The organism is Streptomyces sp. NBC_00483, assembly GCF_036013745.1.
Taxonomy (GTDB): Bacteria; Actinomycetota; Actinomycetes; order Streptomycetales; family Streptomycetaceae; genus Streptomyces.
Genome location: NZ_CP107880.1, coordinates 9,407,264 through 9,635,479 on the forward strand (window position 1 = coordinate 9,407,264; position 228,216 = coordinate 9,635,479).

General features: G+C 71.1%; 200 protein-coding genes and 4 pseudogenes (1 of these 204 running past the window's edge). 123 read left to right on the forward strand and 81 right to left on the reverse strand.

Annotated features, from left to right (window positions below):
• The 5 genes from OHA73_RS42055 to OHA73_RS42075 form a co-directional block, all read left to right on the forward strand.
• A protein-coding gene (locus OHA73_RS42055) for an extracellular solute-binding protein (protein ID WP_327657961.1) crosses the window boundary here: on the forward strand, nt 1–1,409 show its 3' portion. It extends 277 nt beyond the left edge of the window; 1,409 of the gene's 1,686 nt are visible here — the last part of the coding sequence; the start codon falls outside the window, past its left edge; it ends in the stop codon at nt 1,407–1,409.
• Nucleotides 1,406–2,833, forward strand: a complete 1,428-nt coding sequence (locus OHA73_RS42060; RefSeq protein ID WP_327657962.1) for a M1 family metallopeptidase — start codon at nt 1,406–1,408, stop codon at nt 2,831–2,833. The genes OHA73_RS42055 and OHA73_RS42060 overlap by 4 nt, the downstream gene beginning before the upstream one ends.
• 126 nt (nt 2,834–2,959) lie before the next feature.
• Nucleotides 2,960–5,176 carry a galactose-binding domain-containing protein gene (locus OHA73_RS42065; protein ID WP_327657963.1) on the forward strand — a complete coding sequence of 739 codons (2,217 nt, stop codon included), beginning with the start codon at nt 2,960–2,962 and terminating at the stop codon, nt 5,174–5,176.
• Between the two features lie 84 nt (nt 5,177–5,260).
• Nucleotides 5,261–5,686 carry a MazG nucleotide pyrophosphohydrolase domain-containing protein gene (locus tag OHA73_RS42070; RefSeq protein WP_443063182.1) on the forward strand — a complete coding sequence of 142 codons (426 nt, stop codon included), beginning with the start codon at nt 5,261–5,263 and terminating at the stop codon, nt 5,684–5,686.
• Between the two features lie 50 nt (nt 5,687–5,736).
• Nucleotides 5,737–5,961: a hypothetical protein gene (locus tag OHA73_RS42075; RefSeq protein WP_327657964.1), complete on the forward strand. Its 225-nt coding sequence runs from the start codon at nt 5,737–5,739 to the stop codon at nt 5,959–5,961.
• A 3-nt stretch (nt 5,962–5,964) separates the two neighbouring features.
• Here the strand turns inward: OHA73_RS42075 and thpR are convergent, their stop codons facing one another.
• From thpR to OHA73_RS42090, 3 genes are all read right to left on the reverse strand, one after another.
• Nucleotides 5,965–6,612: an RNA 2',3'-cyclic phosphodiesterase gene (thpR, locus tag OHA73_RS42080; RefSeq protein WP_327657965.1), complete on the reverse strand. Its 648-nt coding sequence runs from the start codon at nt 6,610–6,612 to the stop codon at nt 5,965–5,967.
• A gap of 12 nt (nt 6,613–6,624) precedes the next feature.
• Complete coding sequence (rph, locus tag OHA73_RS42085) at nt 6,625–9,285, reverse strand: rifamycin-inactivating phosphotransferase (protein ID WP_327657966.1); 2,661 nt, start codon at nt 9,283–9,285, stop codon at nt 6,625–6,627.
• 95 nt (nt 9,286–9,380) lie between these two features.
• A complete protein-coding gene (locus OHA73_RS42090; RefSeq protein WP_327657967.1) occupies nt 9,381–10,274 on the reverse strand; it encodes a LysR family transcriptional regulator in 894 nt (297 codons plus the stop codon).
• A 110-nt stretch (nt 10,275–10,384) separates the two neighbouring features.
• On the opposite strand from OHA73_RS42090, the gene OHA73_RS42095 reads away from it, so the two are divergent.
• Both OHA73_RS42095 and OHA73_RS42100 read left to right on the forward strand, forming a co-directional pair.
• Nucleotides 10,385–11,143 carry a sulfite exporter TauE/SafE family protein gene (locus OHA73_RS42095; protein ID WP_443063183.1) on the forward strand — a complete coding sequence of 253 codons (759 nt, stop codon included), beginning with the start codon at nt 10,385–10,387 and terminating at the stop codon, nt 11,141–11,143.
• Nucleotides 11,144–11,236: 93 nt separating this feature from the next.
• Entirely contained in the window at nt 11,237–12,133 is an 897-nt protein-coding gene (locus OHA73_RS42100; protein WP_327657969.1) for an MBL fold metallo-hydrolase, read from the forward strand.
• Nucleotides 12,134–12,175: 42 nt separating this feature from the next.
• On the opposite strand, the gene OHA73_RS42105 is transcribed toward OHA73_RS42100, so the two are convergent.
• Nucleotides 12,176–12,622, reverse strand: a complete 447-nt coding sequence (locus OHA73_RS42105; RefSeq protein WP_327657970.1) for a DUF1772 domain-containing protein — start codon at nt 12,620–12,622, stop codon at nt 12,176–12,178.
• Between the two features lie 93 nt (nt 12,623–12,715).
• Between OHA73_RS42105 and OHA73_RS42110 the strand changes: the two genes are divergently transcribed.
• Complete coding sequence (locus OHA73_RS42110) at nt 12,716–13,294, forward strand: TetR/AcrR family transcriptional regulator (RefSeq protein ID WP_327657971.1); 579 nt, start codon at nt 12,716–12,718, stop codon at nt 13,292–13,294.
• 332 nt (nt 13,295–13,626) lie between these two features.
• On the opposite strand, the gene OHA73_RS42115 is transcribed toward OHA73_RS42110, so the two are convergent.
• A complete protein-coding gene (locus OHA73_RS42115) occupies nt 13,627–14,436 on the reverse strand; it encodes a class I SAM-dependent methyltransferase (RefSeq protein WP_327657972.1) in 810 nt (269 codons plus the stop codon).
• A gap of 12 nt (nt 14,437–14,448) precedes the next feature.
• Nucleotides 14,449–14,892 (reverse strand): hypothetical protein, encoded by a 444-nt coding sequence (locus OHA73_RS42120; RefSeq protein ID WP_327657973.1) that lies wholly within the window; start codon nt 14,890–14,892, stop codon nt 14,449–14,451.
• A 308-nt stretch (nt 14,893–15,200) separates the two neighbouring features.
• On the opposite strand from OHA73_RS42120, the gene gdhA reads away from it, so the two are divergent.
• The 4 genes from gdhA (at nt 15,201) to OHA73_RS42140 (ending at nt 21,001) form a co-directional block, all read left to right on the forward strand.
• On the forward strand, nt 15,201–16,556 hold the full coding sequence (gene gdhA, locus OHA73_RS42125; protein WP_266724340.1) for an NADP-specific glutamate dehydrogenase: 1,356 nt from the start codon (nt 15,201–15,203) through the stop codon (nt 16,554–16,556).
• A 157-nt stretch (nt 16,557–16,713) separates the two neighbouring features.
• Nucleotides 16,714–17,154 carry a spore germination protein GerW family protein gene (locus tag OHA73_RS42130; RefSeq protein WP_327657974.1) on the forward strand — a complete coding sequence of 147 codons (441 nt, stop codon included), beginning with the start codon at nt 16,714–16,716 and terminating at the stop codon, nt 17,152–17,154.
• 1 nt (nt 17,155) lies between these two features.
• Complete coding sequence (locus tag OHA73_RS42135) at nt 17,156–18,499, forward strand: cytochrome P450 (RefSeq protein WP_327657975.1); 1,344 nt, start codon at nt 17,156–17,158, stop codon at nt 18,497–18,499.
• Nucleotides 18,500–18,631: 132 nt separating this feature from the next.
• Nucleotides 18,632–21,001 carry a PP2C family protein-serine/threonine phosphatase gene (locus OHA73_RS42140; protein ID WP_327657976.1) on the forward strand — a complete coding sequence of 790 codons (2,370 nt, stop codon included), beginning with the start codon at nt 18,632–18,634 and terminating at the stop codon, nt 20,999–21,001.
• A 24-nt stretch (nt 21,002–21,025) separates the two neighbouring features.
• Here the strand turns inward: OHA73_RS42140 and OHA73_RS42145 are convergent, their stop codons facing one another.
• Entirely contained in the window at nt 21,026–22,927 is a 1,902-nt protein-coding gene (locus OHA73_RS42145) for an ATP-binding protein (protein ID WP_327657977.1), read from the reverse strand.
• A gap of 272 nt (nt 22,928–23,199) precedes the next feature.
• The gene (locus tag OHA73_RS42150) at nt 23,200–23,433 is read right to left on the reverse strand and encodes a hypothetical protein (protein ID WP_327657978.1); all 234 of its coding nucleotides are present in this window, start codon (nt 23,431–23,433) and stop codon (nt 23,200–23,202) included.
• Between the two features lie 299 nt (nt 23,434–23,732).
• On the opposite strand from OHA73_RS42150, the gene OHA73_RS42155 reads away from it, so the two are divergent.
• The 8 genes from OHA73_RS42155 (at nt 23,733) to OHA73_RS42190 (ending at nt 34,483) form a co-directional block, all read left to right on the forward strand.
• Complete coding sequence (locus tag OHA73_RS42155) at nt 23,733–24,836, forward strand: LacI family DNA-binding transcriptional regulator (protein ID WP_327657979.1); 1,104 nt, start codon at nt 23,733–23,735, stop codon at nt 24,834–24,836.
• Between the two features lie 115 nt (nt 24,837–24,951).
• On the forward strand, nt 24,952–26,640 hold the full coding sequence (locus OHA73_RS42160; protein ID WP_327657980.1) for an ABC transporter substrate-binding protein: 1,689 nt from the start codon (nt 24,952–24,954) through the stop codon (nt 26,638–26,640).
• A gap of 5 nt (nt 26,641–26,645) precedes the next feature.
• Nucleotides 26,646–27,719, forward strand: a complete 1,074-nt coding sequence (locus tag OHA73_RS42165; RefSeq protein WP_327657981.1) for an ABC transporter permease — start codon at nt 26,646–26,648, stop codon at nt 27,717–27,719.
• Nucleotides 27,716–28,687 carry an ABC transporter permease gene (locus OHA73_RS42170; protein WP_266724354.1) on the forward strand — a complete coding sequence of 324 codons (972 nt, stop codon included), beginning with the start codon at nt 27,716–27,718 and terminating at the stop codon, nt 28,685–28,687. Before OHA73_RS42165 ends, OHA73_RS42170 begins: the two co-directional genes overlap by 4 nt.
• Nucleotides 28,684–29,721: an ABC transporter ATP-binding protein gene (locus tag OHA73_RS42175; RefSeq protein WP_266724356.1), complete on the forward strand. Its 1,038-nt coding sequence runs from the start codon at nt 28,684–28,686 to the stop codon at nt 29,719–29,721. The genes OHA73_RS42170 and OHA73_RS42175 overlap by 4 nt, the downstream gene beginning before the upstream one ends.
• Complete coding sequence (locus tag OHA73_RS42180; RefSeq protein WP_443063184.1) at nt 29,708–30,733, forward strand: ABC transporter ATP-binding protein; 1,026 nt, start codon at nt 29,708–29,710, stop codon at nt 30,731–30,733. Before OHA73_RS42175 ends, OHA73_RS42180 begins: the two co-directional genes overlap by 14 nt.
• Nucleotides 30,734–30,770: 37 nt before the next feature.
• A complete protein-coding gene (locus OHA73_RS42185; RefSeq protein ID WP_327657982.1) occupies nt 30,771–32,054 on the forward strand; it encodes an alpha-L-fucosidase in 1,284 nt (427 codons plus the stop codon).
• A 14-nt stretch (nt 32,055–32,068) separates the two neighbouring features.
• The gene (locus tag OHA73_RS42190) at nt 32,069–34,483 is read left to right on the forward strand and encodes a glycoside hydrolase family 2 protein (RefSeq protein WP_327657983.1); all 2,415 of its coding nucleotides are present in this window, start codon (nt 32,069–32,071) and stop codon (nt 34,481–34,483) included.
• 56 nt (nt 34,484–34,539) lie between these two features.
• Here OHA73_RS42190 and OHA73_RS42195 read toward each other — a convergent pair whose 3' ends face one another.
• The 9 genes from OHA73_RS42195 to OHA73_RS42235 all read right to left on the reverse strand — a co-directional run bounded on the left by OHA73_RS42195 (nt 34,540) and on the right by OHA73_RS42235 (nt 47,250).
• Entirely contained in the window at nt 34,540–35,583 is a 1,044-nt protein-coding gene (locus OHA73_RS42195; RefSeq protein WP_327657984.1) for a 3-oxoacyl-ACP synthase III family protein, read from the reverse strand.
• The gene (locus OHA73_RS42200) at nt 35,580–37,448 is read right to left on the reverse strand and encodes a ThiF family adenylyltransferase (RefSeq protein WP_266724361.1); all 1,869 of its coding nucleotides are present in this window, start codon (nt 37,446–37,448) and stop codon (nt 35,580–35,582) included. The genes OHA73_RS42195 and OHA73_RS42200 overlap by 4 nt, the downstream gene beginning before the upstream one ends.
• Nucleotides 37,449–37,817: 369 nt before the next feature.
• Entirely contained in the window at nt 37,818–40,427 is a 2,610-nt protein-coding gene (locus OHA73_RS42205) for a flavin-containing monooxygenase (protein WP_327657985.1), read from the reverse strand.
• An 84-nt stretch (nt 40,428–40,511) separates the two neighbouring features.
• A complete protein-coding gene (locus OHA73_RS42210) occupies nt 40,512–41,648 on the reverse strand; it encodes a helix-turn-helix domain-containing protein (protein WP_327657986.1) in 1,137 nt (378 codons plus the stop codon).
• Nucleotides 41,649–41,656: 8 nt separating this feature from the next.
• Nucleotides 41,657–42,478 carry a carbohydrate ABC transporter permease gene (locus OHA73_RS42215; RefSeq protein WP_267073535.1) on the reverse strand — a complete coding sequence of 274 codons (822 nt, stop codon included), beginning with the start codon at nt 42,476–42,478 and terminating at the stop codon, nt 41,657–41,659.
• Complete coding sequence (locus OHA73_RS42220; RefSeq protein WP_267073534.1) at nt 42,475–43,374, reverse strand: carbohydrate ABC transporter permease; 900 nt, start codon at nt 43,372–43,374, stop codon at nt 42,475–42,477. Before OHA73_RS42220 ends, OHA73_RS42215 begins: the two co-directional genes overlap by 4 nt.
• On the reverse strand, nt 43,371–44,783 hold the full coding sequence (locus OHA73_RS42225) for an extracellular solute-binding protein (RefSeq protein WP_267073533.1): 1,413 nt from the start codon (nt 44,781–44,783) through the stop codon (nt 43,371–43,373). The genes OHA73_RS42220 and OHA73_RS42225 overlap by 4 nt, the downstream gene beginning before the upstream one ends.
• A gap of 19 nt (nt 44,784–44,802) precedes the next feature.
• Nucleotides 44,803–45,903, reverse strand: coding sequence for a carbohydrate kinase family protein (locus tag OHA73_RS42230; RefSeq protein WP_267073532.1), 1,101 nt, complete (start codon nt 45,901–45,903; stop codon nt 44,803–44,805).
• A gap of 228 nt (nt 45,904–46,131) precedes the next feature.
• Entirely contained in the window at nt 46,132–47,250 is a 1,119-nt protein-coding gene (locus OHA73_RS42235) for an NADH:flavin oxidoreductase (protein WP_327657987.1), read from the reverse strand.
• A gap of 249 nt (nt 47,251–47,499) precedes the next feature.
• Between OHA73_RS42235 and OHA73_RS42240 the strand changes: the two genes are divergently transcribed.
• Nucleotides 47,500–48,684 (forward strand): 4-hydroxybenzoate 3-monooxygenase, encoded by a 1,185-nt coding sequence (locus OHA73_RS42240; protein ID WP_327657988.1) that lies wholly within the window; start codon nt 47,500–47,502, stop codon nt 48,682–48,684.
• Between the two features lie 88 nt (nt 48,685–48,772).
• Here the strand turns inward: OHA73_RS42240 and OHA73_RS42245 are convergent, their stop codons facing one another.
• From OHA73_RS42245 to OHA73_RS42260, 4 genes are all read right to left on the reverse strand, one after another.
• Nucleotides 48,773–49,963, reverse strand: coding sequence for an NAD(P)/FAD-dependent oxidoreductase (locus OHA73_RS42245; protein WP_327657989.1), 1,191 nt, complete (start codon nt 49,961–49,963; stop codon nt 48,773–48,775).
• Nucleotides 49,960–51,420 carry a sodium:solute symporter family protein gene (locus OHA73_RS42250; protein WP_327657990.1) on the reverse strand — a complete coding sequence of 487 codons (1,461 nt, stop codon included), beginning with the start codon at nt 51,418–51,420 and terminating at the stop codon, nt 49,960–49,962. Before OHA73_RS42250 ends, OHA73_RS42245 begins: the two co-directional genes overlap by 4 nt.
• A gap of 82 nt (nt 51,421–51,502) precedes the next feature.
• On the reverse strand, nt 51,503–52,645 hold the full coding sequence (gene solA / locus OHA73_RS42255; RefSeq protein ID WP_266724380.1) for an N-methyl-L-tryptophan oxidase: 1,143 nt from the start codon (nt 52,643–52,645) through the stop codon (nt 51,503–51,505).
• Nucleotides 52,646–52,676: 31 nt separating this feature from the next.
• A complete protein-coding gene (locus OHA73_RS42260; protein WP_267073526.1) occupies nt 52,677–53,429 on the reverse strand; it encodes a GntR family transcriptional regulator in 753 nt (250 codons plus the stop codon).
• 150 nt (nt 53,430–53,579) lie between these two features.
• Between OHA73_RS42260 and OHA73_RS42265 the strand changes: the two genes are divergently transcribed.
• The 3 genes from OHA73_RS42265 to OHA73_RS42275 are packed head-to-tail and all read left to right on the forward strand — an operon-like array spanning nt 53,580 to nt 56,510.
• On the forward strand, nt 53,580–54,146 hold the full coding sequence (locus OHA73_RS42265) for a YciI family protein (RefSeq protein ID WP_327657991.1): 567 nt from the start codon (nt 53,580–53,582) through the stop codon (nt 54,144–54,146).
• A 50-nt stretch (nt 54,147–54,196) separates the two neighbouring features.
• Nucleotides 54,197–55,669, forward strand: coding sequence for an arylsulfatase (locus tag OHA73_RS42270; RefSeq protein WP_327657992.1), 1,473 nt, complete (start codon nt 54,197–54,199; stop codon nt 55,667–55,669).
• A gap of 58 nt (nt 55,670–55,727) precedes the next feature.
• Complete coding sequence (locus OHA73_RS42275; protein WP_327657993.1) at nt 55,728–56,510, forward strand: GNAT family N-acetyltransferase; 783 nt, start codon at nt 55,728–55,730, stop codon at nt 56,508–56,510.
• Between the two features lie 87 nt (nt 56,511–56,597).
• Here OHA73_RS42275 and OHA73_RS42280 read toward each other — a convergent pair whose 3' ends face one another.
• Nucleotides 56,598–57,386 (reverse strand): AraC family transcriptional regulator, encoded by a 789-nt coding sequence (locus OHA73_RS42280; protein ID WP_327657994.1) that lies wholly within the window; start codon nt 57,384–57,386, stop codon nt 56,598–56,600.
• Nucleotides 57,387–57,456: 70 nt separating this feature from the next.
• Here OHA73_RS42280 and OHA73_RS42285 point away from each other — a divergent pair, with 70 nt between their 5' ends.
• Nucleotides 57,457–58,275: a phytanoyl-CoA dioxygenase family protein gene (locus OHA73_RS42285; RefSeq protein ID WP_327657995.1), complete on the forward strand. Its 819-nt coding sequence runs from the start codon at nt 57,457–57,459 to the stop codon at nt 58,273–58,275.
• The gene (locus OHA73_RS42290) at nt 58,272–58,541 is read left to right on the forward strand and encodes a hypothetical protein (protein ID WP_266724393.1); all 270 of its coding nucleotides are present in this window, start codon (nt 58,272–58,274) and stop codon (nt 58,539–58,541) included. Before OHA73_RS42285 ends, OHA73_RS42290 begins: the two co-directional genes overlap by 4 nt.
• Before the next feature lie 6 nt (nt 58,542–58,547).
• Here the strand turns inward: OHA73_RS42290 and OHA73_RS42295 are convergent, their stop codons facing one another.
• Nucleotides 58,548–58,793: a twin-arginine translocase TatA/TatE family subunit gene (locus OHA73_RS42295; RefSeq protein ID WP_266724395.1), complete on the reverse strand. Its 246-nt coding sequence runs from the start codon at nt 58,791–58,793 to the stop codon at nt 58,548–58,550.
• Between the two features lie 2 nt (nt 58,794–58,795).
• Nucleotides 58,796–59,779: a sporulation protein gene (locus OHA73_RS42300; protein WP_327657996.1), complete on the reverse strand. Its 984-nt coding sequence runs from the start codon at nt 59,777–59,779 to the stop codon at nt 58,796–58,798.
• A 161-nt stretch (nt 59,780–59,940) separates the two neighbouring features.
• Between OHA73_RS42300 and OHA73_RS42305 the strand changes: the two genes are divergently transcribed.
• Entirely contained in the window at nt 59,941–60,396 is a 456-nt protein-coding gene (locus OHA73_RS42305; RefSeq protein WP_327657997.1) for a tellurite resistance TerB family protein, read from the forward strand.
• A gap of 24 nt (nt 60,397–60,420) precedes the next feature.
• On the opposite strand, the gene OHA73_RS42310 is transcribed toward OHA73_RS42305, so the two are convergent.
• Nucleotides 60,421–61,350 carry a M56 family metallopeptidase gene (locus OHA73_RS42310; protein WP_327657998.1) on the reverse strand — a complete coding sequence of 310 codons (930 nt, stop codon included), beginning with the start codon at nt 61,348–61,350 and terminating at the stop codon, nt 60,421–60,423.
• A gap of 3 nt (nt 61,351–61,353) precedes the next feature.
• The gene (locus tag OHA73_RS42315; RefSeq protein WP_266724401.1) at nt 61,354–61,788 is read right to left on the reverse strand and encodes a BlaI/MecI/CopY family transcriptional regulator; all 435 of its coding nucleotides are present in this window, start codon (nt 61,786–61,788) and stop codon (nt 61,354–61,356) included.
• Nucleotides 61,789–62,066: 278 nt separating this feature from the next.
• On the opposite strand from OHA73_RS42315, the gene OHA73_RS42320 reads away from it, so the two are divergent.
• The 5 genes from OHA73_RS42320 (at nt 62,067) to OHA73_RS42340 (ending at nt 66,686) form a co-directional block, all read left to right on the forward strand.
• On the forward strand, nt 62,067–63,416 hold the full coding sequence (locus OHA73_RS42320; RefSeq protein WP_327658631.1) for a hemolysin family protein: 1,350 nt from the start codon (nt 62,067–62,069) through the stop codon (nt 63,414–63,416).
• Nucleotides 63,413–64,435 (forward strand): hemolysin family protein, encoded by a 1,023-nt coding sequence (locus tag OHA73_RS42325; RefSeq protein WP_327657999.1) that lies wholly within the window; start codon nt 63,413–63,415, stop codon nt 64,433–64,435. The genes OHA73_RS42320 and OHA73_RS42325 overlap by 4 nt, the downstream gene beginning before the upstream one ends.
• Before the next feature lie 112 nt (nt 64,436–64,547).
• Nucleotides 64,548–64,811: a GlsB/YeaQ/YmgE family stress response membrane protein gene (locus tag OHA73_RS42330; protein ID WP_266724405.1), complete on the forward strand. Its 264-nt coding sequence runs from the start codon at nt 64,548–64,550 to the stop codon at nt 64,809–64,811.
• A gap of 142 nt (nt 64,812–64,953) precedes the next feature.
• Complete coding sequence (locus OHA73_RS42335; RefSeq protein WP_327658000.1) at nt 64,954–65,763, forward strand: SAM-dependent methyltransferase; 810 nt, start codon at nt 64,954–64,956, stop codon at nt 65,761–65,763.
• A 95-nt stretch (nt 65,764–65,858) separates the two neighbouring features.
• Nucleotides 65,859–66,686, forward strand: a complete 828-nt coding sequence (locus OHA73_RS42340) for a PaaX family transcriptional regulator (protein ID WP_327658001.1) — start codon at nt 65,859–65,861, stop codon at nt 66,684–66,686.
• Here OHA73_RS42340 and OHA73_RS42345 read toward each other — a convergent pair.
• From OHA73_RS42345 to boxC, 4 genes are read right to left on the reverse strand one after another with little or no spacing between them, the layout of a single operon-like run.
• Entirely contained in the window at nt 66,670–67,527 is an 858-nt protein-coding gene (locus tag OHA73_RS42345) for an amidohydrolase family protein (RefSeq protein WP_266724410.1), read from the reverse strand. The two genes, OHA73_RS42340 and OHA73_RS42345, sit on opposite strands and share 17 nt — an antisense overlap.
• Nucleotides 67,527–69,101: a benzoate-CoA ligase family protein gene (locus OHA73_RS42350; protein ID WP_327658002.1), complete on the reverse strand. Its 1,575-nt coding sequence runs from the start codon at nt 69,099–69,101 to the stop codon at nt 67,527–67,529. The genes OHA73_RS42345 and OHA73_RS42350 overlap by 1 nt, the downstream gene beginning before the upstream one ends.
• 33 nt (nt 69,102–69,134) lie before the next feature.
• The gene (gene boxB / locus OHA73_RS42355; protein WP_327658003.1) at nt 69,135–70,553 is read right to left on the reverse strand and encodes a benzoyl-CoA 2,3-epoxidase subunit BoxB; all 1,419 of its coding nucleotides are present in this window, start codon (nt 70,551–70,553) and stop codon (nt 69,135–69,137) included.
• 2 nt (nt 70,554–70,555) lie between these two features.
• A complete protein-coding gene (boxC, locus tag OHA73_RS42360; protein WP_327658004.1) occupies nt 70,556–72,217 on the reverse strand; it encodes a 2,3-epoxybenzoyl-CoA dihydrolase in 1,662 nt (553 codons plus the stop codon).
• 143 nt (nt 72,218–72,360) lie between these two features.
• On the opposite strand from boxC, the gene OHA73_RS42365 reads away from it, so the two are divergent.
• Entirely contained in the window at nt 72,361–73,734 is a 1,374-nt protein-coding gene (locus tag OHA73_RS42365) for an NAD-dependent succinate-semialdehyde dehydrogenase (RefSeq protein ID WP_327658005.1), read from the forward strand.
• 53 nt (nt 73,735–73,787) lie between these two features.
• On the opposite strand, the gene OHA73_RS42370 is transcribed toward OHA73_RS42365, so the two are convergent.
• The 3 genes from OHA73_RS42370 to OHA73_RS42380 form a co-directional block, all read right to left on the reverse strand.
• Nucleotides 73,788–74,171: a VOC family protein gene (locus OHA73_RS42370; RefSeq protein WP_266724416.1), complete on the reverse strand. Its 384-nt coding sequence runs from the start codon at nt 74,169–74,171 to the stop codon at nt 73,788–73,790.
• 64 nt (nt 74,172–74,235) lie between these two features.
• Nucleotides 74,236–74,364 carry a hypothetical protein gene (locus tag OHA73_RS42375; protein WP_266724418.1) on the reverse strand — a complete coding sequence of 43 codons (129 nt, stop codon included), beginning with the start codon at nt 74,362–74,364 and terminating at the stop codon, nt 74,236–74,238.
• Between the two features lie 103 nt (nt 74,365–74,467).
• Complete coding sequence (locus OHA73_RS42380; RefSeq protein WP_266724420.1) at nt 74,468–75,439, reverse strand: lysylphosphatidylglycerol synthase transmembrane domain-containing protein; 972 nt, start codon at nt 75,437–75,439, stop codon at nt 74,468–74,470.
• A gap of 212 nt (nt 75,440–75,651) precedes the next feature.
• Between OHA73_RS42380 and crcB (OHA73_RS42385) the strand changes: the two genes are divergently transcribed.
• Nucleotides 75,652–76,116 carry a fluoride efflux transporter CrcB gene (gene crcB, locus OHA73_RS42385; protein ID WP_266724422.1) on the forward strand — a complete coding sequence of 155 codons (465 nt, stop codon included), beginning with the start codon at nt 75,652–75,654 and terminating at the stop codon, nt 76,114–76,116.
• A gap of 28 nt (nt 76,117–76,144) precedes the next feature.
• Nucleotides 76,145–76,519 carry a fluoride efflux transporter CrcB gene (gene crcB, locus OHA73_RS42390; RefSeq protein ID WP_266724423.1) on the forward strand — a complete coding sequence of 125 codons (375 nt, stop codon included), beginning with the start codon at nt 76,145–76,147 and terminating at the stop codon, nt 76,517–76,519.
• A gap of 23 nt (nt 76,520–76,542) precedes the next feature.
• Here the strand turns inward: crcB (OHA73_RS42390) and OHA73_RS42395 are convergent, their stop codons facing one another.
• Complete coding sequence (locus OHA73_RS42395; protein WP_266724424.1) at nt 76,543–76,728, reverse strand: DUF5999 family protein; 186 nt, start codon at nt 76,726–76,728, stop codon at nt 76,543–76,545.
• 214 nt (nt 76,729–76,942) lie between these two features.
• Here OHA73_RS42395 and OHA73_RS42400 point away from each other — a divergent pair.
• Nucleotides 76,943–77,115, forward strand: a pseudogene (locus OHA73_RS42400) (potassium-transporting ATPase subunit C); the annotation flags it as partial.
• 21 nt (nt 77,116–77,136) lie between these two features.
• On the opposite strand, the gene OHA73_RS42405 reads toward OHA73_RS42400, so the two are convergent.
• Nucleotides 77,137–78,579: an SLC13 family permease gene (locus OHA73_RS42405; RefSeq protein WP_327658006.1), complete on the reverse strand. Its 1,443-nt coding sequence runs from the start codon at nt 78,577–78,579 to the stop codon at nt 77,137–77,139.
• 125 nt (nt 78,580–78,704) lie between these two features.
• Entirely contained in the window at nt 78,705–79,445 is a 741-nt protein-coding gene (locus OHA73_RS42410) for an IclR family transcriptional regulator (protein WP_327658007.1), read from the reverse strand.
• 175 nt (nt 79,446–79,620) lie between these two features.
• Here OHA73_RS42410 and OHA73_RS42415 point away from each other — a divergent pair, with 175 nt between their 5' ends.
• From OHA73_RS42415 to OHA73_RS42425, 3 genes are read left to right on the forward strand one after another with little or no spacing between them, the layout of a single operon-like run.
• Nucleotides 79,621–80,787, forward strand: coding sequence for a pyridoxal-phosphate-dependent aminotransferase family protein (locus OHA73_RS42415; RefSeq protein WP_327658008.1), 1,167 nt, complete (start codon nt 79,621–79,623; stop codon nt 80,785–80,787).
• A complete protein-coding gene (locus OHA73_RS42420) occupies nt 80,784–83,687 on the forward strand; it encodes an FAD-binding and (Fe-S)-binding domain-containing protein (RefSeq protein WP_327658009.1) in 2,904 nt (967 codons plus the stop codon). The genes OHA73_RS42415 and OHA73_RS42420 overlap by 4 nt, the downstream gene beginning before the upstream one ends.
• Entirely contained in the window at nt 83,684–85,654 is a 1,971-nt protein-coding gene (locus tag OHA73_RS42425) for an enoyl-CoA hydratase (protein ID WP_327658010.1), read from the forward strand. The genes OHA73_RS42420 and OHA73_RS42425 overlap by 4 nt, the downstream gene beginning before the upstream one ends.
• An 85-nt stretch (nt 85,655–85,739) precedes the next feature.
• On the opposite strand, the gene OHA73_RS42430 is transcribed toward OHA73_RS42425, so the two are convergent.
• A complete protein-coding gene (locus tag OHA73_RS42430; protein WP_327658011.1) occupies nt 85,740–86,306 on the reverse strand; it encodes a universal stress protein in 567 nt (188 codons plus the stop codon).
• A gap of 286 nt (nt 86,307–86,592) precedes the next feature.
• Between OHA73_RS42430 and OHA73_RS42435 the strand changes: the two genes are divergently transcribed.
• The 3 genes from OHA73_RS42435 to OHA73_RS42445 all read left to right on the forward strand — a co-directional run bounded on the left by OHA73_RS42435 (nt 86,593) and on the right by OHA73_RS42445 (nt 88,948).
• The gene (locus OHA73_RS42435; protein WP_267073504.1) at nt 86,593–86,985 is read left to right on the forward strand and encodes an SAV_915 family protein; all 393 of its coding nucleotides are present in this window, start codon (nt 86,593–86,595) and stop codon (nt 86,983–86,985) included.
• 17 nt (nt 86,986–87,002) lie between these two features.
• Complete coding sequence (gene lysA, locus OHA73_RS42440) at nt 87,003–88,340, forward strand: diaminopimelate decarboxylase (RefSeq protein ID WP_327658012.1); 1,338 nt, start codon at nt 87,003–87,005, stop codon at nt 88,338–88,340.
• Nucleotides 88,341–88,522: 182 nt separating this feature from the next.
• Nucleotides 88,523–88,948 (forward strand): nitroreductase/quinone reductase family protein, encoded by a 426-nt coding sequence (locus tag OHA73_RS42445; RefSeq protein ID WP_327658013.1) that lies wholly within the window; start codon nt 88,523–88,525, stop codon nt 88,946–88,948.
• Between the two features lie 33 nt (nt 88,949–88,981).
• On the opposite strand, the gene OHA73_RS42450 is transcribed toward OHA73_RS42445, so the two are convergent.
• Nucleotides 88,982–89,530 (reverse strand): sugar O-acetyltransferase, encoded by a 549-nt coding sequence (locus OHA73_RS42450; protein WP_266724439.1) that lies wholly within the window; start codon nt 89,528–89,530, stop codon nt 88,982–88,984.
• A 197-nt stretch (nt 89,531–89,727) separates the two neighbouring features.
• Between OHA73_RS42450 and OHA73_RS42455 the strand changes: the two genes are divergently transcribed.
• Nucleotides 89,728–91,644 (forward strand): alkyl/aryl-sulfatase, encoded by a 1,917-nt coding sequence (locus tag OHA73_RS42455; protein WP_327658014.1) that lies wholly within the window; start codon nt 89,728–89,730, stop codon nt 91,642–91,644.
• Between the two features lie 50 nt (nt 91,645–91,694).
• Nucleotides 91,695–92,588: an NAD(P)H-binding protein gene (locus OHA73_RS42460; protein WP_327658632.1), complete on the forward strand. Its 894-nt coding sequence runs from the start codon at nt 91,695–91,697 to the stop codon at nt 92,586–92,588.
• On the opposite strand, the gene OHA73_RS42465 is transcribed toward OHA73_RS42460, so the two are convergent.
• From OHA73_RS42465 to OHA73_RS42475, 3 genes are read right to left on the reverse strand one after another with little or no spacing between them, the layout of a single operon-like run.
• Complete coding sequence (locus OHA73_RS42465) at nt 92,567–93,574, reverse strand: 1-aminocyclopropane-1-carboxylate deaminase (RefSeq protein ID WP_327658015.1); 1,008 nt, start codon at nt 93,572–93,574, stop codon at nt 92,567–92,569. The genes OHA73_RS42460 and OHA73_RS42465 overlap by 22 nt on opposite strands.
• Nucleotides 93,575–93,611: 37 nt before the next feature.
• On the reverse strand, nt 93,612–94,901 hold the full coding sequence (locus OHA73_RS42470) for an MFS transporter (RefSeq protein WP_327658016.1): 1,290 nt from the start codon (nt 94,899–94,901) through the stop codon (nt 93,612–93,614).
• Nucleotides 94,898–96,322 (reverse strand): M20 family metallopeptidase, encoded by a 1,425-nt coding sequence (locus OHA73_RS42475; RefSeq protein WP_327658017.1) that lies wholly within the window; start codon nt 96,320–96,322, stop codon nt 94,898–94,900. The genes OHA73_RS42470 and OHA73_RS42475 overlap by 4 nt, the downstream gene beginning before the upstream one ends.
• 162 nt (nt 96,323–96,484) lie before the next feature.
• Here OHA73_RS42475 and OHA73_RS42480 point away from each other — a divergent pair, with 162 nt between their 5' ends.
• The gene (locus OHA73_RS42480) at nt 96,485–97,384 is read left to right on the forward strand and encodes a LysR family transcriptional regulator (RefSeq protein WP_327658018.1); all 900 of its coding nucleotides are present in this window, start codon (nt 96,485–96,487) and stop codon (nt 97,382–97,384) included.
• A gap of 40 nt (nt 97,385–97,424) precedes the next feature.
• Entirely contained in the window at nt 97,425–97,970 is a 546-nt protein-coding gene (locus OHA73_RS42485) for an SET domain-containing protein (protein WP_327658019.1), read from the forward strand.
• Nucleotides 97,971–98,099: 129 nt separating this feature from the next.
• On the opposite strand, the gene OHA73_RS42490 is transcribed toward OHA73_RS42485, so the two are convergent.
• Both OHA73_RS42490 and OHA73_RS42495 read right to left on the reverse strand, forming a co-directional pair.
• Nucleotides 98,100–100,460: an MFS transporter gene (locus tag OHA73_RS42490; RefSeq protein ID WP_327658020.1), complete on the reverse strand. Its 2,361-nt coding sequence runs from the start codon at nt 100,458–100,460 to the stop codon at nt 98,100–98,102.
• Between the two features lie 55 nt (nt 100,461–100,515).
• A complete protein-coding gene (locus tag OHA73_RS42495) occupies nt 100,516–101,115 on the reverse strand; it encodes a TetR/AcrR family transcriptional regulator (RefSeq protein ID WP_266724452.1) in 600 nt (199 codons plus the stop codon).
• 310 nt (nt 101,116–101,425) lie between these two features.
• Between OHA73_RS42495 and kdgD the strand changes: the two genes are divergently transcribed.
• From kdgD to OHA73_RS42510, 3 genes are all read left to right on the forward strand, one after another.
• Nucleotides 101,426–102,358 (forward strand): 5-dehydro-4-deoxyglucarate dehydratase, encoded by a 933-nt coding sequence (gene kdgD / locus OHA73_RS42500; protein ID WP_327658021.1) that lies wholly within the window; start codon nt 101,426–101,428, stop codon nt 102,356–102,358.
• Between the two features lie 90 nt (nt 102,359–102,448).
• Nucleotides 102,449–103,798 carry a glucarate dehydratase gene (gudD, locus tag OHA73_RS42505; protein ID WP_327658022.1) on the forward strand — a complete coding sequence of 450 codons (1,350 nt, stop codon included), beginning with the start codon at nt 102,449–102,451 and terminating at the stop codon, nt 103,796–103,798.
• A 119-nt stretch (nt 103,799–103,917) separates the two neighbouring features.
• Nucleotides 103,918–105,240 carry a gluconate:H+ symporter gene (locus OHA73_RS42510; RefSeq protein WP_266724456.1) on the forward strand — a complete coding sequence of 441 codons (1,323 nt, stop codon included), beginning with the start codon at nt 103,918–103,920 and terminating at the stop codon, nt 105,238–105,240.
• Nucleotides 105,241–105,290: 50 nt separating this feature from the next.
• On the opposite strand, the gene OHA73_RS42515 is transcribed toward OHA73_RS42510, so the two are convergent.
• Entirely contained in the window at nt 105,291–106,181 is an 891-nt protein-coding gene (locus tag OHA73_RS42515) for a LysR family transcriptional regulator (RefSeq protein WP_266724457.1), read from the reverse strand.
• 155 nt (nt 106,182–106,336) lie between these two features.
• Between OHA73_RS42515 and OHA73_RS42520 the strand changes: the two genes are divergently transcribed.
• The 5 genes from OHA73_RS42520 to OHA73_RS42540 all read left to right on the forward strand — a co-directional run bounded on the left by OHA73_RS42520 (nt 106,337) and on the right by OHA73_RS42540 (nt 113,228).
• Nucleotides 106,337–107,425: a zinc-binding alcohol dehydrogenase family protein gene (locus tag OHA73_RS42520; protein WP_327658023.1), complete on the forward strand. Its 1,089-nt coding sequence runs from the start codon at nt 106,337–106,339 to the stop codon at nt 107,423–107,425.
• A 146-nt stretch (nt 107,426–107,571) separates the two neighbouring features.
• Entirely contained in the window at nt 107,572–108,945 is a 1,374-nt protein-coding gene (locus OHA73_RS42525) for a sodium/glutamate symporter (RefSeq protein WP_327658024.1), read from the forward strand.
• Nucleotides 108,946–109,093: 148 nt separating this feature from the next.
• Nucleotides 109,094–110,539, forward strand: coding sequence for an Nramp family divalent metal transporter (locus OHA73_RS42530; RefSeq protein ID WP_327658025.1), 1,446 nt, complete (start codon nt 109,094–109,096; stop codon nt 110,537–110,539).
• Between the two features lie 31 nt (nt 110,540–110,570).
• Entirely contained in the window at nt 110,571–112,304 is a 1,734-nt protein-coding gene (locus tag OHA73_RS42535) for an IlvD/Edd family dehydratase (protein WP_327658026.1), read from the forward strand.
• A 24-nt stretch (nt 112,305–112,328) separates the two neighbouring features.
• Nucleotides 112,329–113,228, forward strand: a complete 900-nt coding sequence (locus tag OHA73_RS42540) for an LLM class F420-dependent oxidoreductase (RefSeq protein ID WP_327658027.1) — start codon at nt 112,329–112,331, stop codon at nt 113,226–113,228.
• On the opposite strand, the gene OHA73_RS42545 is transcribed toward OHA73_RS42540, so the two are convergent.
• Nucleotides 113,225–114,094 carry a LysR substrate-binding domain-containing protein gene (locus tag OHA73_RS42545; RefSeq protein WP_327658028.1) on the reverse strand — a complete coding sequence of 290 codons (870 nt, stop codon included), beginning with the start codon at nt 114,092–114,094 and terminating at the stop codon, nt 113,225–113,227. The two genes, OHA73_RS42540 and OHA73_RS42545, sit on opposite strands and share 4 nt — an antisense overlap.
• Nucleotides 114,095–114,186: 92 nt before the next feature.
• Here OHA73_RS42545 and OHA73_RS42550 point away from each other — a divergent pair, with 92 nt between their 5' ends.
• The 4 genes from OHA73_RS42550 to OHA73_RS42565 all read left to right on the forward strand — a co-directional run bounded on the left by OHA73_RS42550 (nt 114,187) and on the right by OHA73_RS42565 (nt 117,672).
• Entirely contained in the window at nt 114,187–114,549 is a 363-nt protein-coding gene (locus OHA73_RS42550) for a DoxX family protein (RefSeq protein WP_327658633.1), read from the forward strand.
• Between the two features lie 78 nt (nt 114,550–114,627).
• Nucleotides 114,628–115,239, forward strand: coding sequence for an acyl-CoA-like ligand-binding transcription factor (locus OHA73_RS42555; protein ID WP_327658029.1), 612 nt, complete (start codon nt 114,628–114,630; stop codon nt 115,237–115,239).
• Nucleotides 115,240–115,317: 78 nt separating this feature from the next.
• A protein-coding gene (locus OHA73_RS42560) for an IS5 family transposase (RefSeq protein WP_443063185.1) occupies nt 115,318–116,135 on the forward strand; the annotation gives its coding sequence in 2 pieces (ribosomal slippage) (nt 115,318–115,666 and nt 115,666–116,135; 819 coding nt in all).
• A 64-nt stretch (nt 116,136–116,199) separates the two neighbouring features.
• A complete protein-coding gene (locus OHA73_RS42565) occupies nt 116,200–117,672 on the forward strand; it encodes an FAD-dependent monooxygenase (protein WP_327658030.1) in 1,473 nt (490 codons plus the stop codon).
• Nucleotides 117,673–117,692: 20 nt separating this feature from the next.
• Here the strand turns inward: OHA73_RS42565 and OHA73_RS42570 are convergent, their stop codons facing one another.
• Genes OHA73_RS42570 through OHA73_RS42580 form a run of 3 tightly spaced genes read right to left on the reverse strand, consistent with a single transcriptional unit; the run spans nt 117,693 to nt 120,302 of the window.
• On the reverse strand, nt 117,693–118,283 hold the full coding sequence (locus tag OHA73_RS42570) for a GrpB family protein (RefSeq protein WP_327658031.1): 591 nt from the start codon (nt 118,281–118,283) through the stop codon (nt 117,693–117,695).
• A 1-nt stretch (nt 118,284) separates the two neighbouring features.
• Nucleotides 118,285–119,229 carry a fumarylacetoacetate hydrolase family protein gene (locus OHA73_RS42575; protein WP_327658032.1) on the reverse strand — a complete coding sequence of 315 codons (945 nt, stop codon included), beginning with the start codon at nt 119,227–119,229 and terminating at the stop codon, nt 118,285–118,287.
• Nucleotides 119,230–119,282: 53 nt separating this feature from the next.
• Nucleotides 119,283–120,302, reverse strand: coding sequence for a LacI family DNA-binding transcriptional regulator (locus tag OHA73_RS42580; protein ID WP_327658033.1), 1,020 nt, complete (start codon nt 120,300–120,302; stop codon nt 119,283–119,285).
• A 273-nt stretch (nt 120,303–120,575) separates the two neighbouring features.
• Here OHA73_RS42580 and OHA73_RS42585 point away from each other — a divergent pair, with 273 nt between their 5' ends.
• From OHA73_RS42585 to OHA73_RS42605, 5 genes are all read left to right on the forward strand, one after another.
• Nucleotides 120,576–121,679, forward strand: a complete 1,104-nt coding sequence (locus OHA73_RS42585) for a glycoside hydrolase family 172 protein (RefSeq protein WP_327658034.1) — start codon at nt 120,576–120,578, stop codon at nt 121,677–121,679.
• 84 nt (nt 121,680–121,763) lie between these two features.
• Nucleotides 121,764–123,122: an ABC transporter substrate-binding protein gene (locus tag OHA73_RS42590; protein ID WP_327658035.1), complete on the forward strand. Its 1,359-nt coding sequence runs from the start codon at nt 121,764–121,766 to the stop codon at nt 123,120–123,122.
• Nucleotides 123,119–124,078: a carbohydrate ABC transporter permease gene (locus tag OHA73_RS42595; RefSeq protein WP_266724477.1), complete on the forward strand. Its 960-nt coding sequence runs from the start codon at nt 123,119–123,121 to the stop codon at nt 124,076–124,078. The genes OHA73_RS42590 and OHA73_RS42595 overlap by 4 nt, the downstream gene beginning before the upstream one ends.
• Entirely contained in the window at nt 124,068–124,916 is an 849-nt protein-coding gene (locus OHA73_RS42600; RefSeq protein ID WP_266724479.1) for a carbohydrate ABC transporter permease, read from the forward strand. Before OHA73_RS42595 ends, OHA73_RS42600 begins: the two co-directional genes overlap by 11 nt.
• Before the next feature lie 28 nt (nt 124,917–124,944).
• Complete coding sequence (locus tag OHA73_RS42605; RefSeq protein ID WP_327658036.1) at nt 124,945–126,444, forward strand: FGGY-family carbohydrate kinase; 1,500 nt, start codon at nt 124,945–124,947, stop codon at nt 126,442–126,444.
• Nucleotides 126,445–126,486: 42 nt separating this feature from the next.
• On the opposite strand, the gene OHA73_RS42610 is transcribed toward OHA73_RS42605, so the two are convergent.
• Nucleotides 126,487–128,244: a glycosyltransferase gene (locus OHA73_RS42610; protein ID WP_327658037.1), complete on the reverse strand. Its 1,758-nt coding sequence runs from the start codon at nt 128,242–128,244 to the stop codon at nt 126,487–126,489.
• Nucleotides 128,245–128,406: 162 nt separating this feature from the next.
• Nucleotides 128,407–129,870 (reverse strand): APC family permease, encoded by a 1,464-nt coding sequence (locus tag OHA73_RS42615; protein ID WP_327658038.1) that lies wholly within the window; start codon nt 129,868–129,870, stop codon nt 128,407–128,409.
• 164 nt (nt 129,871–130,034) lie between these two features.
• Between OHA73_RS42615 and dapE the strand changes: the two genes are divergently transcribed.
• Nucleotides 130,035–131,174 (forward strand): succinyl-diaminopimelate desuccinylase, encoded by a 1,140-nt coding sequence (gene dapE, locus OHA73_RS42620; protein ID WP_327658039.1) that lies wholly within the window; start codon nt 130,035–130,037, stop codon nt 131,172–131,174.
• On the opposite strand, the gene OHA73_RS42625 is transcribed toward dapE, so the two are convergent.
• Nucleotides 131,163–132,740: a PucR family transcriptional regulator gene (locus tag OHA73_RS42625; protein WP_327658040.1), complete on the reverse strand. Its 1,578-nt coding sequence runs from the start codon at nt 132,738–132,740 to the stop codon at nt 131,163–131,165. The two genes, dapE and OHA73_RS42625, sit on opposite strands and share 12 nt — an antisense overlap.
• A 118-nt stretch (nt 132,741–132,858) precedes the next feature.
• On the opposite strand from OHA73_RS42625, the gene OHA73_RS42630 reads away from it, so the two are divergent.
• From OHA73_RS42630 to OHA73_RS42645, 4 genes are all read left to right on the forward strand, one after another.
• Nucleotides 132,859–133,650, forward strand: a complete 792-nt coding sequence (locus OHA73_RS42630; protein WP_327658041.1) for a chorismate synthase — start codon at nt 132,859–132,861, stop codon at nt 133,648–133,650.
• On the forward strand, nt 133,647–134,753 hold the full coding sequence (gene menC, locus OHA73_RS42635) for an o-succinylbenzoate synthase (RefSeq protein ID WP_327658042.1): 1,107 nt from the start codon (nt 133,647–133,649) through the stop codon (nt 134,751–134,753). The genes OHA73_RS42630 and menC overlap by 4 nt, the downstream gene beginning before the upstream one ends.
• A gap of 127 nt (nt 134,754–134,880) precedes the next feature.
• Nucleotides 134,881–135,528, forward strand: a complete 648-nt coding sequence (locus OHA73_RS42640; RefSeq protein ID WP_327658043.1) for a class I SAM-dependent DNA methyltransferase — start codon at nt 134,881–134,883, stop codon at nt 135,526–135,528.
• 188 nt (nt 135,529–135,716) lie between these two features.
• Nucleotides 135,717–136,844, forward strand: coding sequence for an FAD-dependent oxidoreductase (locus OHA73_RS42645; protein ID WP_327658044.1), 1,128 nt, complete (start codon nt 135,717–135,719; stop codon nt 136,842–136,844).
• Nucleotides 136,845–136,917: 73 nt separating this feature from the next.
• Here OHA73_RS42645 and OHA73_RS42650 read toward each other — a convergent pair whose 3' ends face one another.
• The 3 genes from OHA73_RS42650 to OHA73_RS42660 form a co-directional block, all read right to left on the reverse strand.
• Nucleotides 136,918–138,786, reverse strand: a complete 1,869-nt coding sequence (locus tag OHA73_RS42650; protein WP_443063186.1) for a phospholipase C — start codon at nt 138,784–138,786, stop codon at nt 136,918–136,920.
• A 158-nt stretch (nt 138,787–138,944) separates the two neighbouring features.
• A complete protein-coding gene (gene efeB, locus OHA73_RS42655) occupies nt 138,945–140,168 on the reverse strand; it encodes an iron uptake transporter deferrochelatase/peroxidase subunit (RefSeq protein ID WP_327658045.1) in 1,224 nt (407 codons plus the stop codon).
• Nucleotides 140,165–141,370, reverse strand: a complete 1,206-nt coding sequence (locus tag OHA73_RS42660; protein ID WP_327658046.1) for an EfeM/EfeO family lipoprotein — start codon at nt 141,368–141,370, stop codon at nt 140,165–140,167. Before OHA73_RS42660 ends, efeB begins: the two co-directional genes overlap by 4 nt.
• Before the next feature lie 226 nt (nt 141,371–141,596).
• On the opposite strand from OHA73_RS42660, the gene OHA73_RS42665 reads away from it, so the two are divergent.
• The gene (locus OHA73_RS42665; protein WP_327658047.1) at nt 141,597–142,769 is read left to right on the forward strand and encodes a TetR/AcrR family transcriptional regulator; all 1,173 of its coding nucleotides are present in this window, start codon (nt 141,597–141,599) and stop codon (nt 142,767–142,769) included.
• A 35-nt stretch (nt 142,770–142,804) separates the two neighbouring features.
• Here OHA73_RS42665 and OHA73_RS42670 read toward each other — a convergent pair whose 3' ends face one another.
• Complete coding sequence (locus tag OHA73_RS42670; RefSeq protein WP_327658048.1) at nt 142,805–144,013, reverse strand: oxygenase MpaB family protein; 1,209 nt, start codon at nt 144,011–144,013, stop codon at nt 142,805–142,807.
• A gap of 221 nt (nt 144,014–144,234) precedes the next feature.
• Between OHA73_RS42670 and OHA73_RS42675 the strand changes: the two genes are divergently transcribed.
• Genes OHA73_RS42675 through OHA73_RS42685 form a run of 3 tightly spaced genes read left to right on the forward strand, consistent with a single transcriptional unit; the run spans nt 144,235 to nt 147,397 of the window.
• Nucleotides 144,235–145,827 carry a succinic semialdehyde dehydrogenase gene (locus OHA73_RS42675; RefSeq protein ID WP_327658049.1) on the forward strand — a complete coding sequence of 531 codons (1,593 nt, stop codon included), beginning with the start codon at nt 144,235–144,237 and terminating at the stop codon, nt 145,825–145,827.
• Nucleotides 145,824–146,348, forward strand: a complete 525-nt coding sequence (locus OHA73_RS42680) for a DUF4334 domain-containing protein (protein ID WP_327658050.1) — start codon at nt 145,824–145,826, stop codon at nt 146,346–146,348. Before OHA73_RS42675 ends, OHA73_RS42680 begins: the two co-directional genes overlap by 4 nt.
• Nucleotides 146,345–147,397: an NAD(P)-dependent alcohol dehydrogenase gene (locus tag OHA73_RS42685; protein WP_327658051.1), complete on the forward strand. Its 1,053-nt coding sequence runs from the start codon at nt 146,345–146,347 to the stop codon at nt 147,395–147,397. Before OHA73_RS42680 ends, OHA73_RS42685 begins: the two co-directional genes overlap by 4 nt.
• 87 nt (nt 147,398–147,484) lie before the next feature.
• On the opposite strand, the gene OHA73_RS42690 is transcribed toward OHA73_RS42685, so the two are convergent.
• Complete coding sequence (locus OHA73_RS42690; RefSeq protein WP_327658052.1) at nt 147,485–148,591, reverse strand: Lrp/AsnC family transcriptional regulator; 1,107 nt, start codon at nt 148,589–148,591, stop codon at nt 147,485–147,487.
• A 160-nt stretch (nt 148,592–148,751) separates the two neighbouring features.
• On the opposite strand from OHA73_RS42690, the gene OHA73_RS42695 reads away from it, so the two are divergent.
• Both OHA73_RS42695 and OHA73_RS42700 read left to right on the forward strand, forming a co-directional pair.
• A complete protein-coding gene (locus OHA73_RS42695) occupies nt 148,752–150,026 on the forward strand; it encodes an MFS transporter (protein WP_327658053.1) in 1,275 nt (424 codons plus the stop codon).
• A gap of 38 nt (nt 150,027–150,064) precedes the next feature.
• Nucleotides 150,065–151,384 carry an amidohydrolase gene (locus OHA73_RS42700; RefSeq protein WP_327658054.1) on the forward strand — a complete coding sequence of 440 codons (1,320 nt, stop codon included), beginning with the start codon at nt 150,065–150,067 and terminating at the stop codon, nt 151,382–151,384.
• A 40-nt stretch (nt 151,385–151,424) separates the two neighbouring features.
• Here OHA73_RS42700 and OHA73_RS42705 read toward each other — a convergent pair whose 3' ends face one another.
• Complete coding sequence (locus tag OHA73_RS42705; protein WP_327658055.1) at nt 151,425–152,306, reverse strand: SDR family oxidoreductase; 882 nt, start codon at nt 152,304–152,306, stop codon at nt 151,425–151,427.
• Between the two features lie 126 nt (nt 152,307–152,432).
• On the opposite strand from OHA73_RS42705, the gene OHA73_RS42710 reads away from it, so the two are divergent.
• Complete coding sequence (locus tag OHA73_RS42710; protein WP_267073473.1) at nt 152,433–153,014, forward strand: TetR/AcrR family transcriptional regulator; 582 nt, start codon at nt 152,433–152,435, stop codon at nt 153,012–153,014.
• Nucleotides 153,015–153,048: 34 nt separating this feature from the next.
• Here OHA73_RS42710 and OHA73_RS42715 read toward each other — a convergent pair whose 3' ends face one another.
• Nucleotides 153,049–154,959: a CocE/NonD family hydrolase gene (locus OHA73_RS42715; protein WP_327658056.1), complete on the reverse strand. Its 1,911-nt coding sequence runs from the start codon at nt 154,957–154,959 to the stop codon at nt 153,049–153,051.
• A 193-nt stretch (nt 154,960–155,152) separates the two neighbouring features.
• Here OHA73_RS42715 and OHA73_RS42720 point away from each other — a divergent pair, with 193 nt between their 5' ends.
• Both OHA73_RS42720 and OHA73_RS42725 read left to right on the forward strand, forming a co-directional pair.
• Complete coding sequence (locus OHA73_RS42720) at nt 155,153–156,721, forward strand: AbgT family transporter (RefSeq protein WP_327658057.1); 1,569 nt, start codon at nt 155,153–155,155, stop codon at nt 156,719–156,721.
• A gap of 28 nt (nt 156,722–156,749) precedes the next feature.
• Nucleotides 156,750–157,850: an ArsR/SmtB family transcription factor gene (locus tag OHA73_RS42725; protein ID WP_327658058.1), complete on the forward strand. Its 1,101-nt coding sequence runs from the start codon at nt 156,750–156,752 to the stop codon at nt 157,848–157,850.
• A gap of 25 nt (nt 157,851–157,875) precedes the next feature.
• Here OHA73_RS42725 and OHA73_RS42730 read toward each other — a convergent pair whose 3' ends face one another.
• The 3 genes and pseudogenes from OHA73_RS42730 to OHA73_RS42740 all read right to left on the reverse strand — a co-directional run bounded on the left by OHA73_RS42730 (nt 157,876) and on the right by OHA73_RS42740 (nt 159,878).
• The gene (locus tag OHA73_RS42730) at nt 157,876–158,943 is read right to left on the reverse strand and encodes a tartrate dehydrogenase (RefSeq protein WP_327658059.1); all 1,068 of its coding nucleotides are present in this window, start codon (nt 158,941–158,943) and stop codon (nt 157,876–157,878) included.
• Between the two features lie 70 nt (nt 158,944–159,013).
• Nucleotides 159,014–159,331, reverse strand: a pseudogene (locus OHA73_RS42735) (LysR substrate-binding domain-containing protein); the annotation flags it as partial.
• 10 nt (nt 159,332–159,341) lie between these two features.
• Entirely contained in the window at nt 159,342–159,878 is a 537-nt protein-coding gene (locus OHA73_RS42740) for a helix-turn-helix domain-containing protein (RefSeq protein WP_327658060.1), read from the reverse strand.
• Nucleotides 159,879–160,065: 187 nt separating this feature from the next.
• Here OHA73_RS42740 and OHA73_RS42745 point away from each other — a divergent pair, with 187 nt between their 5' ends.
• The 4 genes from OHA73_RS42745 to OHA73_RS42760 are packed head-to-tail and all read left to right on the forward strand — an operon-like array spanning nt 160,066 to nt 163,212.
• Complete coding sequence (locus tag OHA73_RS42745) at nt 160,066–160,347, forward strand: DUF3311 domain-containing protein (RefSeq protein WP_327658061.1); 282 nt, start codon at nt 160,066–160,068, stop codon at nt 160,345–160,347.
• On the forward strand, nt 160,344–161,870 hold the full coding sequence (locus OHA73_RS42750; RefSeq protein WP_327658062.1) for a sodium:solute symporter family protein: 1,527 nt from the start codon (nt 160,344–160,346) through the stop codon (nt 161,868–161,870). The genes OHA73_RS42745 and OHA73_RS42750 overlap by 4 nt, the downstream gene beginning before the upstream one ends.
• Nucleotides 161,867–162,202: a TIGR04076 family protein gene (locus OHA73_RS42755; protein WP_266724529.1), complete on the forward strand. Its 336-nt coding sequence runs from the start codon at nt 161,867–161,869 to the stop codon at nt 162,200–162,202. Before OHA73_RS42750 ends, OHA73_RS42755 begins: the two co-directional genes overlap by 4 nt.
• Complete coding sequence (locus OHA73_RS42760) at nt 162,199–163,212, forward strand: LLM class flavin-dependent oxidoreductase (protein ID WP_327658063.1); 1,014 nt, start codon at nt 162,199–162,201, stop codon at nt 163,210–163,212. The genes OHA73_RS42755 and OHA73_RS42760 overlap by 4 nt, the downstream gene beginning before the upstream one ends.
• A 57-nt stretch (nt 163,213–163,269) precedes the next feature.
• On the opposite strand, the gene OHA73_RS42765 is transcribed toward OHA73_RS42760, so the two are convergent.
• Nucleotides 163,270–166,446 carry an alpha-N-acetylglucosaminidase TIM-barrel domain-containing protein gene (locus OHA73_RS42765; RefSeq protein WP_327658064.1) on the reverse strand — a complete coding sequence of 1,059 codons (3,177 nt, stop codon included), beginning with the start codon at nt 166,444–166,446 and terminating at the stop codon, nt 163,270–163,272.
• On the reverse strand, nt 166,443–168,239 hold the full coding sequence (locus OHA73_RS42770; RefSeq protein WP_327658065.1) for a DUF4091 domain-containing protein: 1,797 nt from the start codon (nt 168,237–168,239) through the stop codon (nt 166,443–166,445). Before OHA73_RS42770 ends, OHA73_RS42765 begins: the two co-directional genes overlap by 4 nt.
• 223 nt (nt 168,240–168,462) lie before the next feature.
• Between OHA73_RS42770 and OHA73_RS42775 the strand changes: the two genes are divergently transcribed.
• Together OHA73_RS42775 and OHA73_RS42780 are read left to right on the forward strand one after the other, a co-directional pair.
• Nucleotides 168,463–169,113, forward strand: a complete 651-nt coding sequence (locus OHA73_RS42775; RefSeq protein WP_267073751.1) for a hypothetical protein — start codon at nt 168,463–168,465, stop codon at nt 169,111–169,113.
• Nucleotides 169,114–169,237: 124 nt separating this feature from the next.
• Nucleotides 169,238–170,068, forward strand: a complete 831-nt coding sequence (locus OHA73_RS42780; RefSeq protein WP_327658066.1) for an aldo/keto reductase — start codon at nt 169,238–169,240, stop codon at nt 170,066–170,068.
• A 25-nt stretch (nt 170,069–170,093) separates the two neighbouring features.
• On the opposite strand, the gene OHA73_RS42785 is transcribed toward OHA73_RS42780, so the two are convergent.
• Complete coding sequence (locus OHA73_RS42785; RefSeq protein ID WP_266724537.1) at nt 170,094–170,702, reverse strand: histidine phosphatase family protein; 609 nt, start codon at nt 170,700–170,702, stop codon at nt 170,094–170,096.
• A 114-nt stretch (nt 170,703–170,816) separates the two neighbouring features.
• Entirely contained in the window at nt 170,817–171,512 is a 696-nt protein-coding gene (locus tag OHA73_RS42790) for a type 1 glutamine amidotransferase domain-containing protein (protein WP_327658067.1), read from the reverse strand.
• Between the two features lie 123 nt (nt 171,513–171,635).
• Here OHA73_RS42790 and OHA73_RS42795 point away from each other — a divergent pair, with 123 nt between their 5' ends.
• The gene (locus OHA73_RS42795) at nt 171,636–172,382 is read left to right on the forward strand and encodes an IclR family transcriptional regulator (RefSeq protein WP_327658068.1); all 747 of its coding nucleotides are present in this window, start codon (nt 171,636–171,638) and stop codon (nt 172,380–172,382) included.
• 15 nt (nt 172,383–172,397) lie between these two features.
• Here OHA73_RS42795 and OHA73_RS42800 read toward each other — a convergent pair whose 3' ends face one another.
• Nucleotides 172,398–173,366: a zinc-binding dehydrogenase gene (locus OHA73_RS42800; protein WP_327658069.1), complete on the reverse strand. Its 969-nt coding sequence runs from the start codon at nt 173,364–173,366 to the stop codon at nt 172,398–172,400.
• A 78-nt stretch (nt 173,367–173,444) separates the two neighbouring features.
• Here OHA73_RS42800 and OHA73_RS42805 point away from each other — a divergent pair, with 78 nt between their 5' ends.
• A complete protein-coding gene (locus OHA73_RS42805; RefSeq protein WP_266724543.1) occupies nt 173,445–174,074 on the forward strand; it encodes a TetR/AcrR family transcriptional regulator in 630 nt (209 codons plus the stop codon).
• Between the two features lie 39 nt (nt 174,075–174,113).
• Here OHA73_RS42805 and OHA73_RS42810 read toward each other — a convergent pair whose 3' ends face one another.
• Nucleotides 174,114–175,568: a serine hydrolase domain-containing protein gene (locus OHA73_RS42810; protein WP_327658070.1), complete on the reverse strand. Its 1,455-nt coding sequence runs from the start codon at nt 175,566–175,568 to the stop codon at nt 174,114–174,116.
• 134 nt (nt 175,569–175,702) lie between these two features.
• On the opposite strand from OHA73_RS42810, the gene OHA73_RS42815 reads away from it, so the two are divergent.
• Nucleotides 175,703–176,428, forward strand: a complete 726-nt coding sequence (locus OHA73_RS42815) for a TetR/AcrR family transcriptional regulator (RefSeq protein ID WP_327658071.1) — start codon at nt 175,703–175,705, stop codon at nt 176,426–176,428.
• 240 nt (nt 176,429–176,668) lie between these two features.
• Nucleotides 176,669–177,679, forward strand: a complete 1,011-nt coding sequence (locus OHA73_RS42820) for an FkbM family methyltransferase (protein WP_327658072.1) — start codon at nt 176,669–176,671, stop codon at nt 177,677–177,679.
• A gap of 87 nt (nt 177,680–177,766) precedes the next feature.
• Here OHA73_RS42820 and OHA73_RS42825 read toward each other — a convergent pair whose 3' ends face one another.
• A complete protein-coding gene (locus tag OHA73_RS42825) occupies nt 177,767–178,132 on the reverse strand; it encodes a YybH family protein (RefSeq protein WP_266724551.1) in 366 nt (121 codons plus the stop codon).
• 120 nt (nt 178,133–178,252) lie between these two features.
• Here OHA73_RS42825 and OHA73_RS42830 point away from each other — a divergent pair, with 120 nt between their 5' ends.
• Entirely contained in the window at nt 178,253–179,134 is an 882-nt protein-coding gene (locus tag OHA73_RS42830) for a LysR family transcriptional regulator (RefSeq protein ID WP_327658073.1), read from the forward strand.
• Nucleotides 179,135–179,147: 13 nt separating this feature from the next.
• Here the strand turns inward: OHA73_RS42830 and OHA73_RS42835 are convergent, their stop codons facing one another.
• Nucleotides 179,148–180,854 (reverse strand): amidohydrolase, encoded by a 1,707-nt coding sequence (locus tag OHA73_RS42835; protein ID WP_327658074.1) that lies wholly within the window; start codon nt 180,852–180,854, stop codon nt 179,148–179,150.
• Between the two features lie 187 nt (nt 180,855–181,041).
• Here OHA73_RS42835 and OHA73_RS42840 point away from each other — a divergent pair, with 187 nt between their 5' ends.
• A complete protein-coding gene (locus tag OHA73_RS42840; protein WP_327658075.1) occupies nt 181,042–181,479 on the forward strand; it encodes a YdeI/OmpD-associated family protein in 438 nt (145 codons plus the stop codon).
• A 17-nt stretch (nt 181,480–181,496) separates the two neighbouring features.
• Here OHA73_RS42840 and OHA73_RS42845 read toward each other — a convergent pair whose 3' ends face one another.
• A complete protein-coding gene (locus tag OHA73_RS42845; RefSeq protein WP_327658076.1) occupies nt 181,497–182,516 on the reverse strand; it encodes an Lrp/AsnC family transcriptional regulator in 1,020 nt (339 codons plus the stop codon).
• 137 nt (nt 182,517–182,653) lie between these two features.
• Between OHA73_RS42845 and OHA73_RS42850 the strand changes: the two genes are divergently transcribed.
• The 12 genes and pseudogenes from OHA73_RS42850 to OHA73_RS42905 all read left to right on the forward strand — a co-directional run bounded on the left by OHA73_RS42850 (nt 182,654) and on the right by OHA73_RS42905 (nt 194,810).
• Nucleotides 182,654–184,051 carry an MFS transporter gene (locus OHA73_RS42850; protein ID WP_327658077.1) on the forward strand — a complete coding sequence of 466 codons (1,398 nt, stop codon included), beginning with the start codon at nt 182,654–182,656 and terminating at the stop codon, nt 184,049–184,051.
• Complete coding sequence (locus tag OHA73_RS42855) at nt 184,048–185,259, forward strand: amidohydrolase (RefSeq protein WP_327658078.1); 1,212 nt, start codon at nt 184,048–184,050, stop codon at nt 185,257–185,259. Before OHA73_RS42850 ends, OHA73_RS42855 begins: the two co-directional genes overlap by 4 nt.
• 425 nt (nt 185,260–185,684) lie before the next feature.
• The gene (locus tag OHA73_RS42860) at nt 185,685–186,821 is read left to right on the forward strand and encodes an LLM class flavin-dependent oxidoreductase (protein ID WP_267073451.1); all 1,137 of its coding nucleotides are present in this window, start codon (nt 185,685–185,687) and stop codon (nt 186,819–186,821) included.
• 56 nt (nt 186,822–186,877) lie between these two features.
• Nucleotides 186,878–187,210 (forward strand): annotated as a pseudogene (locus OHA73_RS42865) (GNAT family N-acetyltransferase); the annotation flags it as partial.
• A gap of 84 nt (nt 187,211–187,294) precedes the next feature.
• Nucleotides 187,295–188,209: an amino acid ABC transporter permease gene (locus tag OHA73_RS42870; RefSeq protein WP_443063244.1), complete on the forward strand. Its 915-nt coding sequence runs from the start codon at nt 187,295–187,297 to the stop codon at nt 188,207–188,209.
• A complete protein-coding gene (locus OHA73_RS42875) occupies nt 188,206–188,970 on the forward strand; it encodes an amino acid ABC transporter ATP-binding protein (RefSeq protein ID WP_323179746.1) in 765 nt (254 codons plus the stop codon). The genes OHA73_RS42870 and OHA73_RS42875 overlap by 4 nt, the downstream gene beginning before the upstream one ends.
• Before the next feature lie 80 nt (nt 188,971–189,050).
• On the forward strand, nt 189,051–190,043 hold the full coding sequence (locus tag OHA73_RS42880; protein ID WP_327658079.1) for an ABC transporter substrate-binding protein: 993 nt from the start codon (nt 189,051–189,053) through the stop codon (nt 190,041–190,043).
• Nucleotides 190,044–190,108: 65 nt separating this feature from the next.
• Complete coding sequence (locus tag OHA73_RS42885) at nt 190,109–191,311, forward strand: LLM class flavin-dependent oxidoreductase (RefSeq protein ID WP_327658080.1); 1,203 nt, start codon at nt 190,109–190,111, stop codon at nt 191,309–191,311.
• Nucleotides 191,312–191,327: 16 nt separating this feature from the next.
• Nucleotides 191,328–192,710, forward strand: a complete 1,383-nt coding sequence (locus OHA73_RS42890; protein ID WP_327658081.1) for an NtaA/DmoA family FMN-dependent monooxygenase — start codon at nt 191,328–191,330, stop codon at nt 192,708–192,710.
• The gene (locus tag OHA73_RS42895) at nt 192,703–193,830 is read left to right on the forward strand and encodes an MsnO8 family LLM class oxidoreductase (RefSeq protein ID WP_327658082.1); all 1,128 of its coding nucleotides are present in this window, start codon (nt 192,703–192,705) and stop codon (nt 193,828–193,830) included. The genes OHA73_RS42890 and OHA73_RS42895 overlap by 8 nt, the downstream gene beginning before the upstream one ends.
• A gap of 60 nt (nt 193,831–193,890) precedes the next feature.
• Nucleotides 193,891–194,046 carry a hypothetical protein gene (locus tag OHA73_RS42900; RefSeq protein ID WP_327658083.1) on the forward strand — a complete coding sequence of 52 codons (156 nt, stop codon included), beginning with the start codon at nt 193,891–193,893 and terminating at the stop codon, nt 194,044–194,046.
• Nucleotides 194,047–194,099: 53 nt separating this feature from the next.
• Nucleotides 194,100–194,810: a glutathione S-transferase C-terminal domain-containing protein gene (locus tag OHA73_RS42905; protein ID WP_327658084.1), complete on the forward strand. Its 711-nt coding sequence runs from the start codon at nt 194,100–194,102 to the stop codon at nt 194,808–194,810.
• Here OHA73_RS42905 and mltG read toward each other — a convergent pair.
• A complete protein-coding gene (gene mltG, locus OHA73_RS42910; RefSeq protein ID WP_327658085.1) occupies nt 194,789–195,622 on the reverse strand; it encodes an endolytic transglycosylase MltG in 834 nt (277 codons plus the stop codon). The genes OHA73_RS42905 and mltG overlap by 22 nt on opposite strands.
• A 92-nt stretch (nt 195,623–195,714) precedes the next feature.
• Nucleotides 195,715–196,899 (reverse strand): PucR family transcriptional regulator, encoded by a 1,185-nt coding sequence (locus tag OHA73_RS42915; RefSeq protein ID WP_267073443.1) that lies wholly within the window; start codon nt 196,897–196,899, stop codon nt 195,715–195,717.
• Nucleotides 196,900–197,023: 124 nt separating this feature from the next.
• On the opposite strand from OHA73_RS42915, the gene ureA reads away from it, so the two are divergent.
• Genes ureA through OHA73_RS42940 form a run of 5 tightly spaced genes read left to right on the forward strand, consistent with a single transcriptional unit; the run spans nt 197,024 to nt 204,058 of the window.
• Nucleotides 197,024–197,623, forward strand: a complete 600-nt coding sequence (gene ureA / locus OHA73_RS42920) for an urease subunit gamma (RefSeq protein WP_327658086.1) — start codon at nt 197,024–197,026, stop codon at nt 197,621–197,623.
• Nucleotides 197,620–199,305, forward strand: a complete 1,686-nt coding sequence (locus OHA73_RS42925; RefSeq protein WP_266724574.1) for an urease subunit alpha — start codon at nt 197,620–197,622, stop codon at nt 199,303–199,305. The genes ureA and OHA73_RS42925 overlap by 4 nt, the downstream gene beginning before the upstream one ends.
• A 21-nt stretch (nt 199,306–199,326) precedes the next feature.
• Nucleotides 199,327–201,045, forward strand: a complete 1,719-nt coding sequence (locus OHA73_RS42930; RefSeq protein ID WP_327658087.1) for an amidohydrolase — start codon at nt 199,327–199,329, stop codon at nt 201,043–201,045.
• Nucleotides 201,042–202,376 (forward strand): MFS transporter, encoded by a 1,335-nt coding sequence (locus OHA73_RS42935; RefSeq protein WP_327658088.1) that lies wholly within the window; start codon nt 201,042–201,044, stop codon nt 202,374–202,376. Before OHA73_RS42930 ends, OHA73_RS42935 begins: the two co-directional genes overlap by 4 nt.
• Nucleotides 202,373–204,058, forward strand: coding sequence for a thiamine pyrophosphate-binding protein (locus OHA73_RS42940; RefSeq protein ID WP_327658089.1), 1,686 nt, complete (start codon nt 202,373–202,375; stop codon nt 204,056–204,058). The genes OHA73_RS42935 and OHA73_RS42940 overlap by 4 nt, the downstream gene beginning before the upstream one ends.
• Before the next feature lie 3 nt (nt 204,059–204,061).
• On the opposite strand, the gene OHA73_RS42945 is transcribed toward OHA73_RS42940, so the two are convergent.
• Entirely contained in the window at nt 204,062–204,466 is a 405-nt protein-coding gene (locus OHA73_RS42945; protein WP_266724582.1) for a GNAT family N-acetyltransferase, read from the reverse strand.
• A gap of 144 nt (nt 204,467–204,610) precedes the next feature.
• Between OHA73_RS42945 and OHA73_RS42950 the strand changes: the two genes are divergently transcribed.
• The 4 genes and pseudogenes from OHA73_RS42950 (at nt 204,611) to OHA73_RS42965 (ending at nt 209,869) form a co-directional block, all read left to right on the forward strand.
• Nucleotides 204,611–205,201 (forward strand): TetR/AcrR family transcriptional regulator, encoded by a 591-nt coding sequence (locus OHA73_RS42950; RefSeq protein WP_266724584.1) that lies wholly within the window; start codon nt 204,611–204,613, stop codon nt 205,199–205,201.
• A gap of 111 nt (nt 205,202–205,312) precedes the next feature.
• Nucleotides 205,313–207,517, forward strand: a pseudogene (locus OHA73_RS42955) (MMPL family transporter); the annotation flags it as partial.
• Between the two features lie 75 nt (nt 207,518–207,592).
• Complete coding sequence (locus OHA73_RS42960) at nt 207,593–208,459, forward strand: MSCRAMM family protein (protein ID WP_327658635.1); 867 nt, start codon at nt 207,593–207,595, stop codon at nt 208,457–208,459.
• Nucleotides 208,460–208,639: 180 nt separating this feature from the next.
• Nucleotides 208,640–209,869, forward strand: coding sequence for an MFS transporter (locus OHA73_RS42965; protein ID WP_327658090.1), 1,230 nt, complete (start codon nt 208,640–208,642; stop codon nt 209,867–209,869).
• 40 nt (nt 209,870–209,909) lie between these two features.
• Here OHA73_RS42965 and OHA73_RS42970 read toward each other — a convergent pair whose 3' ends face one another.
• Nucleotides 209,910–210,839, reverse strand: a complete 930-nt coding sequence (locus OHA73_RS42970) for an aldo/keto reductase (RefSeq protein WP_327658091.1) — start codon at nt 210,837–210,839, stop codon at nt 209,910–209,912.
• Nucleotides 210,840–210,896: 57 nt separating this feature from the next.
• The gene (locus OHA73_RS42975; RefSeq protein ID WP_327658092.1) at nt 210,897–211,409 is read right to left on the reverse strand and encodes a cupin domain-containing protein; all 513 of its coding nucleotides are present in this window, start codon (nt 211,407–211,409) and stop codon (nt 210,897–210,899) included.
• Nucleotides 211,410–211,547: 138 nt separating this feature from the next.
• Here OHA73_RS42975 and OHA73_RS42980 point away from each other — a divergent pair, with 138 nt between their 5' ends.
• From OHA73_RS42980 to ssuE, 10 genes are all read left to right on the forward strand, one after another.
• A complete protein-coding gene (locus OHA73_RS42980) occupies nt 211,548–212,006 on the forward strand; it encodes an RrF2 family transcriptional regulator (RefSeq protein WP_327658093.1) in 459 nt (152 codons plus the stop codon).
• Entirely contained in the window at nt 212,003–212,938 is a 936-nt protein-coding gene (locus OHA73_RS42985; RefSeq protein ID WP_327658094.1) for a DsbA family oxidoreductase, read from the forward strand. The genes OHA73_RS42980 and OHA73_RS42985 overlap by 4 nt, the downstream gene beginning before the upstream one ends.
• A 444-nt stretch (nt 212,939–213,382) precedes the next feature.
• Nucleotides 213,383–214,909: an ABC transporter substrate-binding protein gene (locus tag OHA73_RS42990; protein ID WP_327658095.1), complete on the forward strand. Its 1,527-nt coding sequence runs from the start codon at nt 213,383–213,385 to the stop codon at nt 214,907–214,909.
• A 26-nt stretch (nt 214,910–214,935) separates the two neighbouring features.
• A complete protein-coding gene (locus tag OHA73_RS42995) occupies nt 214,936–215,946 on the forward strand; it encodes an ABC transporter permease (RefSeq protein WP_327658096.1) in 1,011 nt (336 codons plus the stop codon).
• Nucleotides 215,947–215,952: 6 nt separating this feature from the next.
• A complete protein-coding gene (locus OHA73_RS43000; RefSeq protein WP_327658097.1) occupies nt 215,953–216,834 on the forward strand; it encodes an ABC transporter permease in 882 nt (293 codons plus the stop codon).
• On the forward strand, nt 216,831–217,721 hold the full coding sequence (locus OHA73_RS43005; protein ID WP_327658098.1) for an ABC transporter ATP-binding protein: 891 nt from the start codon (nt 216,831–216,833) through the stop codon (nt 217,719–217,721). The genes OHA73_RS43000 and OHA73_RS43005 overlap by 4 nt, the downstream gene beginning before the upstream one ends.
• Nucleotides 217,718–218,590 (forward strand): ABC transporter ATP-binding protein, encoded by an 873-nt coding sequence (locus tag OHA73_RS43010; RefSeq protein WP_327658099.1) that lies wholly within the window; start codon nt 217,718–217,720, stop codon nt 218,588–218,590. Before OHA73_RS43005 ends, OHA73_RS43010 begins: the two co-directional genes overlap by 4 nt.
• Before the next feature lie 36 nt (nt 218,591–218,626).
• Nucleotides 218,627–219,976, forward strand: a complete 1,350-nt coding sequence (locus OHA73_RS43015) for an LLM class flavin-dependent oxidoreductase (protein WP_327658100.1) — start codon at nt 218,627–218,629, stop codon at nt 219,974–219,976.
• Nucleotides 219,973–220,749 carry an alpha/beta hydrolase gene (locus OHA73_RS43020; RefSeq protein WP_327658101.1) on the forward strand — a complete coding sequence of 259 codons (777 nt, stop codon included), beginning with the start codon at nt 219,973–219,975 and terminating at the stop codon, nt 220,747–220,749. The genes OHA73_RS43015 and OHA73_RS43020 overlap by 4 nt, the downstream gene beginning before the upstream one ends.
• 69 nt (nt 220,750–220,818) lie before the next feature.
• A complete protein-coding gene (ssuE, locus tag OHA73_RS43025; protein WP_266724607.1) occupies nt 220,819–221,376 on the forward strand; it encodes an NADPH-dependent FMN reductase in 558 nt (185 codons plus the stop codon).
• Nucleotides 221,377–221,379: 3 nt separating this feature from the next.
• On the opposite strand, the gene OHA73_RS43030 is transcribed toward ssuE, so the two are convergent.
• The gene (locus tag OHA73_RS43030; protein WP_327658102.1) at nt 221,380–221,772 is read right to left on the reverse strand and encodes a MerR family transcriptional regulator; all 393 of its coding nucleotides are present in this window, start codon (nt 221,770–221,772) and stop codon (nt 221,380–221,382) included.
• Nucleotides 221,773–221,922: 150 nt separating this feature from the next.
• Between OHA73_RS43030 and OHA73_RS43035 the strand changes: the two genes are divergently transcribed.
• The 3 genes from OHA73_RS43035 (at nt 221,923) to OHA73_RS43045 (ending at nt 224,406) form a co-directional block, all read left to right on the forward strand.
• Nucleotides 221,923–222,801 (forward strand): NADP-dependent oxidoreductase, encoded by an 879-nt coding sequence (locus OHA73_RS43035; protein ID WP_327658103.1) that lies wholly within the window; start codon nt 221,923–221,925, stop codon nt 222,799–222,801.
• 90 nt (nt 222,802–222,891) lie between these two features.
• Nucleotides 222,892–223,458 carry a DinB family protein gene (locus OHA73_RS43040; protein WP_327658104.1) on the forward strand — a complete coding sequence of 189 codons (567 nt, stop codon included), beginning with the start codon at nt 222,892–222,894 and terminating at the stop codon, nt 223,456–223,458.
• A 132-nt stretch (nt 223,459–223,590) separates the two neighbouring features.
• Complete coding sequence (locus OHA73_RS43045) at nt 223,591–224,406, forward strand: SAM-dependent methyltransferase (protein WP_327658105.1); 816 nt, start codon at nt 223,591–223,593, stop codon at nt 224,404–224,406.
• 51 nt (nt 224,407–224,457) lie between these two features.
• Here OHA73_RS43045 and OHA73_RS43050 read toward each other — a convergent pair whose 3' ends face one another.
• The 5 genes from OHA73_RS43050 to OHA73_RS43070 form a co-directional block, all read right to left on the reverse strand.
• Nucleotides 224,458–225,288: a class I SAM-dependent methyltransferase gene (locus tag OHA73_RS43050; protein WP_327658106.1), complete on the reverse strand. Its 831-nt coding sequence runs from the start codon at nt 225,286–225,288 to the stop codon at nt 224,458–224,460.
• A gap of 135 nt (nt 225,289–225,423) precedes the next feature.
• On the reverse strand, nt 225,424–226,278 hold the full coding sequence (locus OHA73_RS43055) for an ABC transporter permease (RefSeq protein WP_327658107.1): 855 nt from the start codon (nt 226,276–226,278) through the stop codon (nt 225,424–225,426).
• Entirely contained in the window at nt 226,275–227,195 is a 921-nt protein-coding gene (locus OHA73_RS43060; protein ID WP_327658108.1) for an ABC transporter ATP-binding protein, read from the reverse strand. The genes OHA73_RS43055 and OHA73_RS43060 overlap by 4 nt, the downstream gene beginning before the upstream one ends.
• Nucleotides 227,192–227,521 (reverse strand): transcriptional regulator, encoded by a 330-nt coding sequence (locus OHA73_RS43065; RefSeq protein ID WP_266724620.1) that lies wholly within the window; start codon nt 227,519–227,521, stop codon nt 227,192–227,194. The genes OHA73_RS43060 and OHA73_RS43065 overlap by 4 nt, the downstream gene beginning before the upstream one ends.
• Nucleotides 227,518–228,033, reverse strand: a complete 516-nt coding sequence (locus OHA73_RS43070; protein ID WP_266724622.1) for a hypothetical protein — start codon at nt 228,031–228,033, stop codon at nt 227,518–227,520. The genes OHA73_RS43065 and OHA73_RS43070 overlap by 4 nt, the downstream gene beginning before the upstream one ends.
• Nucleotides 228,034–228,216: the final 183 nt, after the last annotated feature.

The following is a 228,216-nucleotide window of genomic DNA, read 5'->3' on the forward strand; positions in this document are numbered from 1 at the left end:
CCAAGAAGATCACCGCGGTGACCGAGACCTTCGCCCCGCTGCCCCCGGAGCGCGGCAAGAACGTCGCCTGGCGGGAGATAGAGAAGCTGCTGGGCACCAAGGTCGACTTCACGGCGGTGCCGGCCGACGACTACCCGGCGAAGTTCTCCACGATGGTCGCCGGTGACCAGCTGCCCGACATCTTCATGTACCCGGAGACCGGCGGCGTCGACAACAAGGCGGCCTTCCTCGCCTCCACGTGCGCGGACCTCACCCCGCACCTCGCCGGAGGCAAGGTCAAGAAGTACCCCAACCTGGCGGCGATCCCCGAGTACGCCTGGAAGGAGGCCATCTTCGGCGGGAAGCTCTACGGCATCCCGATCGCCAGGTCCGGCAGCGGCGGCGCCGGCTTCTACCGCGCGGACCTGTTCAAGCAGGCGGGCGTGGACAGCCTCGACGAGATCGACAGCCTGGAGCGGCTCGTCGAGCTGGCCAAGGAGCTGACCGACACCAAGAAGAAGCAGTACTTCTTCGCGGGCAGTGGCACGAACCTGCTCGCCATGTCGGCCGGCGCCCAGTACTTCTGGACGCACGACACCAAGTCCGGCAAGTGGACGTACCAGTTGGAGGACGAGGCCTACCGGCACGCCGTCGAGACGGCCGCCAAGCTGTACAAGGCGGGCTGCTTCTACCCCGGCACCGTACAGATGTCGGGCGCCCAGAAGGCGCAGTACACCGACCTGTTCAAGAACGGCAAGGCCGCGTACGTGTACGACGGCATGCCCTCCTACCTCACCACCGGCACCGGGTACGTCGACGCGATGAGTGCCATCGACAAGTCCTTCGACGTCCGCCCGATGGTGCCGGTCGGCAAGGACGCGGTCGCCTGGAGCGACAACCCCTCCCTGGAGAACTGCCACATCACCAAGGCGAGCCGGGGCCGGGTCGAGGAGATCCTGCGGCTCGCCGACTTCGCCGCCGCGCCCTTCGGCTCGCTCGAGTACACCCTCATGAACTACGGCGTCGAGGGCACCGACTACAAGCGCGACAAGCACGGCACGCCCGTCCTCACCAAGCAGGGCACGCAGGACGTGACCGTGCCCTGGACCAAGCTGGCCTCGGCCGCTCCCGCCTTCTTCAGCGCCACACACCCCGAGGCGGCCCGCTACGCCCACGAGGCGTACACGAAGCTCATTCCGATGCTCGCCGAGGACCCCACGCGGGGCTACACCTCTCCCACCTGGGACTCCAAGGGGCTCGGCAGCCTGTACACGATCCACCTCGACGGCGTGAAGGACCTCGTCACCGGGCGCAAGCCGCTCTCGTCGTACGACGCCCTGGTCAAGAAGTGGCGCAACGCGGGCGGCGACAAGTGCCGCGCCGAGTTCAAGCAGGCCGCCGAGCAGGGCGGGAAGAAGGGGGCCAAGTGAGCACCAGCAGACGCACGTTCCTCACCGCCGCGACCGGAGCGGCGGTCGCCGTCCCCCTGTTCGGCGCCCCGGCGTACGCCGCGGGCTTCGACCCCCGACCCGGCTCCGACGGCGTCGGCGACCCGCTGTTCCCGACCCTCGGCAACGGCGGCTACCAGGTCGACCACTACGACCTCACCTTCGACTTCACCCCGGGCACCTACGACTTCACGGCCTCGGTGACCCTGCGCGCCCGAGCCACGCACGACCTGTCGGCCTTCAACCTCGACACGGACGGACACACCATCGACTCCGTCACGGTCGAAGGACGGCAGGCACGCACCGCCCTCACCCTCGGCCAGTCCGGCCAGGAGCTGACCGTCACCCCGGCCGCACCGATCCACAAGGGCGCCCCGTTCACGACCACCGTCCGCTACCACGGCAACGGCAAGGCGCCACGGGCCGGGCTCACCGGATGGCGCTTCGGGACGGACGGCGGATTCGCCTCGGCCGTGCAGTCCTCGCGCGCGGACACGTTCCTGCCGTGCAACGACACCCCGTCCGACAAGGCCACCTGGGCCTTCCACATCACCGCGCCCAAGGGCTACATCGCGGCGGCCAACGGCGAGTTGACCGGCAAGGACCACCGCGGCGACGGCTCCACCGTGTGGCACTTCGCGCTGCGCGAGCGGATGCCCACGGAGCTGCTCGGTATCGCCGTGGTCAAGGGCACGTACCTGTATGGCAGTTCGCACACCGGGCTGCGTCTGCGGCACATCGTCCCGCAGGGCCGCGAGGACTTCTACGCGCCGATCGTCTCCCGCACGCCGGACCATCTCGCGTGGCTGGAGGCGAAGTTCGGCCCGTACCCGTTCTCCGTCTACGGCGTCCACATCTACGACGGGTACACCGACGCCCTCGAGAACACGACGCTCACCCTGATGGGCACCAACTGGTTCAAGGACGACGCGGCCGGCCACCCCACGTACGAGAACACCATGGTCCACGAGCTGACCCACCAGTGGTTCGGCGACAGTGTCACCCCGCACGACTGGCAGCAGGCCTGGCTCAACGAGGGGCCCGCGGTGTACTACGCGGCCCTGTACAGCGAGGAGCGGGGGTGGTCGCGGATGGTCGACAAGATGCAGGCCACGTACGAGAAGCTGGACGCGATACGTGTGACGGACGGGCCGCCCGGGCTGCCCAAGGCGCTCGGCGGCACGAATATCTACGACGGCGGCGCGCTCGTGCTGTACGCGCTGCGACTCCGTGTGGGGCAGGGGAAGTTCGACCGGGTGATGGGGTTGTGGCCGCGGCGCTTCCGGGACCGGACCGTCACCAGCGAGGACTTCATCCGGCACGCGGTGGATGTGACGGGGGAGCGGGGCATTGATCCGTTCCTGCGGGAGTGGTTGTTCGGGGCGAAGAATCCGCCGATGGCCTGATTTTAAGCCCCTCCGGCGATTGAGGAGCGGGGTCCGGGGCGAAGCCCCGGGGCGTCGGAGCGCAATTGCCAGAGGGATCACGAGGGGCCCACTACTCACTTCACCTGAACGAGAGGAAGGCACCGCATGAGATCGGCCATCCGCGCCACCATGATGGCGTTACTGTCCGCCGCGGCGATGGGGCTCACGCTCTTGCCGGCACCCCGCGCGACCGCAGCCGACACGGCGGTCCTGTACGCCGCGCCCCACGGCTCTGGTACGGCCTGCACCATCACCCGCCCCTGCTCGCTCGACGGTGCCCGTGACGCCGCGCGGGCCCTCGCCGGACGAAGTGTCCGTGTCGAACTGGCCGGTGGCACCTACGCGTTGAGCCACCCGCTCGAACTCGGCGCCAAGGACTCCGGTGTCACCTGGGCCGCCGCGCCCGGTGCCCGGCCCGTGCTCTCCGGAGGGCGCGCGATCACCGACTGGTCCGCCAATGCCGACGGCACTTGGACGGCGCCGGTGCCGGAAGGTGTCATGCCGCGACAGCTCTTCGTCGACGGCGTACGGGCCGTCCGCGCGCGCGGCGACTCCTGCGCCGCCTCCGTGTGCGACGCCACCAAGACGGGCATGACCGGCGCCTCACGCACCGGCATCGACCGGTGGGAGCGGCCCACCGACGCCGAGGCCGTCATCCGGGTGCGCTGGCGCAACTACCACTGCCGGATCGCCTCGGTCAGCGGCGACCTCATGACGTTCGCCCAGCCCTGCTGGACCAACTCCTCCTCCGGCACCGACCGCACCGGACCTGCCTGGGACACCACCACCGTCGACTCCAGCCGCTACGCGAAGGTGTCCTACTTCGAGAACGCCCGCGAACTCCTCGACAAGCCGGGCGAGTTCGCGTGGGATTCCGCTGCGCGGACCGTCACGTACCTGCCCCGCGAGGGCGAGAATCCGCGCCGATTCCAGGCGATCACCCCCGCCACGGAAGGGCTCGTGAACGTCGACGGCGCCCACGACGTCCGCCTCACCGGCATCGGCTTCGCGTACGCCGCCTACCGGCAGCCCGACACCGACGAGGGCTACGCGGGCACCCAGGCCGGACTGACACTCACCGGAGCCACCGGTCCCGTCGACCACGCCGGCCGTCACTACACCAAGCCCGCGGCCGCGCTCACCGTCCGAGGCGGCCGTGACGTGGTCGTCGACGACGCCGACTTCACCCGGCTCGGCGGCGCCGGAGTCGTCTTCGAGCAGGGCACCCAGGACTCCACCCTCACCCGCTCCCGCTTCACCGACCTGTCCTCCGGCGCCGCCTACATCGGCAACACGGAGCCCCGGCCGACCGCCGAACTCACCGGCGCCCGCAACTCGGTGTCGTACAACACCGTCCGTCGCACCGGCGTCGAGTACACGGACGCCGTCGGCATCTGGGCGGGCTACGAGGCGGGCACCGTCATCGACCACAACACCCTCGACGACCTGCCCTACTCCGGCATCTCCGTCGGCTGGGGCTGGAACCAGCCCGAGGTCCAGAAGTCCGTCCTGCGCGACAACCGCATCACGAACAACCGGATCACCAACGCCATGCGCGTCTCCTACGACCAGCACGACGGTGGCGCCATCTACACGCAGGGCGCCCAGCCCGGGACCGTGATCTCCGGGAACTACCTCAACCGGAGCGCGTACGGGAACACCGAGCGCGACGGCAACGGCATCTACCTCGACGAACAGTCCAGCCACATCACCGTCACCCGCAACGTCCTGACCCGGCTCGGCTACAAGTGGGTCTCCAACTGGGCGGACTACGGCATCGACAACCACGCCACCGGCAACTGGACCGACACCGACGCCCCCGCCCTCGGAGGCACCGGTTCGACCCTGACCGCCAACCACACCAAGCTCGACCGACTGCCCGCCGAGGCGCTGAAGGTGGCCGGGTCGGCCGGCGCGGACCCCCACGGCCGTGTCGAACAGCTCCGCCGCGACCTGGCCCGCACCGGCACCGCCACGCAGTCCTCCACGGACGGCACCGCCACCGCGGCGCGCGCGACCGACGGCGACACCTCCACCGACACCCGTACACAGTCAGAGCCGGGCGCCTGGTGGCAGGTCGACCTCGGCGCCGTCCGGCACATCGGCCAGGTAGAGGTCTGGAACGACGCGTCGACGACAACGGCCGACTTCGACGTACAGCTCGCGAGCTCGGCCGACTTCTCCGACGCGACGACCGCACACATCACGGGCAAGGCCCTGCGCCCCACACTCATCGACACCGACGAGGAGGCACGCTACGTCCGTATCAAGCTGAAGGGCGCCGGCAGGGTGGGTCTCAGTCACGTGTTGGTGCATCCCTGACGGGGACGCGAACGCGTACGCGGGTGGGCGGCCACGGGCCATGCCCCGCTCACCCGCGGACCCGGAAGCGCTTAGGGTCGACGTATGGATCACGAACCCATGCGCAGTGTCGCCGAGTTCCGCGAGACGTTCGACGGTTCGGCCGCGGCCGAGCGTCCTGAACTGGCGGAACACCGGCGGACGTTGCTCACCGAAGAGGCCCGCGAAGCCGCCGAGGCCCTGACCGACCTCGCGAGCGCCCTGCGGGCCGGCGACGATCCGGGCACCGCGTACAGGGCGTTGGCCAAGGAGCTGGCCGATGTCCTCTACGTCACATACGGCGCCGCCGACGCGCTGGGGATCGACCTGCCCGCGGTCTTCGCCGAGGTCCACCGGTCCAACATGAGCAAGCTCGACGCGGACGGCCGGGTCCTGCGCCGGGACGACGGCAAGGTGCTCAAGGGACCCGGGTACCGGCCCCCGGTCCTCGACCACGTCGTCGCATGGCCGCCGGCCAGATCCTCGGTATGACCGAACAACCCCCGCCCAGCCACTGAACTTCCGCCTCATAGACTGGCCCGGTGACGGACAACACCTGCACCCACTGCGGCACCGGCGGCCTGGAAGACGGATTCATCGAGGACGCCGGGGAGCACTCGCGTGGCTACGCGCGCTGGATCGAAGGCGCGCTGGAGAAGGGCCTCTTCGGCGGCGCCAAGCGGCTCGGCCGGCCCCGCCGACGGATCGAGGCGCTGCGCTGCCCTAAGTGCGGGCACCTCGAACTGTTCGCCATCGACAAGGCGTAGTCCTCAGATCCCGGCGGGCTCCCCGGCACCGCCGCCGAGCTCCCACGACGCGATGTCCTGATAGCGCCTCGGCGCAGGGGCGTTCCCGGGGGTGCTGCCGACCAGGTGGAGGCGGAAGGGGCGCCAGCGGCGGCCGATGAAGGTGTCGAGAGCCTCGGCAGCCTCCGGGACGGACGTGGTGTCGTGGCGGCGGGCGCGCGCCAGCGTCAGGTGGGGGCGCAGTGGACGCTCCGGGAAGTCGACCCCGCAGGCCCTGACCTGTTTCCGGACCGCTTCGGACAGCAGATGCAGACAGTCCAGGTCACCCTCCAGGCCGCTCCACAGGACGCGCGCGTCGAAGTGGCCACCGCCCCGCAGCGCCAGCTCGGGGGAGGGGTGGCCGGCTGCGAGGCCGGCAAGCGGCTGCCGGAGCTGCTGAACGGTTGTCAGGGACTGCTCGCCGAGGAACGCCAGTGTGATGTGCCAGTCCTCGATGCGGTTCTGCCGCAGGCGGGGGTGCGTGGCGTAGACCGGGCGCAGAGCGAGCGCCAGTTCGTCCTTCGCGTCGTCGGGCGGGGCGAGGGCGATGAACGCGCGCAGGGTCGCGGCGGGCTCGGGCGTTTCGGTCACGTGTGCCTTCGTGTCGGTCTCGGTCGATGGTCTGCAGGGCATGATCGCTCCCGGTCACTCCAGGATCTCGACGTACCCGTCCGCCCCGTGCACACGGATCCGCTGGCCGTCCCGGATCAGCCGGGTGGCACTGTCCACGCCGACGACCGCCGGCAGGCCGTACTCCCTCGCGATCACCGCGCCGTGCGTCATCAGCCCGCCCACCTCCGTGACAAGCCCCGCGACGGCGACGAACAGCGGCGACCAACTCGGATCCGTGTACGCCGTGACCAGGATGTCGCCCGCCTCGAGATCGGCCTCCGCCATGTCGAGGACGACGCGCGCCCGCCCCTCCACCGTCCCGGCGGACACCGGCAGACCGATCAGCGCGCCGTCCGGCACGTCCTCGCGCCGGTACGTTCCGCGGACGGCCTCGCCGTCCGAGGTGAGCACGCGCGGCGGGGTGAGCGACTGGTACGTACGGAAGTCGTCCCTGCGCTCCTGGATGAGCCGGCCGTCCGCCCGGTTCGTGCGCACGACGTCATGGAGTTCCTGGAACGTCAGGTAGTAGATGTCTTCGGTGTCATCGAGCACACCGGCCCGCACCAGGCGCCCCGCCTCCTCCAACAGCGCCCGCTTGTAGACGAAGTAGCGGCGGATGATGCCGTACTTGGGGTACTCGCGGTATCCGATGAAGGTGCGGACGCGCTCGATCATCCGCCGGGTCTCGTCGGCCTTTGCGTCCCCGTCCGTGTCCCCATCCCCATGCCTGTCTTCGTCCGCAGGCAGGGCGCGCAGGCGTGCCAGCACGTCCGCTTCCTTCTGGCGTGCCTTCTCAAGCCCCTCCTCGAACCGCCGCGCCGCGGCGCCCGGTTCGAAGTTCCGTACGTTGTCGAGGATCACCGGCACGAGTGTGGTGGGGCGTTCGCGCCAGCGCGGCCGCGTGATGTCGATCTCGCCGACGCAGCGCATCCCGTACCGGTCCAGGTAGGCCTCGATGGCGGCGCGCGCCTCGGGTCCGCCGGTGCGCTTCGTCAGCTCGTCGAGGAAGGTGTCGTCCGCGAGCTGCCCCGTGTCCTGGAGGAAGGCCAGCACCTCCGGTAGCGGGCGGATCACATCCGCGACGTCGAGCAGGGCGAGGCCCATCTCCGACGTGATGTTGCCGGGGGCGGACAGCGTGAGCGTGTCAGCGGCGTTCTTCTCGCCGAGCCACTCGTACAGCTTGTCGTTGAGCCACCACGTGGCCTCCATGCCCGCCATGATCGCCTGCATGCTCAGTCGGTCGCCGAGGGCCCGCTTGTGCTCCTCGAAGGCGTCGAGCAGAAAGTCGAAGAGGGCAGGACCGGTCTTCGTCCGGATGTCGCGCTCCAGGGCGGCGATGGACTCCCGGCTGCGCTCGATCAGTCCGGTGACGATGGCCGGGTCGGTCTCGATGGGGGCGGGCGGGCCGCCGCCGGCCGGTGGCGTGGCGGGGGCCGGGTCGGGGAGTGTCGGGACGAAGTCGCCGCGGTCGAGGACGGTTTCGAGGGCGTCCCTGATCAGCGGGTCGCCTCGGCCCACGATGTCGAGGAGGCCCGCGCGGCTCGTGGGCGCGGCCAGGCGCCGGGTGGCGTCGACGAACAGCCGCCCGCCGGCCTCGTGCATCGGCGCCATCGCCGTGTGCTGCCACACGGAGATGCCCAGCGGCCTCATCGCGTCGGTCATCATCTGCTGATGGCCGACGGAGAGGTAGACGTGATTGTCCTGGTCATCGCGCTCGGGGACCGGGAACAGCGTCGTGATCGGCCGACTCTGCACGATCTGGAACTCGGCGTCGGTGCCGGGATCGGTGTCGACCAGGCACCATTCGATGTCCTGCGGCCGGCCGAAGTGTGCCTCGATACGGCGCCCGAGCCCGACGAGTCGTACGACCTGCGCATCGGTCAGCGCCGGCTGCTCCTGCCGCCGCGCGTCGACCGTCACTTCCTCCGTGCCACCGCCCGGGACCGCGTACACGGCACGCTGCTTGGCGGCGATGGTCCGCTCGACGACCTCGCCGTTCCGCACCCGGAAGACATCCGGGTTCACCAGGCCGGAGACCAGGGCCTCGCCGAGGCCGAAGCCGGCGTCCACGGTGGCCACCTTGCGGTTGCCCGTGACCGGGTCCGCCGTGAACAGGACGCCGGACGATTCCGGGCGGGCCATCCGCTGCACGACCACGGCCATGTCGACCGTGCGGTGGTCGATGCCGGCCCGCTGACGGTAGGTCACGGCCCGCTCGGAGAACAGCGAGGCCCAGCACCGGCCGATGTGCTCCAGGATCGCCCCCGACCCGACGATATTCAGGTACGTGTCCTGCTGGCCTGCGAAGGAGGCCGTCGGCAGGTCCTCGGCCGTCGCGCTGGAGCGGACGGCGCAGGCGGCACCTTCACCCAGGTCCGCGAGCGCGTGGCCGATCCCGGCCGCGAGGTCCTCCGGAACACCGAGCCCCTCGACGATCCGGCGGAGCTCCGCGCTGAGCGTACGGATCGCCTCCCGGTCGTCCGGATCCGTGCGCGACAGCTGCTCCAGCCGCTCGTCGATTGTCGGCGCGTCCGCCATCACCCGCCGGAACGCACGAGTCGTCACGCAGAAACCGGCCGGAACCCGGACACCCTCGATCCGCGCAAGCCCGCCCAGGTGTGCGCCCTTGCCGCCGACGAGCGCGATGTCCGTCTCGTCGACCTCCTGAAGCCCCACCACATACTGCTCGCTCACTGCGCTGCCTCCCGGGCGGCCATGCCTGATAGTTGATGGCTCACTACGAATCTATGAATCTACGGATCTGCGGATTGCCGATGGCCGACTACGGATTATGACTCCAACGCCGCTCGCCGCAGATGCTCGGCCAGCGCCTCCGCCGCCGGAGACGCGGCGCCGTCCTGCGCACCCCAGGCCAGCAGATGACGCCGATGTGCCCACGAGTCCTGCAACTCGCATACGTCGAGGGGGTGTCGTGGGTCGATCGCGCGCCGCGGCACGACGGCGAGCCCGGCGCCCGCGGCGGCCAGGGAGACGAGGACGCTCAGGTCGGCGACGGTGGTGCGGTGGCGCACCACCGGGGCGTTCGGCCCGAGCCGCTTCTCGATCCAGCGGCGCAGCGAGGAGCCGGCGTCGAGGCCGACGAGCGGGTGCTCGGCGACCTCGCTGTACGTCAGTGAGGTCCGCCCGCCGAGGACCCCTCCCGCCTGGCCGATCACGACGAGGGAGTCGTCGCCCAGGGGTTCCATGCGCAGTCCGCTGTCACCGGCCTCGTCGTCGATGACGACCCCCAGGTCCGCGTCGCCGTCGGCGAGCCGTCGTATGGTCCGTGGTGTGCGGCTCTCGGACACGGTGACGTCGGTGTCCGGATGGGCGCGCAGGAACGGGACCAGGGCGGCCGGTACGAGCCGGTGCATCGCGGATCCGCCGCCCAGCAGGGTGAGTTGGGCGTTCGGGGACCGGGTGTAGCTCGCGACGGCGCTGTCGAGGCGCGCGGTCCTGTCGAGTACGTCGCGTGCGTGGCGGGACAGCGTCGCTCCCGCGGGCGTGGGCCGTACGCCCCGGCGGCCGCGGATCAACAGCGCCACCCCGGCGTGGTGTTCCAGCGAGCGCACCCGGGCGCTGGCCGAGGGCAGGCTCAGGTGCATGCGCCGGGCGCCCGCCGTGATCGAGCCCTCCGTGACGATGTGGAGGAAGAGCCGCAGGTCGTCCAGGTCGTAGCGCACCGGCCCAGGGTAGGGCACCGCGCAAGGAACAGCCTTAGGGACAGCCTTAGGCAGGGAACGTCGATTCCGCATTGTGGCGCCGATCGTCGGCGGGTGATGCTCTGCGGGTGATGGAGCCTTTTCTTGTCCTGTTGGCCGGCGTCGCCGCCGGAGCCCTGAACGCCGTCGGCGGCGGCGGAACCTTTGTGGCGCTGCCCGCACTCGTCGCGGTCGGACTGCCACCGGTGGTCGCGAACGCGGTGTCGCGCGTCGCGCTTGTGCCCGGCGCGGTCACCAGCGCGTGGGTCTACCGGCGCGAACTCGCCCCCGTAGGGCCCACGTCCACCAAGGCGCTGACGGCGACCAGCGTGGCGGGCGGCGCCGTCGGCGCGGGTCTCCTGCTGGTGCTTCCGGCTGCCTCCTTCGAGGCCGCGGTGCCGTGGCTGCTCGCGTTCGCGACGCTGGTCCTGGCCTTCGGACGGCACCTTTCGAGTGCGTTGACCCGTGTGCTGGGGCGCCCGGTCGGCATGAGCGGGCGCGCCGCGCTGATCGGACAGTTCTTCCTCGGTGTGTACGGCGGTTACTTCGGCGGAGCCGTAGGCATCCTGATGCTGGCGCTGTGGGGCATCGGCTTCGGTCTCGACGCCGCGGCCGGCAACCCGATGCGGGTGACCCAGCTCGCGGCCATGTACCTCAGCGCGACCGTGCTCTTCCTGCTGGCCTCGGGCGCGCTGTCCGCTCCGCTGCTCCTCACGGCCATGCTGGTCGGCGCGGTGGCGGGCGGTTTCGCAGGGGCCCACCTGGCGCGCCGCCTCTCTGCCCGGCTGCTGCGGGGCGTCCTGTTGGCGACGGCCGTGACCACGACCGTGCTGTATTTCCTGCGTGGCTGACCACATTTCTTGCGGGGTCGACCAAGCGGGCAGGGGAGCAGCGGGGAGGTGCCTTATGGCGGTCCCGTCCGCGGTTCGATAGAAACGGTAACCATGGAACCCCGCCCCACCGGATACATCCCCGAGGCGTACGGCGCGGTCACCGTGCTCGTCGGTGCCCGCAACGGCGCCTATCCGGGCGCCAATTCACTGCTCGTACGCGGTACGAGCGCCTCGCTGGTCGTCGATCCTTCGCTGTCGCTCGTCGATGACGCGCCGCCCGCGGACCTGGTCCTCGTGAGCCACGCCCATGAGGACCACATCGCCGGCCTCGGAAGCTACGAGGTGCCGGTGCACGTGCACCGCGGCGACCTCGACGCGCTGCGCTCGCGTGCGGCCCTCGTCTCCGCGCTCGGACTGCCCCCGGACACGGTCGACGCCGTCGACGCGGCGATGCGGGACGAGTTCCACGTGGAGGGCTGCCCGGATGCGCAGGCGTTCAAGGACGGCACCGTGTTCGACCTGGGAGGGCGGACGGTGACCGTCGTCCACCTGCCCGGGCACACCGCGGGCCACAGCGGATTCCTGGTCGAACCGGACGGCTTCCTGTTCGTCGCGGACATCGACCTCACCTCTTTCGGTCCGTACTACGGCGACGTGGGCAGCAGCCTCGTCGACTTCGAGGCGTCGATGCGGCGGTGTGCGGAGATCGACGCCCGCTGGTACGGCACCGCCCACCAGAAGGGTGTGGTCGAGGGAGCGGCCGAGTTCCGCCGCCGGCTCGACGCCTACGCCGGCGTGGTGGAGAAGCGGGACGCCGAACTTCTTGCCTTCCTGAGCGAACCGCACACACCGGACGAGATCGCCGACCACCGGCTGGTGTACCGGCCGCATGTCGAAGGGGCGCACATCCGGCCCGTGGAACTGCGCACGGCGCGGCGGCACTTGGACCATCTGATGGGGCAGGGGCGGGTCGAAGAAGTGGAGGCCGGGCGCTTCCGCGCCGCGTAGGGACACGGTACGGAGGGGAATTCCCGGCCGGCGCCCACGAACTCAGACCAGCGCCGTGACCAGCACGGCGAACGCGGCGACGATGACGGCGACGCGGACGTAGTGGTAGCGGTCCCAGCGGCTCATCTGCTGCTTCCAGTCCGCGGGCCGGTTCTCGGCGGTCCACGTCTTGCCCTGGTTGTTGATCGGGACGAGCAGCAGGAGCGACATGACGATGCTGACGACGAGCAGTGCGCCGGCTGTGATGAGCAGGCCCGTGCCACCGTCGCCCCACGCGGCGACGGCCCAGATCGCGATGAGGACGAGCGATCCGAAGTACCAGAACGGCATCAGGGCGCCGAGCATCCGGCCCCCGTGCGAGCGGGCCTGCTGGTTGGCGTCGTCGGGGAGGCCGCTGAAGATCGGATTCATGACGAAGGCGACGGAGAACTCCACCCCCACCATCACGCCGAGAACCACGGTGGTGAAGACCTCAAGTGCGTCGAGCATGGTGACCCCTCCTGAGCTATCTAGCGGCGCTAGATGATGGGGCAACGCTAGCCCTACTGCCGCTCGATTGTCTAGCGATGCTAGGATCTGCTCATGTCGGTACAGGAACGCAAGGAGCGCGAACGCGCGAGCCGCGAGCGCCTCATCGTGGCGACGGCCCGCGAACTCGCCGAGCAGCAGGGCTGGGACGCGGTCACGACCCGCAAGTTGGCCGAGCGCATCGAGTACAGCCAGCCCGTCCTCTACAGCCACTTCCGGGGCAAGCGCGAGATCATCGGCGCCGTGGCCCTCGACGGTGCCGGCGAGCTGGCCACGGCGCTGCGCGCCGCGACCGCCGCGGTGGAGGGGTCGCGTGCCCGGGTCACCGCCCTCGCCCGCGCCTATCTCGACTTCGCCGAGAAGAACCCCGCGGTCTACGACGCCGTGTTCCGGCTCGACGGGGGCCTGGCGTTCGCGCGCGAGGACACCCCGGAACCGCTGAAGGAGGGCTTCGCCGCGCTGATGGAGACGCTCGGTGAGGTCGCGGGGGACGGGGTCCACCCGGGGCTTTTCACCGAGGTGTTCTGGGCCTCCCTGCACGGCCTCGCGACCCTGTCGAGGGCGGGCCGGCTGCCGCCGGAGTACGTCGAGCAGCGGCTGGAGCTGCTGGTGGATCGGCTGCCCGTGGTGTGAGGCACCCGGGCAGCGGATTCACTTGAGGACGGCCTCACTTGAGGAGTGCAGGACGACGCGGCCGGTCGGCCGGTCCACCCTGACAGCTTGCCGAACAACGTGCCCACGGTGTGAAGGCGGCCGGGGAGTCCGGTGCAGTTCGTCAACCCGGTGCCGAGCGGCGGAACATGGCGGATCGTGGCTCGTTACGTCCATTGAGACCGGCTGCGGTACCTGTCGCCTGATGAGCGTACGGGGGAGTGCACACCCCGCGGCCGGCCTCTTCCCCTCCGGTCGGCCCCGCTTCCTCGAACCAGCGGGGCCGGCCGCTCCCTTCGCGCCCGCGTGCGACGTCAGGCCCGACCGTGTGCCAGCAACGCCGTGTGCGGCAGGTGCAGTACGCCGCCCGGTCCGGCGAACTCGGCGGCCAGCGTCTCGAATCGGCCCCTGATCTCGGCGACGACCGCCGGGCTCTGGCTCGTCACCACCTGGCCGATGGTGGCCACCCCGGCGGCCGGTCCGCTCCACCACTCCTCGACCGTGGTGCGGTGGTCCCAGTCCAAGGTGTCGCACACGACATCCGCCAGGCCCGCCTCGCCCAGCAGCGCGGCGAAGCCCTGCCGGGTACGGGCGAAGTCGTCGTCGGGGGCGAGGGCCGGCAGGTGATCCGGACGGGTGGCGCCCGCCGCCCGGACGGCGCGGCCCAGCAGGGACTGGCCGGCGGCCGCGGGGACCGGCCAGATGGTGACGGCCATCCGGCCGCCGGGACGTGTCACCCTTCGGAGCTCTGCCAGGGCCGCGCGCGGCCGGCCCACGTGGTTGAGGACGAAGTTGCCGACCACGGAGTCGAATGCGGCGTCGGCGAAGGGGAGTTGGGGCAGGGCGGCGAGGCGTACGTCCGCTGCCGGTGCCGCCGCCGCGGCGCGGGCGACCATGCCCGGTTCGGCGTCCACCGCCGATACCTTCGCGCCACGCTCACAGGCGCGTACGGCGGCGGTACCAGGGCCCGTTCCGGCATCCAGGACCCGCATGCCGTCCTCGACTCCCGCGGCGTCGAGGAGTTCGGGAACGGGATGTGCGCAGAGCTTCGCGAAGCTCGCCGCGTAGGCGTCGGCGCGCCCCGCCCAGGTCTGTCGCTCGGATGTGTCGAACGGTGTGTGCACGACGCGTTCCCTTCAGCGGGTCAACGGATCGTCGCCCAGCGTGGTCCGCGGGGTTGGAGCCGGGGTGATCGTGCGGTACGCGGCGCGGGCGTGGGTCACGCGGGCCCACAGGGTGCCGACGAGGGTGGCGGTCAGGAGGCAGGTCAGCCAGAGCGTGTCGCGGTGGCCGATCCAGTTGAGGGTGCCCGCGGGCGGTATCGCGAAGCCGTTGAGGAACAGCCAGCACAGCACGGCGGTGCCGGGCGCCGCGGTGAATCTGGCGCAGAAGCCGAGGCCCGCGGCGAGCAGGGCGAGCGCGGTGAGCGCGAGCCACGGGCGGCCCGGTCCGAGGAACGTGTTGATGAGCGCCACGAGCAGCAGAGCGGTGCCGCCGGTCACCGCCCACACCAGCGGCGTGGCGACGGGCCGGGGGACGGGACGCGGTCCGGTGCTCTGGATGGACACCCACTTGATCACGCGCACGCTTCCTTCCGGCCGGGTTCGGACGCCAGGGTTCGTATTCTCTCCCACCGCTCCGCGCGGCCGGAAGTCCCGTCCCGGATGATCGGAATGGTGCGTTCCGTGCTATTTATGCAGGTCGGTTGTGCGTATGTGTCGGCCCTTGCCGTCCGGAATTCGGATGGCCACTGGTCAAGGGGTTTACATGCGCGTAACACTTACCCTGTCCCACGCACGGCAATGGCGCCGAGCGCTCATCGAACGACCGGACCCGAGCGAGCCGCACCCGCAGGGAGATGGCGACTGCCGAGCCCGAAAGGCTTTCAGTGACGACGCGATCCAACACGCAGGACATCCTCGGCAACCTCCTTGCCGAGATCGAAAAGCGAAACCCCGCGCAGCCCGAGTTCCACCAGGCCGTGCACGAGGTCCTCGAGACTCTCGCGCCGGTGCTCCAGGCCCGCCCCGAGTACGCCGAGGCCGCCATTGTGGAGCGGCTGTGCGAGCCCGAGCGGCAGGTCATGTTCCGGGTGCCGTGGCAGGACGACCGCGGCCGGGTCCACGTCAACCGCGGGTTCCGCGTCGAGTTCAACAGTGCGCTCGGCCCGTACAAGGGCGGCCTGCGCTTCCACTCGTCGGTCAACCTCGGTGTCATCAAGTTCCTGGGCTTCGAGCAGATCTTCAAGAACGCGCTGACCGGACTCGGGATCGGCGGCGGCAAGGGCGGCAGCGACTTCGACCCGCACGGGCGCAGCGACGCCGAAGTCATGCGGTTCTGCCAGTCGTTCATGACGGAGCTGTACCGCCACATCGGCGAGCACACCGACGTTCCGGCCGGTGACATCGGCGTGGGCGGCCGCGAGATCGGCTACCTCTTCGGCCAGTACCGGCGCATCACCAACCGCTGGGAGTCGGTCCTCACCGGCAAGGGGCAGGGCTGGGGCGGCTCCCTGATCCGCCCGGAGGCGACCGGCTACGGCAACGTCCTGTTCGCCGAGGCGATGCTGCGCGAGCGCGGCGAGGACTTCGAAGGGCAGACGGTCGTCGTGTCGGGCTCCGGCAACGTCGCCATCTACACCATCGACAAGCTGCACGCCCTCGGTGCGAACCCGGTCACCTGCTCGGACTCCTCCGGGTACGTCGTGGACGAGAAGGGCATCGACCTCGAACTGCTCAAGCAGATCAAGGAGGTTGAGCGCGGCCGTGTCGACGCGTACGCCGAACGCCGCGGCTCCTCCGCCCGGTTCGTGCCCGGCGGACGCGTCTGGGACGTCGCCGGTGACGTGGCGCTGCCGTCGGCCACGCAGAACGAGCTGGACGAGAACGACGCCGCGGCCCTCATCCGCAACGGCGTCAAGGCGGTGTCCGAGGGCGCGAACATGCCGACGACGCCCGAGGCCGTGCACCTGCTCCAGAAGGCGGGCGTCGCCTTCGGCCCCGGCAAGGCGGCCAACGCGGGCGGCGTCGCCGTCAGCGCGCTGGAGATGGCGCAGAACCACGCCCGTACGTCGTGGTCCGCGCAGCGGGTCGAGGACGAGCTGGCGCACATCATGAAGGACATCCACGCCACCTGCCACGAGACCGCCGAGCGCTACGGCGCCCCCGGCGACTACGTGACGGGCGCGAACATCGCGGGCTTCGAACGGGTCGCCGACGCGATGCTGGCGCAGGGCGTCATCTGACCCCGAGCGGCAGTGAGTTGTAGAGGGTGGGGCGGCGCGCGCCGCCCCACCTTCCTTTCCTGCATGGCCAGTTGGTCCGGCACGGCGGTGGCGGACCGGATGCCTCCGGCCTAGCGTGAAGTGCTCCGCCCCGGAACACACGCCAGGGAGGCACCGCATGACCAGTCAGGACCGACAGACCGTGGCCGGCTCGTCGGCCGAGCTCGGCGCCGCCCACGCATCCGCCGCGCTGCTGGAACGGCTGGCCGACAAGCTCGGCGGCCGGGCCTCCGTCGCCGCCGTCTTCGGCGAGCCGGTCTTCCGGGAGGGCATCACCGTCGTCCCGGTCGCCCAGGTCGGCTTCGGTTTCGGTGGCGGCGCCGGGCGTGAGAAGGCGGGGGACAAGGACGGGGAAGGCGGGGGAGGCGGAGGCGGTGCAGGAGCCAAGCCGCTCGGCTTCATCGAGATCAAGGACGGGACCGCCACTTACAAGCCGATCCGTGACCCGTGGGTGGACGTGGCCCTGCCGCTCGCCACGCTGCTGGTCGGCGTCGTCGGGACCAGGGTGCTGCGCGCGGTGGCGAAGTCCCGGTCGGCTCGGCGCGACAAGGCGGAGTGACGTGACGGTCGAAGGGGTCGAGGCGCGGGCCATTCCGGCTCAGAGGCGTGATGATCGCGGTCTGCCCTGGGTCGGGCAGCTCTTCGCGTACTCCAAGGATCCGGTCGCGTTCTACCGGCGGGGCTGGGAGCGGTACGGGCCGGTCGCCCCGTTCCACGTGTTGGGCAAGAACTCGGCGATGCTGCTCGGTCCCGACGCCTGCGGCGAGGCGCTGCTGAACAAGGACAAGGCGTTCGCCAACGAGCCGGCGTGGGCGCAGCTCGTCGGGCCCTTCTTCCATCGCGGGCTGATGCTCATCGACTTCGACGAGCACAAGGCGCACCGCCGGATCATGCAACAGGCCTTCACCCGCGAGCGGTTGGCGGCGTACACCCGGCGCCTCCACCCCGCGATCGAGCACGGCATGGCGGGCTGGGAGGAGAACGCGGAGTTCCCCTCGTACTGGAAGCTGAAGCAGCTCACGCTCGACATCGCGGCCGACCTCTTCATGGGTGGCGCGAAGGACACGGGCCAGGCCGAGATGGACCGGGTCAACAAGGCATTCATCGCCTGCGTCCAGGCCGCCGCGGGCGTCGTACGCGCCGATGTGCCGTTCACCCGGTGGGGCAAGGCGTACCGCGGACGCAAGGTGCTCGAGGGGTTCCTGCGCCACTACCTCCCGGCGAAGCGCGCCGAGCAGACCGACGACATCTTCTCGGTCCTCTGCCATATCGAGACGGAGGACGGCGAGCGGTTCACCGACGACGACGTCGTCAACCACATGATCTTCCTGATGATGGCGGCGCACGACACCTCGACCGTCACCACCTCCACGATCCTGCAACACCTCGGCCAGCACCCCGACTGGCAGGAACGCTGCCGCGCGGAGGCGCTCGCGCTGGGCCCCGCGCCGTCGATGGCCGAGCTCGAGGGCATGGAGTCGATGGACCTGGTGATGCGAGAGGCGCTGCGACTGCGGGCGCCGGTCCCGACGCTGGTGCGGTACGCGGTCAAGGACACGACGATCCAGGGCGTGCGCATCCCCGCCGGCACGGACGTCCTCGTGGGCGTCCAGTTCAGCCACCTCATGGACGAGTACTGGACGAACCCCACGGCCTTCGACCCGGACCGATTCGGCCCCGACCGCCGGGAGGACCGCTCGCACCGGTACGCCTGGGAGCCCTTCGGCGGCGGCGTGCACAAGTGCATCGGCCTGTACTTCGCCGGCCTGGAGATCAAGGCGATCATGCACCGCATACTGCGCGCCCACCGCTGGACGGTCGACCCCGCCTACGAGCCGCCGATGGACTACCACTCCCTGCCGTTCCCCAAGGACGGCCTGCCGATCGCATTGACCGGACGCTGACCCGTCCGGTTACCTCCCTGTTGTCTGTAAAGTTCCTTTAGGGACTTTCGGTCCTTACAAAGGTCATATGTGATCCCCGACGATTGTCCCTGAAGGACCACGCGGAAGGGGGAAACCCAGGGAGGTCAGTACATGGTCGGCACCGGTGCGCCCGGCGGCGGCGCGAGAGCGGCTGCCAGGTATGCGGCGGACGGCACACGGAGCCCGACACGCGTGGTCGGGCTCCTGCTCGCCGCAGTGGCGGCCCTGTACGTGGTGGCGCCCGCGGTGCACTCGGCCGCCGTCCCCCTGGTCCACGCCGAGCTCGGCCTCGGCACGGGCCACGAGGTCGTCGCCCGCGTCGTGGGCTCGTCCCTGGCACTGCTCACCCTGGTCGTCGCGGGACGGGCCGGTGACCTGCGGGGCCGACGCTCCGTAATGATCCTGGCCCTGGCGGGGCTCGCCGCCGGCTGCGCGCTCCTCGCCGTCGCGTTCGACGGCTGGTCGTACGTGTTCGGGCGGATCGTCGTCGCCGTGGCTCTGGCCGCGGTCTTCGTCAGCTGCCTCGCCTTTCTGCCGACCGTGTTCCTGCCCGGCCGGATGCGCAAGGTGATGGGCGGCTGGCTGGCCGCGATGTCCGTGGGCTTCGTGCTCGCCGTGAACCTGGCGCCGCGGGCGGCGTCCACCACCGGGTGGCGCGTCGCCATGGCCGCGATGACCGTCGCGGCCGTCGCGGCGCTCTTACTGGTGCACCGCTACGTACCCGAATCCTCCGCGGCGACCCGGCATCCGATGCCGGACCGGCCGCGTGCCGCCTGCCTGATCGCCTTCGGCGTCCTCGCCCCCGCGGCGCTGCAGCTCGCCCCCGTGTGGGGGTGGGCGGACCCGCGCGTGGGCCTGCTGCTGCTCGCCGCCACGGTCGCCCTCGTCCTCGCGCGGCTGCGCTGCCCCGGCCTGTCGGTGGCGTCCCGCGGGCGCCCGGCGCTGATGCCGGGAGCGCTGCGGGCGGGCGCGCTGATCGCGGGCCTCGCGCTCGGCTTCACCCAGGTCGTGCTCGCCATGGCCCTCCCGTCGCTCGCGGCCGAGAGGGGTGGCGGTCCGGGGTCCGCGGCGTTCGTCATCTCGGGCTTCGGCGTCGGCGGCGCGGCGAGCTGTCTGCTGGTGCGGCGCCGCGCGATCGAGCCGGTGACGGGGTCCTCGCTCGGTCTGCCGCTCGCCGCGCTCGGCCTGGTCCTGCTGCACGCCGGACTGAACGTGCACGCCTACCCGGTGGCGGGCGACTTCGCCGTCGTGGCGCTGATCGGATTCGGCGTCATGCTGGCGGCCGCACCGCAGATGGCGCGCTACCTCGCCGCCCTTCCCCGTACCTACCTCGGCACCAGCGCGGCCCTGCTGCCCGGCGCCATCCTCCTGGGCACGGCCGCCGCGCAGTCCCTGCCCTACACGTCCGCCATCGACAGCGCCCCGCTGCCCTCCGAGGCGCGCCAGCTGCTGCGCGTCGGCACGATCGTGCTCGCCGTGGCCGCGCTGCTGCTCGGCCGTGTCGCGGTCTCCGTGGCGGTGGCCTGCGCCGCGGGACTGCAGTATCTGCTGACGCGTACGGGCATCGGCGACGCCGGCACCCTGATCGTCGCGCTCGCCTTCGGGGCCGCCGCCGGCGCCGTCGTCTGGTCACGGCGGGAGCAGCGCGACCGGCTGACCCGGATGAGCCAGACCGCGAGCACCCTGCAGCACGCCGTGCTGCACCCCATACCCGAGGACCTGGGCCGGCTGCACCTGGCGAGCCTGTACCGGCCCGCCACCGCGGACACCGGCATAGGCGGCGACTTCATCGAGGCCCTGCACACCCCGTTCGGCACCCGCATCCTCATCGGCGACGTACGCGGCAAGGGGCTGCAGGCGGTGCAGACCGTCACCGACCTGCTGGGCTGTTTCCGCAGCCAGGCGTTCGAGACGGAGGAGCTCGGGGAGCTCGCCGCGCGCCTCGACCGGCAGGTGCTGCGCGCCGCCGCCACGCGCGGGGACGAGGAGCTGTTCGCGACGGCACTGCTGCTGGAGCACGACGGCCCGGGGCAGGACGCCTGCGACCTGCACGTCGTCAACTGCGGCCACCTCACCCCGCTGGAGGTCACGCCCGCAGGCGTCACGGAGTTCGACGTCCCGACCCTGCTGCCCCTGGGCTTCGGCACACTCGGCTCCGGCGCCCCGCTCACCCCGCACACGGTGCGCCTGGGCGCCGGCGCGACGCTCGTGGCCCACACCGACGGTCTGAGCGAGGCCCGGAACCCGACCGGCGAGTTCTACCCCCTCACCGAGGGCCTGACCCGGGCGCCGTACGGCACCCCCGAGCACCTCGTCTGCCACCTCGACGCCGGCGTCCGCGACTGGACCCACCACCTGGCCGACGACATCGCGATCATCGCGCTGCGCCCGGCGGAGACGTCCCTTGCCACAGCGGAACTGGGCGCCCCACGGAACGGGGAGACGCGGGACCCCGCAGGGCGGTTCAACGGGACGGTGTGACCCCCTGGTCCGCAGCGTGCCAGGTCACCCGGACAACCCCGGAATGATCGGCTCCGGGGTGGCCTGCCCGGTGCGCAGGACCGTGAGGAGGGAGCGCAGCGCGGCGTGGGCCTGCGGTGCGCAGGTGGCGGAGTCGGCGTCGGACACCGCGCGGTGGGCGCGCGTCCAGGCTCTGGCGGCGCGGCCGTTGTGATGGTCGACGAGGGCCAGGGCGTAGCGGGCGCGCATGCTGGACCACACGTCGTCGCGCAGCCCGGGCTGGGCGAGGGCGGCGAGGGCCGCGCGGTGGGCGGCGCGCGGCTCGGTGTCGCGCCGGGCGAAGGCGAGGGCCGCGAGGTAGACGGCGCGGCCCGGCCCGCCGGTGGAGTGGTCGGGGGTGAGGACGCAGGCCTGCTCGAAGAGGTCCCCGGCCTGGAGGGGGTCGCCGAGGGTGAGGGCGATGAGGCCGTGGACATGGGCGATGCGGGCGAGCAGGGTGTCGTCGCCGTCGAGGACGGCACCGGGCCAGATCCGGTCGAGCAGGGTGAGGGCGGTGTCCGGGTCGGTGCGCGCGGCGAGCCATGCGGCGAGCCAGGCCGCGGGGGCCGCCGAGGGGTGGTCGTCGGGGCAGCGTGCCAGGAGCTGGAGGAGATAGCGCAGCCCGGCCGCGGCGTGGCCCGTGACCCACCAGAACCACAGGCGGGTCGCTGCCTCCAGGGCGGCGACGGTGACCTCGGGCCGGGGGTCGGTGAGCGCGTACCGCAGGATGGCGTTGAGGTTGTGCTGCTCGTCGGCCACCAGGCGTAGGGCCTGTGTCTGATGACCGTGCTCCCACAGGTGTTCCGCGAGGTGGACGACCCGTCGGCAGTGCCCGGCCCGGCGTTCGACGGCGATGTCCAGCTCGCCGGCCTCGGTGAGCCGGCGCTCGCCGAACTCCCTTACGGCCGGGGGCATGCGATAGCGCGGCTCGCCGGGGCCGTGCGGGTCGTTCTCGTGCTGGAGCAGGCCGAGCGAGGCCAACTGGGTCAGCAGGCCCGGCACTTGGTGCGGGGCGATCTCGCCACCGGTGCACAGCAGAACAGCCGCCGCCTCGCCGAACGACCCGGCCAGAATGCTGGCCCGGCTCCACACCATCCGCATCCAGGGGGAGCACAGCGTGTGCACGGCCCCGACGGCCTCCTCGACGGAACGGTGCCGCCGCAGCCGCGGCCGGGGGCTGTGCAGCCAGGACTGCCCGTGCTCCACGAGCTCGGCCAGGTCGTGCAGGGAGTACGACCTCAGCTGGGCGGCGGCGAGTTCGATCGCCAGGGGCAGTCCGTCGAGGGTGTGGCAGACGGCCTCGACGCGTTCGAGGGTGGCCGGGTCGCGGTGCCGCAGCGCGCCACCGGCCGTGGCCAGGAACAGGCGCGCGGCGGGCGAGGGGGAGCCGTCGTCCTCGGGCTCGGTGGGGAGCGGGCCGAGCCGGAGCACCGCTTCGTCGCCGAGCCCGAGGGGGCGGCGGGCGGTGATCAGGACCTGGAGTGTCGGGTGGCGGAGCAGCTGCCGCTGGACCACGCCGACACACTCGTCATGGACCGGGTCGATGTCGTCCAGGAACAGCAGGACCCGGGGGCCCGCCCGCCGTCCTGCGGGCGGGCCGTCCGGCGAGAGCGGGGTGCTGAGCAGCGCCTGCCGCACGGCGTTGCGGAAGTCCCCCGGCCGGCCGGACGCCTCCGGCCAGGACACCCGCACGACCTGCCGCCGGGACGGCCGGGACCGCTGAGCGGCGACGTCGCTCAGCAGGCTCTTGCCGACCCCGACGGGGCCGGTGACGGTGACGAGCCGGTGGCCCGCCAACAGGCTCCGTAGTTGGGTCAGTTCCGCCTCTCGCCCGATGAGGGAGTCGTCGGCCCTGCTGTCCGCGACGAGCCTGAGAAGCGTGCCGACCTCGCCGTCTTGCTTGCGCACCTTGTGTCCTTTGCGGCTTCGATGAATGGAACGAAGGGTGGTGAGCGAAGATCAGCAGAATCGTTACTGTCGCGACTCCCAGCAGCTTCAACGCCGGTGGCGCGCCCCGGTAGTGCGCGTGGGCGCAGGCGTACCCGCAGGGCAGACAATTCGGATGCACCGGCTGACGGAATCCATGAAAAACACCCACCTGAGGCACATTTCACGCGCTTCTGCGCACAGGAACTCCACATAGAGACGCCCGGTCAGGACGTCCACCCCGCCGTGACGGGTCAGGGCTCCCGGCCGTTGAACACGTCATTGCGCAGCAGCTGTTCGGCGCACCAGCGGAAGTGGCCGTCGTCGTCGCCCATGTCGAACAGGTCGTAGGTGGTCAGGGCGTACGCCGCCTGGTAGGCGCTCAAGGTGGCGGGCGCGTAGCCGAGTTCGTCGGCGAACAGCCGGGTGAGTTCCTCGGTGTGGGCCGCCGCGTGCGGGCCGCACGGGGCGACCGGGGGCGTCCACATGGATGTTGGGCGGTGTCGAGCAGGTGTTGGCGGAGGGCGGACGCGTGTCTTTGGGTGTCTCGCCCGGCCATTCCGCCGTATTCACCGCTCATCCATGTCAAATCACTCTTCATGGCGGCTTGTTGCGTCGATCAGCACAGCAAATACAGGGCTCATAGCGGCAATTGGTGCACGACCTGTTGCCCCCGGGGCTTCAGCGCTTTAGCGTTCTCGCACTCAACCGCTTGAGTTCAGGGCAGTTGGGTTTCGGGCCGTCCCGTTCGGGGGCGGCTTGCCGGTAGGCGTGGCAGGAGAATTCCATGCGCCGTACTCCCTCCAGACGCTCGACCCTGAAAGACATCGCCGAAGAGGCGCGCGTGTCCGAGTCCGCCGTGTCCCTGGCGCTCAACGGGCGGCCCGGTGTCTCGTCGGCCACCCGTCGGCGGGTGCGCGAGGTCGCGGACCGGCTCGGGTGGCAACCGAGCGCGGCTGCACGGGCGTTGACCGGTGACAGCACCGCCACGGTGGGCCTCGTCCTGGCCCGCCCCGCGCATGCCCTGGGTGCGGAGTTCTTCTTCCTGCAGCTGGTGTCCGGGATCCAGGAGGCGCTCGCCGTGCGGAGTATCGGGCTGCTCTTCCTCGTGGTCCCCGATCTGGACGCCGAGTGTGCCGCCTACCGCCGCTGGTGGGCCGAGCGCCGCGTCGACGGTGTGCTCGTCGTCGACCCGAGGGACGGCGACCCGCGCCCGGCGCTGCTCGACGAGCTCGGCCTGCCCGCCGTCTTCGTCGGCCCCGTACCGCGGAGCGAGGACGGCTCGGGGCACCCGGGCATCTCCAGCGTGTGGGCCTCGGACACCCTGGCGATGGCCGGCATCGTCCAGCACCTGCACGGCCTCGGGCACCGCCGCATCGTGCACATCGCGGGGCTGCCCCATCTCGCCCACACCCAGCGGCGGATCCGCTCCCTGCGGGACGAGGCGGAGCGGCTCGGGCTCGACCCCGCCGACGTACGCAGCATCCCCACCGACTACTCCCGGCAGCAGGGCGTCGAGGCCACCCGCCAGGTGCTCGACACACCTGCGCCGCGGCGGCCCACGGCGATCGTCTACGACACCGATGTGATGGCCGTCGCCGGGCTCGGCGTCGCCGCCTCGCTCGGCATCGAGGTGCCGGGCGCGCTGACGCTCGTCGCCTGGGACGAGTCCGTGCTCACGGGCTCCACCCACCCGCCGCTGACCGCCCTGGTGCGTGACACCCCGGCCTTCGGGCGGCACGCAGCCGAGGAGCTGCTCGCGCTGATCGACGGCGGGCCCGCGCGCACCGTCGAGGACGAGACCCCGCGCCTCGTCCCGCGTGGCAGCAGCGGCCCGGCCCCCGCGGACCGCGGCCGCGCCCCCACCGGACGTGCCCCCACCCCCGGCTGATCCACGTACTCGACGACCCACAGCCGCGCTCTGACAACGATGTCCAACGTGTGCCGCTCCACCCCACCCCCCGCGCGATGTCCCCCGTCCCCGACACCCCTCCGGAGAGCCTCCGATGAACCCGAAGCTCCGCGTGACCCCGAAGTCCCGACCCACCTCCGCGCGTACCGGCGTCCGTGTCGCCGCCGTCGGCGCCGCGGTGCTCTCGCTCGCCCTGGCCGGCTGTTCGGCCGCGCCGACCCCGGCGGGCGGCTCCGCCGGTGGCGGCGCGCTCACCACGAACCTCGGCTTCGCGGGCACCACCATCAACCGCAACTTCAACCCGTTCGCACTCAAGCCCACGCAGGGCACGTTCGGGTTCCAGTACGAGGCGCTCTTCGACTTCAACATCCTTGAGGGCGGCAAGTTCACGCCCTGGCTGGCTAAGAAGTACGAGTGGGCCGACGGCGGCAAGAAGATCACCATCCACCTCGACGAGCGGGCCAACTGGAGCGACGGCTCCAAGCTCACCGCCGACGACGTGGTGTTCACCCTGAACTACGTGAAGAAGAACAAGCTGCCCCCGACCTGGGCCTTCGACTTCTCCAAGGCCTCCGCGCCGGACGACCACACCGTAGAGATCACCTTCGACAAGCCCGCCTACTCCAAGATCGACAGCATCGGCGGGACCACCCCGGTGCCCGAGAAGATCTGGAAGAAGAAGGACGGCGCGAAGGACACCAACCCGAACCCGGTCGGCTCGGGCCCGTACAAGCTCAAGCAGTACACACCGCAGCAGCTCACCTTCGAGGCCCGCGACAACTACTGGAAGCAGAAGAACGTCCCGGTCAAGACCGTGAAGGCGCCCATCGTCACCCAGGCGTCCGAGGTGCCCAAGCTGCTCAGCGGGGAGCTCGACTGGAGCGGCGCCGTCGTGCCCGACGTCAAGAAGCAGTACATCGACAAGGACCCGAAGAACCACCACGCCTGGTATCCCACCTACGGCGGCCAGTTCCTGTTCTTCAACCACACCAAGAAGCCGTTCGACGACGTCCACGTCCGCAAGGCACTCTCGCTGGCCGTCGACCGCAGCCAGCTCCTGAACGTGACCAACCCGGGGATGTTCAACACCCTCAATCTCACGGGTCTCGACTCGAAGACCCAGGGCAAGTGGATCGCCGACGAGTACAAGGATGCCGAGCAGCCCAAGGCCGAACTCACCAAGGCGCTCGCCGAGTTCAAGAAGGCCGGCTACACGAAGAAGAACGGCAAGCTGGTCGACGGCGGCGGCAAGCAGCTCAGCTTCTCCATCATGGAGGTGCAGGAGTGGGGCGACGCCGTGCAGTTCGACAAGGTCGTCGCCTCGCAGCTGCAGAAGGCGGGCGTCGACGTCGAGGTGAAGCCGATCGCGGCCGCGCAGATCGACGCCAAGCGCAAGTCCGGTGACTTCGACGTCACGATCGGCGGCGGGATCTACTACTCCACGCCGTACAACTTCTTCAAGGACATGCTCTACAGCGAGAACGCCGGCATCTGGACCAACTACGGCCACTACAAGAGCAAGAAGGCCGACGCGCTGCTCAAGGACATGGCGAGCGCCAACGACGACGCGACCATCAAGAAGTACTCGGCCGAGTTCGAGAAGATCATGGTCGACGACGTGCCCGCCGCGCCGCTGATCACGATCGGTGTCTCCTCCGAGTACAACAGCAAGAACTGGACCGGCTGGCCGAGCGCGAAGAAGCCCTACGCCCAGCCCGCCCCCTGGGGCGGTGGCGTCGACGCCATGAGCATCCTGCTCAACCTGCGCCCGGCGAAGGGCTGATGGACATGGCCACCGCACCCGTCCTCACCCCCGCCGCCGCAGAGGCCCCGCCACCCGCCCGGCGCACGGCGGCCGGTCGGCTCGGCGCCGCCCGCTACTTCCTGCGGCGCCTCGGCTTCTACCTCGGCGCCGCCGCCGTCGCCGTCACCCTCAACTTCCTCATCCCGCGCCTGATGCCGGGCGACCCCGCCTCCGCGCTCATCTCCCAGATGCAGCAGAAGCAGAACCTGTCCGCCGAGCAAGTGACCAGCATCTACCGGCTGTTCGGCGCGCCCGGCGCCCCGCTGTGGGACCAGTACGTCACGTACCTCGGCCAGATCGCCCACTTCGACTTCGGCGCGTCCGTCGCCTACTACCCGACGCCCGTGTGGGAAGTGATCCGCTCCGGGCTCCCCTGGACGATCGGACTCGTCGGCCTGACCGCCGTGCTCGCGTTCGTCATCGGCACCTCGATGGGCGTTCTCGCGGGCTCCCGCGTCGGATCGCGCTTCGACTCCTTCATCACGCCCGCCTCGATGTTCCTCGGCGCGCTGCCCTTCTTCTGGGTCGCGCTGCTGCTGGTCATGGCGTTCGGCGTGCAGCTCAACTGGCTGCCGATCAGCGGCGCGTACGACGGTGACATGGCGGTCGCCTTCAACGGCCCGTTCCTGGCGAGCGTCGTGACACACGGCATCCTGCCCGCCATCACGATGGTCGTCGCCTCGTTCGGCGGCTGGCTCGTCGGCATGCGCAACATGATGGTGACCACCGTCTCCGAGGACTACGTGCTCCTGGCCCGCGCCAAGGGCCTGTCCAAGGCCCGCGTGATGTTCCAGTACGCCGCCCGCAACGCGGTCCTTCCCAGCGTCGCCGGCTTCGCCCTCACCATTGGCTCCGCCGTCAGCGGCCAGATCCTCGTCGAGATCGTCTTCTCGTACCCCGGCGTCGGCTATCTGCTCTACCAGGCCGTTTCCAGCGTCGACTACCCGCTGATGCAGGCCCTGTTCCTGATCGTCTCGCTCACCGTGCTCGCCGCGAACTTCATCGCGGACTCCGTGTACGGACTGATCGACCCGCGCGCGAGGGAGACCCGCTCATGACGAAGTCGGTACGCGCCCGGCGGCGGCTGCCGAAGCTGCCCGGGAACATCAAGGTCCGCGTCGGGATCGCGATCATCGTGTGTTTCGCCCTGCTCGCGGTGCTCGGCCCGTTCGTCGTCGAGAACCTGATGGGGCTCTCACCCACCGACGTCGACACCAGCGGCTCCATGCAGCCGCCCTCCGGGGCCCACCTGCTGGGCACCACGGCCAACGGCGAGGACGTCTTCGCGCAGCTCGTCGTCGGCAGCCGTGTCTCGCTGCTCGTCGGGCTCGTCGCGGGCGTCGTCACCACGGTGCTCTCGGTCCTGGTCGGGGTCGCGGGCGGCTACCTCGGCGGGCGGGCGGACTCGTTCCTGACCGTCGCCACCAACATCTTCCTCGTCATCCCCGGCATGCCGCTCCTGATCATCGTGGCGAGCTATGTGCAGGGGCGCGGCGGCTGGCTCACCGTGGCCCTCGTCATCGGCCTCACCGCGTGGCCGTGGGCCGCCCGGCAGAAGCGGGCGCAGACACTGTCGCTGAGGCACCGGGACTTCGTGGCCGCCGCCGAGATGACCGGCGAGAGCCGCTGGGGTGTCATCACCCGCGAACTCATCCCGTCCCTCGCGCCGCTGATCTCCGTGAGCTTCCTCGGCGCCGTCGTCGGCTCGATGTTCGCGGACGCGGGCCTCTCCTTCATGGGCCTCGGCAACATCAACATCACCAGCTGGGGCTCGATGCTGTACTGGGCGCAGAACGGCTCCGCGCTCACCCGCGGCGCCTGGTGGTGGTTCGTCCCGCCGGGCGCGTGCATCGCCCTCGTCGGCGTCGCCGCGGGGCTCGTCAACTTCGGCATCGACGAGGTGTCCAACCCCCGTCTGCGCAAGCCCTCCAAGCAGGTACGGATGCGGGCCCGCGCCGCCCGCCTCGGCGCGGCGGACACCGCCGTGCCCGCCCAGGCCACGCCCGTGAAGGAGGCCACCTCATGAGCCCGACCCCCGGCGCTCCGCTGCTGACCGTCCGCGATCTGCACGTCGACTACTTCGACCAGGACAACCCCGTGCACGCCGTCCGCGGCGTCGACCTCACGCTGCGCCGCGGCGAGACCCTCGGCATCGTCGGCGAGAGCGGTTGCGGAAAGTCCACGCTGGTCACCGCCATGACCCGCCTGGAGCGGCCGCCGGCCGTGACCACCGCGGGCTCGGTGATCCTGCACGGCCACGACGGCGCCGACAACACCGACATCCTGCGCCTGACCGAGCGTCAACTGGCCGCGCTGCGCTGGGAGAAGATCGCGATCGTCTTCCAGAGCGCGATGAACGCCCTCAACCCGGTCCTCCGGCTCGGCACCCAGTTCGCCGACGTCCTCCGCAAGCACCGCGGCCTGTCGAAGAAGGAGGCCTGGGAGCGGGCGGGGGAGCTGCTCGGCATGGTCGGCATCCCCGCGGACCGGCTGCGGAGCTACGCGCACGAGCTGTCCGGCGGCATGCGCCAGCGCGCCACGATCGCCCTCGCGCTCGCCTGCGAACCGGACCTTGTCGTCATGGACGAGCCGACGACGGCCGTCGACGTCGTCATGCAGCGCCAAATCCTGCGCCAAGTTGCACGTCTGAAGCGCGAGTTGGGCTTCTCGGTCGTCTTCATCACCCACGACCTGTCGCTGCTCATCGAGATCGCCGACCGGATCGCCGTGATGTACGCGGGCAAGATCGTGGAGACGGGGCCACCGCGCCGCCTCTACGAGGACCCGCAGCACCCGTACACCACCGCACTGCGCGGCGCCTTCCCTCCGCTGCACGGCGAACGACGCGAGATCACCGGCATCCCCGGCTCGCCGCCCGGACTGCGCACCCCGCCGCCGGGGTGCTCCTTCCACCCGCGCTGCGCGCACCGGATGGACGCCTGCGACCGCGAGGAGCCGGTCCTGCTGCAACTCGGTGACGCCGGCGATGTCGCCTGCCACCTCCACCGGCACCCCGCCACGACGACCCCGGAAGCCGAGGACCGCCATGCCCGCACCTGAAGTCACCCTCCCGGTACCGGTGTTGGAGGCCCGCGAGGTCGTCAAGCGCTTCCCGATGCACGGACCGGGCGGCCACGGCAAGGAGGTCAAGGCCGTCGAGCCGACCTCGCTCGCCCTGCATAAGGGCCGCATCACCGCGCTCGTCGGCGAGTCCGGCAGCGGAAAGTCGACGCTCGCCCGGATGCTCGCGCTCGCCTACCCGCCCACCGAGGGCGAGATCCGGCTCGACGGCGACGTCGTCAAGAAGGCCCGGACGGCGAAGGCGAAGCGCGCGTACTACCGCCAGGTCCAGATGATCTTCCAGGACCCGTTCTCCTCGCTCAGCCCGGTCCACAAGATCCGCTACATCCTCAGCCGCCCCCTCAAACTGCACGGCCTCGCGTCGGGCGCCGAGGACACGGAGCGCCAGATCCTCCAGCTCCTCGAACGCGTCAACCTCACACCGGCCGACCAGTTCATCGACAAGTTCCCCTACGAGCTCTCCGGCGGCCAGCGCCAGCGCATCGCCATCGCCCGCGCGCTCGCCGCCCGCCCCAAGGTGCTCCTCGGCGACGAACCGATCTCCATGCTGGACGTCTCCATCCGCCTGGACATCCTCAACCTGCTCGGAAAACTCCGCGACGACGAGGGCCTGGCGATCCTCTACATCACCCACGACATCGCCAGCGCCCGCTACTTCGCCGACGAGATCAAGGTCCTGTACGCGGGTCAGCTCGTGGAGTCCGGACCCGGCGACGAGATCGTGGCCAACCCTCAACACCCCTACACCAGGCTTCTGTTGGACTCGGCCCCCGACCCCGACCGTGGCGGCTTCCTCGACGAACCGGACGTCGCCGACGACGAAGAGACCCTCGGTGAACCCCCGAGCCTCGTCGACCCGCCCTCCGGCTGCCGCTTCCGCACCCGCTGTCCCCTCGCGAAGCCGGTCTGCGCCACGGCCTTCCCGGCCAGGACCCAGGTCGACGAGAGCCACTGGGTGCACTGCTGGGCGCAGGACGAGCAGTACGCCTGAGCCCGCGACGCCCCGTACCATCCCGAAAGGACCCGCGTTGCAATCCGACGCCCCCATCGGGGCGATCGCTCCGATCGCCCCGACACCGCACCAACTCGCCTGGCAGCGCAGCAACACCGGCGCCTTCTTCCACTTCGGCATCAACACCTTCCACGGCCAGGAATGGAGCGACGGCGCCCTCCCGGCGTCGTCCTTCGACCCCACCGACCTCGACACCGAGCAGTGGGTCGAGACCGCCCGCGCCGCCGGGGCCCGCTACGCGATCATCACCGCGAAACACCACGACGGCTTCTGCCTGTGGCCCACGAAAACCACCGACTACTCCGTCGCCTCGTCGCCGTGGAAGGACGGGAAGGGCGATGTCGTCGGCGAACTGGCGGCGGCCTGCCGGGCGGCCGGGATCGGCTTCGGGGTGTACCTCTCCCCGTGGGACCGTCACGCGCCCGAGTACGCCGACCCGGCCGCGTACACCGAGCTCTACACCGAGCAGATCCGCGAACTGTGCACCTGGTACGGGCCGTTGATGGAGCTGTGGTTCGACGGCGCGGGCTCGGACGGCTACGAGTACGACTGGACCGCCATCATGGCCGTCGCCCGCAAGCACCAGCCGGACGCCATGGTGTTCAACATGGGTGACCCGACGATCCGCTGGGTCGGCAACGAGGACGGGCTCGCGGCCGACCCCGTCGAGTACGTCGTCGACCACACGCAGATGAGCAACTACACGGTCGTCACCGCCGAGTTCGCCGAGGCGCTCTACCTGCCGCCGGAGTGCGACGTGTCGATCCGGCGCGGCTGGTTCTGGCACCCGGACGACGAGCCCAAGTCCCTGGAGCACCTGCTCGCCATCCACTACCGCTCCGTGGGCCTCGGCGCGAACCTCCTGCTCAACCTGCCGCCCGACACACGCGGCCGGATTCCGGACGCCGATGCCGCGCGAGTGGCGGAGTTCGGCGCCGAGGTCACACGCCGCTTCGGGGCACCGGCCGCCACTGCCGAGCTGGCCCACGGGGACACCTGGACGGCTTCCTTCGGGGGCCCGGTCACCTTCGACCACATCCGGCTGCGCGAGGACCTCACCGAAGGGCAGCGCGTCGTACGCCATGTGGTGCGGGCCGGCGACCGCGTCCTCGCCGAGGGACTCACTGTGGGCGCAGGACGCATCCACCTCACCGAGCCGGTGACGGCCGCCGAGCTGACCGTCGAAGTCGTGGGCGACGGCGCGGTGTTGGAGTCCGTAGAGGTCTTCGAGACGGGAGTGCGGGAGCTGCCGCAGGTTCCCGAGGGATACCGGGCGCCGACGGATCGGCCGGACGAATGAGAGGGCAAGGGAACGTGGAACTGACGGGTGAGGGCTGGAAGCTGCGCGGCACCGGTGAAATCGGTGACATCGAGGTGCCGGCGGTCGTGCCGGGATGCGCACACACCGACCTGATGCGGGCCGGGGTCATCCCGGACCCGTTCCTCGGCACGAACGAGGCGGAGGCGCAGTGGGTCGGGCTCACGGACTGGGAGTACAGCAGAGCCTTCGACTTGTCTGCCCAGCCCGATGGCTCACGCGTGCACCTCGTCCTCGACGGGCTCCAGACGGTCGCGACGGTCCTCGTCAACGGCACCGAGGTCGGCAACACCCGCAACATGCACCGCCGTTACCGCTTCGACGTGACCGACGCCGTACGGCCCGGGACGAACGAGCTGGCCGTCCCCTTCGCCTCCTCCGCGCAGGCGATGCTGGACGCGGCCGGCGACGACCCGCTGCCGTACGACTGGACGTACCCCTACAACGAACTGCGCACGATGGCCTGCGAGGGCGGCTGGGACTGGGGCCCGACGCTCGTCACGGCGGGGATCTGGCGGGACGTACGCCTTGAGGTGTGGGACACGGCCCGCGCGGACGTCGATGTCACCACGACCCTGGACGAGGACCTGTGGCGCGGAACGCTCGTCGTGGGCCTCGACGTGGAGGGCGGCCCGTGCGAGGCCGAGGTGGTCGTCGCGGGACACGCGGAGCGCTTCCCGATCTCCTCAACGGGGCGCCAAAAGCTGTCTGTTGACGTCCCGAGCCCCGACGTCTGGTGGCCGCGCGGTTACGGCGCACCCACGCAGCACGACGCGACCGTACGACTGCTGGACGCGACCGGCAGGACCCTCCAGGAGACCCACCACCGCGTCGGCTTCCGGCACATCGCCATCGACACGACGCCCGACGAGCACGGCCGCGCGTTCACCCTGCGGGTCAACGGCCGCCCGGTGTTCTGCAAGGGCGCCAACTGGATCCCCGACGACCTCTTCGTCTCACGGATGACGCCCGCCCGGTACGAGGAACGTATCGACCAGGCGTGCGCGGCGAACATGAACACCCTGCGCGTCTGGGGCGGTGGCATCTACGAGGACGAGGCCTTCTACGCGGCGTGCGACGAGCGCGGCGTCCTGGTCTGGCAGGACTTCATGTTCGCGTGCGCCGCTTACCCCGAGGAGGAGCCGCTGCGGTCGGAGGTCGCGGCCGAGGCGGACGACGTCGTCCGACGCCTCGCGGCGCACCCGAGCGTCGTCGTCTGGAACGGCGCCAACGAGAACCTGCTCGGCCACGAGGACTGGGGCTGGCGCGCGCAGATCCGGGACCGCACCTGGGGCGAGGGCTACTACCGCGAGCTGCTCCCGGCCGCCGTCGAGGCCCACGCGCCCGGCGCCGTGTACGTCGTGAACAGCCCCGTGGCGAGCGAGCCCGGCGTCCACCCGCAGGTGCCCGGCGACGGCCCGACCCACCTCTGGGACACCTGGAACCTCCTCGACTACGCCCACTACCGGGACCAGATCCCGCGCTTCGCAGCCGAGTTCGGCTGGCAGGCCCCGGCGACCCGGGCCACGCTGACCGAGGCGCTCGGGGCGCTGCCCGACCGGCCCGACGACCCGGCCCTCCTGGCACACCAGAAGCAACCCGGCGGCGAGCGCAACCTCGTGGACCGCCTGAAGGGCCGCTTCCCCGCCCCGGACCGCATCGCGGCGGACACCGACCGCTGGCACCTGGCCACCAGCCTCAACCAGGCCCACGCCCTGCGCACCGCCGTCGAACACCACCGCTCGTGGTGGCCGCGCACGGCCGGCTCCCTGATCTGGCAGCTCAACGACGTCTGGCCCGCCCTGTCCTGGTCCCTGATCGACCACGGCGGCCGCCCCAAACCCGCCTGGTACGCGGTGCGCGGCGCCTTCGCGGACCGCCTCGTGACGCTCCAGCCGCGGGAGGCGGGCCTCAGCGCCGTCCTCGTCAACGACACGGACGAGCCGTGGACGGGTGAGCTGGCACTCCGCCGCGTCCACGTCACGGACGGCGAAGTGGCCCGCACGGAAGGGGAGTTCATCGTTCCCGCGCGCACGGTCCTCGCCCTCCCCGTGGGCCCGCGGATCACCCAGGCGGGCCGGCGCCGCGAGGAACTGGTGGTCGCGGAGACCGAGGGAGCCGACCGCGCCGTCCACGCCTTCGTACGCGACGACGGCGTCCGCTGGCCCGCCCCCGACGTCAAGTACTCCGTTGAGCGGAAGCAGGACCACGCGCTCGTCCACCTCACGGCGGGAGTCGCACTCGGTGACGTGATCGTCGAGGCGCCCGGCATGCGCGCGGACACGGCGCTCCTGACGCTGCTGCCGGGGGAGAGCGGGACGGTCGTGCTGCGGCCGGAGCGGGAGGGTGCCCGGCTACCCGGGGAGGACGCGGTTTCCCTGCATACGCGGAACGGCTTCTTCCACGACTGACGGTTCCGTACGGCGCGCTTCCCGGCACCGAGGTGACGGGAAGCGCGCCGTGCCGGTCAGGCCTGGCGCAGGCAGAGCGCTCCCCACTGGAATCCGGCGCCGATCGCCGACATCACGAAGGTGTCCCCGGGCTTGAGGCGCCCCGCGGAGACCGTGTGGTGCAGGGCCGTGAACATGCCGGCGGCACCGGTGTTCCCGAGCCGGTCCAGGGTGATCGGGGCCTTGGACGGATCGATGCCGAGGGCGGTCGTCGCCTCGCGCAGGATGTTCAGGTTGGCCTGGTGGAGGAAGAAGTGGTCGACGGAGCCCACGGTCAGGCCGGCGCGGCGGACCGAGGCCTCGATGCACTCCGGGATTCGAGTGGTGGCCGTCTCCCACACCGCGCGGCCGTCCATCTCGACGTAGTGGGCGCCCTCGGCGACGGTGGCAGGGGAGGTGGGCATGCGGGAGCCGCCGGCCCGGACCTGGACGTCGTAGGTGAGCTGAGAGCCCAGGTCGTAGGAGAGAAGCCCGGCGCCCGGGGTGTCGGTCCGGGTGAGGACTGCGGCCGCGGCCGCGTCCCCGAAGAAGACGCCGGCGGTGCGGTCCTGGGGATGGGTGATCCGGGAGGCGCAGTCGGCGGCGACGAGCAGCACCGTACGGATGGAACGGTTCTGTAGCAGGTGCGCCGCGGTGAGCAGGGCCTGTACGCCGGACGCGCAGGCGGCCTGGGAGAAGTCCAGCGGAAGCGCGCGGTGTGCGCCGAGTGCGTCCTTGACGATCAGCGCGGTGGACGGGAACGGCATGTCGCCGGTGTAGCTGGCGACGATCACGACGTCGATGGCGGACGCTTCGACGCCTGCCGCGGACAGCGCGGGGCGGGCGGCCGCGAGCGCCATGTCGGAGGTGGCCAACTCGGGTGCGAGACGCCGCCGTTCACGGATGCCGGTGCGGGTCGTGATCCATTCGTCGGAGGTGTCCAGGACCTCGGCCAGCATGGCGTTGGTGATCACCGTCGGGGGGAGGTGCAGGCCGGTCCCGGCCACGGAGAACGGGACGGGCAGGCCGTCCCCGGTCTGATGGCACAGCTGCGGTTGTTCCACGTGGGCGAGGGTGGTCATCGGACGGTGCTCCGATCCGGAGCGAGCAGGGCGTCGAAGTCGGTGTAGTAGCGGCCGGAGGCGAGCGGCCGGCCGAGGAGGACACGCCGGGCGGCGTCGGCGGTGAGTGCTCCGCCGAGCGCGACCCCGCTGGCCAGCTGGGGCCAGGAGCTGTACGCGGTGCCGATCAGCGGGATGGCCGCGGCGAGGTCGGGGCTGATCCGGTCGGCGTCGACCATCGCGAGGATGAGGTCGACGGTCTCCTCGAAGGAGAGCTCTCCGGCCACGTCGGCCGCGCACGTGGCGCCCAACCGGCCGTGCAGCAGCGGCCGTTCGGGCTCGAGGTCGAAGCGCTCGACGTCGAGCAGACCGCGGTCGTTGGCGTCCATCAGGACGGGGACGCCGAGCGCCCGCGCCCGCTCGCGCGCGGCGAGTTTCACGTACGGGGCGTCGCACTCCTCCACCAACAGGTCGATGCCGCCGTCCGCGGTGAAGAACTCCTCCATCACCTCCTCGGTGAGTCCGCCCGGGAAGATCTCGATGTCGAGATAGGGATCGATCTCGTACATCTGACGGGCCGCGAGCACACACTTGTTGACGCCGACATCGTGCGCGGCGGCCCGCAGCCGGTTGAGGTTGGACAGGCTGAGGGTGTCGAAGTCGGCGAGGCGGTACGCGCCGCCGATGCCCTCCATGGCCAGCGTCAGCGCGCTCGCCGAGCCGACCGAGAGGCCGATGACGCCGATCCGGCGGTCGAGGAGGCGCCGCTGCTCGGGCCGGTCGATCTTGCCCCGGTTGCGGTCGGTGCGCACCATGCGGAACTCGGGCGCGGGCAGCACGTGCACCAGGCGTCCGGACCACGGATGGAAGAACCAGCTCCCGTACTCCCAGGGCTCGGCGCCGTCCAGCTGCCGCTCGCGGGCGGCGGCCAGTTCGGCCGGGTCGTCGTAACGGGGCCCGGGCTCACGGCTGCGCACCAGCTCGGCGATCTGCTGCTCGATGGTGTCGTGCACCTCGCGGACCCGGCCGGAGGCGAGCAGGGCACGCAACTCCCCGGGCTCGTCGACGGGTTCGGGCCTCCAGGATCGGCGGTCGGGGGCGTGTTCCGTGCGGGCCGAGGCGAGGGCGGCCGCCAGGGTCGCGGGCGCCTCCTCGCGCATCGCTGGCAGGTCCAGACGTACCGTTTCGGCGTCCACGACCAGCTGCGGGAAGAGATCGGTGTACTCGGCGACCAGGTCTGAGTAGTCACCGGCCGCATCCCCGATCCGGCACATGAGCAGCACCACGTCCTCGGTGTAGTGCTCGACGTACCGCCGCGTTCCGGCCACCGGACGGAAACCGAACCGGGCGTGGAAGGCGTCCTGCCCGTCCTTCGTCCCGGACGTGCCCACCATCGCCTTCGCGCCCAGGTGCCGCGCGGCGGCCAGCGCGAGCGCGTTGAGCTGGACGCCCAGGCCCAGCTTGCGGGCGTGGTGCTCGACGACGAGCCGGCTGTGCTCGTACGTCTCGCCCGTGCCGAGACCGCTGTCCAGGAGCAGCCGCGCGTACGCCTCCGCGCCCAGGTACTCGCGGGACTGGAAACGCTCCCCGGTGTCGGGCGTGGACAGCCGGACGTACCCGAGCGGCGGGCCCTCGGCGGTGCGCCGCCCGACGAAGTGCCAGGCACCGAAGTCCAGGTGCTGGTCGTCCACATGGTCGCCCGAGGTGGTGCGGAAGTCCGGACGGCGGCCGTTGTCGTACAGGATCCGGGCGCGCAGTTCGCGCACCCGGTCCACGAGTGCGGTGCCGGTGGGGCGGCGGGCGCCGTCGGCGGGCACCCGGAAGGCGGTGAGGTGCCAGGGGCGGGAGGGCGCGGCGGAGCGACGGCCGAGAAGGTCGGCGTTCATCGGTGAGGGGTCCTCCGAGAGGAGCAAATGTGACGGTGTGTGCATGCAGTGAGCGGACAGTGAACGTTCGCTATTGCGTGATCGTCGCAGAGGCCGTTGCGTGAAGGGTGTCCTGCGTGTGGAGGCCACCTTGTTGGGTGTGGCTGTTCGCGATGAAGGCGCAGGTCAGCGGCGGGAGTGGAGGGGGTGGCCCGGTTCGGGTCCGAGGAAGACACCTTGCCGGAAGAGGTAGTTGACGGTGGCCGCGGTTGACGTGGTTCGGCCGATCGAGTAGCCGCCCCGACGCGGTGGTCTGCCTCGGGGGAGCACACACCAGTGGGGCACCCGGCGAACTCCGCCGACTGCCCCACTGGTGTGTCACCGGCACCCTCACCCGTTCACATGCCGCCCGAGCGCCCCGATGAAGTCACGGAAGTACGCCTGGGTCACGCGGGCGTCCGGCACCATGTCGTACGCGTGGAACGCCCCCGGATACACGTGCAGTTCGGTCGGTACCCCGGCGCGGATCAGGCGCGTGGCGTACGTGACGTCCTCCTCCAGGAAGAGGTCGAGCGCGCCGACGCTGAGGTAGGTGGGTGGCAGGCCCGCGACCGACTCGACGCGGGCCGCGGCGGCGTAGGGGGAGACGTCGCTCCCGCCGGGCTCATGGCCGAGGAGGGACGTCCAGCCGAAGCGGTTGTCGGCCGGGGTCCAGATGAACTCGCCCGCGTGCGGGTGGGCGTCGACCGTGCTGGAGGTGCGGTCGTCGAGCATCGGATAGATGAGGAGCTGGAACGAGACGGGTATCTCGCCCCGGTCGCGGGCCAGGAGCGTGAGGGCCGCGGCGAGCCCGCCACCGGCGCTCGCGCCCCCGATCACGATGCGTTCGCGGTCGACGCCGAGTTCGGCGGCCTGGTCGTGCACCCAGCGCAGGGCGGCGTAGCAGTCGTGCACCTGCCCGGGCGCCCGGGTCTCGGGGGCGAGCCGGTAGTCGACCGAGACGATCTGGACGCCGGTCTCGGTGGCGATCCGTCGGCACAGGAGCTCGTCGGCGTCGGCGGCGCCGAGTACGTAGCCGCCGCCGTGGATCCATACGAGGGCGGAAGTGGTGGACGTGGTGCGGGACTTGGGCTCGTAGTGGAGGACGCGGACCTCGGGGTCGTCGTCCTCAAAGCCTGGTACCCGCCGCTCGGTCGTGGTGATGTCCGGGAAGAGCGCCTGCGGGTCGGGGGCGTCCGGCGCTCGGGGGACCTCGCGGACCAACGGCAGCACCTCCGGGCTCAGTTGCAGCGGCGGGAAGACGTCCAGGATCGGCGCGATCTCGGGGTCGACCAGGTGGCGGGTCCCGGCCGCCGGACGGGGGCGTGCGGTGCGGGTGAGGGCGAAGCCGCGATAGCCGTCCTCGGCGACCTCGTCGCAGATGTCCCGGTAGGGGCCGACCCCGCCGACGTACGGCATGAAGATGCGGGGCTTTCCGGGGACGTTGGCGCCCATGTACCAGGACGCGGCCCGCGGGTAGAGGGTCGCCTGCGCCGCCTCGTTGACGTGGTCGACCCACTTGTCCTGGGCGTCGCGATCGGCCTCGATCCGGACGACGCCGGTGCGGCGCGCGTGGTCGATCGCGTCGGTGATCCAGTCCACGTGCTGCTCGATGGAGACGATCATGTTACTGAGGACCGATGGGCTCCCCGGCGCGGTGATCATGAACAAGTTGGGGAAACCGGCCGACGCGACCCCGAGGTACGTGCGTGGCCCGGCGGCCCACTCCTCGCGCAACGGGACACCGTCGAGGCCGCGGATGTCGAGCGCGTCGAGCGGCCCGGTCATGGCGTCGTACCCGGTGGCGAAGACGATGGCGTCCACGGTGTGATCGACGCCGCCGACCCGGAGGCCGTGGGGTGTGATGCGCTCGATCGCCTTGTCACCCAGGCCGACCAGGGTCACGTTGTCGCGGTTGTACGTCGCGAAGTAGCCGGTGTCGACGCAGATGCGCTTGGTGCCGATGGGGTGGTTCGTCGGGCAGAGGAGTTCGGCGACGGCCGGGTCGTCGACGATGGCGCGGATGCGGTCGCGTACGTAGTCGGCCGAGACTTGGTTGGCCGACTCGTCGATCGAGGTGTCCTCGAAGGCACCCATGAAGGTCGTGCCGCCATGGGCCCAGCGCTGGTCGAGTTCGGCGGTGCGGCGGGCCTCGTCGAGGTCGAGCGCGTTGCCCAGCGGTGGCGGCACGACGACTCCGGAGGCCGAGGCGCGGGCCTCGGCGCGCAGCTCGCGGTAGCCGGCCTTCACGCGACGCTGCTCGTCGGGCTCGAGCGGCCTGTTGTTCGCTGGTACGGAGAAGTTCGGGGTGCGCTGGAAGACGGTGACGTGCGCGGCCTGCTCGGCGATCACCGGGATGGCCTGGATGCCGGAGGATCCCGTGCCGATGACGGCGACGTGCCGCCCGCTGAAGTCGACGCCCTCGTGCGGCCAGCGGCCGGTGTGGAACGTGGGCCCGGTGAAGGAGTCGAGGCCCGCGAAGTCCGGGACGCGGGAGGCGGACAGACAGCCGACGGCCGTGACGAGGTACGAGGCGCTCGCCCGGCGCCCGTCCTCCAGCGTCACGGTCCAGGTATCGGCCCCCGCGTCGTAATCGGCGCCCCGCACCGAGGTGTTGAACTCGATGTCCCCGCGCAGATCGAAGCGGTCGGCGACGTGGTCGGCGTAGCGGAGGATCTCGGGCTGGGACGGGTAGCGCTCGGTCCACTCCCACTCCTGCTGCAATTCCTCGGAGAAGGAGTACGAGTAGTACATCGACTCGACGTCGCACCGGGCGCCCGGATACCGGTTCCAGTACCAGGTGCCGCCCACGCCGCCACCGCGCTCAAAGACCCGCACCCGCAGGCCGAGATCGTCGCGGAGCCGGTGCAGGAGATACATGCCGGCGAAACCGGCTCCGATGACGATGGCGTCGTACTGAGTGGTCCGAGGGGTCCGATCGGTGTTCGGCGTCTGCTGCATGGGCGTCACCACTCCCTCCCCGGCGACATGGCCGGGCTCGGTTGGGTCGATCACCAGCAGGATCGGCAGAACGTGTGACGCACGTCATTGGGCAGGTGGCTCGGTTGACGAGCCATCTGCCCCGCCCGCCGTGGGATCCGCCCGATACAGATCACCGGACTCCTGCAGCCGCCGCAGCACCAGGGCGAGGAAGAGCCGGGTGCGCCCGTACGGTTCGGTGAAGCTGAAGCCGAGGTAGCGCTGGGCGCGTTCGACCCGGTACGCCACCGAGTTGTGGTGCCGGTGCAGCAGGCGGGCGGCCTTGCGGACGGAGTCGGTGGCGGCGACCGCTTCGAGGCACACCAGCATGTCGTCCCCGTGGTCGTCGACCAGCCGGCCGAGCTGCCGCACATCGGGCACGGGGGCGATCTGCTCGGCGCTCAACGTCTCGGCGAGCAGCGCGTACCCGCCGAGCCGTGCCGCGTCGACGAGCGTGGCCTCCTCGACGCCGTACGGCCCACGCGCCCGCGTGCTGGGCCGGGCGAACCGCAGCGCGGTCCGGGCCAGTTGCCACGCCTGTGGCGCGTCCGCGGCGGGACAGGGCCCGGCGAACGCCGCGCGGGCCCCGACCGGCACACCGGGAACATCGCCGGGATCGAGCTCCTTCGCGACGACCAACTGCACGGCGCCGACGGGGGCGTGGAGCACGACGGGCGTAAGCCCCCGCAGCCCGTCGACGAACGCCCCGGCCACGCCGGGCGGCCCCGCCAGCGCGAACACCGTCACGACCGACGCCTCGCCGAACCCGAGCCGCAGCCACGTCCGGGCCCGCTCCGACGCGTCGACGCCACCATCGACAACGGACCGCAGTGCGACGCCGTCCGCGACCGGACGAGCCGCCGGAACCCGCCCCAGCAGAGCAACCTTCGCCCCGATCCCGAGCCGCCGCAGCAGCAGCGTGGTCTCGGCTTCGGTCAGGGGGAGGCCGGCGGTGTCGATCCAGATCTGTCCGGTGCCGGGCAGCTCGCGCGTCACCAACCGACCGGGAACGGCCTGCTCCGGATCGCCGGCCGGACGACCGTCGGGAACCGCCGTCCGGACCTCGCCCTGCACGGTACGGATCCCGACGGCGCGCCCGAGGGCGTCGGCGGTGCGCTCCAGAAGAACGCCCAGGTCCGCGTCGGACTCGGCCAGCTCGTCGACGAGCCGCAGGACCGCTTCGAGGTCGAGCGGGTGTGACACGGCGCCCCCTACTCCTTCACCGCCCCACTCAACATCCCCTCGATGAACTTCCGCTGCAACGCCACATACACGACCACCACCGGCAACGCGATCAGCGCGGACGCCGCCGCCAGCAGCGTCGTGTCCGCGCTCTGTTGGCCTTGGAAGAAGGCGAGGCCCAGGGGGACCGTGCGGAGGGACTCGTCGCTGATCATGACCAGGGCCATCAGGAACTCGTTCCACGTCCACATGAACGTGATCACGATGAGCGTGGTGATGGCCGGGCGGCCCATCGGGACGAGGATGCGCCAGAGCGTGGTCCAGGTGTTCGCGCCGTCGACGCGCGCCGCCTCGATCACCGAGCGCGTGCTGTTCATGAAGTACGTGCGCATCCAGAACACACCGAAGGCCAGGGACTGCGCGGTCTGCGGGAGGATCAGCGCCCAGTAGGTGTCCGTGAGGTGGAAGTAGCGGAGGTCGAAGTAGAGCGGGACGACCAGCGCCTCCTGAGGGAGCGTGAGGCCCAGGACGAACAGGTAGAAGAGCAGCGTCGAGCCGCGGAAGCGCATCGTGCCGAAGGCGTACGCGGCCAGGATGGACAACACCGTCGAGGCCGTCACCACGACCAGCGTCACCAGGACCGAGTTCCCGAGGTACGTGCCGAAGTGGCCGCGCTGCCAAGCCTGTTGGAAGTTGGACCAGTGGAGGGTGTCCGGGAGGGCGAAGCCGCCGCCCACCGAGTTCGGGGAGGAGAAGGCGGTGGAGAGGATGCCGATCACCGGGGTCAGTGCCAGGACCGCGAAGAGCGCCAGGATCGCGTACGTGGCCGTGCGTTCGATGCGCGAGGTCATGCGCGGCGCCCTTCGACGAGACGGGAGACCGTGACGGTCAGGGCGAAGATGAGGACGGTGAGTGCCACGCCGATGGCGGCCGCCGAGCCGACCTCGTTCAGTTCGAAGGCGCGGTGGTAGACCTCGTAGGCCGGAACGGAGGTGGCATTGCCGGGGCCGCCGCCCGTGGTGATGTAGATCAGGTCGAAGTTCCGCAGGCCCGCGATGATCGTGAGGGTCAGGGCGACGGAGATCTCGCCCCGTAGTCCGGGCAGTGTCACCGCGAAGAACTCCCGTACCGCGCCCGCTCCGTCGAGTCGCGCCGCCTCGTACAGCTCGCGCGGGATGCGTTGCGCTCCGGCGAGGAAGAGGACCATGCACAGGCCGGTCATGACCCACGTACCGACGACGCCCACGGCGGGCAGTGCCCATGTGTCGTCGCCCAGCCACGGGCGGGCCAGGCCGTCGAGTCCGACGGCCCGCAGGGCGTCGTTGAGCAGGCCGTCGGGCGCCAGGATCGAGCGCCAGGCCACACCGACGACGACCATGGCCAGGACCTGCGGCAGGAACAGCACCGTACGGAAGAAGGTCAGGCCGCGGACCCGGATGCGGGACATCGTCGCCGCGAGCAGCAGGCCGATGACCACCGGCAGTGCCGCGTAGAAGACCAGCAGGATGAGTGCGTGGCCGAAGGGGGCGCGAAGCGTCGGGTCCGTGAAGAGTGCCGTGTAGTTGTCCAGGCCTGCGGACGTGGCCCGGGTCAGGCCGTCCCAGTGGAGGAAGGAGAGACCCACCGCCTGGCCGAAGGGGTAGAGGAGGAACAGGCCGTAGACGGCCAGTGCGGGCAGGACGTAGAGGTAGCCGATGGAGCGGGGTTCGCCGGGGGCCCGGCTCGTGGATGTGGGTTTGCCTTTCACGAGTCCGACGCTCCCGAACTGGCCTTGCCCTGTTGCTTCTTGATGAACGGGGCGTAGTCGGACTGGAGTTTGCGGGCGAAGTTCCGCGGCGAGGCCTTGCCCGCGATGAGGTCCTGAAGGGCCGCCGAGCTCGTGTCGTAGAACGTGGGCGTCGCGTAGTCCAGGTACGGGACCAGACCGTCCGCCGACGTCAACTGACGCCAAGCGTCGACCATTTGGCCGTCGGGGGACTTCGGGTCGAGGGCGTCCGCCGCCTTCCCGGGGACCGCAGGCAGCACGCCGTTCCGCGTCATCACGTCCGCCGCGTGCTCGCTGGTGATGAAGTCCAGGTACGCGGCCGCGACCTCGGGGTGTGCGGAGCGCGAGGTGACCGACCATGCCAGGCCCTGACCGCCGGTGGTGGCGGGCTTGCCGCCCTCGGTGGCGGGTGGTGGGGGCATGATGCCGAGGTCGTCGCCGAGTCGCTTCTTCAGGTCGGCCAGCATCCACGTACCGGTGATCGTGTACGCGCCCTGCCCGGCCATGAACTTCTTGTTGGCGTCGTCGTAGCCGAGCCCGTTGGCGTCCTTGGGGAGGTAGCCGCGGTCCAGCCAGTCGGTCAGCGTGGTGGCCGCCTTCGTCGTACGGGACGTGACGAAGCCGTCGCCGCGGCCGAGGACGGTGTCGCGGGCCTGCGCGGCGCCCTGCTGGTCCTGGAGCATGCCGAAGGTGTGGATCGCGGGCCACTTGTCGAGGTTGCCGAACTGGATCGGGAGCTCGTCCGCCTTCTTCAGCTCCGCGAGGCTGTCCGTGAACTCGGCCCAGGTGCGCGGGGGTTGGACGCCCGCCTGCTTCAGGACCTTCTTGTTGTAGTAGAGGCCCACGAACTCGCCGGTCTGGGAGATCCCGTACAGGCGTCCTGTGCCGAAGCGGCGGGACGCGCCCGGCTCCGCCACGGAGACCCGGTTGAGGTTGAGGAGCGTCGCCGGGTAGCGGGTGTTCCACTCGTAGATGCCCGCGTAGTTGTCGAGCGGTGTGAGCAGGCCCGCCTCGACGAACGCCACCATGTCCGGGTAGCCCTGGTTGGCCTGGACGACATCGGGCGGATTGTTGCCGGAAAGGGCCAGTTTGAGCGTCGTCTTGAGGTCGTCGAAGCTCCGCGAGACCCGCTTGATCGTGACGTTCGGGTACGTGTGCTGGAACTCCTTGTTGAGCTGCTCGATCTCGGCGTTGGTGCCGCCGCGGACCTCCTGGTCCCACACGTGCAGCGTCACGTTCCCGGCCTTTTTGGGGTCGGGTATGCCGTTGCCGCCGCCCGGTGCGGTGTCACCGGTCACGGCGCCCGAACCGTCGGTGCCCGGTGTGCAGCTCGCGGCGCCGACGGCGAGGGCGGCCGCGAGCACCGACCGCCGCGTGAATCTTGAGCTCATGGTGGTGTCTCCGTGTCTCCTACGCGGCCCGGAAGCCGAGGGTCGGTGTGGCTCGGCGGCGGGCCACCTCGTGCATCCGGGCGGGCACGACATCGGCCAGGAAGCCGTAGCGCCGCACGAGCTCCGTGGTGGCGGCGTCACCCGCCTTGGTGGCCCGCTCTGCCAACTCGCCCCACCAGGCAGCCACTTCGACCCAGCCCGGCGCGGACAGTGAACCACCGAAGTGCTGGACGGACAGGGCGGCCGTGAGGTTGGCGAAGGCGAGGCGGTCCGCGAGCGGCCACCCCGCGAGGGTGCCGGTCACGAACCCGGCCATGAACACGTCGCCGGCGCCTGTCGGGTCGAGCGCCTCCACGCTCAGGCCCGGGACGTCGGCGTGCTCCCCGGTGAGCGAGTCGACGGCGACGGCGCCCTCGGGTCCCTTGGTGACAACGGCGATAGGAACGAGGTCGGCCAGCTTGGCCACCGCATCCTGCGGAGTGTCGGTGCGCGTGTAGTGCAGCGCCTCGGTGGCGTTGGGCAGGAAGGCATGGGCGTACCGGAGGCCGGTCAGCGTCGCGGTGTCCCAGCGGCCCGACTCGTCCCAGCCGACATCGGCGAAGATCCGGGCGCCCTGGTCGTGCGCCTGCCGCAGCCAGGCGTCCTCGCGGTCGGGTTCGAGCGAGGCCACGCCGGCGCGGGCGCGCGGCACGGTGTGCTCCAGCGGGGGCGCCGGGTGCTCGTGCGTCACCATGGTGCGCTCGCCGTCGTACGCCATGGAGACCGTCAGCGGCGAGTGCCAGCCGGGGAGCCGCTGCGAGTGGGTGAGGTCGACGCGCTCGACGTCGGCCAGCGACTCCCAGCAGTAGTCGCCGTACAGATCGGTGCCGAACGTGGCCGCCAGCGTGGTGCGCAGGCCCAGGCGGGCGAGCGCGGTGGCCATGTTCGCGATGCCGCCGGGGCTGGAGCCCATGCCGCGGGCCCAGTTCTCGGTGCCGATCTTCGGGGCGCCGGCGAGCCCGGTGAACACCAGGTCCATGAAGACGGTTCCCGTGAGGAACACGTCGTGTTCGGGATCGCCGGTGGCACGCACCCCCGCCAGCGGATCGATGCAGTCGCACACCGCCCTGCTTGGACTCACCGTCGTACCCTCCCTGTTCGCGAACGTCGGCCGATGCGGCGCAACGATGATCGATACCATGCACTTCCGGCCAGGCAGTTGCAAGAAGTTGCTCACCTTTGCGCGGGCGCCGGCTCTGTGCATGACGCTGTGCGTGTCTCTGTGCACGACGCTGTGCATGACGAAGGGGCGTCCGCCCTCCGGCCGTGTGGCGGGAGGGCGGACGCCCCTTCGTCGGGTTTCGGTCTACTAGCTCAGCGTCTTCAGCGCCGCCGCGTCGTACGCCTTCAGCTCGTCGAAGCGTCCGGCGAGGACCTTCGCCGCCCAGTCCGGGTCCTGGAGCAGGGCGCGGCCGACCGCGACCATGTCGAACTCGTCGCGCTCCAGGCTGTCGAGAAGGTCGTCGATGCCCTTGACGGGGGAGCCCTCGCCCGCGAAGCCGCGGATGAAGTCGCCGTCGAGACCGACGGAGCCGACGGTGATGGTCGGCTTCCCGGTGAGCTTCTTGGTCCAGCCCGCGAGGTTCAGGTCCGAGCCGTCGAACTCCGGACGCCAGTAACGGCGGGTGGAGGCGTGGAAGACATCGACACCGGCCGCCGCGAGCGGGGCGAGAATCGCCTCGAGCTCCTCCGGGGTCTCGGCGAGCCGCGCGTCGTACGCCTCCTGCTTCCACTGCGAGTAGCGGAAGATGATCGGGAACTCGGCGGAGACGCGCTCGCGGATCGCGGCCACGACCTCGGCCGCGAACTTCGTACGGGCCACGGCGTCACCGCCATAGGCGTCGCCACGACGGTTGGTGCCCGCCCACAGGAACTGGTCCAGCAGATAGCCGTGCGCGCCGTGCACCTCGACACCGTCGAGACCGATCCGCTCCGCGTCCGCGGCGGCCTGCGCGAAGGCACCGATGACGTCGTCCAGGTCGGCCTGCGTCATCTCCTTGCCCTCGCCCTCGGTACCGTCGACACGGATGCCGGAGGGGCCGACGGGCGGAGCCTCGGCGAAGGGCGGCTGGCCCGCCTTGCGCACCATGCCGATGTGCCACAGCTGCGGAACGATCGTGCCGCCCGCCGCGTGCACGTCCTCGGCGACCTTCGCCCACCCGGCCAGCTGCTCCTCACCGTGGAACCGCGGCACCCGGTCGCTGTCGCCGGCCGAGTCGTGGCCCACGTAGGTGCCCTCGGTGATGATCAGGCCGACGCCCGCGGCGGCCCGCCGCGCGTAGTACGAGCGCACATCCTCACCGGGAACGCCGTCCGGCGAGAACATGCGGGTCATCGGCGCCATCGCGATGCGGTTCGGCACGGTCAGGCCGTTCAGCGCGACGGGACGGGAGAGTATCTCGGCGGCGCGGGACGTGGGGTCGGCCACGGGGGCTCCTCAGAAGTACGGGCATACGGGATATCGGAACCGGTCGGCTGTGCGGCGCTGCACAAACGGCGATCTTCGGTGGCAACCGCTGCACCTCCCGCGCGCATTCCGCGAGCGGGCCGCACTGAGGTGTGATCCCGGCCACGGACGGCGGGGCGACCTGCCGCTCAGCCGTGTTGATCACTCCCGTACCGTGCTGCGACGGGGCCGGCCTCCCCCCTCCCGGTCTCGCAGAAGGAGTGAGAGCTGGTGCGTACTCTCGACACGAGTGTGGTGGTTGTCGGAGCCGGTCCTGCCGGGCTGACGCTCGGTGTGTTGTTGCGGCGGCGTGGGGTCGACTGTGTGGTGGTCGACAAGTTCACGCGGGAGCAGTTGCTGGCGCGTTCGCGGGCCGGGTTCCTGGAACGGCGGACCGTGCAACTGCTCGACCGGCACGGTCTGTCCGACCGGCTGCGCGCGGAGGGCCTCGCGCACACGCGCTGCGAGATACACGCCGAGGGCGAGCGGGTCACCGTGGACTACGAGGCGTGGTGCGGCGACGCGCCCAGCTATGTGTACCCCCAACAGGACGTCGTGGCCGACCTGTTGGACGCGTATGTCGGTGAGGGCGGCACCCTGCTGCTCGGCAGCCCGGTCACCGATGTCGTGGTGAGCGAGGCGCCGCGGGTCGTGTGCGGCGACGGCACCGTGATCCACGCGGACCTCGTCGCCGGCGCCGACGGGTGGCACGGGCCGACCCGCGCGGCACTGCCGGACCCGGCCTTCACCCGGTACGACGTCGCGCACGACGCCCGACTCCTGGGCGCGCTCGTCGAGGCACCGCCGTCCGCCGGGCACACCGTGTACGCGCAGCACCCCGACGGCTTCGCGGGACACATGCTGCGCTCCCGCGACGTCACACGCATGTACCTCCAGATACCCGCCGGAGACACCATCGAGCAGTGGCCGGACGAACGGATCTGGAAGGAGCTGCACACGCGGCTCGACCTGCCGGACTGGACGCTCAACGAGGGCCCCGTCCTGGACCGTGCCATCGTCGACATGCACACCAAGGTCGTGGAACCCATGCACCACGGGCGCGTCGTGCTGCTCGGCGACGCCGCGCACATCGTGCCGCCCTCCGGGGGCAAGGGCATGAACCTCGCGGTGGCCGACGCCGCCGATCTCGCGGCGTCCCTTCCGAGTCATTTCGAGGGTGAGGAGCCCCTGGAGGCGGTGCTGGCCGCGTACTCCCGGCGGCGCCTGGCCGACGTGTGGCAGGTGCAGGAGTTCAGCCACACCATGCTGGAACTCCTGCACGCCGACGAGCCCGGCACCCCGGGCGCCGCCTACCGCGAACGGCTGCGGCGCGCCCGGTGGCAGCGGCTGCGCGACGACCCCGCGTACGTACGGTCCTTCGCGGAGCAGTACATGGGGCCTTCGCTCACGGAATAGCCCGGGTCACTGTCGGCCCGCGACACGTGGACGCTGAGTAGCTCGGGTCACTTTCGGCCCGCGACACGCGGACGCCGAGTAGCTCGGGTCACTGCTGTCCCGTGAAGCGCGGACGCTCCAGCTCTCCGAAGGAGTCCGGCGCCGCGCCCGTGAGGCGGTCCGGGGCGAAGTCGGCGAGGAGCGGGTCCCGTTCGCCGGTCAGCAGCTCGTGCGCCGCGAGGCGTCCGAGCAGCGGCCCCAGCGTGATCCCGCTGTGCGTAGCCAGCGCGTAGACCCTGCCGTCCGGGCGCAGCCTGCCCGCCACCGTGAGGCCGTCCGCGGGGAGGGCGCGTTGGCCGACGCGGAACGATTCGAGGCGCGCGCCGCGCGTTCCGTGCAGCAAGTCCGCCAGCCGGTCCAGGAGTTGGGTGGCGTGCGGGCCGTCCACCGGCGGCGGCGCGGCCGGGTCGGCGTCCTTGTCCAGGTCGAGGCCCTGGACGACGAGCCGGCCGCCCCCGTCCGGGCGGACGTTGAGGCGCGGCGTGGTGAGTACCGCGTCGAGACGTGCCGCCGTCGGGGAGGTGTAGCCGAGGAGGCCGACCGTGGCGGAGCCGGGCTCGGTCGTGTCGGCCATGGGCAGCGACACCCCGGTCAGCGCCGCCGTCCGCTCGCTCCACCGCCCCGTCGCGCTGACTGCGAAGTCGAAGGCCTCGCTGGTGCCGTCGGCCAGTTCGATCCGCACGTCAGAGGCGCGTTCGTCGATGCCTGTCACGTCGGCCGGGCAGCGCAGCTCGGCGCCGTGGTCGCGGGCCTCGCCCCACAGGCGGGCGACGAGCGGGTGCGGCAGCACGTAGCCCTCCTCGGGGAAGTACGCGATGCGCCGCACCTCTTCGGGGATGCGCAGGTCCGGCACGAGTTCGCGGGCCCGGTCGGGCTTCAGCCACCGCCAGGGATAGTTCCGGCCCTCCAGGAGTTCGAGAGCGTCCGCGAGGCGCCCGTCGCCCACGTCGTCGGCCGCCCACTCCAGGTTCCCGGCCGGGAAGAACCAGTCCGGCGCAGGGCCGCCCGCCTCCCGCAGCGCATGGTGCTCGTCGACACCTGCCACGTTCAGTTCGTGGTACGAAATCGGGTTCTTGGCATGGGAGTTGATCCAGGCGAACGTGGTGCCGGTCGTGCCGGCGGCGAATCCGGTGCGCTCGAAGACGGTGACCGCGGCGCCCCGCAGGGCGAGGGCGCGGGCGGTCGCGGTGCCGAGGACTCCGCCGCCGATCACGGCGATGCGGGGGGTGGGGGCGGTCATACGGAGGTGCTTCCTTCCGGTGCGGGGACGGGGGAGGACTGGGCGGGCACGGGGGCCGACGGGCGGCCCGAGGTGAGGGCGCAGCCGAGCAGGACGACGGTGGAGGCGGCGATGCCGTACACCGCGTACGGCACGACGGTGTCGGCGATCTGGGCCGCGCCGCAGCCCACGAGGCCCGCGATCATCGCGGCGAGGGCGGCGGCAGGTGTCAGCCGGAACCGGCGGCGCAGCGCGTAGCCGAGGAAGAGCGGCGCGGCGAGCGCGGCGGCCGAGTACGCGTAGGTGGCGACCAGCCAAGTGAGCGCGGTCGGGAAGGAGATGGCGAGCACGGCGGCGATCGCGGTGACCACGACCGTACAGAGCCGGGAGAGTGTCACCATGCGGCGGTCGGTGCGCCGCCCGCCCACCACGCTGCTGTACAGGTCGCGTACCAGGCTGGTGACGACCGATTGCAAGGCGCTGCCGGACGTCGAGACGATGGTGGCCACGAGAAACGCGCCGTAGGTGACGAGGAGGAGCGGCGGCAGCTGCGTGATCAGCCAGCCGGCCGCCTCCTCCGGATTGCTCAGGCCGGGGTGCTGGGCGCGGACGGAGAGGCCGATGGCCGCCGCGTAGACACCACCGACGAGGATGGTGAGCCCGCTGAGGATGATGCCGCGGCGGGCGTCGGAGACGTTCTTGGTGGCGAAGATGCGCTGGTAGTAGAGCTGGTTGGTGAGGGTGCCGGGCAGGATCGCGGCCACCCACAGCCACACCTGGTCGCCTCCGGCGGCGAACAGGCCCGACGGCTGCCACAGCCGCTCGGGCACATGTGTCGTGATGCCGCTCCAGCCGCCCGCGAGATGCACGGCGTAGGCGGCGACCACGAGCGACATCACGATCTTGAAGATACCGAAGACGAAGTCCGTCCAGGCCACCGATGTCAGCCCACCGGGCAGCACGAACAGCAGCGAACCGGCGGCGATGACGGCGATCAGCAGGCTCGGCGAGAGCCCGGTCAACTGCCCGAACAGCTGGGAGAACGCGACGAATTGGGTGGCCAGCCAGCCGAACGGGACGACCAGGGCGCACACCCCGGTGAGCGCGACGACGACCCGGCTGCGCCCGAACAGCCGGGTGACGACGTCGGGGACGGTGCCGAAACCCTGGTCGCGCAGCCAGCGCGCGGTCAGGGCGAGACCGAAGAAGCCCAGCACGACGCAGAGTTCGTACGCGAAGACCGACCAGCCCGAGGCGTACGCGATGCCGACGTGGGCGATCAGTACGCCACCGCCCGCCGCGGTCGCGAACTGGGTGATGACGACGACGATGAGGGGCAGCGACTCGGGCGCGGAGAGCCAGTCGGCGGAGTTCTTCGCGCGGCGGCCGAAGTACACCGAGAGCAGTACCCCGGCGGCGATGATGACCAGGCCGGCGACGACGATCGCGGCTATTTGAGCGGTGGAGTGGTGCGGCAAGGGGTCACGCTCCTCGGGAGGGCAGGGGGAAGCCAGGAGGGTGTGCGGTGCCGTGCGGGTGCGAGTGGGGGAGTGGTGGGTGTCAGCCCGTGAAGCGCGCCGGGTCGAGGAACGAGATGTCGTACGGCGACTTCCCGTCGGTGACCAGGGAAGCGGCGATCTCCCCGAAGACCGGCGCGAGTTTGAAGCCGTGCCCGGAGAACCCGGCGAGGAGCGTGGCGTCGCGGGCGCCGGGCAGCGGGCCGACCAGCGCGTGGTCGTCGGCGCTGAACGCCTCGGCGTACACACCGATCCGTACGGGATGCGGGACGAGGCCGGGCAGCAGCCGGGCCACGGCGGCGGACGCGGCCTGCGCGAACTCGGCGTCCGCGCTGCGGGGCAGGTCCTCGGGGGCGCCTGTGTCGTGCCAGGGCAGGTGGTGCGGCACGATCTTGACGGCGGTTCCGTCGAGCACGGGGAAGCAGGAGAAGCCCGCCTCGTGGTGGCGCCGGATGGCGATCGGCAGCCGGTCGGGCCGGTGTGCCGCGACGTCCTTGGCGGCGAACCACGCGGCGGTGATGCGCCGCCCCTGCAACGGAAGCCCCGCGAGCCGCGCGAACGAGCCGGACCAGGGGCCGGGGCTCAGCACCACGTGATCGACGTCGTACGTGCCCTGCTGGGTGCGGATGTGCCAACCGCCGCCGGGGCGTTCGTCGAGCCCGTCCACCCGGTGGTACGGCAGCAGTTGGGCGCCCAGCTCCTGCGCGCGGGTGAGCGCGGACTGCACGGCGGGCTCGGGGCGCAGCACCCCGGCGCCCGGGTCGAGGACGGCGATCTCGTCGTCGTCGAGCCGGTGCTGCGGGAAACGCCGCGCGGCCTCCGCGGCGTCCAACACCTCGACGTCCAGGCCGTGTTCGGCGGCGCTGCCCTGAACGGCGCGCAGATCAGGGTGGTCGGGCGGACCGAGCGTGAGCCCGCCGCAGAGGGTGAGCAGCTCGCGGTCGGCCTCGCTTTCGAGGCGGCGCCACAGTTCGTACGAGCGGCGCAGCAGCGGAACGTAGGAAGCGCCCTCCTTGTACGCGGTACGGAAGATCCGGGACTCGCCGGCCGAGGCGCCGCGGTCGTGGCCGGGGGCGTACGCGTCGAGGGCGAGCACCTCGACACCTCGGGCGGCGAGGTGCCAGGCCGTCATGGCGCCGATGACACCGGTACCGACGACGGCGACGCGCAGCGGGGGAGTGGACATGAGGGTTCCTTCCAGCGAGTACGAGAAGGTTTCAGGACCCGCCCGGCACCTCCGGCGCTACCGCCGTTTCCGGCAGATCCAGGACCGACTGCTCGACGAAGAACTCGGTGAGCCCCGGGCGCATGATGTGCCACATGGCCTCCGCGAGCCCGCCGTCGGTCAGCCGTGTGAGACGTCGCAGCCGCAGGACGGCCTCGCCGGGCGGGGTCTCCAGCAGGGCCGCGGTCGTCTCGTCCAGGACCTGGGCCTCGACGTACATCCGTGAGGTGCTGACGGGGATGCCGGTGCGGTGGAAGTAGTGCAGGACGGTCAGCTGTTCAAGGTCCTCGCTCAGCAGGTGCGGGGCGAGGGAGAAGGGCACGGCGGACAGTTCGACGGCGAGCGGTTGACCGTCCTCGCTGTACTTGACGCGCCGCAGCTCGTTGACGGGTTCGGTGTCGGGCACTCCTGGCAGGGCGACGCCGGCGTCACCCGCCGGGACGACCTTGGCGGACTGGACGATGTGCGGACCCGGTACCTCGGGCCCGGTCTGCCGCACATCGGTGAAGCGCAGCAGATTCTCCTGGCGGGCCCCTTCGGCGACGAACGTGCCGCGCCGCCGGTAGCGGACCACGAGGCCTGCCTGGGCGAGTTCGTGCAGGGTGCGCTGCGCGGTGGCGCGACTCACCCCGTACTCCTCGCGCAACTCGGCCTCCGTCGGTACGCGGGAGCCGGGCTGCCACTCACCCGAGGTGATCCGGGCCTCGATCTCGGCCCGGATCAATTGATACTTGGGAATGCCCATTGATTTGATCCAACCATTCGCCAATTGACCGGTCAATAGTGCGGGGTGAGGTGATCTCCGCCCACGGGCCATTCTCGGGGTGTGGCGGGGTGGGGGAGCGGGCGGTCATGCGGTCTGCTGCCGACCGCGGTGGAAGGGGATGCTGGGGCCATGGAATTCCTCTGCTACCACCGTGACCGCAAGGACTCCCTGACGCTGCGTTATGAACTCGCGGAGAAGCACTGGTCGTACATGGACCGGTACGCGAAGGAGATGATCGCCCGCGGACCGACGTTCGCCGACGACGGCGAGACGCTCACCGGGAGCGTGCACATCGTCGACCTGCCCGACGCCGCCGCGGCTCGCGCGTTCGCCTTCGACGAGCCCGGATACCAGGCGGGCGCCTACCGGGACGTGCTGCTGCGGCGCTGGCGCAATGAGTTGGGGCGCAGCATGTGGGACTTCCCCGGCGGCCCGACCGAGGGGCACCGGTACCTCGTGCTCGGTCTCGGCGCGGGCCCGGCCACCGGCCTCGACGTACCGGCCGACCCGGACCCGTCCGTCGACCGGGCCGAACTGGTCGCCTACGGGCCGCTGTTGTCCGACGACGGCGTCTCCTGGCTGGGTACGGCGGCGCTGCTCCGGGCGCCGGACGCGGACGCGGCCCGCGCCGTCCTGACCCCGGGCCGGTACGCCGACATCGAGGTGCACAACTGGGAGTTCGGCGGGCGGTCGTGACCGCGGTCCGCCGTGCCGACCCCCTGAGAAGTCCGAGAAAGGTGACGCCTGTGTCCGCACCGAACATCGTCCTCATCTGTGTCGACCAGTGGCGCGGCGACTGTCTCTCCGCCGCGGGCCACCCCCACGTACGCACCCCGCACCTCGACCAACTGGCCGCCTCCGGAACGCACTTCACGTCCGCCTACTCCGCCACCCCCACCTGCATCCCGGCCCGCGCCGCCCTGTTCACCGGCCAGTCCCAGGAGCGCCACGGCCGCGTCGGATACGTCGAGGGGGTGCCGTTCGAGACCGCCCACCCCACCACCCTGGCAGGCGAGTTGCGGCGGGGCGGATACCAGACGCAGGCCATCGGCAAGATGCACGTGTGGCCCGAGCGGGCCCGCGCCGGGTTCGACGACGTCGTCCTGCACGACGGCTTCCTGCACTACGCCCGCCGCGAGGAACGCCGCAACTTCGCCTTCTTCGACGACTACGTGCCGTGGCTGCGCCGCCAGCCCGGCGTCGGCCCCGACGCCGAGTACAGCGACCACGGAGCGGGCTGCAACTCCGTCGTCGCGCGCCCCTGGGACAGGCCGGAACATTTGCACCCGACGAACTGGGTCGCCACGCAGACCACGGAGTGGCTGTACCGGCGCGACCCCTCACGCCCGTTCTTCCTCTACCTGTCCTTCCACCGGCCGCACCCGCCGTACGACCCGCCGCAGTGGGCCTTCGACGAATACCTCCAACTCCCGCCGTACGAGCCCGTGGTGGGCGACTGGACGGACGACTTCGCGGCGCACCGAAAGGACGGCGACCACGAGGCGTTCGCCGGCCGCATGGACGCCCGGACCATGCACCGTGCACGGGCCGGCTACTACGGGCACATGGCCCACATCGACCTCCAGATCCACCGGATCCGCATGGCTCTCGAGGACTTCGGCCTGCGCGACAACACGGTCATCGCCTTCACCTCGGACCACGGCGAGATGCTCGGCGAACACCACCTGTTCCGCAAGGGATTCGGCTACGAGGGCTCGGCCCGCGTCCCCCTGCTCTTCGGCGGACTGCCCGACGGGTACGCGGCCGGGAACGTCGCCGACGAGGTGGTCGAGCTGCGCGACATCATGCCGACCCTCCTCGACCTGGCCGGACTGCCGGTCCCCGACACGTGTGACGGACGCAGCCTCGTACCGCTGCTGCGCGGCGAACAGCCGGACGACTGGCGGCCGTTGCTGCACGGCGAGCACGTACTGCTCGGACAGTCACTGCAGTGGGTGACCGACGGGCGCACCAAGTACCTGTGGATGTCGGGCGACGGGCACGAGCAGCTCTTCGACCTCGCCGCCGATCCGCACGAACAGCACAACCTGGTGGACGACCCGGCGGCGGAGGGCCTGCTGCACACCTGGCGCGGACACCTGATCCAGGCGCTGACCGGGCGCGAGGAGGGCTTCGTCGAGGGCGGCCGACTCGTCACCGGGCGGCCCGTGGTGGCCGTCCTGCGCTCCACCCGCGAACGCCTTGAGGCAGCCGGGTAGCAGGTCCGCCGTGGGGGTTCAGGCACGCGGTTCCAGGGGCGACTGGTAAACACGTCGCATGGAGGAACTTGCGAGACTCAGTGAGATCGAGCAGGCCGCGGCCGGTCACGGGCAGTTGATGTGGGCCGCCCAGGGGCAGGGCGGCGGGAGCCCGGGGCCGGGGGTGCGGGCCTGGCGGCACAGCGAGGCGTGGGCGGTGGCCAGTCCGAACCAGCAGCAGGACCGGCTCATGGTCCAGGGCGACAGCGCCGACGCCGCCGTCCTGGTGCGGCGGGTCCTTGAAGAGGTGGGCCCGTCCTACCGTCTCCTGGGGGAGGCGGACTTGATCGATGAGTTGGTGCGGCGGTTGCCCGGGTTGGTGCCCGTCCACCAGTTCTTCTGGATGGAGACCACGTCGCCTTCCGGCGCCGCCACCGCGGGCGTCCGGTGGCTGGACTCGCGTGAGGAGAAGGAGGCGGCGTCCCTTTTCGATCGCTACTTCCCCGACTCCTACGCGCAGCCGGGGCGCGTGGGCGTGCGCCGCTGGGCCGGAGTCGTCGGTGTCGTGGGCGAGGAGGCCGGCAGCGAGGACGGCAGCGTCGGGGCGGAGCCGCTGACGGTCGCGGCGGACGCGTGGTCCGCGGCCGGGTGCGGGTTCATGGGTGGTGTGTTCACCCACCCCGCCGCCCGTGGCCGTGGTCTGGCCCGGGCCGTGTCCGGCTACGTCCTGGACGACCTTGTAAGCCGCTACGGCCGCGCCGCGCTCATGGTGCTCACCGGCAACGCGCCGGCCATCGCCACGTATGAACGCCTCGGCATGGCCAAGCACCGGTTCGGGGCGGCGCACCTGCGCGCCCGGTGACGCCCTTGCCTCGTCGGCCGCGCGGGTGCGGCCAGGGTGTCACCGGGGCGGTCCGCCGCCGCCACTCACACCGCCTGGCGCCACCGCTCACACCACCCGCCGCCGCCCCCGCACCTCCCGCGGCGACGCGCCCAGCTCCCTGCGGCAGGCCTTGTTGAACGCCTGGAGGTCCGGGATGCCCACCGTCGCGGCGACCGCGGTGATCGCGAGCGTGGAGGACTGCAGCAGGTGCCGGGCGCGCTCCATCCGGCGTCTGCGGATCCAGGCCACCACGGTGTCTCCCGTGTCGGCGCGGAAAAGGCGGGTCAGATGGCCGGGGGAGACGCCCGCCGCGGCGGCGATCCCCGGCACCGTGAGTGGCGTGGCGAGGGACCGTTCGATGTACTCCGTCGCCGCCGCAAGCGCCGGATGGGGGCGGCCGGTCCGTTCGGGCGGGCCCAGTTGGGTGGTGTGCCACAGCACCGTCCACACCTCGGCGGAGGCCCGGGCCCGCGACAGCGGCATGGCCGCCACCGCGCTCCCGAGCAGCGTGCCGAGCAGCGCCGCCTGCGCGCCGGCGTCCTGCATGACCGGCACCCGGCGCAGCCCCTGCGGATCGCGGCCCGGCAGCCGGAAGTGCGCGTACAGATGCTCGCTGCGTCGCGACGCGTAACGGAAATGGGCCTCGGTGTCCGGCCGGATCAGGCTGATGTGTCCCGGCCGGATCGGATGGCGGAGGCCGTCGACCGTCAACTCGCCTGCGTAGCTGTAGAGATGAAGTTGCCACAGGTCGGGCAGTCGGAAGGACTCGCGCAGCGCCTGCCCGCCGTGGACGCCGACGCCCGCGCTGACCACCTCGGGCGGCTGGTCCAACTGCAACGCGACGCTCTCGGCCATGCCGGAAAATTACCAGTAGAGGCCCGATAGGGCCCACGACGAACCGACATCGGCTGCCTACGTTTGCCTCATGCCAACCAGTGAGCAGCTGCTGAGCTCCGTACAGATGGCGCGCTTCGTCGCCCACGGTTCGCTCCGCCTCGACGCGGTCGTCCCACCGGAGCTGAACGACCAGGCCGTCGACGTGTTCGGGGCCGGGATCCCGGCCGCGCCGTACGGCACCCCCGTCCCGAAGGCCTACCCCGACGGCTCCTTCGCCCGACGGCTCCTCGAACTTCCCGCCGTGGCAGGGGCGTTGGAGAGTCTGGTCGGACCGGACCCGACCGTCGACCATCACGCCGTGCATGTGCGAGAGGCCCGTGACGGCACCGCGCAGCCGCTGCACGGAGACGCGATCATCGACGTGCGACCGGACGCCTTCGACGTCCAACTCATGTACTACCCGCAGGACGTGACGCTCGACATGGGCGGCACCCTGAGCGTGCCGGGCAGCCATCTGCGGCACACCAACGAGACCGACACCGGCCGCTACCAGAACCTGCGCGGCCAGAACCGGCTGACCTGCCCGGCCGGCACCGTCCTGCTGATGCACCACGGCATCTGGCACGGCGGGCGCCGCAACGACAGCGACATCCGGCGCTACATGTTCAAGATCCGGTTCAATCCGACCGTGCCGCAGGTGCGCCTCTGGGACACCTCCGACCTCGACGACCCTGCGGTCGGCGACGAACTCCGCCACGTCTTCCCCTGGTACGAGCCCGCCACCGGCCGCCTGGAGATCCACAACCGGATCCGGCTGTGGCGCGCGCTGACCGGCGACGACACCTTCGACCTCGACCACTGGGTGACCCGGGTCTCCAACCGTCCCACCCTCGGGAGCCACGCATGAGACAGCAGGTACTCGTCCTCTACCTCGCCAACTCGGCGCTCGACGCGAAGGTGGTCGGCTGGGCCCGCTACGACGGCACCGGGACCACCGACCACACCACCGGCGACAGTGACGAGCCGCCGTACGAGACGGGCCTCGAAGCCCTCCTCGACGGCTGGCGCCTCTTCCAGGCCGCGCAGCTGCTCCCGCCGTATCCGGGCCACGAGTACGACACGTCGTACCTGAAGCACGAGTTCTTCTTCGAGAAGCTCCAGCCGACTCCCTGAGGCGGGCTACGAGTTGGGTGACTCCTGTCCCGGTTCGCGCTGGGGCGGAGTCACCGTCTCGCCCTGGATGACGCGCGGCGGATTCCGGGGACGGTCGCCCGCCGGGTCGTCCTGCTCCTTCACGGCCCGCGCCTCGGCCTTGAGGATGCGGGCCGACTTGCCCGCGCTGCGGGTCAGTTCGGGCAGCTTCTTCACGCCGACCACGACGGCGATCACGATCAGGACGATGGCAATCTCACTCAGTCCGAACATGGTCAGTCCTCGCCGCCCTCGTCGTCGCTCTCGGTCTCGTCCTCGAAGAAGTCCCCGACCTCGTCGACGACTTCGGCGGCGACCATGCCGCCGACCACACCGACCGCGAGCCCGGCGGCGCCGACCGCCACGGCCGTGCCCACACCCGGCCCGGAGCGGTGCCCACCATCATGCCCGTACGAGGCGTCGTACGAGGCGTGGGTGTCGTAGGCCGAGTGGTGCTCGACCAACTCCCGTACCCAGCCGTCGACGACCGCGTTCCAGTCCTGGCGTCCCGCGTCTGCGTGCGCCACGGTGAAGCGGGTGAGCGCGTCGTGGCCGCCGGAGAAGGGGCCGCCGCGCTTGTCGGCCTCCAGGACCACCTCCGTGCCGTCCGGCGTGGCGAGGAAGGTCAGCTCGATCTCCTTGACGGCGTGCGCGTACTGCGGGGAAGGCGACAGCTCGATCTCCTGGTAGAAGGGGAGCCGCTGTCCCGTGCCGCCGATGTGCCCGTACTCCAGGTCCGCGGACGTGAAGCCGAAGCCGAGCTGCCCGAACGCTTCGAGGATCGCCTCCTGTACGGCGAGCGGTCCGACCGCGAGCTGGTCGAGATCACCCTTGTCCTTGGCACCGGCCACCGAGAGTTCGGTGCGTACGCCGAGGGCGATGCCGAGCGGCTGCCCGTACAGCTCGGTGATCGGCGTCTCCCACGGCAGCGTCACCGTGAACGGCACGCTGTGCTCGGCGCCCGCGACGAGCCGGAAGCCGCCGCCGACCACGAACCGGTCGAAGGCCACGACGCCGTGGCTCTCGCCGTCGTCGTGCTCCGCCTCGACCTGGGCGACGAGCTCCAGGGTGATGTGCTCGATCTCGAAGTCGCCGCTGCCGCCCCTGAGATGGACCCGGCCGGTCACGGTGCCGCCGGGGGCGGTGGTCCAGTCGGGGAGGACCGTGTCGACGGTGGGCCCGCCCACGCCGAGCGAGCCGAGCAGTCGTTTGAACACCATCGAGGCGTGAACTCCCTTGTGGGCGTAGGAGATGTTCTACAGGCGTGTAGAAGTATAGGGGTGGGGCGGAACTTTCCCGGGTCTTCGCCAGTTTCTACAGTGCTGTAGAAGTATGAGCGCGCGAACAGCGCACGTATGAGATCTCAATCCGAGGAGTGCCCGTGGCCCTGTGGGACCGCATCAAGGAATCCGCGTCGACGATGCAGACGCAGTTGGTGGCGAAGAAGAACGACCTGAAGTCCGGGGCCTTCCGGGATGCCTCCATGGCGATGTGTGCGCTGGTGGCCGCGGCCGACGGCACCATCGACGCCTCGGAGCGCCGCCGCGTCGCGCAGCTCATCATGGGCAACGAGGTGCTGCAGAACTTCGACGCCACGGACCTTCAGAAGCGCTTCGAGGCGAACCTCGACAAGCTGACGGCCGACTTCGACTTCGGCAAGGTCAGCGTGTTGCAGGAGGTCGCCAAGGCGAAGAAGAAGGAGGCCGAGGCGCGCGCCGTGATCCAGATCGGCATCGTCATCGGCGGTGCGGACGGCGACTTCGACCCGACCGAGCGGGGCGTCGTGCGCGAGGCGTGCCAGATGCTCGGCCTGGCGCCGACCGAGTTCGACCTCTAGTCGCCGGCGCCGGGTCCCTCGATGTCAGAGCGGTGTGGCCGCGTGGAGCGTGGCCGCCAGGGTGAGCGCGGAGTTGGCGGACGACATGGCGGACGCCGCCGCGCCGAATCCCGCCGTCCACGTGGCGAGCCCCACGGACGTGAACGCCGTGGCCCGGCCCTGGACGGTGGGCGGCGGCGCGAGCAGTGCGGCGACGCGGCGGGGCAGCGGGCCGGGAGCGGCGAACGCCGCGAAGAGCGGCTCGCGCGGCCCGCCCGCCAGGGCCGCCTTGCCGATGGCGCGGGCGACCACCTTGCGGTCACCCACCAGCGCGGCCGCCTCCTCGTCCGCCCACCGCTCGGCCGTGTACGCGACGGCCGAACTCAGCGGACGCAGAAAGGGGTTGGCGCGGGCGGCCAGGCGCACGGTCAGGAGTTGACGGTGGTGCCGGGCCGTCAGATGGGCCCGCTCGTGGGCGAACAGGGCCCGCCGCTCCGCGGGCGCGAGCCGATCGAGCAGCGAGGTGCTGACGACGATCCGGCCGCGACCACCACCGGGCAGCGCATAGGCGTACGCCTGGGGGTCGGGCAGCACCGCGACCTGGGTGGCGGGCAGGCCCGCGAGCGCGGCGTGGGCGCGGCGGCGCAGCGTGAAGTGGCGCCAGAGCGTGCGGGTGCAGGCCGCGACGACGGCGAGCAGCGCCGGAATGGCAGCCTTGCCCGCGATCTCGTCCTGCGGCACGGCGGCCCGCACCTCGGGATCCGACCAGCCGTCCGGCAGCGGATTGCCCGGCAGCTGCGCGGTGCCGACCACCATCAACAGGGCGAGGCACACCGTGCTGCACACCGCCATCACGGCGGCCACGCAGGTCAGGAGCCGGGTCGCGGTGCGCGGATGCAGCCGGTGCGCGGCGAGCCGGGCCACCGGCCACGCCGTCAGTGGCAGCACCAGCGGCAGAAAGACGAAGATGCCCACGGCTCAGCCCGTTCCTTCCTCGTCGCCGACCGCCGGGGCTGCTCCCGAGCCTGCGTCCGTGTCCGCTTCAGCGCGCCGCAGCAGATCCCGCAGCAGCCGCTCGTCGCCCTCGGGCAGCGAGGTGACGAAGCTGGCCAGGACCGCCTCCCGGTCCGCCTCGGCGTCCAGCACCTTGCGCATCTTGAACGCGGCGAGCCCGGCCTCGTCGGCCACGGGCGTCCACACGAACGAGCGCCCCTCGCGCCGCCGGGTGACCGCGTCCTTGGCCTGAAGCCGCGCCAGGATCGTCACCACGGTGGTGTACGCGAGGTCGCCGCCCATCCGGTCGCGCACCCACCCGGCGCTCACCGGGGCCTCGGCCGTGCGCAGTGCGGCCAGGACCTGCGCCTCCAGCTCGCCCTGGGCGCGTCGTGGGGTCCTGTGGCGGGACGTCGTCACCGGCTCCTCCTGGTGGCTGGGTGTACGGGCCGGTCCATCATCCCTGTTCGCCCCCGAGTGCCCGGCAGGAGGTGCGGTGGCGCCGCGTACGGGCCCGTCGGAGAGTGGTCGGGAACGCCGGCGCCGGGCCGGGCGTTGTCGTAGCGAAGGCAAATGGAAAGTAAAATTCGAAGGAGTAGCCGGTTGTCCGCCAGACCGACGGACCCAGCGGGGCACAGTCCCCGACCACCCCGCCCCTTGATCGATGAGCACGGCACGCGGCGAGGTGGTGGCAGGTGCTGAGTGCCGTGCTCGGCCTCCTCGCGGTCCTCGTCCTGACCGCAGGGACCGGCTATTTCGTGGCCCAGGAATTCGCGTACGTCGCGGCGGACCGTCTCGCGCTCGCCCGCGACGCCGAGGCGGGGGACAAGCGGGCGGCCAAGGCCCTCAAGGTTCTCGAGCGGCTGTCCTTCATGCTGTCCGGTGCCCAGCTCGGCATCACGGTCACCGGCCTGGTCGTCGGCTTCCTCGCCGAGCCGTCCGTCTCGGCCCTGCTGCGCCCGGCCCTGGACGGCATCGGTATCCCGGCCGCCGCGGTGACCGGCATCTCGGTGGTCCTGGCCTTCGTCCTGGCCACGGTCGTCCAGATGGTGCTGGGCGAGCTGGCCCCGAAGAACCTCGCCCTCGCCGTCCCCGAACGCCTGGCCAAGTCCCTCGCCGGGTCCACACTCGGCTACCTGAAGGTCGTCGGCCCCGTCGTGCACCTCTTCGACAGCGCCGCGAACAAACTGCTGCGCAAGGTCGGCATCGAACCCGTCGAGGAACTGCACCACGGCGCCACCCTGGAGGAACTCAGCCATCTCATCGGCGAGTCACATCAGCAGGGCGAGCTGCCCCGCGAGACCGCCACCCTCCTCGACCACGCCCTGGAGTTCAACGAGCGGACCCTGGACCAGGTGATGGTGCCGCGCGCCGACGCGGTCTTCGTCCGCAAGGAGGCCACGGCCGACGACGCGATCGAGCTGATCGCCAAGCACGGCCACTCGAACTACCCGGTCATGGGCGACCACCCCGACGACGTCACCGGCGTCCTCGGCGTGCGCGAACTGATGCGGCTCCCGCAGTCCGCGTACGCGAGCACCCCGGCGGGGACCCTGGCCCGCCGGCCCCTTCTGCTGCCGGACATGCTCCAGCTCCCCGCCGCGGTCGACCGGATGCGGGAGGCCGACGACGAGTTCGCGGTCGTCCTCGACGAGCACGGCGGCGTGGCGGGAGTCGTCACGTACGAGGACATCGCCGAGGAGCTGGTCGGTGACATCGCCGACGAGACCGACCGCGAGACACAACTGGCTGTCCAGGACCCGGACGGCACGGGCTGGGTGATCGACGCGGGCCGCCGCATCGACGAGATCGCCGAGGCCACGGGCGTCGAGCTGCCCGAGGAGGAGGGCTACGACACCGTGGCGGGCCTGATCGTGGACCGCCTCGGCCGCTTCCCCGCGATCGGCGACCGGGTCACGATCGACCTGGCCGGCGACGGCGAGCACGCCGTCATCGACGTCCGCACCCTCGACCGCCACGTACCCGAACTCGTCCACCTGGCCCGCGAGTCCGCCGCTGCCGACACCGAGGAGGAGCCGCGCCCATGAGCTTCCCCATGGCCCTCTTCATCACGGTCCTGCTGCTGATCGGCAGCGGATTCTTCGTGGCCGCCGAGTTCGCGCTGGTCGCCGCCAAACGGCATCGCATGGAGCAAGCGGTGGCGTCCGGCGCCCGCGGCGCCAAGGCGGCGCTCGCCGGCATGCGGGAACTGTCGCTGATGCTCGCGGGCGCCCAACTCGGCATCACCATCTGCACGTTGGGACTCGGCTCGATCTCCAAGCCCGCCATCTCGCACGAGCTGGACCCGCTGCTGCACGGCTGGGGCCTGCCCAGCGGTCTCAGCTACGGCGTCTCCTTCGCCTTCGCGATGATCGTCGTGGTGTTCCTGCACATGGTCGTCGGCGAGATGGCGCACAAGTCCTGGGCGATCGCCCATCCCGAGCGCTCGGCGATGCTGCTGGCCCCGCCGTTCCGCGCCGTGGTCAAGGTGGTCCGCCCGCTGATCAGCGTCCTCAACATGGTGAGCAACGCGCTGGTACGGATGTGCCGCGTCACCCCGCGCGACGAACTCGCCGAGGTCCACAACCGGGAGCAGCTCACGCACCTCGTCGCGGAGTCCGAGCGGCTCGGCCTGATCAGCAAGGACGACTCGGAGCTGATCACCAGCTCCCTGGTCGAACCGCTCACCCCCGTCGGCGAACTCCAGACCCCCGCCGCGCGGATCACCTCCGTCCCCGCGGACGCGGACCTCGACGCGATCCTCGCCACGGCGGCGGCGCGCGACCGCAGCCGCCTCCTCGTCCGCGCGGGGGACCGGGTCGTCGGCTCCGTGCACGCCCGCGACGCGCTGATCGCCCGCAGTCGGGGGCGCGCCACCACCGCGGGTGAACTGGCGCGCCCGGTACCGGAGTTGCTGGCCACCGACACGGTCGGCCAGGCCATCGAACAGCTCCGCAACCGCCGGGCCTCGCTCGCCGTCGTCCGCGACGACACCGGCCGGCTGACCGGCCTCGTCGCCCTCGACGACCTGCTGGCCCGCCTCACCCACCCGCAGGCGGCCGCCTAGCGCTCAACCGTTGCCGGGGGGACTGCGTCCCCCATGTCGGGGAACACGTAAATCGACATTCGACAGCTGTGTCGAAATGTCGAAGTGTCGGATCAAGGGGAGGAAGACAGGCATGGAGATCTCCGGCATCTTCACCGCGATCGTCATCGGCATCGTGATCGGTGTGCTGGGCCGGCTGGCCATTCCGGGCCGCCAACGCATCGGCATCCTGTGGACGCTGCTGGTCGGCATCGCCGCGGCGCTCATCGGAACCGGCCTCGCCGGCGCGTTCGACGTCGCCGAGACCGACGGCATCGACTGGATCGAACTCGCCATGCAGATCGGCCTCGCCGCGGTCGGCGTCGCGGGCGTGGAGAGGCTCAAGGGGCGGCGCTGAGCCGAGCGACGGGGCGCCTGGGGCCTGATCCGAACGGCGGGCCCCAGGCCGGGAGCAACCTCGGTAAACGGCAACGAAGTTGATCGACCGTACCTAGGTTGGTCCTCGCCCCGATTCGCACTGTTTGAAGGAGCCTGCCGGCATGCCCGACTCCGCGCCCCGTGACCCCGCCGCCGACCCACTGCGGACGGACGTCTCCCACTCCGCCCGGATCTGGAACTACTGGCTGGGCGGCAAGGACCACTACGAGGTCGACGCCGAGGTCGGCGGGCAGATCCTGGCCTTCGTGCCGGAGCTGCCCCGCTCGGCCGTCGCCGACCGGCGCTTCCTGGCCCGCGCCGTGCGCTACCTGGCCGGCGAGGCCGGAATCCGGCAGTTCCTGGACATCGGCACCGGACTGCCGGTCGCGAACAACACCCACGAGGTCGCGCAGGGCGTCGATCCGAGCTGCCGGATCGTCTACGTCGACAAGGACCCGGTCGTCCTCGACCACGCTCAGGCCCTGCTCACCAGCGCGCCCGAGGGGGCCACGGACTACATCGAGGCGGACGCGCGGGACCCGGAGGCGATCCTGCGGGGCGCCGCGGCCACCCTGGACCTGGACCAGCCGATCGCGATCACCATGCTCGGCGTCCTCAACTTCGTCATGGACACCGACGAGGCGGTCGACATCGTGCGCCGCCTTCTCGACGCCGCCGCACCCGGCAGCCACCTCGTCGTCTCGCACCCCACCACCGAGGTCGACGGCGAGGCCATGGTGGCGGCGGTCGAGCACTGGAACAGCCAGGGCTCGGCTCCCATGACACTGCGCACCCGTGAGGACCTCGGGCGCATCTTCAGCGGCGTGGAACTGCTCCCTCCGGGCATCGTCTCCTGCTCCCGGTGGCGCCCCGAGCCCGCGGACGGGGACGTCGAGGTCACCCACTTCGCGGGTGTCGGCGTCAAGCGTTGAGGGTTCCTCGACACTCTACGAAAGTGTGGTGCCACGCCATCATCCTGTAGCAGGAGTCGGCTACCCTGGGGCAACGCCCAGTGGAGGAGCCCGGATTGACCAGGCCGACCGGATCGGGGAGCGCGCGCTCCCTCCTGCTCACCGTGCTCGGTGAGTACGTACTGCCACGGGACGCCCCCGTCTGGACCTCGGCGCTGTTGCACGTGATGGACGGCCTCGGCGTCGAGGAGAAGGCGGCCCGCCAGGCCCTGAACCGGCTGTCGGCGAGCGGCCTCGTCACCGCCGAGCGGTCCGGGCGGCGGGTGCGCTGGGTGCTGACCGAGCACGGCAGGACGGTGCTGGGCGAGGGCGCGGAGCGCATCTACTCCTTCGGCCGGGCGCGGGCGCGCTGGGACGGCCGCTGGCTGGTGCTCCTTGTGAGCGTCCCGGAGAGCAGGCGTGAACTGCGCCACCGGCTGCGCACCCGCCTGACGTGGGTGGGCCTCGGCAGCCCCGCGCCGGGGCTCTGGGTGGGCCCGCACACCTCACGCGAGGCGGAGGCCAAGCAGGTCGTGGAGGAGCTGGGGCTCGGTCCGGAAGTGTCCTCGTTCTGCGGGCCCTTCGCGGGGATCGGGTCCGAGCGGGACATGGTGGAACAGGCGTGGCGGCTCGGCGATCTCGCCACGGAGTACGAGGAGTTCGTCCGCGCCTTCGCCGGCATGCGGGCCGAACCCGGTACGGACACCCTCCTCGCGCAGATCCGGCTCGTCGACGCATGGCGCCGCTTCCCGGCCCTCGACCCGCAACTACCCCTGGAATTGCTGCCCCCGCACTGGATCGGCGCCCGCTCCGCGAACCTCTTCACCGAGCTGCACGAGCGCTGGCACGCGGACGCGCAGGCGGAGTGGGACCGGCTGACCGCCCCGGTCACGCCGCCGGCTTGAGCCGGTACACCTGCGCCGCGTTCCCCGCCAGGACCAGGCCCGTGGTCGTCTCGTCCGGGCACAGGGCCGCCACCGCGCGGGCGTTCTTCGCGATGCCCGGCACCCCCGGCCAGTCGGTGCCGAAGATCATGCGGCGGGTGAGGCGGGACCAGTCGTGCTTGGCGTAGTACGTGCGCAGGCGGGACGGCGGGAGGCCCGAGAGTTCGATCCACACGTGCTCGTTGGACAGCGCCATGAAGGCCGCCGCGTCGTACCACCAGCCGCGCCCGCCGTGCGCGAGCGCCACGTCGAGCCGCCGGAAGTCACGCAGCACGTCGTCCAGGAACAGCGGGTCGGCGTACTTGTTGAGGGCGCCGGGGAACGTGCTCGTGCCGCAGTGCACGACGAGCGGGATGCCGGCCGACTGGCAGAGCTCGTACGCGGGGTAGAGGCGCCGGTCGTTGGCGGCGACGCCCGCGTGCACGGGATGCAGCTTGCAGGCGACCGCGCCCAGGTCGAGCTGGCGCTGGAGCTCCTCCTCGATGGGGTAGTGCAGGTGCGGGTTGATGTTGGCGATCGCCTTGGCCCTCGACGGGTCGTAGGCCGTGATCGGAAGCAGGTCCTCCACCGGCTGGACACCGGTCGCCCGCGGGCTGTACTCCGACAGCAGCAGCGCGATGTCGACGCCCTCCGAGACGAGATGGCGGTGGAACGCCTCGGGGCTCACCGTGTCGCCGTCGTAGATGCGGGCGAGGAGATCGTGGTCGGCGACGCCCTGCGTCCACTCCTCGTACGTGGGTTTCAGCGTGGACAGCCGTGCCGGGTGGAGGTGGACGTCGATCAGCGGGTGGCCGTCCAGCATCAGGTCTCCTCGTGCTGTTCTCGGGAAGCGGTCACATCGTCGGCCGCGCGGGCCCGTAGCTCCACGCGGCGGATCTTGCCGGTGGCGGTCGTCGGCAGCGCCTCGGTGAACAGCACGTGCCGGGGCCGCTTGAACGAGGGCAGCCCGGTGCGGCAGTACGCGATGAGTGCGCCTGCGGTGACGTCCTGTCCCGGTGACGTGACGACGTACGCGATCGGCTTCTCCAGGCCGTCCGTGTCCGTCGCCGCGACCACCGCGGCCTGGGCGACGGCGGGGTGTTCCAGCAGGCGCGCCTCGACCTCGGCGGGGGACACCCAGATTCCGCCGGCCTTGAGCATGTCCCCGGTGCGGCCGAGGCACGTGAAGTAGCCGTCCTCGTCGCGTACGTAGGTGTCTCCGGTGCGCAGCCACTCGCCGCGGAACACCTGGCGGGAGTCGTCGTAGCGGCACCAGTAGCCGGTGGCGACGGAGCGGCCGCGGACGTGCAGGGTGCCCGGGGCGCCGGCCGGTGTCTCGCGGTCCTCCTCGTCGAGGACGCGCAGCTCGTAGCCGGGTACCGGGCGGCCCGTCGTGCCCGGGCGGATCGCTCCCGGCGCGTTCGACAGGAAGATGTGCAGCGTCTCGGTCATGCCGATGCCGTCGATGATGTCGACGCCGAAGCGTTCGCTCCAGCGGTGCTGGAGCGCGGCGGGCAGCGGCTCGCCCGCGGAGGCCGCGAGTCTGACGCCCGCGAGCGAGTCGCCGGGGAGGTCGGCGCGCAGCATGTTGGCGAAGAACGTCGGCCCTGCGAAGAACAGCGTCGCGCCGAACTCCCGAGCCCGCGCGGCCAGCAACTCCGGGCGCGAGGGCTCCGGTTCGAGCACGGTCGCCGCCCCCACCGCGAGCGGGAACAGCAGCGAGTTGCCGAGGCCGTACGCGAAGAACGCCTTGGCCGCCGACAGGCAGCGGTCGCCGGCCCTGACGCCGAGGACCCGGGTGGCGTACGTCTCGCAGACCTCGGCGACGGCGCCGTGCCGGTGCATCGCGGCCTTGGGCGAGCCGGTGGTGCCCGAGGTGTAGAGCCAGAAGCCGGGGGAGTCGGCCGTGGTCGCGTATACGTCGGTGTCCGGGGCCGCCGCGGCCAACTCCCGCAGCCGGTGCACCGGGAGGCCGCCCGTGAACGTGACATCGGCCCCGGCGAGCAGCCCTCGCAGCTCCGGAGCGTCCGGCACCGCCTTGTCGGCCACCGCCGCGTACGAGGAGCCGACGGCCAGGAACGCCGCCCGCGCGTCACGCAGCAGCTCCGCGAGGTCACCCGCGTGCAGCATGGTCGACACCGGCACCGGTATCGCACCGACCCGCAGCGCGGCGAGGAAGACGGTGACGAAGTCGGGGGAGTCGGCCATGAACAGCATCACGCGCTGCTCGGGCCGCAGGCCGATCGCGCGCAGGCCGTTCGCCGTGCGGCACACCCGGTCGTGCAGCTCGGCGTAGGTGAACTCGCCCGCGGGGCCGGTCAGCGCGAGGCGGTCGCCGTCCCCGTGGTCGATCCGGCGGTCGAGCAGATAGCGGCACGCGTTGAAGGGTTCGCTCATCGTCGACTCCCCGGTCGTCGGCCTCGGACGTGCTCAGGTCAGGTGCACGTACTCGTAGTCGAACGGTTTGCCGTTGATGCCCTGGCGCGGCGGGGCGATCCAGGAGGCGATCCGGCCGGGCTCGTGCACGGGCCGCATCAGCGAGCGGATGTACGTCTTGTCCACCTCGGTCGGCAGCCAGGCGCCCTTGGCGTCCTCCCACGCGTCGGCGGTGAGGAGCGCCCCGTCGGGCGCCGTCTGGATCGCGGCGAAGGCGCCGACCTGCCGGTTGAACGCGATGTGCGGCAGGTACAGCCGCCGGTCGATCCCGGCCTCTTCGAGCAGACGGTTCCAGCGGTTGAGGCCGCTGTGGCAGTCGCGGATGTACTCGCGGCGCAGATCGGTGTTGAGGCCCACGAGCGCCGCGACCTCCCGCTGCCCGATCGCGCCCTCGACCAGCGCGTCGACCAGGAACGAGTCGTCGGCCAGGGCGTGGTCGTCCCTGCGGCGCTCCTCGCCCCAGCGGCCCTTGAGCCCCGAGGTGTAGTAGTTGGCGACGTTCGTCGACGTCTCCGAGCCGAACAGGTCGAGCGAGACCGAGTAGTGGAAGTTGATGTACTTCTGGATCACGTCGAGCGGGATGCCGCCGCAGCCGGTCAAGTCCTCGGTGTCGTGCTCGCGCATCAGCTCGGCCGTGCGCAGCACCACCCGGTCGATGCCGGTGGTGCCGACGAACATGTGGTGCGCCTCTTCCTTCAGCATGAACTCGCACGTGCGCGACAGCGGGTCGAAGGCCGACTCCTTGAGCGTGCCCAGCTGGTACTTGCCGTCGCGGTCGGTGAAGTACGTGAACATGAAGAAGGACAGCCAGTCGGGCGTCTCCTCGTTGAACGCGCCCAGGATGCGCGGCGATTCTTCGCTGCCGGAGTTGCGATGCAGCAGCTCCTCGGCCTCCTCGCGCCCTTCACGGCCGAAGTAGGCGTGCAGCAGATACACCATCGCCCATAGATGCCGGCCCTCCTCCACGTTCACCTGGAAGAGATTGCGCAGGTCGTAGAGGCTGGGCGCGGTCGCACCGAGGTTGCGCTGCTGCTCGACGCTGGCAGGTTCGGTGTCGCCCTGGATGACGATGAGGCGCTGCAGATCGGCCCGGTACTCGCCGGGCACCTGCTGCCAGGCGGGCTCGCCCCGGTGCGCGCCGAACGCGATACGGCGGTCGGGCTTCGGCTCGGCGAGGAACACACCCCAGCGGTAGTCCCGCATCGCGACGTGCCCGAACTGCGCCCAGCCGTCCCGTCCGACGTCGACCGCGGTGCGCAGATACACGTCGTCGGTGGGGAGGGTGGGGCCCATGGAGTCCCACCAGGTGAGGAAGTTGGGCTGCCAGGACTCCAGGGCCCGCTGGAGCCGGCGGTCCTCGTGCAGATCCACGTTGTTGGGGATCTTGTCCGTGTAGTCGGCGGTGAGCGCCATCGTCACACCCGCTTCCGGTCGAATTCGGCGCGCTGTCCGGTGCCGTACCTGCGCAGGGCCCCTTCGGGGCCCGAGGCATTGGGACGGTTGAAGATCCAGTTCTGCCAGGCGGTGAGTCGCCCGAAAATCTTGGTCTCGAGGGTCTCGGGGCCCGCGAAGCGCAGGTTCGCCTCAAGTCCGGTCAGGGCGTCGGGGCTGAACCCGGCCCGCTCCTCCAGCGAGATCCGCACCTCCTCGGCCCAGTCGATGTCGTCGGGGGCGAAGGTGACCAGGCCGATCCGCTCGGCCTCCTCGGCTTCCAGCGGTCGGCCCGCTGCCTCCTGCGCCGCGGCCAACGCGGGAGCGTCACCGAGGAACCGGGTCTCAAGGCGGCTCAGCCCGTTGCTCATGGGGAGCGGTCCGAGGTTCAGCGGTCCGACGACGAGCGCGGCCGGATCGGCGGCCGGGTCGATCTCCTCGAAGACTCCGGCCAGTTGGAAGGACCGGTCGGCCGCGAGGGCGGTCTCCAGGAGCGTCCCGGCGAAGCAACTCCCGGGCTCGATCAGGGCGATGAGGCTGCGGCTGCTCAGGTCGAGGCGCTTCAGCGTGCGCTTGAGGTAGAGGGTGATCTCGCGGGCGAGCCAGTCGTCGCGGTGCGCGAGCAGCAGGGCGTCGTGGTCGAGGACGCGGGAGGCGTTGCCCCGGCTCCGTACGACCCAGGTGCCCAACTCCGGTTCGTTGGTGCGCAGATCGAGGATGAGGTCGTCGAGTTCGCGGGCCAGGGCGAGCGGCCAGCTCGCGTCGCCCTGCCGGTGCAGGGCGGCGAGGTCGGCCGGCGCTTCCTGCGGCGGTCCTTCGAGCGTGATGTCCACGGTGCGCCGGGCGCGGTCGAGGGCCGCGTGCACGTACCGGTACTCGATCCGGTCCTCGGTCCGGGTCTTGTCCAACGGGGTGAGGCGGATTCCCTGGGGTTCGCCCGCCGGGCGGTCGGAGTGGGCGGCGGCCTCGGCCGCGCGGGCGGCGACGGTGTGCTCCCACTCCCTGCGCGGTACGGCCTCGTCGACCAGGCGCCACTGCGCGGCCCGCCGCCCGCCCACGCCCTCCGGCTTCGTGGCGAAGTAGTCGGCGCGGTCCCGGCGGACATGCCGCTTGTCGACGAGCCGGGTCAGACCGCCGGTGCCCGGCAGCACGCCGAGCAGCGGCAGCTCGGGCAGTGACACCGTCGACGAGCGGTCGTCGACGAGCAGGATCCGCTCGCAGGCGAGCGCCAGCTCGTAACCGCCGCCCGATGCCGTGCCGTTGAGGGCGGCGAGGTAGATCTGGCCGGAGTGCGCGGAGGCGTCCTCGATGGCGCCCCGCGTCTCGTTCGTGAACTTGCAGAAGTTCACCTTCCACGCGTGACTCGATCCGGCCAGCATCCGGATGTTCGCCCCGGCGCAGAACACCTTCTCCTTGCCGCTCGTCACCACGACCGCACGCACTTCTGGGTGCTCGAAGCGGAGCCGCTGCACGGCGTCGTACAGCTCGATGTCGACGCCCAGGTCATAGGAGTTGAGCTTGAGTTCGTAGCCCGGAACGAGGCCGCCCTGCTCCGCCACGTCCATGGTGAGCGTGGCGACGGCCTCGTCGACCTTCAGCGACCAGTGGCGGTAGTGCGTCGGGGCGGTCCGGAACTCGACGCGCATGGCGGTCCCCCAGTCCTCGATGAGTCCTCGGATGACACAACACTCCACGCTCGACTGTAGGAGCGTCAATAACCCGTAGTACGTTTCCTGGGGGTGGGCAGGGTCTGGACGGGCGGCGGGAGGCAAAAGGTATGGTCGCGAGCATGACGGCCTACAAAACGGTGAACCCCGCGACCGGCGAGACCCTCAAGGAATTCCCCGAGGCGACCGCAAAGCAGATCGAGACGGCGCTGGCCGACTCCCATGCGGCATACCAGACTTGGCGCAACTCGGACGTGGAGACCCGCTCCGCGGTGCTGCGCCGCGTCGGTGAGATCTACCAGGAGCGCAAGGACGAGCTCGCCGGCATCATCAGCCTGGAGATGGGCAAGCCGCTCGCCCAGGCCAAGGGCGAGATCGACATCGTCACCAGCATCTACGAGTACTACGCCACGCAGGGTCCCGGCTTCCTCGCCGACGAGGAGCTCTCGGTCAGCGGCGGCGGCACCGCCACCGTGCGCACCGCGCCGCTCGGCTCGCTGCTCGGGATCATGCCGTGGAACTTCCCGTACTACCAGGTGGCCCGGTTCGCCGCGCCGAACCTGATGCTCGGCAACACGATCCTGCTCAAGCACGCGCCCAGCTGCCCGCAGGCGGCCCTCGCGATGGAGCAGATCTTCACGGACGCCGGCCTCCCGAGCGGTGCGTACATCAACGTGTTCGCGACCAACGACCAGGTCGCCGACATCATCGCCGACCCGCGCAACCAGGGTGTCTCGCTGACCGGCAGCGAGCGGGCCGGTTCGGCCGTCGCCGAGATCGCGGGCCGCAACCTGAAGAAGTGCGTCCTTGAGCTGGGCGGCTCGGACGCCTTCATCCTCCTGGACACCGACGACGTGGCGAAGACGGCCCGCAAGGCGGCGATGGGCCGGCTCGGCAACGCGGGGCAGGCCTGCAACTCGCCGAAGCGCTTCCTCGTGCAGGAGGGTCTCTACGAGGACTTCGTGCGCGAACTGACCGCGAACGTCGGCGCGGTGCAGGCCGGCGACCCGCTGGAGCCCGGCACCAAGTTCGGCCCGCTGTCCTCGCGCGCCGCCGCCGACCAGCTCCTTGAGCAGATCAAGGACGCTGTCGACAAGGGCGCCACGCTGCACACCGGCGGCGGCCGTGGCGAGGGCCCGGGCGCGTACGTCGAGCCGACCGTGCTGACCGGCATCACGCCCGAGATGCGCGCCTACAAGGAGGAGCTGTTCGGCCCCGTCGCCGTCGTCTACCCGGTGGCCGACGACGACGCCGCCGTCGAGCTGGCCAACAGCTCTCCGTACGGGCTCGGCGGCGCGGTGTGGAGCGGCGACGTCGAGCGCGCCAAGCGGGTCGCCGACCAGCTCGACACCGGCATGGTGTGGATCAACGGCTTCGCGGGCACCCAGGCGGACCTGCCCTTCGGCGGCGTCAAGCGCTCGGGCATCGGCCGTGAGCTGGGCAAGTACGGCATGGCGGAGTTCTCGAACAAGAAGCTGATCCGCGTCCAGGGCTGAGCCCGGAGCGGGCCGGGCACACCCGAGCGGTGGGCCCGGCCCGCCCCTGCGCGTCAGGGGCGGGCGTACGGCGTGGTCATGATCTCCATGTTGTGGCCGTCCGGATCGTCGAAGTAGGCGCCGTGCCCGCCGAACAGGTCGTTGACCCGGCCGGGTTCGGTGTGTCCGGGGTCGGCGTAGTACGTCACCCCGACCGTCTCAAGACGGCCGATCATCGCGTCGAACTCCTCCTCGGGCACGAGGAAGGCGTAGTGCTGGGACTGGATCGGCTCGTCCCGCTTCTCGTAGTAGTCGAGCGTCACGCCGTTGCCGAGATCGACGGGCAGGAACGGCCCGAACGGGGCGCCGACCTTCAGGCCGAGGATCGCGGCGATGAACTCGGCGGACAGGTGCCGGTCGGTCGCGTAGACGGCGGTGTGGTTCAGCTGGACATGCATCAGTGGTGTGAGTCTCCGGTGTCGGGGACCGTGACCCTAATGCGGACGGCCGACAGCGGCAACGCTATTTCCGGCGGCGGAAGAACAGCCACACCCGCGTGACCATGAGGCCGAGGATCACCACGGCCGCCGTGATCTGCAGCCAGCGCGGAACCACGTCGAGGCGGGGCAGGAACAGGGCGAGCGGCGTCATGGGCACCACGCCTCCTCGTGTGCGGCACATCGGGTTCCGAGTCGCGAATGTACCAAGTCGGGTCCCGCACGACCTCGCGCAACGGACCGGCGCCCGGCGGTCGTCAGATCACTTTGCGGCGCACCAGCGCGGCCAGCACCAGAGCGCCGGGCAGCAGCGGCCCCCAGACCGTGAGCAGGCGGAAGCCGACGACCGCGGCGGTCGCCTCGACGACCGGTGACCCCGCGCCGACGAGCGTGAGGGTGAGCGCCGCCTCGACGGACCCGATCCCGCCCGGCGTCGGCAGCACCCCGGCCACCACCGAGGCCGTGAGATACGCGAGGGCGATGTCCAGCGACGGCACCGGCATCTGCAGGGAGCGTGCCACCGCGACCATGACGGTGGCCTGCAACGCGGGAAAGCCGACCGCCCCGCACCACAGGGCCAGCGCGCGGGCGGGCCGGGCGTGCAGGGCGCGGACGTCGGTCAGCGCGGTGGCCAGGAAGCCCCGGACGGCCGCGCGCAGGGGCCGCACCCACCACAGCACCCCCGCCGCGACGGTGACCGCCGCGACGAGCAGCAGCACCGCCAGGCCACCCCGCTCGGCCGACATCAGCCCACCCAGCGGCAGCGCGTCCGGCGAGGCCGCCATCAGCGTGATCAACAGGGCGTATCGGCCGATGGGTTGAGCCAGCGAGTACAGCGCCAGCGCGGCGCAGGCGCGGGTCGAGGGTATTCCGCAGGAGCGCATGAACCGCAAATTCACCACGTGCGCGCCGAGCCCCGCGGGCAGCAGGTGATTGGCGGAACCCGCGGCGACCTGCGAGGCGAACAGCCGCCCCACGGGCAGCGGTTCGAGCACCGCGCCCTGCCGCAGCAGACACACCGGCAGCCAGCACGTGACCGTGACCACGGCGGCGGCCAGCAGCCAGCCGGTATCCGCGCCGCGCAGCTGCGTGAGCCCCGCGGTGAACAGGGGCCAGTTCCAGGCCACCCACCCGGCGACCAGGACGAGCGGAACGAGCGCAAACCATTTCCGTACGGGGAGTCGGCGTCGCAGGGCAGGCCGCAGGACAGGGGGAGGGGGAGTGGCCACGCTTGAGCCGTCCTTTCCGAGCGCGCACAGCGCAAGGCAGGGGAGGGAGCGGAATGGGGCTATTACGGTGATGCCCGTTTTGCCGACATCGTAGTGTCGCGCGTCCGTCAATCTGCGAAATCGTGCGGGCCGGTGCCGATGTGCGAGGACGCACCCCCGTAACGTGTGTGGCTGGTGAGCAGGAGATGTACAGAGGAGAGGCCCGCAGTCCGATGGTGAACGACCCCGTCGATCCGGACGCGGACCCGCATGTTCCCCAACCGCGCACAACCGCCTGGCAGGGGCAGGGCCCCGTCGTCGCCGTGGTCTCGCTCGGCGGCGCGGTCGGCGCGAGCGCCCGCTACGGGGCGAGCCTGCTGTGGCCCACGGCGAGCGGCGCCTTCCCCTGGACGACGCTCGTCGTCAACGCGATCGGCTGCGCCGTGATCGGCGTCTTCATGGTCGTCATCAGCGACGTCTGGGCGGCCCACCGCCTCGTCCGCCCGTTCTTCGGCACCGGCGTCCTCGGCGGCTTCACGACCTTCTCCACGTACGCCGTGGACATCCGGAACCTGATCGTCGAAGGCCATCCGCGCACCGCCCTCGGCTACTTGGCCCTGACCGCGTGCGTGGCGCTCGCGTCGGTATGGGCCGCGGCGGGGCTGACCCGCCGCGCCATCGAGTGGAGGCAGCGGTGACAACCGGCAACACGGACGGGGGCGAGGCGTGAACTGGCTGCTGGTGATCGTGGGCGCGATGGTCGGGGCCCCGCTGCGCTATCTCACCGACCGCACCGTCCAGTCCCGGCACGACACGGTGTTCCCCTGGGGCACGTTCACCGTCAATGTGGCGGGGTCCCTGATCCTCGGCCTGGTCACCGGCGCCGTCGCGGCCGGCGGCGCCTCTTCCCAGGTCCAACTGCTGCTCGGCACCGGCCTGTGCGGGGCGTTGACGACGTACTCCACGTTCTCCTACGAGACTCTGCGCCTGGCCGAGCGCGGGGCGCGCTTCTACGCCGCCGTCAACGTCGTCGCCAGTGTCGCGGCAGGGCTCGGCGCCGCCTTCACGGGCGCGGCGCTCGCGGCCGCCATCTGGGCCTGAGGGAGAGGGGCGGCCGGTCACTCTCAGGCCGCGACGACCAGCCGCTGCACCGGGTACGAGCGGTGCGGGGCCACGACGCCCCCGTCGGGCCGCAGCTCGCCGGTGTCGTCGAAGACGATCGTGCCGTCGCAGCACAGGCTCCAGCCCTGTTCGGGGTGGGCGGCGACGACATGCTCGGGGTGCGGGCACGTGGGGCGGTGGAAACACATGGCGAACCTCCGAGGTCGGCCGGTAGGGCGGTCCTGGAGGGCTGCCCCCGTACATCGACGATGCGCCTGCCGGGCCCCGCGAACCAGGTCCTGGCGCCGAATGTGACAGCTCCCGGACACTCCCGGCACCGTTCCACGACCGCCGCCCGCGCCCTCTCGCCGTAAGAGAGGCGTCAAGGGCGCACACGGCGGCGTATGGGAGCCGTCAACGGGCGAAGAGCTGATCAAGCAGGTCGAGTCCGCCAAGGCCGCCGTCGTCGAGGACAACACCACGGCCACGTACAAGGTGAAGGCCTCCGACATCCCGGCCGGGACCTCGGATTCATGGGCGAGCCGCAGGTCAACGTCCTCGAACTCAACGTCGCACTCAGGCAGTTGACCCGCTGAACGGTCCCGGTCGCCGCGCCGTCACAACTGGCCGGGGATCACGAGGATGACCCACGTCGCGAGCGGGGCGATCACGGTCATGCTCAGGCCCCATGCCATCAGCCGTCGGAAGACGGTGTCCCGCATCTCCTCCGGAGCGCTGGCCACGGTCAGCGCTCCACTGGTGGAGAACGGTGAGGAGTCCACCACGGAGGACGAGATCGCCAGGGCGCTGATCATGCCGATCGCACCGATCTCGCCCCCGGCGAGGAACGGGACGGCCAGCGGGATGAGGGCGCCGAGGATGCCCGTCGTGGACGCGAACGCGGACACCACGCCGCCGATCACGCAGATGAGCAGCGCCGACACCAGGGGCGTGCCGAGGTCGCTGACGCTCTCGCCGGCCCACTTGATGGTGCCCATCTTGTCCATCAGGCTGACGTACATCACGATGCCGCAGACCAGCAGGACGGTGGGCCAGGCGCAGCGTTCGACGGCTCCCTTCGCGGAGGCGGGGGAGACGAGGCACAGGACGGCCGAGACCACGAAGGCCATCAGGCCCACGTCGAGGTCGAAGGCGAGCGAGCCGAGGGCCAGGCTGATCACCCCGAGCACGGTGAGCGCGCGGACGGGGTCGAGGCGGAGGATCTCCTCGGTGTCAGGGGTCGGCGGCCGGGGTTTCGGCGGGGCGGCCGTGGGCGCCGTCAGTTGGCCGCTGGTCGGGGTCTGCGCTGCTTCCGGGCCGCCCGCCGGAGTCGGCGACGGTACGCGCTCGCCCGCCGGGGCCGGGACCGATGCGGCGGGGGTGCCACCGCCCGTGGTGTCTGCCGGGGCGCCCCCTCCCTCACCCGGCGCACCGGCCGGGACCTCCGCCCGACGGCCCAGCAGCTTGCGGCCGCCGAACAGGAAGAAGACGACCACGCTGAGCGCGAGATTGAAGAGGAACGAGGTCAGGAAGAGCATGCCCTCGCTGCCGGGCAGGTCCTCCCGCTGCACCACGCCGTTGGTGATGGTGCCGAAGATGCTGATCGGCGAGAAGCCGCCGGCGCTGGCACCGTTGATGATGAGCAGGCCCATCAGGATCGGGTTGATCTTGTGCCGCACGGCGAAGCCCATGCCGATGGGCGCCATGATGCCCACCGCACCGGGGACGACCGCGCCGGAGGCCGTCAGGGCCCCCGTGATCAGAAACATCACCCAGGGGATGAGGGCGATTCTGCCGCGCACGGCACGCGTCGAGGCCTGGACGAGCCAGTCCACCGTGCCGTTGTTCTTGGCGATCGCGAACAAAAGTGTGACGCCGACGAGCACCACGAACAGATCGCCGGGAAAGCCGGCAAACAGCTCGTCCGCCGACTCTCCGGCGACGGCCGTGCCGACGACGAACGCGGCGACGATGGCGATGACGCCCATGTGTACCTTGGTGAAGGTTGCAATGACGAACACGAGCACAAGGCCGATGATGGAGATGACTTGATCTGACACGAGGCTTCCTCGCCTTCGGTCGGTGGTCACCACACGTTCAGGACATTCCGGAATCCGGAATCTGGGTCTCGGGTTGGGGCGAGAGTATGGAAGGCGTCTGATGGGACGTCAAGACACCTTGCACATCAGGAGATTCGGGCGCTGATGGTGCGCGCCGCCTCCTGCACCAGGCCGCCGAAGGCGGCGGCCGCGTCCTCCGTCATCCGGCTCGTCGGCACATTGACACTCACGCTGGCCACCGGCAGGCCCCCCGCCCCGAGTACGGCCGAGGCTACCGCCGAGACATCCGCGCGCCACTCGCCCGAGTTCGTCGCGTAGCCCCGCGCCCTGATCTCCCGTACCTCCGCCAGGAGTTGCTCCCGGTCGGTGACCGTGGTGCCGGTGTAGCGCGGCAGTCCTTCGTCGAGGTACTGCTCGACCGCGTCGTCGGGGTCGGCGGCGAGCACCGCCTTGCCGTTGGCCGAGGCGTGCATCGGGAGGTCCTGGCCGAGCGGCAGGATGATGCGCACGGCCTTGCTGGTCTGGAGCCGCTCGACCAGCAGTACCCTGCCGCCCTCGCGCACCGCCAAGTGGACCGTCTCGTCGGTCCGTTGGCGCAGCTCCTCCATCACCGGAAGCGCCGCGTCGCGCAGGCCCAGCTCGTCGGTGGCGTGCCGTCCGACGTGCAGCGCCTTGGTGGTCACCACCCAGCGGGTGGGGGTTCCTCCGGCGGGGCGGATCCAGCCCGTGGTGTGCAGCGTGACGAGCGAGCGCTGGACGGAGCTCTTCGGCAGGTCGAGGGCCCTGGCCAGGTCGGCGACGCCGACGGGCTGCATGGCCGCAACTTCCTCCAGTGCCCGCAGGGTGTTGGCCACGTTCTGCATCATCGCGAGTCCTCACGCATCCGTTGATCCCAACCGGGGCCGGTACGCGGTCTTTGGTCCCAACCGGCGACCCGTACGCGGCCGTTGACGCGTCGGCGAGGGGAAGCCTACGCTCCATGTGCCGCTTCACGGTACGGCGTGCCATCTCACGGCACAACACCTTGAGGAGTCGAACCGCATGACGCTCCGCACCGGCCGCCACTTCCTGCAGATCCCCGGCCCCACCAACGTCCCCGACCGGGTCCTGCGCGCCATGGCGGCGCCCACCATCGACCACCGTGGCCCGGAGTTCGCCGAGCTGACGAAGCGTCTGCTGGCCGCGCTCAAACCGGTGTTCGGTACGGCGGGGCCCGTCGTCGTCTACCCCGCCTCCGGCACCGGTGCCTGGGAGGCCGCGCTGGTCAACACGCTCAGCCCCGGCGACCGGGTGCTGTCCTTCGAGACCGGGCACTTCGCCGTCCTCTGGCGCGAGATGGCCCGCGGCCTCGGCCTGGACGCCGATACCGACGCCCTGCCCGGTGACTGGCGGCACGGCGCGGACCCGGAGGCGCTCGCCGAGCGGCTCGCCGCCGACACCGACCACCGGATCAAGGCGGTCTGCGTCGTCCACAACGAGACATCGACCGGTGTCACCAGCCGCATCCCCGAACTGCGCGCGGCGATCGACTCCGTGGGCCACCCCGCCCTGCTGTTCGTCGACACCATCTCCTCGCTCGGCTCCATCGACTACCGGCACGACGAATGGGGCGTCGATGTCACCGTCGCCGGTTCACAGAAGGGGCTGATGCTGCCGCCGGGCCTCAGCTTCAACGCCGTGAGCGACAAGGCCCTCGCCGCCTCCCGGACCGCCCGGCTCCCCGCCTCCTTCTGGCGCTGGCAGCCGATCATCGACGCCAACGCCAAGGGCGCCTTCCCGTACACACCGGCCACCAACCTGCTCTACGGCCTGGACGAGGCGCTGCGCATGCTGGAGGAGGAAGGCCTGGAGAACGTCTTCGCCCGGCATGCCCGGCACGCCGCCGCCACCCGTGCCGCGGTGGGCGGCTGGGGACTTGAGGTGCTGTGCGCCGACGAGCGCGAGCACTCCGGTTCGCTCACGGCCGTCCTGATGCCCGAAGGACACGACGCCGACAAGCTCCGCAAGATCATCCTGGAGCGCTTCGACATGTCACTCGGCTCCGGCCTCGGAAAACTCGCCGGCCGTGTCTTCCGCATCGGCCACCTCGGCAACTTCAACGACCTGACCCTCGCGGGCACGCTCGCCGGAGTGCAGATGGGCCTCGAACTCGCCGGAGTCCCGGTCCAACGGGGCGGCCTCGAAGCGGCGTTGGAGGTACTGCGATGACGGCCCCCAGCGAAGTCCGCACCGCCGCCCGTGACCTCGAGGCCGCGCTGCGCCGCGACCTCGACGGCGAGGTCGCCTTCGACGACTACACCCGGCACCTGTTCTCCCGCGACGCCAGCATGTACGCGATCGAGCCGCAGGGTGTCGTCTTCCCGCGCCACGCCGACGACGTGCGGGCCGCGGTCGCGGCGGCCGCAGAGCACGGTGTGCCGCTGGTGCCCCGGGGCGCAGGGACCAGCCTGGCCGGACAGACCGTGGGCCCCGGCCTAGTCCTCGACCTCTCCCGGCACATGCACCGCATCCTCGAACTCGACGCCGACGCGCGCACCGCACTCGTCGAACCCGGCGTGGTCCAGGACCAGTTGAACCGGGCCGCCGCGCCGCACGGCCTGATGTTCGGCCCGGACACCTCGACAAGCAACCGCGCCACCATCGGCGGCATGGCGGGCAACAACTCCGCGGGCAGCGGGTCGATCCGCTACGGCATGACCATCGACCACGTACGGGAGCTCGACGTCGTGCTCTCCGACGGGAGCACGGCCCGGCTTGCCCCCGTCGACGAGGAGGAGCGCGCCCGACGGGCCGGCCTCGACACTCTGGAGGGGCGGCTCTACCGCGAGCTCCCCAAGATCGTGGAGGCGCGCGCCGGGGCGATCGCCACAGGCTTCCCGGCGTACTGGCGGCGCTCCGGCGGCTACCGCCTCGACCGCCTCGCCGACCGCTCCGGCGATGCCCCCTTCGACCTCGCTAAGTTCGTCGTCGGCTCGGAAGGCACCCTCGTCGTCGCCACCCGCGCCCTCGTCGACCTCGTGCCCAAACCCGCCCGCACGGTCATCGCCGTCGGTCACTTCACCTCCGTCGCCGGAGCCATCGAGGCCACCGAGGACGCGCTCGCCTGCGATCCGTCCGCCGTCGAGATGATGGACCGGACGATCCTCGACCTCTCCCGGCAGAAGATCGAGTACGCCTCCCTCGGAAACATCCTCGAAGGAGACCCGGAGGCCCTGCTCTTCGTCAGCTTCACCGGTGACGACGAGACCGAACTCGGCCGTCGGCTCCAGGAGTTGACCGCACTCTGGAAGCGGCACGGCCACGGCTACCACACGCTCCAGGCCGTCACCCCCGCCCAGCAGTCCGGGCTGCTCAAGGTCCGCAAGTCCAGCCTCGGCCTGCTGATGGCCGCGAGCGAGGGCACCCGGCGACCGCTGGCCTTCATCGAGGACACCGCGGTCGACCCCCAGCACCTCGCCGCGTACACCCGCCGCTTCAAGCAGGTCCTCGACCGGCACGGCCTCGACGCCGGTTTCTACGGCCACTGTTCGGTCGGCTGTCTGCACATCAGGCCCTTCGTCGACGTCGCCGACCCCGCCCAGGTGCGGACGATGCGCGCGGTCGCCGAGGAGATCAAGGAACTGGTACGGGAGTACGGCGGCGTCAACTCCAGCGAGCACGGCGACGGCCTGGCCCGCAGCGAGTTCAACCGCGAGCTCTACGGCGACGACCTGTACGAGGCGATGCGCGAGGTCAAGGGCCTCTTCGACCCGGAGAACCGGCTGAACCCCGGCAAGATCGTCGACGCCCCGGCGATGACCGAACACCTCCGCGACGCGGCGCTGCCGCCCGCGCCGGCCCTGCGAACCCACCTCGACTTCGAGGTCGTCGGAGGCGGCGACATGCGCGGCGCCGCCGACCGGTGCATGAACATCGGCCTGTGCCGCAAGAGCGACGCGGGCGTGATGTGTCCCTCGTACATGGTCACCAAGCACGAACACGACTCCACGCGCGGCCGCGCGAACGCCCTGGTCAAGGCGCTCTCCGAGCCCGACCCGAAGGCGGCGCTGGGCGACGAGGGGCTGCACGACGTCCTCGACCTGTGCCTGATGTGCAAGGCGTGCAAGAGCGAGTGCCCGCTCGGCGTCGACATGGCCACGCTGAAGGCCGAGACCCTGGCCCACCATCACGAGCAGCACGGCACGCCGCTCCGGTCACGGGTGTTCGGCGCCATCCGCCGCCTCAACCGGCTGGGGTCGGCGACCGCTCCGATCTCCAACCTCCCTTTGCCGAGGCGGCTGTTGGAACGCGGACTCGGTATAGCCAGCGCCCGGCCGTTGCCCGTGTTCGCCCGCCGCAACCTCGTGACGTGGTTCCGGCGCAGGCCGGGAAGCGTGGCCGGAAGCCAGGGCACCGTGACCCTCCTCGCCGACTCCTTCACCACGTACACCGACCCGGACGTCGGTCGCGCCGCCGTCGAACTCCTCGAACGGGCGGGCTGGCACGTGCAGTTGGAGAGCGGCGGCTGCTGCGGCCGCGCCGCCTTCTCCAAGGGTCTGCTCGACCAGGCGAAGGCACAGGCAGGCGATCTCGTGCACCGCCTCGCGGACGCGGGGGACGGCCCCATCGTCGGCTGCGAACCCTCCTGCCTGCTGACCCTGCGCGACGAACACCACGCCCTGCTGCCCGGCGACCCGGCCGTCGCCGACGTGTCCGGACGGGTGAAGCAGTTGGAGGAGCTGCTGACCGAGGCCATCGACGACGGCAGGCTCCCACTGCGGGACGACACGGGGCCCGCGGGTCGCCGCATCCTCTTCCACGGGCACTGCCACCAAAAGGCGGAGGTCGGCACCGCGGCGACCGTGGCGCTCCTCCAGCGCATCCCGGGCGCCGAGGTCGTCGAACTCGATGCCGGATGCTGCGGGATGGCGGGCTCCTTCGGCTTCGAGGCGGAGCACTACGAGACATCCATGGCGGTCGGCGAGGACCGGCTCTTCCCCGCGGTCCGGGCCGAACCGGACGACACCGTGGTCGCCGCCACCGGTGTCTCCTGCCGCCAGCAGATCCACCACGGCACGGAGCGCACGGCGGTGCACCCGCTCCAGCTGATACGGGAGGTGTTGCGATGACCGTCACCGCAGGGGCGCTCGACGGCGTCCGCGTCCTCGACCTCACCCAGGTCATGGCGGGTCCGTACTGCACGATGCTGCTCGCCGACCTCGGCGCGGACGTCATCAAGGTCGAGTCACCGGAGGGCGGCGACCAGACCCGCACCTCCATGGGCACGCCACGGCCCGGCAGCGACACCCCCGCCTTCCACGCCCTCAACCGCAACAAGCGCAGTGTCACCCTCAATCTGCGCACCGACGCCGACCGCGCGGAGTTCTTCCGGCTCGTCGCCGACGCGGACGTCGTCGTGGAGAACTTCCGGCCCGGTGTCACCGACCGCCTCGGTGTCGGCTACGAAGCCGTCCGCGAGGTACGGCCCGACATCATCTACGCGTCGATCTCCGGCTTCGGCCAGTACGGCCCGTACGCCGACCGGCCCGGCTACGACCTCATCGCCCAGGGCATGGCGGGCGCCGTCAGTGTCACCGGCGACCCGGACGGGCCGCCGGTCAAGTGCGGGCTGCCGGTGGGCGACCTCGGCGCGGGCATGCTGTGCGCGCTGAGCATCGCGGCCGCGCACGTCCACCGGCTGCGCACGGGGGAGGGGCAGTACCTCGAAACCTCCCTGTACGAAGCGGTGTTGGCGATGTCCGTATGGGAGTCGGTCGAGTACTTCGCCGGTGGCGAGCCCCCGCAGCGGCTCGGCTCCGCGCACCGCATGTCCGCGCCCTACCAGGTCGTCCGCACCAAGGACGGCCATGCCACCATCGCCGCGAACAACCAGCGGCTGTGGCTGCGGCTGTGCGAGGCCCTCGACCTGCAACACCTCGCGGACGACGAACGGTTCGCGACCAACACCGACCGGATGGGTCACCGCGCCGAGCTGATCGCCCTCCTCGAAGGGCGGCTCGCGGCGACCAGCACCGAGGAGTGTGTCGCCCAACTCCTCGACGCGGGCGTCCCCTCGGGGCCGATCCTCGACTACGGGCAGATCCTCGAGCACGACCCGCACGCGCGGGCCCGCGGCATGGTCGAGGAGTACGACCACCCGGTCGACGGCCGCAGCCGCGTCGTCGGCTTCCCGGTGAAACTCGCCCGCACCCCGGCCCGGCTGCGCCGCCACCCGCCGGTGCTCGGCGAGCACAACGAGGAACTCCTAGGAAAGGGGACGGAGTTGACGCCCGACGATGAGGCGGGAGGCGGCTCCGTCACCTGGACCCGCCACGCGGTTCCCGGAACCGACACGTACGCCGCCCACCTCACCCTGGTCAACCCGGACCGGCGCAACGCCCTGACCCTGCGCATGTACGACCAACTGGAGCGCGCCTGCCGGGAGATCGACGCCGACCCCGACATCCGGCTGACCGTGCTCCGCGGAGCGGGCGGGCGGGCGTTCGCGGCCGGCACCGACATCCGCGAGTTCCGTGACTTCAGCGGGGAGGACGGCGTGGCCTACGAGCGTCGCGTCGGCCTCGCCGTCGACCGGCTCGCGGCGATGCGGATGCCCGTCGTCGCCGCGGTCGAGGGCCCGGCGGTCGGCGCGGGCAGCGCGCTCGCGAGCTGCTGCGACGTGGTGGTGTGCACCCCGGACGCCGTCTTCGGCGCCCCCATCGGCCGCACGCTCGGCAACTGCCTCGCCCCCGCCATGATCTCCCGCCTCTACGCGGGACTCGGCCGCGCCCGCACCCTGCGGTCCCTCCTCGCCGCCCGCCTGATCACGGCGAAGGAGGCCTTCGAGTCCGGTTTCGTGGCCGACATCGTCGACCCGGCCGACCTGGACACATGCCTCGCGGAGCTCACCGCGGACATCGCCCGCTGCGCGCCACTCACCCTGGCGGCCCTGAAGGAGGCGGACCGGCGCGTGCTGGCCGCGTCCGCCCCCGGCCACGCCGAGGACCTGTACGCCCGCGTCTACGGCAGCCGGGACTTCGCGGAGGGCGTGACGGCTTTCCTGGAGAAGCGGAAGCCGGAGTGGGAGGGGCGGTAGGCCTCCACGTCGAGGTGCCCGGGGGTGTCGGAAGGACGGTAGATCTCCACACCCCGGTCTTCGGGGGTCGCTGCCCCGTCCGCCGTCACGTCGCGGGCGGCGTGGTCTCCCGAGCGAAGTGCCGTGTGTCCAGGCGCAGTCGCCACACATTGCGGCGGTGCGCCATCGCGAGGTCGGCCTCCAGCGGGGGCGACGGAACGGTGAGGACCGGGCAGGCGGCGTGCGCGACGCAGTAGCGGCTCACCGAGGGGCGGAGCGCCCGGTGGAGCCTGCCGCGGTGTCCGGCGCCGACGACCAGGAGGTCGTCCTCCCGGTCCGCGGTCATGGCCAGGGCCCTGCCGGGTGTGCCACGCGCCAGAACGGCCCGCAGGGGAACGCCCGGCCCTCCGGGGAACACCTCGCGGACGGCGGTGACGAGCGTCGTCCGGGCGAGGTTCTCCCAGTCGAGGCCCGGGAGCGGGGCGGCGGGCGCCCGGCGCGCGTGGAGTTCTCCGCCGGGTGGCTGCCAGGCGAGCACCGCCCAGAGTTCGGCCCGCCGCTGGCCGGCCTCGTCGGCGGCCCGGCGCAGGGCGGCACGGCTCCCCGGGGTTCCGTTCACTCCCACCACGACCCGGGTTGCGGGCAGGGCCGGAGGCGCATCAGAACCGGTCATCGCTTCACGCTCCGTCAACTACCGCCGGGCGGCGCCCCGTCGGCGGTTCTCTGCTGGACTCCTCACCCATCCCACCCTCGTACGGTCGCCCGCGCCCAGCCGTTCCGTCGCTTCTTGGCGCACTCCTGACGGCTGCGGGCCACCATCGGAGCGGCTCCTGTCAGCAGCGCGTCAGCATCGCCGCGATCACCGTCAGCGTCCCGTCAGGACGGTGCCGGGGGTGGGGGGAGAGCGGGCATAGCGTCCTCGGTGAGCCACCATCCCCGGACTCTCCAGGAGGCATCCCATGGCACAACCCGTGAACGACGAGGACCCGGAACCCTCCGAACGGTTCCCGGCCGGCCCCCTCTACGTTCCCGTCCGGCCGGGCCCACTCGGGTGCGCCGCCCGGCTGTTCCGCACCCCGCTCGGTGACCGTACGGCCGTCGGCTTCACCTCCGAGCGTGCGCTGACCGCCACCCTCGGCGCCGGCCAGCCGTGGGTCCGGCTGGCCGAGCCCGCCCTGCGCGACATGACCGCGCCGCTCGGCGCCGCCACCGTCACGGTGGACCCGCAACTCTCCGCTCCCGCACCGGTTTTGCGTCCGAATCACCACACACGGAGCCCGCACACGAGAGGCACGCTCCGGGGAGCCGGGATCGCCGCCCTCGTCATGGCGCTGTCGTACTGGATCGGCTGAGGAAGGGCGACGACACGATGACCACCATTCACGAACCTGTCACCACCACCGCGACTCCCGAGGAACTGTCGGTGTGGCCGAGCTCCACCACGGAACCGCGCCCCGGCGACGCGACCGTCGGCGGTGTGTCGCTCGCGGAGGTAGCGGGCCGCTACGGCACTCCCGTGTACGTACTCGACGAGGGCGAGGTCCGCCGCCGCTGCCGGACCTACCGCGACGCCTTCCCGGAGACCGAGGTCCACTACGCGGCCAAGGCGTTCCTGTGCCGGGCCATGGCGCACTGGGTGATGGACGAGGGCCTCGGCCTCGACGTGTGCTCGGCCGGTGAGTTGGAACTCGCGGTCGCCGCGGGCTTCCCCGCCGACCGGATCGTTCTGCACGGCAACGCCAAGACCCCGCACGACCTGAAGCGGGCCCTCTGGTACGGGGTGGGCCGCATCGTCATCGACAGCCCCTCCGAGATCGCCCGGATCGCCGCGGCGGTCGGCCCCGACGGCCACCAGAAGGTGATGGTCCGCGTGGTCCCCGGCATCAGCGCGGGCGGCCACGACAAGATCCGTACCGGCACCGAGGACCAGAAGTTCGGCCTGTCCATCAGCGACGGCTACGCCCAGCACGCCATCGCCCGCATCCTCGACCAGCCGCAGCTCGAACTCACCGGCCTGCACTGCCACTTGGGCTCCCAGATCACCGACGTCAAACCGTATCTGGCGGCGGTGCGCCGCATGGCGGGCCTGATGGCCCGCCTGAAGGAGCAACACGGGCTCACGCTGCGCGAGTTGGACATCGGCGGCGGACATGGCGTCGCCTACCGCCCCGGCGAACCGGCCATGGACCTCACCCGCCTGGCCCGCAAGGTCCGCGCCGAGCTGGCCGAGGCGTGCGCGGCGGCCGGGCTCACCGTGCCGCGTCTGATCATCGAACCGGGCCGGGCCGTCGTGGGGCCCGCGGGGGTCGCCCTGTACCGCGTCGTGTCCGTCAAGCACACCGGCGGCCGCACCTTCGTCGCCGTCGACGGCGGCATGAGCGACAACCCGCGGCCCGCGCTGTACGGGGTGCGCTACGCGCCGCGCCTGGTCGGCCGCAGGGGCAGCGCGGACCTCGCCCCGGTCACGGTCGTCGGCCGGCACTGCGAGGCCGGTGACGTGCTCGCCGCCGACGCCCGGCTCCCCGACGACGTACGGGCGGGCGACCTGATCGCCGTTCCGGTGGCCGGCGCCTACCACCTGTCGATGGCCTCCGGCTACAACGCAGTTGGCAGGCCACCGGTGGTCGCCGTCCACGACGGGCGCGCCCGACTCCTCGTACGCCGCGAGTCATTGGAGGACATCCACAGCCGCGACGTGGGCCTGTAGAACCGGCCCCGGCTGCGGCTGACGCTCACGCCTCCTCGCCGGCCTCGGCCGGCCGGCGCTGATTCCCGGGCCGTCCGGTCTTCGGGTTCAGCAGGATCAGCCGGACCGGCAGGGGGTGCCTACTCTTGGAGGGCAGGGAAGGGACGTCACGGCGCCCCCGACGGAGGAGAAGAGGTCCCACCATGTCCACCAGGAACTATCTGCGTCCGCCCTGGGCGGCGCGTGTCATCGGGGGACGCATGGCGCGCCTGGTCAAGCCCAAGGTGGTCAGCCTGCTCTCGGTCCCCGGCCGCACCACGGGCGCCTGGCGCTCGACCTCCGTGGCCGTGCTCGACCACGGGGGTGCGGAGTACCTGCTGGCGGCCTACGGCGACACCGAGTGGTCCCGCAACCTGCGCGCCAGCAAGTCGGGCCGTCTCACCCGGCGCGGCCGCGTCGAGCAGTTCACGGCGGTCGAGGTCGGACCGGCCGAGCTCCCGGAGCTCATGGCGGCCTACCTGAAGGAGTTCGGCAAGCTCCCGAACGTCGCCAAGACCTTCGACGCGCTGCCGGATCCGGCCGATCACCCCGCCTTCCGCATCACGGTCACGGGGAGCGGGCGCGCGTAGAGCGGGCCGGGGCTCATGGGGGTGTCCCCGGGGTCAGTCCTCCCAGTGTTTGCGCTCGGCCGCCGCGGGGCCGGTCACCAGCGTGTTCGGTGGTACGTCCTTGGTGACGACGGTGCCGGCGCCGACCACGGCGCCGTGGCCGATCGTGACACCGGGCAGTACCGTCACCGCCGCGCCGAGCCATGCGTTGTCCCCGATCGTGACGGGCGCCCGCGTGTAGTACTCGGGGCGCTCGGACCCGCGGATCGGGTGGTTGGAGGAGATCAGGTTGGTCTTCGGTCCGATCAGCACGCCGTCGCCCAGGCGGATCCCGCCCTGGTCGAAGAACGTGCAGCTCTGGTTCACGAAGACGTGCTCGCCGAACTCGATGCGCAGGCCGTAGTCCGTGTAGAAGGGCGGATAGACGGTGACGGACTCGGGCATCGGCCTGCCGATGATGTCGGAGAGCAGCGCCGCGCGTGTGGTCTTGTCGTCGAAGGGCAGGACGTTCAGCCGTGAGGTCAGCGTGGTGACGTACTCGATGCGCTCGGCCACGCGCGCGAACTCGGGTGTGCGGACGTAGACGCGATCCTGCTCGGGCATGACGGTTCCTCACTACGGACGGCTTGGGTGCAGTCATCAAAGCGAGCGGTGGATACCCGGATCAAACAACGTTCTTGGCGGGCAAGGACAACAGCTGGTTGTACGCCTGGGGAGGGTGTGGCGGGGGGTAGTTGGCGTACCGATGTGGATGCGGGTCGGGCCTGACGGTCGAGTCGTAAGAGTGCGAATCTGGCGATATGACTTCAACGCCCAAAGAGTCACCCAAGGTCCCGTCCCATCCCGCGCAGCCGATCATCAACCGGAACCAGGCGGACCTGCGCTCGCGCCTCCCGTTCGAGGACACCCAGGACTTCGAGGACGCCGCACGGGGGCTCATCGCCCGGCGGACGCCCAGCGCCGTCGAGGCCGCGGACGGCACCGTCGTCTGGGACAACGACACGTACGCCTTCCTCGGGGCCGAGGCGCCCGACACGGTGAACCCCAGCCTGTGGCGGCAGTCCCAACTCGTCGCGCAGCAGGGCCTGTTCGAGGTCGTCGAGGGCATCTATCAGGTGCGCGGTCTCGACCTGTCGAACATCACGTTCGTCGAGGGTGCCACCGGTGTGATCGTGATCGACCCGCTGATCTCGACCGAGACCGCGGCGGCGGCCCTCGCCCTGTACCGGGAGCACCGCGGCGAGCGCCCAGTCACCGGCGTCCTCTACACCCACTCGCACGTCGACCACTTCGGCGGCGTCAAGGGTGTCACCACGCAGGAGGACGTCGACGCCGGGCGGGTGCCCGTGATCGCGCCGGAGGGCTTCACCGAGCACGCCGTGGCCGAGAACGTGTACGCGGGTACCGCGATGGCCCGCCGCGCCGCCTACATGTTCGGGGCGGCGCTCGCGCGCGGTCCGCAGGGGCAGGTCGGCGCCGGGCTCGGCCAGACCAACTCGACCGGCACCGTGACCCTGATCCCGCCGACCGTGACCATCACCACGACGGGTCAGGAGGAGACCGTCGACGGGGTGCGCATGGTCTTCCAGATGGCGCCCGACACCGAGGCCCCGGCCGAACTCCTCGTCCACTTCCCCGACTTCAGGGCCCTGTGCACCGCGGAGGACGCCACTCACACGCTGCACAACCTGCTGACCCTGCGCGGCGCCGTGGTGCGTGACCCGCATGTCTGGTCGCATGCGATCACCGAGACGATCGACCTGTTCGGCGACGGGACGGACGTCGTGTTCGCCTCGCACCACTGGCCGACCTGGGGCCGGGAGCGTGCCATCGCATTCCTGGAGACCCAGCGGGATCTGTACGGCTACCTCCACGACCAGTCCCTGCGCCTGATCAACAAAGGCTGGACCGGCAGCGAGATCGCCGAGCACCTCGAACTGCCCCCGGCCCTGGAGAACGCCTGGAACACCCACGGCTACTACGGCTCCGTCAGCCACAACGTCAAGGCCATCTATCAGCGTTACATGGGCTGGTTCGACGGCAACCCGGCCCATCTGTGGCAGCACCCGTCCGTCGAGGCCGGCAAGCGCTACGTCGAGTTCATGGGCGGCGCCGACGCCGTCGTGACCAAGGCCCGCGGCTCCTTCGACACCGGGGACTTTCGCTGGGCGGCCGAGGTGCTCAGCCACGTCGTCTTCGCGGAGCCCGGGCACGCCGCCGCCCGAACACTGCTCGCCGACACCCTCGAACAGCTCGGCTACGGCGCGGAGAACGGCGTATGGCGCAACTTCTTCCTCTCCGGCGCCACCGAACTGCGCGAAGGCCGGTTCGGCACGCCCGCGGTCGCCGCGTCGCCGGACCTCATCGCGAATCTCTCTCCGACCAGGCTGTTCGACGCCCTCGCCATCCAGGTCGACGGCCCCAAGGCGTGGAACGAGAAGCTCGCCGTCGACATCCTGCTCACCGACGTCGACGAGCGCTACAGGGTCCGCCTCGCCAACGGGGTGCTCACCTACAGTTCCGCACCGCAGAGGACCGCGGCCGACGTCAGCCTCACCACCACGGCCCCGGTACTGGCGCGCCTCGCTGTCACCGGTCTCACATCGGAGGGTCTTGAGCGAGCGGGTGTCCGGGCCGAGGGCGATGTTTCGGCGCTGGCCCGGCTCGCCTCGGTGCTGGACCCCGGCGACCTGGACTTCGCGATCGTCACACCATGAGGTTTACCGAGTAAAAAATGTAACTCGGTTACGTTATGATGTCTGCCGTGATGATCTACAAGGCGCAGCAGACGGACGTGGAGCACGACGGGGCACGCCCCGTCCTCGTGACAGGAGCCACCGGGCGGATCGGCCGCGCGGTGGTCGACGAACTCCTGGCCGCGGGCGTGCCCGTGCGGGCGCTCACGCGCGATCCCGCGGCCGCGGACCTCCCGGACGGGGTCGAGGTCGTGGCGGGCGACTTCGCCGAGCCCGCCTCGCTCGACCGCGCGCTGCGCGGCGTGCGCTCGGTGTTCCTCCTGTGGACGGCGCCGCCCGCCACGGCAGGGGCCGTCATCGAGCGGATCGCGGCCCACACGCGAAGGATCGTCCTCCTCTCCTCGCCGCACCGCACACCGCACCCGTTCTTCCGGCAGCCCAACCCGATGGCCGAACTGCACGCCGGGATCGAGCGCCTGATCGCGGACTCGGGGCTCGATGCCACGATCCTCAGGCCCGGCATGTTCGCCTCGAACGTGCGCCTGTGGTGGGAGCCGGCGATCAGTGCGGGCGAACCCGTCCGATGGCCCTACGCCGCCGCGGAGACCGCCCCGATCGACGAGCGCGACCTCGCCGCCGTGGCGGCCCGCACCCTGTACGAGGACGGGCACACCGGCGGCGACTACGTCCTCACGGGCCCCGAGGCGCTCACCCACGCCGAGCAGGTGCGCGTGATCGGCGACGTCATCGGCCGCCCGGTCCCGTTCGAGGAGCTGACGCCGGACGGGTTCCGGCGCGCGACCGAAGGTGTCTGGCCGCGGCCGGTCGTCGACATGCTGCTCGACGCGTGGGGCGCGAGCGAAGGGCACCCGGCGTACGTGACATCGACGGTGGCCGACATCCTCGGGGTGCCCGCGCGGACGTTCCGCGAGTGGGTCACCGATCAGTGGAAGGCGCCGCTGTAGGCATTGAGGGCCGGCTGACCGCCGAGATGGGCGTAGAGGACGTTCGAGTCCTTGGGGATGTCCCCGCCGTGTACGAGGTCGATGAGCCCGGCCATCGACTTGCCCTCGTACACCGGGTCGAGGATCACGCCCTCCAGTTCGCCGGTCAGCCGGATCGCGTCCACGGTGGAATCGACCGGGATGCCGTAGCGGTCACCGGCCCAGCCCTCCAGAACGGTGATCTCGTCGTCACGCAACTCCCGTCCGAGGCCGATGAGTTCGGCGGTGTTGCGGGCGATCTTCGCCACCTGGGCGCGGGTCTCGTCGATCTTCGCCGAGGCGTCGATGCCGATCACCCGGCGCGGCCGGTCCTGGCCCGCGAACCCGGCGATCATGCCCGCGTGTGTGCTGCCGGTGACGCTGCACACCACGACCGTGTCGAAGAAGACGCCCAACTCGCGCTCCTGCTGCTCCACTTCGTACGCCCAGTTCGCGAAGCCGAGGCCGCCGAGCGGATGGTCGGAGGCGCCAGCCGGGATCGCGTAGGGGGTGCCGCCCGCGGCGCGTACGTCCTCCAGGGCCTGCTGCCAGCTGTCCTTGAAGCCGATGCCGAACCCGGCCTCGACCAGGCGTACGTCGGCGCCCATGATCCGGGACAGCAGGATGTTGCCGACCTTGTCGTTGACCGCGTCGGGCCAGTCCACCCAGCTCTCCTGCACCAGTACGGCTTTCAGGCCCAACTTGGCGGCGACCGCGGCCACTTGCCGAGTGTGGTTGGACTGCACGCCGCCGATGCTGACGAGCGTGTCCGCGCCCTGGGCGAGCGCGTCGGGGATCAGATACTCCAGCTTGCGGGTCTTGTTGCCGCCGAAGGCGAGCCCGGCGTTGCAGTCCTCCCGCTTGGCCCAGACGCGCGGGCCGCCAAGGTGCTTGCTGAGCCGGTCCAGGGGGTGCACGGGGCTGGGGCCGAACAGGAGGGGGTGGCGCTCGAAGTCGTTCAGGGGCATGGGGACTCCTTGCGTGGGCGGGCCCGTCGGGCGCTGGTCATCGGGAGTGGAGGGTGCGCCGGCGCAGCACGAACAGGCTGGTCAGGCTCGCCACGGCGGCGAATGCCACCCAGTAGCTGGGGGCCGCGGACTGCCCGGTCGTGTCGAGCAGCCAGGCCGCGATCATCGGGGTGAAGCCGCCGAAGACGGTGACACCGATGTTGTAGCCCACCGCCATGCCGGTCGCGCGGGTCTCGGCCGGGAAGATGCCGGCCATGAGTGCGCCCATGGGTCCGTAATAGCAGCCCTTGAAGAGTGCCATCACCATGACGACGCCGATCAGCATGGCCAGCGAGGGCGCGGCCACGAGGAGCGCGAACATCGGGTAGATCAGCAGCAGGACCGCGCCCGCCGCCGGAATCATGATCGCGATCTGGCCCACCCGGTCGGAGAAGTGGCCCGCCACACTCGTCACCGCGAGCAGCACCAGACCGCCGGCGAGCGCCGCGATGAAGCCCGTGGAGTCCGGGAGACCCAGGGTCTTCGTCGCGTACGTCGGGATGTACGTGATCAGGTAGTTGAGGCAGGTCGTGACGGCGAGCAGCCCGATGGTGAGCAGCACGCCGGCCTTGTGCTCGCGCAGCATGGTGCGCACCGGCGCACGGACGGGTTCGGACTCCGGGGCGGTGGTGGGCGGTTCGGGCACGTTGCGGCGGATGTAGAGGCCCACGGGCGCCACGAGCAGGCCGATGAGGAACGGGATCCTGAAGCCCCATGAGGTGAGCTGGTCCTCGCTGAGGGTCGAGGTGAGCACGGTGCCGAGGAGGGCCGCGAGCAGTGTGCTGGCGGCCTGGCTGGTGAACTGCCAACTGGCGGCGAAACCGCGCCGGTTCGGCATGAACTCGACCATCAGTGCCGTCGCGCTGCCGAACTCGCCGCCCGCCGCGAAGCCCTGGATGAGGCGGGCGAGGAGGATGCCGACCGGTGCGACCGCGCCGATCGCCGCGTACGACGGCATCACGCAGATCAGCAGCGTGCCCAGTGCCATCAACCCGATCGACCAGGACAGCGCGGCCTTTCGACCGGCCCGGTCGGCGTACGAACCCAGGACGAGAGCGCCCACGGGCCGGATCAGGAAGGAGACGCCGAAGGTGCCCAGGGTGAGGAGCAGGGATACGGCCGGGTCGTCGTTGGTGAAGAAGACCTTCGACAGGTACGTCGCGAAGTAGCTGTAGACCGCGATGTCGTACCACTCCAGGGCGTTGCCGATACACGCCGCGGTGATGATCTTCCCTGGGCTCGGGGTGGTGGTGGCCCGTGCCGTGGTTCTCGCTGGTGGCGCGCTCATGGGGTGGTCCCGTCGGTGGAGGGGGCCTGCGGGGGCCAGGTGCCGAGCCCGCTGAGTTCGGCGAGATCCCAGAAGAGGCCGGCCATCACCTGGAGCGACTCGCGGACGAGCGGGGCGGGCAGATGTTCGTCGGGGGCGTGCTGGGAGCAGCCGGGGTAGGAGTGCGGAACCCACACCGTGGGCAGGCCGAGGCCGCGGGAGAAGGCGGAGTTGGGCAGTGAGCCGGCGAGGTTGGGCAGGAGCGCGGGCGTCGTGCCGGTCGTGCGCTCCAGCGAGTCCAGCGTCCAGCGCACCCAGGGGTTGTCCGGGTCGAGCCGGGTCGCCTCCATGCCGTAGTCGGCGGTGACCTCGACCATGTCGAAGCCGTGCTCGTCGAGGTGCTTGCGCAGCGCGCCCTCCACGTCGGACGCCTCCAGGCCGACGACGAAGCGGAGCTGGCAGTGGGCGCGGGCGGTGCCCGGGATGGCGTTGGTGGGGCTGTCCGGCTGGCCCGTGGTCATGGCCAGGACCTCGATGGTGTTCCAGGCGAAGAGGCGCTCGTTCGGGGTGAGCCCCGGCTCGCCCCAGCCGGGATCGGGGGCGGGCCCGTCGGTGCCGGCGGGGATGTCCGCGAGGGCCCGGCGCACCTCGTCGGGGATCCCCGCGGGGCGCAGGCCCTCGACGCGGATGCTGCCGCGGTCGTCCACGAGGCAGGCGATCGCGTTGGCCAGGACGGTGCCGGGGTTGCGCAGCAGCCCGCCCAGGTTGCCGGAGTGGTGGGACCCCTCGCGCAGCTCCAGGGAGAGCGTGAAGTTCACGGCGCCGCGGGAGCCGAGGAAGACGGTGGGGCGGTCCGTCGCGACGCGCGGGCCGTCGGAGCCGATGAGCAGGTCCGCGGCCAGCAGCCGGCCGCGCTCCTGCTCGCAGAACTCGGCGAGGCCGGGGGACCCGAACTCCTCACCGGTCTCCAACAGAAACACGACGTTGTAGCCGAGCGACCCCTGCCGCTGCCCGATGACATGCTCCAGGGCGACGAGATTGACCAGGTGCTGCCCCTTGTTGTCGGCGACCCCGCGCCCGTACCAGCGCTCGCCCTCGACGGTGAGCCGCCAGGGATCGAGCCCGGTGCGCCACCGGTCGGGGTGTCCCGGCTGCACGTCCGCGTGGCCGTAGGTGAGGAGCGTGGGCAGGCCCTCGGCCTCGGTGCGGCGGGCGACCAGGAACGGGTGACGGGCGGAGACGGGGTTCTCCGCGATGTCGACGGCGAACCCCATGCGGTCGAGGCGGGGCGCGACCTCCTCGGCCAAGTAGCGGCGCAGTTCGGGTTCCTGGCGCGGGTCGTGGCTCTCGGTGGGGACCGCGACGAGGCGGGTGAGTTCTTCCCTGAACGTCCCGGAGTCGAAGTGGTGTGCGGCGCTGTCGATCGCGTCCTGTCTGCTCATGGGCCACGACGGTGGCACCGCACGGAAGGGGCCAACAAGGGGTGGTGGGACGTCCGTCGGTGACAATATGGGAACGCGTGCGTTGCCGTTGCGGCAACGCAAACGGGCAAGGCATGTATACGAAAGATTGCCCGCGAAGAGAACGCGAGAGGGGGGAATCCGATGCCACTGGTCGACCCGGCCCTGAAGTACTTCATCGCCGTCTTCGAGACGGGTTCGGTGAACGCGGCGGCACGCCGCCTCTTCGTCGCGGGCTCCGCCGTGAGCCGCCAACTCGCCCGACTGGAAAGGGAGGTGGGCGCCCCGCTCTTCGACCGCCTGCCCAGCGGTGTCATCGCCACCCCGGCCGGGCGCGCGTTCGCGGGCTTCGCGCGGCGGGCGATCCAGGACGCCGAGACGTTCACCGACGAGGTGCATCAGCGCCGGACGACGAGGGCGGTCATCACCGTCGCCGCCACGATCGGTGTCACCCACCACCTACTGCCCGACGTCGCGGCAGGCTTCCACGCGGCGCACCCGGAGGCCCGCGTCATCCTGCATGTCGCGCGGCCGACGGAGGCGACCCAGATGGTGGCGGAGGGCATCGCCGACTTCGGCGTCACCTTCAACATCGCGCTGCCGGCGGGTGTTTCGATCCGTTACACGCAGGAGGCCCCGCTGTGCGCGATCGTCCGCAGGGGGCACCCCCTCGCGGACAAGCAGGCCGTCTCGGTCCGCGACCTCGTCCGGCACCCGGTGGCCCTGCCCTCGACCGACACCACGAGCCGGCTGCTCCTGGAGGCCTCGGTGGCGGCCCACCAGCTCACGGTGGAGGGCGTCTTCGAATGCACGACAGTGGACGCCCTCCTGCGCTTCGTACGCGCCAGCAGTGCGGTCACCCTGGCCAGCCGCGTCACCCTGGGCCCGTCCGACCGCCGCGCACTGGCCGCCGTCCCCTTGGAAGAAAAGGAATTCCGCCAGCGCACCCTCCAGGTCCAATGCCGCGCCGGCCGCGAACTCCCGCCCGCCGCGGCGGATTTCATGGACCGGGTCATCGATACGCTGGGGCATCGGGCGGTGTGAGGGTGTTGGGTGCCTGCGGCCGACGCGTGACGATGAGCCCATGACACGTACACCCGCACCACACTCATGGGAACACCCGGGCATCGAGGTCCGCCCGTCTCCCGTAGGAGGCTCGGGCCTGCTCGCACGGACACCCATCACGACCGGAACAACCGTGGCCCGGCTGGGCGGTCGCCTGGTCTCCGACGCGGAACTGCGCGCCCTCCTCGACGACGCCGTGCGCCACCCGGAACGCCCGTACGTCGACACGATCGCCGTCGCCGACACGAGCCACCTGGTCCTCCCGCCCCGCAGCGAACAGTCCATCGGCTACAGCAACCACAGCTGCGATCCGAACCTGTGGTGGGACGGCCCGTACACCCTCGTCGCCCGTCGCGACATCGCACCGGACGAGGAACTGACCAGCGACTACGCCACCAATACCTGGGACCCGCGGTTCGTCCTGGCGTGTGCGTGCGGCGCGAGGAACGGCTGCCGGGGGACCGTCACCGGAAGCGACTGGCGGCTGCCGGAGTTGCAGGAGCGGTACGGCGATCACTGGGTTCCGGCCGTGCTGGACCGGATCGCCGAGGCGTCGCGGTCATGACCGGCACATCATGACCGGCACATATCGCATCGCCCTCCCTCTGCAAGATGTGCACCTAGCAAAGCGCCGCGGGCGGGGCAGACAGCTGCCCCGCCCGCGGCGGTGTGCTCACTCAGGCGTCGGGGACCGTCAGTCCCCGTGGCCGAGCGCGACGTCGAGGTCGCTCGGGTTGCCGCTGCCCGCCACCGTGACCGGCTTCGACACCGGCGGGTAGCCGCTGGCGATCACCGTGTACGTGGCGCCGGACAGGCCGGCGAAGGCGTACGCGCCGTCGTCGCCCGTGGTGTGCACCGCGACGACGTTGCCCGCCTGGTCGAGGAGCGTGACGCGGGCGTCGTTCACCGGGAAGCCGCCGGTGCCACGGACCGTGCCGGTCAGGGTCGCGGCGGAGCGCAGCACGGCGTCCTGCCGGGTGGCGGTGCCGCCCGCGACCTGGGCCTGACCCGCGAAGGGCTGGAAGCCCTCCGCGCTGGCCGTGAACGTGTAGGCGCCGGGCGGCAGCTGCGGCAGCGAGTAGCCGCCGTCCGTGTCGGTGAGCGCCGAGCCGACGGTCTCACCGCGCTCGTCGGTGGTGATGACGAGCGCGCCGATGACGGGCGCCGAGTCGGACTCGGACCGTACGGTGCCGTAGAGGCCGCCGTCGCCGCTGAGGACGAGGTCGAAGCTGACCGGTCCGTCCGCGCGGAGCGCGAGCGTGGCGACCCGCGGGTCACGGCCGGGCGCCGAGCCGACGAGGACGTAACCGTCGCCGTCGCCGGACGGGGCCGACACCGCGTAGCTGCCGTCGGAGGCGGCGGCGCCGCGGCCGATCTGGGCTCCGGTGCGGTCGATCAGGGTGACCACGGCGCCCGTCAGGGGAGCACCCTGAGCGTCGAGGATCCGGCCGTGCACGCCCGGCCCCTCCACCGCGAGGGCGGTGGCGACGGGAGTGACGGGAGCGGCGGAGGCCACGGACTCGGCGACCTCGGCCGCCTCGGACGTCGACTCGACCTTCTGCTGCGCGTGGGCCAGCGGACGGCCCGCACGGTACAGCAGCACCGAGACGATGAGACCGGCCACGAAGAACCCGGCGGCCCACCAGTACGCGGTCGCGTAGCTGTGCACGGCGGCCTCGGCCTGGTCGAGCTTCGAGGCACCGTGGTCGGCGATGTAGTTCGAGGCGGCCGTCGCGGCCATGGTGCTGAACAGCGCCGTACCGATCGAACCGCCGACCTGCTGCATGGTGTTGACGGTCGCGGCGGCGACGCCCTGGTCCTTCGGGTCGACCCCGAGGGTGGCGAGGCTCATCGCGGGCGGCATCACGAGACCGATACCGACACCGATCATGATCAGCGGCGGCAGCACGTGCGAGGCGTAGCTGCTGGTCACGTCGAGCGCGGTGAGCCAGACCAGGCCGCCCGCGGTGAGACCCATGCCGACCGGGACGACCGGCTTGGGGCCGAGCTTCGGAACCAGCGCCATGGTGGCGACCTGCGCCGTCACCATCAGCGAAAGGATCATCGGCAGGAACGCGACGCCGGTCTCCATCGGGCTCTTGCCGAGGATGATCTGCAGGTAGTAGGTCAGGAACAGGAAGATCCCGAACATGCCCGCACCGGTGATGAACACGCTCACGTAGGACGCGGCACGGTTGCGGTCGGCCAGGACGCGCATCGGCAGCAGCGGGTGCTTGGCCCGGGTCTGCCACACGATGAAGAGCGCGAGCAGCACGACGCCCGCGGCCAGGAAGACCCAGCACATCCAGTTGCCCCAGCTGTGCGTCTCGGCGTTGGAGAAGCCGAAGACGATGCTGAAGAGGCCCGCCGCGACGAGCAGCGTGCCCAGCAGGTCGAGCTTGGGGCGCGGGCCGGGAGCGGGCTTGCGGACGAAGATGACCGCGCCGACGACCGCGACCGCGGCGATGACCAGGTTGACGTAGAGCGTCCAGCGCCAGTCGAGGTGCTCGGTGAGGAAGCCGCCGAGCAGCATGCCGATGGCACCACCGGAACCGGCGATCGCACCGAAGATGCCGAACGCGCGGGCGCGCTCCTTCGGCTCGGTGAACGTCGTCGTGAGCAGTGCCATCGCGGTCGGCGCGAGGATCGCGCCGAACACACCCTGCAGGGCGCGGCCCGCGACGAGCATCGAGAAGCCGGTGGCGGCACCGGCGAGGGCGGACGAGCCCGCGAACCCTATGAGGCCGATGATCAGCGTGTTCTTGCGTCCGAAGAGATCGGACAGCTTGCCGCCGAGCAGCAGGAGGCTGCCGAAGGCGAGCGAGTAGGCGGTGACGACCCACTGGCGGCCGTCGTCGGAGAAGCCGAGGTCCGCCTGGGCGGACGGCAGGGCGATGTTCACGATGGTGGCGTCCAGTACCACCATCAGCTGGGCGAGGCCGATGACGGCCAGCACCCACCAGCGGTGGGGCACGTGGTGCGCGGCCGGGGCGCCCGGCGGCTGTGCGGACGAGGCCGCGGCCGGACGCTCGGGCGCGTCGAGCGGGGTGGGCATTGCGTGGTCCTTCGAGGTCTGTCGGGAGCCGGAGGCCGGGAGGGGCCGGAGGCGGTCAGGCGTTCAGCAGCAAGGGGAGGACGACGGTGTCCACGTAGCGCTGGAGATATTCGGTGTCGGCCGCCTGCCGCTCGAGGAGCGGCCGGGAGAAGACGGAGCCGACGAACATGTGCGGAAGGAAACCGCAGGCGGGCGCGGAGCGGTCGATCTCGCCGCGCTCCGCGGCCCGCGCGAGCATCGCCTCGAACAGGTCGAGCTCGGGCTGGACGAGCGCCTCGTGCACGGCGTCCGCGAGCTCCGCGTCCTTGCGGATGGCCAGCGAGATGCCGCGTACGAGGTCGAGGTCCTTGCGGGCCTCGCCGATCCGCTGCGCGAGCGCGTGCAGATCGCCCCTCAGGGACCCGGTGTCGAGGTCCTCCAGGGAGAACGGCCGCATCTCGCGCAGCGCCTCGGACACCAGGCGTGGCTTGCTGCCCCACTGCCGGTAGAGCGTGGCCTTGCTGCACCGCGACTCCGCGGCGACGGCGTCGAGCGTCATCGTCTCGTAGCCGACGTCGCGTACGAGGTCGAGGGTGCGTCCGTAGAGCTCGCGCTCCCGCTCGGGGGTGAGCCGGGTGCGCCGCTTTCTGCGGGTGAGGGGTTCGGGCAGCCCCATGGATTCCTTGCCTGATGGTGGTGCGCGGATCCGCTCGCGGTCTGTCGTGCGCGGATAAGCGATCCGAAACGGTTTCGTACCGCTAAAAGGTACGCCCTCCCGTCATCGAAACGCAAACGTTTCGCTGTGGGGTTGGTCCGGACCGCCGCCGCAATGATTCCGAATGTGCATCGCAAGATGCGAAATCGGTGTTGGACGCGCATCAGCCCCAGCTCATAGCGTCACGCCAGACCAGTGACGCAGGCCATACGGGAGTCGGCCCGCCTCCTGGTACGTCTGTCGCACACCTCAGTTCGGGAGCACCACCGCTATGACCGCCTACACGCCCGCCGGCCTCGGTCGACGCCTCGGCTCTGGCCTGCTGTCCTTCCCCGTGACCCACTTCCGGGGCGAGGACCACCCCGCCGCCCTCGACTTCGACGAGGAGGCCTTTCGGGAGCACATCGGCCGCCTGGGAGCGTACGAGGTGGCCGGGCTCTTCGCGGCCGGCGGCACCGGCGAGTTCTTCTCGCTGACCGTGCCCGAGGTCGGGCGTGTCGTCGCCGCCGCCGTGGCCGCCGCACCCGAGGGCACGCCGATCCTGGCCCCGGTCGGCTACGGCACCGCCACCGCCGTCGAGATGGCGAAGGCCGCCGAGCGCGCGGGCGCCGACGGCATCCTGCTCTTCCCGCCGTACCTCACCGAGGCCCCGCAGGACGGGCTCGCCGCGCACGTCGAGGCGGTCTGCAAGGCGACGAACCTCGGTGTCATCATCTACAGCCGCGCGAACGCCGTGTACCGCGCCGACACCGTGGCCCGCGTCGCCGAGCGCTGCCCGAACCTGATCGGCTTCAAGGACGGCGTCGGTGACATCGACGCCATGACCCGCATCTACACGAAGCTCGGCGACCGCCTCACCTACATCGGCGGCCTGCCCACCGCCGAGACCTTCGCCCTGCCGTACCTCGAACTCGGTGTCACCACCTACTCGTCGGCCATCTTCAACTTCGTCCCCGAGTTTGCGCTCTCCTTCTACGCGGACGTCCGCGCCCGCCGCCACGACGAAGTGCTGCGCAAGCTGCGGGAGTTCGTCCTTCCGTACACGGAGATCCGCAACCGCAAGAGCGGGTACGCGGTCAGCATCGTCAAGGCGGGACTCACCGTCACCGGCCACCCCACGGGCCCGGTCCGGCCGCCGCTGACCGACCTCGAACCGGACGAACTCGACGCGCTCACCGCGCTGATCAAGGGGATCGACCTCTGAGAGCACACCACGCGCGACCCATGCACTGCCCGCCCCTTCCGTAGGTCCCCTCATCCGCCTGCGAGCCGCACGCGAAAGGTCTCACCGTCCATGAGCACCAAGGTCGTTCCAACCGCCGCCACCCCCGTCGTCGCCTCGATGCGGGTCGTCCCGGTCGCGGGCCAGGACAGCATGCTGCTGAACCTGAGCGGCGCCCACGCCCCGTACTTCACCCGCAACCTGGTGATCCTCACCGACTCCGACGGCCGCACCGGTGTGGGTGAGGTCCCCGGCGGCGAGCCCATCCGCGGCACCCTCGAAGACGCCACCGACCTCGTCGTCGGCCGGCCCGTCGGTGACCCGCAGGCGGTGCTGCGCGCGATACGCGAGCGGTTCGGCGACCGGGACGCGGGCGGCCGCGGCGCGCAGACCTTCGACCTGCGCGTCACCGTGCACGCGGTCACCGCCGTCGAGGCCGCACTGCTCGACCTGCTCGGCCAGTACCTGAACGTGCCGGTCGCGGCGCTCCTCGGCGAGGGCGTGCAGCGGATGTCCGTCCCCGTGCTCGGCTACCTCTTCTACGTCGGTGACCGGCGCCGCACCGACCTCCCGTACCGCGACGAGTCCGACGCGAAGGACGCCTGGGAGCGGTTGCGCAGCGAGGAGGCGCTCACCCCCGAGGCGGTCGTCGCGCTCGCCGAGGCGGCCCAGGAGCGGTACGGGTTCCAGGACTTCAAGCTCAAGGGCGGTGTGCTCGACGGGCGCGCCGAGGCCGAGGCCGTCACCGCGCTCGCCGAACGGTTCCCCGAGGCCCGCATCACCCTCGACCCCAACGGCGGCTGGCTGCTCGACGAGGCCATCGAGATCGGCCGTTCGCTGCGTGACGTGCTCGCGTACGCCGAGGACCCGTGCGGCGCCGAGGGCGGCTACTCGGGCCGTGAGGTGATGGCCGAGTTCCGCCGCGCCACCGGCCTCAAGACCGCCACCAACATGATCGCCACGGACTGGCGGCAGCTGGGCCACGCCATCAAGGCCGACGCGGTCGACATCCCGCTGGCCGACCCGCACTTCTGGACCATGAACGGTTCGGTGCGCGTCGCCCAGCTCTGCGACGCCTGGGGTCTGACCTGGGGTTCGCACTCCAACAACCACTTCGACGTATCGCTGGCGATGTTCACGCACGTCGCCGCCGCGGCGCCCGGTGACATCACCGCCATCGACACCCACTGGATCTGGCAGGATGGCCAGCGCCTGACCCGTGAGCCGCTGCCCATCGAGGGCGGCGCCATCGCCCTGCCCGAACGCCCGGGCCTGGGCGTCGAGTTGGACATGGAGCAGATCGAGGCGGCCCACCAGCGCTACCTCTCCCTCGGCCTCGGCAGCCGGGACGACGCCGCCGGTATGCAGTACCTGGTCCCCGGCTGGACCTTCGACGCCAAGCGCCCCGCGCTGGTGCGCTGAGCCTTCTCCGCTCGCGCCTCTCTTTTGCCGGTGCGGCGTCCGTCCGTGACGCCGCACCGAGCCCTCGCATGCCCTGACTTCAGAACGTGCACCTCCGTCACTTCGAAGGAGAAGTGATCATGCCAATGCTCGTCGTTGCGCTCAGTGTTGTGGCGCTGCTGTTTTTGATGACCAAGATGAAGCTCAACGGCTTCGTTTCCCTGCTTCTCGTCGCGGTGGTCGTCGCGATGGTCCAGGGCATCAGCCTGCCGGAGATCTCCGATGTACTGGAGACCGGTATCGGTGATCAACTCTCCGGCACCCTGCCGGTGATCGGCCTGGGGGCCATGGTCGGCCGCGTGATGGGTGACGCGGGAGCGGCCCAGCGCATCGCCACCAAGCTGACCAAGGCGTTCGGCGACCGATGGGTGCAGGTGGCGATGGTCGTCACCGCGATGCTCATCGGCGTCACGATGTTCTACGAGGTTGCCTTCGTCATCATCGTCCCGGTGGCGTTCACCCTGGTCCGCGTCACCCGGCAGAACCTGCTGTGGATCGGCCTGCCGATGTCCATCGCGCTGTCCACGATGCACAGCTTCCTGCCGCCGCACCCGGGCCCGGTCGCCGTCGCCGAGACGTTCGACGCCTCCATCGGCAAGACGCTCTTCGTCGGCCTGTTCATCGCCGTCCCGGCCGGCGCCCTGATCGCCCTGGTCTGGCCCCGGCTGCCGTTCATCCGCCGGATGAACCCGTCGATACCCGAAGGCCTCGTCACCGAGCACGTCTTCGACGAGGACGAGATGCCGGCCCTCGGCTGGTCGCTCGCGGTCGCCCTGCTCCCGGTGGTCCTCATCGCCGGCGCGGCCATCGCCGAGATGACCCTCGACGACCACGCCCCCGGCATGGGTGTCATCAAGTTCATCGGTTCCCCCGAATTCGCGCTGCTGCTGACCCTGCTGCTGGCCATGTACGTCTTCGGCCCGCGCGTCGGCCGCTCGTTCAAGGAGATCGCCACCTCCTGCGGCGACGCCGCCAAGTCCATGGCCATGATCATGCTGGTGATCGCGGCGGGCGGCGCGTACAAGAACGTCCTCGTCGAGGGCGGCATCGCGGACTACATCAAGAACACCACCGAGCACTGGTCGATCTCGCCGCTCCTGCTCGCCTGGCTGATCGCCGCGATCCTGCGCATCGCCCTCGGCTCGGCCACGGTCGCGGTGTCCACCGCCGCCGGCATCGTGGCACCCCTGGTGGCGAGCAGCGGCGCCTCCCCGGAGCTGATGGTGCTCGCCGTCACCTGCGGCTCGATCGCCTTCTCCCACGTCAACGACCCCGGCTTCTGGATGTTCAAGGAATACTTCAACCTCTCGGTCCTCGACGCGATCAAGGCACGGACCACGTATACGACGGTCCTGGCGTTGCTGGGCCTCGGTGGGGTGTTGGCGCTCAATGCCGTGATGTGAGGGTCTTCCGGCAAGCAGTGACACCGGGTCGCGCGAGGAGCGGCCCGGTGTCACGCCGACATGAGGGCCCGGGTCACCGCCGTGATCGCCGGGGTCGGGGTGCCAGGGAGGCGGGCCAGGTGCACCCGGCGGATCTCGGGCGGTGCCCCCTCGACGCTCAGCAGCGTCACCCCCGGCGGCAGCACCGGAGCGAGTCGGCGCGGCACCGTGGTCACTCCGAAACCGGCGGCGACCAGCTGCGTCTTCGTCAGCCAGTCGCGCGCCGAGTGGACCACGCGCGGCCGTCCGGGCAGACCCGGCCAGACGCCCAGCAGGGGCTCGGAACGGGACGACGGGGTGGCGATCCATGCCGCGTCGACCAACTCGTCGATGTGCACGCCGGCGCGGCCCGCGAACTCCCCGGTCGCCGGGGCCGCCACCACCAGGTCGGTGTCCTCGACGGTCTCGAACCGCAGGCGCGGTGACTCGCCGTCCGACGGCCGGTGCGGCGGGCGGGAGGTGAGCAGCGCCAGGTCGATCGAGCCGGCGCGCAGCGCCCGCGTCAGGCCGGGCGTGGTGCCCTCGCGCGTGGTGACCGTGATCTGCGGATCGGCCTGCGCGAGGCGCCGCAGCGCGGCGGGCAGAAACGCCGCGCCCGCGCTCAGGACGGCGCCCAGACGCACCACTTCCGTCCGCGCCGCGGCCCCGGCGAGTTCACGCTCCGCCGCCGCGACGGCGTCGAGGACGGTCCGGCCGTGCCGCAGCAGGGTCAGGCCCGCCGGTGTGAGCCGCACCCCGTTCCTGCGGCGCTCGAACAGGGCGGCGCCCGCGGCCTGTTCGAGGGCGGCGGCCTGGCGGGAGACGGCCGACTGCGTGTAGCCGAGCCGGGCGGCCGCCGCCGTGAAACTGCCGGACTCCGCGATCTGCCGCAGGACCCGCAGGCCCGCACTGGAGATGTCCATGGGTCCTACGGATACCAGGTCCGCTCCGCACGGACATCAGCGGCACGCCATGCGGACTCCGCATGGCCGGGATGCCGAATCGTCGCTTCCTGCATGCCCGGCGCGCTCCTAACGTCGATCCCGGAAACCGTTCCCTCACACCCGGAGGTCCACCCATGCGCGCAGCGGTCCTGACCGAGTTCGGCGCCCCGCTCACGGTGCGGGAGCTGCCCGACCCGAAGCCCCACGCCGGTGAGGTGTTGGTCGAAGTGCTGGCCGCCTCCGTGGCCCCGTACGCGGACGAGGTCTTCGGCGGCGTACGGAACTACCCGCTCGTCCCGCCCGTCGTGCCCGGCATCGGCGGCGTGGGCCGGATCGTGCACATCGGCCCGGACGCCACCCGGCTGCGCGTGGGCGACCTCGTGTGGTGCGACATGACCGTGCGCTCGCGCGACGACGCGCTGACCCCCGACATCGCGCTCCAGGGCTGGAGTTCGCGCGGCGAGGGCGGCGCCGCGCTCGCCCGGCACCTGCACGACGGGGCGTTCGCCGAGCTGATGCGTGTCCCCACGGAGAACGTCTTCCCGCTGCCCGCGCAGGCGGCGGACGACCCGGCCCGGTGGGCGGCGATCGGCGCGCACATCATCCCGTACGGAGGGCTGCTGGCCGGCGGGCTCGCGGCGGGGGAGACGCTGCTGGTCAGCGGAGCCACCGGGAACCTGGGCAGCTGCGCGGTCGCGATCGCCCTCGCGATGGGGGCGGGGCGGGTGGTCGCGCCCGGCCGGAACCGGGCCGCTCTCGATCTCCTCGCCGACCGGTTCGGCCCGCGGGTGCGCACCGTCCGGCTGACCGGTGACGAGGCCGCCGACAGCGCCGCGACGACCGCCGCGGCCGAGGGGCCGATCGACATGATGCTCGACCTGCTCCCGCCGAGCGCGCCCGGCTCCGTGACGCGCGCGGCGGCGATGACCGTGCGCGAGTACGGCCGCGTCGTCCTCATGGGCGGCGTCGGCATGCTCGGCGGCGACGACCTCGCGTTCCCGTACCCGTGGCTGATGCGCAATTCGATCACGGTGCGCGGGCAGTGGATGTACCCGCGCGAGGCGAACACCGGCATCATCCGGCTGCTCGCCGCCGGTGCGCCGGACCTCGCCGCCGAACGCGTCCGGACCTTTCCGCTCGACGAGGTCAACGAGGCCGTCGCGTACGCGGCCGCCCACGGCGGCCCGTTCGACCGCACCGTTCTGGTGCCCACGAGCGGCTGACCCGGTAAAAACGGCTGACCCGGTGAAGGGGAACCCGGTAAAGCGGAAGCCGGGTTTCCCTTTACCGTTTCTTTGCTGATAGAAAACTCCGGTTCACCCCGCACGTCCCGCACTGACTGAGGTGCCTGCCCCACCCCGGAGTCCCCGTGTCCTACACACCGTGGTCGCTGCTCAGCGACGCCGGTCTCATCGCCGCGCTGCTGCTCGTCGGCACGCTGCTGCGGGCCCATGTCCGGCTGTTCCAGCGGCTGATGCTGCCCTCCAGCGTCATGGCGGGCTTCCTCGGCCTCGCGCTCGGACCCGAGGGGGCGGGGCTGCTGCCCTTCTCCGATCAGCTCGGCACCTACGCGTCCGTCCTGATCGTCGTCGTGTTCGCCTGCCTCGCCCTCACCGACGGCCTCGGCCTCAAGGGCTTCGGCAAGGCGGCCGGCTCGTTCGGCTCGTACGGTGTCGCCGCCTACGCCCTCCAGGTGGGCATCGGCGTCGTCCTCGGCCTGGTGCTGCTGCAGCCCGTGTGGGACGTGCCCGACGCCTTCGGCGCGCTGCTCTTCGCGGGCTGGGCCGGCGGCTTCGGCACGGCGGCAGCCCTCGGCACCGCCTTCGAGGCGAACGGCTGGGAGGGCGCCAGCTCGCTCGGCTTCACCTCGGCCACCGTGGGCATGCTCGTCGGTGTCGTCGGCGGCATCATCCTGTGCAACTGGGGCGCGCGGCGCGGCCACACCAGCAGCGTCGGCCGCTTCGAGACGCTCCCCGAGGAACTGCGCACCGGCCTCGTGCGCGACGAGAAGGAGCGCCACCCCACCGGCAACGCGACCACATCACCCGCCTCGATCGAGCCGCTCGGCTTCCAGATCGCGGTCATCGCCGCGCTCTCCGCGGCCGCGTACGGCGTCTCCGAGTGGATCACCGGGATGTTCCCCTCGCTGATGCTCCCGGTCTTCGCGCTCGCCTTTATCCTCGGCCTGCTCCTGCGCGCCGTCGTGGCCCGCACCAAGGCCTGGAACTACGTCGACGGGGACTCGCTCAAGTCGCTCTCGGGCACCGCCACCGACGTCCTGATCACCTGCGGCATCGCCTCCATCGTGCCCAGCTTCGTCGCCGACTTCTGGCTGCCGCTCGCGCTGATGTTCGCGGTCGGCCTCGCCCTCGTGCTCTTCCTGTTCCTGGTCGTCGCGCCGCGCCTCTTCGAGGGGAACTGGCTCGAGAAGGGGCTCGTCACGTGGGGCTGGACGACCGGCGCCGCCGCGACCGCGATCGCCCTGCTGCGCATGGTCGACCCGAAGCTGAAGAGCGGCACGCTGGAGGAGTTCGGCGTCGCGTACATCCCCGTCGCGCCCGTCGAGACGGCCACAGTGACCTTCGTGCCCGTCCTGCTGTCGGCCGGTGCCGCCTGGGCCGTCGGCGGCGCATGGGCCGCGGTCGGCGTGCTCGCGCTCGTCCTGCCGTGGCTGGCCGGCTGGGCACCGCGCGGCAAGGCGAAGGCGGATGCGTCGCCGGTCAAGGAGAGCGCCGGAGTCTGAGACACCACGCATCGACAACGCCCCGGGCAGGCAAGCCCGGGGCGTTCTTCGTGCACACCCATTGCATGGGCTCCCCGAATCATCCGATGATTGCGGGGCATCGCCAAGCGCTCCACTTCCGCCCCAACGGCCCCCGGAGACGCCCCAGATGACCGAGACCGGAAGCTCCCCCGCCCCATCACCCGCCCCGTTCCCCCTGCGTACCAAGCTCCTCCCGCCACCCGCCGTACGGGAGTTGCCCGCACCGCCCGCGAAGACCTGGCGGATCATCGGCCCCGGCGTCGTGGCCGCCGGAGTCGGACTGTCCTCCGGTGAGTTCATCCTGTGGCCGTACATCGCCACGCAGGTGGGCCTCGTCTTCCTCTGGGGCGCCGTGGTGGGTGTCGTCACCCAGTGGTTCCTCAACATGGAGATCGAGCGCTACACCCTCGCCACCGGCGAGACCGCGGTGACCGGGTTCAACCGCTACTGGCGGCACTGGGGCCTGGTCATGGTGGTGTTCACCTACGCGGCCAACCTCTGGCCCGGCTGGGCCACCAGCTCGGCGACGATGCTCAGTTACGTGTTCGGCGGCACACCCGCCTACATCGGCATCGGCCTCCTGGTCCTCATCGGCCTGATCCTCACCCTCGCGCCCGTCGTCTACAACGCGCTGGAGAAACTGCTCGGCGTCAAGATCCTCGTCATCGGCGGCTTCTTCGTCCTCGCCCTGATCCTCGCCGTCACCGCCACCACGGTGGGTGATCTGCCGAAGGCCGTCACCGACGCGACGTTCCCCTCCGAACTCGGCGTGGCCGTCCTCATGGGCGCCCTCGCCTACGCGGGCGCGGGCGGCGGGCAGAACCTCGTGCAGAGCAACTGGATCCGCGACAAGGGCTTCGGCATGGGCCACTACGTGCCCCGGCTCGTCAGCCCGGTCACCGGCCAGGAGGAGGCCGCGGGCCCCGTCGTCGGCTACGTCTTCGAGCTCAACGAGACGAACATGTCCCGCTGGCGCCGCTGGTGGCGCTTCGCCAACATCGAGCAGGCCGTTACCTTCGTCCTCGTCACCATCGTGACGATCGTGCTGTCGTCGATGCTGGCGCACTCGACGCTGTTCGGGACCGGTGGACTCGAGAACAACGTCGGCTTCATCGAGAAGGAGGGCCAGGTCCTCCAGCAGCGCGTCGGGGACTGGTTCGGTGTCTTCTTCTGGCTGGTCGGTGCGTTCTCGCTGTTCAGCGCGGCCACCGGCATCATCGACTACACGAGCAGGATGGCGGCCGACGTCCTCAAGTCGACGTATCTGCGCGGGAGTCGGACGAGCGAGTCGCGGATGTACGCGCGCCTGGTGTGGGCGGTCGTCGCCGTCGGCGCGATCGTGCTGCTCTCCGGGCTCGACCAGCCGCTCGTCCTGCTCGTCATCTCGGCCTGTGTGTCCGGACTGATGATGTTCGTGTACTCGATCCTGCTCCTCGTCATGAACCGCACCGCGCTGCCCAACCCCCTGAAGGTGCGCGGCCTTCGCGTGGCCGCGCTGGTGTGGGCGGTGGTGCTCTTCGGTGTGCTGTCCGTGCTCACGGCGCGGCAGCAGCTCGCCGACCTGTTCGGCTGAACGACCCCGGCTACGTAGAGGAGAGAAATTCATGGCACATGGTCACGCGGCCCGACGCAGCCAGGCCTGGTTCGGTGCCGCCGGACGCGGCGGCATGGTGTACCGGTCCTGGATGCGCAACCAGGGCTTCGGGCCTGAGGTGTTCGACGGGCGGCCGGTGATCGGGATCGCCGTGTCCGCGTCCGAACTCGCGCCCTGCAACGCCCACTTGCCCCGGGTCGCCGAGGCCGTGAAGCGTGGGGTGTGGCAGGCCGGGGGCTTCCCGCTCGAATTCCCCACCATGGCCACCGGCGAGACACTGATGCGGCCCACGGCCATGCTGTACCGCAACCTCATGGCCATGGAGGTCGAGGAGCTGATCCGCGCCAACCCGCTGGACGGTGTGGTGCTGCTGTCGGGCTGCGACAAGACGACCCCGGCCATGCTCATGGGCGCCGCGAGCGTCGACCTGCCCGCCGTGATGGTCACCGGCGGCCCGATGCTCAACGGCAAGTTCCAGGGCCGCGACGTCGGTTCGGGCACGGCGGTGTGGCAGATGGAGGCCGAGGTCAAGGCCGGGCGGATGACCGAGGAGGAGTGCTTCTTCGCCGAGGGCTGCATGGCCCGCTCCAACGGCCACTGCATGACGATGGGCACGGCCTCCACCATGGCGTGCATGGCGGAGACGCTCGGCATGCAACTCCCGGGCTCCGCGACCTGGCCCGCGGTCGACATGCGCCGCTACGAGACCGGGCAGGCGGCAGGCCGCCGCATCGTGGACATGGTGGACGAGGACCTGCGCCCCTCCCGCATCCTCACCCGCGAGGCCTTCGAGAACGCGATCCGCACGAACGCGGCGATCGGCGGCTCCACCAACGCCATCATCCACCTGACGGCGCTCGCCGGCCGGGTCGGCGTGGACCTCGACACCGAGGACTTCGACCAACTCGCCCGCGACATACCGACCTTGCTCAACCTGATGCCGTCCGGCACCTACCTCATGGAGGACTTCTGCTACGCGGGCGGCCTGCCCGCCGTCCACCACGAGCTGGTACTGGCCGGGCTGCTGCACGGCGAAGAGCTCACCGTCACCGGGCGCAGCATCGCCGAGAACGTGGCGGACGCGGAGCGTATCGGCGACGAGGTGATCACGCCAGTGGTGGCGCCCTTCCAGCCGGCGGGCACGGGGACGGCCGTCCTGCGCGGCAACCTCTGTCCCGACGGCGCTGTCATCAAGCAGTCCGCGGCCTCGCCCCACCTGCTCACCCACACCGGCGTCGCCCGCGTCTTCGACTCCCCGGAGGCCTATCACGCGGTGTGCGACGACCCGGACCTGGACGTCGACGAGAACACCGTGCTCGTCATCCGCGGCGCGGGACCGAAGGGCTACCCCGGCATGCCCGAGGTCTCGAACGTGCCCCTGCCCACCAAGCTGCTGAAGGCCGGCGTCACCGACATGGTGCGCGTCTGCGACGGCCGGATGAGCGGCACGGGGTACGGCACGGTCGTCCTCCACGTGGCACCGGAAGCGGCGGTCGGCGGCCCCCTGGCCCTCGTACGCGACGGGGACACCATCACCCTGGACGTACCGAAGAGGTCACTCGAACTGGACGTGGACGAAGCGGAGTTGGCGAAGCGACGCGCCGCATGGCAGCCGCCGGCGCCGCGACGCACGAGCGGCTACGCGTGGCTGTACACGCAGCACGTCGAGGGTGCCGACCGGGGCGCCGACTTCGACTTCCTGCGCGGATGCCGCGGGAGCGCCGTGCCGCGCGACTCGCACTGAGGCGGGTGTGGGTAGCCTCGGGGCATGGCCAACATCAATTTCAGTTCTCGTGTCGGCGTCTGGTGGACCAGTGACCGGTGGCCGATCAACGACGTCGTCGCCCGAGCCCGTGAGATCGAGAACCTCGGCTACGCCTCGCTGTTCTACGGCGAGGCCGGAGGCAAGGAGACCTTCACGCAGGCCGCCGCCCTACTGGGCGGCACCGAACGACTGGTGGTCGGCACCGGCATCGCCAACATCCACGCCCGCAGCGCCCCCGCGAGCGAAGCGGGCGCTCGTACGCTCGGCGCGCTGCACCCGGGCCGCTTCGTGCTCGGCCTCGGCGTCAGCCACGCCCCACTGGTGGAGCACAGCTACGCCGGTTCCTACAGCAAGCCGCTGGCCACCATGCGGGAGTACCTGCGGACCATGGACGCGGTGCCGGCCGAGGTGGAGCCGGACGGGCAGCGCCCGGCCCGACTCCTCGCCGCCCTGGGCCCGAAGATGATCGAGCTGTCCGGCAAGGCGGCCGACGGGGCGCACCCGTACCTGGTGACCCCGGAGCAGACCGCGTCCACCCGCGAGCAGCTGGGGCCCGACAAGTGGGTGGTCAGCGAGCAGGGGGTCGCGCTCACCACGGACCGGGAGACCGGTCTGCGGCGTGCGCACCAGCACCTGCACATGTACTCGCAGCTGCCCAACTACCGTAATTCCTGGCTGCGTCAGGGATTCGACGAGTCCGACGTGGTCATCGGCGGTTCGGACAAGCTGGCCGAGGCCATGGTCGCCATGGGCGACGCGGAGACGGTCGCCGCGCGCGTGCGGGCGCAGCTGGACGCGGGCGCCGACCAGGTGGTCGTGCAGGTCCTCGGAGACGACCCGTCCGCCGACCCGCTGCCGGCGCTGCGCGAACTCGCCCCGGCCCTCGGCCTCGGCACCGCTTAAGAGGAGGCGGCCGATCGGTCGCGGTACGTCGTGGTCGCGAGCTGGACGAACGAGCGGATCATCGGGTTGGTGCCGCCGTCGCTCCACGCCGCGACCACGCGGCTCGGCGGCATGTCGGTCAGCGGCACCACGGTGAGTCCCTGCCCAGGTTGGTGACCCAGGAGTGTCATGCCGACCGTGCCGTTCCAGAGCACGGCCTGCCGGCACTCCTGGACCGTGCGGACCACCGGGCCCTCGCGGGGCCGCCCGCCGCTCCAGTACGCCTGCCAGCCGGGGTCGGTGCCCGGCGGGAACACGAACCAGCGGCGGTCGGCCAGGTCCGCCAGGGCCAGGCTGTCGCGGCGGGCCAGCGGATCGTCGTCGCGCAGCAGGGCGCCCACCGGGTCGGCGCCCAACTCGCGTACGGCCAGGCCGGTTTCGTCGAACGGGCCACGGGTCAGGGCGATGTCGACGAGGCCGGCGTGCAGCCCGCAGGTGGGGTCGGTGAGGTCGGTCTCGCGGATGTGCACCTCGACGCGCGGGTGCGCACGGCTGTGGGCGGCGGCAAGCCGGGTCACGGCCGGATCGCTGCTGTCGCCAAGGACACCCACGGTAAGAGCGGCGGATCCCGCCGCCGCTGCCACCCGGTCGCGTACCAGGTCGGCCCGCTCCAGCAGGGCGCGCGCCTCGTCGAGCAGCATGACACCCACCGCGGTCGGCGTGACACCGGCGGGGGAGCGGTCGAACAGCGCGGCTCCGACCTCGGTCTCCAGCTGCTTGATCGCCCGGCTCAGCGGGGGCTGGCTCATGTGCAGCCGGGTGGCGGCCCGGCCGAAGTGGAGTTCCTCGGCGACCGCCACGAAGTAGCGCAGCGTGCGTAGCTCCATGCGGGGACGATACCCGTACGGTATCGGCCTCGCGAAACGGGTCTTGGACGGAACGCCTGCCCCGGCGGTGGAATCGGGGTATGACCGAGGAACTGAAGCTCGCCTATTGGATCGTCGCGGGGCTGCTGGCCCTGTTCTACGTCTACTCGGGCGGGCTCAAGGTGGTCCGCAGTCGCGAGCAGCTGCGGCCGATGATGGCCTGGGTGGACAGCGCGCCGATGCGGGCCGTCAGGGCGATCGGGGCGCTGGAAGTGCTCGGCGCGCTCGGCCTCGTGCTGCCTCCGCTGACCGGTATCGCGCCTTGGCTGGCGCTGGTCGCGGCCATCGGGTTCGTGGTCCTGCAGATCGGCGCGACGTGGCTCCATCTGCGCCGCGGTGAACGTCAGATCGGGCTCAATGGTGTGCTGCTCGGCGCGGGCGCCGTGGTGGTGGCGCTTGCGACAACCTGGCTGTGAGCGGGAGGCCGTAGCGGCGTGACATATTTGCGTGCCACGCATTATTGCGTGTCGCGCAAGTTTTGCTACGGTGGTGCCATGAGCGGACTGAGGGAGCGCAAGAAGGAAGCCACACGCGTGGCGCTGAGCTGGGCCGCGATCAGGCTCACCGTGGAACGCGGGCTCGACAACGTCCGGGTCGAGGACATCGCCGAGGCGGTCGGCGTCTCGCCGCGCACCTTCAACAACTACTTCTCCAGCAAGGCGGAGGCGATCGCCTTCCGTCACCTCCAGCGCTCCCTTCGGGTGGCCGCGGAGGTGCGGTCCGCGCCGGAGGGTGAGCCGTTGTGGGAGGTCATCTCCCAAGCGGTGCTACGGCAGTTGGAGCCGGGGCCCGAGGTGCGGGAGATGCCGCCGCAGGAGCCGGCCGACTGGGCGGCGGGGCTCCGGGTGATGGTGGCCGAGCCTGCGTTGCAGGCCGAGATGCTGCGGGCGGGCAAGGTCGCGGAGAGCGAACTCGCCGCGGCGATCGCCGACCGCACGGACACGTCCGTCGATGTCGACCTCTACCCCCGCCTGGTGGCCGCGACCGTGACCGCCGCCAACAGCGCCGCGATCGACCTGTTTCTGCAGGGCGGTGCGGAGGGGTCGATGGAGGCTCTGCTGCGGTCGGCCCTCACGATGCTCGCCGCAGGGCTGCCGACCCCTTAAACCCTCTCAGTCCTCTAGAGGCCCTAACAGAAGTGGTTGATCATGTGACTGTCGGGCTGGTTGCTCGTTGTTGTGGGCATGGGGAAGCGGGATGCTCGTCCGTGGATCGTGTCCGACGAACTGTGGTCGCTGATCGAGCCGTTGCTGCCGGAGCCGGGCCCGAAGAAGGTCGAGGGAAGACCTCGTATCCCGGACCGGCAGGCGTTGTGCGGGATCCTGTTCGTGCTGCACACCGGCATCCAGTGGGAGTACCTGCCCCAGGAGTTGGGGTTCGGGTCGGGCATGACCTGCTGGCGGCGGCTGGCCGCCTGGAACGAGGCCGGTGTGTGGGACGCACTGCACCTCGTGCTGCTGAAGAAGCTGCGCTCGGCGGGACAGCTGGACTGGTCGCGGGCGGTGATCGACGCCTCGCATGTGCGGGCGGCCCGACGGGGCCCAAAAGCGGGCCGAGCCCGGTCGACCGCGCACGGCCGGGCAGCAAGCACCACGTCCTCACCGACGGCCAGGGCATCCCGCTCGCGGTGTCGCTGACTGGCGGCAACCGCAACGACGTCACCCAGCTGATTCCACTGCTCGACAAGGTTCCGCCGGTGACCGGCACGGTCGGACGGCCCCGCCGGAGGCCGGACTTGTTGTTCGCCGACCGCGGCTACGACCACGACAAGTACCGCCGCCTGGTGCGACAGCGCGGGATTCGTCCGGTGATCGCCGAGCGCGGTCAACCGCACGGCACCGGCCTGGGCATCTTCCGGTATGTCGTCGAACGCACGATCGCGTGGCTGCACGGCTTCCGACGCCTGCGCATCCGCTGGGAACGACGTGACGACATCCATGAAGCCTTCCTCGCCCTGGCCACCTGCCTGATCACTCACCGACACGTCCAACGCCTTTGTTAGGACCTCTAAGCCCTCCAAGCCCTCTAAGCCCTTCAAGTCCTCTCAGTCCTCAAGGAGGCATGTCATGTACGACGTGATCATCGCGGGCGGCGGCCCCAACGGGCTGATGCTGGCCTGCGAGCTGGCGCTGTCCCGGGTGCGCCCGGTCGTCATCGAGCGGCTCACCGGACCGAAGACGGAACCCCGGGCGAACGGCCTGGTGGGCCAGGTGGTGCGGATGCTGGACCGGCGCGGCCTTTACGCCCGGATCAGCGGTTCCGACGAACCCGCACGGCCCGCGCCCCGCTACATGTTCGGCGCGTTCCCCCTGGAACTCCACCGGCTCGAGAACAACCCGGTCGGCATTCTCCCCGCACCCCAGGCCCGGATCGAGGCGGTCCTCGTCGAACGGGCCGCCGAACTCGGCGTCGATTTGCGCATGGGCCAGGAGGTCACCGATGTCCACCAGGACGCCGACTCGGTCCGGGTGACCCTGGCGAGCGGGGAACACCTTACGACCCGTTACCTGGTGGCCGCCGACGGAGGCCGCAGCACCGTGCGCCGCCTGGCCGGCATCGGCTTTCCCGGAGTCACCAACGACGACTTCGTGTCACGCTCCGCGAACGTCTCCGCGCGCGATGAACACGTGGGCCCACAAGGCGAGTTGATCGTCCCCGGCTACGGGACGCTGCCGCCCACCATGTACGTACGCACCGAGCGCGGGACCATCGTCTGGGCCCGGCTGCCCGGCCGCCCCGCGAGCGTCCACACCACGGAGGTCGAGTCACCGGACGAGGACCGTTCCGCGCCGATGACCTTCCAGGAACTGCTCGACAGCGCCGAACGCGTCCTGGGCGCACCCCTGCCGGTACTGCCACCCGAGGGTGAAGGGCCGCACCTGCTGCGCCGCCTCGTCGGAGGCAACACCCGGCTCGCGGACCGCTACCGGGAAGGGCGGATCCTGCTGCTCGGGGACGCGGCCCACGTGCACTCCGCGATCGGCGGCCCCGGCCTCAACCTGGGTCTCCAGGACGCCGTCAACCTCGGCTGGAAACTGGCCGCAACGGTGCGCGGGTGGGCGCCCGCAGAACTCCTCGACACCTATGACGAGGAGCGCCGCCCCGTCGCCGAACGCGTCGTGGACTCGACCCTCGCCCAGTCGGCGATGCTGCGCCCCGGCCCGGAGGTCACCGCTCTGCGGACCGTCTTCGGCGAGATGCTGGCCACGACCGCGGGCACGGAACGCGTCGCCCACCTCGTCGCCGGCACCACCGAGGGCTTCGCACCCGACCTCGTCGTGCACACCGCCACGGGAACGCACCGGCTGGCCGAACTGACCGTCACCGGGCGCCCGTTGCTCCTCGACCTGGGCGGCGGATTCGCCGACGTGGCGAAGCCCTGGCACGACCGGGTCGACGTGATCACCGGCACGGCCGACGGCACCGACGCGACGGGCATGCTGCTGCGTCCCGACACCCATCTCGCCTGGACCGGCCACGGCCCGGACGACGTGAGCGGACTGGAGACGGCGCTGCACCGTTGGTTCGGCGCACCGTAGAGGTGGGGTGCAGGTGTGTGTCACCTGCGCCGTGTCGGAGCGGGGGCGGGATGCCAGCCGGTGCGGGAGGCCCAGGCCTCCGCGGCCGCCATCAGCACCTCGGTGGCCGGCGCCTTGATCTGCCCGTAGTCGGACAGATCGGGGACGCTGCGGGCCAGGCGCTGCTTGAACGCTCCCCACGCCCGGCGGGCATCCTCCTCCGCGCGCAGGTAGTCCCGGAACAGCAGCGCGAAGCGGGAGTTGGGGCGTCCCTCCTCGCGCACGTGCACATTGCAGCGACGCGCACCGACCGGCGGCGCGAACACCAGCTTGCGGCACTCCTCGCCGCCCGAGACCTCGACGCGGTTCCAGGGCTCGGGACGGCGGCGGAAACCGATCGCCGCGAGCAGGGCGGTGTGCACGTTCTCGTCGAGCGCCGCGACCCGGACCTGGATGTCCACACAGTCCTTCGCGGCCAGACCCGGCACTGACGTGGAGCCGACATGGTCGATCGAGAGAGCCTGCGTGCCGAGCGCGGCCCTCAGCACGCCCGCCAGCCGCTCGAACTCCGCGGCCCACTCCGGCCGATGGTCCAGAACCGCCAGCGGACCGGACTCATCGGGGAACGGCACGTCAGACGCTCCCCGAAGCGGATCGACGGACGTCGCGGCGGATCAGCGGGCGGTCCACCGCCTCGACCAGCCAGTCTAGTTCGGCCCGCCCGACGCGCACATGGTTGGTCAGCACGCCCACCCCGTCGATCGCCGTCTCGACCAGGTCACCCGCTTGCAGCGTGAAGTCGATCTCCGGCACGATGCCGGTCCCCGTGGACAGCACGGCCCCGTCGGGGAACGGCTGGCACCGCCACAGGTACTCCGCCAACTCCTCGGGCGAGCGGTGGAACGCGGCCGTGGAGATCGCTCCCCGGAACGCGGCGGACCCGTCCCGCCACACGGTCAGCGAGATCTTCAGCGCCTGCGGGGCGTCGACCTCCCACACGGGGACGATGCCCGAGGACACCGCCGCGCTGCCTGCGTAGATCTTCGCCTGGGGAAGATAGAGCGGGTTCTCGCCCTCGATGGAGCGCGAGCTGACGTCGTCCACGATCACGTAACCGACCGTCTGCGCCGCTTGGTTGAGCACCACGCCGAGCTCCGGCTCCGGCACGTTCAGCTCGGAGTCGTCCCGGACCGCGATCGGTTCGTCGTCGGTGACCAGGCGCCACGGCAGCGCCTTCAGGAACAGCTCGGGCCGTTCGGCGTCATAGACCCGCTCGTACACCGACTGCTCGGTGCTCTCCTCGACGCGGGCCTCGCGCGAGCGCTCGTACGTCACGCCGGCCGCCCACAGCTCCATCAGGCCGTCCATCGGCGGCAGCAGGAGCACTTCGGCCTCGTCGGTGTCGGGCCGCTGCCGCGCGGCGGTCGCCTCCACCAACTCCCGCAGCCCGTCGGCCGACAGCCGCAGCAGGTCGGCGACGCGGGGCGCCCCGTCGAAACTGCGGATCGCGCCGGATGCGTCGGCGATCCCTGTCTGTACGGTCCCGGTGTCGTCGGCGAAGCGGACGATGCGCGTCATGCGGGGGTCCTTTCCTCGGGCTTCCCGGTCTGTGTACTTCCGTGCGTGTGCAGTCAGTTGGGGGTGGGGCCGCTCGTCGATTCCCGGACCTGGAGCGAGGTGCGCAGCACCACCGTCTGCAGCGGCTTCGCGGTCCCCGCGATGCGCTCCTGCAACAGCTGCGCGGCCGCGAACCCCAGCTCGTACGAAGGGAGTTGGACCGAACTGAGGGACGGTGTCACCAACTCGGGCCAGGGCACGTCGCCGAACGAGAGCAGTCCGGTGCCCGGCGGTTCGAGCCCGGCCTCGCGCAGCGCCGCGAGCGCGCCCACCGTCATGAGGTTGTTGGCCACGAACACGGCGTCCGGCGGCTCGGGCAGGGCGAGCAACCGCTCCATCGCGGCGCGCCCGCCGTCCACGCGGAAGTCCCCGTGCACGACGTATTCGGGGGGCGGCTCGGCCGGCTGCCCGGTGTCGCCCAGGTGGTCGCGCAGCACCGCCCGGTACCCGGCGAGGCGTTCGTCGGACGTGGAGGCGCCGTCGGGGCCCGCGATACAGGCGATACGCCGGTACCCGCGGGCCAGCAGATGCTCGGTGGCCTCCTCGCCGCCGTGCCGGTTGTCCATCATCACGGCATCGACGGATGCGCCGCGCGGGCGCCGGTCGACCGCGACCACCGGGGTGCCCCGGTCGACGAGCGCGGACAGGTCGGTGCGGTGCCGGGAGGCGGCGGCGACTATCACCCCGGCCATCTGCTCGGCCGCGGCCACCTCCAGATAACGGTGCTCCTTGTCGACGTCCTCGTCCGTGTTGCACAGCACCACCGACAGGTTGGTCTCCTGCGCCGCGTCCTCGACGCCGCGGGCGAGCGCGGTGAAGAACGGGTTGCCGATGTCCGGGATGATCAGTCCGATCACGGAGGCGCGCTGCATCCGAAGCGAGCGGGCGACCCGGTTGGGCGCGAAGCCGAGCAGGGCCGCGGCGGCGCGCACGGTCGCGGCGCGCTCCGCGGTGACCCGGCCGCCGTTGAAGACCCGCGACACGGTGGCGGGGGAGACCCCGGCCTCGCGCGCCACGTCGTAGATCGTCGCCACAGACCTCTCACGCAGCCCCTCGTCCAGGCGGGGCAGACGGCCCCGCGATCCGTGCTGTGCCCGGTGGTGCCGCCATTGTCCGCCTGAGCAACTCCCCTTCCCACGCGAAGTCTTGACAGCGTCTGGCGGGAAACCTACGTTCCCGTGAAACGGATTTCAAGACGTTCGGCCGCGGCCGCAAAGGGTGCGGATTTTTCAGCTCGGCATTCCAGACATTGACGGAGAGAACCTCCGCGATGTCATGCGAAATCGATTTCAAACGACGGAGCTTCGATGAGCATCGCCCCCGGACTGACCGGCCTCGCCCGCACCACGAGCGCGGTCACCCGCTCGATCAGCGCGGAGAACTTCACGGGCGCCAAGGGCGCAGGCGGCATGGCGACCGAGGGCACCGGCGCGCGGGCCGCGAGCAGGCTCGGCCGCGGCTGGAAGATCTCGCCGAGCATCGACATCGCGGCCGGCGAGACCGTCGTCCTCGCCGACATCGAGGGCCCCGGCACGATCACCCACATCTGGTGCACCACGGCCCCGCACGCGGCCTGGCGCCAGACGTTGCTGCGCTTCTACTGGGAGGGCGAGGACACCCCGGCCGTCGAGGTCCCGCTCGGCGACTTCTTCTGCAACGGCTGGAACGTCTTCAGCCAGGTCAGCTCCATCCCGGTGGCGGCGAACCCGAACGGCGGGCTCAACGCATACTGGCCGATGCCGTTTCGCCGGGCGGCCCGCATCACGCTGGAGAACCTGGCCCCCGAACAGCTCACGCTCTACTACCAGGTCGACTACGAACTGGGCGAAGTCGCCGACGACGCCGCCTACTTCCACGCCCAGTGGCGGCGCAGCAACCCGGTCACGGCGGGCACCGACCACACGCTCCTCGAAGGCGTCGAGGGCAAGGGCCAGTACGTCGGCACGTACCTCGCCTGGGCGGTCAACAGCCCCGGCTGGTGGGGCGAGGGCGAGCTGAAGTTCTTCCTGGACGGCGACGACGAGTGGCCGACCATCTGCGGCACCGGCACCGAGGACTACTTCGGCGGCGCCTGGAACTTCGACGTCCCCGGCCAGGGCTACACCGCGTTCACCACCCCGTACCTCGGACTCAACCAGATCCTGAAGCCGGACGGACTCTACGACAGCCAGCAGCGGTTCGGGATGTACCGCTGGCACGTCCTCGACCCGATCCGCTTCCAGGACGACCTGCGCGTCACGGTGCAGTGCCTGGGCATCGGCCGCGGCCAGGGCAACGGCCTGCCGCACCGCTACCGCGCCAACCACGACGACATCGCGTCGACGTCCCTCTTCTACCTGGACCGCCCCGCAGGCTCTGGCCTGCCGTCCACCCCGGACCTGCTCGACCTCGAGGTCGACACGCACATGTAGCCGGTCCGGTTCGTCCGGCACCCCGCACCACCCCTTCGTAGGCAGGCACGTACCCACACCCACAGAGAGAGACGGGAGCACGCCATGCTCCGACACGGCAAGGGCGCCGTGGCGCCGTCCCGCCGCCGCATCCTCGGCGGCGCCGCCGGGCTCGCGGCGGCCGGCGCGACCGGGCCGCTGGTGAGCGGTTGCGGTGGGCCGGCCAAGGCCGAGGGCGGGACGTTGAAGTTCTGGCACTTCTACGACTCGGCCTCCTCCGATCCCGCGATGCGCGGCCAGGCCAAGTGGTTCGACGACGTCATCCGCGACTGGAACGCCACGCACGACGTGAAGGTCGAGCCGTTCTTCGTTCCCGGCACCAGCTACCAGGGGTCGAAGATGGTCACGGCCTTCGCCTCCGGTACCGGCCCGGACATCTTTCTGCTGAGCCCCGGTGACTTCCTGCGCTACCAGAACGGCGGCATCCTCGCCGACCTCACTCCGCACATGGACAGGGCGGCCGTCGCGGACTACGGGACGTCGCTGACCAGCCGCGTGGTCGAGGGCAAGGTGTACGCCCTGCCGATGGAGGTCGAACCGTTGGCGATCTTCTACAACGTCCGCAACTGGGAGAAGGCGGGCCTGTCCGAGGCCGACATCCCCACCACGTGGGACGGGCTCCTCGACGCAGGCGACAAGCTGCGCGCCAAGGGCGGTGGCGCCGGGCTCGTCTTCGAGACCGACCCCGGCTACTACCAGAACTTCACCTGGTACTGCTGGATGTGGCAGGGCGGCGGCGACGTCCTCGACAAGGACGGCAACGTCACGTTCGACTCCAAAGCGGCACGCCAGGGCCTGTCCCTGTGGCAGGACGCGGTCCGGCACGGCATCGCGCCACGCACCAAGCCGGCCGCCGGCGACCAGCTCAGCGCCTTCAAGGCGGGTCAGGCAGGGATGTGGCAGAGCGGCATCTGGATGGTGAACACGTTCAAGGTGGGTGCGCCCGAGCTCGAGTACGGAGTGTTCAAGCTGCCCACACCGCCCGGCGGCCGCTACTCCACCGCCGTCGGCGGCTGGTCCTTCTGCGCCAGCACGCAGTCGAGCAACCCGGACGCCGCCGCCGAGTTCTGCGGATGGGCGCTCGGCCGCATGAACAAGAAGTCCGTCGACCGCACCGTCTCCTGGTGCACCGGCGTGAAGTCCGATGTGTCGCCGCGCGCCTCGGCGCTCAAGGCCGCCACCGCCAAGGGCGGTTACGACTCCTGGGCGATGAAGAAGTTCAAGAACGAGATCTTCCCCGGGGGGCGGCCCGAGCCGCGCTACCCCCCGGTCGTCTACAAGGCGGTCTCGGACGCCATCCAGGCCACCATGCTCGGCGGCAAGGGCGTGGCCTCCGAGGCCGACCGGGCCGCGCAGACCATCGAGGCGTACATGAAGAGCTACCAGGGGGCGAGCTTGATATGAGCAGCATCGCTACCGAACGGCAGCAGGCCGCCGCGCCACCGGCCGCCGCGGAACACCCGCCCCGCCGCAGGCTGAGCCGCAAGCACCGGGAGTGGATCGCGGCCGGTCTCTTCCTGCTGCCCGACGGACTCGGCCTGTCCGTCTTCGTGATCCTTCCGATGTTCTTCTCGATCGTCCTGAGCTTCTTCCAGGTGTCGGGCTTCGGCTCGTACGAATGGATCGGACTCGGGAACTACGAGCGGATGTTCAACGACCCGTACTTCTGGTCCTCGATGTGGGTCACGGCGAAGTACGTGGTCATCATGGTGCCGGTGCTCTTCGTCGTCAGCCTCGGGCTCGGCATCCTCATGAAGCAGAAGCTGCCCGGCATGGCCGTCTACCGTACGGCCCTGTTCATGCCGTACATGCTCAGTCTCGTCGTCGCGGGCCTGCTGTGGAAGTTCATGTTCGACGAGCAGACCGGCGTCGCCAACAAGATCGTGGGCGCGTTCGGCATCAGCCCGCAGTCGTGGCTCGGCGACCCCAGCCTCGCGCTGTACTCCGTCATCCTCGTGACGGTCTGGTACATGATGGGCTACTACATGATCATTTTCCTCGCGGGCCTCAACGAGATCCCCAAGGAGTACTACGAGGCCGCCAAGATCGACGGCGCGAGCCCGTGGACGTCCTTCCGGAAGATCACCTGGCCGCTGCTGCGTCCCACGAGCTTCTTCGTGCTCATCATGACCACGGTCGCCGCCATCACCGGCACCTTCGACCTGGTCTACTCACTGACCGCCGGCGGACCGGCCAACGGGACCGCCGTCGCCATGTTCTACATCTACCAACAGGCGTTCGTCTTCGGTGAGTACGGCTACGCCTCCGCTCTCGGCACGTTCCTCGTACTGATCATGGTCGTGCTGTCCTGGGTCATCTTCAAGCTCACGAAGGGCGGGAGGTTCGACGATGGAGAGTGACACCGTCACCACAGGCATGACGCCCCGTACGCGTTTCGGTAAGCGCGGAGGGCTCACGATCGTCGGGATCGTCCTGTCGCTGGTCAGCCTCTTCCCGATCCTCTGGGCCATTTCCTCGTCCTTCAAGACGCGCGCCACCGTCACCGACGGCAAGCTGCTCCCGAACGACTTCACCTGGGAGAACTTCCGCTACGTCTTCACCGAAGTACCCTTCGGGCGCTGGCTGTTGAACAGCTTCATCATGGCCGCCGTCATCACCGTCGCGGCCCTGTTCTTCCACTCCATGGCCGCCTACGCGCTGGCCCGGCTGAAGTTCCCCGGCCGCGACTCGATCTTCGCCGTCATCTTCTCGACGCTGCTGATCACCGCGCCCGTGGTGCTCATCCCGCTGTTCATCATCGTGCGCCAACTCGGGATGCTGGACAGCTACGCGGGCCTGATCATCCCGCTCATCTTCAACGCGTTCGGGATCTTCCTGCTGCGCCAGTTCTACCTGGGCATCCCCAAGGAGCTGGAGGAGGCGGCGATCGTCGACGGCTGCGGCTACTGGCGCGTCTACTGGAACATCATTCTGCCGCTGTCCCGGCCGATCCTCTCCGCGCTGGCGGTGTTCTTCTTCCTCGCGAACTGGAACCAGTTCGCCTGGCCGCTGGTGTCCACGAGCAGCACCGACCTCACCGTCACCCAGGTCGGTATCTCGTCCTTCACTACGCAGTACGGCGCGAACTGGAACTACATCCTCGCCGCCGCCGTGATCGCGGTGATCCCCATGCTGACGTTGTTCCTCATCTTCCAGCGCCAGATGGTCGAATCGATCAAGACCTCTGGCCTGAAGTAGAAGAAGCAGAACCAGAAAGGGTGACCACATGACTCAGCCCTGGCGCCAGCCCCAATCCGCAGTCATCGGCGTGGACATCGGTACGTCCAGCAGCAAGGGGATCCTCGTCGCCCTCGACGGCACCGTGCTGCGCACCGCCGTCCGCGAGCACACCGTCGACCGTCCCGCCCCGGGGCACGTGGAGATGCCGGGTGAGGTGTGGTGGGACGAATTCGTGTTCCTCGCGCGCGAGTTGACGTCCGCCGAGGACACGGACGTGGTCGCCGTCGGCGTCAGCGGCATGGGGCCGTGCGTGCTGCTCACCGACGCCGACGACATGCCGCTGCGGCCCGCGATCCTGTACGGCGTCGACACCCGCTCCGTCGCCCAGATCGAGCGCCTGGAAAGGGAGTTGGGGGCGGACGAGATCGTCCAGCGGTGCGGATCGCGGCTCACCTCGCAGGCGGCGGGCGCCAAGGTCGCGTGGGTCGCCGACGAGGAGCCGGAGGTGTTCGCCCGCGCCCGCCGCCTCTACATGCCCAGCTCGTGGCTCGCCCGCCAGCTCACCGGCGCCTACGTCCTCGACCACCACTCCGCCAGCCAGTGCACACCGCTCTACGACACCCTGGCCCGCGACTGGTACGCGCCGTGGGCCGAGCGGATCGCGCCCGGTGTCGAACTCCCGCCGCTGCGCTGGTCCGGCGAGGCGGCCGGAACCGTCACCGCCGAGGCCGCCCGCGCCACGGGCCTGCCCGCCGGTATCCCCGTCACCACCGGCACCGTCGACGCCTGGGCCGAGGCGCTCAGCGTCGGTGCGCACGGCGTCGGTGACCTGATGCTGATGTACGGCACGACCATGTTCCTCGTGCACACCGTGCCCGACCTGCTGCGCGATCCCGCGCTGTGGAGCACGGTCGGCGCGCTGCCCGACACCCGCAACCTCGCGGGCGGCATGGCCACATCCGGCGCCGTCACCGGCTGGCTGCGCGACCTGTTCGGCGACGTCGACTACCCCGAACTCCTGGGCCTCGCCGAGAAGTCGGGGCCCGGCGCGAACGGCCTGCTGATGCTGCCGTACTTCGCGGGGGAGCGCACCCCCGTGGACGACCCGCGCGCCCGTGGTGTCATCGCCGGTCTCACCCTCGGCCACACACGCGGCGACCTGTACCGGTCCGCCCTGGAGGCCACCGCCTTCGGTGTGCGGCACAACATCGAGGCGCTGGAAGCCGCGGGCGGCGACATCCGCCGCGTCGTCGCCGTCGGCGGCGGCACGCAGGGGCGGCTGTGGACCCAGATCGTCTCCGACGTCACCGGCCGCACGCAGGAGGTGCGGACGACCTCCGTCGGAGCCTCCTACGGAGGGGCCCTGCTCGCCGCGCAGCTCGTCACGGACGACGCCCGCATCGACGACTGGAACCCCGTCGCCGAACGCCTCGCGCCGCGCCCCGAGGTGACGGCCCGCTACGACGACCTGTACGCCCTCTACCGCGACCTCTACCCGGCGTCGGCGGACGTGACGCACGCCCTGGCCGACCTTCAGACCCGCTGAGGAGACACGGCGCCGCAGGCCACGATGTTCCGCGAACTGGGGCTACGCGTCCACCTGTGCGGGGACGTGTGCCTCTAAGGATGGCTGCCCCCGCGCGGCGGTCGACAGCGCCCGGTCCGCGCGGAGGGCCAGCAGCGGCGCCGACCAGGCCAGGCAGGCGTACCAGGCCAGCAGGGCACAGACGCCGAACGAGGCCGCGCCTGACGGGGCCAGAATGCCGGTTGCGGCGGCGGCGAGCGCCCACAAGGCACCCAGGGTGACCTCGGGCCACACCGGCCACAGCGCCGCGAGCCCCTTCGCGAACGCGGGGAACTTGTCGGTGCGCCGCCACGGGCGTCGCGTGGTCCACCAGGACGGCAGCACGGCGGCCCAGGTGATGTGGTGCAGCGCGGTCTGCGCCCACACGGCACGCGCAGCCTGCCGCGCGGGAGCGCCGAGCACACGTCGTAGAAGACACCAACGCAACGTCAGTCCGTTCAGGGCGAGCAACACGGCCACAACGGGCAGGGCCGGATCCCACGGCACCGCTCCACCGCACACCAGGACGGCGCCGAGAACGGCCGCGCATCCCATACCGATCGCCGTGCAGGCGGCACGTGTCATCTCCCGGGCCCCGTGATGGGCGTGCAGCAGCTTGTGCCACCCGGTCATCAGGGACGCATGCGCCCGGCGCCCCGGCAGCATCAGCCGCCAGTGCCGGCGCAGCTCCTGGGCCGGCCCGAAGACCCAACGGGCGCGCTGGCGACGGTAACCGGCGAAGGTCTCCGGGACGAGACCCTGGCCGAAGCTCTCGTCGAAGTAGTGGGAGCGATATCCCGCCGCGTGCAGGCGCAGGGACAGTTCGGAGTCCTCGGAGCTGCACCATTGCGCCCAGCCTCCGACCTCGCGCAGTGCGGAGGCCCGGATCAGGCACATGGTGCCCGCCACGATCGCGGCGCCCCGTTCGGCACGGGCCACCAGGTACGTGCCGTACATCTGCCGGTATTCCCAGTAGCAGCCGCTCAGGTAGGGGCTGTCGTGCCAGTCGCGGTAGTCGTGGCGGGACTGGACGAACCCGGTACGGGGGTCGTCGAAGAGCTGCACCAGCCTTGAGAGGAAGTCGGGACGCGCCTGGTAGTCGGCGTCCAGGACGGCCACGACGGTCGCGCGCGAATCGATGTGCCCCATCGCGTAGTTGAGCGCCCCGGCCTTGGCTCCGGCAAGCCCCTCCATATGATGGAAGCGAAACCTTTCGCCGAGGCGTGCGCAGTGGTCGCGCACCGGCTGCCACAGGGTTGGATCGGCGGTGTTGTTGTCGATGACCAGCACTTCGTAGTCTGCGTACCGCTGCTCGGCCAGCGCGTCGAGGGTCGCGACGACCACCTCTGGCGGCTCCGCGTGGCAGGGAACCTGAACGCTCACCGTTGGGCCGCTGTGGCGCTCCCGTGCCGGGGGCACGTGTGAACGCCGCCAGGTGTCACGCAGCAGCCGCTCCTGGTTCAGGTACGCGTCGAGCAGGAGCAGCAGTACGCGAGGCACACCGGCCACCAGCCACACCGTCATGGCCGTGCGCGCCACCCAGGCTCCCTCACCGGTGGCCACGGCGGAGGCACACCAGGCCAGCAGGGCCAGATGCGCCGCCACCGAAACCGGGACCGCGATGCGTCCGGCGGAGTGCAGAGCTCCCGTCAGTGGCCGCGCCATCAGACACACCAGGGGAACCACGGCCATCAGGAGGAGGGCATCGACGGACAGCCACCGCCCGTGGAGGGCCGCCGCCGATCCCGCGGCGAGCGCCAGCACCAGGGCCCATTCGGACACCGCGCCACCACGGGGGCTCCCGCGCCGGGCCCTACGGCACAACAACAAGGTCGCCGCCGTGTGCGCAACCGCCAGCGTCACCGCCACACTGCCCAGAACCGACATGTTCTGCCAACGAGGTGTCTACGGCGAAGTCACCTGTTTCACTCCGATGCGCGGCGGTCAGCGCGCCGCCGTCTCCGCCTCCCGCTCGACCTCCTCCCGCAGCGCCGACCTGCGCCGCCCGAACGCCAGGTACAGCGCGGCCGCCAGGGCCAGCCAGCACAGGAACAACGTCCATGTCAGGCCCGGCAGTTGGTAGGCGAGGTAGGCGCAGGCGGCGGCGGTGAGGATCGGCACCACCGGGTAGAGCGGGACCCGGAAGGGGCGCGGGGCGTCAGGGGCGATGCGGCGCAGCACCATCACCGCCGCTGCCACCGCCACGAAGGCGATCAGCGTGCCCATGCTGGTCAGGTCGGCCAGCTCCTGGAGCGGCACGAACCCGGCGAGCGCCGCGACCGCGACACCCACGATCCAGGAGTTGGCCGCGGGAGTGTGCCGCTTGCGGTCGACCCTGCGGAAGACCTGGGGCACCAGGCCGTCCCGCGCCATCGAGAACAGGATGCGGGTCTGCCCGTAGAGGGTGACCAGGACGACGCTGAAGATGGAGACGACCGCGCCGGCGGAGAGGATCAGGGCGGCGGTGCCGGAGCCGGTGACCGACGTGAGGATCGACGCGAGCACCGCCTCGCCGGCCGCTTCCTGGCGCGCGAACGCCCCCTCCGGCTGCGCGCCGATGCCGGCGACCGCGACCAGGATGTAGAGGGTCGTCACGACGAGGAGTGTCAGGAGGAGCGCGAGCGGGATGGTGCGGCGGGGGTTGCGTACTTCCTCGCCCGCGGTGGATACCGTGTCGAAGCCGACGTACGAGAAAAAGACGGCGGAGGCCGCCGCGGTGATGCCGCCCAGGCCGTGCGGCGCGAAGTCGGCGAAGCGGTCGGCCCGGAAGGCGGTGAGGGCCACCGCCGCGAACATCACGAGGACGGCGAGCTTCACACACACCAGGATCGAGTTGACCAGGATGGACTCCCGGGTGCCACGGGCGAGGAGCGCCGTGCACGCCAGGACGACGACGATCGCCGGGATGTTCACCATGCCGCCCGCGCCCGGCGGTTGGCTGATCGCGTCGGGCAGCGTGACACCGAAGAGCGCGTCCGAGACCTCGTTGAGGTACTGGCCCCAGCTGACCGCGACGGTGGACACCGCCACCCCGTACTCCAGGACCAGACACCAGGCGACGAGGTACGCGATGCCCTCACCCAGCGAGGCGTACGCGTACGAGTAGGTGCTGCCCGCCACCGGGATCGCCCCGGCCAACTCCACGTAACAGAGCGCCGCGAGGGCGGCGACGGTGCCCGCGATGACGAACGACAGCACGACGCCGGGACCGGCCGTGGGCACGCTCGTGCCGAGGACGAAGAAGATGCCGGTGCCGAGCACGGAGCTGATCCCGAGCAGCGTCAGCCGTCCCAGACCCATGGTGCGTTCCAGGCGGGGTCCTTCGTGCGGATCGCCCTCGCCCTCGGCGGCAGCGACGATGCTGTCCAGGGGTTTGCGGCGCAACAGCTGAGTGGCCACTGGGCCCATGGGTCCTCCTGTACGACGAGTGACACGGCGACCGGGACGCCGTGCGGTCGGTGAGGCCCCGGATCCTTCGGGACCGGCGGGCCCCGCACATTGGCCGATCGGCACAAGTGCCGCACGGGGTATTGGCCGATGTCACAACCCGCTGCCGGTAGGGTCGTCCGAGCATGGTGGACGCACCCCGCGGACACCCCGCACCGCAGACGCGAAGGAGATCAGCCGTGCCCCTCGACCTCGCCGCCGACGTCGTCGCACTCACCGAGGCACTGGTCGACATGCCCTCCGAGAGCGGCGCCGAGGGTCCGCTCGCCGACGCCGTCGAGGAGGCGCTGCGAGCGCTCCCGGGCCTGGAGGTGGAGCGCGTCGGCAACTCCGTCGTCGCCCGCACCGACCTCGGCCGCCCCGAGCGGGTCGTGCTCGCCGGACACCTCGACACCGTCCCGGCGGCCGACAACCTCCCGGCGCGCCGCGACGGCGAGCGGCTGTACGGGCTCGGCGCCTGCGACATGAAGGGCGGCGTGGCGGTCGCGCTGAAGCTGGCCGCCGCTGCGGCGGAGGCGCGCGGATCGCTGACCCGCGATGTGACCTTCGCCTTCTACGAGTGCGAGGAGATCGCCGGCGACCGCAACGGCCTCGCCGTGATCGCCGCGCACAGGCCCCAACTCCTGGACGGCGACCTCGCGTTGCTTCTCGAACCTTCCGGCGGCGGAGTGGAGGCGGGCTGCCAGGGCTTCCTCCTCGCCGACATCGTCGTGCCGGGGCGGCGGGCGCACACCGCGCGCGCCTGGATGGGCAGCAACGCCGCACACCTCGCCGGTGAGGTCCTCACCCGGCTGCACGCGCACGTCCCGGAGCGGATCACCATCGACGGCCTGGAGTACCGCGAGGGCCTCAACGCCGTCGCCGTGCGCGCCGGGGTGTCGTCGAACGTCGTGCCCGACGAGTGCGTGGTCACCGTCAACCTCCGCTTCGCGCCCAGCCGTTCGCCCGAGGAGGCGGAGGCGTACGTGCGCGGGCTCTTCCCGGAGTACGAGGTGCGCGTCACGGAGGTGGAGCCGGGCGCGCTGCCGGGGCTCGACAGGGCCATGACGGCCGGACTCGTCAAGGCCCTGGGAGTCGAACCGCGCCCGAAGCTCGGCTGGACCGACGTGGCACGCTTCGCGTCGCTCGGCGTACCGGGGCTGAACTGCGGGCCCGGCGACCCTCAACTGGCTCACACCCCGGGGGAGTTCGTGTCGATGGCGGAGCTGCGGGAGTGCGAGGAGCGGCTGCGCGGGTGGCTCCTGTCCCAGGATTCAGCCGCGTAGCCCCGCCAGCGTCCGCAACTGCACCCACAGCACCAGACGTTGGTCCGGATCGTCGAGGTCGATGCCGAGCTGCCGCTGCACCTTGCGCAGCCGGTAGCGGCAGGTGTTGGGGTGCACGACCAGCTTCTCCGCCGCCCGTCCGGCGTCGCAGCCCGCGTCCAGCCAGCAGATGAGCGTACGGGCGTACTCGGTGCCGTGCTCGGCGTCGTGCGCGAGAACGTCCCGCCAGGGCCCGGCCGCCTGGTCCCTGCGGTCGGCCAGGAACTCGCCGAGCACGAGCAGCGAGGTCTGTGCCCGCACCTGCCCGGCGTCCGCCACCTGCCCGGCCCCCAGCACCCGCAGCACCAGATCGGCGTCGTCGCGCGAGTCCCGGACCCCGGCGACACCAGGCACCGCGTGCCCGAGCCCGGCCCGCACGGAGATCCGCAGCGCCTCCTCCGCGCGCCGCACGATGTCCTCGGCGATCCGCAGATGCCGCTCGGCCGCGTGATCGGCGGCCCCGACCACCGGCAGTAGCGCATACACCACACCGTCGAGCAGGACGCAGGCGTGCTGCCCGTACCGGGTCTGGCACTGGAGCCGTACGAGGTCGAGCAGGCGCAGCGCCGCCTGACCGCCGTCCTGCGCGGTCGCCGCCCCGGCGAGCGCGAACGCCGCGACCCGCACCGGGGCGTCCGGCGCGAGGCCCAGGCGGTGCGCGGCCGCGGCCGGTTCGATGGAGCCGTCGAGCAGGCGGCGCAGCAGGTCGCTGCTCAGATGCCGGGCCAGCTCGTCGGCGGCCCGCGCCCGCAGCAGCAGCATCGCGGCGGCCGAGGCGCCCTGGCGCAGCGCGTCCCCGGCGTCGGCGGCCAGGCTCCCCGTGTCCACCGCCCAGATCGAGCCGAGCAGCTCGCCCCCGGCGCGCACCGTGGTGGCCAGGCGGGGCAGCTCGTCGGCGGTCACCCCGGGAATCTTCAGCGGGCCCTCGGCTGCGTACAGGCGGCGGTAGTCCTCGTCGTTCTCCGGGCTGCCGGGGACCTGGCGGCCGAGGATGCCCTGCCGCCTGGTCTCGTCGACGGGCTGGCCGGGGACGGTCGAGTACGCGAGGATCTGGCGGCCGAGGTCCTCCACGGCGATCGCCCCGCCGACGGCCGCCGCGACGGCGTTGGCCAGCGCGAACAGATCACCGGGCAGCGCGTCCTCGCCCAGCGGCGCCGTGCGCGTGCCGTGCGCGCCGACGACGGACGACAGCAGCTGGAACACCTGGTGCCAGGCGGCGTCCCGGTCCGTCCCGAGCAGCGCGGCACCCGCCGCCTCGGCGTCCGGCACCGCGTCAGACCCGTCGCCGCGCACCACGACGCCCGCCATCCCGGCCCGCCCGGCGTCGCGCACCAGCGGCCCCGCCTCGCCCGCGCGCACGCCGACGGCGAGGAGCAGCGCGCCCGGCGCCCGCTCCGGCAGCGGGGTGTGCGGGTCGTGCAGCAGCACCTCGGTGACCGGGACGGTGCGGCCGTGCGGGGCGCTGAGCAGGCGCAGCGTGGAGCCGCCGAGCGCGTCGAGGAGGTTTCCCAGCGTGCAGGTGTCCATGGGTGAACCTTTCGTCGAAGGCGGCAGCCGGGGGATTGTCCGATCGCAACAGGCTAGACGCCGATGATTGGCCACCACCACAAGGACCTGCCTGCCGTCCGCCCCGAGACTCGTGGCCATGAACGATCTGACGACCTCGACCGTCGACGACGTGGCGGGACTGCGGGCGGTGGCCGACTTCCTCGCCGATGTGTGGCAGATGCCCCGCGACGCCCCGCCCTTCCACACCGATGTGCTGCACAGCGTCGCCCACGCGGGCGGCGCCGTGCACGCGGCCCGGTCGGGCGGCGCCGTGGTCGGCGCCTCGGTCGCGGTGTTCGGACCGCCGGCCGAGCGTGACATCTACTCGCTGGCCGCCGCGGCCGCCACCTCCGACCGCGGCACCGGCTACCTCGTGAAGCAGGCCCAGCGCACCTGGGCGCTCGAACGCGGCGCCCGCACCATGCGCTGGACCTTCGACCCGCTCGTCGCCAGGAACGCCCGCTTCAACCTGGTGAAGCTGGGCGCGGTCGCCAGCGAGTACCAGGTCGACTTCTACGGGCCGATGGACGACGGCATCAACAACGGCGACGAGACCGACCGCCTCACCGCCCTGTGGGACCTGACGGCCGACGCCCCGGGGGCCGACGACCCGGCCGATGGCCGCGCCGAGGCCGCCGTGCTCGCCAAGGCCCCGGACGGCGGCCCGCTCGCCGCCCGCGACGCGAACCGCCTATGGTGCCGTGTCCCGGAGGACATCGTCGCTCTGCGCGCCAGCGACCCGGACACCGCGCTGCGCTGGCGGCACGCCGTGCGCGAGGTCTTCACCTCGGCGTACGCGGAGGGGCTGCGGGCGACCGCGATGTCCCGCGACGGCTGGTACCTGCTCACCCACCCCTCTGCTCTCACCGCCCGGGAGGACCAGGCATGAAGATCGAACGCGTAGAGCTGCTGCACATCGCGATTCCGCTGGTCAAGCCGTTCCGCACCTCGTTCAGCAGCGTCGACAGCAAGGACGCCTTCCTGCTGCACGTGGTGACCGACGAGGCGGAGGGCTGGTCGGAGTTCGCAGGCGACCCCGACCCGCTGTACTGCTCCGAGTTCATCGCGGGCGCCGAGATCGTCATCCGGGACTTCCTGCTGCCGCGCGTCAAGGCGCTCCCCGAGCCGCGGGCGGCGGCCGCCGGGGCCGCGATGGAACCGGTCAAGGGCAACGAGCTGGCGAAGGCCGCCCTCGAGACGGCACTGCTCGACGCCGAACTGCGGGCCCACAACATGCCGTTGGCCACGTACCTCGGCTCGGCCACCGGGCAGAAGGTGCCCGCGGGTGTCTCCGTCGGCATCAAGAACTCCATCCCTGAACTCCTCGACGACGTCGAGGAGTATCTGGCCGAGGGCTATGTCCGCATCAAGCTGAAGATCGAGCCCGGCTGGGACCTGGAGCCGCTGCGCGCGGTGCGCGAGCGCTTCGGCGACGCGCTGCCGCTGCAGGTGGACGCCAACACCGCGTACACCCTCGCCGACGCCGAACACCTGCGGAAACTGGACGAGTTCGGGCTGCTGCTCATCGAGGAGCCGCTCACCGAGAACGATCTGCGCGCCCACGCCCGGCTCCAGCAGCGCATCGCGACCCCGGTGTGCCTGGACGAGTCGATCCACAGCGCGCGGGACGCCGCCACGGCCATCGCCATGGAGGCCTGCCGGGTCATCAACGTCAAGCCGGCCCGTGTCGGCGGCTACCTGGAGGCCCGCCGCATCCACGACGTGGCGGTCGCCAACGGTGTGCCGGTGTGGTGCGGCGGCATGCTGGAGACGGGCATCGGCCGGGCCCCCAACCTGGCGCTCGCCGCGCTGCCCGGCTTCACCCTGCCCGGCGACACCTCGGCCTCCAGCCGGTACTACGCGGAGGACATCACCGAGCCGTTCGTGCTCGACAAGGACGGCTGCCTGTCGGTGCCTTCGGGCCCCGGAATCGGCATCGACCCGCTGCCGGAGACCCTCGCGCGCTTCACCACCGCCACCCACTGGCTGTAACCGGTGGGTCGACACCCCGGTCATGTTCGGATCCGGTCTTTCCGGGTAGCGGCGTGACGGTCACCCCTGGGCGGGTCGAAGCGGGCCCGCCGGGGGCGTGAACCGTCCGACGACAAGGGAGACTTGGGTGTCAGAGAGCCAGGACCGGATCAAGAAGGCGCACGGTCTCGAGGGTGTTCCCGACCGCATCGACTCGTACTACGGAGAGTGGGCGGCCTCGTACGACGAGGACCTGCGCACCACCGACTACCGGGGCCCCCACGAGATCGGCGAGCTGTTCGACGCGATGGCGGGCGACCATCCGGGTGCGATCGGGGCCGGGTCCGTGGTCCTCGACGCGGGCTGCGGAACGGGCCTCGTCGGGAGCGTGCTCGCGCGGCGCGGCGTCACCGTGATCGACGGCTTCGACCTCAGCGAGAACATGGTCGCCGAGGCCCGCAAGACCGGCATCTACCGCTCGCTCACCGCAGGCGTGGACATGAACCGGGGCCTGGTGGAGTACGCGGACGACAGCTACGACGTGGCCGTCTGCTGCGGTGTCTTCACGCTGGGGCACGTGCCGCCGACCGGGGTGCAGGGGCTGCTGCGCGTCACCAAGCCCGGCGGCCTCGTCCTGATGAGCACCTTCTCGAAGTACCTGGCCGGCTCGGACTTCGTCGACTACGTGCAGCGGCAGGCGGACGACGGCGCCCTGAAGGTCGTCGAGCGGCGGCGCGACGTGCCGTACACGGCCGAAGGGCCCGCGGACTACTGGGCGTTCGAGGTGCTGCGCTGACGGATCCGCCCGGCGGGTTCCGGCGTGTGTGGGGCCGCTGTCGGTGAGTTGTCGGCGGCGGTCGGTGGTCTGTAGGTGATCTGTCGTGGGCCGCAGGGAGATTGGTGGCTGCAGGCGCCGTGGGACAACGGCGCCGGCCGCGGGCACCACGCCTCGCGGCCCACGTACGATCCGGAAGGACCCCACCCATGGCCACGGACAGCAAGCACGTCACGATCATCGGAGCCGGTCTCGGCGGGCTCACCCTCGCCCGCGTCCTGCACCTCCACGGCATACCCGCCACCGTCTACGAGGCCGAGTCCTCGCCGACCGCACGTGCGCAAGGCGGGCTGCTCGACATCCACGACTACAACGGCCAGCTCGCCGTCGAAGCGGCCGACCTGATGGACGAGTTCCGCGCGCTCGTCCTGGAGGGCCACGAGGCCATGCGGATCCTCGAACCGGACGGCACCGTGCTGTTCGAGAAGGACGACGACGGCACGGGCGGCCGCCCGGAGGTCTACCGCGGCGAACTGCGACAGATCCTGCTGGACTCCCTCCCGGCCGGCACCGTCCACTGGGGCCACAAGGTCAGCGGCGCCCGCAGCCTCGGCGAAGGACGCCACGAGGTGACCTTCGCCGACGAATCCACCGTCGTCACCGACCTGCTGGTCGGCGCGGACGGCGCCTGGTCCCGGGTCCGACCACTGCTCTCCGCGGCCACACCCGCGTACTCCGGCAAGTCGGTCGTCGAGACCTACCTGTACGAGTCCGACACCCGGTACCCGGCCACGGCGAAGTCGGTCGGCGGCGGGATGATGATCTCGATGAAGCCGGGCCGGGAGCTCTTCGCGCACCGCGAGCGGGGCGGCACCCTGCACGCCTACGTGGGTCTCGAAGAGCCGCTGGAGTGGTTCGACGCCATCGACTTCACCGACGCCGCCGTCACCGAGCGCATCGCGGAGGAGTTCCACGGCTGGGCGCCCGAGCTCACCGCGCTGATCACCGAGGCCGACGACGCACCGACCCTGCGCCGCCTGTACACGCTGCCGACCGACCATCGGTGGGAGCGGGTGCCGGGTATCACTCTGCTGGGCGACGCGGCGCACCTCGCGCCCCCGAACGGCGAGGGCGCCAATCTGGCCATGGTGGACGGAGCCGAGCTGGGGCAGGCGATCGCCGCACACCCCGGCGACGTGGAAGCCGCGCTGACCGCGTACGAGCAGGCCATGTTCGCCCGCACCGCCGAGACCCACGGGGCCGACGATGACGACCACTCGCTGGAGGAGCTGATAGCCGAGCTTCACCGTGCGAAGGCGGCGGACGCCGCCGAATGATGCGGAAGTACGGAACCCGCCCGGCACGGTCCAGGGGGCGCTGGGCCGTGCCGGGCAGTCTGGGGGCGCGCCGTCAGGCGGCGGTGCGCTGCCTGCGTCGCAGGGTGAGGTACGTGCCGGTGGCGCCGGTGGCGAGCAGCGCGGCCACACCGAGGCTCACCGGGAGCACCGGGAAGTCGTCGGTCGTCGCGGCCGTGTTCTCCATCGGCGGGCCCGGCGTGATGTGTGTCGTGACCGGGGCGACGGCGTGCAGGGCGCCCTCGGACTTCACCGAGCCGTCCGTGTTCAACAGCAGCTGTCTGTTGTTGGGGTGCTTGAAGTCGAACATCCCGGACAGCGGACCCGCGGTGGCGTCGAAGGAGTGGTCGCCGATCCGTCCTGTGTGCCAGTTGTCCTCGATGAAGCGGATGATGGACGCCTGGTCGGTCATGGTGTGGTCGACCTTGTTGACCTTGCTGTACGGGGAGATCACGAGCAGCGGCTGCCGGGTGCCGGGGCCGCAGCGGTCCTGGTAACCCCCGGCCGCCGCCGGGCCGTTCTGGCAGGCGGGGGAGTCGGCGGCCTTGCCGTTGGAGCCGACCGTGGTGTCCTTCGAACCGTTGCGCGGCGGGATGTAGGCGTGGTCGTACCAGCCGTCCGAGTCGTCGTACGCGACGACGATCGCGGTCGACTTCCACTGCGGCGAGCTCTGCACCGCGTTGATCTGGTTCACCAGGAAGTGCTGCTCGTCGACCGGGTCGGAGTAGCCGGCGTGCCCGTCCTGGTACGCGCTGGCCTTGACCATGCTGACGGCCGGGAGGTGGCCCGCCTTCGCGGCGGCAGCGAAATCGGTCAGGTCGTAATTGTGGTTGGCGCGGCCCGCGTGGCCGATCTCCGCGACGCTCGTGGGCGCCAGGTGGTGCGGGTTCGCCGTCGTCTTGTAGTAGGCGAACGGGTTGTGGTGCGGGCTGTAGTCGAGGGTCGACGCACCGCCGACATTGGCGTGCGCGTCCTCGCACTTGGCGTACGAGCCGTCCTCGCCGTTCCACGCGGAGCTCGGCCGGAAGCCGCCCTGGAACCAACCCCAGGACACCTTGCGGGTGTTGAGCAGGTCACCGATGTTCCTGCCCTGCATAGTGGCGAGCGCACTGGCCGCGGTGTGGTTCTTGTCGGAACAGTCGTCGAACGACGGGTCCGGGTCATTGATCATCGTGCCGACGCCGTGCGCGTCCGGCGACTGGACCGCGGTTTTGTCGGGCGTATCGGTCTGCTTGGGGTTCTCGGTGCTGGAGGCCGGGTCGGTGGAGATGACCCCGTGCGTGTTCCCGGAGGCCAGGTTGATGGCTCCGGGCGTCGACGGGCCGTAGTTCGACCCGTAGGAGCGGTCGCTCAGGGAGTAGTGCTGGGCGTAGTTCCACAGCGCGGTGACGGTGTTGCCGTCGAAGTAGTCCATCGCCAGGCCCGGTTCGCCGAACAGGCCGCCGCTGCACTTGTCGACCTCGGTGTTCTGCACGAACTTGTCGGCCTTGCCGCCGTTGTACGCGTACTGCTCGGGACCGTAGGAATGGTTCTGGTCGCAGGTCACCGCGTGGTCCGGGGTCAGCCGCTTGGGGGTGTACTGGTTGGGGTTCTGCTTCAGCAGGCCCGCGTGCGCGAGGGTGTCGATGTTCTTCGGCGTGCCCTTGGCCGGCGTGAACTTCGTGCCGTCGGTGTTCGCGGCCTTCGGATACGTCGCGAAGTAGTGGTCGAAGGAGTTGTTCTCGTCGAAGAGCACGACCACGTGCTTGATGGGAGTGGCGGTGCCGGAGGCGTGCCCCGCGGGTGCGGCCGCCCACGTGGGGGAGGCCCCGCCGAGCACGGTGAGCGCGGCGGCTCCCGCCAGCGCGCCCAGGCCTCGCACCACTGATCTCCCGGTCACCGATCCGCCGGTCACCGACCCGGATCTACGTGCCTTGCTGTCCATGGATGTGCGTCCTCCGACCCACGTCGACGGCGTGCATGCGCATGTACGGTGGCACTTGAGTGAACCCTGCATCTATATCAACGGGCAGATCTTGACCACCTGTTGACCGCTTGTGAGCGCAAGCTTTCCGTAGCGGTGAGGTCCGCTTGGGAGTTGCCTCAGGACAGCAGGGCTCGGCCGTACCAGTCGTCGGCGTCGCGCACGCCCGGCAGCGCGAAGAAATAGCCGCCGCCGAACGGGGAGATGTAGTCGGTGAGCGGTTCGCCCGCGAGCCGCTTCTGCACGGTCTCGAACTGCCGCCGCGGATCCTGCTGGTAGCAGGAGAACAGCAGGCCCATGTCGAGGTTGCCGTTGGCGTCCGTGCCCCGGTCGTAGTTGTAGGCGCGGCGCAGGATCCGCTGGCCCGCGGTGTTCGGGGTGCGGGGGTTGGCGAGCCGGATGTGGGCGTCCAGCGGGATGACGTCGCCCTTGGGGTCGTCGACGAACTTCGGGGTGTCGTGCTCCGCGTCACCGTCCAGTGGCGCGCCCGACGCGCGGGAACGCCCGAACATCCGCTCCTGCTCGCTGAGCGAGACGCGGTCCCAGAACTCCACCAACATCCGTATCAGCCGGACCACTTGGTAGCTGCCTCCGACGGCCCACTCCGGCTCACCGCTGTCCTTGCCGACCCACACCAGGCGGTCCATCGCGCGGGCGTCGGCGGTGTCCGGGTTGGCGGTGCCGTCCTTGAACCCCAGCAGATTGCGCGGCGTCCCCGAGGGGCGCGGCGGGCTGGTGAAGCCGTCCATGCGCCAGCGCACCTGCAGCGCACCGCGTGTGTGCCGGGTGATGTCGCGCAGCGCGTGCAGCACCGTGTCCCGGTCGTCGGCGTGCAGTTGCAGGCTCAGATCGCCGTGACACCAGTCGGGGCGGAGGTCGTCGTCGGGGAAGGCGGGCATCGCGGTGAGCCGGTGCGGCCTGCGCCGGCCGAGCCCGAACCGCTCGTCGAACAGCGACTCCCCGACGCCCACGGTCACCGCGAGCGCCCCGCCCGGCAGCCGCTCGCCGAGCACCCCCGAGTCGGCCGGCGGCGCGGTGATTCCGGCGGGCTCCGGTGTCCCGCCCGAGGCGAGGAAGCGGCAGCGGTCGGTCAACGCCCGCAGCGCGTCCGCGAGTTCGGCCCGCCCGTCGGCGGTGACATCGAGGGAGACGAACGCGGTCGCCCGGCGCTGCGCCGCGACGACGGAGGCCTGCCGGGCGCCGTGGAACGCGGCGACGGGTGTGGCCGGGATGTCGACCGGCCCTCCGACCGGGGCTGCGGCACCACCCGCGGTGAGCCCGACCCCGGCGAGTGCGGCACCCCGCAGCAGTCCGCGCCGCCCGACACCGCCCGCCCCGCTCACACCGTCCTCCGCGGATCGCACAGCGTCGCCACCGAGGCGAGGCGCTCGACGAGGTCCCCGAACCGGGCGTCGACGCGCTCGCGCCGCACCCGGCTCAGCTCCTCCAGTGGTGGCCAGTGGTCGTCGTGGCGCAGCCCGTCGAGGGTCTGCCCGGCCTGCTTCAAGTCCCGTTCCAGGGACGGGAGGTGGGCGTAGCGCCGGGTCAGGATCGGGTGCAGGCGGGAGAGGACCTCGCGGGTGCCGTCCACGTTGGCGCGGGCCGTGGCGAGATTGCTGCCGCTGCCGAAGTCCGTACGCCCCGTCAGCTCGAACTGCACCGTGTTCTCCAGAATCTCGTGCGCCCGCAGGCCCAGTTGTGCCGGGTCCATCCGGGCCTGCGCCCAGTCCTCGCGCAGCGCGGTGACCGCCTTCAGCAACGCGGCCGCAGGGGACCGCAGTTCGTGTGCCGACTGGCCGTGCCACAGCCCGTACTCGACGCGGTGGAAGCCGGTGAAGTCCTTGTCGTGGGCGCCGTCCGGCAGCCCGGCGTCCGTGCCGTTGATCCGCCCGTCGGCGTCGCCGAACGCGTCGTAGGCCGCGCCCATCCGCTCGTACTGGAGGTGGGCGGGCAGCCATGCGGTGCGGGCCGCGCCGAGGTCGCCCTCGTCGACGGCGTCGCGGAGCGTTCCCGTAAGGCGGACCACCTTGTCGAGCCCGTCGCCGACCCACTTCTGGTAGGCGATCGACGGCGGGATCAGGTCGTGCGTGGTGACCGGAGCGGCGGCGGGCCCCGAACGGCCCTCGCGGATGCGGACCGTGGGACCGGTGACGGCGTCGGCGTCCTCGGGAAGACACTTGAACGCGTACGCGCCCCTGCCGAGCCGCACCGTCAACTCCCGTGTCGTGCCGGGACCGATGTCCTCCACCTCGCCGTACATGACGTGGCTGCGCGGATTCTCCAGGAACACCTCGGCGGAGGCGGCGGAGGTGTTGTGCAGCGCGAAGACCTGTACGCCGGGCGCGGGCTCGTCCCAGCCCTTGCCGCAGTGGCTCCCGGACACCTCGACCAGCGTGCGCGGCGGGCCGCCGGAGGAATCGCCGCGGTCGTGGTCACCCTGGGTGAGCGCGATGACATTGGCCACCAGCAGGCACAGCAGCACGACAAGTGCCCCGGTGAACAGCCACCGTTGTCTGCGCCGCCACCCGTCGCCGGGCCTCGACATCCGGGCCTCCCAAGGGGGTCGTACGGTGCGGGACGGCCCGATGCTAAGCGGCACACTCCACGCGAACAGCAGTCCCCCGAAAATCATGACCAAGAGTTGACGCGAGATCGTGTACACGCTCGTCCGCAAGGAGGTCCGCGCACGCCATGGCGCGTGTCCCGGCGTGTGATTGACTGGCCCGCATGGCCCCGCTCCTGTCTCTGTCCCCGCACTCGTCAGCCCGGTCATGACCGCGGAGCCGATGCCGGCCACTCGTCCCCGCAACCGCAGGCAGCTGATCGTCGAGGCGGCCGGGCGACTCTTCAGCGAACGCGGGTATCACGCGACGTCCATGGAGGACATCGCCGCCGGAGTGGGCATCACCGCGGCGGCGCTGTACCGGCACTTCCCGAACAAGTACGCGCTGTTCTCCGAGTGCGCGCACGCCATGGTGGACGGGCTCGTCGCCACGCTCGACGAGCTGCCGCCCGAGGCGGACACGGCGGAGCTGCTCAGGGCCCTCGTCCGGATCACCGTGAAGCGCCGCGCGGAGGGTGGCGTGTACCGGTGGGAGGCCCGGTACCTCAACCGCGAGGACCGGGGGCTGCTCCGGGGCAAGTTCGCGCGCGTCGTCGGGCGGGTGACCGAGGCGGTGCGCAGGGAACATCCGGGCGGGCGCGTGGAGTTGCGTGTCGTGGCGGCGCTCGGCGCGATCGGCTCGATCACGATGCACCACACGTCCATCGCCCAACGCCGGGCCGAGGAACTGCTGTTGACGTGCGCCCTGCGGCTGGTCGAGCAGGACCCGGACCCCGCCCCGGCAGCCAAGGGGAGCGAGCGGGCCATCGAACTGCCGGCGCTCCCCGTGGCGCGCTCACGGCGCGCGGAGATCCTCGCGGCCGCCGTCCCGCTGTTCGCGCGGGACGGGTTCGCCAACGTCACGAACGGCCAGATCGCGGAGGCGGTGGGCCTGGCCCCGTCCGCGCTCTACCGCCACTACCCGGGCAAGGTCGACATCCTCGCGGCGGCCTGCCTGCAAGCGGCGGGACTGCTCGCCCAGGCGGTGGACCAGAGCCTGGAGGGGACGGCCGACCCGCACGAGGCGGTGGCGGCGCTGGCGGCCACGTACGTGGCGTACAGCTTCGAGCACACCGCGCTGACGAGCGTCGCGGAGGCGGAGTTCATCGGCCTGCCGGACGAGCTGCGGCGCCCCTCGATACTGGCGCAGCGCGAGCACATCGCCGTATGGGAACAGCAGTTGAGGGCGGCGCGCCCCGAGCTCGACCCGCGTCAGGCCCGCGTCCTGGTGCACGCCGGGTTCGGCGTCGTGGTCGAGGCCGGGCGGAGCATGCGGTGGCGGGACAGCCCCGAGCACCGCGCCACGGTGGCGGGACTTGTGGTGCGGGCGCTGGGGCTCTGAGCGGGGAGCCCCAACGCCCGCGTGGGGGAGGGGTGTCAGTCCTGCCGGTTGTGCGTCGGGATCACGATGGGTGTGGTCTGCCCCGATGCGCCCTTGTTCAGGAACGCCATGGCCAGCGCGCGGATGAACTGGTCGAACATGTAGAACGCGCTGGGCGCGATGGGGTTCAGTCCCTCACGGAAGAGGATGAAGGCCGGCCACACGGTGCGGATCAGGGTCGCCGATGCGTAGTCGCGTTTGAGCCCCAGCCAGTCGCCGATCTCGTTGCTGAGGACGTAGCGCACGAACTCGTTGAGGAATCCGCGCGTGACGCCGAGGTCGACCTGTGCGGTCAACCCCAGTAGATCCTCGGCCAGTTCGATGCCCTCGGTGGTGGGGGAGAGGATCGGCGTGAGCACCTGCGCCGACTGCTTGTCCGCCTCGTCCCACGACTTGGGGATGTACTCCGTGCGCACGCCGAGCAGGTGCAGGGCGACCTGCCAGCTGTGCAGGAAGGCGTCCTGGTCCTCGGCGGAGAACGGCACCTTCCAGTCGAGCAGCTTCCTGCGCACGAACGTGCCGAGGCTGTGGAAGGTGACCAGGATGTCGGCGTTGCTGATCGGGATCTTCTGGTCCGCGACCGCCGACCAGTGCGGGGACTGCGGCAGCATGTGCCGCACCGCGGCGTGCACCAGGCGCGTCTTGTTGGCGGTGACGACGAACTGGCCCTCGGGCTCGAAGCCCTTCAGTTGGGCCAGGTCGTAGCCGAACGTGAATGTTTTGGCCGCGCGATCCTGCATGTCGGCGCCGCCGGCGGACCAGTACACGCTCTTCGCCTCGCGCGGGATCACGGTGCTCATGATCCCGCTGCCGAGGCCGTAGAGCAGGAAGAGGTAGGTGTCCTTGCGCCGGTTGAAGTCGGCGGCGCGGGCGAGCTTCTTCGGATCCGCCCAGGACGGCAGCTTGTTGACACCCTGCAGATACGTGTGGAGTTCGGACGGCAGGCCGCTGGGCAGCGGGTCGCTGTTGTTCACCCACGGCCCCATCGCCTTGTTGACGGCCGGGACCTGACCGCTGGTGATGATCTTGGCCATCAGCGGGTCGATCTCGTCGTCCCACACGTACTCGGGGTCGGTGCCCGCTCCGGCGCCCGCGACCGAGCCCGTCGGCGACCAGGCCCATGCGTTGGTGGCCGTACCCGTCGCGCCCACGAGTCCCAGCGCGGCACCGAGCGACAGGATGTTTCTGCGGCTCAGATTTGTCATTGACTTACTCGCTTCCCTGGTTGGCCAGGCGGTTCAACAAGCCCGGATGTGCTGGGCGTTGGGGTTCTCCGCCACGCTTCAAATCTTGTTCCAGGATGTGATTTCTGATTAACATAGCGAGGCGCGCAGTCATCGACAAGAGAGTCGGCAAGAGTGCCGACAGGGCATCGAAGTGACCGGTGCGAACCGGAGCAGCGGTCCCGTACGAGCGAGGAGCCCGCATGAGCACGGACCAGGCCCGCCCCGCGTGGGTGACGGACGAGGCGATCGCGCGATGGTGCGGCGGGGTGCGCCGCGACGCGAAACGCGACGAGGCCGAGGCCCCCGAACCGCTGGCCGCGCTGGCGCCGTTCGACCTCTCGCCGATCGCGGCCGTTCCCACCTGCACCCCGGAGGATGTGGCGCAGGCGGTGGCGGGCGCCCGCGCCGCCCAGACGGCGTGGGTGGGTACACCGGCGAAGCGCCGCGCCGACCTCGTACTCGCCTTCCACGACCTGCTGTTGAAGCGGCAGGACCAGGCGCTCGACCTGATCCAGTGGGAGACGGGCAAGGCGCGCTACCACGCGTGGATGGAGGTGGCCCAGGTCGCGACGATCGCCCGGCACTACGCGCGGCGCGCCCGGCACTACCTGGCGACCCGGCGCGTACGCGGGATGATCCCCGGCGCGACGAGGGTCCAGGAGGTGCGGGTGCCGAAGGGGGTCGTCGGCATCATCTCGCCCTGGAACTACCCCCTCTACCTCGGTGTCGGCGACGTGCTGCCCGCCCTCCTCGCCGGCAACGCCGTGGTGTCCAAGGCGGATTCACAGACCGCGCTGACCCTGCTGTGGACGCGGGCCCTGATGGCGGAGGCCGGGCTGCCCGCCGACCTGTGGCAGATCGTGACCGGCCCCGGCTCCGTGGTCGGCACGGCCCTCGTCGACGCCGCCGACTACGTCTGCTTCACCGGGTCGACCGCCACCGGACGCGCCGTCGGCGAACGCGCCACGCGCCGCCTGGTCGGCGCCTCCCTCGAACTCGGCGGCAAGAACCCGCTGATCGTGCGCGCGGACGCCGACGTCACGGCGGCCGCGGCCGGCACGGTGGCGGCCGCCTTCGCCAACACCGGGCAGATGTGCATCCACATCGAGCGCGTCTACGTACACGAGAAGATCTACGACACCTTCCGCGACGAACTCGTCCGCGCGACACGGGCGTTGCGCCTCGGCCGGCCCTACGACTACTCGGCGGACATCGGCTCCCTCACGTCGAAGGCGCAGCTCACGGCCGTCGAGTCCCATGTCGACGAGGCGGTGAGCCAGGGGGCGACGGTGCTCGCGGGCGGCAAGGCCCGGCCCGACATCGGCCCGCTCTTCTACGAACCCACCATCCTCGAAGGTGTCACACCGGAGATGGCGGTGTGCGGCGAGGAGACCTTCGGCCCGGTCGTCTCGCTCCACCCCTACGAGACCGACAACGAGGCCGTCGACCTGGCCAACCAGGGCAGCTACGGCCTCTCGGCGTCGATCTGGTCGAAGGACTCCCGCGAGGCCGCCCGCCTCGCACGCCGGATCCGGTCCGGCTCGGTCAACATCAACGACGGCGCCGCCGCGGCCGCCGGCAGCATCGAGGCGGGGATGGGCGGCATGGGCGACAGCGGACTCGGCAGGCGCCACGGGGCCGAGGGGATCCGCAAGTACACCGAGAGCCAGACGATCGCCACGCAGCGGTTCCTCCCTCTCGGTCCGACAAAACCGGAGGAGAGCTCGGTGACATCTTTCATCCGCCGTACGAACGGCCAACTGGCCCTGCTGCGCAGGCTGGGGGTCCGATGAGCGGCGTGAACGAACGATGGAAGGCCCTGCGCGCGGTGGAGGGCCTGGTTGACCCGGCCGAACTCGACGCCCTGTGGGCCGACTTGGAGACGGTCGATGCGGCCTCGCTGATCGGCCCCTGGCGCGGATTCGCCTTCCTGACCGGCCATCCCATCGAGAAGGTGCTGGCCGCGAGCCGCTGGCACGGCAAGCGGTTCGACGCGCTCGACGACGCGAAGCCACTGATCTGCCGCGCCGAGGACGGCAGCCTCTACTCCGACACCAAGGCGGGCCGCGGCGAGGCCAGCCTGTGGAACATCGAGTTCCGCGGCGAGGTGACCGCCACGATGGTGTACGACGGGATGCCCGTGTTCGACCACTTCAAGCGGGTCGACGACACCACGCTCATGGGCGTGACGAACGGCAAGCCCGGCGTCGTGCTCGTGGACGGCCGGCACTTCTACTTCGGCCTGGAACGCGAAACCCCGGACCTGGAACGCGAAACCCCCGACCTGGAACGCGAAGCCCCGGACCGCACATGAAGGTCTCGGTACTGCTCTCGCGCGGCGCCGCGCCCAGCGCACTCGTCGAGGCCGAACTCGACGGCCCACGTCCGCACGAGGTACTCGTCGGGATCGAGGCGGTCGGCCTCTGTCACACCGACCTCGCCACCCGGAAGGCGCTCGGCGACCGCCCGGCGGTGCTCGGCCACGAGGGCTGCGGTGTCGTGGAGCGCCTCGGGTCGGGGGTCGCCGGCCTGGAGGTGGGGGACCGGGTCGTGCTGTCGTTCGCGCACTGTGGCCGCTGCGGCCAGTGTCGGTCAGGACACCCGGCCTACTGCGACCTCGCGACCACCCTCAACAACTCGGGACGGCGCGCGGACGGAACACCGACGATCCGCGTGGACGGTGTCCCGGTCTTCGGCTCCTTCTTCGGCCAGTCGTCCTTCGCCACGGCCGCGCTCGTCGACGCCCGTTCCTGCGTGCCGGTCGGCGACGTACCGCCGTGGGTCGCCGCCCCGCTGGGCTGCGGATTCCTGACCGGCGCGGGCGCGGTCCTCAACGTCCTGCGGCCGGGGCCCGGCGACCGGATCCTGGTGGTCGGGGCGGGCGCGGTCGGCAGCGCGGCCGTGCTGACCGCGCTGTCCGAGGGGGCGGAGGCCGTGGTCGCGGAGCCGGTGGCCGCGCGCCGCGAACTGGCAAGCCGGTACGGCGCGTTGGCGGTGCCCTCACTGGACGACCCGCTCCCCTCGGTGACCCACGTCCTCGACACCACCGGCCGTCCGGAGCTCTTGACCCGCGCCCTGTCGCTGCTCCAGCCACGCGGCACGCTCGCCGTGGTCGGCCTCGGGCCCGCGACGGCCGAGATCGACGTGCGGGACCTGATGCTGCGCGGGCTCCAACTCCGGGGCTGCGTCGAGGGGGACGCGGAACCGGCGCAGCTCGTACCGGAGTTGATCGGGCGCTACGAGAAGGGGCGGCTGCCGCTGGACGAGCTGGTGACGACGTACGGGCTGGGGGAGTTCGACCGGGCGGTGGCGGAGCAGAGGGAGGGAAAGGTGCTGAAGGCCGTTCTGATTCCGGGGAGTTGACGGCGAGCGGCTGACGGACGAGTGGATGACGGGCGACCGTCGGACGGGCTCCACGGCTGATGGGCTGAACGGCTGATGGTGTGTCACTCAGGCGTGATGGTCCACCGGGATGTGCCCCCGGGCGCGCCCTTCATCGTCCAACAGGCGCCCCATCCGCTTGGCGGTCAGCAGGGTGACATCACGGCGCAGGATTCGGGCACCGGCGAGCCGGGAGCCGAGGCGGACCTCGAACCCGGCGGCATCGCTCAGCGAGCGCGCCCAGGTCGACACCAGCAGATTGGCCTCCCCGGTCACCGCCATGCACAGCCGGACCCCGGGCAGCGCGGCCACCAGGTGCCCCGCCGCGTCCAGTTCGGCGGAGGGCACGGCGACCCGGTACGTGCTGATGACCGGTCGGCCCGCCGCCAGATGGGACACGTCGCAGCGGATTCTGACCTGGCCCGAGGCCAGCATCCGGGCAAGCCGGCGGCGGACCGTCGCCTCGCTGGTGCCGGTGTCCCGGGCAAGGTCGCTGTAGGGGCGGCGGGCGTCGTGGGACAGGGCGCGGAGCAGCGCACGGTCGGCGGCGCCGTGCTGCGGGGCCGCCGCCCGATCCGCCGCGGCGGACGTCAGGCGGGAGCGCTGGCCCCGGTCGAGCGCGTGCACCTTCCAGTCCGCGCCTTCCCGGTAACTGTGCAGCACCACGGAGAGTTGGACGTCGCGCGCGCCCGGAAGACCGGCGAGCGGGCCGTCGGCGAAGCGCGTCAGGGCCGCCGTACCGGAGCAGGACAAGGTGAGGAAGAGGGCGCCGTCGGTGCCGGTGGTGCCGCCGCCGGTGGTGCGTTCGACGCTGGCCACGCGCGGGTCCGCGCACGCCGCTTCCGTGGCGGCGGCCAGGCTGCCGGGAGCCACGGCCACATCGGCGAAGGCCATGCACAGGCGCTGCCCCCGCCCGTGCCGCTCCCACGTCTCGTACGCGGTGCTCCAGGCGAGGCCGGAGGCGCGCAGCCGGTCCCAACGGCGGGCTGCGGTGGTGGCGTCGATGCCGAGGACCGCGCCGATCCGCGACCACGGGGCACGGGGGCTGGTCTGCAGGGCGTCGACGAGCGCCATGTCCGTCTCGTCGAGGTCGTCGTACATGTCGGCAGTCGGAGAGACGGAATCCTGCGCCTCTAGGGCGATGGATTCCGGCATCGGTGCGGGGGCGGACGGCATGGCGACCATTGTGGGGCCACTCGCACCCGCCCGTACGGCGGCCCCGACACAGGGGCGTACGCCCGCCGTACGGATGTGCGCGCCGGCCCGGACGCAGACCCGTTCGCAAGGCCAGGCGTGCGCGCCCACCCCCAGTCGCGACACACACCGTGGAGCCGCCGTGAGCGCCACCGATTCACCTACCGACGCGCCCGCCGCGCACCCCGCGCCCACCGAGGGCCGGGTCCGGCTCGACCGGGCCGCGAAGACGACCGTCGGCCTGCTGTTCCTGGCCTGGATCGTCGACTACATCGACCGGCTCGTCATCAACCTCGCCCTGCCGCACATCGGCACCGAGTTCGGCATCGACCGCACCCAGCAGGGCATGGTCCTCTCCGCGTTCTTCCTGGCCTACGCGGCGTGCCAGATCCCCGGCGGACTGCTCGCCGACCGGTTCGGGTCCAAGCGGATCCTGCTGTGGGCGATGCTGATCTGGTCGGTGTTCACGGCGCTGACCGGAACCGCCTGGTCGTTCGCCGCGCTCGTCGTGATCCGGGTGCTGTTCGGCGCCGGGCAGGGCGTCTTCCCCGCCGCCGCGATGAAGGCCGTCGCCGAACGCACCGGATCCCGCGAGCGGATGACGGCGAGCGGCTGGATCTCCTCGTCCAACTCCTTCGGCGCGGTCGTCGCGCCGCTGATCGCGGGACCCGTCATCGCCCTGTGGGGCTGGCGCATGTCGTTCTACGCCGTCGCGGGACTCGGCGTCGCAACCTTCGTCCTCGTACAACTGCTGCTTCCGCCGGTGCGGCCGACCGCGCAGACAGAGGCCGCCGGGGGCGGCGGCGGAACGCGTGCGCTGCTCGCCACCCCGGCGATGTGGCTGTACGTGGGGATGCTGTTCGGCTACGGCATGCTCGCTTGGGGCCTCAATTCCTGGGTGCCGTCGTATCTGCAGACCGAACGCGGGCTCTCGCTGGAGAGTTCGGGCCTGTTCACGGCGCTGCCCGCGCTGTTCGGCGGAATCGCCATGATTCTCAGCGGCTGGTGCGCGGACAGGCTGAAGGGCCGCCCCGCGGTTCTGGTCGCGCCGTCCATGACCGTCGCCGGTGTGGCGGTGCTCGCGATGACGCAGGCCGAAGGGCTGGTCGCGTTCGAGACGCTGCTGTGTCTCGCCTTCGCCGCCTGCACTTTCTGTTTCACGCCGATCTTCGCGGTGCCGCTGCGGACGCTGTCGACGCGGCTGAGCGGTGCGGCCTCCGGAATGATCAACTTCGGCGGCCAGTCCGCGGGCATCCTGGTGCCGATGCTGATGGGATATCTCGCGGACACCTACTCGTTCACCGTCGCCTTCGCCGTCCTCGCCCTCGGGGCGGCGCTCACCGCCTGCCTCGCGCTGCTGGCCCCGCAGACCTCCGAGACCCTGCGCTCCCGACTCGGCCCCGCCGTCCGGGACTGACAACCGGCCCTCCCAACTCAGCGAAGGAGCTTTGCCGCATGACCCCCTCCACGTCACCCGCCCCCGCCTGCCCGGTCGATCCCGCCCGGCTCACGCTGCCCGCCGGCACCCCCGCCGACGAGGGGCTGCCGCAGCTGCTGCCCGCCCTGGGCGAGCTCTACCGGGACCTGCACGCCCACCCCGAGCTGTCGATGCACGAGACCCGCACCGCCGAGATCATCGCGACCGTGCTGCGCGCGCAGGGCTGGGAGGTCATGGAGCACGTCGGCACCACCGGCGTCGTCGGCACGCTCACCAACGGCGAGGGCCCCACGGTCCTGCTCCGCGCCGACACCGACGGGCTGCCGCTGGCCGAGGACACGGGCCTGCCCTACGCGTCGACCGACACCGCGACGGGGCCCGACGGCCACGAGGTGCCGGTGATGCACGGCTGCGGCCACGACCACCACGTCACCGCGCTGCTCGGCGCGACCGCCCTGTACGCGGCGGACCGCACCACCTGGCGCGGCACGCTGCTCGCCGTCTTCCAGCCCGGCGAGGAGATCGCGGCGGGCGCGCAGGCCATGGTCGACGACGGCTTCGCGGACCGCTTCCCGCGCCCGGACGTCTGCCTCGGCCAGCACGTCAGCCCGCTGCCGACCGGCACGGTCGCGCTGCGCCCCGGCACGACCATGTCGGCCGCGGACAGCTTCCGCATCCGCCTGTTCGGCTCCGGGGGACACGGCTCGCAGCCCGAGCTGACGGTCGACCCGATCGTGCTCGGCGCGCACGTGGTGACCCGTTTGCAGACGGTGGTGTCCCGGGAGATCGCGGCCCAGGACGCGGCCGTGGTGACGGTCGGCTCGTTCCGGGCGGGACACAAGGAGAACATCATCCCGGACAGCGCCGAACTCAAGGTCAACGTCCGGACCTTCGACCCCGAGGTACGCGAGCGGGTCCTCGCCGCGATCGAGCGGATCGTCCGTGGCGAGGCGCAGACCGCGGGCGCGCCGCGCGAGCCGGAGTTCGAGCCGCTCAACGCCTTCCCGCTCACCGTCAACGACGACGACGCCACCGAGCGCGCACGCGCCGCCCTGCTGGCGGTCTACGGGGAGGAGGGCGTCCAGCACATGGCGCGCCCGCTCTCCGGCAGCGAGGACTTCGGCATCTTCGGCACGACCCTCGACTGCCCGTCGGTGTTCTGGATGTGGGGCAGCTTCGACCCCAAGCTCTACGAGGGTGAGGACCCGACGCGGCCGCGCCCTGGCATCCCCGGCAACCACTCGCCGCGCTTCGCCCCGCAGGCGGAGCCGGTCATCGAGTACGGGGTGCGCGGGCTGCGCGCGGTGGCCGCCGAGTTCAACGGCCCGGGGGCGTGACGGCGCCGCGGGGAGGCCCGGCCTCCCCGCGGCAAGCGGCTCAGGGCTCGATCTTCTCCAGTTCCTCGAGCAGCCCCGGGTGGGTCGGCTGCCAGCCGAGAGCGGCGCGGGTGTGCGCGCTGCTCGACGGCTGATCGGTCGCGAAGATCGGCCCGAGCGGACCGAAGTTCTCCTCCGGCACGGAATCCGCAGGGACCCCGAGCCGCCGCCCGACGACCGCGGCGATGTCCCGTACGGCATCGCCCTCGTCGGCCACGGCGTGCCACGCGGTGCCGGCAGGGGCCTTCTCCAGGGCGAGCCTGAACAGGACGGCGGCGTCGAGGGCGTGGACGGCGGGCCAGCGCTGCGTACCGTCGCCGGGGTAGCCGGCGACTCCGGTGCGGCGGGCGATCTGCGTGAGCATCCCGGCGAATCCGCCGTCGCCCTGGTTGTGAACGGTGCGCGGCAGCCGGATCGCCGAGCTGCGTACACCGCGCGAGGCGAGGTCGAGGGCGCGCCCCACCGACACGCCGCGCCCGCCGACCGGCCCGTCGGTGGGCAGCGGGTCCTCCTCGGTCGAGGCCCGCCCCGGCACCCACGGGGTGCCGGACACCGTGACCAGCGGCTTCTCGGAGCCGATGAGCGCGTCGCCGAGTGCCGCGAGCGCGGCGCCCTCCTCGGACACCGAACGCGCGAGCGCCTCGGGTGAGCTGAAGTCGTTGGTGAAGGCGAGATGGACGACACCGTCCGCCTGTTCGGCGCCGCTGCGCAGCACGTCGAGATCGGTGAGCCCACCGAGGAGCACGCCCGCGCCGGCCGCGGTGGCCTTCTCGGCGGAGGCGTCGGAGCGGGCGAGGGCGGTGACCGTGTGCCCGGCGGCCAGCAGTTCGGCGACGACGGCCGAGCCAATCAGGCCCGTACCGCCGGTGATGAAGACATGCATGATCGACTCCAGATGCGAGGCATGGGAATGGCCATGGGAAGGGGATCGGTGATGCGACACATGTCGCATCACCGACTACGGTACACCCGATGATGCGACACGTGTCGCATCGCTTAGGATGGTCGTATGCCGAGATGGAAGCCGGATGCCCGGCAGCGCCTGGTCGTGGCGGCGCTGACCCTGTTCGCCGAGCAGGGCTACGACGACACGACGGTCGCCCAGATCGCTGAGCGCGCGGAGCTCACCCGCAGCACGTTCCACCGGCACTTCGCCGACAAGCGGGAGATCCTCACCGCAGGGCAGAAGACCCTCAGTCGCCTGCTGGTCGAGGGCATCACAGAAGCCCCCGACGACGCGACCCCGGTCGCGGCCGTCGCGGCGGGCCTTGAGCGCGCCTCGGGCGAGATGACCTCGTTCAACCGCGAGCTGAGCCCGCTGCTGCACGCGGCGATCGAGGCGAACGAGGAGTTGCAGGAGCGCAACGCGCTGAAGAGCATCGGCATGGCCGCCGCCATGGTCGAGGCACTGCGCCGCCGCGACGTCCCGGAACCCACGGCGCAGGTCGCCGCGGAACTCGGCGTCCTCGCCTTCAAACTCGGCTTCGCCTCATGGGGCGACCCCGCCCGCGACGAAACCCCCGGCGACCTGGCACCCCTCGTACTGGCCGCCCTGGACGAACTGCGCGCGGCGGCGACGGGGCTCCGCTAGCCGAACGGCCGGACCCGGTCACCGCCGACGGTCGTCAGCTCAGCGCGTCCGCTCCGCCCTCCACCCACACCCGCAGCGCCGACGGCCGCACGGCGTCCATGTGCACCCGGTTGACGGCGATCGCGCTGCGCCGCGTGGCCGCCTCGGGTTCGCCGGTGTTGGTGTTGACGTCGAAGCGGGGGAAGTTGCTGGAGGAGACGTCCAGCCGGATCCGGTGGCCCGCCGCGAAGCGGTTCGCGGTGTCGGGCGCCGTCACCTCGATCTCGTACACCTCACCGGGGACCAGCGGTTCGGGCCGCTCGAAGGAGCGATGGAAGCGGCAGCGGAAGATGCCGTCGGTGAGGTTCATGGCGAAGCCGTGCGGGTGGTCGGGGTTGGGCGGGTACTGGTCGATGAGCTTGACGGTGAAGTCGGTGTCGGGCGCGGAGGACGACACGTGCAGCCGCACGGAGACGGGCCCCGCCAGCACCACGTCCCGGTCCAGCGGTGGTGTGAGGACGCTGATGACATCGGGGCGGGTGTCGAGCGGGAGGTAGGGCTCGGTGGCCCCGAACGTCCGGGCGTCCGGGGCGTTCTGGTCGTAGGCGCCGCCCGTCATGACCGGTTCCCCCGATGTCACCTGCCCGCCCATGGTCGGCACCGGGTTCCGCGGGTCGAAGTCGTACGCCACCGATGCCTCGGCCGCCGTCGGCGGGGCGGGGGAGAGGGCGCCGTCGGCGTGCAGGTACAGGGACACCGGGCGCGTCCCGGAAGGCGGCCAGGCCGTGTCCGTGCGCCACGCGCCGCCGTGGCGCATGCGCCCCGCCGCGTCCCGGCGGCCGTCCCCGCCGCCCATCAGGAAGTACTGCACGGCCGGGAAGGTGTCAGGGTGTGACACCTTCCGCCCGAGCGCCTGGTCGAACCACCGGCTGCGGAACGCGAGATACGACTCGGCCAGGTTCCCGGACAGCGTCGCCGCCGGCCCGAAGTCGACGTCTCCGGAGAACGTCTCGCAGCGGTGGCCGTGCGTCCACGGACCCATCACCAGGTAAGCGGGGGCCTCCTTGCGCGCTCGCAGCTCCGTGAAGTTCTCGATGGTGGACCGGACATAGGGGTCGTACCAGCTGCCCATGTGCAGGCTCGGGACGTCGGGGAAACGGTCGTAGGAACCGCGGCCGTAGAGCGCGGGGTTGCGGTAGTAGTCACCGAAGGCGTCCTCGCGCCACTGCTCCAGCAGGAACGCCTCGTACGCCGGAAGATGCCGCAGCGGCGACGAGCCCGGCCGCCACGGCAGCGCGGTGAACCAGCCCGCCACGTCCAGGCGGCGCATCTCCTCCGCCAGGACCGGATCGGCCGCCGCCTCCGGGCTGTTCGCGCCGTGCCGCAGCGCCCACGTGGCCTGCTTCAACTCGAAGGCGCCGCCCATCCGCATGCCCGCCTCGTACGCCGACGCGAAGCCGCCCGAGTCCTGGAACATCGCCGCGAGACCGGCCGGGGCCTCCGCCGCCGCGGCGGCCTGGACGTGCGCGGAGTAGGACACCCCGGTCATCACCACCCGGCCGTCGCACCACGGCTGCGCCCGTATCCACTCGACGGTGTCGGCGCCGTCCGGGCCCTCCCCGAGGTACTTCACGAACGTCCCCTCCGACTCCCCGCGCCCACGGCAGTCCTGCCGCACGACGTGGTAACCGGCGTCCGTGAAGTGCCGTGCGATGTCCTCGGGCCGAGGCACCGGGGCGTCGTGGCGGTCCTGGTCCGAACCGCGCTGCTCGCGCTTGCCGTACGGGGTCCGCTCCAACAGCACCGGCAGCGGCGGGGGTTCGGGGTCGGATCCGGCGGTGTAGAGGTCCGCGGAGAGGCGGGCACCGTCGCGCATGGGGACGGTCAGGGGCCTGCGCCACAGCGTGCCGTCGGCGTGCAACGGGCAGGGGGCGCTGGGGGCTTTGAGGGCGTCTTGCGAGGTCACGGCCGCAACCGTAGGTCGCGGCCGACGCGCGGTGGATCACTTGCCGCAATCACGTCAACTGTTCCGTCAGGCCGTGACGCCGTGCGCATCCGCTTCGTACTGTGTGCCCGCCGCCCTTCCGGACCCAGCGATCAGCACAGGCGCGACCTTGTGCGCCCGCCCGGCGTGGCCCCCTTCGATCCCAGGAGAATCCATGAGCGCGACCGCTCGCCGTGAGGTGCGACCCGAACGCCCGCCCACCGGGGGCGGGGGCTCGCGGCTGCTCGACTTCATCGAGCGGGCGGGCAATGCGCTGCCGCACCCGTTCTGGCTCTTCTGGATCATGGCGGGCGTGGTCGCGGTCGTCAGCTGGGTGCTAGCGGCGGCCGGGGCGCAGGTCGCCGACCCGTCCAAGGACGGCACCATCGCCGTGCGCAGCGCGATATCCGCCGACGCCGTCCGCGACCTCGTCAACGGCGCGGTGGACAACTTCGTCACCTTCGGCCCGCTCGGCACGGTGCTCGTGGTGATGCTGGGCGTCGCCGTCGCCGAACGGGCCGGCCTGTTCGAGGCGTTGGCACGGCGGATGCTGGCAGGTGTCTCCCCGCGCTGGGTCACGCTCGGCGTCGCCCTGTGCGGTGTGCTGTGCAAGTTCCTGTCCGACTCCGCGTACGTCGTGCTGATTCCGCTCGGTGCCATGGCGTTCCGCGCGGTCGGCCGCTCGCCCATGCTCGGCATGATCGTGGCCTTCGTGTCGATCAACGCCGCGGGCGATGCCAACCCGCTGATCACCTCCAGCGACGTGCTCTACGCCTCCGTAGCCACCGAGGCCGCACACCTGGTGGACGCCGACTTCGTCGTCCGGGCCACCGACAACGTGTACTTCTCCACGACGTCGGCATTCATCCTGGCCTGCACCGTCGCCTTCGTCACCGAGAAGGTGCTCACCAAGCGCGAGCATCTGCTCGTGCCGGACGCGGACCTGGAGGAGAAGGCCCGGCAGACCGTCATCACGGCGGGTATCGACGACGCCACCGAGGTCCGCGCCCTCAAGCGCACAGGACTCGTCGCCCTCGGCTACGCCGTTCTCCTCATCGCCGCGATGCTCCCGACCGACTCCCCGCTGCGCGGCAAGGGTGGCTCCATCGTCGAATCGACCCTGCTCAACAGCGTTTCGGTCTTCGTCGCGATGTTCTTCATCCTCATCGGCTACGTGTTCGGCAAGGCGACCGGCCGCATCGAAGGCAGCCGCGACGTGCCCGCCCTCATGGCCGAGGGCGTCCGCGGCATCGCCCCGCTGCTCGTCCTCTTCCTCGCCGTCTCGCAGTTCCTCGCCCTGTTCCAGTGGACGAACATCGCCACCGTGCTCGCCGTGAAGGGCGCCGACTTCATCGAGCACCTGGGCGTGCCCACGCTCGTCCTCTTCCTCCTGCTGCTCATCGCGATCTCCCTGATCAACCTGCTGATCACCAGTGGTTCCGCCCTCTGGTCGCTGGTCGCCCCCGCCCTCATCCCGATGATGATGCTGCTCGGCACCAGCCCCGCCACCACGATGGCGCTCTACCGGATCGCCGACTCGTGCACCAACTCCATCAGCCCGATGGGCACCACCTTCGCGCTCGCCGTCGGCTATCTGCAGACGCTGCGGCGCAAGGCGGGCATCGGCACGCTGGTCTCCTTCACGCTGCCCGTCGCGATGGCGATGCTCGTGGTCTGGGTCGTCCTCTTCTTCGCCTGGTACCTGCTCGGCATCCCGCTGGGGCCGGGGGCAGCGGTCCGCTGACCTGTGCGGACCTTCGTACCCTGATGCGGTGAGCATCATCATCGACGTCGGAGGGCTCGGCCCCGCGGACATCGCGGCCGGGCCCTCCGCGCTGTCCGAACTCATGGCGAGCCTGCACATCCTCGCCGAACCCGAGCACCACCCCGAGGCCGCCGAGTGGACCGCCCGCGCCGCCGCGGTGAACCCGGCACTCCGTGACGAACTCGCGGTCTTCGCCCCGCTGTGGGCCCGCTTCCGCTGCCGCCTCTTCTACCCTCGGGCGCTGCCCGTCGCGGCGGATCTCCGGGAGGAATTGGCGGCCATCGAGGACCTTCCCCGTACGGAATTCCTCGGCCTCGTCGCACCCGGCGTGCTCGGTGCCAGCGCCCGACCCGCCCCCGCCGCCCACGAACTGCGCCCCGGCACCGAGGCCGCCGAGGAGTACGTACGCCAGTGCCGGCGGCGCTCGCACTCCAGGGGTGACCTGGCCGTCGAACTGGTCGCGGACCCGGACGCGTTCCGCGCACGGCTCCTCGCGGTCCTGCGCGCCGCCGACGCCGCGTTCTTCGCCGACGACTGGCGCAATCTGGGCCCCGTACTCGACGACCACGCCCGTGAGGTCCGGCGGCGGCTCGCCCGACCCCGCCCGCCCGTCGACGTGCTCACCGAACTGCTCCCCACCGCGTCGCGCGTCGGACCGGGCGCCCGGATCCGCCTCGACAAGCTGCAGATCGACGAGGTGGTCGTCGGTCGGCGCCCGCTCGTCCTCGTCCCCTCGGTCCGCGTCTGGCCGCACCTCGTCGTCAAGGACGAGGACCCGTCCTGCGTCGTCGTGCAGTACGCGGTCCGCGCCGCGATGCCCTCCGGGCCCGGCCAACTCTCCTTGCGCGCCTTGCACGACCGGCTCACGGCGCTCGCCTCACCCGGCCGCATGGAACTGTGCCGGCACCTCCTCGGCGAACCGATCACCACCTCCGAACTGGCCACCCGCCTGGGCTCCACCGAACCCCAGGTCTCCCGCACACTGCGCCAACTCCGCGAGGCGGGCCTGGTCCGCTCGACCCGCGACGGCAAACTCGTCCGCCACCGACTGGCGACGGACGTCGTACGCGCGTTGGGCGACGACGTACTCGCGACGGTGATGCGCTGAGGGGAGGCTGAGCAGAGACAGACGGTCAGCGGTCCGTGACGGCGTCGAGCACGAGCTGGGTGAACTCCTTCGTGGTCGCCGTTCCGCCCAGGTCGGCCGTCCGCGCGTCCGTCGTCGCGAGAACGGACGCGAACGCGTCGAAGACCTCCGTCGCGGCCTCGGGGTGGCCCAGGTGGTCGAGCATCATCGAGGCGCACCAGATCGCGCCGAGCGGGTTGGCGATGCCGCGGCCCGCGATGTCGGGGGCCGAACCGTGGACGGGCTCGAACATCGACGGGTACTCGCGCTCCGGGTTGAGGTTGGCCGCGGGAGCGATGCCGATGCTGCCCGCGACGGCGGCCGCGAGGTCGGAGAGGATGTCGCCGAAGAGGTTGGAGCCGACGATCACGTCGTAGCGGGACGGATCGAGGACGATCTTCGCGACGAGCGCGTCGATGTGTTCCTGCCGCCACTCCACCTCCGGGAACCGGGCACCGGCCTCGCGCACCAGCTCGTCCCAGAACGGCATGGTGTGCACGATGCCGTTGGATTTCGTCGCCGAGACAAGGTGGCCCTCGCGGCGTCGCGCGGTGGTGAACGCGTAGTCGAGGATGCGCTCCACGCCGGGGCGGGTGAACACCGCTTCCTGGACGGCCATTTCGTTGGGGAACCCGCGGTTGAGACGCCCGCCGATCTCCGAGTACTCGCCCTCGACGTTCTCGCGCACGACGACGAAGTCCACGTCCGCGCCCGCCTTCGCGACCGGGCTCGGGACGCCCTCCAGCACCTTGATGGGACGCAGGTTCACGTACTGGTGGAACTGGCGGCGGATGGGGATGAGCAGACCCCAGAGGGAGACATGGTCCGCCACCCCCGGCCAGCCGACCGCGCCGAGCAGAACCGCGTCGTGGTGGCGGATCCGGTCCAGGCCGTCCGTCGGCATCATCGCGCCCTCGGCGAGATACCGCTCGCAGGACCAGTCGAACGAGTCGTAGGAGAAGGCGAGTCCGTGGCGTTTGCCGACGGCGTCGAGGACGGCGCAGGCGGGCGGCAGTACCTCGGTGCCGATGCCGTCACCAGGGATGAGCGCGATGCGGTGGCGAGTGGTCGTCATGGTGACCATGGAATGCCGAGGTGTCCCGGGCTGTCCAAGACGCGTTTGCAGCCCGTTCGATAACGCTCGCCTATCGGTTCTCCGGCTTCCGTTCCCGGGGCGTCCCCTGGCCCGTACTGCGCGACCTTTCGATCACGTCGATGAATGCCGCTGCCGCCGGGCTCAGCCGGTGTCTGCGCCACACCAGGCCGACGTCGAGCGTGTCCTCGATGGCGAGCCTGCGCACCCGCAGCCCGACCGTGTCCGCGAGCGAGCGCCACGAGTCGGCGACGACGGCCACCCCCACGCCCACCATCACCAGCGGCAGCAGCCCCTCGCGATGCTCGATCTCGACCGCGATACGCGAATCCGTCGCGGCGACGATGGCGTCGGCGACACGGCGCCACGAGCACGAACGACTACGGCGACGGGGGAGTGACCGACACGATGTACTCCACCGGGTCGTCCGCCGCGTTGCGGTAGAGGTGGGGCTGGCGGGCGTCGAAGGTGATGGACTCTTGCGCGGTCACCGCGTGGGTGACACCCGCGATCTCCACGGTCAGCGTGCCGTCGATGACGTAGGCGCACTCCGTGGAGGGGTGGGCCCACGGTTCGTCGCTCGTGGCCGCGCCCGGCGGGAGGATCGCGCGGAGCACCTCCAGGCGGCCGTTGCTCCCGGCGAGGCGCTCGTACTGGACCAGGCCGCGCGGGCCGCTGATCGTGGAGCGCTCACCGGGCCGGCTGATGTGGACCGCGGGGACGTCCTCCTCGTCGAACAGGGCGACCACCGAGGCGCCGAACACGTCCGCGAGCCGCCGCAGCGTGGCCAGACTCGGTTCCGTCACGCCGCGTTCCACCTGGCTCAGGAGCGTCGCAGAGAGGCCGGCCTGCTGGGCCAGGGCGCGCAGGCTCAGTCCGCGCTCCGTGCGCAGTGCCCGCAGCCGGGTGCCGATCATGATCCTCCGTACAGGGTGAGTGCACACCGCACATCTCGTCCTGTGAACACGCGTTGACGATTGCCTTTCCGGAGTTTAGCGTCTCGGATCGCCCTCCCGTGTGCAGCCAGACTGCACGCGGGAGGTGCCCAGTTCCGATCCGACCGATCGGACGCGACCCAACCCGATCCGACTCGTAGGGGATGCGATGGCATCGACGGTCCCGAGGCCGCCCACGGCCCACCGCTGGCTGCTCGTCCTCCCGTTCGTCTGGCAGGTCGCGCTCGTGCCCGTGGTCAACGGGGTGCGGTTCGCGCCGCTGAACATCCCGTTCCCGATGCTCTGGCAGATGCTCGGCGTCCTGGCGTCGACCGCCGTCATCAGCCTCGTCTTCCGCCTCGACCGCAGGGCGGGCGTGGACGAGGAGGAGGCCCGGTTCCTCGAACTCACCGCGCGGCCCGCCGAGTTGAAGGCCGGTGAGGAGGCGTGACGCTCGCCCTCGTGCTCGCCATCGTCGTGGGCACCGTCGTCGGCGCGATCGGCTTCGGCCGCCGCGCGAGCAGCGGCGCCCCAGCCACCACCCTGTCGGGCTGGGCCGTCGGCGGACGCCGCTTCGGCACCGTCCTGTTCTGGTTCATGAACGCGGGCGAGGTGTACACGACCTTCGCCGTCCTCGGCATCTCCGGATACGCGTGGGCCATGGGCGCCCCCGCGTACCTCGCCTTCACCTCGGTCTCCCTCAGTTACGCCATCGGTTACTGGCTCATGCCGAAGATCTGGCGGGCCGGCCGCAAGCACGCGCTGATCACCCAGGCCGACTTCTTCACCGCCCGCTTCGGCGCGCCCTGGCTGGGCGTCGTCACCGCGCTCGTCGGCATCGCCGCCCTCGTCGTCTACGTACAGATCCAGCTGGTCAGCCTCAGCCTCATCGTGCGGCTCACGCTGGGGAGTTCGGTGTCGCCGAACGCGGCCGTGGTCATCGGGGCGGTGGTGATGCTGGCCTTCGTCTTCCTCGCCGGGCTGCGCTCGGCCGCGTTCTCCGCGGGCGTCAAGGACGTCCTCATGGTCGTGGTGGTCGTGCTGCTGACGGCCACGGTGGCGAGCAAGGTCGGGGCCTCGTCCCTTTTCGACATCTTCCGGCTCGCCGAGGAACAGCACCCGGGCATCGGGAAGTTCCCCGGCATCGACCCCGCGTCCCCGACCACGTCGACCTGGCTGATGACGTCCGCGCTGAACGTGGCGCTCGGCAACTGGGTGTTCCCGCACCTGTTCCAGGTCTCCTACTCAGCCGCGTCGGGCACCGCGATCCGCCGCAACGCCATCTGGCAGCCGCTGTACTCGCTCGCGTACTTCTTCGTGATCCTGCTCGGCTTCGCGGCCCTCGTCGCGGGGACGAAGCCGGCGGGCGGTGACCTCAACGCGGCGCTGCTGCAGTTCGTCTCGGACAGCTACCCGGCCTGGGTGGTCGGCCTCGTCGCCGGCACCGGCTTCCTGCTCGCGCTCGCACCCGGCTCCGTACTGCTGCTCACGTCCGGCGTCCTGTTCGCCCGCAACGTCGTCGGCACCGTGACGCGTCGCGGCCTGTCGGACCGCACCACACTCCTCGTCTCCCGCCTGTCGATGATCGGCTTCGCCGCGGTCGCCGTGTGGCTGACCATCGGCCGCAGTCAGTCCCTCGTCGACATCCTGCTGAACGCCTACTCGGCCATCGGCATGCTCGCCCCGGCCGTCGTCCTCGCCTTCCTGTGGCGCCGCACGTCCGCGATCGGCGTCCTGCTCGGCCTCGTCGCCGGGTTCACCGCGCTGCTCGCCCCGTTCGCCAAGGACTACTGGGCCGCGCACCTGCCCGAATGGGAACCGGGCCTCATCGCCATGGCCATCAACGCCGTGGTGGTGCTGGCCGTCAGCCTGATCACGCCGAGGCCGAAGGCGGAGGCCGTGGCAGTGGGCCTGGCCCTTTCGGCGGAGGACTGCAAGCCACCGGCAGAGAGTACGAGGACGGGGATCGCATGACCGAGAACGATGCCGAGGAACTGGTCACCGAGCTCTACGACTTGCGCGTCACCGTCGACCGCATCGAGGGCCGCTCCGTCTGCGGAATGGCTGTCGGCGACTACTTCGAACTCGTCGACAGCGCGCGCCTGCGCATCCCCGAAGGACGCCACTTCTGCGTCTACGCGCTGCAGGCAGTGCTCCCGCTCCTGCCGGCCAAACAGCGCGCGCTGCCCGCCGGTGACTGGCTCGAACGGGACACGCTCGTGTGCTGCCCCGACCCCGAAGAACGACTGATCATGCGCATCGACCGCACGGCGCGGTGCCGCCTGAACACGGAGGACCTGACGTGACCGCTACGACCGCCGCGGCGAAGGTCGAGATCGGGCTCGGCCTGCAGAGCGACAAGCAACCCGCCGACTACGCCCGGCTCGCCGCCCGCGCCGAGGACCACGGCTTCGACGTGCTCTCCGTGTTCGGGGACCTGATGTACCAGCCGCCGCTCTTCCCGCTGCTCGAGATGGCCCGCGCGACGCGCCGCGTACGGCTCGGCGCCGCCTGCTGGAACCCGTACTCGATGCATCCGTACGAGATCGCCGGCCAGGTCGCCGCGCTCGACCTGGCCTCGTCCGGGCGCGCGTACCTGGGCCTGGCCCGCGGTACATGGCTGGGCGACGTCGGCATCGGGCAGCCGCGGCCGCTTGCGCACATCCGGGACGCCGTGGGACTGATCCGCGCGCTGCTCTCCGGCTCGGAGGAGGGCTACGAGGGTGAGGTGTTCCGGCTTGCACCGGGCACGCGCCTCCGTTACCGGCCGGAGCGCCCCGATGTCCCCGTGCTGATCGGCACGTGGGGTGCGCGCACGGCGGCTCTCGCCGGGCGCATCGCGGGGGAGATCAAGATCGGCGGTTCGGCGAACCCCGCCATGGTCGACGTGATGCGCCGCCGGATCGCGGGCGGGCCCGACGCCGCTCCCGCGGACCACGTGGGCATCGTGGTCGGCGCCGTGACCGTCGTCGACGAGGACGGGGCGCGGGCGCGGGCCCACGCCCGTACCGAGGTCGCGATGTACCTCGCGGTGGTGGCCGATCTCGACCCGACGGTCGACGTCCCCGCCGGGCTGCTGGCGGGCGTCAAGGAGCGGCTGGCCCGCGGCGACTCGGTCGGCGCCGGGAAGCTGATCCCCGACGACCTCCTGGACCTGTTCGCCTTCTCCGGCACGCCCGAACAGGTCGCGGCGCAGGCCCAGTTGCTCATCGACGCGGGCGCGTCCCGCGTGGAGTTCGGGACGCCGCACGGCCTCACGGACGACGGTGGCGTCGACCTCCTGGGAACGCGGGTGCTGCCGCTCTTGGACCGGTGACGGACTGCACCGGCGGTCGGTGCCGAGGTCTCGGGGCTCTGCCCCGGACCCCGCTCCTCAATCGCCGGAGGGGCTTGATGGGGTCCGCAGCTCATCGAACGTCACGATCCCCCGTTCTTGGCTCCCACCATTAGCCGCACTCATGAACACCCCCACGTCCTGCCCACCGCCCGCGGCCCCCGCCGGGGCAGCCGTGCCGACCGTCGTCCAAGTGGTGCCGTCCGTGCTGAACTCTCCCTTGTACGTGGCGCCTTGACGGGTCAGACGCAGCCGCACCGGCGCCGTCACCGAGCCGCCCGCCGTCGTGACGGAGTCGAGGCGGCCGTTGCCGTCGGCGTCCCAGGACAGCGCACACCCGTTGGACGGGGTGACCGCGAGATTGACGTATCCCGAACTCCCCTTGCCCGTCAGGTCGTTGCGGACGATCAGGCCCGCGCGCGCCCAACCGCCCGTGCGGTCCTGGGCGGTGACCCGGACCGAGGCGGAGGACCCGTCCGTGAAGGCCCCGGGGCGGTAGATCGCGCCGAACTCGTCCGTGCCGCCCCACAGATCGGCGCCGCCGCCCTCGATGGCGAAGGCATCGCCGGACTGGCCGAACACCGCGTCGTTGAACGACACCGTCTTGTACGGGTCCTTGACCCCCGTTCCCGCCAGGAGCCGGACCGCGTCGACCGCCGCGCCGCGCGCGGTGCCCATCCGGTACGCGGCGTCGGCGCGCGCCCGGAGCACGAGCCCGTCCGCCGCGCCAGTCAGTGACACCGTGAAGCGTCCCGTGAAGGACTCGCCGGGAGCCACCGAAGCCGCGACGACCGGGCCCTCCGCACGAGCGGTCAGCCCGTCGGGCAGGTCGAGCGAGAGGACGACGCCCCGCGCCGCCGCCAGGCCGTTGCGGTTGGTGAACGTGACCTCGACCGTGACCGGCTCGTCCGTGGAGACGGCGGCGTGCGCGGCGGAGGCGGTCAGCGTGGCCTGGTGCGCGGTGTTCGCGAGCGTGTCGTGGATCCGGCGTGCGAGCCGCTCGATCGACCCCGAGGGGCGCTCCGGATAGGGCTCGTGGCCGTGCGCCCACTTGTCGTCCATCGCGAACCAGTCGATCCCGGCGGGCTCCCGGTCCTCGGCGAGCGAGGCCGTCAGCTCGGCGAAGTACCTGCGCCAGCGGGGCAGATAGAGGCCGGAGACGAGGCCCGACCACTCCCGGTTGGCGTAGTCGCGCAGCCCCGCGTCGCTGCCGGCCCGGTCACCCCAGGTCGTGACGATCGACCGGGCGTCGTACTCCAGTTGGTCCCGTTCCGCGCGATCGGCTCCCCAGGCACGGGCCTCGGCGAGCCACCGGCCCAGCAGATGCTGCTCCGAGGTGGCCAGCGCGTCGTCGAGGAGCTTCATCCAGTCGAGCCACGTCCGCGTCAGCTGCTCGAACAGTGCGGTGTCACGTGCCTCGTACGCCGCCCTGATCTGTGGCAGCAGCACCCGGCTGCGGTTGGCGAGCACCTGCCGGGCGACGTCGAGCAGGTCGTACCGGTAGGCGGAGCTGTCCCGCAACTCCTCGTCGACGGCCAGGAGTTCGGTGAGGGCGCGGTCGAAGGCGGCGGTGTCGTAACGCTCGGCCTTCGGGCTCCACGCGGCGGCCGACTGTACGTTCAGCGCCGGCCGGGCCCCGAACAGGCCGTCCGGCGCCTCGCTCCAGGAGTCGGTGCGGCGCATCCCGTACGCCGTCTCACGCAGCACCCGCCAGGCCGCGCTCGCGTGCCGGTCGGCGCCGCCGTACCGGGACGCCGCCCACCGCCCGAACCAGTCGTCCAGGTCGACACTGCCCGCCGTCCACGCAAGGTCGCCGAGGAGTGCGAGCGCCGCGGGGTTGTTGTCGGCCCCCTCCGGCATCGCGGCGATCCCGGACAGCCTGCTGCCGTCCTTGTCCCGCCAGCGCGGGTAACTCTCCACCCAGTCCGGGGTGTTGGCGCCGAGCGCGGTGTGCCCGCCGAAGTTCCAGATGCTGCCGTACGTGTACGGGGTGTCGCCCCAATCGCTCTCCCGGTCGGTCACCGTGGCGTACCGGTCGGACAGACCGTCGACGATCAGCATGCGGTCGCGGTCGACGGCGTCGAGGATCTCGCGGCGCGGATTCGTCTGCCAGCCGAGGATCGCCCACACGGCCTCGGGATGGGCCGTGCGCAGGGCCGTCTCGACGGCGCGCGCGGCCTCACCGACCGGCACGTCGCCGGGCCGTCCGCCCTCGTGCAGCAGATCCATCTTGTACATGGAGGTGCCGCCGAGTCGCGTGTCGAGCCGGGCGTAGAACTCGGCGCCCACCTCGGCGAAGGCTCCGGTGCGCGGGTCGAGCCAGTCGGGGCGCTTGAACCCGCTCCAGGTGCCCTGCGGCACGACCTTCGCCCCGTCGACCCGCTCGGGGAAGCCGTCGGGCACGGTGCCGAACCAGCCCGGCAGCACCACCGTCATGCCCAACTCCCGTACGCGGTCGGCGATTTTGCGGCCGAGGTCGGCGCGCCGCTCCAGCAGGCGCCGGCTGACCGGGCCGCCGAACCCGGACATGTTCTGCAGCAGCCACCACGGCTGGTGCGCCGGAGCCGGGATCCACGCCAGCAGCTCGGCCTCGGAGTACCCGAACCGCCGGAACGTGTCGAAGTAGGCGGCCTCCACGCCGGTCGTCACGAGGACCTCGTTGAATCCGTGCAGCGCGAGCACGTCCAGCTCGCGCTGCCAGGCGTCCCAGTCGCGGTAGGGGCCGGTGTAGCCGTCGTTGGTGTCGTTCAGGGTGAACCGGTGGGAGACGTTCGCCGACGCCGTCAACTCGGCGGTCGGTGCGGGCAGTTGCTTCGGAAGGTTCAGCTGCTCGCCGTTCCAGGTGACGGAGGCGTGCGCGACATCGCGCAGATAGCGGTGCAGACCGGCGAGGAGGACGGCCGGGGTCGATCCCTCCACGACGATGCGCCCGCGGGAGCCGGAGACCCGGAACCGGTCGGCCGCGCCCCCGCCGCCCGACGGGCGGAAGGTGACCTGGCCGTGGTGGCGGGGCAGCAGTCGGCGCAGCGCCGCGTCGGCGGGTCCGGTGTCGAAGCCCGCACGGCCGCCGGAGCCCGCGCGGCCGCCAGTGGCGGCGAAGGCGGCCCCGCCCGGTGTGGGCAGGGCCGTGACACCCAGCACGATCGCCGTGCTCGACAGCAGCCGTCTGCGGCTCAGGCGGGGCCGGTTCGGCTGCTGCGGTGAGGGTCGGGTCACGAGGTCAACTCCCGGATGACGGCCGCTCTGGCCTTCTCGATGTCGGTGACGTCCTTGGTGCGGCCGTCGAGGTTCCTGGTGGCGAGGTCGAGGGCGGCCCGCAGCGCTTCGCTGTCACCACCGCTCCCGGAGTCCGCGAGCTTCTCCCGCGCCTGCGCGATCAGCTCGAAGTCCTCGATCCCTTCCTTGAGCTGTTCCCACCGGATGCTCGACATCGGCCCGTCGTCCCCCGGATAGACGAGATACTCGTCGCCCTGGGTGAAGATGTGCACCGGCTGCTCGAACGGGTCGGAGGTCCAGCTGTTCCACGACCAGCGCAGCAGCCCGTCGAGCTGCCGCTGGGCCGAGATCCACGGCAGCATCCGGGCCTCGACCGCGGGTGAGTACGAGAAGGTGTTGGGGTGGTCCGGAACCCCGTACACGTAGAACGTGGTGATCTTGCCGTCCTTGCGGCGCTGCGCGACCTTCTCCGGGGTCATCTTGTCGATGCCGCCCCAGTCGACGGAGAGGTTCGAGGCCAGGGGCTCCGTGCTGATGGACCCGGCGACCGAGATGCGCCGGTCGAAGGCGGGCGCCACCTCGTGCACGAAGTCGCGGACGACCTTCATCGTCTCGACGGGCCGCTCGTCGAAGGACAGCCACGTGTGGTCGAGGCGTCCGGTGTCCCGCAGATGGTCCTCGAACGCGCGCAGGAAGGCACCCCATGCCTCCCGCCACCGCTCGCCGCCCAACTCGACGTTCTCGTACACCTCCTTGCCGGTGCGCGAGTCGACGTACGTCAGGTGTTCCTTGTCCTGGAAGGCCAGCATGGAGAACGCGCCGATGTCCGGGCCGATCCCGGCGCGCTCGGCGGCGGCGACGTACTTGTCCCAGCGTGCGAAGTCGAAGCGGAACCGGTCGCCGTCCCAACTCCAGCCGACCATGCTGGAGTACGGGGTCGCCGTCTGCGACTTCCGGCTGTTCCCCGGCCACGGATAGTGCCAGGGGTTGTCGACGACGGTGGTGTTGATGACCTTCTGCCCGCGGCTCGCCAACTCCCGGTTGTACGTGTCGATGAGCTTCCAGTGCTTCGCCGACCACGGTGCGACGTGGTGCGCCTTCGCGATGGTGTCCGGCTGCGCCCAGACGTCCAGGAAGAACCGGTAGTCGGACGGGTCGGGCAGGCTCACGTCCGCGACCTCGATGGTCAGCGGGTACGTGGCCTGGGTCTTCCCGTTCGCGGTGACGGCGACGGAGCCCTTGTACGTCCCGGCGGGAGTGCCCTTCGGGATGCGGAAGGTGAACCACAACGGCTGCGCGGCGTACGCGGGAACGTCGACGGCCGACCGCTCCTCCAGCGGGTCCCCCACGACGTCCGGATCGCGGTCGCCGGACACCTCGGTGGGCGAGCTCACCTGGTCGATCGTGGCGGACCAGTCCAGCTCGGACTTGGAGCGCTGCACGGGCACGTACTTCACGAACCGCACCTGGGCGCGCCGGGCCGCGTCCCCGCCGAGCCGGGCGCCTTCCGGCCCCGTCAGTTCACCGACCCGGGCGGACACGCCGCTGAGTGGTGTGCCGGAGGCGATGGCGAGCTGCGCGGAGACCTGCTCGCCCCGCACCGCCGACAACGTCAGCTCCTTGGTGTCCTTGCCCTGGATCGCCTTCATGGGATACCGCGGCACCCGCACCTCCGCGGAGTTCGCGAAGGCCCCTGTCGGTACCCACGTGATCGTGTCCCGCGTCCCCATCGCCTCGGCGACCTTGGCGGTGAGCCAGTCGGTACTTCCCGGTCTCCGGGGTGAAATGCGCACGTTTCACGTCCTTTGTTCGAGTGGAACCGGACTGAGCGCTATCCAAAGTGCAAGAGCTTGCTTGATCCGCCCAATGTTTGAGCACAAAACGTCAACGTGTCAACGGAAAAGCACTCGACTGCCGTCCCCGATCGCGCCATGATCCGCTCTCGTGACGACATCGACGCAGAAGCAACTCCTGGTCCGGGCCGCCGCGCGCAACAACGCGGAGTGGTGCGCCGCCATGAGCCGATCGCACGGCGTGGCGGGCGAGTTCGGGGGTGAGGTGTGGACCGCCCCGGCCCGCACTCCGCTGTACTACCCGGACGCGGTGACGCTCGCGCCGGGCGCCGACCCGGCCGCCGTGACGGCCCGCATCGACACCGCCGCACCCGGCGCCTCCGTCAAGGACAGCTTCGCCGACCTCGACCTGACGGAAGCCGGTTTTCAGGTGCTGTTCGAGGCCCGGTGGATCCACCGCCCGGCGGGCGCGCCCGCCCCGGTACCGACTCTCGCCTGGGGCGTCGTGGACGACGCGGAGACCCTGCTGTCCTGGGCGGAGGCCTGGGGCGACACGCGCCTCTTCCGGTCCGAACTCCTCGACGACACGGCCACGTTCGTGCTCGCGGGGCGGACGCCCGACGGGCGGGTGGTCGCCGGAGCGGTCGCGAGCCCGAGTGGTGACGATGGCCACCAGGTCGTCGGAATCTCCAACGTGTTCGCGTCGGACGGCGGCCCGGACTCGGCCTGGCCCGGGGTACTGGACGCGGTGCACCGGCTGTTTCCCGATCTGCCGGTGGTCGGCTACGAGCAGGGCGACGACCTCGCGGTTGCCGTCCGCCACGGCTTCGAGGCGATCGGATCGCTACGGGTCTGGGTGCACGGCCGACCGTGAACCGTCCGCGCCGATGAGACGTACGTTGGAGGGGGCGGGCGTGCGCCTCCAGCGACGTACGCCCGTCGTACGAGACACCGGACCAGACACCGGACTTGAGTCACCACGTAAGGACACACGAGTCATGAGCACCACTCCCGAGGTCACCCTCAACAACGGCGTGACCATGCCGCAGCTCGGCTTCGGCGTCTTCCAGGTTCCCGACGACGAGGCGCACGCCGCGGTCACGAGCGCCCTCGACGCCGGCTACCGCAGCATCGACACGGCGGCCCTGTACGAGAACGAGAAGGGCACCGGCCGCGCCATCGCCGACTACGGCCTGGCCCGTGAGGACGTCTTCGTCACCACGAAGCTGTGGAACACCGAGCAGGGCCGGGACACCGCGCTGCGCGCGTTCGACGCCTCGCTGGACCGGCTCGGCATGGACTACGTCGACCTGTACCTGATCCACTGGCCGGTGCCGTCGCGCGACAAGTACGTCGAGACGTGGCAGGCGTTCGAGGAGATCCTCGCCAGTGGCCGGGCGCGCGCCATCGGCGTCTCCAACTTCCTGCCGGAGCACCTGGACCGGCTCGCCGCCGAGACCTCCGTCGTCCCGGCCCTCAACCAGATCGAGCTGCACCCGCGCCTCCAGCAGAGCGAGCTGCGCGCGTACGACGCGGAGCACGGCATCGCGACGGAGGCGTGGTCCCCGCTGGGCCGCGGCAACGGCGTCCTGGACGACGAGATCGTCACCGCACTCGCCCGCAAGTACGACCGCAGCCCCGCGCAGATCGTGCTGCGCTGGCACCTCCAGCTCGGCAACGTCGTCATCCCGAAGTCGGTGACCCCGTCCCGCATCCGCGAGAACATCGCCGTCTTCGACTTCGAGCTGACCTCGGACGACATCGCCGCGCTCGCAGGCCTTGAGACGGGCGAGCGCGTGGGCCCGGACCCGGCCGTCCTCGGGTCCTGAGGGTTCCGGGCCCGGCGGGGCCCACTCACTGACCGAGCGGTCGCCCCTCCCACAGCTCGAGCTCCCAGCCCTGCTCCGGCGAGCCGGAGAGGGTGACGATGCCCGTGTTGGGGAGCGGGTGGGCGGCGACGAAAGCGACATCCACGTTGCCCGCCCGCGCGGCCGTCCACGTCCGGATCACGGCGCCGTGGCTGACCATGGCCACGGTGTCCGCGCCCGTCCTGGCCGCCTCGGCGACCACGGAGTCGAAGCGGTCGAGTGTCTCCTCGCCGGTCTCGCCGCCGGGCATCCGGAGCGCGGTGTCGCCGGAGGACCAGGAGAACGCGGTGTTGAGGTACTTCTGCGCGGACTCGTCGTCGCCGCGCATCTCCAGGTCACCCGCCGCGATCTCACGGATCCCGTCCCGGATCACGACGTCGAGGCCGGTCGCCTTGGACAGGGGCTCGGCGGTGAGCTGCGTGCGGATCAGGGTGGAGGCGTACAGGGCGTCGATCCGCTCGTCGGCCAGCGTCCCCGGGAGCGCCGCCGCCTGCTCCAGACCGAGCGGCGTCAGGCCGGGGCCCGGCGCCGCGGAGTCCAGGAGCCGCTTGAGGTTGGACGGGGTCTGGCCGTGACGTATGAGCAGCAGACGCATGCGGGGGGAACCTCCACGAGACGAACGGAACGCTTGGGTCCACTGTGTCATCCGTGGGGAACATCGGTGGTCAGGCCAGCTTTTATCGGTGGTCAGGGCAGCCTTTGTCGGTGGTCAGGCCAGCTTTTCCAGCAGCTCGGCCGCGAGCGGGGCGGCGGAGGCCGGATTCTGTCCGGTGACCAGGTTGCGGTCGACGACCACGTGCGGCGCCCACGGCTCACCGACCTGGACGTTCACACCGGCCTCGGTGAGCCGGTCCTGGAGCAGCCACCGCGCCTTGTCGGCGAAGCCGGCCTGGGCCTCCTCGACATTGGTGAACGCGGCGACGTCGTAGCCGGCGAACACGTTGCCGCCGTCGGCCTTCGTGGCCGCCAGCATCGCCGCGGGCGCGTGGCAGACGACACCGAGCGGCTTGCCGGACTCCAGGGTGCGGGTGAGCAGAGCGCCGGATTCGGCGTTGACGGCGAGGTCCTCCATCGGGCCGTGGCCGCCGGGATAGAAGACGGCCGCGTAGTCTTCCAGGTTCACCTCCTCCAGCTTGATGGGGGAGGACAGCTCGGCGTTCGAGGACACGGCGGCGGCCATGCGGGCGGCGTTCTCCTGGCCGTCGTTGAACTCGGGCGCGAGGCTGCCCGCGTCGACGGTGGGGACGACGCCACCCGGCGTGGCCACGACGATCTCGTGCCCTGCCGCCTTGAACGCGTCGTACGGGGCGATGGCCTCCTCGGCCCAGAAGCCGGTGGGGTGGTGGGTGCCGTCGGCCAGGGTCCAGTGGTCGGCGCCGGTCACCACGAAAAGGATCTTCGACATGGGGTGCTCATCTCCGCGGGAGTCGTCGGGAAACGTCGGGAATCGTCGGTCCGGTGATGTCTTGACGTCTACGAAGGTAGGCCCGCGGGCCAGTGCCGACCAATGGTGGGCTACCGTGCCCGCGTGGCAGAGCGGATCCAGTCGGTGGAGCGGGCGGCGTTGGTCCTGCGGCTGCTCGCGTCCGGGCGCCGGCCGTTCGCGGTGTCGGAGCTGGCCCGCGCGATGGGGCTGCCCCGGGAGTCCCTGGGCGGAATCCTCGGCACGCTGGTCGCGGCGGGCCTGGTGGAGCGGGACCCGGCCACGGGCAAGTACCGGATCGGCGCCTCGCTGCTCCACCTGAGCAACGGCGACCTCGACACGAACGAGCTGCGCGCCCGCTCCCTGCACAGCGCCGACACCCTCGCCGCGCGCAGCGGCGAATCGGTCTGGATCGCCACCCCGCACGAGGGCGGGGCCCTCGTCATCCACCACGTCTTCCGCCCGGACGACAGTGCTCAAGTCCTGCGCATGGGCGCCCACTTGCCGCTACACGCCTCGGCCGTGGGCAAGACGCTGCTCGCCTTCGACCACGAGCTGGACGTACCCGAGAAACTCCCGGCCCTCACCGGCCGCAGCATCACCGAACGTGCCGCCCTGGCCGCCGAGTTGTACGAGATACGTCGCCGGGGCTGGGCCGCCGCCGTCGACGAGCACGCGGACGGCAAGGCCGCGATCGGCGCCCCGCTCCGCGCCGCCTCCGGCCGTACGGTCGGCGCCATCAGCATCGCGGGACCCACCCACCGCCTGACCGAGGCGGGCCATGCCCGGGCGGATCTCGCGGCCCAGGTCATGGATGCGGCGGGGGAGATCGGCAGAGCGCTGGCGCGCTGAGCCGGCCGAAGGGGCCTACGGCACGAGCACGATCCGGCCGAAGGCCTCACCCGAGTCCATCAACTGGTGCGCCCGCACGGCCTCTTCCATCGGGAGCACCGCGTGCACCACCGGATCCAGGGAGAGCTCTCCCGCGAACAGCTCGGTGCGCACGGCGCGTTGAGCGGCCTCGGGCACCGTGTCGGCGCTGAAGGTGGCGAACGACATCGACTTCCGGAACGCCGCCGTCATGTGCGCGGCGAGGTCCGCGGGCGGAGGCCCGGCGACCATGCCGATCGCCACCAGACGGCCGTTGGGGTTGAGGCGGTCGAGGAACGTGGGCATGTCCGGTCCGGCGATGATGTCGATGATGACGTCGTAACCCTCGGGGGCATCGGCATCGGCATCGGTGGAGGTGCCGGAGCGGTCCAGTACGTGGGTCGCCCCCAGCTTGCGCAGGCGTTCGCCGCGCTCCGCCGACGAGGTCGTGACCGCAACCGCGCTCGCCCCGCCGCTCGCCGCGAGCTGCACGGTCGGGATACCCAGGCTGCCGGCCGCGCCCCGCACCAGCACGGACTCGCCGGGGGCGAAGTGGGCGTGGCGCAGGGCGAAGTGCGCGACCACGGCGGAGGTGCCGAGCGTCACCGCGTCGGCGGCGGACAGCTCCGCGGGCAGGGGGAGGACCGCGTCCACGGAGGCGACGGCCTGCTCGACGTAGCCGCCGCCCGTGCCGGTGAACGCCCATTCGCGCCGACCCACCCACGAGGCGTCCACGCCCGCGCCGACGGCGGTCACGGTGCCCGCCACCTCGCTGCCGGGCACATGGCCCTCCTGGAACAAGCCGAACGAGGCGAGGGCGCCGCTGCGGATCAGGGCGTCGACCCCGCCGACGCCGATCGCCTCCGTGGCGATCAGTACCTGCCCGGCGGCGGGCACCGGGGCCGGGAGGTCGACGACCGCCATGCCCTCGGGGCGTCCGAATTCCTGGATCGCGATGGCCTTCACGGGGGCTCCTTTGGTGTCTCGGGGTGGGGCTTTCGGGCGTTAACGGACGCCCCCGTCCGTTTGGGTAAAGTGAGAGAGGTGACCGAACGTTTGCCTCAGACGCTGCGCTCCGACGCCCTCGACAACCGCGAGCGCATCCTCGACGCGGCCCGCGCCGTGTTCGCCGCCGACGGCCTGAACGTGCCGATGCGCGAGATCGCCCGCCGTGCCGGAGTCGGCCCCGCCACCCTCTACCGCCGCTTCCCTACCAAGCAGGAGCTGGTCACGGAGGCCTTCGCGGAGGAGATGCGGGTGTGCCGCAGGCTCGTGGACGAGGGGCTCGCCGACCCGGATCCATGGCACGGGTTCTGCCACGTGATCGAGGAGACCTGCGAGATGCACGCCCGCGACCGCGGCTTCACCGAGGCCTTCATGTCGGCCTTCCCCAAGGCCCTGGACTTCGCCGAGAACCGCGCGTACACGCTGAAGGCCATCGCCGAAATCGCCCGCCGCGCCAAGGACTCCGGCCACCTGCGCCCGGACTTCGTCCTGGACGACCTGATCCTGATGCTCATGGCCAACCGAGGCATCCAGGCGGCATCGACATCCGCCCGCGTCGCCGCCTCCCGCCGCTTCGCGGCCTTCGTGATCCAGGCGTTCTCGGCGTCCCCGGAGCGCCATGGCGAGCTGCCGCCGGTGGCACGGCTGTCACCGCTGCTGTCGGTGTAGGCGCCAGGCGGCGGGGCGCTCTACGCGGCGCAGTCGTAATCAACCGACCTTGGGGCCGCAGCGCATACCGATGTAGACGCAGCCTGTGCCGTCCTGCAGGGTGGAGAAGACCACGGGCATGTAGTCCTCGCTGAATGCGGCACCCACTCCGGTACCGGCGAACACCGACTCGGTCACCGGTAGCAGGTCGATTTCCAGGGGCTCGGAGAAGTCCTTCATGCCATCGACGAACTCGTACACCGCGTGCCCCGCACCGTCCCGTTCGGTCACAGTGATGACCACACCCTCGCGCCTGTACGTGCCAAGGAGCGGTGCGAGGTCAACCACAGGCGGTTCGGCCGGAGGGGCGAAGGGCTCAGGCATCGTCACATCGGCCAGGTCGGCGAGCAGTTCCCGGTAGAGGGCCGCGTACAGCTCGCGCGCCCCGCCGCCGTTGGTGAGCAGGGCGACCGCGACGCCCGCCGTGGGAACTACGCGCAGGTAGCCGTACTGGCCGATCGATGCGCCGTCGTGGCCATACCCTTGGACACCGTCCCAGTCGTACAGGGTCCAGCCCAGCCCCCAGCCGTCCGCACTGACCGTCCACTTGTCGGGTGACTCGACCACGCGCTGTTGCATCATCGCGACGGTTTCCTCGGACAGCACCCGCGTGCCGTCCTGCGCGACGCCGCCGTTGAGGTGCATCTGTGCGAGCCGGACGACGTCCCCGGCTGTGGCGATGACCCGGCCGTAAGGCCCTGCCGAGCGCGGCATCAGATCCCAGGCCGGCGCGGGCTCCGGATCCTGGCCCGCCTCACCCAGGTGCCCCATCGCCGCCCGGAACCGCAGCGCCTGTTCGGGCAGGGTCACGGTGTGCGTGAGGCCGAGCGGAGTGAGGAGCAGGTCCTCCAGTGCCTCGTCCCAGACCTTGCCGGTCACGACTTCGATGATCCGGCCGAGGACGTTGTACCCGACGCTGCTGTAGGAGAGCGCGGTGCCGGGCGGGCAGTCGAGCGCCACGTCCTTCGCAGCCTCGACGTACTTGGCGAGGCAGTCGTCGCCGCGTCCGCTGTCGTGGTTGAAGTCGCAGGTGAGGCCACTGGTGTGGCTGAGCAGCTGGCGTGTGGTGATCACTTTGGTCGCGTCGGGGTCGGCGGCGGAAAACTCCGGCAGAACCTCCACGACCGGTGCGGCCAGGTCCAGTTCACCTGACTCGGCGAGGCGCATGATCAGAGAGGCCGTGTAGATCTTGGCGATGGAGCCCATCTGGAAGACCGAGTCGGTCGTCGCTTCCACGCCCGTGCCGCGATGCAGCACGCCACTGGCCAGCTCGTGGACGGTCCCGTCGACGAGAACTGCCAGTGACGCGGCGGGGACGTGATGCTCGGTACGCAAGGTGTCCAGACGGGCCTGCCAGTGGGCGACGTCGAACTTCCGGCCCGCCGAGTCCCGCGCTCCCCAGACGCCCTTGCTACCCCAGTTGCCCTGTTCGTCCCAGTTAACGACGGTCGACATGCCGAACCCCCAGCTCGATGCGTACGACGTTCCTTGTTGCGAACACTGTACGCATGGCGGAACGCCGTATGCAAGGTGCGTACGGCGTCCGCTATGGTGGTGGAGAAGGTGGAGCGAGTAAGGATGAGGGGCGTATGTCAGCCGAAAAGAAGCCGATCGCGTCGGTGTGGACCCGTCCGCAGCCCCTGCAGCGGGAGCAGCTGACTCGCGAGCAGATCGTTGCCGCAGCGATTGAGTTGCTGGACGCGGAGGGTGCCGAGGCGCTCAGCATGCGCAAGCTCGGCACCCGCTTGAAGGCGGCGGCCACCTCGCTCTATCGACACGTGGCCAACAAGGACGAGCTGATCCAGTTGGCCGTGGACGACGTCTTCGGAGAGCTGGACATGCCGGTGGCTGCCGAACGTGGCCAGTGGCGTGCGGACGTCACCCGCATCGCCACGGAACTTCGTGCGATGAGTCTGCGACACCGTTGGATCGTGTCCGAGCTCGGCCAGGTCGGACTTGTTCACATCGGTCCCAACGCCATGCGGATGGCGGCGGGTCTGCTCGCGCAGTTCGAAGTGGCGGGCTTCCCGGCGGACGAGAGGGACCGGGCGATGGGGACGCTTACGGCCTACGTCATCGGTATCGCCGCCTCCGAAGCCGCGTACCTTTCGTTGATCGCCCGCAGTGGCAGGAGCGAACAGGAGTGGGTGGCGGGTCTGCGGCCTCTCTTCGATGACGCCGCGCACCAACACCAGCGGCTACGAGAGGGAAGCTCTGCCCGGCAGGACCTTCCCCCGCAACAGATCCGCGATGACGACTTCGCTTACGGGCTTGACCGGGTCCTCGATGGCCTGGTCTCCCGGCTCCGGGCCTAGGGCCTGATCCAAATGACAGGCCCTAGCCGACGGAGATGCCGGAACCGGCGGTGACCGGGGCGCGAGCTTCTCTGATGAGCCCGCCGGGACTTCTCTCTTTCGGGTGAAACCTGACCTGGTGGGTCCCGCTTTGGGACCGCTTCTGACCTGTGACGGAGGCGTCTCGTGGGAGCGGATGTCATTTGGCGGCGGCCGAGTCGGTGTCCGGGGGATCGGTGGGGCGGCTGCGAACGTGCATGCATGGCTAGCGTGTACAGAACTCTGCTGAACACCGTCGCCCGGACCGGCGCTCAGGTCGTCGATCTGGCTCCCGGAGCCGCGGTCCTTGCGCGGAGCCGGCGGAAGTGGGCAGGCGCCTGCCTCGAGGACGGAGCGCACCTCGTCACCAGCCGGGGGAAGTGGACCGATTCCCCCTTGGAAGACGGGGCGCACCTCGTCACAAGGCGCGGAAAGTGGGCCGCCACTCCGCTCGCCGAGGGGGCTCAGCTCATTGTCGATGAGCGAAAGTCACGTGCGCAGGAGCATGGATTCCAGAAGGCGGCCGCCGACTATCTCGGTGCTCGCCACGTGGCCGCCATGCTCGAGTCCTACGGCGTGAACTGCGTATTCGATGTCGGGGCGAACGTCGGCCAGTACGGCAGGCGACTCCGAGAATTCGGGTACAAGGGGCGGATCGTTTCGTTCGAGCCGGTTCCGCGGTTTCTGGAAAAGTTGCAGAAGCGCGCTGAAGGCGACCCGGACTGGCATGTCGTCCCGTGCGGGCTCGGACGGGTGGACACGATTCAGTCCATGCACGTGGAGTGGCTCAGTATGAGCTCGCTCCTCCCGCCCAGCGAATACGGGAACACCCGGTACAAGCGGTTCGTCAAAGGCGGCACCGAGGACATTCAGATCTGTCGGCTCGACGGGCTGATGGACAAGGCTCTCGACGGAATCGACAATCCGCAGCCCTATCTCAAGATGGACACTCAGGGCTACGACCTCGAGGTGTTCGCCGGGGCGGGGGAGCGCATCTCCGAATTCGTGGGGCTGCAGTCGGAGGTCGCACTTCTGAGGATCTACGAGGGCAGCCCGCGGATGGCCGAAGCGCTCGCCGAGTACGAGCGCGAGGGCTTCGAAGTCACCGGCATGTATCCGGTGACCCAGGAGAGCGGCTCCGGCCGCGTGCTCGAGTTCGATTGCGTGATGATGCGCGCCAGTGAGACGCCGGTCCCGCTGCCTCGCGGTCAGCACGCCGCTCAGCAGTCCTAGCCCGCGTGGGCAGCGCGCCGCTCAGTGGTCCTGGCCCCCGTGGGCAGCGCGCCGCTCAGTAGTCCCGGCTCGCGCCCGCACGCGTGGTCAGCGCGTCGGCGGCGCGAACTCGGGCTGGTCGAGGAAGCGCAGCCAGCTTCCGTCCGGCTGGCGGCGCACGACCTGCGCACGGGCCCCCGTCCCGTCCTTCGGCGGCGTCGACGTGAGGGCGATGTCGCCGCTGATCAGCGTCGGCAGCGGCTGCTCCGGCTCGAAGTGGGGGCGGTTCGCCAGCACCTTCTCCCACAGCACGCGGATCGCCTCCCGCCCGACCGTCTCCTGGCCGGGCGGGTAGGCGAGCACCGCGTCCTCCTCGTAGAGCGCGGCGACGCCGGCCGCGTCCCCCGCGTTGGACCGCTCGACGAACAGGCGGGTGATGTCCTCGGGCCGCATGGCCTTCTCGTACTCCGACATGGGGTTCCTCCCGGCGTCAGTTCCCTGGCTTGGTGCTTCCAGCGTCGCCGTCCGACGATCAGAAGTCCAACAGATGGTTCTGATGGAAATCAGAAGCTGCGGTCATGGACAATGGGTGTCATGGACCTGAGGCAGCTCGAATACTTCGTCGCCGTCGCCGAGGAGCGGAACTTCACGCGCGCCGCCGAGCGGGTGCACATCAGCCAGTCCGGCGTCAGCGCGCAGATCCGGCAGCTGGAGCGTGAGCTCGGGGCGGAGCTGTTCGACCGCTCGTCCCGCACCGTCACGCTCACCGTCGCGGGCAAGGCCGCGCTCGAACAGGCCCGCGCCACCCTCGCCGCGGCCGGGGCGATCGGCCGGGCGGTGGCCGAGGTGTCCGAACTGATCAGGGGGCGGCTCACCGTCGGCATGGTCATCGGCTGCACCATCACCCCGCTGTTCGACGCCCTCGCGGCGTTCCACGAGGCGCACCCGGGCGTCGAGCTCTCGCTCCTGGAGGACGGCTCCGACCGGCTCGTCGAGGGGGTGCGCGCCGGCGATGTCGACCTGGCGCTCATCGGCGCCGCGCACAGCACCCCTGACGGCCTCGACTCGCTGACCATCGTCGACGAGAGGCTCGTCGTGGCGGTCCCGGCCGGGCACCCGCTGGCGAAGCAACGGCGCGTCGTACTACAGGACCTGATGGCCCATCCGATCGTCTGCATGCCGCCCGGCACCGGCCTGCGCACGGTCTTCGACCGGGCCTGCACCGCGCAGGGCCTGCACCCCACGATCGCGCTGCAGGCCAGTGCCGCGGACTCCATCGCCGCCCTCGCAGACCGCGGCCTCGGCGTCGCCGTCCTGAGCGAGTCGATGGTCGCGGATCACCCCGACGGGCTCACTGCCCGCACCATCGACGACGTCGACACACCGGCGCTGCTCGCCCTGGTCTGGAAGCGGGCGCACAACCCGGCGCTGCGCGAACTGCTGGGCCACGCGCGGCGGGCGTTCGCAGGACCGTGACGTCCGCCGGGCGTCACAGGTCGCCGTACTCTCCGACCCGCTTCCCCGCGACCCACGTCTGCAGCACCTTCGTCTGCCACACCGCCCGGCCGGACGGCAGGTCGAACGGGTCCGTGTCGGTGAGAACGAAGTCGCCCCACTTGCCCGGCTCCAGCGTGCCGAGGACGTGTTCCTGGTGCGCCGCGTGCGCGGGTTCCACCGTGTACGAACGAAGCGCCTCCACAGGCGTCATGGCCTGCTCCGGGTACCAGCCGCCGGCCGGCTTGCCGTCCCGGTCGGTGCGGGTGACGGCGGCGTGCAGGCCGTCGAAGGGGTTCTCGGACGAGACGGGGAAGTCCGAGCCGGAGGGCAGGTGCGTGCCCTGGTCGATGAGGGTGCGCCAGGCGTAGGCGCCCTTGATGCGCTCGGCACCGATCCGGTCCTCGGCCATGTTCATGTCGTCGGTGGCGTGCACCGGCTGCATCGACGCGATGATGCCGAGCCTGCGAAGCCGTGGGATGTCCTCCGGTGAGAGCACCTGTACGTGCTCGATACGGTGCCGCATCCCGGCGTCGCCGACGCGCCGGAACGTCTGCTCGTACGCGTCCAGGACGACACGATTGCCGCGGTCGCCGATGGCGTGCACCGCTGACTGGTAGCCGCCGCGCACCACTTGCTCGACGCGGCGCTGCAACTCCTCCGGCTCCACCTGGAGCAGCCCGCTGGTGTCCGGGTCGTCGGCGTACGGAGCGAGCAGCGCGGCACCGTGGCTGCCGAGCGCGCCGTCGATGTACTGCTTGACGGTGCGGATGCGGACCATGTCGTCGGCGTACGAGTCGGTGCGGGCGTCCGCGCCGATGTCGGTGAACGCCTTGTAGGAGAGGAAGGCGTTCACGCGGATGGTCAGGGCGCCCTCGTCCGCGAGTTGGCGCAGTACGACGACACCGCTCGCGTCCGTGCCCGCCTCCGACACGGACGTCATGCCCACGCTGCCGAGCTGCTTCTGCGCGGCGAGCGCACGGGCCCGTACGTCTTCGAGGGTGGGCTCGGGCAGCTTGTCCTCCACGAGCGCCTGCGCGGCGTCGATGAGCACGCCGGTCGGATTGCCGGCGCCGTCGCGCACGATGCGGCCGCCGTCGGGGTCCGGGGTGGCGGCGGTGATGCCGACGGCCTTCAGCGCCGCGGTGTTGGCGACACCGGCGTGCCCGTCCACCCGCCCCAGCCACACCGGCCGGTCGTCGACGATCGGGTCCAGATCGGCGGCATTGGGCAGCCGACCGAGCCCCCACACGACCTCGTTCCAGCCGCGTCCGAGGATCCACGGGTCGTCGGGGTGCGCGGTGTCGTAGGCGGCGAGCCGGTCCATGGCCTCCTTCAGGGAACGGGTCCCGACGAGGTTCAGCTCCACGGCGAGGGCGCCGAGCCCCCACAAGTGACCGTGCGCGTCGTGCAGTCCGGGCAGCAGGACGCGGCCGCGGCCGTCGAGGCGGCGTATGCCCTTGGGGGCCGCGCCGATGTCGAGCGCGGCGACACGCCCCTCGGGTGTGAGCAGCATCCGGGAGAATCTGCGCAGCTTGCCGCGCGCGAGTGTGTAGCCACGCACGTTGTCGACGAGCAAGGGCCCCGGCCGCTCGGTCTTCGCCGGCCGGGAAGCGGCGGCGGCGGACCCGGCGAACGCGCCGGACACGGCCACCGCGGCGGCCCCGGCACCGGCCAGTTGGAGGAACTGCGCGCGGCTCATCCGGGGTGTACGCGGCGTGGGACAGCAGGACTCACACATTCGGCGGCTCCTTGCAAGAAGGCTTGCGGGCAGGTGAGTTGACCACAAGATGATCGAATCACTGTCCGAAAGCTAAGCAGTCCCTGTCCGGCGGTCAAGATCCCTTACGCTCCCGAGGAAACGGCCACCGCGCGAACGGGAGCACCACATGAAGTTCCGGACCCACGTCGAACCCCCGAAGCCGATGCACGGCCTGGAGGTCCCTCCGGAGCTCGTGGACGAGCTCGGCGGCGGGAAGCGGCCCCCGGTGGTCATCACGGTCAACGGGCACACATGGCGCAGCCGGGTCGCCCTCATGCGCGGCCGTTGCCTGCTCGGCCTGAGCAAGGCCAACAGGGAGGCCGCGGGCGTCGAGACGGGGGAGGAGGTCGAGGTCGACCTGCAACTCGACACCGAGCCCCGCACCGTGACCGAGCCCGAGGACTTCGCCCACGCCCTCGACGCGGACCCGACCGCCCGCGCCGCCTACGACCGCCTCTCCCACAGCCGCAAACGGCAGCACGTCCTCGCCATCGAATCCGCGAAGAAGCCCGAGACACGCGCGCGACGCATCGAGAAGGCGCTGGAGTCGCTGCGGACGGGCTAGTAACGAGCCGCCGAGACTCACCACGGCCTGATCGGACGCACCCCCGTGCGCCTGCCGTCCTCGTCCAGCAGATGACCCATGCGCTTGACCGTGTGCAGGCCGACGATGCGGTCGGTCACCTCCAGTGTCGGCAGGCGCGCGCCCAGGGATGTCTCGCGGCGTTGGATGTCGCCGAGGTCGCGTACCCACAGGGTGGCGAAGATGTTCGTCCGGCCGGTGACCGCGGCGACGAGGCGGCATTCGGGCAGTGCGGCGAGGGCGCGGTGGACGGCCGCGATGTCACGGGCCGGGACCCGGCCGAGCAGCGAGACGGGGAGCGGGCGTCCCGCGAGCGCGTTCGCCATGTCGCAGCGGAAGGTGAGGACACCCGAGTCGGTGAGCCGGTGCAGGCGGCGGCGGACGGTGGCGGGACTGGTGTCGGTGTGTGCGGCGAGTGCCGCGAGGCCGAGGCGGCCGTCGCCGACCAGGGCGTCGATCAACCTCCGGTCCACCGCGTCGAGTTGGGACGTCGGCGCGGTCTCGGACGCATGCGTGCTCGCCCGGCCCAGGGCGCTGAGCTGCGCCGGGTCCAGGGAGCGGAGCCGCCAGCGGCTGCCCTCCACGTAGAGGGACGTGGCGAAGAGGCAGTCGACGGCGGTGACACCGGGCAGCGGTTCGAGGTGTGTCGTCACGAAACGGGTGAGCGCGGGCAGGTCGGGGGCGAGGACGTCGATGAGCAGATCGGCGCTGCCGGGGCCGGTGAGTTCGACGGTCACGGCCTCGTCGTGCACGCGCAGCTCTTGAGCGATGCGCATACGGGTGCCGGGTCGGCAGCGGACCAGGACGAACGCCGTGCAGCGCGTGCGCGAGAACTCCCGCCCCGGCGCCGCGTACACCCAGGCGAGCCCTTCCGCGGTCAGCCGGTCCCAGCGGCGGGCGAGGGTGCTCGCGGTGACACCCAGCGGCGGTGCGAGTTCGCTCCAGGAGGCGCGGGGGCGTAGCTGGAGGGCGTTGACGAGTGCGAGGTCCAGCTCGCTCGCGGTGACCGTTTCTCGCATCCGGTACCACCTCCGTGCTCGTTTCCGACGAATCCGCGGACCGGTGCGACCGCAGCCCGCACAGTAGCCACCGAATGTGATTCCGGCCAGAAGGGACGTCCCCGGTGGGCGCAGACGTGGGCACACGAGGGTCAGCGGTGGGCAGCGGCCGCGGCATGCTCGGCGCGATGGCGGTCGTCGTCGTGTTCAGCGGCGTCGTACAGGGCTATCTCACGCCGCTCCTCCCGGAGTTGGGGCAGCGGCTCGGCATCGGCGGAGTGGCCCAGAACAATCTCTATCTGCTGTCGCAGTGCGCGTTCGCCGTGCTCACACCACTGCTCTCACGCCTCGGTGATCTGTACGGTCACCGTCGGCTGCTGCGAGTGGCACTCACGATGGTCGCGGCCGGTTCGCTACTGATGGCGGTGCGGCCGACGGTGGTGACACTCGCCGTGGGGATGGTCCTGCAGGGCGCGGTGGTCGGGTTCTTCCCGCTGCTCGCGGGCATCCTGCGCTCGCGCGCCCCGGAACGCGGCCGCACCGGGATGTCGCTCCTGGTCGGCGCCCTGCTGATCGCCGTCGGCGCGGGCGGCCTCGTGGCGGGCGCCCTCAGCGAGCGGCATGCCGAGGCCGGGCTGTGGGCGGCGGTGCCGGTGGCCGTGCTCGCCCTGGCCGCGGGCCTCGTACTGCCGGACAGCGACGGGGAGTTCGGCGGCCGGTTCCACTACGGAGCGGCGGCGCTGCTGACCATCGGGCTCGTCGCTCTGGTCCTGTTGCTCGCACAGGGCGGCACATGGGGGTGGACCTCGGCGCGCTCCCTGGGCACCGGAGCCCTCGCAGTGGTGGTGTTCCTCGCCTGGGTGACGGTGGAGCGCCGCGCGACCCAACCGCTGGTGAGCGTCCGCATGCTGCGGGACCGGCGGCTCGCGGCGGTCAGCGCGCACACGTTCTGCGCGGCCTTCGGCACGATCGGCTTCCTCGGCGCCAACGCCCTGTTCCTCGGGGCCGACCCGGCCACCGTCGGCTACGGCATGGGGCTCGGCCCGCAGTCCATCGCGACGGTGTCCCTGGCCATGGTGGTCATGGGCTTCGCCGGCTCCACGGCCACACCGCGCCTGGCCCGCCGCATCGGCGACCGCGCCGTCCTGGTCACCGGCGGAACCCTCATCGGGCTCGGCTTCCTGGGCCTGATCCTCTTCCACGCCACACTCCCGCAGTACATCGCGTCGGCGCTGATCGTCGGCCTCGCCACCGGTGTCTTCGAGTCCATCACACGGACCCTGTCGGCGGAGATCGTGCCCGAGCGGCAGACCGCGCTGGCCGTGGGCATCAACGAACTCGCCCTGTCGCTGGGCGCGGCGATCGGCGCCGCCGTCATCGGCGGGCTCTTCTCCGCGCACCAACTCGGCGGCCACATCGCGCTGTCCGGCTATGTGTGGAGCTGGGGCGCCTGCGCCGCGGTCGCCCTGCTCGGCGGGACCCTCGCGCTCTTGTACGGGAGCGGGGCCACGGCCGACACCGACATACGCACCGACGCGAAGGAGAGCCTCGCATGACGACCATGACGACAACGCCTTCCCTGCACGACGAGGTGACACAGGCGGTCCTGAGCCGGCGCGAGCAGCTCATCGCGCTCAGCCACAGCCTGCACGCCGAACCCGAGACCGCCCTCGAGGAACACCGCTCGGCCACGAAGATCGCAGCGCTCCTCGAAGCGTGCGGGTTCACGGTCACCCGCCCCCTCGACTCACTGCCCACCGCGCTCGACGCGACGTACGGCAACGGCGAGTTGGTGCTCGCCTTCTGTGCCGAGTACGACGCGCTGCCCGGCATCGGCCACGCCTGCGGGCACAACGTGAACGGCGCGGCGGCGGTCGGCGCGGCGCTCGGCCTCGCGGCCGTCGCGGACAGGCTCGACGTCACCGTACGGCTCATCGGCACACCGGCCGAGGAGGACATCGGCGGCAAGGTGCTCCTCATCGAGGCGGGCGTCTTCGACGACGTGGCCGCGGCACTGATGGCGCACGCCGCCCCGGAGGACACCGTCGGCGCCTCCTCCCTCGCGATCGGCGCCTGGGACATCACCTACCGGGGCCGGCCGGCCCACGCGGCCCTCGCACCATGGGAGGGCGTGAACGCGCTCGACGCACTGACCGTCGCCCAGACCGCGATCGGCGTGCTGCGCCAGCAGCTGCCTCCGGGCTCCCTGGTCCACGGCATCGTCACCGACGGGGGCCGAGCCCCGAACGTCATCCCCGACACCGCGGCCGCCCGCTACGAGGTGCGGGCCCCCACCGTCGAACAGCTCACGGCGGTGCAGCGCCGGGTCCGCGCCTGCTTCGAGGCGGGCGCCCTCGCCACCGGCGCCACCCTCGAACTCGCCCAGCACGGAAGGGACTTCGCGGATCTGCGCCAGGACCCGTTCCTGACCGAGGCCTACGCGGCGGCCGCCCGCTCCCTCGGCCGCACCCCGCTGTCCCGGCACGGCGCCACCACAGCGTCCACCGACATGGGCAACGTGTCCCGCCTCCTGCCCGCGATCCACCCCACCATCGGCTACGACACCGCGGGTGCGAGCCAGCACACCGTCGAGTTCGCGGCACACGGCACGACCCCCGGCGCGGACCGTGCGGTGACCGACGGGGCGTCGGCGCTGGCCCTGGCCGCGGCTGCCGCGGCGACGGACGAGGAGCAGCGGAGCCGGCTGCTGAGCGGTGTCGAGCACCGTCGGGCCCAGCGGCAGGCGGCGACCGACTCTGCCTGAGCGGTCCGACGACCGCCCACAAGCCGGTCCGACGCCGTCCGACATTCGAGCGCGGCTTGACGAAACGGCCCTGCGGACGGCTCAATTGGTCCATGACTGCCCAGCGCTTGGTCTCGCGTGACCACATCGACTTCGGTCGGGTGTGGTCCGCGGCGTGTTGCGCCTGAATCGGCAGCGGGCCCTCTGACCGGCCCCTTTCTTCCTTGGTGATTTCTCGGTGACTCCTCGGCGGCTCCCTCTGTGACCCCGCCCGGGCCCGAGCTCTGACGCCTCGCGCGCGCTGCCACACCACCGCATCCCACGACGCCCCGCGTCGTCACGCCCGTATCGACCCGTCTGTGTGACGAGTCGTCAATTCCGCCTGCGCGCACGGCTGTTCCGGCCTGCCCGCACGCGGTTCTCGCCGCCTGAGAAAGGCCCACCCCATGCCCGTGGAATTCCTCGGCATCGCCGCCACCAACGACGGCTCCGAAACCACCTCCCGTTCCGGCGCCGCCTTCGACAAGGAGTACACACTCCGTCTCGCCCGCGCCCATGAGGACCACGACTGGGACCGGGTGCTGTTCGCGTACGGCTCCGGGTCGCCCGACCCGGCACCGGCCGCCGCCTACATCGCGAGCCACCTCGACCGCCTGCAGATCCTGCTCGCCCACCGGCCCAACGTCTCGTACCCCACCTTCGCCGCCAAGACCTTCGCCACCCTCGACCGGATCAGCGACGGCCGGCTCACCGTCCACTTCATCACCGGCGGCAACGACCAGGAACAGGGCCGCGAGGGCGACACCCTCACCAAGGACGAGCGCTACAGCCGCACCCGCGAGTACATCCAGCTCGTCAAGAAGATCTGGACCACCCACGAACCCTTCGACCACGAGGGCGAGCACTACCGCTTCCACGACTTCGTCAGTGATGTCTTCCCGGTCCAACAGCCGCGGCCCGGCGTCTCGTTCGGAGGTTCCTCGCCCGCCGCGTACGCCGCCGGGGGAGCGGAGGCCGACATCTACTGCCTGTGGGGCGAGCCGCTGGCCAAGACCGCCGAGCAGATCGAGACCGTGAAGGCCGCAGCGAAGGCCGCGGGCCGCACCGACGTCCCGCGCATCCAGGTCGCCTTCCGTCCCATCATCGCGCCGACCGAGGAGCTGGCCTGGGAGAAGGCGCACCGCACGGTCGGTGCGATCAAGGCCAGGAAGGAGCGCGGCGAGCGCATCGGCAGGCGTCACCACGGGCACGCCGAGCCGCAAAATACGGGCTCCCAGCGGCTCATCGCCATCGCCGAGGCGGGGGAGCGCTACGACCGCGCCCTGTGGACCCCGACGGCCGCCGCGACCGGCGGCGCGGGCAACTCCAACGCCCTCGTCGGCACCCCGGAGACCGTGGCCCAGGCGCTCCTCGACTATTACGACCTCGGTGTCGACATCCTCTCCGCGCGCGGTTACGACCTGCTGGACGACGCGATCGACTTCGGCCGGTACGTGATCCCGATCGTGCGCGAGGAGGTCGCCAAGCGCGACGCCGAGCGCGCGGCACGAGGGACCGGGGCGACGGCGGCGGTGGGTGCGTGACCTCCCTGGCCCAACCACCCGCGCCGTCAGAGGACGTGACGGTCGTTCACGTCCCCGTGTCCGATCCCCGTGTCGAGCCGCTGCTGCGCGAGCTCGGCGACGAGTACTCGACCCGGTACGGCAAGGACGCCCACGCCGAGATCGCCCGTTACCCCGACGAGGAGTTCACGCCGGCCCACGGCGGGCTGCTGCTCCTCGTCCTCGAGAACGGTGAACCCGTCGCGGGAGGCGCCTTCCGCCGCTACGACGCCGACACCGCCGAGCTGAAGCGGATCTGGACGCACTCCGCCCACCGGCGGCGCGGCCTCGCCCGCCGCGTGGTCGACGAGCTGGAGCGCGAGGCCGGCGAGCGCGGCTACCGGCGGATCCACCTCACCACCGGGCCCCGCCAGCCGGAAGCCCGCGGCCTCTACCTGGCCACCGGGTACACGCCGCTCTTCGACACCGAGGCCGATCCCGAGTCCATCGGTCCGCTGCCGTTCGAGAAACACCTCCTCGGCGCCGCGCCCACCGGACAGACCCCGGACGACCCGGCCTCCCTCAAGGTCGTCCCCGTCCGCCACTACGCCCGCTGGGTCGCGGCAGCCGCCGTGCTCGTCCTGGTCGCCCAGTTCGCGCACGGCCTGCTGACCAACCCCGTATGGGAATGGGACGTCTTCCGCGACTACGTCCTGTCCGAGACGATCGTGCAGGCCGTCTGGGTGACGCTCCAACTCACCGCATACGCGACGGTGTTGGGGTTCCTGCTCGGTACGGTGCTGGCCTTCATGCGGCTCTCGCAGAGTCCGGTGCTGCAGACCGTGGCCTGGACCTACATCTGGATCTTCCGGTCCATCCCGATGATCGTCCAGCTGGTCTTCTGGTTCAATCTCAGCGCGCTCTACAAGGAGTTGGGCCTCGGCATCCCCTTCGGCCCGGTGTTCTGGTCCGTCGACAGCAACAGCCTCATCGGCACCATCGGCGCCGCCATCATCGGCCTCACTCTGCACCAGGCCGCGTACGCCGCGGAGATCGTGCGCGGTGGTGTCATCTCCGTCGACCGGGGCCAGCTGGAGGCCGCCGCCGCCCTCGGTATCCCGCGCCTGCGGCAGATCCGTCGGATCGTGCTGCCGCAGGCCATGCGCGCCATCCTGCCGACGGCGGGCAACGAGATCATCGGCCTGCTCAAGGGCACATCGGTGGTCTACGTGATGTCCATCGGCGAGCTCTTCTACCAGGCCCAGGTCATCTACGGCCGCAACGGCCGGGTGATCCCGCTGCTCCTCGTCGCCACCGCCTGGTACGTGGTCCTGACCTCACTCCTCTCCATCGCCCAGCACTACGTGGAACGCCGATACGCCCGGGGCACCGCCCCGAAGACCCTCCGGGCCCTGGGAGGCCGACGATGAGCAAGCCCATGGTGGACATCCAGGACGTCCACAAGAGTTTCGGCCCGCTGGAGGTGCTGCGCGGCGTCGACCTGCGCGTGCACGCCGGTGAGGTCACCGTGATCCTCGGCCCGTCAGGATCGGGGAAGTCCACGCTGCTGCGCACCATCAACCACCTGGAGAAGGTGAACAGCGGCTGGATCAGCATCGACGGCGAACTCATCGGCTACCGCCGCCAGGGCGACAAGCTGCACGAGCTGCGGGAGAAGGACGTCCTGAAGCAGCGCACCCACATCGGGTTCGTCTTCCAGGACTTCAACCTCTTCCCGCACCTCACCGTCCTCGACAACCTGATCGAGGCCCCCGTCTCCGCCCTGCGCCGCCCGCGCAAGGAGGCGGAGGACACCGCCCGGACGCTGCTCGAACGAGTGGGGCTCGGCGACCGGGCCGATTCCTATCCGCGCCAGCTCTCCGGCGGCCAGCAGCAGCGCGTCGCCATCGCCCGCGCGCTCGCCCTCGAACCCAAGGTGCTGCTCTTCGACGAGCCCACATCGGCGCTCGACCCGGAACTGGTGGGTGAGGTCCTCGATGTCATCAAGGACCTGGCGAGCACCGGAACCACGATGATCGTCGTCACCCACGAGATCGGCTTTGCCCGCGAGGTCGCCGACACCGTGGTGTTCATGGACGGCGGTGTCGTCGTGGAGCAGGGGACACCCGCGGCCGTCCTCGACGCCCCGCAGCACGAACGCACCCGTGCCTTCCTCTCCAAGGTCCTGTAACGCCCTGCGCCGATAACCCTCTGCGCCGACCACCCCTGCTCTCTGCTCTGCCGTCTGCTTTGCACACAAGGAGAACGACCGTGCCTCTCACCCTCGCCCACCGGCGCCGCACCACCACCGCGGCCGCGCTCTCGCTCGCGGCCACCCTGCTCCTGGCCGCCTGCAGCAACCCCTCCGACGGTGGCACGACCGAGGTCGCGGACGGCTCGGGCGCCAAGGCGAAGATCAACCTCAGTCCCGAGCAGCACCGCGTCACCACCGGCAAGGTCGACTCCATAGCCGACGAGGTGCCCGAGCGGATCCGTAAGAGAGGCACTCTGGAGGTCATCGGCTCCTCCAGCTCCGCCGCGCCGCTGGGCTTCCACGCCACCGACAACAAGACCGTCATCGGTGTCGAGCCCGACCTCGCGTACCTCGTCGCCGACGTCCTCGGCCTCAAGGTGCGCCGCACCACCGCCTCCTGGGAGAACATTTTCGTAGGCCTCGACAGCGGCAAGTACGACGTGGGCCTCAGCAACATCACGGTCACCGAGGACCGCAAGGAGAAGTACGACTTCGCCACCTACCGCAAGGACAACCTGGGCTTCGAGGCGAAGAAGGGCAGCGGCCTGAAGGTCAGGGGGCCGAAGGACGTGGCGGGCAGGACGGTCGCCGTGGGCAGCGGCACCAACCAGGAGAAGCTGCTCATCGAGTGGAGCAAGGCGAACGTGAAGGCGGGCCGCAAGCCGGTCGACATCAAGTACTACCAGAACGACAGCGACACCTATCTCGCCCTGCAGTCCGGCCGCATCGACATCTATCTCGGCCCCAACCCGACCGCCGCCTACCACGCGGCCAGCACCGGGAAGACCGAGGTCGTCGGCACGTACTCGGGCGCGGGCGCCGAGCTCCAGGGCCTCATCGCCGCCACCACCAAGAAGGACAGCGGGCTCGTGAAGCCGCTCGCCGAAGCGCTCGACCATGTCATCGACAACGGCAGCTACGCGAAGGTCCTCAAGCGCTGGGGGCTCTCCGACGAGGCCGTGACCAAGTCGAGGATCAATCCGCCCGGCCTGCCGAAGACCGGCGAGTAGTCACTCCTGTCGGCTCTTCCCGACCTGTCCTACAGACCTGTCGGCTTTTACAGAAAGGCACCTTCGTGTCTCCCTCGCCCTCTCCCCATCTGCACCTCGCCGTCGCCCTCGACGGCACCGGATGGCACCCCGCTTCCTGGCGCGAGCCGGTGTCCCGGCCGCGCGAGCTGTTCACCGCCGCCTACTGGGCCGAGCTCGTCGCCGAGGCCGAGCGGGGCCTGCTCGACTTCGTCACCATCGAGGACGGACTCGGCCCGCAGTCCGCCCACTTCCTCGAACCGGACGAGCGCACCGACCAGGTCCGCGGCCGCCTCGACGCCGTACTGATCGCCTCGCGCATCGCCCCGCTGACCCGGCACATCGGCCTTGTCCCGACCGCCGTGGTCACGCACACCGAACCGTTCCACCTCTCCAAGGCGATCGCCACCCTCGACTACGTCAGCGAGGGCCGCGCGGGACTGCGCGTGCAGGTCACCGCCCGCCCGAGCGAGGCCGCCCACTTCGGCCGCCGCACCGTCGACCGCATCGACGCCTACGACAGCCCGGACGCAAGGGAGCTGGTGACCGAGCTCTTCGACGAGGCCGCCGACTACGTGGAGGTCGTGCGGCGGCTGTGGGACAGCTGGGAGGACGGCGCCGAGATCCGGGACGCCGCGACGGGCCGCTTCATCGACCGGGACAAGCTGCACTACATCGACTTCCAGGGCAGCCACTTCAGCGTCCGCGGCCCCTCCATCACACCCCGCCCGCCGCAGGGCCAGCCGCTCGTCACCGCTCTCGCGCACGACACCGTCCCGTACCGCCTGTTGGCCCGCGCCACCGACGTCGGATACATCACCCCGCACGACACCGAGCAGGCCCGCGCCATCGTGGGCCGGATCCGTGCCGAGCAGGAGACGGCCGGGCGGGCCGGGGAGCCCCTGCATGTCTTCGGTGACCTGGTGGTGTTCCTCGACGAGGATCAGGCCGCCGCGACCGCCCGCCGGGACCGGCTCGACGCGCTCGACGGAGCGCCGTACGTGAGCGACGCCCCGACCTTCGCGGGCACCCCCGCCCAACTGGCCGACCTGCTTCAGGAGTTGAACGGCGCCGGCCTCGCGGGATTCCGGCTGCGCCCCGCCGTCGCGGGACGCGACCTCCCGGCGATCACCCGGGGCCTCGTCCCCGAACTCCAGCGCCGTGGTGTCTTCCGCCGCGCGTACGAGGCCGACACCCTGCGCGGCCTCCTCGGCCTCGACCGCCCCGCCAACCGCTATGCCGCCGCGTGAGCCGGAGGGAACCCTCATGACCAAGCCGCTGAAGCAGATCCACCTGGCCGCCCATTTCCCCGGCGTCAACAACACCACCGTGTGGAGCGCCCCGCGGGCCGGCAGCCACATCGAGTTCGGCTCCTTCGCCCACTTCGCGCGCACCGCCGAACGCGCCAAGTTCGACTTCCTGTTCCTCGCCGAGGGGCTGCGCCTGCGCGAACAGGGCGGCGAGATCTACGACTTGGACGTCGTCGGCCGCCCCGACACCTTCACCGTCCTCGCCGCGCTCGCCGCCGTCACCGAGCGCATCGGGCTCACCGGCACCATCAACTCCACCTTCAACGAGCCCTACGAGGTGGCCCGCCAGTTCGCGAGCCTCGACCACCTCTCCGGCGGCCGCTCCGCCTGGAACGTCGTCACTTCCTGGGACGCCTTCACCGGCGAGAACTTCCGCCGCGGCGGCTTCCTCCCGCAGCGCGAACGCTACTCACGCGCCCGGGAGTTCCTCGCCACCGCCAACGAACTGTTCGACTCCTGGCACGACGACGAGATCCTCGCCGACCAGGAGACCGGCGCCTTCCTGCGCGACGCCAAGGCAGGCTCCTTCGTTCACACCGGACAACACTTCGACATCCACGGGCAGTTCAACGTCCCGCGCTCCCCGCAGGGCCGCCCGGTCGTCTTCCAGGCCGGCGACTCCGACGAGGGCCGCGAGTTCGCCGCGGCCGAGGCCGACGCCATCTTCAGCCGGCACGGCACCCTGGACGCGGGCCGGGAGTTCTCCGCGGACGTGAAGTCCCGCCTCCCCAAGTACGGCCGCGGCAAGGACCAGTTGCTCATCCTGCCCGCCGCCACCTTCGCCCTCGCCGACACCGACGCGGAGGCCGAGGAACTCGCCCGCGAGGTGCGCCGCCACCAGGTCAGCGGGGCCACCGCCCTCAAGCACCTGGAATTCGTCTGGAACCGGGACCTGTCCTCCTATGACCCGGAAGGACCGCTGCCCGACATCGACCCGGACGTCGGCGACACCCACATCGCCGAGGGCCGCGCCCAGGTCCGCATGTACCGGGACCCGCTGGCCACCGCCCGAGAGTGGCGCGAGCTCGCCGCCGCCAACAAGTGGTCCATCCGCGACCTCGTCATCCACACCGGCAACCGGCAGAACTTCGTCGGGTCCCCGGCCACCATCGCGGCCACTATCAACGAGTACGTCCAGGCCGACGCCGCCGACGGCTTCATCCTCGTCCCGCACATCACCCCCGGCGGCCTCGACGAGTTCGCCGACAAGGTGGTCCCGCTCCTCCAGGAGCAGGGCGTCTTCCGTACGGAGTACGAGGGCACGACGCTGCGCGACCACCTGGGCCTGGCCCACCCCGACGACGCCCCCGCGCCCATCGAGGAGTTCTCCCGTGTCTGACATCCCCCTCGCCGTCCTCGACCTGGTGCCGGTCCCGTCCGGCTCGACCGCGGGCGACGCCCTGCGCAACTCGATCGACCTCGCCCAGCAGGCCGAGCGGTTCGGCTACGCCCGGTACTGGTTCGCCGAGCACCACCTCAACCCCGGCGTCGCCGGCACCTCGCCCGCCGTCGTCCTCGCCCTGACCGCTTCCGCCACCGACACCATCCGGCTCGGCTCCGGCGCCGTACAGCTCGGACACCGCACCGCGCTGTCCACGGTGGAGGAGTTCGGCCTCCTCGACGCGCTGCACCCCGGGCGCATCGACCTCGGGCTCGGCCGCTCGGGCGGACGGCCGCCAGCCCGCCCCGCGGCGCCGACACCGACCGCGACCCCGGTCGTCGACGGCGCCGCCCCCAACGGCCTCGTCATCCCGCCCCGCTTCTCCTTCGAGCACCTCCTCGGCTCACCGCGCGTCGCGCTGCAACGCAAGCTGCTCCAGCAGCCGGGCGCGCAGGCGCAGGACTACGCCGAGCAGATCGACGACATCCTCGCCCTGTTCGCCGGCGCCTACATATCCCCGGACGGGGTCGAGGCGCACGTCGTGCCGGGGGAGGGGGCCGACGTCGACGTGTGGATCCTGGGCAGCAGCGGTGGCGAGAGCGCCGAGGTGGCGGGCGCGCGCGGACTGCCGTTCGCCGCGAACTACCACGTCAGCCCCGCCACGGTGCTGGAGGCGGTGGAGGGCTACCGGTCCTTCTTCCAGCCCTCCGACACCCTCGACAAGCCGTACGTCAGTGTCTCCGCGGACGTCGTCGTCGCCGATGACGACGCCACCGCCCGCGAACTCGCCACCGGTTACGGCCTGTGGGTGCGCAGCATCCGCAACGCCGAGGGCGCCATCGACTTCCCGACGCCGGACGAAGCCCGCAAGTACGAGTGGAGTGACGCCGACCGGGCGCTCGTGCAGGACCGCCTCGACACCCAGTTCGTCGGCTCGCCGACCACCGTGGCCCGCCGCCTCGCCCAGCTCCAGGAGGCCACCGGCGCCGACGAACTGCTCATCACGACGATCACCCACGACCACGCCGACCGGGTCCGCTCCTACGAGCTGCTGGCCGAGGAGTGGAAGCGCTCTTGACGCGAAGTCCCGGCGGCCACACACTCCTCTAAGGGAATCCTAGTGAAACGGTAGGGAATCATGGGTGGTGCGGCGCGCGAGCTCAGCGGCGAGGCCGCCCGCGCCGCCGTCGGGGCCCTGCCCCGGCTCACGTCCCGCCGTCACATCGATCTCGCACGGGTCTGCAGTGCGGCGAGTTCTCGTCACGGCGGCGGTCAACTCGCCGCCCACGCCTGACACTTCCGTACGCATGCCCGTACGCCCGTGATCGAGCACCCCCAGGGAGACGCATGTCCGCACCGGCCCCGTCCGCCGTGCCCACCTTCCGGAGCAGGATCGGCTGCGACGCGCGCAGCGGCTACTACGCCGCCCCGCACCGCTACCGCCTCCACCTGTCGCCGTCCTGCCCGCACTGTCTGCAGATCGCCGTCACCCACAGCCTGCTCCGCCTCGACGACACCCTCCCGGTCACCCTGCTGCCCGCCGCGTCCGACACACCCGGCGGCGGGCACCGGGCCCTGGCTCCCCTGTACGAGGCCACGTCCCACCAGTACCCCGGACCGGCCCTGGCGCCGGTGCTCAGCGACGACTGGACCGGACGGATCGTCAGCACCCACCCCGGGGACATCCTGCGCGACCTCGCCCGGCACTTCGGCGAACACGGCCCCGACCTCCTTCCGCGCGGCACCGAGGACGCGATCGACGCGGTGGGCCGGCTCTGCGAGCGGGGCATCACCGCGTCCGCCCGGCGCGGCGACGACACCGGGCTCGCCACGCTGCTGCGCGCGCTGAACGTCCTCGAACGGCGGCTCGCGGGCCGGGAGTTCGTGCTGGGCGGCCAACTCACCCTCGCCGACGTGCGGTTGTGGTCGACCCTCGTGCACCCGGACACCGCACACCGGACGACGGGTCATCCCCGGCTCTCGGCGTACCTGCGCCGCCTCTCCGAGCACCCCGCCTTCGCGCCGCACCTCGCGAGCTACTCCTTCGCGCTGGCCTGACGCGAGTTGAACTCCTCGACGTTCTTCTTCTGCTCCTCATAGCTGTCCGTGAACCGGGTGTCCCCGGGCGCGACCGTCACGAAGTACAGCCAGTCGCCCTTGGGCGGGGCGATCGCCGCGTCGAGGGCGTCCTCCCCCGGATTGCCGATGGGGGTGGGCGGCAGGCCCTTGTGCTCGTACGTGTTGTACGGGCTGTCGGTCCTGGTGTCGGCGTGGCTGGTGTCGAGGGTCGAGCGGTTCAGGGCGTAGTTGATCGTGGAGTCCATCTGGAGCTTCATGCCCTGGTCGAGCCGGTTGTAGATGACCCGGGCGACCTTCCCCATGTCCTCGTGGGTGTCGGCCTCCGCTTGCACGATGCTGGCGATGATGACCGTCTCGTAGACGGATACGCCGTTGGTGTCCGCGCCCTTGGTGACGTGGTCGGCCTTCAGCCGCTGGTTGGCGGTGTTGTTCATGTAGGAGAGGAGGGACGCCGGGGTGGTGTTCTTGTCCACGGGGTACGTGGCCGGGAACAGGTAGCCCTCGGGGTTGCCGTCCGCCGCGCTCGGCAGGGTGAAGTGCGCCTTCGACGCGGCCTTCTTCGTGGTCCCGCCGTCGACGGCGAGCGCCTTGTCCACGGCCTCGTACACCTGACTCGCGCGATACCCCTCGGGGATCACGAGCTTCTCGGACCGGGTGGCCTCCTTCCCGCCGAAGACCACCACCAACGTCACGACTACGGCCGCGACGACCGCGAGAACCACGACGGCCAACACGATCAGCTTGCCGCGGCGGCTCAGCCGACCCTTCTTCCCTGTCTTGTCCTCAGGCACAGGGGAACGCTAACCCGATCAAGCCCCGCCGGCGATTGAGGCGCGGGGCCCGGGGCAGAGCCCCGCGACCGCAACCACGCCACCGGCACACCTCACCGCACCCGCAACGCCACCGCCAACAGCGCCGCGTCCGCCGGCCTCCGCAGATCCCGCCCGGTCAGCTCGTGAAACCGGTTGAAGCGGTGCTGCACCGTGTTGCGGTGGCAGTAGAGCGCGTCGGCCGTGTCCGCGATGGAGCCGGAGCCCGACAAATGGATGCGGACGGTGTGCAGCAGACGGTCCGCCTCGGTGCGGGTGACACCGGGCCCGCGCAGTGCGCCCAGCACATCCGCGGCCAGGTCGCGGCCGAAGTCACCGGCGCGGTGGGCGAGGACGTCCAGCCAGCTGTCCTCCAGGAGGCGCGGCGAGCGCGTGTCGGCGGGCAGCACCTGCGCCGTCGCCACCGCGAGCACCGTGGCCCGCGGCACGGCGGCGAGCCCGGCCGCCTGCGGGGCCACCCCGCACGGCGAGTCCTGCAGCTGGTCCAGGACGTACGGGCGGGTGATCCGGCCGCTGAGCTGCACCACCAGGACCGCGTCCCCGCCGACCATCTGCTGCTGCACCGCCGCTCCCGCCCCGCGCAGTGTCAGACCCGCACGGTGCAGTCCTGGCCCGGCAGCCGCGGAGGACGCCGCGCACAGGAACCGGCCGTCGTCCGCGAGGCCCAGGGCGCGGCCCGCGTCGCGTACGACGGTCGGGTTGCGGCCCTCCGTCTCCAGGAGCCGGGCGAACCACATGCGCCGCTCGTCCTCCTCGCGGCGCCCCATCTCCAGGACCGTGCGCTGATACGCCGTCATGATGCCCGTGACATGCCGCTCGACCGCCTCCCACACGTGGTACGCAGAGCCCGCCAGATCGGCCATGTCCTCGGGTCGCGCCCGGTTCACGAGCGCCTGCCACACCACCCGGAAGTCGAGCCGCGCCGCCTCAAGCAGGGCGTCGAGCGGGACGCCCTGCCGGGCCCGCTCCTCGCCGACCCGCCGTGAGACGTCCGTGATGTGCGGTGGCACCGGGAGCCGCGCCACCGTGCGGAGCAGCAGCTCGAAGGCCTGCCAGGCCGAATCGCGGAACTGGACGTCCGGCACCTGGGTCGCGTACGAGGTGCGCAGCGGGCCGACCATCTCCAGCCAGTCGCCGATCAGGTCGTCCACATTGTCCAGGCACTGCCCGGCGAGTTCCGCGATGCGCGGCGAGGTCGGGGGCAGGCCGGAGCGGCCCTGACCTTCGGAATTGTGCATGTGACCAATTCTCGGTGGTGCGAGGGCGATGTTTCAACGTTGGTTTGGTGCCCGTAGCCAAGGATCCTGGTGCGATCCCTGGGCGGAGCGTCCGGGGCCCGCCGACCAGGAGGGCCATCCGACCGTGCACTTGACCCCTCGTGAACAGGAACGGCTCCAGCTGTTCACCGTCGCCGAACTCGCGCGCAGGCGCCGCGCCCGCGGCCGCCGCCTGAGCGCCCCCGAAGCGATCGCCCTGATCTGCGACGAGATCCTGGAGGCCGCCTGGGACGGGCTGAGCCTGGACGAGGTGATCGAGACGGCGGAGCGGGTGCTCACCGTCGACGACGTGCTGGACGGGGTCGCCGACATCGTGACGACCGTGCAGGTGGAGGCGCTGTTCCCGAGCGGCACGTCCCTGGTCGCCGTCGACCGGCCGATCGGTCCCGCCAGCGCCGAGGGGCCGGGCGCCGTGCGGACCGCCGAGACTCCCATCGAGATCAACGTGGGGCGGCCGCGCACCACCCTCACCATCCGCAACACCGGCGACCGCGTCGTCTACATCTCCTCGCACTACCCGCTGCACGAGGCCAATCAGGCGCTGGAACTCGACCGCGAGGCCGCCCGCGGACTGCGGCTCGACATCGCCGCCGGCACCGCCCTCGCCTTCGAACCCGGCGAGAAGCGCGAAGTCGTCGTCATCCCCGCCAGCCGCAAGACCCGTACGACCCAGGAGCGCGCATGACCAGCGTCGACCGCCGCACGTACCACGCCCTGTACGGGCCCACGACCGGCGACCGGATCCGGCTCGGCGACACCTGCCTGTGGGTGGAGGTCGAGGCCGACGACGGCACCCCCGGCGACGAACTCCTCGGCGGCTGCGGCAAGACGGTCCGCGACGGGCTCCTCGCCTCGCCGCGCTCGGACCGGGACTCCGCCCTCGACATGGTCGTCGCCGGGGTAGTCCTGATGGACCCGGTGCTCGGTGTGCGCAAGACCGACATCGGCATCAAGGACGGGCGGATCGTCGCCGTCGGCGGGGTCGGCAACCCGGACGTCATGGACGTCGAGTACGCCATCGACTCGCACACCTCCGTGGTGCCGGGGGAGGGGCTCATCGCCACACCCGGCGTCGTCGACAGCCACGTCCACCTGTCCTCGCCCGAGGTCGCGCCCGCCGCGCTGTCCGCCGGAGTCACCACGCTCGTCGGCATGGGGCTCGGCGGCGTCTGGGAGATCGGCTGCAACCCCACCCACAACCTGCACACCCTGATGAGCGCCTGGCAGGACACGCCGCTCAACATCGCCTTCCTGGCCCGCGGTTCGTCCAGCTCGCGGGCGCTGCTCGACGAGATCACCCTCGCCGGGGCCGGCGGCTTCAAGATCCACGAGGACTTCGGGGCGACCCCGCGCATCATCGACACCTGCCTGGACACCGCGGAGCAGGCCGACCTTCCGGTCGCGCTGCACACCGACTCCATGAACGAGTCGGGGTACTTGAGGGACACCCTCGGCGCCACCCGCGGCCGCACCGTGCACGCGTACCACGTGGAGGGCGGCGGCGGTCACCCCGACCTCCTGGAGATCCTCTCCGAGCCGAACATCCTGCCATCGTCGACGACACCCACCGTGCCGTACACCCCCAACACGGTCGGCGAGCTGTTCCCGATGACGATGACCGTGCACCGGCAGAACCACGCCTCCGCGAGCGACGTCGCCATCTCCAAGGGCCGGATCCGCGAGCACGCCATCGCCGCCGAGAACGCCCTGCACGACCTCGGCGCCATCTCCATCGTCAACTCCGACTCCATGGGCATGGGCCGGATCGCCGAGACCGTGCGCAGGACGTGGCAGCTCGCCCACGTCCAGGCGCTCGCGAACGGCGGCGGGGGAGTGGAACACCCCGACAACGCACGGGTGTTGCGCTACCTCGCGAAGATCACCCTCAACCCGGCGCTCGCGCACGGCCTCGCCCACGAGGTGGGCACCGTGCAGGCCGGGCGGATGGCGGACCTGGTGCTGTGGGACCCCAAGTGGTTCGGCAGCAAGCCCGAGTTGGTCATCAAGTCCGGATTCGTGGCGTGGGGCAACACGGGCTCGGGGTCGGGATCGACCCGACTGACCCAACCGCGTTCCTACAAGCCCTACTTCGGATCCCTTGGCGCCGCGCCCGCCCGGCTCGCCAAGGTCTTCGTCGCCGAGGCCGCGCTCAACGACCGCGCCGCGCGGGCGGCCCTGCCGAGCGGACTCTCGTACGCACCGATCCGCGACAGCCGCGGCCTGACCCGCGCCGACATGCTGCACAACACGGCGACGCCACGGGTCGTGGTGCCGCGCGAACCCGCGCCGGTCCTCGTCGACGGGGTCGAGACGGGGACACCGGCCGCCACCGTGGTGCCGCTCGCGCAGCTGCACCACTTCGCCTGATCCCGAGGGGGCATCCGTCACATGCAGCTCGATCTGCTCGTCCGCAACGCCCACATCCGCACCCTCGACCCCGAACGGCCCACCGCCCAGGCGCTCGGCGTCCTGAACGGCGTCGTCGTCGGACTCGACGAGGACGTGGCCGGACTTCCCGCGCGCCGGACCCTCGACGCGGGCGGCGCCACCGTCGCCCCCGGCTTCAACGACGCGCACTGCCACACCGCCTGGTTCGGCCTGAACCTCACTCAACTCGACGTCTCCACGGCCCGCTCCGTCGAGGACGTGTACGCCGCCGTGGCCGCGCACGCAGAAGGGCTCGCCCCGGACGCCTGGGTGCTGGGCGCAGGCCTCGACCACAACAACTGCGGGGGCCACTGGCCGCACCGCGACGCCCTCGACCGCGCGGCGGGCGGTCGGCCCGTCTGGATCAAGCACACCTCGGGGCACGCCTGCGTCGTCAACACGCCCGTGCTGCACGCAGCCGGAGCGCTGGAGGACGGGTTCCGCGACCCGGACGGCGGAGTCGTCTCCCGCGACGAACACGGCCGCCCCGACGGCCTGTTGGAGGAGACCGCCCAGAGCCTCGCGCAGCGTCAGGTGCTGCCGTACCCGGTGGAGACCGTCGCCGACGCCGTCGACGCGGCGACCCGGCACTACCTCACCGAGGGTGTCACCAGCTTCACCGAGGCCGGGATCGGCGGCGGCTGGATCGGGCAGACGCCGGTCGAGCTGGCCGCGTACCAACTCGCCCGCGAGACCGGCCGATTGCACACCCGCGCCCAGCTGATGGCCGCCTCCGACGTGCTGCACCCGCTGACCGCGCACACCGACGACGACATCACCCTGGGGCTCGACCTCGGCATGCGCACCGGCTTCGGCGACGACACGCTCTCCCTCGGTCCGGTCAAGATCTTCCTGGACGGCTCGCTGCTCGGGAGGACGGCGGCCGTCACCGAGCCCTTCTGCGGCTGCCCCCACAACGAAGACCGGCCCACCGGCTACTTCCAGGGCGACGCCGGCTCCATGACCGACCTCGTCGTCGCCGCGCACCGCTCCGGCTGGACGGTGGCCGCGCACGCCATCGGCGACCGCGCCGTCGACCTGGCCCTCGACGCCTTCGCCCGCGCCCACAAGGAACGGCCCCGGCCTGGCGTCCGCCACCGTATCGAGCACGCCGGTGTCGTCCGCCCCGAGCAGCTCGCCCGCCTCGCCGAACTCGGCGTCGTGCCCGTCCCGCAGCACAACTTCCTGCACACCTTCGGCGACGCCATGGCCGCCGCACTCGGCCCCGAGCGCACCGCCTGGTCGTACCGCATGAAGTCCTTCACCGACCTCGGCCTGCCCGTCCCCGGCAGCTCCGACCGGCCCGTGGCGCCCGGCGCGCCGCTGCCCGCGATCCAGTCGATGGTCGTGCGCCTGACCGAAACAAAGGTGCCGTACGGTCCGGACGAAGGCGTTCCGGTCCTTGCCGCGCTGCGCGCCTGGACCGAGGGCTCCGCCCTCGCCACCGGCTTCGGCGGGCGCAAGGGGCGGCTCGCCCCCGGGTATCTGGCCGACCTCACCGTCCTGGACGGCGACCCCGTCCGCACGGACCCCGACCGCATCGGCGCGATCGGCGTCCTCGCCACCGTCGTGGGCGGCGACCCCGCCCACGACCCGCACAAGCTCACCCGCACTCCCGCACGCTCCGGTCCCCCTTCCGCTCCGGCCACCCAGGCCGCCCCTCCCCAGGAGACCCCGTGAGCACGACCACCAAGCCCCCGGTGAAGGACATCAGAAGGCTGTTGTTCGCCGCGTTCAGCGGCACCGCCCTGGAGTGGTACGACTACTTCCTCTACGGCACCGCCGCCGCGCTCGTCTTCAACAAGCTGTTCTTCACCGACATGAACGCGGCCGCGGGCACCCTCGCCTCCTTCGGCACCTTCGCCGTCGGCTTCGTCGCCCGGCCCATCGGCGCCGCGATCTTCGGCCACGTCGGCGACCGCTACGGGCGCAAGGTGTCCCTCATCATCACCGTCGTCATGATGGGCGCCACCACCGGCTGTATCGGCCTGCTGCCCACGTACGGCACCATCGGCATCTGGGCGCCGATCCTGCTCACCGTCCTCCGCTTCGTCCAGGGCATCTCCGTCGGCGGGGAGTGGTCGGGCGCGATGCTGCTCACGCTCGAGCACACCCCGAAGGAGAAGCACGGCAGCTACTCCTCCGTGCCCCAACTCGGCTCACCCGTTGGCACGTTGATGTCCAGCGGCGCCTTCGCCGTCGTCGGCATGCTGCCCGACGACGCCTTCTACTCCTGGGGCTGGCGGCTGCCGTTCCTCGCCGCGTTCCCGCTGCTCGGCTTCGCGCTCTACCTGCGCGTACGCATCGAGGAGTCCCCGGTCTTCCGTGCGATGCAGGAGGACGCGGAGCGCGAAGGGCCGCCGCCCGCGCCGCTCATCGAGGCGTTCCGCCGCACCTGGGGCCGCATGGTCGTCGGCGTCGGAGTCGCGCTCCTCGGTGTCGGCGGCTTCTTCCTCATGACCACGTTCATCATCAGCTACGGCACCGGCGAACTCGGCATCGACAAACAGACGATGCTCAACGCGACGGTGGTCGGCGCCCTCGTCGAGATCGTGGTCATCATCGCCGGCGGACGGCTCGCCGACCGCATCGGCTCGTGGAAGGTGTGTGCCATCGGCGCCGCCGTCACGATGGTGGCCGCGTTCCCCGCCTTCTGGCTCGTCGACACCAAGCAGACCCCGCTGGTGTACCTCGGTGTCGCACTCGGTATCGGCGCGCTCTCCATCCCGTACGGCCCGATCGGCGCGGTCGTCGCCTCGCTCTTCCCCGAGGAGTTCCGCTACAGCGCCGTCGCCATGTCGTACAACCTCGCCGGCGTCCTCGGGGGCTTCATCCCGCTCATCGCGGCCTCGGTCACCGGCGCCGCGGACGGCGCCTCGTGGGGCGCCGCACTGCTCCTCGTCGTCGTGGCCGCCTGCACCGTCGCCGGGGCCGTCGCGGCCGGCACGGTACTGCGCCGGCACGGCTCCCTTCCCTCCAGCGACACACTGAACGCAAAGGTTGCAGCATGACCGTGCATCACCCTGCCCGCACCGGCGGCCAGGTCCTCGTCGACCAGCTCCGGGCCCACGACGTCGACACCGTCTACGGCGTGCCCGGCGAGAGCTACCTCGCCGTCCTCGACGCCCTGTACGACGCGCCGGTCCGCATGGTGGTGTGCCGCCACGAAGGCGGCGCCGGGTACATGGCCGAGGCCTCCGGCAAGCTCACCGGGCGCCCCGGTGTGTGCTTCACGACGCGGGGGCCCGGCGCCACCAACGCACTGGTCGCCCTGCACACCGCCCACCAGGACGCCACTCCGCTGGTCCTCTTCGTCGGCCTGGTGCCGCGCGACCACACCCACCGGCACTCCTTCCAGGAGCTGGACCTGCGGGGCACGTTCGGCACGAACGCGAAGCTCGTCGAGACCATCGACGACGCGGCCCGCGTTCCCGAGTACGTGGCCCGCGCCTTCGCCGTCGCGAGCAGCGGGCGGCCGGGGCCCGTCGTCCTCGGGCTGCCGGAGGACATGCTGACGGATGTCGTCGAGGTGGCCGACGCCCGGCCGCTGCCGGTTCCGCAGGGCGGCGTGTCGGCCGAGGAACTGGCCGTACTGGAAGGCCTGTTGGCCACCGCCGAGCGGCCAGTGGTGCTGCTCGGCGGCAGCCGCTGGACGGACCGGGCACGCGCCGACGTACGCGCCTGGGCCGAGGCCTGGTCGCTGCCCGTCGCCGTGGACTTCCGCTGCCAGGACCTGATGGACAACGAGGCCGAGGTCTACGTGGGCAACCTCGGCTACGGGCGCGCCAAGTCGCTCGCCGAGCTGGTGCGCGAGGCGGACCTGTTGGTGAGCGTCGGCACGGCGCCGGGGGACGTCTCGACGGACGGGTACCGGATGCTGCCCACGGTCGGCGGCGACGGGGCGGGCCCGCGCCTGGTGCAGGTGCTCCCCGAGGCGCAGCCGCCCGGCGTCGTCCACCACGCCGAACTCTCCCTGCTCGCCGCCCCCGAGGCGTTCGGCACCGCGATACGCACCTTGCGCCCCGCCGCGCCCGTGCCCTGGGTGGAGCGCACCAAGCAGGCCAGGGCCGCGCACCTGACCGCCCGCACACCGGAGCCGGACGGCGACCCGCTCGACCTCGGCGCGGTCTTCGCCCACCTCGACAGCCGGCTCCCGGAAGACACCATCGTCACGTTCGGCGCGGGCAACCACGCCATCTGGGCGCAGCGCTTCCTGACGTACCGCGACGGCATGCGCCAACTCGGCCCGCGCAACGGCTCGATGGGCTACGGCATCCCCGCCGCCGTGTCGGCAGCCATCGCGCACCCGGACCGCCGCGTCGTCTCCGTCGCGGGTGACGGCTGTTTCCTGATGAACGGTCAGGAGCTCGCCACCGCGATGGCCGAGGGGGCGGCCCCGCTGATCCTCGTCCTGGACAACGCCCAGTACGGCACGATCCGCGTGCACCAGGAGCGGGAGTATCCCGGTCGGGTGAGCGGCACGGCCCTCGGCAACCCGGACTTCGCCCTGTACGCCCAGGCCTTCGGCGCCCACGGTGAAACGGTCACCACGACCGAGGCGTTCGCCCCGGCCCTCGACCGCGCGCTGGCGTGCGGCCGCGCGGCGATCATCCAACTCAAGGTGACGGAGGGACGGTTGTCCCCCGGCGTCACCGTCGACTCGCTGCGCGAGAGGGGGCGCGCCAAGGGCTGAGGCTCAGGGACGCAGATGGATCAGGCCCGCCTCGGTGGGCCGGAATCCGCACGCCTCGAAGTAGAAGTCGCGGAGTTCGGGCTCGAAGTCGACGTGGAGCCACTCGCAGCCCGACTCCCGCGCACGGGACGCCGCGAGGCGCACGACCGCCGTGCCGATGCCGCGATGCTGGTGTGTGGCCCGGGTCTTGGTGTCGATCAGGAAGGCGTGGTCGCCGCCGTCCCACGCCACGTTCACGAAGCCGACGAGGAGCCCGTCACCGTCGCGGGCCGCCACCCAGCCGAGGCTGTACTTCTGGACCTTGACCCACCAGCCGGCGACATCATTGCCGCCGTGGGACCGGACCAGGTCGACCATCTCCTCGTCGGACACCGGGTCGCGCCATGTGTACGTGATCGCATCGTTCATGGGGCCTCACCCTGGCACAGGGCGTGATCCCCGCCACGTACGAAACGGTTTCGTTTCATCTCATCGGCAAGATACTCTGCCGACGTACGAAACCGTTTCGTTCGGCGCGGATGCCGTGCGTGAGAGATGTGGACGTGATGCTGCGTGCCCGAGACCGGCACCGTGCGGCGCAGACGCATGACGGCGGAGCGCGAGGCGGAGTTGTACGACGCCGTGCTCGGGCTGCTGCGTGAAGTCGGTTACGACGCGCTGACCATGGACGCCGTCGCGGCCCGCACCCGGTCCAGCAAGGCCACGCTCTACCGCCAGTGGGGCGGCAAGGCCGCGCTCGTCGTCAAGGCGATGCGGCACAACAAGCCGGTCGACATCGCCCAGATCGACACCGGCACCCTGCGCGGGGACCTCCACACACTCGCCGGCAGGCACGACGACTGCTCGGTCGAGGAGTCGACGGCGCTGATGCGGGGGCTCGCCATGGCGATGCACAGCGACCCGGATCTGCTGCGCGCGTTCCGGGAGTTGCTGATCGAACCGGAGCTGGAGGAGCTGGACCAGGTCCTCCAGAGAGCCGTCGCCCGGGGCGAGATCCGCGAGGACAACCCGGCGATGGACTACACGCTGCACCTGATGGTCGGAGCCATGGCGACCCGCGGCGTGATCGACGAACTGCCGCCCACCCAGGAGTACCTCATCTCATACATCGACGCAGTGGTCCTCCCCGCCCTCTGCGCCTGATCCCCCCCACACACACCACAGACTCTCCCCGCACCTGACGCCACCGCTCACCGTCGTCGGGCCGAAGTCCCATGCCCAGCACCATTACGACCTGACCGGGAGTACGCCCTCGTGGCTCGATTCCTCTACAAAATGGGCCGATTCGCCTATCGGCGACGGTACGTCGTCGCCCTCTTCTGGGTGGTGGTCCTCGCCGCCGTGGGTGTGGGAGCCTCCCAGGCCCCCACGGCCGCATCCTCCTCCTTCTCGATCCCGGGCACCGAGGCCCAGAAGGCCTTCGACCTGCTCGAGCAGCGCTTCCCCGGCGCCAGCGCCGACGGCGCCACCGCGCGCGTCGTGTTCAAGGCGCCGGACGGGGAGAAGATCACCTCCGCCGCCAACCAGGGCGTGGTCCGCGACACCGTCAAGGAGCTCGGCGGCGGCTCCGAGGTCCAGAGCGCGACCGACCCGTTCAAGGCCAAGGCGGTCAGCCGCGACGGCACCATCGCGTACGCGCAGGTGTCGTACAAGGTCTCCGGCATGGAGCTGGAGGACTCCTCGCGCGACGCGCTGAAGGACGCCGCGCAGGACGCCCGTGACTCCGGCCTCACCGTCGAGGTCGGCGGCGACGCGCTGCAGGCCGTGCCCGAGACCGGCTCGACCGAGGTCATCGGCGTCGTGGTCGCCGCCGTCGTCCTCGTGATCACCCTGGGCTCGCTGATCGCGGCCGGACTGCCGCTGGTCTCCGCGCTGTTCGGCGTCGGCATCGGTGTCTCCGCCATCACCGCGCTCGCCAAGCCGCTCGACCTGGACTCCACGACGTCGACGCTCGCGATGATGATCGGCCTCGCGGTCGGCATCGACTACGCGTTGTTCATCGTGTCCCGGTATCGGGCCGAACTGGCCGAGGGCCGCGAGCGCGAAGAAGCCGCCGGGCGGGCCGCCGGTACCGCCGGGTCCGCCGTTGTCTTCGCCGGACTGACCGTCGTCATCGCCCTCGTCGGCCTCGCCGTCGTGAACATCCCGATGCTGACGAAGATGGGCTTCGCGGCCGCGGGGACCGTCGTCGTGGCCGTCCTTGTCGCGCTGACCCTGATCCCCGCCCTGCTCGGCATCGCCCGCAGCCGGGTGCGCCCCGCAGGGGCCAAGAGCAAGCGCAAGGAACGCAAGGCGCAGCGCGCGGCGCAGGAAAACGGCCACGTCCACGGGGAGCACGCCGAGCCCAAGCCCGCCCTGGGCACCCGCTGGGCGCGCCTCGTCGTGAAGCACCCGGTCGCCGTGCTGCTGCTCGGCGTGATCGCCCTGGGCACGGCCGCCGTACCGGCGATGGACCTCGAACTCGGCCTGCCCGACGACGGTTCGCAGCCCACGAGCACCACGCAGCGCAAGGCGTACGACCTGCTGTCCGAGGGTTTCGGCCCCGGCTTCAACGGGCCGCTGATGGTCGTCGTCGACGCCAAGGACAGCGACTCCCCGAAGTCCGCCGTCGCCGATGTCACCAAGACCGTCAAGGGACTCGACGACGTCGCCGTGGTGACCCCGGCGACGTTCAACAAGTCCGGTGACACCGCGATGCTCAGCGTCGTCCCGAAGTCGAAGCCGACCTCGACGGACACCGAGGACCTGGTGCAGAACATCCGCGACGCGGGTGACGGCATCAAGGCCGACTCGGGCGCCGAGCTGATGGTCACCGGCACCACCGCGATGAACATCGACGTGTCGCAGAAGCTCAACGACGCGCTGCTTCCTTACCTCGCGCTCGTCGTCGGACTCGCCTTCCTGCTCCTGATCGTCGTCTTCCGCTCGATCCTGGTGCCGCTGAAGGCCGCGCTCGGCTTCCTGCTCTCCGTCCTCGCCGCGCTCGGCGCCGTCGTCGCCGTGTTCCAGTGGGGCTGGCTCGCCGACCTCATGGGCGTCGAGGAGACCGGGCCCGTGATGTCGATGATGCCGATCTTCATGGTGGGTGTCGTCTTCGGACTCGCGATGGACTACGAGGTCTTCCTCGTGACGCGGATGCGCGAGGCGTACGTCCACGGCGAGACGGCCAAGGAGGCGATCGTCACCGGGTTCCGGTACAGCGCCCGTGTGGTCACGGCGGCCGCGATCATCATGATGGCCGTGTTCGCGGGCTTCATCGGCTCGACCGAATCCATGATCAAGATGATCGGCTTCGGACTCGCCGTCGCCGTCTTCTTCGACGCGTTCATCGTGCGCATGGCGATCGTCCCGGCCGTCCTCGCGCTCATCGGGCGCGGCGCGTGGTGGCTGCCCAAGTGGTTGGACCGCGCGCTGCCGAACGTCGACGTCGAGGGCGAGGGCCTGCGCGAGCTCGACGAGGCCCGCGCGGCGCGGCCCGCCGACGAGGTACGGGGCGGCGCCGTTCCGCACCCGACCGAGCCGGAGCGCGAGCTCGTGACGGCCTCGGTCGGCGCGCAGGGCGCGGCGCAGCCGCAGAAGCACCTGGCGACGGCGTCGGCCGCGGAGGTCGGCGGGGGCGAGCGCTCGTTCGCCCCGAGCGGCAACGGCATCCTCGGCGCCGTCCGCACGGGCGGCGGCGACGCCGTGGCGCGCGCCGCGATCACGCTGATCTCGACGGGCGGCCGGCAGATCAGCCGCTCCGTCACCGACTCCGGCGGCTCCTACAGCCTCGACGTTCCCGGCGCGGGCACGTACGTGCTGATCGTCGCGGCCGACGGGCACCAGCCGCAGGCCTCGACGGTCACCGTGGACGGGGAACTCCTCTCCCACGACATCGTGCTCACCGGCACCGGCGGACTCGCGGGTCTGGTGCGGGAGTCCGGCGGCCGTCCGGTGCCCGAGGCGCTGGTCGTCGTGACGGATGTCCGCGGCGAGGTCGTGGCCACCGCGCGCACCGGACTGCACGGCGACTTCGCCTGCGGCGGCCTGGTGAACGGCATGTTCACGCTCGCCGTCAACGCCCCGGGCTTCCGGCCGACGGCACAGCAGGTGGAGACCGGCGCGCAGGGCGTGACCCAGGTGGAGCTCGTGCTCGGGGTCGGCAAGCGGGTCCAGGGCGTGGTGCGCGCGGGTACGGAGGACGGCCCGTTGGCCGACGCGCGGGTCACGCTGGTCGACGCGGCGGGCAATGTGATCGCCACGACGACGACCGGCCCGGACGGCGCGTACGCCTTCACCGACCTGGACGCGGGCGACTACTCGGTCATCGCGACGGGGTACCCGCCGGCCGCGCAGACGCTGCGGGTGGGCGACGCGGAGCCGGGTGATCTGGACATCAGGCTGGCGCACCCGGAGGCGTAACCCGCTTCCAGTAGCTGTCCCAGGGGCGGCACCCGCCATCGTTGGCGGGTGCCGCCTTTACTGTTGCGCAGTACAGCAGTACGGGCCCGCCGCCTCCCCGGATATGGGAGCGTGGTGATGATCCTTTTCCTGAACTCCACGCAAGTTCCTGAACTCCACGCAAGAGAGAGCCCGTTACCGATGGACCTGGACACCCGCCGCAGACGGACGGCCCTGTTCCTCTTCTTCCTGATACCCGGCCTGTCGATGTCGTCATGGGTGACCCGCACACCCGATGTACGGGACCAACTGGGCGCGTCGACCGCACAGATGGGGCTCATCCTCTTCGGGCTCTCGGTCGGCTCGATGATCGGCATCCTGTGCTCGGGAACGCTCGTCGGCCGGTTCGGCTCGCGGCCCGTCATGGGCGTGGCCACGGTGCTGATCACCATCAGCATGGCGGTCATCGGCCTCGGCGCGATGGCGTCCTCCGCGCCCCTCGTCACCGCGGGACTGCTCCTCTTCGGCGCCGGAATGGGCGGGGGAGAGGTCGCCATCAACATCGACGGTGCCGAGGTGGAACGGATCACCGCGCGCACGATCCTGCCGACGCTGCACGGCTTCTTCAGCCTGGGGACGGTCGTGGGAGCGGCGGTCGGCATCCTGTGCACGGCGGTCGAGTTCCCCGTGCAGTGGCATCTGATCGCCGTCGCCGTGGTCACCACCGCCATGTTCGGCTACGCGATCCGGGCCATCCCCACGGGCGTCGGCAAGGCGACGGGCGGCTCGCCGACGGAGGGTGCCGCGGACGGCGCGTCCAAGGCGAAGGTGTGGCGGGACCGGCAGTTGCTGCTCCTCGGAGGCATCATCCTCGCGATGGCGCTCGCCGAAGGAGCCGCGAACGACTGGCTGCCGCTGCTCATGGTCGACGGCCACGACATGGACCCCGCGCTCGGCTCTGCCGTCTACACCGGCTTCGCCGCCGCCATGACGATCGGCAGGTTCGTCGGCGGATTCTTCATCGGACGGCTCGGCCGAAAGCCTGTCGTCCGCGCGAGCGCCGTGTCGGCGACGCTCGGCATCGCCCTGGTCGTCTTCTCCGACTCCGCCGCCGTTGCCAGCGCGGCCGTGCTGTTCTGGGGGCTCGGCGCCTCGCTCGGCTTCCCCGTCGCGCTGTCGGCGGCCGGTGACTCGGGCGAGAACCCGGCGGCGCGGGTGAGCCTGGTGGCCATGCTCGGCTACATCGCGTTCCTCGTCGGACCGCCGTGTCTCGGCTTCCTCGGCGACCACTACGGACTGCGGACGGCCATGGTGGTCGTGCTCGCGTTCACGACGATGGCCGTCTTCCTGGCCCCGGCGGTGGGCGCGCGCTCTTCGGCGACGGTGGCCTCGAAGAGCGATGACGAGCGGTCGCGGCAGCACTGCGAATGACCGCGGTGGGCCCCGCCCTTGGAGGCGGGGCCCGGTGCGACTACGGCAGCGTGTGCCCGGCCGCGCGGAACAGGCGGTACCACTCCTCGCGGGTCAGCGGGATCTCCGAGCCCGCCGCGGACTCGGCGACCCGCCCCGGGTTGGTGGTGCCGAGCACGACCTGCATGTCGGCCGGGTGCCGGGTGATCCAGGCGACCGCGATGCCGGTCGGTGTCACCTCGTACTTCGCGGCCAGCTCGTCGAGCGCGGTGTTGAGCTCCGCGTAGTTCTCGCGGTCGCCGATGAAGACGCCGTCGAAGAAGCCCTTCTGGAACGGCGACCACGCCTGAAGGGTCATCTTGTGCAGACGCGAATAGTCGAGCAGCCCGTTGTCGCGGCTCACCGACTGGTCGAGCCCGGCCATGTTCGCGGCGACACCGGAGGCGATCAACGGGGCGTGCGTGATGCTCAGTTGCACCTGGTTGGCGACGAGCGGCTGACGCACCGCCGTCTTCAGCAGCTCGACCTGGCCCGGCGTGTGGTTCGAGACACCGAAGTTCACGACCTTGCCCGCAGCGTGCAGCTCGTCGAAGGCCGCCGCGACCTCCTCCGGCTCGACGAGGGTGTCCGGGCGGTGCAGGAGAAGGACATCGAGGTAGTCGGTGCGCAGCGCCGCCAGCGACTCGTCGACGGTGCGCACGATGTGCTCGCGTGAGAAGTCGAAGAAGCCGGACCGGATGCCGACCTTGCTCTGGATGACGATCGACTCGCGCTCCGCGGCGCTCAGCGTGACCGCCTGCCCGAAGCGCTCCTCGCAGGCGTGCCGGGTGGGCCCGTAGATGTCGGCGTGGTCGAAGCTGTTGATCCCGGCGTCGCGGGCGCTGTCGTAGAGGACCCGGACGTCCTTGTCGTCCAGCTCCGCGATGCGCATCAGGCCGAGGACGACGTTGGAGGACGGCGCCTTGGCACCGGGGAAAGAGATCGATTTCATGGGCCCATCCTGTCCGAGTGGCCCGCCCCGATGCCAGTGTCCGCGGCTACGCGTCCTCTACGCGTCCTCGCCGGTGTCCGAAAGCGCGTACAGCTTCGGCAGGTTGACCACGATGGCCTCCTGCGTGCTGCGGGCGATGACGACCACGGCCTCGTCGGCCGGATCGGGGTTCTCCTCGCGGTGGGGCACGTAGGGCGGGACGAAGATGTAGTCGCCGGGGGAGGTGCGCAGCCTGATCTCCTCCTCTTCGGCGCCCGAGTCGTCGAGGAACACGAACTCCGGGTGCCCGCTCACCACATAGATGGCGGTCTCGGACTCGCCGTGGTGGTGATCGGAGGACGCGGTCGACGGGGCGACATGCGTCTGGCCCATCCACAGCTTCTCGGACCCCACCGTGTTCCCGCTGACGGCGGCGAAGCGCCGCATGCCGCCGCTCTGCGCGGTGTCGCCGTCCAGGGCGTCGGCGCGAACGTGGTGCAGCCGCGAACGCAGGGGAGCGGAAGGGGAGTTCGGGGCGTCGTGGAGATGGGGGTGGAAGCCCTCACCGGGTGTCGTCAGCGGCTCGGTCATGGTGGCGACGCTAGAGCGGTGAGAGAAAAGATGTCAAGAGGTGTCCATTGGCTCTCACCTGCGGCAATGTTCCCGCAATGTTCGGGGAGAGGGAGGCATGGGCCTTGCCCCGCCGCGGTCTTCGGGCATCATGTGGCCATGCATATCTCCGCGAAGGCGGACTACGCCATGCGCGCGCTCCTCGAGCTCGCCCGCGCCCCCGAACAACCGCTCACCTGCGAGGCCATCGCCGACGCCCAGGGGATTCCGTTCCGGTTCCTCAAATCGGTGGTGGGCGAGCTGCGCAGGGCCGGGCTCGTACGTAGCCAGCGCGGCTGCGTGGGCGGGTACTGGCTGGGTGTGCCGGCCGACGCGATCACGCTCCTCGATGTCACCCGCGCCGTCGACGGCGAGCTGATCACCCTGCGCGGCGAGCCACTGTCCGGGCTCGGCTACTCAGGCGCCGCGTGTGGGTTGCCGGGGGTGTGGCGGCGGATCGAGGCGGACGCCGCGGCCGTGCTGGGCGGGGTGACCGTGGCGGCGCTGCTGGCGGAGGCCGAGGCCGAGCGCGGGGCCGAGAACGGGGCGGAGTCGGTCCCCGCCCAGGGCGCCGCGTGACCGGCGAACCAGTGGCTCCGCGGCTCGAAGTCGTCGAGTACACCGACCCGTTGTGCCCCTGGTCCTGGGGATCCGAGCCGACCTTCCGCAGGCTGCGGCAGGCGCTGGAGGGGCGGGTCCGCTGGCGTCGGGTGTACTGCATCCTCTTCGACGACGACGATGACCCGGCCCCCGATGCCGCCGCGGAGACCGCCTGGTACGCGCGCTACATCGAGGAGGTCGGCGCGCACACCCGGGCCCCGTACGCCGTCCGCCTGAGCCGGGTCGCGGCGAGCTCCTGGCCCGCGTCCCTGGTGGCGAAGGCGGCGGAGACCCAGGGCGAGGAGGTGTCCGCTCGGGCGCTGCGCCGCTTGCGCGAGACCGTCTTCGTCCTCGGCGAACCGGCCGACACGCTCGACCTCGCCCTGAGCGCCGTACGCGACGTCCCCGGACTCGGTCCCGACCGCCTGCGACGTGACGCCACATCAGAGGCCGTACGGGGCAAGGTGCTTGCCGATCGCGCCGAGGCCCGAAGGCCGGTCGCGGAGGTGCTCGCGCCGTCGCCCGGTGACTCGCCGCACCCCGGCGCGGCCAAGGAGACGGACGACGGGACGGGGCTGCGGTACGCCCTGCCCACGGTGCTGGTGCGCGGGGAAGCGGGACATCGGGCGGTGCCGGGATGGCGGCCGTACGACGAGTACGTGGCGGCCGTGGAGGAGTTGAGCCCCGGCCTGACGAAACCGGGCCGGCCGCTGCCCGCCGACGAGGCGCTGCGCCGCCACCGCACCCTGACCGAACCCGAGCGTTCGGCCCTGGCGTGCGGGCCCTGGCCGCCCCCGGGCGCGGTCCGCGCCGACACCGCGAACGGCCCGCTGTGGCTCTGCCCGAGCGAGGCCGAGGTGCATCCGGCGACCCGCCCCCACGACAACTCCGGCCCCCTGGCACCGCGTTGACCAGCGACATCGGGGCGTCCCGCGTAATGAGACACCAATTGGTGTCCATTGACAGTCGGGGGCGGGGCAGGTCAGGATGTGCAGCATGCTGACGACGCACCCCGGCGTGGTGTGCCGCTACGTGGACCTGCGGCGCACGTGTAGCGCACTCTGTCGCTGACTTACTCTCCCTCCACGTAGCCTCCCGCGTGCCTGAACGCTCTCCCTGGGATTCCCCGGGAGCCCAGGACGTCCCGGGCGCTCTTTCCTGACGGCCTGACGGCCGGCTCTTCGAGCCGCTCATCCGTCATGCCTCCTTCACCGCGTTCCACCCTGCCCATCGGTGTGCCCCGGCGCATCCCATGGGGTGGCTGCGCGTGCCTTGTCCTTCGCTCCTTCGCGCTGCCCTCGATGCGCGGGAGCCGTCGCAGAGAGACACACATGTCCGGACGCCCCATGCCCAGAATGCGCCGACGATCCCTGAAGGCCGCCGCCCCGGCCGCGGGGGCCGCCCTCCTCCTCGTCTCCACCCTCAGCGGATGCGGTGGCGACGGCGCCTCGGCGGCGGGCGGGGGTGCCACCCTGAAGTGGACCTCCACCTACTTCCCGACCCACTGGGACCCGGTGGTCGGCGGCAGCGGCGCCCAGTTCCGTGAACTCTCCATGGTCTACGCCTCGTTGACGCGCACCGACGAGAAGGGCGACGCGGTCCCCGACCTCGCCAAGAGCTGGGACTACAACAAGCGCGGCGACCGGATCACCTTCCATCTGCGCCCGGGACAGAAGTTCAGCGACGGCGAACCCGTCGACGGGGCAGCGGTCAAGGCGGCGATCGAGCGGGCCAAGAAGCAGAAGAACTCGGCCCTCTTCGGTGACCTCACATCGATCGAATCGGTGCGGGCGAAGGGCCTCGACGCGATCGTCGACCTCAAGCAAGTCGACTACCAGATACCGCAGTTGCTGGGGCAGCGCGTCCTCCAGATAGCCAGCCCCAAGGCGGCGAAGTCCCCCGCGAAGCTCGACCAGCAGCCCGTCGGCGCCGGACCGTTCACCGTCACCCAGCTCATCCCCGGCACCAAGGCCGTCCTGAAGAAGAACCCGAAGTACTGGGACGCCAAGAACATCCACATCGACCAGGTCGAACTGACCTCGGCGCCCGACGCCTCCACCGTCGTCTCCGGCCTGCAGACCGGCGTCTACAACTTCGCCGACATCGAACCCAGCCAGGCCGACGCCGCCAAGAAGGCCGGACTCGACGTCTTCGTCCAGCCCGGCTTCAACGCCTCCAACATCAGCCTGAACGTCAACAAGAAGCCCTTCGACAACGGCAAGGTCGTCGACGCGGTGCGCCATGCGATCAACCGTCAGGAGTTCGTGGACAAGCTGACGTTCGGCTACGGGGAGGAGACCGGCCAGCCGTTCCCCAAGGGATACACGGCCTACGACCCCACGTCGGCGAACGCCTACCCGTACGACCCGGCGAAGTCGAAGAAGCTGCTCGCCCAGGCCGGATACAAGGCGGGTGACATCAAGCTCGACCTCGTCATCCCGGAGGAGCAGCCCGAGGCCGAGATCGTGCAGTCGCAGCTCGCCAAGGTCGGCATCAAGGTCGACATCAAGATCGACAAGAACTGGGCGACACCGTTCTTCGCCAAGGACCTGACGTTCTCCCTGTACTCGACGACCGGCCGCGACTCCGCCGCGCAGACCCTCACCGCGCACTTCGGCCCCGACGGACCGCTCAACCTCAGCACCCCGTACGAGCCGAAGGGCTTCGAGGACGCCATCGCGAAGGTCCGCGAGACCCGCATCGACGACCCCGACTACCCGAAGGTGCTCCGGGCCGCGACCCGCGCGGGACTGAACAGCAAGGCGCTGGTTTTCACGTACTCCCAGCCGAACCTCATCGCCAAGAGCAGATCCGTCTCCGACCTCCCGAAGAACCCGGCCCACATCGACTGGACCGGCGTCACCATCAAGCCCGGGGCGTGAGCAGCATGCCAAACACCATGAGCGGCATGCCAGACACCGTGAGCTTCATGCCTGACGCGCGGAACAGGACCGCGCATGTACTGGGCCGCGTCCTGGCGACCGTAGGACGGTCCGTGGCGATCTTCATCCCGGTCTTCGTGGTGGCGACGTTCGTGACGTTCGCGCTGCGCTCGATGAGCGGACTCAGCCCGGCCCGCATCCAGTTGGGCGAGAAGGCGACCCCGGAGGCCATCGCCCGCGTCGAGTCCCAGTGGGGCCTCGACCGGCCCTTCCTCGCCCAGTACGGCGACTGGTTCAACGGCGTCCTGCACGGGCAGTTGGGCACCAGCTGGACGAACGGCTCCGACATCTCCACCCTCATCGGGACCGGCCTCGGCGTGAGCCTGTCCGTGGCGGGCGCCGCGCTCGTCATCGGCGTGGTCCTGGGCTTCGTCCTCGGCGCCGTGGCCGCGCTGCGCCGGACCACCTGGATCGACCGGGCGGTCACCGGCTTCGTCACCGTGATCTCCGTGATGCCGGCGTTCGTCGTCGGCATCGTCCTGGTCACCGTGTTCGCCGTCGGCCTCGGCTGGTTCCCGTCCGCCGGATACGTGCCACTGGCGCAGGGGTTCGGGCCTTGGTCATTGCACATCCTGCTGCCCGCCCTCGCGCTCAGCTGTGACGTCGTCGCCGACGTGGCCCGCCAACTGCGCACGAGCCTGATCGCCGCCTCCCGCGAGAACTACGTCACCGGGGCCGTCGTCCGGGGCCTCAGCCCCCGGCGGATCTTCCTCGGACACGTCCTGCGCAACGCCCTCGGACCGACGCTCGCCACCCTCGGCCTCAAGTTCCCCGCCCTCGTGGGTGCCTCCGTCGTCACCGAATGGATCTTCGGCCTGCAGGGCTTCGGCCGGTTCGCCAACGACGCCGCGCAGGCCGGCGACGTACCCGCCGTCCAGGGAGTGCTCGTGGTGTCGATCGTCCTCGTCGTCGGCTTCAACCTGATCGTCAACCTGGTCCTGGCGCGCGTGACGCCGGCCGCGCAGAGGGGGGTGTGAGCCACCATGATGCGCCGCATCCTCGCCCTCACCACGGGCCGCATCGCCGTCGTCATCCTCACCGTCGTCGCCCTGCTCGCTCTCCTCGGACCGCTGCTCACCCCGCAGAGCCCCCTGGCGACGAGCGGTGACACCCTCGCCGCCGCCTCCGGGGAGCATTGGCTGGGCACCGACTACCTCGGCCGCGACGTGCTCAGCCGGCTCCTCGACGGGTCCCGTGTCAGCGTCCTCGGCTCGCTCGAAGTCGCCCTGACCGCACTGGTCGTGGGGTCGATCCCGGGCATCCTGTCGGTGTACCTCGGCAGGGTCTTCGAGTGGCTGACGCTGCGCCTCGCCGACACCCTCGTCGCGCTGCCGTTCCTGCTGTTCGCGGTCGCGGTGATCGCGCTGCTCGGCAACGGCATCACCCAGGCGATGCTCGTGACCGGCGCGCTGGTGTCCCCGCTGTTCTACCGGGTGTCCCGCGCCGCCACGCTGGCCGTGGCCCGATCCCCTTACGTAGAGGCCGCGTTGATCTCCGGGGCCTCGATCGGCTGGATCGTGCGACGTCATGTCTGGGCGAAGGTGCTGCCGCCGCTCGCGGTCGCCCTCGCGCAGACCATCGGCACCGGCTTCGTGATCGTGTCGAGCCTGACGTTCCTCGGCATCGGCGTCCAGCCGCCCGAACCCACCTGGGGCGGGCTGCTCGCCTCCGACCTCGGCTACCTCGGCCAGCAGCCCTGGGCCCCGCTCCCGCCCGCCCTCCTGATCATGGCGACGGTGTGGGCCGCGAACCTGCTCGCCGACGCGATCCGCGACGTGTCCGGAACGGCCACGAGCGGCCGGGCCCCCACCGGCGCCGGCCGGAACCGCCTCGACGAGACCGCCCCCGCCGGAGGTACGACATGACCACAGCGCCCACCGACCTCGCCCGCGAACAGGACCACGACGACGGCATCCGGGCCGCGCCCGTGTTGTCCCTGCGGGACGTGCGCATCGCCGACACGGCCAGCGACCGGGAGATCGTGCACGGCGTCGGCTTCGAGCTCAGGCCCGGCACGACGATCGGCATCGTCGGCGAGTCCGGCAGCGGAAAGACCCTCACCTGCCGCGCCGCGCTCGGCATCCTGCCGCCGCACTTCGAGATCACCGGCGGCCACGTCGAACTCGACGGCACCGACACCGCCACCCTGACCACGAAGCAGTGGACCCGGCTGCGCGGCACCACCGTCGCCGCCGTCTTCCAGGACCCGGCCTCCTACCTCAACCCCTCGATCCGCGTCGGCGCACAACTCGCCGAGGTGCTCCGCGTGAAGAAGGGCCTGAACCGGCGCGAGGCACGGGCGAAGGCCATCGAGCTGCTCCGGACCGTGCACCTGCGCGACCCGGAACTCAGCTACGGCCAGTACCCCCACGAACTCTCCGGCGGCATGCTCCAACGCGTCCTGATCGCCACCGCGATCGCCGCCGAGCCCCGCATCCTCATCGCCGACGAGGCCACGACGGCACTGGACGTCACGGTCCAGGCGGAGATCCTCGACCTCCTGGCGGACCTGCGCGACCGCGCGGGCCTTGCGCTCGTAGTCGTCTCCCACGACCTTGCCGTGGTGGCCCAACTCTGCGACGAAGTACTGGTGATGAAGGAAGGCGCCGTCGTCGAACAGGGTCCTACGAGCGAGGTGCTGCACGCTCCGCGCCACGAGTACACCCGGCTGCTCATCACCGAACACGAGCTGTACGGCCTCGAAAGGTTCCGCACGGCGACGTCGACCGCTTCCGTCAAGGAGGGCGCATGAGTGACAACGACCGTACGGGGTCGGTTAGTTCGGGCCTCGACATTTCGGCGGGTTCGGTCCTCGACATCGCCTCGCTCGACGTCCACTACGGCCCCCGCAGGCGCCGCCGCCAAGCCCTGCACGGGGTCTCGCTCAGCGTGGCGCCCGGCGAGACGCTCGGTCTGATCGGCGAGACAGGATCGGGGAAGTCCACGCTCGCCCGCGCCGTCCTCGGCCTCGTGCCCGCCACATCCGGCACGATCACCGTCGGCGGAGCGGACGTCACCGCCCACAGCCGCCGCCAATGGCGCGGCCTGCGCCGCCGGGGCGTGATCCAGTACGTCTTCCAGGACCCGCTGCGCAGCCTCGACCCGGGCCTGACCATCGAGGAGTCCCTGAGCGAACCACTGCGCGTCGGCGGCGTGCCGCGCGTGGAGGCGGGCGAGCGGATCCGCGAGTTCCTCGAACGGGTGCGGCTGAGCGTGGAGTTGCTGGGCCGACTGCCTGGCGAACTCTCCGGCGGGCAGCGTCAACGCGTCGCCGTGGTGCGGGCGTTGGTGACACGACCCCGCCTCGTCATCCTCGACGAACCCGTCAGCGCCCTCGACTCCGCCAACCGCGTCCAGATCCTGGAGATCCTCAAGGAACTGCGAGCGGACGGCACGGCCCTGGTCTTCATCTCCCACGACCTCGGCTCCGTCGCCGGCGTCGCCGACCGTGTCGCCGTCCTGTACCGCGGCGAACTCGTCGAGACCGGAGCGACGCACTCCGTCGTCAACGAGCCCCAACACCCCTACACGCGCCTCCTGCTCGGCTCCGCCCCCACCCTGCACGGCGCCCCGGCCACCCGGGCCGAACGCGAGGCGCTGCGCGCCCTGCTGCCCGCCTGAGCCACTCGCCGCCCGCTCCCACAGAGAGGCACACCCATGCCCCGCAAGAAGATCCACCTCGCGCTGCATCCCTACGGCGTCGGCGGCCCCGGCCAGCACGGCCTGTGGAAGGACCCGCGCGTCGCGAACAACGCCAGCATCGACATCAACTACTACATACGGCAGGCGCAGGCCGCCGAACTCGCCCTGTTCGACGCCCTGTTCGTCGTCGACAGCCAGTTCATCAACGCCACCTATCCCTCCCACTACCTGAACCGGCTCGAACCCCTCACTCTGCTCTCCGCCGTGGCCACGCACACCCGGCACGTCGGCCTTGTGGGCACGGCCAGCTCGACGTACAACTCGCCGTACAACCTGGCCCGCCGCTTCGCCTCCCTCGACCACATCAGCGGCGGCCGGGCCGGCTGGAACGTCGTCACCAGCTTCGACACCGGCACCTCGCGCAACTACGGGTTCGAGGAACACCTCGACTACGCCACCCGCTACGGCAGGGCCCTGGAGTTCGTCGAGGTCGCCCGCGGCCTGTGGGACTCGTACGAGGACGACGCGTTCCCCGCCGACGTCGAGCGGAACGTGTTCCTCGACCCGGCCAAGCTGCACGAACTGAACCACGTGGGCGAGCACTTCAGGGTCGCGGGCCCGCTCAACCTCTCGCGCTCCCCGCAGGGCCAGCCGGTGATCTTCCAGGCCGGTGTCTCCGAGGAGGGCCGCGACCTTGCCGCCCGCGTCGCCGAGGGCATCTACGCGCCCGGCGGCTCCCTCCAGCAGGCCCAGGAGTACTACACCGACATCAAGCGCCGCACCGCCGCCCACGGCCGCGACCCCGAACACATCAAGATCTTCATCCACGGGGGCCCGGTCGTCGCCGCCACCGACGAGGCCGCCCGCCGCCGCGAGCGCGAGATCTTCGAGGAGGACAACGACTTCGACCGCCACCTCGGCCTGCTCGGCCGCTCCTTCGGCGCGTACGACTTCAGCGTCCACGACCTCGACGCGCCCTTCCCCGACGTCGCCCACCTCGCCGAGAAGGGCGGCAGGACGGGGGCCGCGAAGATCATCGAACGGGCCCGGACCGAGAACCTCACCCTGCGTCAAGTCGCCCAGTCCCTGGCCGAGTTCCGGCGCTCGCCGTTCGTCGGCGCGCCGGAGACGGTCGCCGACCGGATCGAGGAGTGGTTCGACGCGGGCACCTTCGACGGCATCAACCTCGCCTTCCGCACCGAGGAGGAACTCGAGCTCTTCGTCGACGGCGTCGTACCGATCCTCCAGAAGCGCCACCTGTTCCGCACCGCGTACGAGGCCGACACCCTGCGCGGCAACCTCGGCCTGCCGATCCCGGCCAACCGGCACACCACCGAAACCGCCTCCCTGGGAGCCCAGCGATGACCAGCCAGTACACCGACCACCTCGCCCCCGCGGGCCTGCTCACCCGCGGCACCGTCATCGTGGTGCCCGGACGCGGCGAGAGCCGTGCCGTGTACGAGCGGTTCGGCAGGCGGCTCGCCGCGGACGCCTACCGCGTACGGGTCGTGGACACCCCGGACCCGAGCGGCGACGACCTCGACGCCTCCCTCGACGCTCTGGTCGCGCGGCTCGCCGAAGCGGCCGACGGCACGGCGTCCGAATCCGGCGGCGCCCCGGCCGCCCCGCTGGTCCTGGTGGGCTCCGACAGCGGCGCCGCGGCGGTCGCCGCCCTCGTCGCGGACCCGGCCCGGGCCCGTCGGCTGCGTGCGGACGCCGTGGTCCTCGCGGGACTGCCGGGCAGGGCGGCCGCCACCATCGAGGAGTGGGACGAGGAACTCGACGTCCGCACCTCCTGCCCGACACACCGTGGCGTGCTCACCGACGACACCCTCGTACGCCGCGGAGAGCTGAACACACCCGTCCCGGCACCGGTCCTGGAGCTGGCCCACGACAGCGCGGCGGACCTTCCCCAGCTGTTCCTCGTCGGTGACGCCGACCCGCTGGCGGACCGCGACGCCCTCGCGCTCACGGTGGAGAAGTCGGCCTCGGCCCGGCTCGCCGTGGTCCACGGCGCCCACCACGACGTACTCAACGACAAGCAGCACCGCTCGGTGGCCGCAGAGGTCGTCACGTTCCTCGAAGCGCTGCGCGAAGGCCTGACGCCCGCGGTCACGGTCGTGTCGAGCGCGTGGTGAACGGCACCGCCCGGCGGCGTCCGTAGCCGCCCGTTCTCTCGAACCTCACCTCTCAGAAAGGCCCCCACCATGGCCACCATCCTCTCCGTGTCCGGCAGCCCCTCCGCCACGTCACGCACCGCGCGACTCCTGGAACATCTCGACGAACGGCTGCGCGATCAGGGGCACGAGGTGACCTCGTTGCAGGTGCGCACCCTGCCGGCCGACGCGCTGCTGGGCGCGGAGTTCGGGCACCCGGCCATCGTCGAGGCCATCGCCCGGTTCGAGCGGGCGGACGGCATCGTCATTGGCACGCCCGTCTACAAGGCCGCCTACTCGGGCCTGTTGAAGTCGCTCCTCGATCTGCTCCCGCAGTACGCCCTGGCCGGAAAGACCGTGCTGCCCCTGGCGACGGGCGGCACCACGGCCCACGTCCTGGCCCTCGACTACGCTCTGCGCCCCGTCCTGAACTCGATGGGCCCGCACCACATCCTGCCGGGCTGGTTCACCCTCGACCGTGATGTCACGGTCGGCGAGGGCGGGGAACTGGTTGTCGCCGAGCCCTCCGCCGAGGCGCTCGCCGAGGTCACGGACCGGTTCTCCGCGGCGCTCGGTGGGCGGACGGTGGCACTGGCGCAGGCGGGATGACGCTCAGCCCGTGGTGAGGGCACCTCGTGCGCGCTCGGCGACGTCGGCCGGGGCGGCGGCGATGACGTCGTCGAGCGCGGAACGGGAGGACCGCAGGTCGTCGATGGCCCGGGAGATGCGGTCCCGCTCCTTCAGCAGGTCGCCGACGAGGTCGGGGCAGGTCGGCACAAGACGCTCCTCCTCGTCGCGCAGGCACGGCAGGATCGTGGCGATGGTGGCGGTGTTCAGGCCGGCGGCGAGCAGGCTGCGGATGCGGCGCACGGTGTGCACGTCGGCCTCGCCGTATTCGCGGTAACCGCTGGGGCGGCGCACGGGATGCAGCAGCTGCTGCTCCTCGTAGTAGCGCAGCAGCCGCTCGTGGACGCCCGTCCTGCGGGACAGCTCACCGATCCGCACGTGATCCTCCTCGACACGATTTGACTGCCACCTTGACTCTCACATTGATGTGAGACTTTACCGTTCCGGGTGTGAGCGGGGGAGGCCACCGGACGGCAGCCTCCTCGGCCACGTGGACCAACCCCGCATCCCTGGAAGGGTCTTCACACCATGCGCGCCATCCGGATCGACCGCCACGGCGGCCCCGACGTCCTGACCATCGACGACATCGCCGAGCCCGACCTCACCGCCGACGAGGTCCTCATCCGTACCACCGCCACCAGCCTGAACCCGGTCGACTGGAAGACCCGCGCCTGGGAGGTCGGCCCACCGCTGCCGGCCACGCTCGGCTGGGACATCTCCGGCCGCGTGGTCGCCAGCAACGACCCTTCGTACCAAGTGGGCGACGAGGTGTTCGCGATGTCCGCCCAGATCGCCACGGGCCGGGGCACATGGGCCGACCTCGTCGCCCTTCCGGGACACCTGGTGACCGCCGCGCCGACCGGTGTCCCTCTGGCGGACGCGGCGGCGCTGCCGTTGGCCGGAGTGACCGCGCTGCAGGCCCTGCGCAACGCCGAACTGGCGGCAGGGGAGCGCATCCTGGTCGTCGGAGCCGCCGGGGCGGTCGGCGGCCTGGCCGTCCAACTGGCACGCACCATGGGCGCCCACGTTGACGGCCTGGTGTCCCGCCCCGAACACGAGTCGTCAGTGGTGGAGTTGGGCGCCGAACACGTCTGGCACCGCGCGGCCGATCTGCCCCAAGCCCACTACCCGGTCGTCCTCGACACCGCGGGACTCGACGCGTCCGCCGCCCTCGCCGCCGGGGGCCGCTACGTATCGATCTCCGACGAGCCGCTGCCCGACGTACCGGGAGCGCGCAAGAGCTACGTGCAGGAGAGCGCGGCCGACCTCGCGTGGATCGCCAAGCTGGTCGACAGCGAGGAACTCCGTCTGCGCATCGCCGCCCGCTACCCGCTGGCGGACATCCGGGCTGCCCACGAACGCTTCGAGGCGGGCGGAGTCCTGGGGAAGATCCTGGTCACGTTCTGAACGCTGGGCGGGCCCGGGGGCGGCCGCAGGTACCCCCGGGCAGCCTCGGGTCGCAATATCGGTGGCGGTCATGGGCCGCCACCGACCACCATGCAGCCCATGACCGACGAACCCGCGCGCTGGACCGAGGCAACTGTCTACCCGGACATGTGGGCGGACCCGGACGACGACCCACGCGAGAACGACAGTAGCCCAGAAGGCGAACTCCCCACGCTGCTGGACTTCCTGACGAACTATCGCCTGACCCTGCGGATGAAGTGCGCGGGCCTGACCCCGGACCAGCTCGCCCGGCGTTCCGTCCCACCGTCGACCATGTCGCTGCTCGGCCTGGTCCGCCACCTCGCCGAAGTGGAACGCGACTGGCACAACTGGATCACCGAGGGCGACCCACTGCCCAAGCTGTACGGCAAGAAGGACACGGACTTCGAAGGCGCCACCGCCGACCGGGCCGTGGTGGACGCGGCGTTCGCGGACTTGGAACGCGAACAGGCCGTGACCGACGCGGCCTTGGCCGAGCACTCGGACCTGGGCGCGAAGGTCGGCAGGGAACGGATCGCCGTCCGGGAGCTGATGGTACACAGGGTGGAGGAGTACGCCCGACACTGCGGGCACGCCGATCTGCTGCGGGAGTGTGTCGATGGGAGGGTGGGGCAGTAGTCCGGACAACTGGGCGTCGCTACAGGAGAGTTGTCGCGCCCCGTGTTAGTCGCCTTCCTCGTCGTCTTTATGTTCGGCGAATTAGAGTGAGGGCCCCGTGCCTGATCACACACACGCTGGGAGACGCATCTCGTGACCGACACCGCGCAGCCCGACAACCTGCGTACCCGTATCGACACCAGCAGGCCGCACACCGCCCGTATCTGGAACTACTGGCTGGGCGGCAAGGACTTCTACCCCGTCGACGAGGCCGCGGGCGAGCAGATCCGCACGCTGCACCCGGGGATCGCCGACTACGCCCGCGCGGACCGCGCGTTCCTGGGGCGGGCCGTGCGGTACCTGACCGAGGACGTGGGGATACGCCAGTTCCTCGACATCGGCACCGGACTGCCCACCGTCGACAACACCCACGAGGTCGCCCAGCGCATCGCCCCGGAAACCCGGGTCGTCTACGTCGACAACGACCCGATCGTCCTGCGCCACGCCCAGGCCCTGCTGACCAGCACGCCGGAAGGGCGCACGGACTACCTCGACGCCGACCTGCGCGATGTCGACCAGATCCTGGAACGGGCCGCCAAGACCCTCGACCTGACCCGTCCTGTGGGTCTGATGCTGCTTGGCGTGATCATTTTCGTCGGCGACGACGAGGACCCGTACGGATTCGTGCGGCGCCTCCTCGACGCGCTGCCCTCGGGCAGCCACCTCGTGCTTTCGCACACCATCACCAGTCCCGCCATGCCCGACGTGGACGCGGCGGTCGCGTTCTGGAACGAGAACGGCACGCCCAAGCTGAACCAGCGCACGCCGGAGCGGATCGCCCGGTTCTTCGACGGGCTGGAGCTGCTGGAACCGGGCGTCGTCTCCTGCACACGCTGGCGTCCGCGGACGAGCGACCCGGAGGAGCTCGCGGAGGTCGCGATGTTCGGTGGGGTCGGGCGGAAGGACTAGGAACCGGCGTGGTGTCTTCCTCGACACCGGGCCCTCAGAAGCGCCGGGCCCTCATGCGACCGCGGCACGCACCAGATGACCGGACCCCAGTGAGTCCGTGACGGTCCTGCCCAAGTAGCGGCCCAGGACCTCCGCGGCGGAGCGGTCCTCGACCGTGGAGAAGCCGGATCCGCTCAGTTCACCGCGCAACTCGTCCGCCGTGAACGACGACAGCCACGGCTCACCGGCGGCCGCGACGCGCTTGGCCCGTTCCTCCAGGGACGCGGCCGACGCGCCCGCCACCGGATGCAGATAGTCCATCACCAGCACCGAGCCACCGCCCTGCTCGGCGATGAAACGCCAGGTGGCGGTGAGGGAGGGGAGCGTCAGATACATCGCGACGCCGAGCATGAGGAAGGCCGTCGCGCGCGTCCGGTCGAAGTCCACGCCCGCAAGCCCCTCGGCGAGCGTGGTGGACTCGAAGTCGACCGGGACGAACGTGAGCGTCGGCGGCACCGCGATCCCGGCATCGGCCAGTCGGTGCTGCTTCCAGCGCTGCGTGTCGGGGTGGTCGACCTCGAAGAAACGCACGTCGGGGTGGGTGTTGCGGAGGGCCGATGTGTCGAGCCCCGCGCCGAGGACCACCACCTGCCGGCACCCTGAGGCGACCGCCTCGGTCACCGTGTCGTCGGCGAAGCGGCTGCGGGCGGCGATCCACAGCCGCCGCCGACGCACCAGATCCGGGTCGAGCCCCCGGTCGAACCCGCCCTCGCCCAGAGCCGCTTCGCCCACGACGCGGACGGCGAACGGGTCGGTGAACACCCGCGGCTCGTCGGCGAGTTGATGCTGCGCCCTGGCCCGCGCGACCGCCATCGCGGTCCTGCTCGGTTGTCCGGTCTCCATGGCCCACCTTCCACGCAATGCGGCTTCGACACGATCGAGACCCAGCGCGAAGCCCTCCGGCGCGGTCGCGACGGAACATCATCGTATTCCCGCATACAGGCCGACCGCGCCCGAGGGCCGGTCCCACCCGGGGCGCTACCCCTGGAGCGCCGCCTTGCGGTGCCGCTCCGTCAGGCGGGAGCCGGATTCGCGGCGGGCGGCGCGACGCAGCAGAGGGATCGCGAGGAGGAAGCCGAGGGCGGCCCAGGCGGTCAGGACCAGGGCGACCATGGGCAGTTCCCAGGAACCGGCCGGCTCGGCGGCCCGTGCCGCATCCGGCAGCAGCGCCGAACGCAGGCCCTGCGCCATCCACTTGAGCGGGAATACCGACGCCACCTGCTGCAGCGGAACGGGCAGCACGGTGATCGGGAACACCGCCCCGGAGGTGACGAGGAGTCCCATCACCGGCAGCATGATCAGGGCCAGCGCCTCACGCGGGTTGGGCAGCACCGCGCCGATCGCGGCGCCGAGCGGCACGACGGCCAGCAGCCCGAGCGTCGTGACCCACGCCAGCGTCAGCCAGCCGCCCGGCCCCTGCGGCAGTGGCCCGTCGGCCACCAGTGCGGCGGCCGCCAGGAGCAGGGCCAGGGTGGCGACCGAAACGACAACGATCAGCAGGGACTTGGCGACCAGGTACGCCGGAATCCCGCCGGGCGTGGCACGCAGCCGCAGCAGAGCGCCCTCCTCCCGCTCCGTCACGAGGATCTGCGGGAGCGTGACAAGGCCGACCTGGAAGAGGAGGTACGCGGCGAAGCCCGCCACCACCAAGTGGGACATGGGTGTCTCGGTGCCCGGTACGTCGCTGCTGATGTACGCGGCGATGACCAGCGCGACGACGACGTTCGTCACGTGGCCGGACATCTCCTTGCCGTTGCGCACGAGGTGCCGCAGCTCGATGCCGCCGCGCTGGATCCCGGCACGCCAGCTGTTCGTCATGGGTGTCGTCCTCATGCGGCGCGTGCCTCCTCGTCCTCGTCCTCGTCCGGCTCCGCGCCGTCGGCCGCCAGGTTCACCATGTGCAGATACGTGTCCTCGAGCGTCGGCCGCCGGACCTCCAGGTCGGCGATCGGGCCGGGGGCGTTCCGGTGCAGCTCCCATACGAGCTGCGAGGGGTCCGCGGTGCGCTCGCGGCGGGGCGTCCCGTCCTCGGACGTCCAGCGGACCTCGGCGCGGGCAGCGGCTCGCCGGGCCAGCTCCGCGGGTGTGCCGCAGGCCCGGATCCGGCCGCCGACCAGCATGGCGATCCGGTCCGCGAGCCGCTCGGCCTCCACCAGGTCGTGGGTCGTGAGCAGGATGGTGACACCCTCGTCCCGGGCCAGGCGCTCGACCAGGGCGTGGAACTCGTACCGCGCCTCCGGGTCGAAACCGGTCGTCGGCTCGTCCAGGAAGAGCAGATGGGGACGCCCGACGATGCCGAGCGCCACGTCGAGGCGTCGACGCTGTCCGCCGGAGAGCCGGGCCACCTGCCGGTTTGCCTGGTCGGTGAGGCCCACCAGGCCCAGCAGCTCGGCCGGGTCGCGCGGGTCGGGGTAGTACGTGGCGAAGTGCCCCAGCAGCTCGCCGACCCGCCAGCGGCCGTGATCCCGCCAGGACTGCAGGACCAGGCCGATCCGCGCCCGCCACGCGTCGTCGCCCCGCTCCGGATCCGTACCGAGCACGCTCACGTCCCCCGCGGAACGGCGCCGGAAGCCCTCCAGGATCTCGACGGTGGTCGTCTTCCCGGCCCCGTTGGGGCCGAGCAGCGCGAAGACCTCGCCGCGGTGGATGTCCAGGTCCACGCCGTGCAGGACGTCGATGGCGCCGTACGTCATCGTGATGTCGCGGGCGTGGACGACGGGTCCTTCGGATGTGTTGTGCCGTGCCGTCATCGCTTTGCCCCCGAGGCTGCGGGGACCGCGGAACCGGCGCCCTCGACGATCGCCCGGAGCGCCGAGACATGCCCTTCGAAGGCGGTGCGCCCACGGTCCGTCAGCCGCACCCTGGTGCGGCGGCCTCGGCCACCGCCCTCCTTGCGGAGCTCCAGATACTCCGCCTCCTCAAGGGTGTGCAGCTGCTTGGAGAGCGCGGAGTCGCTGAGCGAGAGGCTGTCGCGGACGAAGGAGAACTCCGCCCACTCCGTGGCGGCGAGCAGCGAGACCACCGAGAGCCGGGTGGCGGGATGGATCAGCTCGTCGAAACCTGCGGGAACGCTCATCGGCCCGCCCCCGTGCCTGCCGCGTCCGTCGCGCGCGCCTCGTGGCGCCGAGCCGACTTGGCCGCCCAGCGGCTCATCGGCCCCACGAACAGCACGAACACCGCCGCCGAGACCGTGGCCTGGATCAAGCTGCCGTGCAGCGGCTTCAGCGAACCGACCAGATGGCCGGAGAGCAGCACCGTCGCGCCGGTCACCACCCCGCCCGCCACGAAGGTGGCGAACATCCGTGATGTGCACCGCGTGTGGTGCAACCGCACCCGGCTGCGCCGCTGATGGAGCACGGCAAGACCGCCCAGCAGCGCGACGTACACGGCCATGACCAGGCCCACGCCCCACCCCGGCAGCTCAAGACCCAGGCCGGCCAGGAACAGCCACATGATCGCGGCCGTGGCCCAGGGGCTGCCCGTACCGGCCGCCGCGGACCGCTCCACCTCGTCGTACACCCGCTCCTGCGGCACACGAATGCGCTGCAGATCCCTCCATGCCTGTTCGGCATCCACCGGCGTGCTCACGCGTCTCGCCCTCCCCGTTCCCCGTTTTACTTTCCCGGGAGGAAAGTTACGCGCGACTTTCCTAGTAGGCAAGTAAAGGTTCTGGTGTGGCCGATGAGTAGCCGTCCCCGTGGTCGCTCCCCAGTAAAGAAAAAATTGATGACAGCACAACCCATTGTTGTCCGGCCACAGGCTTGTTAGGTT

Bases quoted from the DNA above. Each gene is read 5' to 3' on its own strand.
- OHA73_RS42860 (WP_267073451.1), top strand. From the start codon at position 185,685: ATGCCCGTGGAATTCCTCGGCATCGCCGCCACCAACGACGGCTCCGAA.
- OHA73_RS42205 (WP_327657985.1), bottom strand. From the start codon at position 40,427: ATGCAGCAGACGCCGAACACCGATCGGACCCCTCGGACCACTCAGTAC.
- OHA73_RS42150 (WP_327657978.1), bottom strand. From the start codon at position 23,433: ATGTGGACGCCCCCGGTCGCCCCGTGCGGCCCGCACGCGGCGGCCCAC.
- OHA73_RS42065 (WP_327657963.1), top strand. From the start codon at position 2,960: ATGAGATCGGCCATCCGCGCCACCATGATGGCGTTACTGTCCGCCGCG.
- OHA73_RS42280 (WP_327657994.1), bottom strand. From the start codon at position 57,386: ATGGCCGAGAGCGTCGCGTTGCAGTTGGACCAGCCGCCCGAGGTGGTC.
- OHA73_RS42395 (WP_266724424.1), bottom strand. From the start codon at position 76,728: ATGTGTTTCCACCGCCCCACGTGCCCGCACCCCGAGCATGTCGTCGCC.
- OHA73_RS42820 (WP_327658072.1), top strand. From the start codon at position 176,669: ATGGCTAGCGTGTACAGAACTCTGCTGAACACCGTCGCCCGGACCGGC.
- OHA73_RS42690 (WP_327658052.1), bottom strand. From the start codon at position 148,591: ATGCCGTCCGCCCCCGCACCGATGCCGGAATCCATCGCCCTAGAGGCG.
- OHA73_RS42530 (WP_327658025.1), top strand. From the start codon at position 109,094: ATGACCGAGACCGGAAGCTCCCCCGCCCCATCACCCGCCCCGTTCCCC.
- OHA73_RS42590 (WP_327658035.1), top strand. From the start codon at position 121,764: ATGCTCCGACACGGCAAGGGCGCCGTGGCGCCGTCCCGCCGCCGCATC.
- OHA73_RS42540 (WP_327658027.1), top strand. From the start codon at position 112,329: ATGGCCAACATCAATTTCAGTTCTCGTGTCGGCGTCTGGTGGACCAGT.
- OHA73_RS42170 (WP_266724354.1), top strand. From the start codon at position 27,716: ATGACGAAGTCGGTACGCGCCCGGCGGCGGCTGCCGAAGCTGCCCGGG.
- OHA73_RS42450 (WP_266724439.1), bottom strand. From the start codon at position 89,530: ATGCCCGAGCAGGATCGCGTCTACGTCCGCACACCCGAGTTCGCGCGC.
- OHA73_RS42665 (WP_327658047.1), top strand. From the start codon at position 141,597: ATGACCGCGGAGCCGATGCCGGCCACTCGTCCCCGCAACCGCAGGCAG.
- OHA73_RS43065 (WP_266724620.1), bottom strand. From the start codon at position 227,521: ATGAGCGTTCCCGCAGGTTTCGACGAGCTGATCCATCCCGCCACCCGG.
- OHA73_RS42345 (WP_266724410.1), bottom strand. From the start codon at position 67,527: ATGCTGGACGGCCACCCGCTGATCGACGTCCACCTCCACCCGGCACGG.
- OHA73_RS42675 (WP_327658049.1), top strand. From the start codon at position 144,235: ATGAGCACGGACCAGGCCCGCCCCGCGTGGGTGACGGACGAGGCGATC.
- OHA73_RS43060 (WP_327658108.1), bottom strand. From the start codon at position 227,195: ATGACGGCACGGCACAACACATCCGAAGGACCCGTCGTCCACGCCCGC.
- OHA73_RS42490 (WP_327658020.1), bottom strand. From the start codon at position 100,460: ATGCCCACCCCGCTCGACGCGCCCGAGCGTCCGGCCGCGGCCTCGTCC.
- OHA73_RS42790 (WP_327658067.1), bottom strand. From the start codon at position 171,512: ATGTCGAAGATCCTTTTCGTGGTGACCGGCGCCGACCACTGGACCCTG.
- OHA73_RS42830 (WP_327658073.1), top strand. From the start codon at position 178,253: ATGGACCTGAGGCAGCTCGAATACTTCGTCGCCGTCGCCGAGGAGCGG.
- OHA73_RS43005 (WP_327658098.1), top strand. From the start codon at position 216,831: ATGACCACAGCGCCCACCGACCTCGCCCGCGAACAGGACCACGACGAC.
- OHA73_RS42940 (WP_327658089.1), top strand. From the start codon at position 202,373: ATGACCGTGCATCACCCTGCCCGCACCGGCGGCCAGGTCCTCGTCGAC.
- OHA73_RS42365 (WP_327658005.1), top strand. From the start codon at position 72,361: ATGACGGCCTACAAAACGGTGAACCCCGCGACCGGCGAGACCCTCAAG.
- OHA73_RS43020 (WP_327658101.1), top strand. From the start codon at position 219,973: ATGACCAGCCAGTACACCGACCACCTCGCCCCCGCGGGCCTGCTCACC.
- crcB (WP_266724422.1), top strand. From the start codon at position 75,652: ATGGTGAACGACCCCGTCGATCCGGACGCGGACCCGCATGTTCCCCAA.
- OHA73_RS42630 (WP_327658041.1), top strand. From the start codon at position 132,859: ATGAACGATCTGACGACCTCGACCGTCGACGACGTGGCGGGACTGCGG.
- OHA73_RS42905 (WP_327658084.1), top strand. From the start codon at position 194,100: ATGTCCGCACCGGCCCCGTCCGCCGTGCCCACCTTCCGGAGCAGGATC.
- OHA73_RS42285 (WP_327657995.1), top strand. From the start codon at position 57,457: ATGCCAACCAGTGAGCAGCTGCTGAGCTCCGTACAGATGGCGCGCTTC.
- gudD (WP_327658022.1), top strand. From the start codon at position 102,449: ATGAGCACCAAGGTCGTTCCAACCGCCGCCACCCCCGTCGTCGCCTCG.
- OHA73_RS42585 (WP_327658034.1), top strand. From the start codon at position 120,576: ATGAGCATCGCCCCCGGACTGACCGGCCTCGCCCGCACCACGAGCGCG.
- OHA73_RS43035 (WP_327658103.1), top strand. From the start codon at position 221,923: ATGCGCGCCATCCGGATCGACCGCCACGGCGGCCCCGACGTCCTGACC.
- OHA73_RS43040 (WP_327658104.1), top strand. From the start codon at position 222,892: ATGCAGCCCATGACCGACGAACCCGCGCGCTGGACCGAGGCAACTGTC.
- OHA73_RS42980 (WP_327658093.1), top strand. From the start codon at position 211,548: ATGCATATCTCCGCGAAGGCGGACTACGCCATGCGCGCGCTCCTCGAG.
- OHA73_RS42160 (WP_327657980.1), top strand. From the start codon at position 24,952: ATGAACCCGAAGCTCCGCGTGACCCCGAAGTCCCGACCCACCTCCGCG.
- OHA73_RS42835 (WP_327658074.1), bottom strand. From the start codon at position 180,854: ATGAGCCGCGCGCAGTTCCTCCAACTGGCCGGTGCCGGGGCCGCCGCG.
- dapE (WP_327658039.1), top strand. From the start codon at position 130,035: ATGGTGGACGCACCCCGCGGACACCCCGCACCGCAGACGCGAAGGAGA.
- OHA73_RS42470 (WP_327658016.1), bottom strand. From the start codon at position 94,901: ATGAGCGCGCCACCAGCGAGAACCACGGCACGGGCCACCACCACCCCG.
- OHA73_RS42945 (WP_266724582.1), bottom strand. From the start codon at position 204,466: ATGAACGATGCGATCACGTACACATGGCGCGACCCGGTGTCCGACGAG.
- OHA73_RS42260 (WP_267073526.1), bottom strand. From the start codon at position 53,429: ATGGGCATTCCCAAGTATCAATTGATCCGGGCCGAGATCGAGGCCCGG.
- solA (WP_266724380.1), bottom strand. From the start codon at position 52,645: ATGTCCACTCCCCCGCTGCGCGTCGCCGTCGTCGGTACCGGTGTCATC.
- OHA73_RS43015 (WP_327658100.1), top strand. From the start codon at position 218,627: ATGCCCCGCAAGAAGATCCACCTCGCGCTGCATCCCTACGGCGTCGGC.
- OHA73_RS42155 (WP_327657979.1), top strand. From the start codon at position 23,733: ATGCGCCGTACTCCCTCCAGACGCTCGACCCTGAAAGACATCGCCGAA.
- OHA73_RS42660 (WP_327658046.1), bottom strand. From the start codon at position 141,370: ATGTCGAGGCCCGGCGACGGGTGGCGGCGCAGACAACGGTGGCTGTTC.
- OHA73_RS42930 (WP_327658087.1), top strand. From the start codon at position 199,327: ATGCAGCTCGATCTGCTCGTCCGCAACGCCCACATCCGCACCCTCGAC.
- OHA73_RS42970 (WP_327658091.1), bottom strand. From the start codon at position 210,839: ATGAAATCGATCTCTTTCCCCGGTGCCAAGGCGCCGTCCTCCAACGTC.
- OHA73_RS42755 (WP_266724529.1), top strand. From the start codon at position 161,867: ATGACCGAGAACGATGCCGAGGAACTGGTCACCGAGCTCTACGACTTG.
- OHA73_RS42105 (WP_327657970.1), bottom strand. From the start codon at position 12,622: ATGCTCGACGCACTTGAGGTCTTCACCACCGTGGTTCTCGGCGTGATG.
- OHA73_RS42680 (WP_327658050.1), top strand. From the start codon at position 145,824: ATGAGCGGCGTGAACGAACGATGGAAGGCCCTGCGCGCGGTGGAGGGC.
- OHA73_RS42670 (WP_327658048.1), bottom strand. From the start codon at position 144,013: ATGACAAATCTGAGCCGCAGAAACATCCTGTCGCTCGGTGCCGCGCTG.
- OHA73_RS42990 (WP_327658095.1), top strand. From the start codon at position 213,383: ATGCGCCGACGATCCCTGAAGGCCGCCGCCCCGGCCGCGGGGGCCGCC.
- OHA73_RS42710 (WP_267073473.1), top strand. From the start codon at position 152,433: ATGCCGAGATGGAAGCCGGATGCCCGGCAGCGCCTGGTCGTGGCGGCG.
- OHA73_RS42740 (WP_327658060.1), bottom strand. From the start codon at position 159,878: ATGATCGGCACCCGGCTGCGGGCACTGCGCACGGAGCGCGGACTGAGC.
- OHA73_RS42455 (WP_327658014.1), top strand. From the start codon at position 89,728: ATGACTTCAACGCCCAAAGAGTCACCCAAGGTCCCGTCCCATCCCGCG.
- OHA73_RS42445 (WP_327658013.1), top strand. From the start codon at position 88,523: ATGTCCACCAGGAACTATCTGCGTCCGCCCTGGGCGGCGCGTGTCATC.
- OHA73_RS42535 (WP_327658026.1), top strand. From the start codon at position 110,571: ATGGCACATGGTCACGCGGCCCGACGCAGCCAGGCCTGGTTCGGTGCC.
- OHA73_RS42480 (WP_327658018.1), top strand. From the start codon at position 96,485: ATGCCACTGGTCGACCCGGCCCTGAAGTACTTCATCGCCGTCTTCGAG.
- OHA73_RS42180 (WP_443063184.1), top strand. From the start codon at position 29,708: ATGCCCGCACCTGAAGTCACCCTCCCGGTACCGGTGTTGGAGGCCCGC.
- ssuE (WP_266724607.1), top strand. From the start codon at position 220,819: ATGGCCACCATCCTCTCCGTGTCCGGCAGCCCCTCCGCCACGTCACGC.
- OHA73_RS42195 (WP_327657984.1), bottom strand. From the start codon at position 35,583: ATGACCACCCTCGCCCACGTGGAACAACCGCAGCTGTGCCATCAGACC.
- OHA73_RS42375 (WP_266724418.1), bottom strand. From the start codon at position 74,364: ATGACGCCGCTCGCCCTGTTCCTGCCCCGCCTCGACGTGGTTCCGCGC.
- OHA73_RS42605 (WP_327658036.1), top strand. From the start codon at position 124,945: ATGACTCAGCCCTGGCGCCAGCCCCAATCCGCAGTCATCGGCGTGGAC.
- OHA73_RS42410 (WP_327658007.1), bottom strand. From the start codon at position 79,445: ATGATGCAGAACGTGGCCAACACCCTGCGGGCACTGGAGGAAGTTGCG.
- OHA73_RS42095 (WP_443063183.1), top strand. From the start codon at position 10,385: ATGGAGCCTTTTCTTGTCCTGTTGGCCGGCGTCGCCGCCGGAGCCCTG.
- OHA73_RS42485 (WP_327658019.1), top strand. From the start codon at position 97,425: ATGACACGTACACCCGCACCACACTCATGGGAACACCCGGGCATCGAG.
- OHA73_RS42430 (WP_327658011.1), bottom strand. From the start codon at position 86,306: ATGACCGGTTCTGATGCGCCTCCGGCCCTGCCCGCAACCCGGGTCGTG.
- OHA73_RS42855 (WP_327658078.1), top strand. From the start codon at position 184,048: ATGACGACCATGACGACAACGCCTTCCCTGCACGACGAGGTGACACAG.
- OHA73_RS42295 (WP_266724395.1), bottom strand. From the start codon at position 58,793: ATGTTCGGACTGAGTGAGATTGCCATCGTCCTGATCGTGATCGCCGTC.
- OHA73_RS42420 (WP_327658009.1), top strand. From the start codon at position 80,784: ATGACGGCCCCCAGCGAAGTCCGCACCGCCGCCCGTGACCTCGAGGCC.
- OHA73_RS42915 (WP_267073443.1), bottom strand. From the start codon at position 196,899: ATGCACAATTCCGAAGGTCAGGGCCGCTCCGGCCTGCCCCCGACCTCG.
- OHA73_RS42225 (WP_267073533.1), bottom strand. From the start codon at position 44,783: ATGAGCTCAAGATTCACGCGGCGGTCGGTGCTCGCGGCCGCCCTCGCC.
- OHA73_RS42965 (WP_327658090.1), top strand. From the start codon at position 208,640: ATGGACCTGGACACCCGCCGCAGACGGACGGCCCTGTTCCTCTTCTTC.
- OHA73_RS42730 (WP_327658059.1), bottom strand. From the start codon at position 158,943: ATGACGACCACTCGCCACCGCATCGCGCTCATCCCTGGTGACGGCATC.
- OHA73_RS42845 (WP_327658076.1), bottom strand. From the start codon at position 182,516: ATGCGAGAAACGGTCACCGCGAGCGAGCTGGACCTCGCACTCGTCAAC.
- kdgD (WP_327658021.1), top strand. From the start codon at position 101,426: ATGACCGCCTACACGCCCGCCGGCCTCGGTCGACGCCTCGGCTCTGGC.
- OHA73_RS42555 (WP_327658029.1), top strand. From the start codon at position 114,628: ATGAGCGGACTGAGGGAGCGCAAGAAGGAAGCCACACGCGTGGCGCTG.
- OHA73_RS42370 (WP_266724416.1), bottom strand. From the start codon at position 74,171: ATGCATGTCCAGCTGAACCACACCGCCGTCTACGCGACCGACCGGCAC.
- OHA73_RS42995 (WP_327658096.1), top strand. From the start codon at position 214,936: ATGCCAGACACCGTGAGCTTCATGCCTGACGCGCGGAACAGGACCGCG.
- OHA73_RS42925 (WP_266724574.1), top strand. From the start codon at position 197,620: ATGACCAGCGTCGACCGCCGCACGTACCACGCCCTGTACGGGCCCACG.
- OHA73_RS42520 (WP_327658023.1), top strand. From the start codon at position 106,337: ATGCGCGCAGCGGTCCTGACCGAGTTCGGCGCCCCGCTCACGGTGCGG.
- OHA73_RS42810 (WP_327658070.1), bottom strand. From the start codon at position 175,568: ATGTCGACCGTCGTTAACTGGGACGAACAGGGCAACTGGGGTAGCAAG.
- OHA73_RS42745 (WP_327658061.1), top strand. From the start codon at position 160,066: ATGGCATCGACGGTCCCGAGGCCGCCCACGGCCCACCGCTGGCTGCTC.
- OHA73_RS42645 (WP_327658044.1), top strand. From the start codon at position 135,717: ATGGCCACGGACAGCAAGCACGTCACGATCATCGGAGCCGGTCTCGGC.
- OHA73_RS42100 (WP_327657969.1), top strand. From the start codon at position 11,237: ATGGAACCCCGCCCCACCGGATACATCCCCGAGGCGTACGGCGCGGTC.
- OHA73_RS42705 (WP_327658055.1), bottom strand. From the start codon at position 152,306: ATGCATGTCTTCATCACCGGCGGTACGGGCCTGATTGGCTCGGCCGTC.
- OHA73_RS42275 (WP_327657993.1), top strand. From the start codon at position 55,728: ATGGAGGAACTTGCGAGACTCAGTGAGATCGAGCAGGCCGCGGCCGGT.
- OHA73_RS42465 (WP_327658015.1), bottom strand. From the start codon at position 93,574: ATGCCCCTGAACGACTTCGAGCGCCACCCCCTCCTGTTCGGCCCCAGC.
- OHA73_RS42200 (WP_266724361.1), bottom strand. From the start codon at position 37,448: ATGAACGCCGACCTTCTCGGCCGTCGCTCCGCCGCGCCCTCCCGCCCC.
- OHA73_RS42510 (WP_266724456.1), top strand. From the start codon at position 103,918: ATGCCAATGCTCGTCGTTGCGCTCAGTGTTGTGGCGCTGCTGTTTTTG.
- OHA73_RS42290 (WP_266724393.1), top strand. From the start codon at position 58,272: ATGAGACAGCAGGTACTCGTCCTCTACCTCGCCAACTCGGCGCTCGAC.
- OHA73_RS42140 (WP_327657976.1), top strand. From the start codon at position 18,632: ATGGTCGGCACCGGTGCGCCCGGCGGCGGCGCGAGAGCGGCTGCCAGG.
- OHA73_RS42435 (WP_267073504.1), top strand. From the start codon at position 86,593: ATGGCACAACCCGTGAACGACGAGGACCCGGAACCCTCCGAACGGTTC.
- OHA73_RS42545 (WP_327658028.1), bottom strand. From the start codon at position 114,094: ATGGAGCTACGCACGCTGCGCTACTTCGTGGCGGTCGCCGAGGAACTC.
- OHA73_RS42600 (WP_266724479.1), top strand. From the start codon at position 124,068: ATGGAGAGTGACACCGTCACCACAGGCATGACGCCCCGTACGCGTTTC.
- OHA73_RS43000 (WP_327658097.1), top strand. From the start codon at position 215,953: ATGATGCGCCGCATCCTCGCCCTCACCACGGGCCGCATCGCCGTCGTC.
- OHA73_RS42875 (WP_323179746.1), top strand. From the start codon at position 188,206: ATGAGCAAGCCCATGGTGGACATCCAGGACGTCCACAAGAGTTTCGGC.
- OHA73_RS42325 (WP_327657999.1), top strand. From the start codon at position 63,413: ATGAGCTTCCCCATGGCCCTCTTCATCACGGTCCTGCTGCTGATCGGC.
- OHA73_RS43010 (WP_327658099.1), top strand. From the start codon at position 217,718: ATGAGTGACAACGACCGTACGGGGTCGGTTAGTTCGGGCCTCGACATT.
- thpR (WP_327657965.1), bottom strand. From the start codon at position 6,612: ATGCCCTGCAGACCATCGACCGAGACCGACACGAAGGCACACGTGACC.
- OHA73_RS42300 (WP_327657996.1), bottom strand. From the start codon at position 59,779: ATGGTGTTCAAACGACTGCTCGGCTCGCTCGGCGTGGGCGGGCCCACC.
- OHA73_RS42175 (WP_266724356.1), top strand. From the start codon at position 28,684: ATGAGCCCGACCCCCGGCGCTCCGCTGCTGACCGTCCGCGATCTGCAC.
- OHA73_RS42840 (WP_327658075.1), top strand. From the start codon at position 181,042: ATGAAGTTCCGGACCCACGTCGAACCCCCGAAGCCGATGCACGGCCTG.
- OHA73_RS42215 (WP_267073535.1), bottom strand. From the start codon at position 42,478: ATGACCTCGCGCATCGAACGCACGGCCACGTACGCGATCCTGGCGCTC.
- OHA73_RS43055 (WP_327658107.1), bottom strand. From the start codon at position 226,278: ATGAGGACGACACCCATGACGAACAGCTGGCGTGCCGGGATCCAGCGC.
- OHA73_RS42615 (WP_327658038.1), bottom strand. From the start codon at position 129,870: ATGGGCCCAGTGGCCACTCAGCTGTTGCGCCGCAAACCCCTGGACAGC.
- OHA73_RS42975 (WP_327658092.1), bottom strand. From the start codon at position 211,409: ATGACCGAGCCGCTGACGACACCCGGTGAGGGCTTCCACCCCCATCTC.
- OHA73_RS42685 (WP_327658051.1), top strand. From the start codon at position 146,345: ATGAAGGTCTCGGTACTGCTCTCGCGCGGCGCCGCGCCCAGCGCACTC.
- OHA73_RS42785 (WP_266724537.1), bottom strand. From the start codon at position 170,702: ATGCGTCTGCTGCTCATACGTCACGGCCAGACCCCGTCCAACCTCAAG.
- OHA73_RS42335 (WP_327658000.1), top strand. From the start codon at position 64,954: ATGCCCGACTCCGCGCCCCGTGACCCCGCCGCCGACCCACTGCGGACG.
- OHA73_RS42650 (WP_443063186.1), bottom strand. From the start codon at position 138,786: ATGGACAGCAAGGCACGTAGATCCGGGTCGGTGACCGGCGGATCGGTG.
- OHA73_RS42700 (WP_327658054.1), top strand. From the start codon at position 150,065: ATGACCCCCTCCACGTCACCCGCCCCCGCCTGCCCGGTCGATCCCGCC.
- OHA73_RS42515 (WP_266724457.1), bottom strand. From the start codon at position 106,181: ATGGACATCTCCAGTGCGGGCCTGCGGGTCCTGCGGCAGATCGCGGAG.
- OHA73_RS42780 (WP_327658066.1), top strand. From the start codon at position 169,238: ATGAGCACCACTCCCGAGGTCACCCTCAACAACGGCGTGACCATGCCG.
- OHA73_RS42070 (WP_443063182.1), top strand. From the start codon at position 5,261: ATGGATCACGAACCCATGCGCAGTGTCGCCGAGTTCCGCGAGACGTTC.
- OHA73_RS42165 (WP_327657981.1), top strand. From the start codon at position 26,646: ATGGCCACCGCACCCGTCCTCACCCCCGCCGCCGCAGAGGCCCCGCCA.
- OHA73_RS42265 (WP_327657991.1), top strand. From the start codon at position 53,580: ATGGAATTCCTCTGCTACCACCGTGACCGCAAGGACTCCCTGACGCTG.
- OHA73_RS42595 (WP_266724477.1), top strand. From the start codon at position 123,119: ATGAGCAGCATCGCTACCGAACGGCAGCAGGCCGCCGCGCCACCGGCC.
- OHA73_RS42900 (WP_327658083.1), top strand. From the start codon at position 193,891: ATGGGTGGTGCGGCGCGCGAGCTCAGCGGCGAGGCCGCCCGCGCCGCC.
- OHA73_RS42890 (WP_327658081.1), top strand. From the start codon at position 191,328: ATGACCAAGCCGCTGAAGCAGATCCACCTGGCCGCCCATTTCCCCGGC.
- OHA73_RS42565 (WP_327658030.1), top strand. From the start codon at position 116,200: ATGTACGACGTGATCATCGCGGGCGGCGGCCCCAACGGGCTGATGCTG.
- OHA73_RS42245 (WP_327657989.1), bottom strand. From the start codon at position 49,963: ATGACCGCCCCCACCCCCCGCATCGCCGTGATCGGCGGCGGAGTCCTC.
- OHA73_RS42625 (WP_327658040.1), bottom strand. From the start codon at position 132,740: ATGGACACCTGCACGCTGGGAAACCTCCTCGACGCGCTCGGCGGCTCC.
- OHA73_RS42495 (WP_266724452.1), bottom strand. From the start codon at position 101,115: ATGGGGCTGCCCGAACCCCTCACCCGCAGAAAGCGGCGCACCCGGCTC.
- boxC (WP_327658004.1), bottom strand. From the start codon at position 72,217: ATGCGCGTCGAGTTCCGGACCGCCCCGACGCACTACCGCCACTGGTCG.
- OHA73_RS42350 (WP_327658002.1), bottom strand. From the start codon at position 69,101: ATGAGCGAACCCTTCAACGCGTGCCGCTATCTGCTCGACCGCCGGATC.
- OHA73_RS42825 (WP_266724551.1), bottom strand. From the start codon at position 178,132: ATGTCGGAGTACGAGAAGGCCATGCGGCCCGAGGACATCACCCGCCTG.
- OHA73_RS42110 (WP_327657971.1), top strand. From the start codon at position 12,716: ATGTCGGTACAGGAACGCAAGGAGCGCGAACGCGCGAGCCGCGAGCGC.
- OHA73_RS42460 (WP_327658632.1), top strand. From the start codon at position 91,695: ATGATCTACAAGGCGCAGCAGACGGACGTGGAGCACGACGGGGCACGC.
- OHA73_RS42575 (WP_327658032.1), bottom strand. From the start codon at position 119,229: ATGACGCGCATCGTCCGCTTCGCCGACGACACCGGGACCGTACAGACA.
- OHA73_RS42815 (WP_327658071.1), top strand. From the start codon at position 175,703: ATGTCAGCCGAAAAGAAGCCGATCGCGTCGGTGTGGACCCGTCCGCAG.
- OHA73_RS42415 (WP_327658008.1), top strand. From the start codon at position 79,621: ATGACGCTCCGCACCGGCCGCCACTTCCTGCAGATCCCCGGCCCCACC.
- OHA73_RS42775 (WP_267073751.1), top strand. From the start codon at position 168,463: ATGAGCCGATCGCACGGCGTGGCGGGCGAGTTCGGGGGTGAGGTGTGG.
- menC (WP_327658042.1), top strand. From the start codon at position 133,647: ATGAAGATCGAACGCGTAGAGCTGCTGCACATCGCGATTCCGCTGGTC.
- OHA73_RS42130 (WP_327657974.1), top strand. From the start codon at position 16,714: ATGACCAGTCAGGACCGACAGACCGTGGCCGGCTCGTCGGCCGAGCTC.
- boxB (WP_327658003.1), bottom strand. From the start codon at position 70,553: ATGGCGCTCACCGCCGACTACACGGACAAGATCCCCAACAACGTGGAT.
- OHA73_RS42425 (WP_327658010.1), top strand. From the start codon at position 83,684: ATGACCGTCACCGCAGGGGCGCTCGACGGCGTCCGCGTCCTCGACCTC.
- OHA73_RS43050 (WP_327658106.1), bottom strand. From the start codon at position 225,288: ATGGAGACCGGACAACCGAGCAGGACCGCGATGGCGGTCGCGCGGGCC.
- OHA73_RS42475 (WP_327658017.1), bottom strand. From the start codon at position 96,322: ATGAGCAGACAGGACGCGATCGACAGCGCCGCACACCACTTCGACTCC.
- OHA73_RS42720 (WP_327658057.1), top strand. From the start codon at position 155,153: ATGAGCGCGACCGCTCGCCGTGAGGTGCGACCCGAACGCCCGCCCACC.
- lysA (WP_327658012.1), top strand. From the start codon at position 87,003: ATGACCACCATTCACGAACCTGTCACCACCACCGCGACTCCCGAGGAA.
- OHA73_RS42330 (WP_266724405.1), top strand. From the start codon at position 64,548: ATGGAGATCTCCGGCATCTTCACCGCGATCGTCATCGGCATCGTGATC.